Origin of the sequence: Nocardiopsis coralli (assembly GCF_014892575.1) — a bacterium.
In the GTDB taxonomy this organism is placed as follows: Bacteria; Actinomycetota; Actinomycetes; order Streptosporangiales; family Streptosporangiaceae; genus Nocardiopsis; species Nocardiopsis coralli.
On record NZ_JADBGI010000013.1, the window covers coordinates 1 to 184461 of the forward strand.

General features: G+C 70.1%; 150 protein-coding genes, 1 tRNA gene, 2 rRNA genes and 1 CRISPR repeat array. Of the genes, 68 read left to right on the forward strand and 85 right to left on the reverse strand.

Going from position 1 to position 184461, the window contains the following annotated elements:
• Positions 1-423 precede the first annotated feature (423 nt).
• The 4 genes from IDM40_RS15605 (at position 424) to IDM40_RS15620 (ending at position 4174) form a co-directional block, all read left to right on the forward strand.
• The gene (locus IDM40_RS15605) at positions 424-735 is read left to right on the forward strand and encodes a toxin-antitoxin system YwqK family antitoxin (RefSeq protein ID WP_235997641.1); all 312 of its coding nucleotides are present in this window, start codon (positions 424-426) and stop codon (positions 733-735) included.
• Between the two features lie 102 nt (positions 736-837).
• Entirely contained in the window at positions 838-1704 is an 867-nt protein-coding gene (locus tag IDM40_RS27905; protein ID WP_216630878.1) for a toxin-antitoxin system YwqK family antitoxin, read from the forward strand.
• 309 nt (positions 1705-2013) lie between these two features.
• Positions 2014-2889, forward strand: coding sequence for a toxin-antitoxin system YwqK family antitoxin (locus IDM40_RS28225; protein ID WP_235997642.1), 876 nt, complete (start codon positions 2014-2016; stop codon positions 2887-2889).
• Between the two features lie 733 nt (positions 2890-3622).
• Complete coding sequence (locus IDM40_RS15620) at positions 3623-4174, forward strand: thymidine kinase (protein ID WP_193122743.1); 552 nt, start codon at positions 3623-3625, stop codon at positions 4172-4174.
• A 14-nt stretch (positions 4175-4188) separates the two neighbouring features.
• On the opposite strand, the gene IDM40_RS15625 is transcribed toward IDM40_RS15620, so the two are convergent.
• The 6 genes from IDM40_RS15625 to IDM40_RS15650 form a co-directional block, all read right to left on the reverse strand.
• The gene (locus IDM40_RS15625; RefSeq protein ID WP_193122744.1) at positions 4189-4962 is read right to left on the reverse strand and encodes a hypothetical protein; all 774 of its coding nucleotides are present in this window, start codon (positions 4960-4962) and stop codon (positions 4189-4191) included.
• 2 nt (positions 4963-4964) lie between these two features.
• A complete protein-coding gene (locus IDM40_RS15630; RefSeq protein ID WP_216630879.1) occupies positions 4965-6143 on the reverse strand; it encodes a C40 family peptidase in 1179 nt (392 codons plus the stop codon).
• An 8-nt stretch (positions 6144-6151) separates the two neighbouring features.
• Positions 6152-6817, reverse strand: a complete 666-nt coding sequence (locus IDM40_RS15635) for a hypothetical protein (RefSeq protein WP_193122746.1) — start codon at positions 6815-6817, stop codon at positions 6152-6154.
• A gap of 19 nt (positions 6818-6836) precedes the next feature.
• Positions 6837-9158, reverse strand: a complete 2322-nt coding sequence (locus tag IDM40_RS15640) for a type IV secretion system protein (protein ID WP_235997643.1) — start codon at positions 9156-9158, stop codon at positions 6837-6839.
• 1683 nt (positions 9159-10841) lie between these two features.
• Positions 10842-11114, reverse strand: coding sequence for a GntR family transcriptional regulator (locus IDM40_RS15645; RefSeq protein WP_193122747.1), 273 nt, complete (start codon positions 11112-11114; stop codon positions 10842-10844).
• 289 nt (positions 11115-11403) lie between these two features.
• Positions 11404-11733: direct repeats of the CRISPR family, unit length 25 nt; unit sequence GTGCTCCCCGCGCACGCGGGGGTGG.
• Between the two features lie 233 nt (positions 11734-11966).
• Positions 11967-12227 (reverse strand): GntR family transcriptional regulator, encoded by a 261-nt coding sequence (locus IDM40_RS15650; RefSeq protein ID WP_235997644.1) that lies wholly within the window; start codon positions 12225-12227, stop codon positions 11967-11969.
• A gap of 570 nt (positions 12228-12797) precedes the next feature.
• Between IDM40_RS15650 and IDM40_RS15655 the strand changes: the two genes are divergently transcribed.
• Together IDM40_RS15655 and IDM40_RS28230 are read left to right on the forward strand one after the other, a co-directional pair.
• Complete coding sequence (locus tag IDM40_RS15655; RefSeq protein ID WP_193122748.1) at positions 12798-13094, forward strand: hypothetical protein; 297 nt, start codon at positions 12798-12800, stop codon at positions 13092-13094.
• Positions 13094-13537: a hypothetical protein gene (locus IDM40_RS28230; protein WP_235997645.1), complete on the forward strand. Its 444-nt coding sequence runs from the start codon at positions 13094-13096 to the stop codon at positions 13535-13537. Before IDM40_RS15655 ends, IDM40_RS28230 begins: the two co-directional genes overlap by 1 nt.
• A 616-nt stretch (positions 13538-14153) precedes the next feature.
• Here IDM40_RS28230 and IDM40_RS15665 read toward each other — a convergent pair.
• The gene (locus tag IDM40_RS15665; protein ID WP_193122749.1) at positions 14154-14444 is read right to left on the reverse strand and encodes a transcriptional regulator; all 291 of its coding nucleotides are present in this window, start codon (positions 14442-14444) and stop codon (positions 14154-14156) included.
• Positions 14441-14944, reverse strand: coding sequence for a hypothetical protein (locus IDM40_RS15670; RefSeq protein ID WP_193122750.1), 504 nt, complete (start codon positions 14942-14944; stop codon positions 14441-14443). Before IDM40_RS15670 ends, IDM40_RS15665 begins: the two co-directional genes overlap by 4 nt.
• Positions 14945-17100: 2156 nt before the next feature.
• Between IDM40_RS15670 and IDM40_RS28235 the strand changes: the two genes are divergently transcribed.
• The 4 genes from IDM40_RS28235 to IDM40_RS28655 all read left to right on the forward strand — a co-directional run bounded on the left by IDM40_RS28235 (position 17101) and on the right by IDM40_RS28655 (position 23580).
• Positions 17101-18552, forward strand: a complete 1452-nt coding sequence (locus tag IDM40_RS28235) for a voltage-gated chloride channel family protein (protein ID WP_328807033.1) — start codon at positions 17101-17103, stop codon at positions 18550-18552.
• A 1771-nt stretch (positions 18553-20323) separates the two neighbouring features.
• Complete coding sequence (locus tag IDM40_RS15680; protein WP_193122751.1) at positions 20324-20971, forward strand: dihydrofolate reductase family protein; 648 nt, start codon at positions 20324-20326, stop codon at positions 20969-20971.
• A 245-nt stretch (positions 20972-21216) separates the two neighbouring features.
• Positions 21217-21798, forward strand: coding sequence for a VOC family protein (locus tag IDM40_RS15685; RefSeq protein ID WP_193122752.1), 582 nt, complete (start codon positions 21217-21219; stop codon positions 21796-21798).
• Positions 21799-22785: 987 nt separating this feature from the next.
• Entirely contained in the window at positions 22786-23580 is a 795-nt protein-coding gene (locus IDM40_RS28655) for a phosphotransferase (RefSeq protein ID WP_216630880.1), read from the forward strand.
• Between the two features lie 13 nt (positions 23581-23593).
• On the opposite strand, the gene IDM40_RS15695 is transcribed toward IDM40_RS28655, so the two are convergent.
• Both IDM40_RS15695 and IDM40_RS15700 read right to left on the reverse strand, forming a co-directional pair.
• Positions 23594-23794, reverse strand: a complete 201-nt coding sequence (locus IDM40_RS15695; protein ID WP_193122753.1) for a hypothetical protein — start codon at positions 23792-23794, stop codon at positions 23594-23596.
• 452 nt (positions 23795-24246) lie between these two features.
• Complete coding sequence (locus IDM40_RS15700) at positions 24247-24528, reverse strand: hypothetical protein (RefSeq protein ID WP_193122754.1); 282 nt, start codon at positions 24526-24528, stop codon at positions 24247-24249.
• 826 nt (positions 24529-25354) lie between these two features.
• Between IDM40_RS15700 and IDM40_RS15705 the strand changes: the two genes are divergently transcribed.
• Together IDM40_RS15705 and IDM40_RS15710 are read left to right on the forward strand one after the other, a co-directional pair.
• On the forward strand, positions 25355-26782 hold the full coding sequence (locus tag IDM40_RS15705; protein WP_193122755.1) for a hypothetical protein: 1428 nt from the start codon (positions 25355-25357) through the stop codon (positions 26780-26782).
• Between the two features lie 81 nt (positions 26783-26863).
• Positions 26864-27337 (forward strand): hypothetical protein, encoded by a 474-nt coding sequence (locus tag IDM40_RS15710; RefSeq protein WP_193122756.1) that lies wholly within the window; start codon positions 26864-26866, stop codon positions 27335-27337.
• A gap of 37 nt (positions 27338-27374) precedes the next feature.
• On the opposite strand, the gene IDM40_RS15715 is transcribed toward IDM40_RS15710, so the two are convergent.
• The 3 genes from IDM40_RS15715 to IDM40_RS15725 form a co-directional block, all read right to left on the reverse strand.
• Positions 27375-28118: a GAP family protein gene (locus IDM40_RS15715; protein ID WP_193122757.1), complete on the reverse strand. Its 744-nt coding sequence runs from the start codon at positions 28116-28118 to the stop codon at positions 27375-27377.
• Positions 28115-28732 carry a TetR/AcrR family transcriptional regulator gene (locus IDM40_RS15720; protein WP_193122758.1) on the reverse strand — a complete coding sequence of 206 codons (618 nt, stop codon included), beginning with the start codon at positions 28730-28732 and terminating at the stop codon, positions 28115-28117. Before IDM40_RS15720 ends, IDM40_RS15715 begins: the two co-directional genes overlap by 4 nt.
• Positions 28733-28962: 230 nt before the next feature.
• The gene (locus tag IDM40_RS15725) at positions 28963-30117 is read right to left on the reverse strand and encodes a M48 family metalloprotease (RefSeq protein WP_193122759.1); all 1155 of its coding nucleotides are present in this window, start codon (positions 30115-30117) and stop codon (positions 28963-28965) included.
• Positions 30118-31161: 1044 nt separating this feature from the next.
• Here IDM40_RS15725 and IDM40_RS15730 point away from each other — a divergent pair.
• Entirely contained in the window at positions 31162-31419 is a 258-nt protein-coding gene (locus tag IDM40_RS15730; protein WP_193122760.1) for a hypothetical protein, read from the forward strand.
• A gap of 576 nt (positions 31420-31995) precedes the next feature.
• Here IDM40_RS15730 and IDM40_RS28245 read toward each other — a convergent pair.
• On the reverse strand, positions 31996-33813 hold the full coding sequence (locus tag IDM40_RS28245) for a hypothetical protein (protein ID WP_235997646.1): 1818 nt from the start codon (positions 33811-33813) through the stop codon (positions 31996-31998).
• A gap of 195 nt (positions 33814-34008) precedes the next feature.
• Here IDM40_RS28245 and IDM40_RS15745 point away from each other — a divergent pair, with 195 nt between their 5' ends.
• The 3 genes from IDM40_RS15745 (at position 34009) to IDM40_RS15755 (ending at position 37046) form a co-directional block, all read left to right on the forward strand.
• On the forward strand, positions 34009-34269 hold the full coding sequence (locus IDM40_RS15745) for a hypothetical protein (protein WP_193122761.1): 261 nt from the start codon (positions 34009-34011) through the stop codon (positions 34267-34269).
• A gap of 504 nt (positions 34270-34773) precedes the next feature.
• Complete coding sequence (locus IDM40_RS15750; RefSeq protein ID WP_193122762.1) at positions 34774-35892, forward strand: 5-methyltetrahydropteroyltriglutamate--homocysteine S-methyltransferase; 1119 nt, start codon at positions 34774-34776, stop codon at positions 35890-35892.
• Positions 35893-36068: 176 nt separating this feature from the next.
• Positions 36069-37046 carry a phosphotransferase family protein gene (locus IDM40_RS15755; RefSeq protein WP_193122763.1) on the forward strand — a complete coding sequence of 326 codons (978 nt, stop codon included), beginning with the start codon at positions 36069-36071 and terminating at the stop codon, positions 37044-37046.
• 170 nt (positions 37047-37216) lie between these two features.
• Here the strand turns inward: IDM40_RS15755 and IDM40_RS15760 are convergent, their stop codons facing one another.
• The 4 genes from IDM40_RS15760 to IDM40_RS28660 all read right to left on the reverse strand — a co-directional run bounded on the left by IDM40_RS15760 (position 37217) and on the right by IDM40_RS28660 (position 43486).
• The gene (locus IDM40_RS15760; protein WP_193122764.1) at positions 37217-39025 is read right to left on the reverse strand and encodes an alkyl/aryl-sulfatase; all 1809 of its coding nucleotides are present in this window, start codon (positions 39023-39025) and stop codon (positions 37217-37219) included.
• A gap of 250 nt (positions 39026-39275) precedes the next feature.
• Positions 39276-40226: a cupin domain-containing protein gene (locus IDM40_RS15765; RefSeq protein ID WP_193122765.1), complete on the reverse strand. Its 951-nt coding sequence runs from the start codon at positions 40224-40226 to the stop codon at positions 39276-39278.
• A gap of 348 nt (positions 40227-40574) precedes the next feature.
• Positions 40575-41723 carry a glutathione-independent formaldehyde dehydrogenase gene (locus IDM40_RS15770; RefSeq protein ID WP_193122766.1) on the reverse strand — a complete coding sequence of 383 codons (1149 nt, stop codon included), beginning with the start codon at positions 41721-41723 and terminating at the stop codon, positions 40575-40577.
• 182 nt (positions 41724-41905) lie between these two features.
• Positions 41906-43486, reverse strand: a complete 1581-nt coding sequence (locus tag IDM40_RS28660) for a hypothetical protein (protein WP_268959345.1) — start codon at positions 43484-43486, stop codon at positions 41906-41908.
• A 782-nt stretch (positions 43487-44268) separates the two neighbouring features.
• On the opposite strand from IDM40_RS28660, the gene IDM40_RS15785 reads away from it, so the two are divergent.
• Entirely contained in the window at positions 44269-46074 is a 1806-nt protein-coding gene (locus tag IDM40_RS15785; protein WP_193122767.1) for a BCCT family transporter, read from the forward strand.
• A gap of 274 nt (positions 46075-46348) precedes the next feature.
• A complete protein-coding gene (locus tag IDM40_RS15790; RefSeq protein WP_193122768.1) occupies positions 46349-46750 on the forward strand; it encodes a tautomerase in 402 nt (133 codons plus the stop codon).
• 206 nt (positions 46751-46956) lie between these two features.
• Here IDM40_RS15790 and IDM40_RS15795 read toward each other — a convergent pair whose 3' ends face one another.
• Both IDM40_RS15795 and IDM40_RS15800 read right to left on the reverse strand, forming a co-directional pair.
• Entirely contained in the window at positions 46957-47586 is a 630-nt protein-coding gene (locus IDM40_RS15795; protein ID WP_193122769.1) for a hypothetical protein, read from the reverse strand.
• Between the two features lie 192 nt (positions 47587-47778).
• Positions 47779-48183, reverse strand: a complete 405-nt coding sequence (locus IDM40_RS15800; RefSeq protein ID WP_216630881.1) for a hypothetical protein — start codon at positions 48181-48183, stop codon at positions 47779-47781.
• A gap of 951 nt (positions 48184-49134) precedes the next feature.
• On the opposite strand from IDM40_RS15800, the gene IDM40_RS15805 reads away from it, so the two are divergent.
• From IDM40_RS15805 to IDM40_RS15825, 5 genes are all read left to right on the forward strand, one after another.
• Positions 49135-49986: a helix-turn-helix domain-containing protein gene (locus tag IDM40_RS15805; RefSeq protein ID WP_193122770.1), complete on the forward strand. Its 852-nt coding sequence runs from the start codon at positions 49135-49137 to the stop codon at positions 49984-49986.
• An 80-nt stretch (positions 49987-50066) separates the two neighbouring features.
• Positions 50067-50246 (forward strand): DUF397 domain-containing protein, encoded by a 180-nt coding sequence (locus IDM40_RS15810; protein ID WP_193122771.1) that lies wholly within the window; start codon positions 50067-50069, stop codon positions 50244-50246.
• A gap of 139 nt (positions 50247-50385) precedes the next feature.
• On the forward strand, positions 50386-50649 hold the full coding sequence (locus IDM40_RS28255; RefSeq protein ID WP_193122772.1) for a winged helix-turn-helix domain-containing protein: 264 nt from the start codon (positions 50386-50388) through the stop codon (positions 50647-50649).
• Positions 50646-50927: a GntR family transcriptional regulator gene (locus IDM40_RS15820; protein ID WP_193122773.1), complete on the forward strand. Its 282-nt coding sequence runs from the start codon at positions 50646-50648 to the stop codon at positions 50925-50927. Before IDM40_RS28255 ends, IDM40_RS15820 begins: the two co-directional genes overlap by 4 nt.
• Before the next feature lie 232 nt (positions 50928-51159).
• Positions 51160-51552 (forward strand): VOC family protein, encoded by a 393-nt coding sequence (locus tag IDM40_RS15825; RefSeq protein ID WP_193122774.1) that lies wholly within the window; start codon positions 51160-51162, stop codon positions 51550-51552.
• A 609-nt stretch (positions 51553-52161) separates the two neighbouring features.
• Here IDM40_RS15825 and IDM40_RS15830 read toward each other — a convergent pair.
• From IDM40_RS15830 to IDM40_RS15845, 4 genes are all read right to left on the reverse strand, one after another.
• Positions 52162-52413 carry a hypothetical protein gene (locus tag IDM40_RS15830; RefSeq protein ID WP_193122775.1) on the reverse strand — a complete coding sequence of 84 codons (252 nt, stop codon included), beginning with the start codon at positions 52411-52413 and terminating at the stop codon, positions 52162-52164.
• A gap of 555 nt (positions 52414-52968) precedes the next feature.
• Positions 52969-53352, reverse strand: coding sequence for a VOC family protein (locus IDM40_RS15835; protein WP_193122776.1), 384 nt, complete (start codon positions 53350-53352; stop codon positions 52969-52971).
• 76 nt (positions 53353-53428) lie between these two features.
• Positions 53429-54001, reverse strand: coding sequence for a Uma2 family endonuclease (locus tag IDM40_RS15840; RefSeq protein ID WP_328807039.1), 573 nt, complete (start codon positions 53999-54001; stop codon positions 53429-53431).
• Positions 54002-54322: 321 nt separating this feature from the next.
• Positions 54323-55297, reverse strand: a complete 975-nt coding sequence (locus IDM40_RS15845) for a GNAT family N-acetyltransferase (protein WP_193122778.1) — start codon at positions 55295-55297, stop codon at positions 54323-54325.
• Positions 55298-55640: 343 nt separating this feature from the next.
• On the opposite strand from IDM40_RS15845, the gene IDM40_RS15850 reads away from it, so the two are divergent.
• Both IDM40_RS15850 and IDM40_RS15855 read left to right on the forward strand, forming a co-directional pair.
• Positions 55641-57536, forward strand: coding sequence for an immunity 49 family protein (locus IDM40_RS15850; protein WP_328807034.1), 1896 nt, complete (start codon positions 55641-55643; stop codon positions 57534-57536).
• A gap of 140 nt (positions 57537-57676) precedes the next feature.
• Positions 57677-59497, forward strand: a complete 1821-nt coding sequence (locus IDM40_RS15855) for an immunity 49 family protein (protein WP_193122779.1) — start codon at positions 57677-57679, stop codon at positions 59495-59497.
• Between the two features lie 85 nt (positions 59498-59582).
• Here the strand turns inward: IDM40_RS15855 and IDM40_RS15860 are convergent, their stop codons facing one another.
• The gene (locus IDM40_RS15860; RefSeq protein WP_193122780.1) at positions 59583-60347 is read right to left on the reverse strand and encodes an NUDIX hydrolase N-terminal domain-containing protein; all 765 of its coding nucleotides are present in this window, start codon (positions 60345-60347) and stop codon (positions 59583-59585) included.
• Positions 60348-60495: 148 nt separating this feature from the next.
• Between IDM40_RS15860 and IDM40_RS15865 the strand changes: the two genes are divergently transcribed.
• Entirely contained in the window at positions 60496-62373 is a 1878-nt protein-coding gene (locus IDM40_RS15865; RefSeq protein WP_193122781.1) for an Imm49 family immunity protein, read from the forward strand.
• A 607-nt stretch (positions 62374-62980) separates the two neighbouring features.
• Here the strand turns inward: IDM40_RS15865 and IDM40_RS15870 are convergent.
• On the reverse strand, positions 62981-65455 hold the full coding sequence (locus IDM40_RS15870) for an ATP-binding protein (RefSeq protein ID WP_193122782.1): 2475 nt from the start codon (positions 65453-65455) through the stop codon (positions 62981-62983).
• A gap of 490 nt (positions 65456-65945) precedes the next feature.
• On the reverse strand, positions 65946-66638 hold the full coding sequence (locus IDM40_RS15875; protein ID WP_193122783.1) for a GmrSD restriction endonuclease domain-containing protein: 693 nt from the start codon (positions 66636-66638) through the stop codon (positions 65946-65948).
• Between the two features lie 506 nt (positions 66639-67144).
• Between IDM40_RS15875 and thpD the strand changes: the two genes are divergently transcribed.
• Positions 67145-68050, forward strand: a complete 906-nt coding sequence (gene thpD / locus IDM40_RS15880) for an ectoine hydroxylase (RefSeq protein WP_193122784.1) — start codon at positions 67145-67147, stop codon at positions 68048-68050.
• Positions 68051-68942: 892 nt separating this feature from the next.
• Here thpD and IDM40_RS15885 read toward each other — a convergent pair.
• From IDM40_RS15885 to IDM40_RS15895, 3 genes are all read right to left on the reverse strand, one after another.
• The gene (locus IDM40_RS15885; protein ID WP_193122785.1) at positions 68943-74480 is read right to left on the reverse strand and encodes a TcpE family conjugal transfer membrane protein; all 5538 of its coding nucleotides are present in this window, start codon (positions 74478-74480) and stop codon (positions 68943-68945) included.
• Positions 74481-74500: 20 nt separating this feature from the next.
• Entirely contained in the window at positions 74501-74821 is a 321-nt protein-coding gene (locus IDM40_RS15890) for a hypothetical protein (RefSeq protein WP_193122786.1), read from the reverse strand.
• A gap of 71 nt (positions 74822-74892) precedes the next feature.
• Entirely contained in the window at positions 74893-75855 is a 963-nt protein-coding gene (locus tag IDM40_RS15895; protein WP_193122787.1) for a conjugal transfer protein, read from the reverse strand.
• A gap of 421 nt (positions 75856-76276) precedes the next feature.
• Between IDM40_RS15895 and IDM40_RS28835 the strand changes: the two genes are divergently transcribed.
• The 5 genes from IDM40_RS28835 (at position 76277) to IDM40_RS15915 (ending at position 80593) form a co-directional block, all read left to right on the forward strand.
• Positions 76277-76444 (forward strand): hypothetical protein, encoded by a 168-nt coding sequence (locus IDM40_RS28835; RefSeq protein WP_328807035.1) that lies wholly within the window; start codon positions 76277-76279, stop codon positions 76442-76444.
• Positions 76429-76857: a Uma2 family endonuclease gene (locus tag IDM40_RS15900; RefSeq protein ID WP_328807036.1), complete on the forward strand. Its 429-nt coding sequence runs from the start codon at positions 76429-76431 to the stop codon at positions 76855-76857. Before IDM40_RS28835 ends, IDM40_RS15900 begins: the two co-directional genes overlap by 16 nt.
• Positions 76858-76887: 30 nt before the next feature.
• The gene (locus tag IDM40_RS15905) at positions 76888-77403 is read left to right on the forward strand and encodes a VOC family protein (protein ID WP_193122788.1); all 516 of its coding nucleotides are present in this window, start codon (positions 76888-76890) and stop codon (positions 77401-77403) included.
• 741 nt (positions 77404-78144) lie between these two features.
• Positions 78145-79674, forward strand: coding sequence for an MDR family MFS transporter (locus IDM40_RS15910; protein ID WP_193122789.1), 1530 nt, complete (start codon positions 78145-78147; stop codon positions 79672-79674).
• 190 nt (positions 79675-79864) lie between these two features.
• Positions 79865-80593 carry a lysoplasmalogenase gene (locus tag IDM40_RS15915; RefSeq protein WP_193122790.1) on the forward strand — a complete coding sequence of 243 codons (729 nt, stop codon included), beginning with the start codon at positions 79865-79867 and terminating at the stop codon, positions 80591-80593.
• A gap of 371 nt (positions 80594-80964) precedes the next feature.
• Here IDM40_RS15915 and IDM40_RS15920 read toward each other — a convergent pair whose 3' ends face one another.
• The 3 genes from IDM40_RS15920 to IDM40_RS15930 form a co-directional block, all read right to left on the reverse strand.
• On the reverse strand, positions 80965-81234 hold the full coding sequence (locus tag IDM40_RS15920; protein ID WP_193122791.1) for a type II toxin-antitoxin system Phd/YefM family antitoxin: 270 nt from the start codon (positions 81232-81234) through the stop codon (positions 80965-80967).
• Positions 81235-81954: 720 nt separating this feature from the next.
• A complete protein-coding gene (locus IDM40_RS15925) occupies positions 81955-82389 on the reverse strand; it encodes a type II toxin-antitoxin system VapC family toxin (RefSeq protein ID WP_193122792.1) in 435 nt (144 codons plus the stop codon).
• Positions 82386-82619 (reverse strand): FitA-like ribbon-helix-helix domain-containing protein, encoded by a 234-nt coding sequence (locus tag IDM40_RS15930; protein ID WP_193122793.1) that lies wholly within the window; start codon positions 82617-82619, stop codon positions 82386-82388. Before IDM40_RS15930 ends, IDM40_RS15925 begins: the two co-directional genes overlap by 4 nt.
• 367 nt (positions 82620-82986) lie before the next feature.
• Between IDM40_RS15930 and IDM40_RS15935 the strand changes: the two genes are divergently transcribed.
• Positions 82987-84627, forward strand: a complete 1641-nt coding sequence (locus tag IDM40_RS15935; RefSeq protein ID WP_193122794.1) for an ABC-F family ATP-binding cassette domain-containing protein — start codon at positions 82987-82989, stop codon at positions 84625-84627.
• Positions 84628-84687: 60 nt separating this feature from the next.
• Here IDM40_RS15935 and ychF read toward each other — a convergent pair whose 3' ends face one another.
• Complete coding sequence (gene ychF / locus IDM40_RS15940) at positions 84688-85773, reverse strand: redox-regulated ATPase YchF (protein ID WP_193122795.1); 1086 nt, start codon at positions 85771-85773, stop codon at positions 84688-84690.
• Positions 85774-86067: 294 nt separating this feature from the next.
• Between ychF and IDM40_RS15945 the strand changes: the two genes are divergently transcribed.
• From IDM40_RS15945 to IDM40_RS15955, 3 genes are all read left to right on the forward strand, one after another.
• Positions 86068-87048 (forward strand): FkbM family methyltransferase, encoded by a 981-nt coding sequence (locus IDM40_RS15945; protein ID WP_193122796.1) that lies wholly within the window; start codon positions 86068-86070, stop codon positions 87046-87048.
• A 249-nt stretch (positions 87049-87297) separates the two neighbouring features.
• Entirely contained in the window at positions 87298-88569 is a 1272-nt protein-coding gene (locus IDM40_RS15950; protein ID WP_193122797.1) for a DNA recombination protein RmuC, read from the forward strand.
• 239 nt (positions 88570-88808) lie between these two features.
• Positions 88809-89396, forward strand: a complete 588-nt coding sequence (locus tag IDM40_RS15955) for a DUF6542 domain-containing protein (protein ID WP_193122874.1) — start codon at positions 88809-88811, stop codon at positions 89394-89396.
• A gap of 21 nt (positions 89397-89417) precedes the next feature.
• Here the strand turns inward: IDM40_RS15955 and IDM40_RS15960 are convergent, their stop codons facing one another.
• Together IDM40_RS15960 and xseA are read right to left on the reverse strand one after the other, a co-directional pair.
• Complete coding sequence (locus tag IDM40_RS15960) at positions 89418-89723, reverse strand: exodeoxyribonuclease VII small subunit (protein ID WP_193122798.1); 306 nt, start codon at positions 89721-89723, stop codon at positions 89418-89420.
• Positions 89720-91021, reverse strand: coding sequence for an exodeoxyribonuclease VII large subunit (gene xseA, locus IDM40_RS15965; RefSeq protein ID WP_235997649.1), 1302 nt, complete (start codon positions 91019-91021; stop codon positions 89720-89722). The genes IDM40_RS15960 and xseA overlap by 4 nt, the downstream gene beginning before the upstream one ends.
• A gap of 461 nt (positions 91022-91482) precedes the next feature.
• On the opposite strand from xseA, the gene IDM40_RS15970 reads away from it, so the two are divergent.
• The 5 genes from IDM40_RS15970 to IDM40_RS15990 all read left to right on the forward strand — a co-directional run bounded on the left by IDM40_RS15970 (position 91483) and on the right by IDM40_RS15990 (position 94400).
• The gene (locus IDM40_RS15970) at positions 91483-91632 is read left to right on the forward strand and encodes a hypothetical protein (RefSeq protein ID WP_017615771.1); all 150 of its coding nucleotides are present in this window, start codon (positions 91483-91485) and stop codon (positions 91630-91632) included.
• Positions 91629-91826, forward strand: coding sequence for a hypothetical protein (locus IDM40_RS15975; protein WP_193122799.1), 198 nt, complete (start codon positions 91629-91631; stop codon positions 91824-91826). Before IDM40_RS15970 ends, IDM40_RS15975 begins: the two co-directional genes overlap by 4 nt.
• 11 nt (positions 91827-91837) lie before the next feature.
• Positions 91838-92569 (forward strand): DUF2637 domain-containing protein, encoded by a 732-nt coding sequence (locus IDM40_RS28665; RefSeq protein ID WP_193122800.1) that lies wholly within the window; start codon positions 91838-91840, stop codon positions 92567-92569.
• A 111-nt stretch (positions 92570-92680) separates the two neighbouring features.
• On the forward strand, positions 92681-93895 hold the full coding sequence (locus IDM40_RS15985; protein ID WP_193122801.1) for a helix-turn-helix domain-containing protein: 1215 nt from the start codon (positions 92681-92683) through the stop codon (positions 93893-93895).
• Positions 93896-94025: 130 nt separating this feature from the next.
• A complete protein-coding gene (locus IDM40_RS15990; RefSeq protein WP_235997650.1) occupies positions 94026-94400 on the forward strand; it encodes a hypothetical protein in 375 nt (124 codons plus the stop codon).
• A 357-nt stretch (positions 94401-94757) separates the two neighbouring features.
• On the opposite strand, the gene IDM40_RS15995 is transcribed toward IDM40_RS15990, so the two are convergent.
• From IDM40_RS15995 to IDM40_RS16020, 6 genes are all read right to left on the reverse strand, one after another.
• Positions 94758-95132 (reverse strand): phage terminase small subunit, encoded by a 375-nt coding sequence (locus IDM40_RS15995; protein WP_235997651.1) that lies wholly within the window; start codon positions 95130-95132, stop codon positions 94758-94760.
• Positions 95133-95259: 127 nt separating this feature from the next.
• Positions 95260-96039, reverse strand: coding sequence for a hypothetical protein (locus tag IDM40_RS16000; RefSeq protein WP_193122803.1), 780 nt, complete (start codon positions 96037-96039; stop codon positions 95260-95262).
• On the reverse strand, positions 96017-96211 hold the full coding sequence (locus tag IDM40_RS16005) for a hypothetical protein (RefSeq protein ID WP_193122804.1): 195 nt from the start codon (positions 96209-96211) through the stop codon (positions 96017-96019). The genes IDM40_RS16000 and IDM40_RS16005 overlap by 23 nt, the downstream gene beginning before the upstream one ends.
• Positions 96212-96263: 52 nt before the next feature.
• Positions 96264-99008: a DUF3987 domain-containing protein gene (locus tag IDM40_RS16010; RefSeq protein WP_193122805.1), complete on the reverse strand. Its 2745-nt coding sequence runs from the start codon at positions 99006-99008 to the stop codon at positions 96264-96266.
• Positions 99005-99346, reverse strand: a complete 342-nt coding sequence (locus IDM40_RS16015) for a hypothetical protein (RefSeq protein WP_193122806.1) — start codon at positions 99344-99346, stop codon at positions 99005-99007. The genes IDM40_RS16010 and IDM40_RS16015 overlap by 4 nt, the downstream gene beginning before the upstream one ends.
• Entirely contained in the window at positions 99343-99558 is a 216-nt protein-coding gene (locus IDM40_RS16020) for a helix-turn-helix transcriptional regulator (protein WP_235997653.1), read from the reverse strand. Before IDM40_RS16020 ends, IDM40_RS16015 begins: the two co-directional genes overlap by 4 nt.
• A 136-nt stretch (positions 99559-99694) precedes the next feature.
• On the opposite strand from IDM40_RS16020, the gene IDM40_RS16025 reads away from it, so the two are divergent.
• Positions 99695-100132 (forward strand): helix-turn-helix transcriptional regulator, encoded by a 438-nt coding sequence (locus IDM40_RS16025; RefSeq protein ID WP_193122808.1) that lies wholly within the window; start codon positions 99695-99697, stop codon positions 100130-100132.
• Entirely contained in the window at positions 100119-101393 is a 1275-nt protein-coding gene (locus tag IDM40_RS16030) for a tyrosine-type recombinase/integrase (protein ID WP_193122809.1), read from the forward strand. Before IDM40_RS16025 ends, IDM40_RS16030 begins: the two co-directional genes overlap by 14 nt.
• 4 nt (positions 101394-101397) lie before the next feature.
• Here IDM40_RS16030 and IDM40_RS16035 read toward each other — a convergent pair whose 3' ends face one another.
• Positions 101398-102027, reverse strand: a complete 630-nt coding sequence (locus tag IDM40_RS16035) for a hypothetical protein (RefSeq protein WP_193122810.1) — start codon at positions 102025-102027, stop codon at positions 101398-101400.
• A gap of 317 nt (positions 102028-102344) precedes the next feature.
• On the opposite strand from IDM40_RS16035, the gene IDM40_RS16040 reads away from it, so the two are divergent.
• Positions 102345-103340, forward strand: coding sequence for a 4-hydroxy-3-methylbut-2-enyl diphosphate reductase (locus IDM40_RS16040; RefSeq protein ID WP_193122811.1), 996 nt, complete (start codon positions 102345-102347; stop codon positions 103338-103340).
• A 115-nt stretch (positions 103341-103455) separates the two neighbouring features.
• On the opposite strand, the gene IDM40_RS16045 is transcribed toward IDM40_RS16040, so the two are convergent.
• Positions 103456-104070 (reverse strand): DUF4245 domain-containing protein, encoded by a 615-nt coding sequence (locus IDM40_RS16045; RefSeq protein WP_193122812.1) that lies wholly within the window; start codon positions 104068-104070, stop codon positions 103456-103458.
• A gap of 179 nt (positions 104071-104249) precedes the next feature.
• Positions 104250-104873 carry a TetR/AcrR family transcriptional regulator gene (locus tag IDM40_RS16050; RefSeq protein ID WP_193122877.1) on the reverse strand — a complete coding sequence of 208 codons (624 nt, stop codon included), beginning with the start codon at positions 104871-104873 and terminating at the stop codon, positions 104250-104252.
• A gap of 128 nt (positions 104874-105001) precedes the next feature.
• Between IDM40_RS16050 and glpX the strand changes: the two genes are divergently transcribed.
• Together glpX and IDM40_RS16065 are read left to right on the forward strand one after the other, a co-directional pair.
• Complete coding sequence (gene glpX, locus IDM40_RS16055) at positions 105002-106018, forward strand: class II fructose-bisphosphatase (protein ID WP_407939980.1); 1017 nt, start codon at positions 105002-105004, stop codon at positions 106016-106018.
• A gap of 934 nt (positions 106019-106952) precedes the next feature.
• The gene (locus IDM40_RS16065; protein ID WP_235997654.1) at positions 106953-108548 is read left to right on the forward strand and encodes a hypothetical protein; all 1596 of its coding nucleotides are present in this window, start codon (positions 106953-106955) and stop codon (positions 108546-108548) included.
• 144 nt (positions 108549-108692) lie between these two features.
• Here the strand turns inward: IDM40_RS16065 and IDM40_RS16070 are convergent, their stop codons facing one another.
• Together IDM40_RS16070 and IDM40_RS16075 are read right to left on the reverse strand one after the other, a co-directional pair.
• Positions 108693-109514 (reverse strand): ABC transporter permease, encoded by an 822-nt coding sequence (locus IDM40_RS16070; protein WP_193122815.1) that lies wholly within the window; start codon positions 109512-109514, stop codon positions 108693-108695.
• A complete protein-coding gene (locus IDM40_RS16075) occupies positions 109511-110470 on the reverse strand; it encodes an ABC transporter ATP-binding protein (RefSeq protein WP_193122816.1) in 960 nt (319 codons plus the stop codon). Before IDM40_RS16075 ends, IDM40_RS16070 begins: the two co-directional genes overlap by 4 nt.
• A 420-nt stretch (positions 110471-110890) precedes the next feature.
• Between IDM40_RS16075 and IDM40_RS16080 the strand changes: the two genes are divergently transcribed.
• The gene (locus IDM40_RS16080; RefSeq protein ID WP_193122817.1) at positions 110891-111859 is read left to right on the forward strand and encodes a lytic polysaccharide monooxygenase auxiliary activity family 9 protein; all 969 of its coding nucleotides are present in this window, start codon (positions 110891-110893) and stop codon (positions 111857-111859) included.
• A gap of 94 nt (positions 111860-111953) precedes the next feature.
• Here the strand turns inward: IDM40_RS16080 and IDM40_RS16085 are convergent, their stop codons facing one another.
• Positions 111954-112832, reverse strand: a complete 879-nt coding sequence (locus tag IDM40_RS16085; protein ID WP_193122818.1) for an SDR family oxidoreductase — start codon at positions 112830-112832, stop codon at positions 111954-111956.
• Between the two features lie 118 nt (positions 112833-112950).
• On the opposite strand from IDM40_RS16085, the gene IDM40_RS16090 reads away from it, so the two are divergent.
• Positions 112951-113403 (forward strand): winged helix-turn-helix transcriptional regulator, encoded by a 453-nt coding sequence (locus tag IDM40_RS16090; RefSeq protein WP_193122819.1) that lies wholly within the window; start codon positions 112951-112953, stop codon positions 113401-113403.
• Between the two features lie 63 nt (positions 113404-113466).
• Here IDM40_RS16090 and IDM40_RS16095 read toward each other — a convergent pair whose 3' ends face one another.
• Positions 113467-117969, reverse strand: a complete 4503-nt coding sequence (locus IDM40_RS16095) for an SCO7613 C-terminal domain-containing membrane protein (protein WP_193122820.1) — start codon at positions 117967-117969, stop codon at positions 113467-113469.
• Between the two features lie 1337 nt (positions 117970-119306).
• Between IDM40_RS16095 and IDM40_RS16100 the strand changes: the two genes are divergently transcribed.
• On the forward strand, positions 119307-119996 hold the full coding sequence (locus IDM40_RS16100; RefSeq protein ID WP_193122821.1) for an aggregation-promoting factor C-terminal-like domain-containing protein: 690 nt from the start codon (positions 119307-119309) through the stop codon (positions 119994-119996).
• A 57-nt stretch (positions 119997-120053) separates the two neighbouring features.
• A complete protein-coding gene (locus IDM40_RS16105) occupies positions 120054-120728 on the forward strand; it encodes an aggregation-promoting factor C-terminal-like domain-containing protein (protein ID WP_193122878.1) in 675 nt (224 codons plus the stop codon).
• Between the two features lie 129 nt (positions 120729-120857).
• On the opposite strand, the gene IDM40_RS16110 is transcribed toward IDM40_RS16105, so the two are convergent.
• The 6 genes from IDM40_RS16110 to IDM40_RS16135 all read right to left on the reverse strand — a co-directional run bounded on the left by IDM40_RS16110 (position 120858) and on the right by IDM40_RS16135 (position 128206).
• Positions 120858-122543 carry a serine/threonine-protein kinase gene (locus tag IDM40_RS16110; RefSeq protein ID WP_193122822.1) on the reverse strand — a complete coding sequence of 562 codons (1686 nt, stop codon included), beginning with the start codon at positions 122541-122543 and terminating at the stop codon, positions 120858-120860.
• A gap of 202 nt (positions 122544-122745) precedes the next feature.
• Entirely contained in the window at positions 122746-124134 is a 1389-nt protein-coding gene (locus tag IDM40_RS16115; protein ID WP_193122823.1) for a class II fumarate hydratase, read from the reverse strand.
• Between the two features lie 180 nt (positions 124135-124314).
• Positions 124315-124923: a DUF1707 SHOCT-like domain-containing protein gene (locus IDM40_RS16120; RefSeq protein WP_193122824.1), complete on the reverse strand. Its 609-nt coding sequence runs from the start codon at positions 124921-124923 to the stop codon at positions 124315-124317.
• A 161-nt stretch (positions 124924-125084) separates the two neighbouring features.
• Positions 125085-126467 (reverse strand): PhoH family protein, encoded by a 1383-nt coding sequence (locus tag IDM40_RS16125; protein ID WP_407939981.1) that lies wholly within the window; start codon positions 126465-126467, stop codon positions 125085-125087.
• Between the two features lie 270 nt (positions 126468-126737).
• Positions 126738-127499 (reverse strand): isoprenyl transferase, encoded by a 762-nt coding sequence (locus IDM40_RS16130; protein ID WP_193122825.1) that lies wholly within the window; start codon positions 127497-127499, stop codon positions 126738-126740.
• A 92-nt stretch (positions 127500-127591) separates the two neighbouring features.
• A complete protein-coding gene (locus IDM40_RS16135; RefSeq protein WP_193122826.1) occupies positions 127592-128206 on the reverse strand; it encodes an RNA polymerase sigma factor in 615 nt (204 codons plus the stop codon).
• A gap of 320 nt (positions 128207-128526) precedes the next feature.
• Here IDM40_RS16135 and IDM40_RS16140 point away from each other — a divergent pair, with 320 nt between their 5' ends.
• On the forward strand, positions 128527-129900 hold the full coding sequence (locus IDM40_RS16140) for a serine/threonine-protein kinase (protein WP_193122827.1): 1374 nt from the start codon (positions 128527-128529) through the stop codon (positions 129898-129900).
• Here the strand turns inward: IDM40_RS16140 and IDM40_RS16145 are convergent.
• Complete coding sequence (locus IDM40_RS16145; RefSeq protein WP_193122828.1) at positions 129890-130492, reverse strand: CGNR zinc finger domain-containing protein; 603 nt, start codon at positions 130490-130492, stop codon at positions 129890-129892. The genes IDM40_RS16140 and IDM40_RS16145 overlap by 11 nt on opposite strands.
• A gap of 101 nt (positions 130493-130593) precedes the next feature.
• On the opposite strand from IDM40_RS16145, the gene IDM40_RS16150 reads away from it, so the two are divergent.
• A complete protein-coding gene (locus IDM40_RS16150) occupies positions 130594-131775 on the forward strand; it encodes an epoxide hydrolase family protein (RefSeq protein ID WP_193122829.1) in 1182 nt (393 codons plus the stop codon).
• Positions 131776-131807: 32 nt separating this feature from the next.
• Here the strand turns inward: IDM40_RS16150 and IDM40_RS16155 are convergent, their stop codons facing one another.
• The 3 genes from IDM40_RS16155 to mca form a co-directional block, all read right to left on the reverse strand.
• Positions 131808-133853: a thioredoxin domain-containing protein gene (locus IDM40_RS16155; RefSeq protein ID WP_193122830.1), complete on the reverse strand. Its 2046-nt coding sequence runs from the start codon at positions 133851-133853 to the stop codon at positions 131808-131810.
• A gap of 109 nt (positions 133854-133962) precedes the next feature.
• Positions 133963-134289 (reverse strand): hypothetical protein, encoded by a 327-nt coding sequence (locus IDM40_RS16160; RefSeq protein WP_193122831.1) that lies wholly within the window; start codon positions 134287-134289, stop codon positions 133963-133965.
• Positions 134286-135164: a mycothiol conjugate amidase Mca gene (mca, locus tag IDM40_RS16165; RefSeq protein ID WP_193122832.1), complete on the reverse strand. Its 879-nt coding sequence runs from the start codon at positions 135162-135164 to the stop codon at positions 134286-134288. The genes IDM40_RS16160 and mca overlap by 4 nt, the downstream gene beginning before the upstream one ends.
• 158 nt (positions 135165-135322) lie before the next feature.
• Between mca and IDM40_RS16170 the strand changes: the two genes are divergently transcribed.
• Both IDM40_RS16170 and greA read left to right on the forward strand, forming a co-directional pair.
• Positions 135323-135763 (forward strand): DUF4307 domain-containing protein, encoded by a 441-nt coding sequence (locus IDM40_RS16170; RefSeq protein ID WP_193122833.1) that lies wholly within the window; start codon positions 135323-135325, stop codon positions 135761-135763.
• Between the two features lie 147 nt (positions 135764-135910).
• Positions 135911-136411: a transcription elongation factor GreA gene (gene greA / locus IDM40_RS16175; RefSeq protein ID WP_193122834.1), complete on the forward strand. Its 501-nt coding sequence runs from the start codon at positions 135911-135913 to the stop codon at positions 136409-136411.
• Between the two features lie 79 nt (positions 136412-136490).
• Here greA and IDM40_RS16180 read toward each other — a convergent pair whose 3' ends face one another.
• Together IDM40_RS16180 and IDM40_RS16185 are read right to left on the reverse strand one after the other, a co-directional pair.
• Positions 136491-137798, reverse strand: a complete 1308-nt coding sequence (locus IDM40_RS16180) for a hypothetical protein (protein WP_193122835.1) — start codon at positions 137796-137798, stop codon at positions 136491-136493.
• 222 nt (positions 137799-138020) lie between these two features.
• Positions 138021-139175, reverse strand: a complete 1155-nt coding sequence (locus tag IDM40_RS16185; protein WP_193122836.1) for an FIST signal transduction protein — start codon at positions 139173-139175, stop codon at positions 138021-138023.
• Positions 139176-139309: 134 nt separating this feature from the next.
• On the opposite strand from IDM40_RS16185, the gene IDM40_RS16190 reads away from it, so the two are divergent.
• On the forward strand, positions 139310-140770 hold the full coding sequence (locus tag IDM40_RS16190) for a sigma 54-interacting transcriptional regulator (protein ID WP_193122837.1): 1461 nt from the start codon (positions 139310-139312) through the stop codon (positions 140768-140770).
• 163 nt (positions 140771-140933) lie between these two features.
• Positions 140934-142052 (forward strand): VWA domain-containing protein, encoded by a 1119-nt coding sequence (locus tag IDM40_RS16195; protein ID WP_193122880.1) that lies wholly within the window; start codon positions 140934-140936, stop codon positions 142050-142052.
• Between the two features lie 95 nt (positions 142053-142147).
• On the opposite strand, the gene IDM40_RS16200 is transcribed toward IDM40_RS16195, so the two are convergent.
• The 3 genes from IDM40_RS16200 to IDM40_RS16210 form a co-directional block, all read right to left on the reverse strand.
• Positions 142148-143293 carry a cystathionine gamma-synthase gene (locus IDM40_RS16200; protein ID WP_193122838.1) on the reverse strand — a complete coding sequence of 382 codons (1146 nt, stop codon included), beginning with the start codon at positions 143291-143293 and terminating at the stop codon, positions 142148-142150.
• 90 nt (positions 143294-143383) lie between these two features.
• Positions 143384-144100, reverse strand: coding sequence for an acyltransferase (locus IDM40_RS16205; protein WP_193122839.1), 717 nt, complete (start codon positions 144098-144100; stop codon positions 143384-143386).
• Positions 144101-144328: 228 nt separating this feature from the next.
• Positions 144329-145708 carry a cystathionine beta-synthase gene (locus tag IDM40_RS16210; protein WP_193122840.1) on the reverse strand — a complete coding sequence of 460 codons (1380 nt, stop codon included), beginning with the start codon at positions 145706-145708 and terminating at the stop codon, positions 144329-144331.
• A gap of 358 nt (positions 145709-146066) precedes the next feature.
• On the opposite strand from IDM40_RS16210, the gene IDM40_RS16215 reads away from it, so the two are divergent.
• From IDM40_RS16215 to IDM40_RS16225, 3 genes are all read left to right on the forward strand, one after another.
• The gene (locus IDM40_RS16215; RefSeq protein WP_193122841.1) at positions 146067-147095 is read left to right on the forward strand and encodes an SGNH/GDSL hydrolase family protein; all 1029 of its coding nucleotides are present in this window, start codon (positions 146067-146069) and stop codon (positions 147093-147095) included.
• A 103-nt stretch (positions 147096-147198) separates the two neighbouring features.
• Positions 147199-148419 carry an acetyl-CoA C-acetyltransferase gene (locus IDM40_RS16220; RefSeq protein WP_193122842.1) on the forward strand — a complete coding sequence of 407 codons (1221 nt, stop codon included), beginning with the start codon at positions 147199-147201 and terminating at the stop codon, positions 148417-148419.
• Positions 148420-148652: 233 nt separating this feature from the next.
• A complete protein-coding gene (locus IDM40_RS16225; RefSeq protein WP_017614849.1) occupies positions 148653-148904 on the forward strand; it encodes a DUF4287 domain-containing protein in 252 nt (83 codons plus the stop codon).
• A gap of 110 nt (positions 148905-149014) precedes the next feature.
• Here IDM40_RS16225 and IDM40_RS16230 read toward each other — a convergent pair whose 3' ends face one another.
• From IDM40_RS16230 to pruA, 3 genes are all read right to left on the reverse strand, one after another.
• The gene (locus tag IDM40_RS16230) at positions 149015-149914 is read right to left on the reverse strand and encodes a Bax inhibitor-1/YccA family protein (protein ID WP_193122843.1); all 900 of its coding nucleotides are present in this window, start codon (positions 149912-149914) and stop codon (positions 149015-149017) included.
• A gap of 174 nt (positions 149915-150088) precedes the next feature.
• Complete coding sequence (locus IDM40_RS16235) at positions 150089-151015, reverse strand: proline dehydrogenase family protein (protein ID WP_193122844.1); 927 nt, start codon at positions 151013-151015, stop codon at positions 150089-150091.
• A gap of 178 nt (positions 151016-151193) precedes the next feature.
• Positions 151194-152819 carry an L-glutamate gamma-semialdehyde dehydrogenase gene (gene pruA, locus IDM40_RS16240; protein ID WP_193122845.1) on the reverse strand — a complete coding sequence of 542 codons (1626 nt, stop codon included), beginning with the start codon at positions 152817-152819 and terminating at the stop codon, positions 151194-151196.
• A gap of 139 nt (positions 152820-152958) precedes the next feature.
• On the opposite strand from pruA, the gene IDM40_RS16245 reads away from it, so the two are divergent.
• Positions 152959-154791, forward strand: a complete 1833-nt coding sequence (locus tag IDM40_RS16245; RefSeq protein ID WP_235997655.1) for a helix-turn-helix domain-containing protein — start codon at positions 152959-152961, stop codon at positions 154789-154791.
• Positions 154792-154816: 25 nt separating this feature from the next.
• Here the strand turns inward: IDM40_RS16245 and IDM40_RS16250 are convergent.
• The 7 genes from IDM40_RS16250 to IDM40_RS16280 all read right to left on the reverse strand — a co-directional run bounded on the left by IDM40_RS16250 (position 154817) and on the right by IDM40_RS16280 (position 160808).
• Positions 154817-154890: transfer RNA gene (locus tag IDM40_RS16250), tRNA-Leu, on the reverse strand.
• Between the two features lie 159 nt (positions 154891-155049).
• Entirely contained in the window at positions 155050-156429 is a 1380-nt protein-coding gene (locus IDM40_RS16255) for an NAD(P)/FAD-dependent oxidoreductase (protein ID WP_193122846.1), read from the reverse strand.
• Between the two features lie 232 nt (positions 156430-156661).
• Positions 156662-157639: a Ppx/GppA phosphatase family protein gene (locus IDM40_RS16260; RefSeq protein ID WP_193122847.1), complete on the reverse strand. Its 978-nt coding sequence runs from the start codon at positions 157637-157639 to the stop codon at positions 156662-156664.
• The gene (locus IDM40_RS16265; RefSeq protein ID WP_193122848.1) at positions 157636-158217 is read right to left on the reverse strand and encodes a DUF501 domain-containing protein; all 582 of its coding nucleotides are present in this window, start codon (positions 158215-158217) and stop codon (positions 157636-157638) included. The genes IDM40_RS16260 and IDM40_RS16265 overlap by 4 nt, the downstream gene beginning before the upstream one ends.
• Positions 158218-158279: 62 nt before the next feature.
• Entirely contained in the window at positions 158280-158645 is a 366-nt protein-coding gene (locus tag IDM40_RS16270; protein WP_193122882.1) for an FtsB family cell division protein, read from the reverse strand.
• A gap of 183 nt (positions 158646-158828) precedes the next feature.
• The gene (gene eno, locus IDM40_RS16275; RefSeq protein WP_193122849.1) at positions 158829-160112 is read right to left on the reverse strand and encodes a phosphopyruvate hydratase; all 1284 of its coding nucleotides are present in this window, start codon (positions 160110-160112) and stop codon (positions 158829-158831) included.
• A gap of 141 nt (positions 160113-160253) precedes the next feature.
• Positions 160254-160808, reverse strand: coding sequence for a TetR/AcrR family transcriptional regulator (locus tag IDM40_RS16280; RefSeq protein WP_193122850.1), 555 nt, complete (start codon positions 160806-160808; stop codon positions 160254-160256).
• A 156-nt stretch (positions 160809-160964) separates the two neighbouring features.
• Between IDM40_RS16280 and IDM40_RS16285 the strand changes: the two genes are divergently transcribed.
• On the forward strand, positions 160965-162179 hold the full coding sequence (locus IDM40_RS16285) for an FAD-dependent monooxygenase (RefSeq protein WP_193122851.1): 1215 nt from the start codon (positions 160965-160967) through the stop codon (positions 162177-162179).
• 112 nt (positions 162180-162291) lie between these two features.
• Positions 162292-163737 carry an FtsW/RodA/SpoVE family cell cycle protein gene (locus IDM40_RS16290; protein ID WP_193122852.1) on the forward strand — a complete coding sequence of 482 codons (1446 nt, stop codon included), beginning with the start codon at positions 162292-162294 and terminating at the stop codon, positions 163735-163737.
• A gap of 22 nt (positions 163738-163759) precedes the next feature.
• Here the strand turns inward: IDM40_RS16290 and IDM40_RS16295 are convergent, their stop codons facing one another.
• The 3 genes from IDM40_RS16295 to cysC all read right to left on the reverse strand — a co-directional run bounded on the left by IDM40_RS16295 (position 163760) and on the right by cysC (position 167587).
• A complete protein-coding gene (locus tag IDM40_RS16295; protein WP_193122853.1) occupies positions 163760-165124 on the reverse strand; it encodes a short-chain fatty acid transporter in 1365 nt (454 codons plus the stop codon).
• A gap of 142 nt (positions 165125-165266) precedes the next feature.
• Complete coding sequence (locus tag IDM40_RS16300) at positions 165267-166004, reverse strand: MazG family protein (protein WP_193122883.1); 738 nt, start codon at positions 166002-166004, stop codon at positions 165267-165269.
• A gap of 62 nt (positions 166005-166066) precedes the next feature.
• The gene (gene cysC, locus IDM40_RS16305) at positions 166067-167587 is read right to left on the reverse strand and encodes an adenylyl-sulfate kinase (protein WP_328807037.1); all 1521 of its coding nucleotides are present in this window, start codon (positions 167585-167587) and stop codon (positions 166067-166069) included.
• A gap of 350 nt (positions 167588-167937) precedes the next feature.
• Between cysC and mfd the strand changes: the two genes are divergently transcribed.
• Positions 167938-171537, forward strand: a complete 3600-nt coding sequence (gene mfd, locus IDM40_RS16310; protein WP_193122855.1) for a transcription-repair coupling factor — start codon at positions 167938-167940, stop codon at positions 171535-171537.
• Between the two features lie 57 nt (positions 171538-171594).
• Here mfd and IDM40_RS16315 read toward each other — a convergent pair whose 3' ends face one another.
• From IDM40_RS16315 to IDM40_RS16325, 3 genes are all read right to left on the reverse strand, one after another.
• On the reverse strand, positions 171595-172194 hold the full coding sequence (locus IDM40_RS16315; protein ID WP_193122856.1) for a hypothetical protein: 600 nt from the start codon (positions 172192-172194) through the stop codon (positions 171595-171597).
• Positions 172191-174305 (reverse strand): hypothetical protein, encoded by a 2115-nt coding sequence (locus IDM40_RS16320; RefSeq protein ID WP_193122857.1) that lies wholly within the window; start codon positions 174303-174305, stop codon positions 172191-172193. Before IDM40_RS16320 ends, IDM40_RS16315 begins: the two co-directional genes overlap by 4 nt.
• A gap of 412 nt (positions 174306-174717) precedes the next feature.
• A complete protein-coding gene (locus IDM40_RS16325; protein WP_328807038.1) occupies positions 174718-176484 on the reverse strand; it encodes a cell division protein PerM in 1767 nt (588 codons plus the stop codon).
• Positions 176485-176609: 125 nt separating this feature from the next.
• Between IDM40_RS16325 and IDM40_RS16330 the strand changes: the two genes are divergently transcribed.
• Positions 176610-177119 (forward strand): DUF1707 SHOCT-like domain-containing protein, encoded by a 510-nt coding sequence (locus tag IDM40_RS16330; RefSeq protein ID WP_193122858.1) that lies wholly within the window; start codon positions 176610-176612, stop codon positions 177117-177119.
• Positions 177120-177192: 73 nt separating this feature from the next.
• On the opposite strand, the gene sucD is transcribed toward IDM40_RS16330, so the two are convergent.
• The 3 genes from sucD to IDM40_RS16345 form a co-directional block, all read right to left on the reverse strand.
• On the reverse strand, positions 177193-178071 hold the full coding sequence (gene sucD, locus IDM40_RS16335) for a succinate--CoA ligase subunit alpha (protein ID WP_193122859.1): 879 nt from the start codon (positions 178069-178071) through the stop codon (positions 177193-177195).
• A 12-nt stretch (positions 178072-178083) separates the two neighbouring features.
• Positions 178084-179265 carry an ADP-forming succinate--CoA ligase subunit beta gene (gene sucC, locus IDM40_RS16340; protein ID WP_193122860.1) on the reverse strand — a complete coding sequence of 394 codons (1182 nt, stop codon included), beginning with the start codon at positions 179263-179265 and terminating at the stop codon, positions 178084-178086.
• Between the two features lie 421 nt (positions 179266-179686).
• Positions 179687-180097: a cobalamin B12-binding domain-containing protein gene (locus tag IDM40_RS16345; RefSeq protein WP_193122861.1), complete on the reverse strand. Its 411-nt coding sequence runs from the start codon at positions 180095-180097 to the stop codon at positions 179687-179689.
• A 150-nt stretch (positions 180098-180247) separates the two neighbouring features.
• Between IDM40_RS16345 and IDM40_RS16350 the strand changes: the two genes are divergently transcribed.
• The 4 genes from IDM40_RS16350 (at position 180248) to IDM40_RS16365 (ending at position 184006) form a co-directional block, all read left to right on the forward strand.
• On the forward strand, positions 180248-180637 hold the full coding sequence (locus IDM40_RS16350; protein ID WP_193122862.1) for a hypothetical protein: 390 nt from the start codon (positions 180248-180250) through the stop codon (positions 180635-180637).
• Between the two features lie 60 nt (positions 180638-180697).
• Entirely contained in the window at positions 180698-182209 is a 1512-nt protein-coding gene (locus IDM40_RS16355; RefSeq protein ID WP_216630886.1) for a DNA-3-methyladenine glycosylase 2 family protein, read from the forward strand.
• Entirely contained in the window at positions 182206-182790 is a 585-nt protein-coding gene (locus IDM40_RS16360) for a methylated-DNA--[protein]-cysteine S-methyltransferase (RefSeq protein ID WP_193122864.1), read from the forward strand. The genes IDM40_RS16355 and IDM40_RS16360 overlap by 4 nt, the downstream gene beginning before the upstream one ends.
• A gap of 151 nt (positions 182791-182941) precedes the next feature.
• Complete coding sequence (locus IDM40_RS16365) at positions 182942-184006, forward strand: M23 family metallopeptidase (RefSeq protein WP_193122865.1); 1065 nt, start codon at positions 182942-182944, stop codon at positions 184004-184006.
• Between the two features lie 156 nt (positions 184007-184162).
• On the opposite strand, the gene rrf is transcribed toward IDM40_RS16365, so the two are convergent.
• Positions 184163-184278 (reverse strand): 5S ribosomal RNA (gene rrf / locus IDM40_RS16370).
• Between the two features lie 91 nt (positions 184279-184369).
• Positions 184370-184461, reverse strand: a 23S ribosomal RNA gene (locus IDM40_RS16375); the annotation flags it as partial.

A 184461-nucleotide genomic window follows, 5' to 3' on the forward strand; every position in this document is an offset into this window, starting at 1 on the left:
GTTTTCTACTGATTCCCAGTCACTGAGATCACCTCACTGGTCGATCTGACCCCGCTCGACCTTCAAGGACGCCCAGCCGGCGGAAGTTTTTCCTGGGACGATTTCGGCCGACTCACGATGGAAACGGTTATTGGACGCTCTGGATCCGTCCGCGTGCAGAGGACATGGGAAGAGAATGGGAGCTTGCAATCGGACGTGCGCTCAAAAGAAATTGGAAATGATGATTACATGCGCAAGCTGGGCATGGACTTTGTCCCCTGGGCAAAGAGGCCGAATATTTCAGTGCCAGGAAGTTCCTCAAGCCCGAGCTTTCGAACAACCGTGTCTGACACTGAGATCCGCTGGGATCCCCTGGATGAAACATATCGCTTGCGAGGAGAAATCTTCTGGGGTGTCCTGAGCTCGTTCTCCCAAGATGGGCGAATGTGCACCCGCCAGGTCCTGGACGGCCAGGAAGAGGGGCCGGTCTGGGAGTGGGCGCCGTCCGGCAAGCTCGTACTTCAGGGGGTGCTCCACCACCCCTACGGACGCGTGGGCCCCTGGCACGAGTGGGACGAAACCGGCCGCCTGGCGAGCGAGACCATCTACGACGCCCTCGGCAACCACATCATCGACCGCCACTTTGACGACGCAGGCAACCTCGCCCACGAACAACACCACGAGCCCACAAGCCTCTGGACCGACCCCGACACCGGGCAGGAACGCCCCGCCCCCTGGCTCTGGTTCCGGTGCTGACAGCGACAGGAGCAACACGACCCCCGCTACCCCGCCCCAACGGGGCGCCGGGAGCAGCAAGCAACGCCATGCGGGAGCGCACGGGAGGGGGAACGGAACTCGATGCGCAAGACCAGCTCTGAGTTCTTGGATTTTCCCGAGGAAATGACCGCCTTCATGCAGGGCCACCCGTACACGGGATACAGCATGGAGGAGGACGGCGGGGAACTGCTCATCCGCTCTTTCGTGCACGGGGTTGTCGTGGGGGTGGAGTTCTCGATCGACCCCGACTCCGGATCCCTCGTCAGTTACATGAACTCCACACAGGGGGGATGCACTTTCGGGGGCCTGTATGAATGGCAAGAGGGTTGCCTGCGCGAAGAGAGGATCACTGACGACCGGGGAAGCGTGAGGGTCGTCAGAGAGTGGGATCCCGACGGCTCACTCTCCCTCGACAAGCGCAGCAGGACCGTCAGCCAGGAGAACTTGCAGCGTGACTCCGGGCGGGACTTTGTACCGTGGATCGAAACACCAAAGCTCCTGAGCGAAAGCTCGCTCGACCCGCGCAGATTCTTGTCCGGCGTGCATCCCTCCATGGTGACCTGGGATGCGCTGGACGAGAGGTTCCGTTTTTGTGGTGAAGCGTTCTGGGGACACCTCGTGTCCACGACGGGTCGGGGACGCACTCGTATGCGCCAACTCCTGGACGGCCGAGAGGAAGGCCCGGTCTGGGAATGGGCACCGTCCGGCAAACTCGTGCTCCAAGGCGTGCTCCACCACCCCTACGGACGCGTGGGCCCCTGGCACGAGTGGGACGAAACCGGCCGACTTGCGAGCGAGACTATCTACGACGCCCTGGGCAACCACATGGTCGACCGCCACTTCGACGACGCAGGCAACCTCGCCCACGAACAACACCACGAGCCCACAAGCCTCTGGGCCGACCCCGACACCGGTCGGCAACGCCCCGCACCCTGGCTCTGGTTCTGACCCACCTACGCCAATACGGTGACTCCCCCACCGAGACCAAGACCGAGAACCGAGACCGGACAGGGTCGAGGAACGCGACAGCGGGGCCGGCAGCGACCACCGGCCACCGCCCACGGTCCACCGCGAGCCCGGCAGGCAGCGGTCGAGAATGATCAACGGTCAGCGCCGATGCAGAAGACCTGAAGAGCGGCGTAGGGGCGCGGCCCTGGCCCATGCTGCGACACCCGCAGCGCCATCCCGGACGGGGGCAAGGATGCCCGGACGAGACAGCCACACGCCTCCGTGACGTCAGGAATGTCGAGGGTACAGATGATCAGAGCAGACGGCCGTGAAGTCAGCTACTCCGAAAAGGGGCTTGCCCTGTTCCATGGGGAGGAATTCACTGGCTACAGCGTCACCCACGACAGCGATTCTATCGACGTCCAGTCTTTCATCAGTGGCTTCGAATTCGGGATGTACTACGGGGTGCACCCTGAAACGGGGACGCTTACACACTTCACGCCCCTCCAGTTCGGCGGCATGACCCTGGGTGCAGAAGTGGAGTGGGATCAGCACGGTCGCGTGCGATCCGAGACCATCGCAGGGTTCGATGGATCCAACCGTGTGCTGAGGAAGTGGGGCGAAGACGGCCGGTTGCGTTCGGACCGGCGGGAGCAGGGCATTTTTTACGACCGTGCCTTCGAAGACCTGGGGCTGGGTTTTGTCCCGTGGATGCAGACCCCGAGAGCTCAGCTCGGCGATCGTGCAAAGAACTACAGCTTCGACCTCACCGCGGTGGTGCCTGAGAGCGAGCTCCGGTGGGATCCTCGCGATGAGAAGTCGCGCCTGAGGGGCGAAGCCTACTGGGGGTACCTGCTGTCCCGGACGGATCAGGGACGCACCCGCATGCGCCAGGTCCTGGACGGCCGAGACGAAGGGCCTGTCTGGGAGTGGGCACCGTCCGGAAAGCTCGTACTCCAAGGCGTGCTCCACCACCCCTACGGCCGCGTGGGTCCATGGCACGAGTGGGACGAGACCGGCCGTCTGCTGAGCGAGACCGTCTACGACGCCCTGGGCAACCGCATCATCGACCGCCACTTCGACGAGACCGGAAACCTCGCCCACGAGCAACACCACGAACCCACACACCTGTGGACCGACCCCGACACCGGACAGGAACGTCCCGCGCCCTGGCTCTGGTTCTGAAGGATCTACGGATCTGGGGAGCTACGAGACCGACCGACCACGGCATCACGGCATCGACGTCCGCCACCCGGAACGCCCCATGCCCCCGAGACGCCAGTTTCGGTAGGCCCTTCCTGCTCACGCGAGCCTCACCGCCAGGACGCCCCGTCCACTCGCGGGCACCGGCTGCTGAAGAGGCGTCGCCTCCCGGGAGCGCTCGCCCACAGGTGCGCCCCAACCTCTCGCGGAGCTCCCCACTGGGTACATGTCGCCTTCTCGTCGTGCTCAGCCATGGGGGCGTGCCCGCCTCTCGCGACGCCGACCCATGAGGACGCCCTGTGTGGAGCGCGAGCGCCGGCAGGTGCCACAGACGAAGCGCAAAGACCGAACCCCACACACAACCCGCAGGTGACCCCGCCTCCACCGCGACAACTCTCCTCGGCGCGGCCACGAGACCCTGACCACGCACGCCGGCCGCATACCCGGTACCCGAACATCCGACCCGAAACGCGCTGGTATCTTCGCTGCTGGTCCATTGGGTCGAGGCACCGAGGCCGAGGGAGGCCGAGGACCGCAACGCTGCACCCCCGCCCGCTCCCCGAACCGCCCCACGGACCCACGGGCCCACGGGCCCACGGGCCCACGGGCCGACAGGCCCACGGACCACTGGCCCGCAGGCCCGCCTACCCGCAGCCCCACACCCCGACCCGAACCGACCCGCCGCCCGGACCGAGGACGCAGGAAGACCCCACGCATGGCCGAGCTCAAGTACTTCACCGGTTCGATGAACTCGGGCAAGAGCACCATGGCTCTCCAGGAACACCACTCCCGCGGGGGTCAGGGCGTGCTCTACACCAAGCAGGACCGGGCCGGCTCGGGGATCATCTCCTCACGGCTGGGGCTCAAGGCGACCGCCGCCGAGGTCGGGGATGATCTGGACCTCTACGACGACATCGCGGAACGCAACGTGCCGTACGTGATCATGGACGAGGCGCAGTTCCTGTCGCACAAGCAGGTGGGGCAGCTGGCCGGGGTCGTCGACGGGATGAAGATCGACGTGTACTGCTACGGGATCCTCACGGACTTCCAGGGGCAGCTCTTCCCCGGGTCGAAGAGGTTGGTGGAGCTCGCGGACAAGATAGAGGTCCTGCCGGTCTACGCCCGCTGCTGGTGCGGGAACCGGGCCACGCACAACGCGCGTGTGGTGGATGGGGTGATGGTGTACCGGGGCGAGCAGGTGCACATCGGCGGGAACGAGTCGTACACGACCCTGTGCAGGCACCACTTCATGGCTGGCGTGGCCTGAGGGCAGAACGGACGTTACTCCGGGATCAGAGAAAAGAACTCACGGTCCAGCCGCGCCCTGAACTCATTCGCTTCAGCGTTATACGATCCCAGTGAGACATCATCTGTGGATGACATCGTCATCTGATACACAGCACTTCTCTGCTGAACAACTACTACATACATAGTTCCGGAGCCACTCTCCGGCGTACCGTAGAAGTAGGTCGCTTCATCGCCGAGCGGGGATTCTCCCGTGTCCTGCACCTCACCCAGCTCAGGCTCTGCCGTATTCATCCACTCGTCATACGACTGGGACGCCAGTTCCTCGCGATCATCTTGAGGTGCGTAGATGACCGCCTCATACTCGAACGTAAAATCCCACGAAGCAGTTGAGTCAACACCCGACGGGGTCATGCCACCGGAGCACTCGTCAGAGCGCACAAGGTCGTTGTCGCCTGGTTCCCCTCCATCGAGGGATGAGTCATCGATGCTTCCGGGGTTCTCGGACCACTCAACGCGCCCCTGGCCCTCGTTCTCGACGATCCCACACATGTCGAACAGGTCTGACTCGAACTCCTCGCGAGGGGTGTCAGGTGGCTGGGGCGCGTACTGAGCCCCTTCATTGGAGTCCACCCCGGAGGAGAAGGAGGAGAACACCGTATTCAGCACCCAGGCAATGACACCGAACACCGCGAAGGCCGCAAGAGTTCCGCATCCGAACATCGCGAGCGCGGCTTTCCACCCGTGCAGCCCCTGCTTGACCGGCGTCTTCTCCCCAGGGTTCTCGTGCTTCTCATCCGTCTCAGTCACGATTAACCCTGCGCCTCCAGCTGCGACTTCACATCGGGGTGTTCGAGCGGGCGGGTGAATCCCATGATGTCCGCACGATTGGGGTCATCGTACTCGCGCACGGCGATCGGCCCACAGTTGGTGCACCAGGCCTCGACCATGAGCCCATCACCGACAACCATTCCGAGGTGACCAGGCCCCGGAGGCTCCCCCTCACGCTGAACATCGAAAAAGACCAGGTCACCAGGTTGTTCCTCGCCTTCGTCGATCTCGGGGCCGAACTCCCATTGATCTTGCGAAACACGAGGGATCGTCACCCCGATGCTCTCGTAGGCCTTCATCACCAGGCCGGAGCAGTCGTAGCCTTCCGGGCCGGTGCCGCCCCAGATGTACGGAAGTCCGCGCTGGTCAAGAGCCCAGTCCACGACCGCCTGAGAGAGTTCGTCCGGGGCGGTACCGATCGGTTCCCCGTCTTCGTCCAGCTCGCATTCCACCGCTGACTGACTGGGGTCCGAGGTAGTGAAGTCCCCTTCGGCATAACGATCGGCCCATTCGAGCACGTCGTCCACGTACCACCAGGCGTGGTTGTAGCCGTAGATCGCTTGACGCACGTCGTCCTCGATCCCGTGCGCGATCAGGTAATCGGCAGCAGCGGGGATGGCGTCGGCCGGGTCGTAGACGTTGACGACCCCGTCGTCATTGCCGTCGACCCCGTACCCCTCTTCGGGGCGGTCCTCGACATCCTGGATCGGCTCTCCGCCCCAACTGTTGCCGGCCGCTGATCCGTCCAGAGAGCCGAACTGCATCGGGCCGGCCGCGCCCCAGTCGTTGTGTCCCTCGGTGATCCCGGGCCCTTCCCAACGGCCGTGATGGGACTCCACTTGCCCGACCCCGGCGAGCACGTTCCAGGGGATGCCCCGGTCTTCCCCCGCCTCCTTGTAGAGCTCGAGATAGTTCTCTGGGATGGAGTCGTTGGCGTATCCACTGGCATCCGGCTGCTGCGTCTCGACATCTTCGGAGCAGATCATTCCGAGGCCCATCAGGGCGGCCAGCTGCTGCTGGGTCTGGGTGATGAACGTAGTCACCAGCAGGAGCGCAACCGTGACCGCAGCGGCAGCCACTGCAACGACCACACCAACCCATGTCAGGGCAGTCCCACGACGGGCGTGCTCTGCTCTACGGGCGGCGAAGAGGGGGTTCAAGGTAGAGGTCACTCCTCCCCGTGTTGTCCGGCCTCGGCGGGCTGGAAGTCGTGTACCTGCCACCCCTGGCCTTCGCTGGTCACGGTCACCGCGAACTCACCCAGGTCTTCGTCGAAGCCGGAGTCGGCGGTCTCGGTGATGGACTGCACCTCGACCACGAAGGTGATCGAGTCGCCGCCGTACGTCCGCACTGACTCGACCTCAGCCCGCCCTTCGGCAACCGCTCCGGCCTCGGACCCTTCCTCCCAGAAGGCGCCGGCCCGGGTGTTCTCGGAGAGCACGTCGGCGTACTCATCGGTGGCGAGCTCCTCCATGCCGGCGAAGTAGACCTCCGGGTCCTCGTTGTAGTCGATGGTCCCGTAGGCCTCGCCGAATTCCCGGGCCTTAGCACCAGCGGCGAGAAGCTCGTCCTCGCTGAAGGGGAACCAGTCGAGAACGTCGATGTCTTCTTCCCCCGTGGTCGGTATCGGGCTCGGTTCGACCGTCGAGAAGCCGTCAGGCGACTCAGCGGTCCCTTGCCCTTCTCGCCCACCCTGTTCGTCTTCCGGGGCAGCTTGTTCTTCTCCGTCGTCACCGAATCCAGAGACGAAGAAGTACACCCCGAACGCGATCAGGGCGACGATCAGCGCGATGATGACCCTGCGCTGCGCCTGTTCTGAGAGTGGGTTCGGCATGGGTCGAGGATTTCATCCGTCAGTCGTCGTTCAGCCAGAAGGGGACGTCACGCTTACGGTCCCGGGTTCCGCCGGAACCGCCTTCGCCCCAGAAGGGGGTGATCGGGGCGTTGTCGTTCCGCTTATTGGAGCCGGTCAGCCAGCTTCCTTCCCCGTCACCACGCTTGGAGGGAGCGGCCGGAGCCTGCCTGGGCTGGCGTGGCGGTGCCTTGCGCTCACGCTTCTCTCGGGGCGCTCCCCAACGGGAGCTCTGCCCACCGAGCGCGCCCTGAGGCGGGGTGTCCTCTCGGCCCTGGAAAATGCCCCGGCCACTCCCCGGGGCGGGACGTTCGGCAGCAGCAGCTCGGCCCCCGCCCGCTGGTACACCGCCGACGAATCCGCCGCCGCTTCCCTCATTGCTCCTGGAACCATCAGAGCGGCCTCCGGGGGCCGTCCCGAAGACGCCGCCCCAACCGCTGTCACCGGTTCCGGTGTAACCACCGCTGGGGCGAGGCGGAATGGAGGAGCCTTGCGATCCCCGGAGGTTGGGCGCTTCCTCCGTACTCCTGCCCCCGGGACCGGGGCCGGGACGCGGACCCCCGCCCCCGGAACCGCCGTTGCGGTTGACGTTCAGGGGAGGCGGAGCGTCGTTGCCACGCACGCGGCCGTATCCGCCACGTGCGCGGGCGCGCGCAGGTTCGCGGTCCGGCGTGGGGGCGTCGTCCTGAGGCACCGGCTGGTCCGTGCCGTTCCCCGCGGGCGTTCCAGCAGCGCCGGCAGCAAGCTGCGGAGCCCGACGACGGCCCCAGTTCTGCGCCCTGGCGTAGGCCACCGGGGGGAGAACAGCCGCGCTCCGGCCCAGCGCCTGGCTCTGCGCTGCGTCACTGACCACACGTGAGGTGAAGCTGTTGGCGTTGACCGAGCTGAACAGGTGCGCGAAGGGCTTCCGGTAGATGAAGAGTGCCAGCGTGAACAAGGCAAGCAGGATCATCTGAAGACCCCAGCCCAAGTTGCTCGACATGATCATCCCGTAAGCCATCACCAACAACGAGATCAGCATGACGATAAAAATCTGCTTGAGCAGAAGTCCGACTATGAGTTCCAACCAACGCAGAAGGACCATCCGGCCGTAGCCAGGATGGATACCAATCAGGAAGAATATTGGAGCCAAGAGAAAAAGAAGGAGAAACGCTATCTTCAGGACAATCAGCGCGACAGACGCAGCAAGAATCAATCCTCCAGCGAAGATTGACGAAAAGAGAGCAAGCGAGGCAACCCCGATACGACTCCCCGGATCTTCACCGGAGAACAGGGGATAGACGCTGGCATAGTTCTCTTCGATATCACCGGCAATATCTGAATAGGAATCTTGCTTATCACTCATGAGCTCAACTGCATCGACCTCTTCGTCGATGATCTGCTGCTGCTCAACACGAGTAATACCTTGAGCTGCCATCAGGTCCGTGCCATGCGCGAATTCAGCAGAGCGCGCCTCAACACCACTACCGAACTGGCCTGCAACCCACGGTTGACACACCAGGCTTGACCACAACATGTCAGCGTTCCGACGCACCTGGTAGTCGGCTTCCGACTCCCAGTCAGCTCGCTCCGCCTGCTGGGCATTTGCAGGACAGACGCCCGCCCCTGAGCTTTGATTGGGTATCTGCCCTACGGCGCTGGTAACGAGCTGGGTCCCAGAGTTCACCAGGCTGTTCGCAAGGCCCATGACTGTCGCAGGCTGGACAAGGATCCACATCCCCATAGCCGTAGCCAGAATCATCCAGAGGGAGGATTCGAGCGTGAGTGTCATGCGCCGTTTGATGAGGCCATACCAGCCCAGCCAGATGGTTCCCAGAATAATCAACGTTGGGATCAGTGGACGCCAAACACCATCCCGGAGGGCCGCCACACCGTCCTCCACCATCTCCGTGAGACTACTGAGAAGTCCATCTGACGTGGCCGCCTGATAGACCGTAATGGTGGACTGATTAATAGTCTTGGAAAGATCCCAAGCTGTATTTGAAAGTGTAGCCTGGGCCCCCTCAGAAATCCCATCGATGCACGTTTCCGTGATCATGTGCCACTGAGTTCCAGCAGTGCCATATTGGCCATACATACTGGAATCCGGGGGCAGGCCTTCCGGAGAGTTGTCGATCGCGTCCTGGGACTGAGGAGGCACCAATAGCCCGTCAGAGCCCACACCAGCTGACTCCGGCAAGGGCGCCGGCTCTCCCGGGCACATCTCGTCCAAGGGGTTCGCCTGGGCCCCGGTGATCGGCAACAGCAGGAACCCGGCGCTGAGGAGAAGCATCATCACCACGCGTCGCCAGCTCCGCTTCGGGCCGTGCTGATGCGTCGTCATCTACTGGCTCCCGCGTCGTGTTCGTGCCGAGGGTTCATCGGAAGGTCGTCGGAAGACGGGTGACACCGGGTTCCATTCGAGCGCACAACAACAATGAGCTCGTTCAGCTCAATGAGCTCAGCGCTCGAACCTCAGACCCCCGCATGTCTCTACCCCATCCTCCATGGTGCTCCATCCGGGGGTCGCGGGTTGTTCGCAACGCGACGGGTTTTGCGCCCGAGCAGGCAATCCGGGCATCCGGAGCGTGACCATGCGTCGCACCTGTCACTATTTCCGCAGGTAGTGGACGTGCCCGGTCACCCGGAACTGCGGTGGAACATGAGGACACAATTTGCTGACCGTCCAGGGAGTATGGTCGGCATCACATCCACTTTCCGCTTGAAAGTTGGACATTCGGCCATCATTCGGACTTCGCGGGGGTCGGGGTCTCACCTTCCGTGGAGTCCCGAGAGCACATTGTCGCAGGACCGAAACGGTCCTACACGGGCGAGGCAAACACCGTGCACGGCGGTCTTGCAACCCCTCCCACCCCGGAGTCGTGGAGGGCTCTGGGAGCCGGCCCGGAACCCAGGAGGCCGCGCCGGCCGCTTCGGCGGTCGGACCGCTCCGGCGGCTCCGGCCGCCTGAGCCCGCACGTGCGCCCTGCCGCCGTCCTCTGTCGGCCCTTTGCGGGGCCGCTGTCGGCAGAGTGGGGCACGAGCGTTGTGCGCCGAGGCCTGCCGACCGGGGGAGCGAAGCGTGGGGTGTGGGGCGTGGGGGATGCGACGTGGGGCGAAGATCTAGCGCCGGCGGCGAGTGCCGGCCCAAGGCCGCCGGGCTCCCCCCTTCTGGCCCACTGTCTTGGTTGGACCGAGGCCTGTTCTGCGCGCACCCGGCCGCGGCATACTGGGGCCGCGCACACCCGACCAGGACCCGACCACGAACTGAGGCCACGTGTTGTCCGGGGCTGCACAACTTGCAGAAATCTCGGTTGCCCGTCGGTAGGACCGCAGCTCAGGAAGAGTGCTCCCCGCGCACGCGGGGATGGCCCGCGGATCTCTTCGAGCAGCTCCTGTTCAAGACCGTGCTCCCCGCGCACGCGGGGATGGCCCCCGACGGGGGTCGAACCCGTGTCCGTCGGCGTGGTGCTCCCCGCTCACGCGGGGGTGGCCCCACCTGGCCCAGGAGGAGCTCATCGCCGCCTTCGTGTCTCCCCGCGCACGCGGGGGTGGTCCCGCCGCTGCTGACCCCCTGGTGGTGTCCGGCACGTGCTCCCCGCGCACGCGGGGATGGTCCCCCGACGTGCGGGTACCCGAACTGGCCGACCGAGTGCTCCCCGCGCACGCGGGGATGGTCCTGGCCTGGTCGGCGGGTGTCTGGATCATCTCGGGTACTCCCCGCGCACGCGGGGGTGGTCCCGCCACCACGAAGAAAGACGCCGTCATGGCGCTGTGCTCCCCGCGCACGCGGGGGTGGTCCCCGGGAGCCGGATGACGAGGAACAGTCCGTGCTGTGCTCCCCTCGCACACGGGGGTGGTCCCGTCGCCAAACTCATGACGACGTGCCCGTGACCGTGCTCCCCGCGTACGCGGGGATGGGTGGCCTCAAGCACGCTGGGAAGGACGGGACGCGCGCCGAAGGCGCCCCGCTTGACGCCACTGGGACAGTCGGCGACGAACGAGCAGCTGCGCGCGGAAGCTCGGTCTACTCGGAAGGCAGGACGTAGACGCCCTTACCGTTCACGATTCGCACGTAGCCGCGCTCCGCCAAGAGCGCCGTGGTCTTGCGGATCGTGCCACGTGCGACGCCGAATTCCTGCTCAAGCTGCGTGAGACTCGGAATCGGGCTGAGCACTCGGTAGTCACCACGTTCGATCCGCGCGACGAGAACCGCTGCGAGCTGCAGCCACACCGGGTCAGGACCGCTCACCAGCTCGCTCTCGGGGCCGTAGCCGCTCGGAATGCTCGCTTCTCCCATGCGTCAGAGATTGGCACCGTGCGTCAGGGCGGCCAAGTCGAGCCTGTGGATGACAACACAGGCACGGCCGATGGATGGGGCAGACACACTCCTCCCGGGGCGCGCAGCGCCCCTCCAGCTCGCCAGCGATCTGACACGCCCCTGCCCACAGAGGGGGTACTCCCGGCATACTGGGCCCGTGAACGCTTACCTCTGCCCCTGCATTGGAACTTCGAGCCACGTGTTATCCGGGCATGCACAACTTGCAGAAATCCCGGTTACCCGCCGGTAGAACCGCAGGACAGGAAGAGTGCTCCCCGCGCACGCGGGGGTGGTCCCTCCAGGTGGGCGACCAGGGCCCGCAGCCCCGGGTGCTCCCCGCGCACGCGGGGGTGGTCCCCGCTGACACGGTCACGACAGGTTCCGGGTTCGGTGCTCCCCGCGCACGCGGGGGTGGCCCCGGTCCGGGCTTCTTGTCGTTGGGCATGTTGCCGTGCTCCCCGCGCACGCGGGGGTGGTCCCGCTCCAGCCACGGCTGGAACCAGCCCATCGCTGTGCTCCCCGCGCACGCGGGGATGGTCCCCCTACCCAGGACCCTTGGATGGAGGCCTGGTTGTGCTCCCCGCGCACGCGGGGATGGCCCTTCGAGGCGGCCGGAATAGACCCACCGCCAACACGGGTCGAGTGTTCATGGACGGCACACGCGAGCCGGGCGCGTAGCGACCCTCATCGATGCACTTCTCCAGCTCATCGGCGATCTGACGCCATCGCGGCGCGTCCTCTCGAAACTCCACAAGGAGCAAGGGGAGCGCTACTCGGCCCGCGGGATGCCCCGAGGCGAGGACCGCAGGGCAGTTGCCCCGCGAGCAGAGCTCAGTCTCCGGAAGGCTCTGCGATGAACGTTCCCTTGCCGTGAACGGAGACGACAACGCCGCGCTCCCTGAGCTCCTTCATGGCACGCCGAACCGTCATGTAAGAAACCCCGTAACTCTCGGCGAGCTCACGCTCCGGCGGGAGTCGCGATCCCGGTCTGAGCTTGCCGGTGTCAACCGCAGCGGAGATGTGGTCAGCCACAGCCATGTAGCGCAGCCCTGGACCGTCGGCTGGGATCTTCGGTACGTCCTCTTCGTGCATGCGAGCACGCTAGACCTAAGATGACCTACTAAAAGGAAAGGAAAGCTATGCAGAGCTATGCTTTCTCCTGTAGAGTCAAGACTTCATAAATGAAGGCGGCCCCGCGACGCTGGCACGTCCGGGGCCCGGACAACGCTGTGAAGGAGCGCTGTCGTGAAGCACCTTATCCATATGTTGTACGGACTGTTGCGGCTGGTCCGGCCAAGCTGCGGCGTCCATATCTCTCCCCTGGGATATGTCCGGGAGTTGGTTGGCGAGCTCCAGCGCCGCCCCCGTCGGGCCCGTCGCGTACGCCGCTACGCCGAGCGCATCCCCGCAGCAACCATCACTCCCGTCCCCGGTTCCGAATCCGGGGGCGAGGGGGACGAGGTCGAACCCGCGACCGGGGAGAGCCCGTGGCTCCCTGCCCCGGAACCCTCCGCTCCAGCGCTCTACGGAGCGCGGGTTCCCGCACCACGACTCCCCGCGCCACGGCGCCCTTCCGACGCTGCGCCGGAGCCCTCGCCGGTTCCGCGGTCGTCGCTCACATCGGGCTTCGGTCCGGGGCCGCAGGTTCCTGACAGCGTCAACGTGTCCGTGCCGGCCGCGATCGTGCGCGGACGCTGCTTCGTGACCGGGCGCGCCACCGGCGCCCGCCCGGTCGAGAGCCGACAGCTGGCACTCGCGGTGCTGTGCGCGCTCGCCGACCAGGACCGTGCTGCGCAGCTGCGCCCCACTGGTCCGGGTGCCCCGGGCGCCTTGGGCGCCTTGGGCGCCTCCGGTGTACCGGGCTCCCCGGGATCCCCGCACTCCGTCCGCGCCGAGCGCTCTGTTGCGCGCAAGCGACCTGTTCCGACAGAAGCATTCGTGATGGCGGAGGCGGCCTGATGATGGACATCCACACCGCTCAGTTCCTGGACGCCGTCTGCGAAGCGCTGGATGTCGAACCCGGGCCGCACCCGGTCGCCGACTTCCTCCTCGTACGCGGACTGCGCCGCCGGACCAACGCCGTACGCGAAGCCCTCGCCCTCCTGCAACGCGACGGCGACGCCGAAGAGGCCCTCGAACTCCTCGACCACGCCCTGTCGGAGCCGCGCGTGCCCGGCCGCGTGAGCGACTGCGGCCTCATCGATCCCGGACCGCGCCGGGGGCCGAGCCTGGGTTCGGAGACGGACTCGGGGCCGGGTTCAGGGCCGGGCTCGGGGGCGCTCTCTGGGCCGGACTCACCCTCGGGTTCGTGCTCGGGCTCGGGCCCGGGGTCGGGCTCACGCTCGACCGAGGACCAGTCCCCGCACCCTCTCCCCCGACCACGTCCGTGGCCAGGGCTGTGACCGAGGCTGTGACCCGAGGTCTTGGCCCATGGCCGTGAGCCCGCCACCTGGGGTCACACCGTGAGCCGGTGACGCCGGGCGCGGTCGAGGAGCCGGGGCCTGTTCCTTCGGGGACAGGCCCCGGCATACTGGGCCTGTGAACGCCTACCCCCGCCCCAGCATTGGAACTTCGACCCACGTGTTATCCGGATATGCACAACTTGCAGAAATCTCGGTTACCCCTCGGTAGGACCGCAGGTCAGGGAGAGTGCTCCCCGCGCACGCGGGGGTGGTCCCGCCTCGGACGTGAGGAGATCATCGACGGGGCGGTGCTCCCCGCGCACGCGGGGATGGTCCGTCCACACAGTGGTAGTCGACACCGGTGATGAAGTGCTCCCCGCGCGCGCGGGGATGGTCCCTCCGGCCGCGCCGCGCACATCACCCCCGGCCTGCGCTCCCCGCACGCGCGGGGATGGTCCGATGGGGGTGAGGGTCTCGTTGCCCTGCTCGTCGTGCTCCCCGCACGCGCGGGGATGGCCCGCGGTACGCCCCAGGACGCCCCGGACCCCCGGAACCGTCGCGGAACCCAGCGGCGAACCTCAGTCGCCGGCCTCAGCGGCGACCCAGAAGGGGCACTTCAGTCCCCCGGGTCGGCGACGATCTCCCGTAGCGCCTGCACATGCGCGCGGTACGCCTTCTGCCCCTTCCTCGTCAGCGCGAGCCAGGCCCGACGGGAGTCCGCCGAGAAACGGTTCTGCGTCACGTATCCGGCGTCGACGAGCGCCGTGATCTGTTTGCTGAGCGCCGAGGGGCTCAGGCCGAGCTCCTCCTTGAGCACGGCCGTCTCCACCGTCGTTCCCGCGGCGAGCATCGCGCAGATCCGCAAGCGATGCGTGGGATGGATGACCGGGTCGAGCTGCCCCTTCATCGGCGGGTGCTCCTGTGGTGCACGATCGATCCGATGCCGTAGCTGGCCGACGTGCCGGCCGCGCAAACCACGGCGATCCAGATGGGTCCACCCGATTGTGCGACGAGCATCGCCGTGACCAGGAACAGGGTCGCGATCGCTACGGCCGAGAGGAACCCACGACTGGTCGGAAACGCAAAGGGGGTGCCCATCCGTCGTCCCGCCCAAGCGTTGAGGAACACGACAGCGAACACCAGCGCCAGCCAGACCCCGACACTGAACGGGTCCGGAAGCAACGGGGCCAGAGCCAGCGCCCCCAGGAGCACCGCGTTCGCGGGGTAGAGCCACGTGGGCCACGGGCGGTCCCGCACGGCGCGTTCGGCGTTGGCTACGGCTTCGAGGTCGGAAGCTGCGCTGTCGGGGTCGGGGTCGGGATCGGGGCCCGGGGCCGGATTCTGGTTCGATCCCGGGTTCGAGTTCGGGCGCGGGTTCGAGTTCGGGTCGGGTCCGATAGTTTCCATGCAGGAAACTGTATTGGGTAGTTTCCATGGTGGCAACTACTTTTGCTGGACCTCCTGGCGCCACCGGCATCCGGCATCGGCATACGTGACCGCCGGCCGGCGTGCTCGGTGCTGGTCCGGGGCGGGGCGGCATGTCGCGGGGGCGGTGGCACTACCCCGGGCGCAGCCCTCAGGGGGCAGCCCCCAGGGGGGGCAAGGCACCGGAGTCGGAGGTCGGCGGTCGAGGCCGGTTCCGTGAAGTCGGATCCGGCATACTGGGCCCGTGAACGCCTACCCCCGCCTCCGTATTGGAACTTCGACCCGCGTGTTATCCGGATATGCACAACTTGCAGAAATCCCGGTTACCCGTCGGTAGGACCGTAGGTCAGAAAGAGTGCTCCCCGCGCACGCGGGGATGGTCCCCGCATGTGTGCCGACCTTCAGGGTTGGAGTTGGTGCTCCCCGCGCACGCGGGGATGGTCCCAGCCCTTGTTGGGTCCGGGGCCAGGGGTCGTAGTGCTCCCCGCGCACGCGGGGATGGTCCCAGGTATCGGCGGTCGGGCATTTCATCCTCCATGTGCTCCCCGCGCGCGGGGATGGTCCCGCCGTTACGGTCGGCGTCACTTCCCCCCTTCTGTGCTCCCCGCACGCGCGGGGATGGTCCCAGCGACAGCCAACGTGCGGGGCACTGCCCGGAAAGGTCGCGACCCTGTGTGCTCCCCGCACGCGCGGGGATGGTCCCCAGTACGCCTGGAGCTCGTCGAGAGCCTCCTCGTGACGCCCCGCACGCGCGGGGATGGTCCCTGCACTTCTTCAGGATCGTTGCCACAGGGGACGTGCTCCCCGCGCACGCGGGGATGGTCCCTGCATGCGCAGAAGTCGGGTCTCGTCGAGCGGGTGCTCCCCGCGCACGCGGGGATGGCCCCAGGTGGGAGCCTTCTCCCTGAACTCATTACAGGTGCTCCCCGCGCATGCGGGGATGGGCGCTCCCCGTTCTGCGCGCCGCGTTCTGCGGCGCGCGTTCCGCCGCACGCGCTTCCGACTTCGCCTCCCGCACCCGTGATCCGCCCCGGCGTTCCACGTCCGCGTTCCACCACCGAGTTCCACCCCCACGTTCCTCCTCGGACACCCAGCGCACACAGCAGAGCGCCGCCGGTACTGACCCACCCCCGCCATGCATCCCACCGGCCCCAAGAGGAAACATGGAAGGAACCTCTCGGCTCTGCCGTACGTCCCAGTCGCAGAGCCGGAACGGCCAGGCGCGAACTCTCGAACCTTTCGACACTCGACCCCCTGGACCCTCGATCTCTTGGCCTCTCGACCACGTGATCTCTCGGTCCCGACCCCCTGTCCTCGACCTCGAATCCGAACCTCGGTCTCGAGCCTCGGCCTCGGGCCTCGCTCCCCAGCCGAGCCCCGCCCGAGTCACAAGTCCCGAGTCCCGTCCCTCGACCCCCTAACCACGAGAGGCCCGGATGACCTCCGACGAGAACCCTCGCGATCCGCAGGGCGCGCCTGGCCCGCAGGGACCGCAGGAGCGGCAACAGCAAGAGCCGCACGATCCGAAGGAGCCGAAGGAGCCGCAGCAACCGAAGAGCGATCCGGGAGATCCGGAAGATCCGGGAGATGCGGACGCACCGGATGCGCAGAGCGCGCGGGACGCTCAAGCCGCGGAAGGCGCGCACGGCGGGCACGAAGCGCAGGACGCTGAACACGCCGAGCACGCTGAGGACGCGCACAATGACTCGGCCGAGCAGCCGCCCCAGACCTGGTCCTCCCCTCCGAACGGGGGCGGGGAGTACCGGGATTCGGGGCGGCTGACTCGGCCGGCTGGGCTCTCTTCGGGGGCGAAGGGGACGGAGACGCCTCAGGGATCGCAAGGCTCGCCGGGGCCGCAGGGGTCGCCGGGGCCGGAAAATTCCCAGGGCGCGGAAGGGTCCACGGGGTCGGAGCAGCCGCATGGGGGCCAGCAGGCCGACGGCGCTCGATGGTCCGAGCAGTCGGGGCAGTCCGGGTCCGATCCAGCCGATCCGACCGGTCACCCTGAGCAGTCGTGGTCGACCGAGCCGGCCTCACAGGCCGCACAAGACGCGCAGAACGCGCGGTCCGAGCCGTCCGGGCAGCCCGGGAAGCCCGACCAGTCCGGCCCTCCCCGGTTCCCTGTCTCCACCTGGCTCGTGACGCTCATCGGCTCGACCGTGTACGCGGTGGCGCAGACGCTGATCCTGGCGTTGACGGCGCCGATCGTCACGCTCGGGGGCATGAGCGGGAGCCTGGGCCTGACGGTGGGGGCGCCGTTGGTGGGCACGGCGCTGGCGGCGTTCATGTTCTGGGCGTTCCGGCACATGCTCGTGTCCGCCCGCTTCCCGCGTCCGACCGCGGCGATGGTGCTGTTCACCGCGATCGTGCTGGCGGGCTTCGTCGGCAGCATGGCCGTGCCGATGCTGCTCGGTTTCGGGGAGTCCGCGGACGGGATGCTCACCGCGGGGGTGCTGGCGACGCCGTTGTCGGCGCTGGTGATGCTGGTGTCCCGTCGGGGGCGGGGTCGGAACGAAGGCCGGGTCCGAGGCCGAGGCCGAGGCCGAGGCCGGGGCCAGGACCAGGGCCGGGACGGGGATCCGGTTCCGGAAGGGGACTCGGTTCGGGAAACGGACTCGGCGCGAGCCCAGGACCGGACCCAGGAACAGGACCGGACCCAGGAACGGGACCGGGACCGGGCACGGGTGCAGGTGCGCTGGGCGGCTGCGGTCGCGGCGGTGGTGATGCTCGTCGCCGGTGTCCTGGTGTGGAACCGGGGCGAGTCTCAGGTCGAGTCGATGGCCGAGGAGCAGCGGCAGATCAACCTCCAGCACGAGGACGAGGCCGCGGTGTTGGACGTGGAGGGGTGGGAGCCCTTCCGGTCCGAGATCAACGATGCGATGCACGAGGGCGAGGGTGACGAAGAGGACTGGCTGTCCGTGTTCACCGTCTTCTACCAGGACGGGGACGGCGGGTACCTGCGTAGCGCCACGTGGGCGGACGAGCGCACCGCCGAGGATCCGGACGCGGTGCTGCGCGCGTGGTGCGACGACGAGGGCTCGTACTGCGAGGAGTTGCAGGTGGACGGTGAAGGCGCGGACGGCACCGAAGGTGCCGACAGCACGGATGGTCCCGGCGACACGGTGATCGCGCAGTGGCACGTCGATGATTCGGAGCCGCTCGTGGGCTCTGAGGAGGACCCCGAAGACGGCTCTGAGAGTTCTGAGGGCTCTGCGGGCTCGGAGGGTTCTGAGGGCTCCGTGGACGTCGAGGAGCTCGGTGCCCCGCAGTCGGTGCGGTACGAGTACGAGCCCGGCCGGGTGGTGTACCTGGGTCCGTGGACGGACGAGCCGGACCGTTCGCAGAACGGCGGGTCCGGAGGGCCCGAGGGCGCCCAGGAATCCGACGGCTCCGGAGGGGCCGAAGAATCGGACGGGACTGAAGCGTCCCCCGACAGCGGCACGACGCTCGGGCACGCGGACTTCGACGCGCAGGAGCTGGCGGAGTTGGTCACGCACGTGCGTCCGGCTGACGACCAGGGCCTCGTCGACCTGGCGTACCTCACCGTGGAGTACTTCCGCTCGCCGGAGGATGCCCTCACCGGGGACTGAGTGTTGGGGATTGGGCTATGGCCCGCGGGGCTCGGGGCCGGGGTGGAGGCTCGGATCTCAGGTCCCGGGGATCGGGACCTCGGGCCTCGGGCCTCGGGACCCGGCCTCGATATCGAGCTCGGGATGAGGGCCAGGCGTGCGCATGCGTAGGCCTGCGTAGGCCTACGCACACCCGCGCACGCCTCCTCACGCCTCTCGCCTCAGGCGTGCCCCCACGTGTGCGGCCCGGCATCCGTCTCGGGCGTGCGGCCTCACGGGCTCGGGAGGCCCAGAGGGCCCGGCGGTCCCAGCGGTCCCAGCGGTGCGCCTTCCTGTACGCACCGGGGCCTGACCCACGGGCACGGGTTCCCGGCATACTGGGGCCTGTGACCGCTTACCCCTCTCCTTGCACCTGTCCCTGTACTGGAACTACGACCCACGTGTTATCCGGACATGCACAAGTTGCAGATTTCCGGGTTACCCGCGGGTAGACATGCAGGTCAGGAAGAGTGCTCCCCGCGCACGCGGGGATGGTTCCCGTTTGCCTGAGAGCTTATTGGAGATGTTGGGTGTGCTCCCCGCACGCGCGGGGATGGCCCCGTCGAGAGGACCCAGTCGGCGCTGCGGTAGAGGTGCTCCCCGCGCACGCGGGGGTGGTCCTCCCTAGAGTTTTAGAGCCACGCCTGGCACATGGTGCTCCCCGCACGCGCGGGGATGGCCCAGATCCGGTCTCCGGAGAGCATGAACCGCTCCGTGTGCTCCCCGCGCACGCGGGGATGGCCCGTCCACGACGCGGGCGGCTTCCTCGATGTGCATGTGCTCCCCGCGCACGCGGGGATGGTCCTGTTGTGGCCGTCCCAGTGCTCGTCCCAGTCGGGTGCTCCCCGCGCATGCGGGGATGGTCCCTGTGGGCTCACGCGCGGCCAGGGCCTCGGCCAGTGCTCCCCGCGCACGCGGGGGTGGTCCCCGGGTGGTCGGCCTGACCACCGCGCAGAACGCCGTGCTCCCCGCACGCGCGGGGATGGCCCCCCGGTGCGCGCCGACCACGCCACGGTGTCCCGGTGCCCCCGCACGCGCGGGGATGGCCCCCGGACCGCACCTGAGATCTCGGCCAGCCGGTGGTGCCCCCCGCGCACGCGGGGGTGGTCCCCCGCTGGTCCGCCCGACCCCCGCGCAGCACGCCGTGCTCCCCGCACGCGCGGGGATGGCCCCCGGACCGCACCGGAGATCTCGGCCAGCCGGTGGTGCCCCCCGCGCACGCGGGGATGGCCCCGGGCCGCCGGCTCGCGCCAGTACCTCGTGGGCGTGCTCCCCGCGCACGCGGGGATGGCCCCTCGGCCTCGGCGTCAGTGGTGGCCTGCTCGATGTGCTCCCCGCGCACGCGGGGGTGGCCCCTGGCGGAAACCCACCTCGCCCGGGCTCATGGGGTGCTCCCCGCGCACGCGGGGATGGTCCCGGGAACAGCTTGCGCGGCATCAGCCGCCGGGTGTGCTCCCCGCGCACGCGGGGGTGATCCCGTGCTGCTGGGCGCCGACATTGTCGCCCGGCTGTGCTCCCCGCACGCGCGGGGATGGCCCCGCGTCCCACTCATCACGGGTGAAGACCAAGGGGTACTCCCCGAGCACGCGGGGATACTCCCGAGCACCCCTGGTGCCGTGTCAAGCAACGCTTGACCTGCCCTCACCTGCATTTCTGAGACGATCGTCGAAGGAGTCCGGTGCGCTCGCCCAGCCCCGTCACCGGACCGGACGGCGAAGACATCGAGACGGTCGACGAAGCTGCAGGAGCAGCCATGGCGAAGCTGATCTACGCGTCGAACATGTCGCTCGACGGCTACACCGAGACCGCAGACGGCGCCTTCGACTGGGCTCCGCCGGATGACGAAGTCTTCGCCTCCATCACCGAGATCATGCGGTCCGCGGGCACGTATCTCTACGGGCGGCGCATGTACGAGACGCTGGCCGTGTGGGAGACCGATCCGACCCTGGCCGCGCTCTCCGACCTCACGGCCGACTACGCGAGCGCTTGGCAGGCGGCGGACAAGATCGTCTACTCCACGACCCTGGCCGCAGCGGACACATCCGCAACGTCGGCCACACCGGCCGCTCCGGCTACGCCGGCCGCGCCCGCCACTCCGGCCGCTCCGGCTACGCCGGTCGCACCGTCCACCGCGAACACTCGGCTCGAACGCCGCTTCGACCCCGACGCGGTGCGCGACCTGAAGGCCGCCGCCGGCAGGGACCTCTTGATCGGTGGCCCGAACCTGGCCGCACAGGCTCTCGCCACCGGACTGGTCGACGAGCTGGCCCTGTTCGTCTGGCCGGTCCTCCTCGGCGGACGCAACCGCGCACTGCCGACGGACACTCGCGCCGACCTCGAACTCATCGAGGAACGCCGGTTCAGCAGCGGAGTCATGCACCTGCGATACCGCGTGCAGTAATTCAGTAATTCAACAGCTCAGTAGCGCAGTAGTTCTGTAGGCCAGTAGCGACGCAGAAGGTACGGCAGGCGTGGCAGGTGCGGGGCACAGAGCGCACAAGGCGCAGGCACGGAGCGCGGAAGGCGCAGGAGCCTCAGGGGGACGCGGGGGCGCCGGAGACGCGGCAGATGTGGGAACCGCCGGAGGCGCACGAGGCACTGGACCCGCCCCTATCGTCCATGCCGGAACGCTACTGTTGCCCGAACATGAGCGACCTCCTCGGGATCAACCATCTGACTCTGACCACGATCGACCTCGACCGGCTCGTGGCGTACTACACGGGGTTGCTCGGAGCGGAGCTCGCCTTCGAGCGCGCAGCGACCTCTTCCGAACCTCGCTTTGCGGTCGTCGACGTCGGCGGGAACGACCACCTGATGATCGTCGAGACCGGCATGTCCGCCCCTTCGGCCCCTTCCGCTCCTTCCGCCCCTCCCGCCGACTCTGACCTCGATCCCCCGAGCTCTCGACCCCCCGGTCCTCCCGAGCCCGCAGCCGCTCAAGCCACTGGTCCTCTCAGAACTCCCGATCCTCACAGCCCTCTAGGCCCGCACGGTCCTCACGGCCCTCCCGACCCTCTTGCTCCTCTTGATCCCGTGGGCAGGGCGGGATGGGGGCTCCGAGTGGCGACGTATGCGGAGCTGTGCGAGGTCCGGGAAAGGATCCTGGACGCCGGGCTGCCGGCCGGGCCGATCGAGACCCTGCCGACGCAGTGGACGATGACGGTCCGCGACCCCGACGGGCGCCCCGTGGACGTGCGGGCGCACCGGGATCGCGGAGCGACGGCGTAGCCGTCCCCGGCTCCCCCGGCGGGCCGGGCGGGCGGAGCGGGCGGTCCAGCGGCCGGCACACGACGCCCGGAGGCAGAGCGGCAAGGCGGCAACGCCGCTTCCCAGCTCGCCGGATCCCTGTCCGCCTGGCCCGAACCCGTTGGCGTTAGCCGTTAGGCCTTCGGCGTTCGGCATACTGGGCCACGTGGCCACACCCTCTGGCCCCCGATCCACCCGTTACCCGCACCAGCACAACTTGCAGACCTCCGGGTTACCCGCGGGCAGCCATGCAGGTCAGGAAGGGTGCTCCCCGCTCACGCGGGGATGGTCCGTAGTGGAGGTGGATCGTCTTGAAGCTCTCCGGGTACTCCCCGCGCACGCGGGGATGGCCCCCACACCGCCCCCCACACCGAGTAGAGCGCCTCGTGCTCCCCGCGCACGCGGGGGTGGTCCCGCGCTCTGCAGCAGCGCGTTGGCCGAGTAGTCGTGCTCCCCGCGCGTGCGGGGATGGCCTCTCAAGAGCGAACCTGATGTAGGGCTCCTCCGGTGCTCCCCGCGCACGCGGGGGTGGCCCCATCTGCTGGGTGGTGGCCTTGATGATGAGCTCGTGCCTCCCCGCGCACGCGGGGGTGGCCCTTCCCGGCCCTTCGTCATGTCGGGGCACGGTAGGTGCTCCCCGCGCACGCGGGGGTGACCCCGCGACCGGGAGACCGGAGGCGGTACTCACCCCGTGCTCCCCGCGCACGCGAGGGTGGTCCCTCGATCTCGTCGAGCTCGTCGACCAAGCGCTTGGTACTCCCACCGCACGCGGGGATGGCCCCCAGGCCTGCGAGCGCAGGGCCTCGTAGAGCGGCTCCTCCCCGCGGAAGCGGGGTTGGCCCCCACAAGAAATACCTGACCGAGGCCGCCCGGTACTGCTCCCTGCGCGTGCGGGGATGGACCGCGCCCCTTCTACCCCCGCCGCAATCCGGCGCCCGTGGTGGCGTTCAGCTCCCTACACTGCTGGGGGTGGAGGAACAGGAGATCATCGGGCTCGGTTCCATGGGACGGCTGTGGATCGTGGGCGAAACCGTGCGGCGCGAACGCGGGCCCCACAGCGACACCATCGCTGCCCTGCTGAAGCACCTCGAGAAGCGCGAATACCCCTACTCTCCGCACTACCTCGGCGTCGACGAGCACGGACGCGACATCCTGAGCCGGGTTCCTGGCGCACCCGTGCCGACCTTGCGCGGCGACAAGCAACTCATCGACGTCGGCCAGGCCGTGGCAGGCTTTGCCGACGCCGTGCGCGATTTCCGCGCCCCGTCCAACGCGACCTGGCGTAACCCAGAGGGTTGGCCCCTGCACGGCGACACCGTGATCCACAACGACATCGCGCCGTGGAACATGTTGGAGAACGAGGTCGCAGGCGCTCCGCGCCTGTCCGGGCTGGTCGACTTCGACTCTGCGCGACCCGGCCGCGCCATCGAAGACGTCGCCTACGCCGCCTGGCACATGGTCCCGCTCCATGACGAGCCCATGGGAGACGGCGCCCCTCCCCCGCCCCTGACGGAGCGTCCCCGACGGCTTCGCCTCTTCGCCGACGCCTGCGAGCTGACCGCCCGGCAACGAGCACGCCTCGTCGACGAGGTGGCCCGCGTCCAGGTCACCCAAGCCGCGCGGGTCGCCGCCGGCGCCCTGGGAGACGAGGCAGAGACCTCACACCACTGGAACAACGGACGCTTCGCAGCCAACACCGCGCGCTCACTGCTGTGGCTCGACCGCCATCGCAACGACCTGGAACAGGCCCTACGGGCGCTCTGATCCGACGTGTCAGCTACTCATACCCGGGTACCGGTGCACCGGACGCCGGACGGGCGGCGCGTTTGGAAGCGAGACAGTAAGCCACGGACGAGAACACCATGCAGGCGAGCGCCGGCAGGAAATACGGGCCGATGGAGAGGATGCTGATCCCGACCATCGCCAGGATCGCGACGCTTGCGAGTCCGGTGCCGATGTGGCGGTAGCGCTCGGGCACGAGAAGTGGAAGCAGGGTTAAGGCCGTGACGGCCCCGCCCCAGGTGAACCCCTGCGGCACGGCAAGAACGAAGCCGAGGATCAGGGCACCCGCGCCCGCCAGTACCGCAGCGCTGATCAGCGCTGTCTTCCCTGCCCTGGCCCACGTGGCGTGAGCGCTCCGTGGAGGGTGATCAGACACTTCGAGGCCAACCCCAATCGCTCGTCCGGCCCAGGTTGCACTGGGAGCCCCGAGCTACGCCGGTGATCCCGATTGCACCGGTGGCCCCGCAAGGGGAACGTAGTTTTCGGTCTAGCACTAAGCCGATCGCCCTACGGCTCGGTCCATGCTTCGGGCTATAGACCGAGCTATGGCCGAAACTGTGACGCGACCCGTCACTCCATCACTCGTTGGCTCGAGCTAAACGCCGGATGCGGGTGAGGGGGCTGGGCGGCCCAGCCCTCTCACCGATCCTAGGAGGCGACTCTGGGGTTGCGGACCACCGAGGCGATAGTGACGACGGCGCCCGCGATGGCGACCGCGCTCCCGGCGGTGACCCACGCCTGCGCGTCCGAGTAGAGGGCGAAGGTGGCGAGCGCGAGTCCACCGGTGATGGCCAGGAGACCGCACCGCATGACGATCGCCGCCTTCGTCCGACCTCTGGACCTGATCAGGAACACGAGCACTCCGAGGACGACGAGTGTGGCCACGGCCAGGAACGCGCTTGCGGCCAAGAGGATCGTAGAGCTGTTCATTGCCTTCTCAGACTCGGATTCGGATTCGGATTCAGGCATTCGAAATGAACGTACGTGCATCCACGATGGACCCCAGCGCACTGTTCCGCAGGAACGGCCCCCGGCATACTGGGCCCGTGACCGCTTCCCCTGGCGCTCCGCCCCACCTGTTATCCGCACCTGCACAACTTGCAGAATTCCGGGTTACTCGATGGTAGGAGTCCAGGTCAGCAAGGGTGCTCCCCGCACGCGCGGGGGTGGTCCCCACGATCACTAGTAGTGCCTCGGTGTGTGGAGGTGCTCCCCGCACGCGCGGGGGTGGTCCCCGCTGGCCGAGGTCCTCAACGCCTGGGCCGGCGCCCTGCCCGCCAGTGCTCCCCGCGCACGCGGGGATGGCGCGCACCGCGACGGACGGAAGCTCCCATGTCTTCGATTGACGACCCAGGCACCCCCGACATGATCGTCCAGGAGGCGATGGCGGAGCTGGCCAACGAACTGGTCGGCGCCTACACGCGGGATGCCGAAGCTGCGAACTCTCCGGAAGAGGGGTGCACCCGACACTCCTCTAACAGTAGAGACAGCCAGCAGGAAGAGGACTAATAAAACTTTCCTTCTTCGGCTTCGATTTGAAAAAAACTTTTGAGAGGATGCATCCACATGACCAGCGGAAATGATGAAGCATCAAGAGCCCTCGGCGAGTCGGTCAGTTGACCTTGACCGAACCCGGACACCCCCTATCTCCTGATGGAATCTTGACTTAACCTGAGGGAGTAATCCCCCACAAAATCCCCCGAGGTTCGTCTTGAGAAAGCTTCCCTGTGCTGTCGCTCTTGCACTGACTTCATCTATGCTGGTTCCGCCGAATGCGCAAGCAGATGAGACTGTTCCTGCCGTTCCTGTCGAGTCATACGAAGTAGAGACAAATGCTGTCCATCTGAGCTGGTCCGAAGTTTCCGGTGCGGCAGAATATGCTGTATTCGAAGAGATCCCCAAAGATTCCTCGATCGAGGCTGGTGGCGCCCCTGTCTACCGGGGCCAGGACCTGGAGTTCAAATACCAGGAGCTTGAGGAGGGGGAAGTGGTTCGACTTCGCCTCCTCGCCCTGGACTCCGAAGAGAATGTTCTCGCCAGGAGTATGCTGAGAACATCAACTCCGCGAAGTGGAGAAAAAGGAGGGGATATATCTTGGATTGCAGATTCCAATCAGCTCGAAATCAAGTTGGCATCCTCTATAGGGGAATATGTAGATGGCCATAGACCTACTGTAGAAGCAGATTCGCAGGGCCTAGTTCAGGTTACCGGGGAGAGCGAAATCGTGCTGCGCGATGAGGAGTACTCAGGGGAGAAAGTGCAGTACCAAGTCTCCACGGAACATGGTGCCCCTGCAGAGGATATCGGGCATGCATTGGCTTGGGACGATGACCCGGGGGACGTGGGCCTCAACTGGAATATCGAAGTTCCTGGTTTCGGTGAAAACTCCCAACTTACCCTTTCGGGAGAGTCGGAGAACGTTAGGGAAGCTTTGAGCTTCGGCACTTACGGCATGACGCTCGCTTGGGACGCCTTCATCGAGGACCAATACGTTGCTCTCCCTGCTGTTTGCGTTTCTGAGGAGGCGGAAGGGAACATCCACCTGGGCGGGGACGATCGTGGATTCGGAATGGATGATTATGCCGGGTTCGGAACAAGTAGAGTCAACCTGGCCTCGACTGTTTCGTTCATGTGGCCACAGTATGAATACAATTCAGTCACTGGGGACATGGAGTTCACTGGGTTCTCTGACCCGAGCACCAGTGGCTGGCGTCGTATGGGAATCTCGAGTGCTTATGAGGAGCAGCCGGATGGGAGCATGAGCTTTGTGGCGGAAGAGACGGCACCGATTGATGAACTGGAGTACGAGGAGATCGGGGTCAGTCAAACATCCGCTACGTTCGAACTGACGGCCGATGCGAGCCTGCCTTTGTGCCAGGTGTTCGGCGTGTTTGATGCTCCCGCCATCAACATTTTCGTTCATGCTGAATTGTATTCAGATGGATCCTACGGAATTAACGGATCGAGGGACGCAGCTCCAAGTCATCAGTCCGCACTCACTCGGACTTACGGCCCTGTGTATCCGACCCCCAGTCACGAGGATTCGCAAGAAGCGATAAATAACCCTATGATGCGATGCATCGAGCGGCACGAGAACCGGGGATTCATCTGGTTGGCAGCGCCCTCTGAGCCTTTCGATTTCATCGAAAGCCAGCCGGACGATTTGGATCCGGGGTGTTTCTAGACAACTCTCAATGAGTGCCCCCGGCTTGGGTCGGGGGTACTTATTTTTATGGCTAGGATTCTATTGCATGGCAAGAATTTCATGAATGCTGATGATGTTCCTAAAAGACTGGTGCTCTCAAGGGTCGCGACTGGGAGCTCGATGCATTTCTTCCTTCTGGCATTGACGCCCATTCAGGTGTCTCAGCGGATTGAAGCCATCCAGGCCCTCCTGATAATTGCGTCCCTGTTCGTCATGTTTCTCATTTTCTCCGCAGCTTCGATGCTTGTCGCTTGCTTGGCTCGAAAAGGGAACCCTCGCACAGCAGAGCTCTATTTTTCGTCAGCAATGACAGCTGCACTTATTTATTCCCTTGCGCCAATCTCCATGGTAGCGACGGACGGGTTTTCCGTTCTGATACTAACCATTAGCGGAACATTGGCGTTCATAGGTTTTTCTGTTCAGTGGTTTCTTATTTGGGCGACTGTGCGAATGGATTTCTCTTTGTGGATTCATGTATTTACGGCCTTGGGGTTCTTCGCTTTGGGGGCATTCTTTTTCCTGTGGGGGGTTTGAGGAAGTCCTCTATCGAGTTCGATCTACCATTGGAGCACTAACCAGTGAGCAACTCGTACCCGGAGTAGCCGGAGTAGCCGGCGTGACCGGCGAGCGCGACGCCCAGCACAACGAGGATCCACACCACGGTCGAAGAACTGCTCTGGGCCAGGTGCTCGTTCAACCGGTGCAGCAGCGGATCCAGGCGCCGGTGCCAGAAGAACCGCGCCAACGTGATCAGCACGGCCGGCAGAACCATCACCAGGTTGTACACACCCAGCCATGCCGCATAGCCGACGACGCCCAACTGCGCGTTCACCAGCATCCCGATGGACACGAGGTAGGGCAGCATCGTCGCGATCTCCAGCCCCACAGCGATCAGGGCGAGCTTCATGACGCTGGCGTTGCCGCCGCCCCCTCCGGCCTCGGTCATCGCCCGGTCCCGCCAACGCTGGAGCCTTCCGGGGCCCGCGTCCTCGTCCCGTCGGCCGGACCGCACACCCCACCAGACGCCGACCGCGACCAGCACGACACCGAGCCCCGCCTGCGCCGACAGCAGCACCGCATCCGGGACCCGCGCGAATGCGTCACGGACCGCGTCGACGACCACGTCCGCCCCGGCGGCGATCGCCAACCCCGCCACGAAGTAGAAGCCCACGACGGTGCCCAGGTAGACCGCCATGCGCCCGAGCCGCACCTTTCCGGGCGCCATGAGCAGCCACAACGGGATCAACAGGGTTCCGAACGCGGTGCTGTCCAGCAGTGCGAGGCCGAGCAGAGCGGCCAAGAGTCCGAGGGTCATCGCTCATCTCCTGAGTGGGCGGGAAAGAGGCGGTCCAGGTACTGGGAGATCACAGCGCGCATGACCTCCGTTCCCTGGTGGGTGTTGGCGACCCCGTTCAGCTGGAGACCGCTCAGCACGGCCACCATCTCCGCGGCGGTGGTCGGGATATCGGTGTCCGCGGCCAGTTCGCCGGAAGCCCGGGCGGACTCCAGGATCGCGCGGAGCTGCTCGATCACCTCGGCGGCATACCGGTCGTGGACCTTCGCCAACTCGGGGTTGTTCAGCGAGAGCTGGATGAAGGCCAGCTCCACCCGGACCTCCCGGTCGCGGTTCTCGTCCAACGGCAGCGACACCTCGGCCAGGCGCTCGATGACCTCGCGCGCCGACATCCCGGGGTCGTCCCAGGGCACCTCGCCAAGCCGGGCCTCGGACCGCTCGTAGACGTACTCGATCCCGAAGGAGAACAGTTCGGCCTTGGTGCGGAAGTAGCGCTGCACCAGCCCGACGGACACCCCGGCGGTGGCCGCGACCTGCCGCAGAGTGGTGCCGTCCATGCCCTGTTCCCTGACGACGTCCAGCAGGGCCTCGCCGACCTGTCTGCGGCGGCTGTCCTCGTCCATGTGCGTGGTCATGAAAAAATAATACAGGCTTATTTTTTGTGCCGGGGATCTGGGAGCCAAGGACGAAGACGAAGAGGAGGCGTTGAACGTGCTCGAGGACTCGAGGGGTCGAGGGGTCAGGGGGTCGAGGACTCGAGGGTGCTCGAGCGTGCGCCTCTCTTCTCCGGCGTCTCTGCCGTGTACGCCGTCCGCCGGTCAGTCAACGCTCAGCCGGTTCGGTCGGCTCAGCCCGCTCAGCCGGCTCAGCCGCGGCTGGGCTCGCGGGACAGCGCCTGGAGCTGCGCAACCCGACGGTCGAGCGACGGATGGGTCGCGTAGATCCGGGAGACGAACCGGCGCACTGGCCCGCCCTTCTCCCCCGGGGGCGCAGACGGCAGGAACTCCAGCGAGGTCAGGGCGGCCAGGGCCGCCGACCGGGCAGGCGCGGTCGGACCGGTGGATGCGCCGCGCAGGTCGGTTCCGTCGGGGATCTGCGTCCGCACCTCCTCGGCCATCGCCGTCAACGCGGCGGCCAGAAGCAAGGGCTGCCCGGTGAGCTCCGCCGCTGCGCGGTCCGCGGCCAGCTCCCGGCGGCGGACGAGCATCCGGTAGGTGAGCACACCGGGCCAGCACACTGCTACGTACAGCAGGAAGCCGGCAATCGGGAGCACGAGCATCACGGCGAGGAAGCAGAAGAGGGCGGCGCGGGCCAGTGCGACCAGCGCAAGGATCCACGGCTTCCACCGTGCTGCGCGCGGACCGGATTCCGGCCCGGAGCCCGGCCCGGACAGCCACTCTGCCAGGCGCTGCGCGGCGGGCGTCCTGGTGACCGGCTCCCACCGGCCACCGGCGATGCGCGCCAGAGCGCACACAAAAACGTCCAGGTGGGCAAGGGCCGTGAACGGGGTGACGGCCGCGTACATCACCCAGCCGCCGGACATGGCCTCGGCGTAGGCCAGGGCCTTCTCGTCCCGGTGGCCGATGTGGGCGAGCTCGTGGGCGAGCACCGGTTCGAGGTACTGCGGGTCGACGTCGGCCAGGAGGGCGTCGCTGACGAAGACCGTGGGTGGTGTGCGCCTGCCGCGCCTGGACGGCCTGGACGGCCTGGACGGCCTGGACATCGCGTTCGGCAGCGGGGACGGGTACCGGCGCAGCTCAGGCCTGCTCTGCCCGGACAGGGCGCACAACCGGTCCACCACGGCGTGGAGTCGGGGTTCCTGGTCGGCACTGATCTCCTGGGTCTCCTCCCTGCCGTCCTTGGTGAGGAGGAGCGCCGTCTCCGCGCTCAGCAGCGCGAGCGCCACCGGGGCCAGACCCAGCCACCACCACGCAGTGCCCAGGAGCAGGGCGGCCACGAAGCAGGTGAGCGCTGCGTAGCCGGCCGCTGAGGTGGCCACCAGGAGCCATGCGCGCAGCATCGGCCAGGCCGACCGGGGAGACCGGGGAGACCGAGGGGACCAGGGAGACCAAGGAGACCGGGGGGATTTGAGGGGGGAACGCACGGGCGGAACCTTACAGGGCGGAGGCGGAGACGAAGGGAGAGGCGGAGGCGGGAGCGAAAGCTGGGCGGAGGCGAAGGCGAAGGCGGTGCAGGAAGGTCAGCGGGACAGCGGGAAGCGAGAGGGCGGTGGTTCCGCACGGATGGGGATGAGACAGGCCGAAGCCTGTTCCGTCAGGGCTGGGTCCCGTCATACTGGGCGGTGGCTATGCCTTTGGATCTTCTGGAGCCCTGGGGGTCTGGATTCGCTGGATTCGCAGGGGCCATTTTGGAACTTCGACCTACGTGTTATCCGGACATGCACAACTTGCAGATTTCCCGGTTATCCGCTGTTAGGACTGCAGGTCAGGAAGAGTGCTCCCCGCACGCGCGGGGTGGTCCCACGCGCATGTGCGTCTCCGGGGGGCGAGGCATGTGCTCCCCGCGCACGCGGGGGTGGTCCCCTGAACCGGTCGATGCTCGCCATGCCGAGCGGGTGCTCCCCGCGCACGCGGGGGTGGTCCCACGAGGAGGCTGAGCTCTAGCCTGGCCGCGGCGGGCGCGGTGCTCCCCGCGCACGCCGGGGTGGTCCCCTGCACGTGACCCACCGAGGGAGCCGAGGCGGGTGCTCCCCGCACGCGCGGGGGTGGTCCCGGCACCCGCACGATGGAGGCCAAGGGGTGGGTGGTGCTCCCCGCACGCGCGGGGATGGTCCCCTCTCGATCTCGGGCGGGTCGATGCCGACCCCGTGCTCCCCGCACGCGCGGGGATGGTCCCTCACCGTCTGCCCGGTAGCCCGGGTGATGTAGGTGCTCCCCGCACGCGCGGGGGTGGTCCCGCCCGGTGCCGCTCGTGCTGCCCGGCTGTGTGGTGCTCCCCGCGCACGCGGGGGTGGTCCGAAGGAGTGAGAGGACACCCGGACCTTACGGTCGTGCTCCCCGCGCACGCGGGGGTGGACCCTCATCCCGATCGCCCAGGAGAAGATGTGACCGATCTCCGCACCCAGCATGAAGCCACAGTCGCCTATGACGCCCTGAACGACAGCGCACACGCACTTCAGGCCCGCTACATCTCCCTTTCCCGCGATGCGCTCGGCGATCCCCAACAACAGGAGGCCTGGAACGCGCGGGTACTGAACGCGCGCGATGCGGTGGCTGAGGTCGACCCCGACAACCTGAAGGCCATCGAAACCCTGACCGAGCAGTTCCGACGTGAACTACGCGAGCTCAAGGACGCCGGGTGAAGGCCAGCTGCGCGCAGACCGGGGTGCAGGCCCAGGCCCAGGCCCAGGGCCGGCGCCGAGTCCGTGTCATGTTCAGTGCTTCCCGCCATGCGGGCATGGCACGATGCGCGCGGCCGTCTCAGGACTCTTCACGAGCGCTCCCCGCGCACGCGGGGGTGGTCCCATGAGCAGGTCCGCGGCTACGGAGCCCTTCATGTGCTCCCCGCGCACGCGGGCGTGGTCCGGACTGGTCCTGGGCACCTCGATGTACAAGGCGTGCTCCCCGGACGCGCGGGGATGGGGATAGGGCCGGGGCGGACTCCAATGGTGAAGGCGCCGGAGAACACTCTGCACGCGCATGGTTGATCCCTGGCGCGCGACGTCGGCCGGCAGACCGGTTCCCTGAAAAACCACGTCGGCCTTGGGTTCCTCAGCCGACGCCGCGCGTTCCTGGGGTCCTGAGGATCCGCCACGCGCGGGCCCTACCAACCTGGGGCTCCGACGGGGGTACTCGCCGCGCATGCGCTCTACAAGCTAGGACCACAGCTGGCGCTGCTTCCGCAGCATGCGCCGCTGGCACCGCTTTCAGCGGTTCCGCTACTTGCGGCGCTTCCGGTGCTTGCGCAGGTTCACCGTCACGACGTTCCCGTCCGGCACCGTGCGCACGCTGGGCCGTCCACTCACCTGACCGTCGATCGTCGGCGCCCGAGTCACCAGGTGTCCCGGGTTGAGCAACATGAGCTGCTTGGCGTCCTCGGCCAGCGCCGGAAACAGAGTCTGGGTCACCACTTCCATCCCCAGGAACCAACTCAGCCCCGGCTGCCCCTTCTCCACCTCGAACAAGAACACATACCGGTTCCCGAGGTCGTCCCACGCCCGGGAGAACCCCTCCCACCGAATGGTCGCCAGCTGCCCCGGCACCCCGCGGCGCGGTCCCACGACGGGCTCCGCAGAGTGCACGCTCCCCGTATGCGGGCCACTCGACGGCCCGAACATGGAACCGGTGGAGGACGGGGTGGAATCAGAGCCACGAGCGGCGTTGCCGTCAGGGCTCTCAGGGCTCGCCTGGCCCGCAGGACCCGCCTGACCCACAGGGCCCGAGCCCACAGGCCCCTGGGTCCCCTCGGCCTTATCTGCTGCCTCTGCCCCGTCAGTCCCTCCCGCCTGCTCGGACCCGTCCGGCCCTTCAAGGGTCCGCGAGTTCTCCGCTTTCGGAAGCACGACCTCGGTCTCCACACGCGTCCCGTGCTCCCCACGCACCACACGCCGCACCGACGTCGGCAGCGTCAGCGACTTCTCCCCGCGCACCGAACGCGGCCGACGCCGGGACACCACCCCGCCGATATCGGGCAGGAAACCCGAGTTCACGTTCCGCTCCGGGACGCGCTCGGTCAGCCGCACCTGCTGCACGGCCATCACCACCTCCGACAACAGCCCGCGCAACACCTTCTTCGGCGCGTGCTCGGCGAGCCACGCGGCGGGCCGGTCGTACGCGCGGGCGGAAAGCACAGCGGCCAGCGCCTTGCGCCCACCTTCACGGCACAGCGCGAACGCGCGGTCCGGGAAGCCCTGCGAGTCCAGGAAGGCCAGAGCACGTTCCAGATCCGCCTCGGTCTCCACCACGGGCGGACGTCCGGGCGGGAACGGGGAAGGGCGGTCGGTGCTGTCGATGCGGGAGGTGTTGTCGACACGGTCGGTGTGATCGGGGCGATCGGCTCGATCGGCTCGATCGGCTCGATCGGCTCGATCGGCTCGATCGATGTCATCGGCATCGGAATCGCGGTCAGCGTCACCGCGGTCAGCGTCACCGCGCTCAGCGCCACCGCGGGCGACGTTGCCGCGCCCGGCGTCGTCGCCGTCGGTTCGCTCGACACCGTCGACATGATCGACGTGGCCGAACCCGCCGGCACGATCGGGGTCAGTGGGCTCGACGGCGTCAGTGACCCCGGCAGGGTCAGCCCGGCCGGAACCCTCGGATCCGTCGAAGACGTCGGCGAAGCCGGCTGCACGGGACACGTCGGACGCGTCGGAGGCGTGAGAGGTCTCAGAGGTGCCGGATGTGCCAGGGCCACCAGAGATGCCCAAGGCACCCGAAGCATCGGGGCCGGCAGAGCCTCCAGGACCAACCGACCCGTCCCCGCGCCCCATTGAGGCCCCGTCGTCCAGGCCCAGGTTCACCGCGTGCGTGCGCAGCCACGACCAATCACTCCGCAGCACGATGAGCGCGCACTCCTGCGCACCCAGCACCCGGAACGGCCCGTCGTGACCGTGCTCCACCAGCGCGGTCAGCACCCGGTGCAGGTCGGCGTCCATCTCCGGGCGGTCCGGCCCCGGCGGCGGCAGGGGGTCGGCGGGCAGGTGGTCCAGTGCCCACACCGCTCCGTCGAACTTGTCCTCGAACAGGTCCGCGCCCAAGACGTATCTTCCTCTCCCCCGTGGTACCGCCCGGCCCTGTGCCTGCGCGGACGACCGGTACCGCCCCTGCAGCGGTCCGCCGGTCCGCCCCCGCTGGTGGTGGCGGCTCTGCCCCACTATCGGTCACGTGCGGTGTTGTCTCAAAGCGGGTGGATCACGCAGCGGGGCGCGGAGCACAGACACAGAGCTGAGCGGGTGGCGAGGCCCACAGCTGAGCGCGTAGAGCGGCGCGCAGCGGGCCACGCCGCGGCGCGGTGGCGGCGCTTCCTGTGCGGGCCGCGGACCAACGGCGTTCCCGTGCTCTCCCCGGAGCGGGACGAGGCGGTCTTCATGTCCACGGCCGAATCCGGCGAGGCGAGCTGGTACTGGGTTCCGACCGATGGTTCCGACGAACCCACGGAGATCGGCCCCGTCTCCGAAGAATCCGAGGGCGGCGTCCCGATCTCCTGGACGTGACCCGAGACCTGACCTGAGGCGTGACCGAACGGGTGTCACCGGAGTGTGTACCGGTGACACCCTCTGCTTTTTCGGCATGGCTGTTCGCTCCGCAGGCAGGTACGCGCGTTGCCGACCCAGCACCCCGTCCGGGCGCCCCAGCCCGGCCGCAGCCGGCGCGCTTTCACGGGGCCACGAGGAGGGGTTGACCTCATTCGGGCGAGCATCTAGGTTCGCGAATAGTACAAACGTTCGTATTACGCACGCAGGGGTGAAAGCGCAGGTCAGCCACGGGTGATGGGGTGCTGGGCTCAGGGCAGGATCGCACCGGGCCGAAAAACACGAGGCCGGAACCCACATCACGCCCCCACACGTCACGCCCTGGCACGACTCGCAGGTTTCGGGGCCGTCGCGGCTGACCGGTCAATCAGCCGGCGCGTCGGGCCGGCGGTCGGCTGACCAGCCGACCGGCAGCCCACCAGACCAGCACAGCAGCGGAGCAGTCGACAGAAAGCCGAGGACCACATGGCACCAAAGACCACACCTCCCTTCCGCGCAGACCATGTCGGCAGCCTGCTCCGCCCCGAGCGGCTGCTCAAGGCCCGCGCCGAGCACGCAGAAGGCAAGATCGACGACGCGCAGCTCCGCAACATCGAGGACGACTCCATCCGCGACGTCGTCCGCATGCAGGAGGAGGTCGGGCTCCAGTCCGCCACCGACGGCGAGCACCGCCGCGGCTCCTGGCACATGGACTTCATCTACCAGCTCGGCGGCGTCACCAAGGTCCAGGACGAACTCAAGGTCACCTTCCACAACGAGAACGAGGACATCGAGTTCACCCCCTCCGGGCTCAAGGTCACCGAACCGATCCGGTCCGAGCACACGATCTTCGAGGACGCCTTCACCTTCCTGCGCGACACCGTCACGCGGAACACCCCGAAGCTGACCATCCCGTCGCCGAGCATGGTCCACTACCGGGGCGGATCGGCCGCGATCTCCCCCGACGTCTACCCCGACCAGGAACAGTTCTGGGCCGACCTCTCCGCCGCCTACGCCGCCCAGGTGCGCGCGCTCGGCGACCTCGGCTGCACGTACCTGCAGCTCGACGACACCAGCCTCGCCTACCTCAACGACCCCTCGCAGCGCAGCATGATCGACCAGCGCGGCGACAACGGCGACCAACTGCACACGCGCTACATCCGCCAGTTCAACGCCGCCCTCGCCGACCGGCCGTCGAGCATGAACGTCACCACGCACATGTGCCGCGGCAACTTCCGCTCGTCCTGGGTGGCCAGCGGCGGTTACGAGCACGTGGCCGAGGAGCTCTTCAACGAGCTCGACGTCGACGGCTTCTTCCTGGAGTTCGACGACGAGCGCTCCGGCGGGTTCGAGCCGCTGCGGTTCGTGCCCGAGGGCAAGTACGTGGTCCTTGGCCTGGTCACCACGAAGAAGGGCGAGCTGGAGAGCAAGGACGAGCTCAAGCGCCGCATCGAGCAGGCGTCGAAGCACGTGCCCCTGGAGCAGCTGTGCCTGTCGCCGCAGTGCGGGTTCTCGTCGACGTTCGAGGGCAACGACCTGAGCTACGAGGAGCAGGTGGCGAAGCTGCGGCTGATCGTGGAGACCGCCGAGGAGGTCTGGGGGTAGAGCGGGGTTCCCGGGGCCGGTGAGCTCCTGCCCGTGCGGTGCCGGCGGATGTGCCGGCGAAGGAACCAGCGGATCTGTCGGCACCGCACCCGTCGCAGGCTCTGGCCGATCGAAGGTGTGGAGCGGGCCGTCCTCCCCGAGACCAGCGTCCGCACGGGCGCGCTAGGATGCCCCGAATGACGCCAGAGCCCAGCGCGGACGCCCATCCGCTCGACCAGCATCGCGACCCGTCCGAGGCAGCCTTCGTTCGAGGCTTGGCCGCCGAAGTGGCGGCCCGCTACGGCGGCGAACTCACGCGGATGCGGCGAGCGAACGGGTACTCGAACGCGACGTGGATCGGCGACGGCATCGCGGTGCGGCTCGCGCACACACCCGTCGACATGGCACGCGAGGCCGCGCTCGTGCACGCCCTGCCGAGAGAGGTCGGGCACCCGGAGATCCTCGGGGAGGGCACCGCCGAGGGACACGGCTGGATCGTGACCGCGGAGGTTCGCGGCCAGAACCTGCACGAGGCATGGCCGACCCTGACAGCCGCGGAGCAGCGACAAGCGGTCCGTCAGCTGTGGTCCCGTGCCCAGGTCGTGCACGACGCGAGCCCTTCTCTCAGTGCGCTCGTCACGTCGCACGGGGGTTTCGTGCCGGCAACGCTCGACGATGCCACCGCGGCCGCCGGACGCGCCTGCGTCGCGCTGGGGCTTTCCAGCGCCCAGCAGTCGCGGCTCCACAGAATCATCGAGGGCTACTTCCAGGCTGCGCCCCTGGTCGAGCGATGTGTCAACCACGGTGACCTCGCCCTGATGAACGCCCTGTGGGACGGCGAGGTCGTCGCCCTGCTGGACTTCGAGTTCGCCGTGCTCGGTCCGGTCGAGATCGACCTGTGCCGACTGGTGTGCGAGGCCCGCGTGTCCGAGGAAGGCCGGCGGGTCGATTCGGAGGCAGGTGCAGCCGCGGTGGAGATCGCCGCCCGCCAGATGGATCCGGTTCATGGTCGCGCGCTCATCCATGGTGCTGCGGCGCTCGACCAGCTCCGCGACCTCGACATCTGGCTCGCCCATGACAGCGCTGAAGAACGGGTCGAGGACTGGCGCCCGTGCCGCCTGCTCACGGACCTGCTCGACGACGAGGGCGGTTATCTCGCGCCCCTGCTCAGGTGAATCGCCACGCTGACGGCCCTGTGGCGCCCGGTCCTGGAGGTGCCCGGTCAGGGGTGGCGACGCCGGCCGTGCGGGGCTGCGCGCAGGAGGGGCCGGGTGGAGAACAAGGCCACCGACCCGAGCAGAATCCGACCCCGGGGCAGGGATCTCGGCCCCGGGGTCGGTTCTGCTCAGGGTGTGATGATCGCGAAGTTCGGGTCGGGTTCGTCGAGCACGCTCAGGAGCTTGCCGAGAACCCCCGGGTCTCCGCTGTGTTCCAGCCCGTCGGCGCTGCCGTTCGCGAGCAGCTGCAACAGCTGTGCCTTGGTGAGTGTGAAGGTCAGATCGGCGTCCCCGGCGCTCTCCCCCTCGGTGGGCCAGTGCACGAAGGCGCCGTTGGACAACTGGGTCCGGTAGCTCTCCCCGAGGTCGGTGAAGGTCCAGTCGATCACCAGTGACGTCCCGGCGGCCTTGGGACCGTCCACCCGGATGGAGACGGTGTCGAAGAGCTGGGTGACGGTGAGCATGGTGGCCATGGCCGATGAAGCGAGGTCCGTGTGCACCACGCCGTCGCGCAGTTCACTGGCCCCGGTCAGGTAGCAGTTGCGCCAGGTGGCGTTCTCCGCACCCTCACCGAGCCGCTGGTAGACCGAGGCGAGCAGCTCCTTGGCGTCGGTGTTCGACGGCTGCGCGAACACGGCGTGCCGGAGCAGTTGGGCGGCGAACCTCAGGTCTCCGTCGTCCGCGTACTCACGGGCCTTGGCCATCACGGCGTCGATCCCGCCGATCGTGTCCACGTACCGCTTGGCGCTCTCGGTCTGCGTGTGCTCCCAGAGCGAGGACGGGTTGCCGTCGTACCAGCCCAGGTAACGCTGGTAGATCGCCTTGACGTTGTGTGAGAGCGAACCGTAGTAGCCGCGGGTGTTCCAGACCGTCTCCAGACCCTCCGGCAGCCGGAGGTCCTCGGCGATCTCCGCGCCGGTGAGCCCCTGGTTGAGCAGACGCAGGGTCTGGTCGTGCATGTAGGCGTACAGATCGCGCTGCTCGGACAAAAGGCGAACGATGTTCTCGCGGCCCCAGGTCGGCCAGTGGTGCGAGGCGAACAGGACGTCGGCGCGGGCGGCGAAGAGCTGGATCGCCTCGTTGAGGTAGCGCGACCAGATCCGGGCGTCGCGGACCACCGCGCCGCGCAAGGTGAGGATGTTGTGCATGTTGTGGGTGGCCTTCTCCGCCATGCACAGCGCCCGGTGTTCGGGCAGCAGGAAGTTCATCTCCGAGGGTGCCTCGGTGCCAGGGGTCATCTGGAAGACGAACCGCACCCCGTCCACCACCTCCTCCTGGCCGGTCCGCGTGATGTCCACCGTCGGCGGCACCAGGCCAGGGGTCCCCGTGGACACGGTCGGGCCCAGCCCCATGCTGACCACCCCCGAGGTCCCGGCGCCCAGGTTCGCGCCCGAGTAGTACATGCCCCTCCGCAGCATGGCCGGGCCGGCGTAGACGTTCTCCACCACGGAGTGCTCCATGAAGCCCTCGGGGGCCAGGATCGGCACGTCGTCCTCGTCCGGATCGATCACGCCGAGCGCGCCGCCGAAGTGGTCGATGTGCGAGTGGGTGTAGAGCAGCCCCGTCACGGGACGCTCGCCGCGGTGCTCGCGGTACAGCGACAGCGCCGCCGCGGCCGTCTCCGCCGAGATGAGCGGGTCGATGACGACGACGCCGCGCTCGCCCTCGATCAGGGTCATGTTGGACAGGTCCAGCCCCCGGACCTGGTAGACCCCCTCGGTGACCTCGTACAGCCCCTGTTTGGCGCACAGCCGGGACTGGCGCCACAGGCTCGGGTGCACGGAGTCGGGGCGCTCGCCCTCCAGAAAGGCGAAGGCGTCGATGTCCCACACCACGCGGCCCGCGTCGTCGCGGACCGTCCCCGGGGTCAGCTTCCCGACGAACCCGCGGTCGGCGTTCTCGAAGTCCGTCTTGTCCCCGTAGTCGAGCTCGGTCATGGTGCTCCGTCCCTCCGAAGGTGCGCACGGGTGCGGTCGGGCTGCCAGGCCCATCCCTCATGCTCCTCGGCGACCGTTCTCCGGGGCTCCGCCGCAACACCAAGCCCGTGCCAACTTCCCAACCGGTTCACCCGAGCAGCGTGGTCACGACTCGGAGTAACGGCTTCGCGCCGTGCGATTCATGCCCAGGGGCCGTGCCAGGGGTCTTCTGTGAGGCCGGCCGGCGCTTCTTCCTCCTCCGGGGCGAGGATCAGTCCGGGGCGACCTCGAAGTCGGCGAAGTCGAAGCCGGGTGAGACGAAGCAGCTGACCAGCGACTCGGAACCTGCGTCCAGGGGACGGGCCCGCTGCCAGGTGTGGGCCGGGACCAGGACCTGGAGGTGTTGGCCGTCCTCGATCCCCGGGCCCAGGACCCGGACGTCGCCGGGTTCCGGTGCCTGACCTGCGGGTGCCGGTACCTGGCCTGTGGGTGCCGGTGCCCGGCCACCGGGTTCCGGTACCGCGCCCGTGCCGCCGAACTCCAGCCGCAGCGGGCCGCCCCGGTTGAAGACCCACACCTCGTCCGAGCGCACCCGGTGCCAGCGCGATTCCTCGCCGGGGGTCAGCAGGAAGTGGATTCCGGTGGCCGTGGCGCGTGTCCCCGGCCGGCTGTCGGGGTTGTCCGGGCGGTCCGAGCGGTCCGGGTGGTTGGGGCCGCCGGGGTAGTCAGGACGGTCCGGGCGGAGCTCCACGCCGGATCGCCACGTCTGCCGGTACCAGCCGCCCTCGGGGTGAGGCAGCAGATCCAGGACCTCGGCCGTGCGGGGTCGCTCCTCGAAGGCGGTGAAGCGGCCCGCGGCGTCGCGGCGGGGGTGGCGCACCCCCACGACCGCCTTGCGCGGGATCGGACCGTAGATGTGCGGGAAGAGCACGTCACCGGAGACCCCGGGCGGCGGGGCGGGGTCGGCTGCCTCCCAAAGCACCTCCGCGTCGACCGCGTCGGTCTCCACCACGAGCACGACCAGCGGCTCGGTCGCCGAAGAGTAGAGCGCATTGGCCACGGCGAGCAGGGTGGGTTCGTCGGCTGAGGCGTGGAGGAACCCCTGGGTGTGCAGGGATTCGGCCTCGACGTCACCGTCGCCGGCGCCGTCGGAACCGTCGGGACCGTCGGAACCGTCGGAGTGCCACCGGGAAAGCTCGGTCAGGTGCAGGACATGAACCATGCGGTGGACGCTACGCGGTCGGGGGTGTCCGTGGCGAGACTCGTGGCGGCTCGGAGGGCTCGGGGGGTCTGGGGCTCGGGGGTCTGGGGCGGCTCGGAGGGCGAGCAGAACTCGGGCGGCCGGCCCGGAGCCGGTCGCCCGAAGCCGGTCAGCCCTGGCCCGCTCGATCCGGGCCGAGGCTCGGTCCCAGGGTCGACCCGGGCCGCAGGCCCTCAGGCCTGCTGGGACGCCCAGGACTCAGGGGCAGCAGGAACCTCAAGCCCTCAGGGCCTCGGCTCCGCAGGCCCGCAGGCCCGCAGGCCCGCAGGCCCTCAAACCGTCGGGCCACAGGCCCACAGGCCCCGGTTCTCAGGAACGGCCGGGCTTGAGCACCACCTTGGTCCAGCCGTCCTCGCGCTTGTCGAAGTGCCGGTAAGCATCCGGCGCGTCCTCCAACGGCAGGTCGTGCGAGACGATGAACGACGGCTTCGCGCGGTCGTGGTGGATGAGGTCCCGCAGCTGCCGGTTGTAGACCTTCACCGGCGCCTGCCCGGTCCCGATCCGCTGCCCCTGGAACCAGAACGTGCCCATCTCGAACGGGATCCGCCCGTTCTGCGCCATCTCGTCCGAGGCCCCGGGGTCCGACGGCAGGAACGCGCCCACGACGCCGATGCCGCCGGTGAACTTCACCGACTCCACCAGCTTGTTCATGGTCATCTCCGGGTGCTCCGTGCCGAGGTGGTCGTGCGCGTGGTAACCGACGCACTCGCACCCGCAGTCCGCGCGGCGCCCCTCGGTGAGGTTGTGGACCTGCTCGACCGGGTCGCCCTTGGAGTCGTCGACGGGGATCGCCCCCATCTCCTCCACCAGACGCAGCCGGTCGGGGTGGCGGTCGACCACCATCACCTGCGACGCCCCCTGCAGGAGCGCGGAGTAGGCGGCCATCAGTCCCACGGGGCCGGCTCCGTAGACGACGCAGGACTCCCCCGGCCTGAGCCCCGCCAACCGGGTCGCGTGCCAGCCGGTCGGGAAGACGTCGGCGACCATTACGTAGTCGTCCTCCTTGTCCTCCGCGTCCTCCGGCAGCCGCAGGCAGTTGTAGTCGGCGAACGGAACGCGCAGGTACTCCGCCTGCCCGCCGGAGTAGGGGCCCATCCCGACGAACCCGTAGGCGGCGCCGGCCATCTCGGGGTCGGGGTTGGCGGTCAGGCAGTACGAGGGCATGCCGCTCTCGCAGTTGCGGCAGAACCCGCAGGCGATGTTGAACGGCAGGCAGACGCGGTCTCCGACCGCGATGCGCTCGACACCGCTGCCGGCCTCGGTGACCACGCCGAGGTTCTCGTGTCCGAGGATCTTGCCCGGTTCGAGTTCGGTGCGTCCCTCGTACATGTGCAGGTCGGAGCCGCAGATGTTGGTGGTGGTGATGCGCACGAGTACGTCGGTCGGGCGTTCGAGGCGGGCGTCCGGGACCTCGTCGACCGAGACGTCGCGGGATCCGTTGTACACAAGGGCCTTCATGGCTGCCTCCAGACCGTCTCCATGACGGGAGCGCGTTGGGCGCGGCCGGGACAGGACCGGGAATGGTCGAGGGCCGCCCCGACGCCCCGAACCGTCATGGCACGGTCGGGAACGTCAGCGACGGCCAGTGTTTTCCGACCGCACTCACGGCCCTGTTCGAGAGGCGCGGGGACAAAACGGGCTCACGCGTCAAGGATTGCTGACCTCGGGAGCGGCGAGGGCGGGGCGGGGCTCTGCTCAGGCGCCGGGGCGGGTGTCCGGTGCGGTTTCGGGGAGGGGGCCGGTGCGGTTTCGGGGAGGGGGTCCGGTGCGGTGCCGGGTCCGCCGTCAGGGTTCCCCGGCTGCCCCGGCCGGACTTCCTGACCCGGGTGGAATTCCTGCCCCGCGTGGGTCGGGTGGATCGGGTGCCCGAGCAGCTCACGCACGTGCTCGTCCCGCACCCTCCCGGCGGCGTCCGCGGCGCACACGAGTTCCGAGACCTCCCCTGCCCCGGCGTCCAGGGCCTCCGCATCGGCCAGATGGCGCAGGTAGTCCGGGGTAGATTCGTGTGCCTCCTCGCACTGCACCCACTCGCGGTGAGCGGCCAGCGCGCGGTCGAACACCCGGCCGTACTCGCGGATGGAGTCGACGCGGCGGCGGACCGCATCCTCCACGGCCTCCAGGTACTCGCGTTGGGGGCGCAGGGCCTCCCGGACCCGGTCAGACTCGGCGCGCTGCCATCGGCGCAGGTGTGCGCGGCGGAGGGTGCGTTGGCGGGCGAGGAGGCCGGCGATGCGCCACTCCTCCTCGTGCAGGACCGTGAGGGTGCGGGCGGGGTCGGTTCCCTCGCCGAGCTCGTGGGCGTGCTCGGCGACTCGGTCGATGGTGTGTTGCACGTCGAGGAGGAGGGGGTGATCGGCCTCGTTCACGTCGTCCGGGGCGACCACGTACTCGTCGAGGTGCAGGTCGAAGTGGTGGGAGGGACGAGGCGGGTGGGGGGAGTGGGCCCGATGGGAGGGGTGGGATGGGTGGGATGGGTGGGATGGGTGGGAGCGGCGGCAGGAAGGCGGAACGGAGATGTAGTCCGAGAAGTCCAGGAAGTGGTCCGAGTGCTGAGCGGACGTGTGCCCGGGTGCCGCGTGCGTGCCGCTACACGCGGGCGTGCAGGTACAGGCGCGCGTGTGGGCGTCGGGGCAGGTGTCGGTGCAGGCGTCCGTGGAGGTAGGGGCGCTGAGGTCGGCCGGAACGCCGGTCCGGGGCTGCGCACGGGATCGCCTGCGGAGTTGTTTCCTGGCCTCGGTTCGAGTCTCTGCGTGGGCTTCGGCGCGGGCATCAGCTCGGGCGTCTGCGCTGCTGCGGGAGGTGAGCCCGTCCGCGGCGACCATGGCGGCGAGGCCGGCGAAGACCAGCCAGGGCAGCCCGGTGGCGGCGGTGGGGTCGAGCACCCAGATGGGGACGGCCGCGAGGGTTCCGGCCCCCAGGAGGGCGCCCGAGACGCGCACGACCGGGTTGGCCTCCCCGCGCACGAGGAGCGCGATGGTGTAAGCGACGGCGGTGATGGTCGCGATCACCATGGACAGGTACCAGCCGCCGAGGGCCGTGGTGAGGGCGAGGGTGAAGCCGACGCTGAAGAGCTGTGCGGCGCCCTCGCGGAGGCGCGACGGGCGGGGATCGGGGCTCAGGGAGCGGTAGTGGGCGGAGAGGACCTCCTCCCGGTGTTCGGGTGTGAGAGAAGGGTCGACGACGGGTCGGGGCCGGTGGACGTCCTCGCACATGGAGCTCATGGGCGGTCCCTCGGAGGCTGGGTCGGGGATGGCGGGGAAGGCCCGAGGCCCGAGGCGTTGGCCGGGTGAAGGTGTACTCGGGGCTCAGGGTCCAGGGTCCGGCTACGGGCGGAAGAGGCTTCGGGGCGGAGGATGTGCGGATGGGATCGGTGTGGCTGGGTGTCGCTCGTGTGGCCTACGCGGGCGTTGTGGGAACTCGCAGGAGGGGACCCGGCAGAAGTGGACGTTCCCACCCCCGGCCAGACGTGAACCTCGCGTCCGAAGGGGGGCGATCGGAGACGGAAGGAAGCCGACATGGGGCCGGGCCCCGGCATCGGCACACGCGGGGCGTTCAGGACCGGTGCACGCGGGGCGTACTGGGCACACGAACCGCCGGAGGCCGGGGCTCTCCGTCTGGGGCGCAGACACGCGACGGAGGTGCGCGCGTCCCTGTGGCGCGCAGACTTTCGTCATGGGCCACACCACCGAGTGCGCTGCCCCAACAGGAAACTCTGTTGACCGGCCCCGTACCCTGTCACGGTTGCCTTGCGGTTGCCGTGCGGCGCCCAACAGCTGTGCTGCGGTTGCTTTCCCACCGTCTCGCAGTTGCTCGGGCCTCGCATGACAGTAACAAGGCCGTCTCGGGACCGGCTCAAGGCCGTTTCGAGGCTCCCTCAAAACCGCCATGAGGCATCTTCTCAGGGTATTGCTTCGAGGTCGGGCTCAGGGAAGCCTTGAGGCTGCCTTGTCCCCCGGCCCCGTCCACCCAGCGTCTGGTTCGAGGATTCGGAGGAGTCCCTCACATGCTGACCCGCCTACACGACGGCCTGAGATTGCGCACGTCGCCAGCGGTGTTCTTCGGTGCGGCCGCGGTGATCATCGCGTTCGTGCTGCTCACCGTGCTCCTGACCGAGCCAGTGGATGCAGTGGTGACCACCGCATCGGAGTGGCTCTACGCCAATCTGGGCTGGTTCTACATCTTCGGCCTCACCGCGTTCCTGGTCTTCCTGATCTATATCGCGGCAGGCCGCTTCGGCCGGGTCAAACTGGGTCCGGACGACGAACCCCCGGAGCATTCCGGTCCGACGTGGTTCGCCATGCTCTTCGCCGCAGGCATCGGAAGCATCCTCATGTTCTGGGGCGTGGCAGAACCCGTCAGCCATTTCGGTGACCCCCCGCGAGGAGAGGCCGAAGGCATCGTCGCGGGAACGACAGAAGCCGCCGCGGACGCGATGAATTTTGCGTTCTACCACTTCACCCTGCACACCTGGGCGATCTTCACACTGCCGGCGCTGTGCTTTGCGTACTTCATCCACAAGCGCAACCTGCCCCCGCGCGTCAGCTCGATCTTCCAGCCGCTTCTCGGTGAGCGGATCCACGGGCCGATCGGCCGGACCATCGACGTCATCGCGATCGTCGGTACCGTCTTCGGCGTCGCGGTCTCCCTCGGGCTGGGCGCCCTGCAGATCAACGCCGGGATCAACCGCGTGCTCGGGGTCCCCGAGAGCGCCGTGTGGCAGCTGGTCATCATCAGCGTCGTCGGCGGAGTCGCGATGATCTCGGTCGCCCTGGGCCTGGACAAGGGCATCAAGCGCCTGTCCAACCTCAACATCATCATAGCCGTGGGCCTGCTGGTGTTCATCCTGCTGGCCGGCTCCACACTCTTCGTGCTGAAGGGCACCGTCGAATCGCTCGGCAGTTACCTGGTGAACCTGCCGGAACTGGCCCTGTGGAACGACACCTACGCCGACACCGGATGGCAGAACGGCTGGACGGTCTTCTACTGGGCCTGGACGATCAGTTGGTCGCCGTTCGTCGGCATCTTCATCTCACGCATCTCCAAGGGCCGAACGATCCGCCAGTTCGTCGCCGGTGTGCTCCTCGTCCCGGCAAGCTTCTCGGTGCTGTGGTTCGGCATCTTCGGGATGTCGGCCATGGACATCGAGCTCAACGGCGACGGCGGACTCGTCGAGAACGTCGTGGAACAAGGTGACGTGCCCGGGGCACTGTTCTCGTTCCTGGACAACTACCCCGCCTCGACCTTCGTCTCCGTGATCGCCATCATCCTGGTGGTCATCTTCTTCATCACCTCGGTGGACTCCGCCGCGCTGGTGACGGACACGATGGCCAACGGTCACGAGGACTTCAACCCGCTGGGCCAGCGCATCTTCTGGGCCATCGCCATCGCAGTGGTCTCCGCCACGCTGCTGGTGTTCTCCGGGACCGGCGGCCTGGAGGCACTCGACAAGATCGTCGTCCTGATCGGCCTGCCGTTCTTCGTGATGGGCTACTTCCAGATGTACGCCCTGCACCGCGCGCTGCGGGAGGACTCCGGTGAGCTGCCGCCGATGCGCACACGCGAGTGGAAGAAGGTCCTGCCTCCCGAGGAGCTCGAGCGCCGCCAGGACGAGGACGAGCACGACACCTCCGAGGTCGTCGTGGAACCCGAGGCCGTCGACGACCCGCCCGTGATGCGCGACCCCTACATCGACACCGACCAGGACCGGGTCACCGGGGCGCGGGGGACACTGTCGGCGCGGACCGGCTCGGCCCGGCGCCCGCTGCACCGCAACCCCCCGAAGCGGCCGCCGCACTCCGGCGGGCATTAGGGGCGTAGGGATCAGGGGCGTTCCCGAGGGATCTCCGAGGAGATGGCCCGGGAGCTCTCCGGTCCAGAGGTCCGCCCCTGAGGCCCTTGGCCTCGGGCCTTGGGGCTTGGGACTTGGGGCTTCGTGGAGCCTGGACCCTCGTGGGGCCCGCGCGATCGAGCGCGGGCCCCACGCATTTTGAGCAGGTCCCAGACAGCTGGAGCCACATTCCAGCGGTTGAGCACGAGTCTGCTCACTACACCGGTATTCTCACGGTGGGTGGAGAGGAGACAGTGTGCCGTCGTTGCAGTTGGATATCCACTCCGAGCTTCTACCTCCTGAGAAGCAAGCGCTGGCTCGGGCCATGAGCGAGGAGTACTCGCGGATCATGGGGTCCGATCCCAAGCTGATGACCATCGTGATCCGGAATCTGCCGAACGGATCGATCTGGCATTGCACCGACGACGAGCCTGTGCCCGGCACGCTGCTCATGTGTGATGTGAGGGTCGGCCGGGACCGCGCAACGCGCCACCGCCTGGCCGACCGCCTCATCGATCTCATCACCGCACGCACCGGGGTCGGTCGGGAGGACATCAAGGTGGAGTTCACCCAGCACACCGGTGATGAGATGTTCCACCCGTTCCTCGGCGGCTTCAACCGCGATTGGGACGAGTCCGAAGCATCCGCCGACCCCTGACGTCACGCCCGGTGCGGCACGCGCAGCCCAGCGCGTGCGGTGGTCGTCGGTCCCGCCACGGGTGCGCCGCGTGGGCCCGTGTCCTACGTTCTGTCCATGCCCGAAGCCTTGGACGGACCGGAACCGCTGTACCGGCAGATCGCCGACCGCATTGCAGACCGCATCAAGGACGGGCTCGGCTGGATCGACGACAACGCCAGGGTTCCCTACTGTTTCACGACCATCGAGCCCCTGCGCAGAGCGAGTGAGAACTTCCGGTTCAGTGCCCTGCGAACATCCGGGTCCCGGTCGATCCTGCGCAGCGATGCGTACCGTACGGGGTCGATGTCCACCGTCACCAACCCGGTAACCCCTTGGCTGGGGGCGTGCGGGGAGGTGTCCTCGTCCGGGGCGTCGGTCGTGGCGACAGCCGAGCCGAGGTCGGAGCCGGCGTTCGAGTCGTCGTAGGAGCTTTGGTCCGCGCCTCGGGCCGGGCCTTCGGGCGGACTTCCGGCCGGTGAGAAGAGCGCCAAGCAGCGGTATGCGCGCACGAACCCGTTGCGCTCCTCCCGCAACAGCGACTTGAGAAGGAGCGGGGCTTCCGCGACCTGGCTACGGAGCGCCTCCACCGAGGTCCACCTCGTCCCCCATTCCCGGCTTTCCGCCTCCAGTTGGATCTCCACGAGCTCGTCGAAGCTGATCTCGCTCAGGAGGAAGTCCCGGTCGGTGGGGCGGATGGCCGACATGGGTGAGCGCTCCTCGTTGTGGACACCGGTGTCGATATCGAGTTCGGTGGGCCCGCGTTCCCGGGAAGCATCCCTCAGTCGGGCGTGCTCGGTCCAGACCTGTCGGTCCACGTTCCACATTCGCCGTTCGCCGGGCTCAGCCCGCCGATCGAGGCCGAGCGCGTGCAGGGAGCGATGACGAGGAGTGCTGGTCCAGGCACGGCAGTCGATGTCTCCGCCCCGATCGTGGGCCTACCCTGCACATGCGTTGCCCCGCCTCGGAAGGTTTCCGGGGCGGGGCCACTGTCCGGCGGGCACGGCCGCTCACGGCATGGGCCGGTCCATGACACGACTCGGGCGGGTCCACGCGGAGGGGCGCGCCCACGGCTCTGGCAGTGGCGCGCCCTCACACAGGGCGGAGTCCAGGCACTCCCACTCCTCGCGCGCGACGCGCAGGGCCGCGGCACAGGCCGCCACTCCTCCGGTCTCTCGCAGAGCCTCGGAGAGCGCGTCGTAGGTGCACGTCACCGAGTCGAGGGTGTGGTTCCCCCCGCCCGCATCCGGGCCGGCATCCGCATACGCCTCCGGATCCTCCGGATCCGCCTCCACGATCCAGTACTCGGGCACCGGAGCTCCAGAGCGCAGCAGGGCATCGAGGATCCCGAAAGCTGTGTCGGTGTAACGGAGCCGCCTGACGGCGTAGGGGGTCAGGCCCGGGCGGGCGAGCATCCGCCCGATCCTGCGGGCGAGGCCGCCGGTGTCGGGAGGACCGACGTGGGGACTTCGGGGTGCGTGTGGCGTGTGCGGGACGTGTGGAACCTGCGGTTCGCGCTCGGTCATACGGCACACCCCCGGGAGACGACGTCACGGGCAGGGCCAACACCTGCGGTGCAGTCGACGGACATGCGATCGAGGTCGGCACCGATCTCCGCCCAGGCTCCGACCTTTCGGCCGACACGAACCGTGCTCTTGCTCTCGGCCCCCGCCCCGCCCTCGGTGCCTGCGGTCCTGACAGTTAGCTGAGCTCGCCGAGCCCGCTCAGCGCGGGCATCCCGACCAAGCTCGTGAGCGCGGAGGTAGGAGCGCACGAGGTCGTTCGGGTCGTAGTCGTAGTCGCAGCCCCGGTTTCCGGCGGCTTCCACTAACACCGGGCGGGCGCCGACACCCACTGCGCCCAGCTCAGGCGCTCGGCTCGACCGCCGCGCTCCCCCGGGTTCCGGACCGAGAACGCGAGGGATATCCCGGGCATAGCGGCGCACGCGGCCCGAGCGGCAGCGCCGCGGTTCCGTTCGAAGCATCGACCGCAGAGCTGGACGCGAGGTGGTTCGCAGGGCAGTCCGCAAGGCGCTCCGGAGTTCCGCTCCGAGTTCGCGAAGGTATCCGAGAGGTGAAGTGTGCACACCGCGCGTGGGCCTCAAAAGGCGCACGGGCACGCTGCACACACCGAGTAGGGTTTGCACGTCGATCTGCTCCTGTCAGGTCGGCCATGGCCCCGGGGCGTGTGTCCGCACGCCGCCGGGGTTCTTTTCGCCCGCCCGGTTCTTCCAGGAGGGCTTCGCACCCTCCATTGAAAACTGTGATTCACCGTTTTTCAAGCGCTTTTAGTGAAGACGCAAATGTGACTACATGTCTGTGAAGTAGACATTGGCCCCAAGACGCCCTCGGTCATACGATCGGCGCATGCCCGATCCCACTGGTGACTTCAGCCCGACGATCCGCCGCCGCAGGCTCTCCGAAGAGCTCAAGCAGCTCCGGGCGGCCGCCGGGCTCACCTTGGAGCAGGCAGCGCAGAAGCTGGAGTGGAGCAGGGCCAAGATTGCCAACATCGAGACCGGGAAACGGCTCCGCCCCTACGTCACCGACATCGGCCTCCTCCTCGACGTCTACGGGGTGACCGACAGGGAGCAGCGCGAAGCGCTGTTCGAGCTGACGCGCCAGTCGCGCATCAAGGGATGGTGGACCAGGTATTCGGACTTCGCCGGTGCCTACTTCGGGCTCGAGGCCGAAGCCTCATCCATCGCGACATACCAAGTCGGAGCTGTCCCAGGGCTGCTCCAGACACCTGAGTACACAGCCGCACTCGCACGTGCCGCGCTCACACCCGAGGACGACGTCGAACGCGTCGTCGCCGCTCGGGAACGACGCCAAGGCACCTTCGAACGCCAGGCCCCGCCGACGTTGACGGCGATCATCGACGAAGCCGCTCTCGCACGGCCGGCAACGGCCGCATCCCCCGAGGTGATGCAGGCGCAGATCCGCAGCCTGCTCAAGGCGACCGAGAACCCGCACATCACCGTGCAGGTGCTGCCGTTCTCGACCGGGCTCCACGCGGGAACGGGCGGCCCCTTTGTCCTCCTCGACTTCCCCAACCCCACGGACCGGCCCGTCGTGTTCCTGGAGACCAGACACGAAGGGCTCTACCTCGAAGCCGAGCACCAGGTCACCGATTACCGCAACGTCCTGGAACATCTTCAGGACACGGCTCTCTCGCCGGCGGAGTCGCAGCAACACCTGACCCGACTCATCGACTAGGACGGACCACAGTGCACCTCCCCCACAGGCCCTCCACGCCCTGTACACCGCATGCGGAGCATGCTGCGTCTACACCGCACATGCAGCTCAACTTCCACAAGAGCAGCCACAGCACCACGGCGCAGGAGTGCGTCGAGGTCGCCGAATTCTCCTCCGGCGCTGCTGTCCGTGACACACAGCACCGGGAAGACGGGTATCTCGTCTTCTCCGCCACTGAGTGGCGGGCCGCGCTGGGCGCTCTCGGCGCACCGGCGCGTTGAAGGCACAGGCGTTCAGGGAAGCATGTGCCGGGGCAATCAACCCCGTCGACCACGGTTGTCCACAGGCCTGCGCATTCTCGTGGCGAAGGCACCGTCGAGTCCCTAAGGTCGTGCTACACCCTTCTCTCGGGAGGCACACGTGCGCTGGAAGGAGCTCCTCCCGCGATGGGTCCAGATCACCGACGAGCTCGAACGGCAGATCCAGTCCGGTCGCTACTCCCCCGGCGAGCGGGTGCCCTCGGTCCTCACGGTCATGGAGCAGTACGGCGTGGCCTCGGCGACCGCGCACAAAGCCCTTGTAGGCCTCCGCGACCGTGGGCTCACCGAGACGCATCCCGGCCTCGGCTCCTACGTGAAACGCGAGCGCGAGGAGCGCACAGAGCGCGAGGAAGATGGGCAATGAAGTCCGAGGGCGAATACGAGTCCGAGCTCGAACCCGGCTTCCGGTTCGCCGATGACGAGCCTCGGTGGACCCAGGTCGCCCGCATCATCCGTGACCAGATCCAGCGGGGCGAATTGCCGCCCGGTACCCGGGTCCCCTCCATGATCCAGATGCAGCAGGAGTACGGGATCAGCACCTCCACCGGACAGAAGGTGCACCGAGCGCTGCGCTCGGAAGGCCTGATCCGCACGCAGAGCGGCATGGGGTCGTACGTGAAGCGTCCCGACACCACCGGCTGACCGGATCAACGCGACTGAGCTGCGGGCCAGGAGACTCGGCCGACCACGCGCTCTCGGCCGTCGTTGTCCACAGGTGCCGCGCACGTATGCCCGGGTATCTGAACAGGTAAGAGCGATGCCTGGCGCCGGGGTGCCGGGTTCCGGGGGCCGAGCGCCGAACACCCAGCACCCAACGCCCAGCGCCCAGCGCCAGCCCAGGAAAAGAGGCGAAGAGACGAAGAGGCGAGGCCCCATGACAGTGACAAGCGCTTACGCCGTCATTCCAACGGCGGACCTGGCAGCCGCACGCACGTGGTGGACGCGCCTGCTGGGGCGCGAACCCGATCGGGTTCCGATGCCCACCGACCTCGAGTGGTTCTTCGCGTCGGACGGCGGATCACAGTCCTCCCCCGGGCCTACCGGGCCATCCGGTGGAGGACTCCAGGTCGTCGACGATCCCGAGCATGCAGGCGCGGGAAGCGTCACCCTCGGTGTGGACGATGTGGACGCCGAGCTCGCCGGCATCGAGGGCCGCGGCCTCGACGTTCCGCAAGCAGAGACCGTGCCCTCGGGACAGTTCCGGCTGGCGATCCTGCAGGACCCCGACGGCAACACCGTCGTGCTCGGGCAGGACCTCACCACTTGAGGGCACGCGAGTACGGGCCCGAGCCCGCCTGGGCCCGTAGCCGCCTGGGCCCGAGGTCGAGGTCGAGGGGGTTCGGGGCCGCGCCGGTTCGGGCCGCGCGGGTTCGAGGCCACGCGAGTTCGCGAGCCTCTGAACTCTGACGGGCCCGGCCGAAGGGCCGAAGGGCCGACTGCCCGACGGGCCGCATTGCCGGCTGGTCGGCTCAGGGCCTGGCCGGCCGACGCGTCCGGCAGGTGGCTGGTCGCAGGTGGCTGGCGGCCGGCCGAGACGTGGGCCTCGACAAGAAGAGGGGCCGCGCGGGCCCGGGCGCCTCCAGTTCCCCCGGGACCACGCGACCCCCTATGCGCGTTGACACGTAGACGTATTAGCGCATTGGCGCCTCTATGCTTTTACAGCTCAGCGCGTTCCACATTTGCGCGTTTGCGCGTTTGCGCACACATACGCTTGAACTCACATTTCCATGCGCCTCCGAGCGCATTCACGCAGCTGTGCACATTCACCACTCTCGCACATCAGTCTCCGCGCTTGAGAGGGAAAACCTCCAACCGGAGATTCAGCAATCAGAGGCGCGCCAAGTCGACCTCAGAATCTTCAGATTCCTCAGATCCCTCAGAGACCGAGGTAACCCAGCAGGGCGCTGATGCCGAGCTGCTCCAGGGTGACGGCGAGCAGGTTGTCGACCGCACCGGCGATGGGGGCCAGCTCAGCGGCGGAAGCCGGGGCCGAGAACGCGAACAGCATGACCGGCACGGCCGCCGCCACGGCGCCGACGCGGGCGGTGGCCGCCCAGGCGCGCGAGCGGTTCTGCGACTGGGCCTCCGGCTGCGCCTGCGGCTGCTGAGTGTCCTGCGGGGTCTGCATTTGTAGGTCCTTCCAATCCAATGAAAAATCCGCACAGAAAAGCACGGAACGCTCCGCCTTCATCACGGAACGTACGACGAATCCTGCCCCTCCCGACAAAGCAGCAGCAAGGGTGTTCACCATCAGTTGACACGGGACCAGGGAAAAGCAACCGCCCGGAAATCGAGGGAAACGTCGATGTAACCGTGGGACGAGTTGAGGGACCAATGGACCCTTGACGGCGCCCGCGTTGTGGGATCGGACAGACGGCCGTCTCGGACAGACGGCCGTCAAGGGCGCAGGGCCGGCGGAAAATCCGACGCATTCTGTCGAGCTGTCGTGCTGTCGATCCGTCGAGGCCCCGGAACGGGGCGCCGGGGAATCACGTGCAATTCCGGCCAGGCGGAAGGTGCAAGACGGAAGGCGCAAGGCGGAATGCGGAAGGCGCACGGCAGAGGGCGGCGGACCGGAAACGCCAGGAACCGACAAGAGCCGTCCGGGCGTCACCCGAGAGGCAACATCCGAACGGCTCCTACAGAGCTCCGTCTCCAACAGAACCCCGCGCCCTGCAGCGGCTCATTGAGGGGTGACGACCCGATCCGCGGTGCTGCGCAGGACGCAGAACTCGTTGCCCTGGGGGTCGGCGAGGACCGCCCACCCGGTTCCGTCGGGCTCGCGGTGGTCGGAGACCCAGGTGGCGCCGATCTCCAGAAGCCACTCCACTTCGGGGTCGCGTGAGGTCTTCGGGCGCAGGCACAGGTGCAACCGGTTCTTGATCTCCTTGGGCTCGGAGACCGTGTGGAAGAACAGGGCGGTCCCGTCCGGCATGTGGACCGCCGCGAACTCCCCGCCCGGCTCGGATTCGGGGTCCAGCGGGCCGTCGGTCACCCGGCTCCAGAACTGGGCCAGCTCGTAGGCGTCCGCGCAATCGATCGCGATGTTCTGCACTGTCGAAACCATGCGCGCCATGATCCACGGGATCCGCGCGGGAATCCATGGGATTACGGCGGATTCAACCGCCGTCTGAGGAATCGGTTCAGGGGCCGTCTCCGGGTCCGGTTCGTTCCCCGCCGATGTGCCGCAGCCACGGCCCGCTCGCGGTGAGCCAGTGCGGCACCAGGGTCACGGGGAACGGTGCCTCGGTGCGGAAGACGGCGTCACCACTGACCATGGCCGCATCCCGGTACCCGCCCTGCTCGAGCCGTAGTTCGAGCAGGCCGATGCGTTCGGCGAGCGGGTTGATGATCCAGTACGAGGGGATCCCGAACCCGGCGTACTCCGCACGCTTGGTGCTGCTGTCCCGAAAAATGCTCTCCGGCGAGATGATCTCGACGGCCAGGAGCGGGGGAACGTCGGTGTACCCGCGCGCGGGCGGGGCGCCGTCGAAGACGACCACATCCGGGATGCGATGGCTGGTGCGGGCGCTGTCGAGGTTGATCCCGGGGTTCTCCCCGATCTCGTACTCGCCACCGCAAGCGTTGTTCAGGTGTGTGGAGAGGCGGTTGGCCACCCGCATGTGGACCGAGCCCGGTGCGGCGGACACGTCAAGCCGCCCGTCGACGAGCTCGTACCGGCGTCCGTCGTCCGGCGTGTGCTCGAGGTCGTCCACGGTCAACGGGGGTTCGGGGGCGGACGGGCCTGAGTCATCAGAAGATCGTGGGTGACCATGTCGAGCAGGGTTACCTGGGTTGCTGGGCTTGCCGGTCGTCATGTCAGACATCCTGCTGCGCCGATGTGGTCGTGTGCAGGCGTTTCGGCATCCTGGAGGCTGCCCCGGGGCGCGGGCCGGGCCCGCCCCAGCCCGACGAGGTTCGGAGGAAAGGTGCCCGGACATCCGGGCCTCGGCCACCGTGCACAAAGGCTGGGCTCCGGTCGGGGCCCACCGGAGCACTCGGGAACCGCCGGAGCGTTCAGAGACGGCTGGGTCGGGTCAGGAACGGGAACGCGCCCGGGCCCACAGCGCGGAAAGCTCCACCTGCCGGTACCCCACACTCCTGTACACCTGCGTGGGCAGCGGATAGATCTCCACGTACTCGCCGTTGATGAAGACCTCGTGCCCACCGAGATCCCGCACGCGCGCGCACGCCTCCAACGCGAGCGTCCCGCCCAACCCGCGCCGGCGGTGCTCGGGCAGCACGCCCAACGGCTCCACCTCGGCCACACCGAGCGCCGGCGACCACCAGATGGTGCAGTGCGCGGCCAGGGACCCGTCCGGGGCCTCGACCAGGAGGTCCAGCGCGGGGTCGTACATCGGGTTCCGGCGCATGTCCTCGTAGAACTCCATGCAGAACCGGCTCTGGGCGTCCGGCGACACCCGCGCGGCGCGTTCCGGCGGGTAGGGGATCGAAGGCGGATGCCAGGCGGCCCGGTGCACCTGGACCCGCGCCTCGGCCTCGTCGTCGCGTACGGAACGCACTCGATAGCCCTCGGGCCAGGCGGGGGCTTCGGCGTGCTCGGCGGAACGGAACAGCCCGTGCCACGGGAACCCGGTCGGGTCCGGTGCGAAACCGGCCTGGCGGGCGAGGGAGGCGAGCACGTCATCACCGTGCCCGACACGGAGGCGCGTGGGTTCGGTCCGGGCCGAGTCGCTCTGCCCCTCTGGTGCGGTCGGATCCGGCATCGCGGGTTCCGTCGGCTCGATGATCTCCAGGGCCCAGGCGAGCAGCGCCTCCCCCGCCTCGGGGTCATGGCTCGCCCCGTAGATCTCGATCTCGGAGTCCTCGATCTCCGCCCAGGCCACGAGCGTTCCTTCTCGTTCGGCGAGGCGGGTGTGGTTACGGCGCTGCCGGGTGGCGGCCTCCCACCCGATGCCTCCGGGGTGCCGGGCCAGGGGCCACAGGCGCTCGGCCAGGTCTTGGAGGCGGACGGTGTCTTCGGGGTGGTTCCACGGGCGGAGCTCGATCACGGCGGGGCCTCGACTCTCAGGGGGGGGTGGCGGGTGTCCCGAACCATCAACCATCAGGGGGCGTTCGAACCGTTCGAACCGTTCGGGCCGTTCGGGCCGTTCGGGCCGTTCGGGCTGTTCGGACCACTCGAACGCTCTGACTGTTCGAACGATACGAGCGGGGGTGGCCCCGGCGCACGGGGTTTTCCGGCGGGAGGACGTCGCGCGTGCACGGGCCTTCCAGCACGCACCGGGTTCCCGGGTTCTGTCACCCCCGCCTGCCAGACTCGGCCGCACCGGAGGAAAGCCGGAGAACCTCCGGAACCCGGCCAGGCACCCCCGACCCCGAAGGAAGCAGACCACCGTGCGCACCCAGCGTTCCCCACTCCCCCTGCGCCCCCGCATCGAACGCCACGAAGTCGCCCCCGACGCCCTCGCCAAGGCCACCGAGGGCTTCCACGACCGCATCGCCGGCGACGTCCACATGCAACAGCACAGTGGCCGCAACGGGTTCGGTTGGGAGGAGATCGCGGACGACCTCCACGCCTACGCCGGCGCGCGCTCGGTCACCGCACCGCACGCCGAGGCCGACATCAAGGCCGCCCTGCACTCCGCCGCCGAGGCTCGCCTGGGCGCGCTCCTGCTCGAATGCGCCCCGAGCGACGTCGATCTGTCGGTCTTCGTCTCCTACACCGGAACCGGCTTCTCCTACGGCCCGCTCACCGAGGAGGACGACTTCGGCCAAGCCCCGCACGGCGAACGCCCGGCCCCGGCCTCCGACTGGCGCGAGACGATGTACCTGGCGATCGTCACCGGGCAGCTGGATTCCTACGAGGGCCCACTGATCAGCCTCGCATCGCACTTCGAGAACGACCGGGTGCTGGAACGCGCCCTGACCCACTACGTGTATCCGCAGCTGGGAGCCGAGCGGGACGAGCTCGAGGGTCACGTGGCCGACGCACTGGAACCGTTCTTCGCGTCCCTGGGCGAGGACGTCCAGGAGCACCCGGACCTCGACTCGGTCGACCCCGACCTGCTGTTCCTGCACCCCCTGCTCGCGCGCAACGAGGAGGCGTTCTGGTTCGCGGTGCAGGCCCACCTGGAGTGGCACAGCAGCGAACGCAGCCAGGAGAGCCGTTGGCACCCGCTGCGCACGCTCCTGCCCACGACCGCGCTCGCCTTCGCGGCGCTCGCGGTGCGGGTCGAGGGGTGGCAGATGCCGTTCGACTCCGACTACCTGCCCGGGTTCCTGGTCGAGGACCCCGCGGCGCCCGAGGGGCAGCGGGTGGGTGCGTACGGCGAAAGCAAGAGCCCCGAGGCGGTGCGGGCCCTGGAGGAAGGGCCGTTGGTGGTCGAGCGCCCCGAGACGGAGTTCGAGAACACGGTCCGGCCGGGGCTGTCGGTCGAAGAGCAGTACGGCCTCGATGACAAGACCCTGGCGGAGCTCCCGGACGAGCCGGATCTGCCTCCCGCGCTCCTGTCGTCCTATGCCGGCGACGAGCTCATGGCCTTCCGGTTCCACTCCCTCGTCGACCCGCAGGCCCGGCACCCGCGCCAACTGGCCGCGCTCACCCACGCTTCCCAGTACACGGCCGCGAAGTTCGCCCGCGCCACCACGACGGACGCATCGGTCGAGGTGGCCATCGGCGAGAACACGGTCCCGATGACGGCCACCGTCCGGGACACCCACGTCAGCGAGACCGACTTGCTCATCGCGGTGGAGTACGCGCTCCTGTCCGGGTCGAGGGAGCGGTTGGAGTTCCTGCTGGATCTGCCGGCGGGCCTGTTCCGCCGTCCGGACGAGCGGGGCAAGGACCTCGCCCACTGCTATCGGCGTGCGGTCCTGGGCCACCTGCGGGTAGAGCGTGCGCGGGGGTGGACGGGGTCGGCGGCCGGGGCGGCCGACGTATCCGCAGTGGCCGGAGCGGATGTCGATCCTGCGGTCAGGCACGACCTCGGCCTCGCACTGGCCGAGCTGGACAACCCCGACGCCCCGCCCCGCATGCCGACCTCGCCCGTGCTGTTCTCCCAGCTCGTGGCCGGGGACGAGGACGGGTTCAACCTGGCGCTGGCCGACCGGTTGGCCAAACACCGGGAGACGTACTCGGCGGGGCACTGGGCCCAGAACTCGGACGGGCTGATCAACCGGCACGTGCTGGCGCTGGCATGCCTGGCGCGGGCGAAGGGGTGGGCGATCCGGGTCGAGAGCGACTACCTGCCGGACGGGGTTCTGGAGAGGGCAGCGACGATGTTCCGGTGAGGGGGTGTGGCCCGGTTCCGGAACAGGGCCGCCGGGACCCCGGGATGCAGGAACCCCCGCAGGCCCGGCATTCCTGTCACCGCCCCGTGCCAGACTCGACCCCGAACCCGGTACCGGAACCCCCACAGGAAGTAGCACCAGTGAGCCTGCGCATCGAACGGCACGAGGTCGGCGAAGAAGCTCTCACCGAGGCCACGGAGAACTTCAACACCCGGATCGCACGACAGGTCGACATGCAGGAGCAGTTCGACCGGAGCGATTCCGATTGGGGCGAAGCCGCCTTGATGCTCTCCGCCTACGCCGGCGCCCGCTCGGTTCAGGCACCGAACGCTCGGACCGACATCAAGGTCGCCCTGCACTCGGCTGCCGAAGCAGAGTTCGGAGCGCTCCTCCTCTCCGGGCTCCCCTCCTCCGCGGGGGTCGACATCGCCCTCACCTACACCGGCACCGGGATCTGCTACGAGTCCGCGGAGGGAGAGAGCGGACCGGAGGAAACCGACACGGTCACGCCCCTCGACTGGACCTCGACGTTCTACTCGTCGATCATCTCGGACCAGACCGAGGATCACCGGTCGCACCTGGTCAGGTTCGTGCGAGACCTCGACGGGAAGCACGCCCTTCCGCACGCACTGGCCTCGTACCTCTATCCGGAGATGGGCCTGGGACGGAAAGAGTTGGAGACCTACGTGCGCAATGCCGTCGAACGCGCACAAGCCCGTTCGGACCACGAGTCGTCCCGCCTCACGCCCGTTCAGCGCCGGGCCGAGGGCGACCTGGTACTGCTGAACGCGCTCCTCTCCGGGGACCAGGAAGCCTTCTGGGCTCGGATGCGGGCGAGGCTGGAGCGGTACCCGGAGGACGATTTCGGCGCGTTCGTCCCTGTCCAAGTGCTGCTCCCGACGACCGAACTCGCGTTCGCGGCCCTGGCAGTGCGGATCGAGGGTTGGCAGATGCCGTTCGAGACCGATTACCTTCCGCGGTACCTGGTCGAGGCCCCCGGTGCGCCCCGCGCCCGGCGTGTGGGTGCCTTCGGAGGCGAGAAGGACCCCGACTCAGTGGACGCGCTCGCCGCAGGCCCGATCGTGGTCGAGCGTCCGGAGCCGAACCCCGACCTCATGCCCCGGGCCGGCGTGTCGGTCGAGGAGCAGTACCGCCGCCAGGACAAGGCCATGGCGGACCTCATTGACCATCCGCACCTGGCGTTCGGACTCCTGCCGCGGAATGCCGCAGGCGAGCTCACATGCTTCCGCTTCCACTCCTTCGTGGACCCGCAGGCCCGCGACCCGCGCCAACTCGCCGCGCTCACCCACGCCTCCCAGTACTCGGCCGCGAAGTTCGCGTGCGTGTCGTCGGCGAGCGAGACGGAGGAGGTGACCATCGGCGAGAACACGGTCGCGCTGCAGACCTTCGGCACCGGCTCGGACACCTCGGAGAGCGCGCTCCTCCAGGCCGTGGAGGAAGCGCTGTTGTCGGGCTCGCGCGCCCGGTTGGAAGCGCTGCTCGATCTCCCCGAAGGGCTGTTTCGGCGCGGGAACGAGAACGGGCCGGCCTACCCCGACCTGTACCGGCGAGCATTCCTCGCGTACTTGAGGGAGCAGCGTGCGCGCGGGTGGTTGGCTACCAGCCACGAGTGCGACGAGGTGGTCAGGGCCGAATTGGACGCAGCCCTGGGCTCGGTGCCCGTCCGGCTCGCACCGGACGAAGTACCGTTCTCCGGGGTCTTGTTCTCCCAGATCGTGGCCGGGGACGAGGAGGGGTTCAACCTGGCGCTGGCGGACCGGCTGGAGGAGCACCGGGAGGCGTACTCGTTCGGGCGGCGCTTGCGGGAGCCCAAGGGGCTGGTCGCCACACACGTGCTGGCGTTGGCGTGCCTGGCGCGGGCGAAGGGGTGGGCGATCCGGGTCGAGAGCGACTACCTGCCCGACGGCGTACTGGAGAGGGCTGCCGGGATGTTCCATTGAGATGCGAGGCACTTGCTACGGGAGCCAATATCAGCGCCGAAGTCGGCTCTGGTAGCAAGCGTCCCCGGCAGCCGCGGCTCCGGCGTCAGTCGACGTGGGCGGGGCCCGGGTCCTTCCAGTGCCCGTGCAGCAACCGGATCTGCTCGGGCAGCACCCGGGCCACGGACAGCTCCGGCAGGTCGTGCACGTCGAACCATCCGACCTCGCTGGTCTCGTCGCTCGTGAAGCCGGCGTCGAAGTCCGTCTCGACGCTTTGCGCGGGCTCGCACACGAACATCAGCTTGTACACGTGCCGGTCGTAGACGGGCGTGTGCGGCCACTCGTGCCGGTCCAGCACCCCGGCGAGGTGCACGGCGCGCACCTGCATCCCGGCCTCCTCGAGCACCTCCCGCTCGATCGCCTCCCGGGGCCTCTCGAGCACGTCGCACCATCCTCCGGGCAGGGTCCACCGGTCGCCGTCGGCCCTCTCCCTGACCAGGAGCACACGGCCCTGGGGATCGAAGACCCCGCCGCGCACGTCGAGCTTGGGCGTGGCATACCCCAGGGAGGCGGCGACCTCGGGTTCGTAGGCGGGCAGGTCCTCGCGGGCGACGGTCTGCATGAGGTCGCGTGCGAGGGCGCCGATGCGGTGGAAGCGCTCGATGTCGAACCGGTCGGTGCAGTACGCCAGCGCCGACTGCGACAGGGCGGTGAGCTCGATGGAGATGCGGCGCAGGTGCTCGGTGTCGGACGGGGCGTCAGGGGTGTCCTGGGCGTCAGAGCCGTCGGGGGCGTCCGGGGTGTCCTGGGGCGCAGACGTGGCGGAGCCGCCGGAGGCGTCGAGGGCATCAGGGTCCGATGGGTTGCTCATGCCCCCAGCGTCGCAGGAACGTCCGCAAGCCCGGCGGGACAGCGGTACCGGGAGCCCGGCCGGGCCGGCGTTCCTGTCACCACCCCGTGCCAGAATCAGGCCCGAAAGTCAGCACCCCCACCCCCGAAACCCCCACAGGAAGGACGCCGTGAGCCTGCGCATCGAACGGCACGAGGTCAGCGACGAGGCCCTCGCCGAGGCCACGGAGGACTTTCCCGACCGCATCGCCGGCGACGTCCACATGCAACAGAACAGTGGCCGCGACGGGTTCGGGTGGGAGTTGATCGCGCGAGACCTGCAGGACTACGCAGCCGCCCGCTCCGTCTCGGCGCCGCTTGCCGAGACGGACATCAAGGCCGCGATGTGCTCGGCCGCCGAAGCACGCCTGGGCGGGCTCGTCCTGGACACGGCCCCCACCTCCGAGGGTGTCGGGGTGCATCTCTCCTACACCGGAACGGGGATCTCCTACCACGATCAGGAGGACGAGGTCGGGGGCGACGGGACGGACGCGTGCGACCGCCCTCCGCACGACGGGCGCCCCGCCGACCCCGATGACTGGCGCGCGACGCTGTACCTGAACGTCATCTCCGACCAGCACGTGCGCTTCGCGAGGATCCTGGCCGGCTTGCCGTTGGAGTTCGGGGAGGACCGGGTGCTCGAGAAGGGCCTCGTCGACTATGCGTTCGGCTTCCCAGCAGGCCGTGATCCGCTGCTGAAGCCGGGAGAGATGACGCGCGGCATCGAAGCCCACTTCGTTTCCTTGGAACATGCACCGGGACCCCACCGTCCCCGGCTGGAACAGGCCGGCAACGAACTCCTGCTCCTGCACGCGCTGCAATCCGGTGACGAAGAGGCGTTCTGGTCCAGGATGCGGGCCAGGCTCGAACGCTTCCGGGACGAGCACGGCAGCGAAACTGCGTTGCGGGCACTTCTGCCCACACCCGAGATCGCCCTCGCTGCACTGGCTGTGCGGCTGGAGGGGTGGCAGGTGCCGTTCGACTCCGACTATCTGCCCCCTTACCTGTTGGAGAGCGCTGAGCAGGCACGAGCTCGGGCACAGAGCGTGGGCCTCTACGGAGCGGACAAACGGCCGGAGGCGATGCAGGCGCTCGCTGAAGGCCCGTTGGTCGTCGAGCGGCCGACGGACGCGTTCGCGCACGCGGCCAGGAAGACGGTCGAGGAGCGCTTCGAGCGGTACGTCCGTGACATCCGGAGCCCCGAGATCATCAGGGACCGGCTCCCTTCGGCGCTGACGGAGGATGCACGCAGCGAACTCAGGAAGTTCCGGTTCGCGTCGGTCATCGACCCTCAGGCCCGGCACCCGCGCCAGCTCGCCGCGCTCGCCCACATCTCCCAAGCCTCCGTCGCCAAGTTCATGTGCGTGGAGTCGTCCGAGGACACCATCGACGTGACCCTCGACGGCACCACCGGCCCGCTCCGCACGTTCGGCCGGAATTCGGACACCTCCGAGGGAGACCTGTTCATCGGTCTGGAACGGGCTCTGATGGCGGGCTCCCGTGAGCACCTGGAGTTCCTGCTCGACCACCTCGAACGCTTCTTCCTGCGGGAGGGGGACGCCGAGCAGGGCTACGCAACCTTCGGCTTGTACAACTACGCGTTCCAGGCCTACCTGAGGTCAGAGCGTGCCCGCGGTTGGGTCCGCGACGGGGGTGCCACGGTCGTCCTGAACGAGCACGTGGACGGGTTGGTCCGGGAGGCTCTGGAACGGCACCTGGAGGAATGGGAGGAAGACGAACGTCCAGGTCGGCCCCCGTCGGCCGCGATCCTGTTGTCGCAGTTGGCGGCCGGGGACGAGGAAGGGTTCAACCTGGCGCTCGCGGACCTGCTGGTGCGGCACCGGAAGGCGTTCGCGTTCGGGAAGAGGAACGGCGACTCGGACGGGCTGATCGATACGCGTGCACTGGCGCTGGCGTGCCTGGCGCGGGCGAAGGGATGGGACGTGCGGGTGGAGAGCGATTACCTTCCGGACGGGGTTCTGGAGAGGGCGGGCGCGATGTTCCGGTGACGGGCGGGGCGTCGGGCGCAGGCGACAACCGGCGGGATCGGGCTGACGGCGCTCGGCCGGGTTCAATGTTCCCTGGGGTGGCGGTCCTGCGCGCGACGACGGCCCGGGGAGCTCCCTGAACCGGCTCTACCGGGCAGAGAACCCGGGCCGACGCCGCGCGTTGCTGGGGGTGACCGTCGCGCGTAGGTGCGGGGCATGCGCTCCTTGGGGCCCGCGCGGGCATGTGCGGGGCACGCGCGTTGCGGTCGGGGCCCGCCGCAGCCCACGCTTTGCTCGGGTGGCTCGGCGCGTGTGCGCGGGGGCTCTGAGGCTCGGCGCGTGTGCGCCGGGCACGCGAGTTCCTGGGGTGACCGTCGCGCGTATGTGGGGGACCCGCAGGTCCCTTGGGCGTCCCTCCCCCTCGCACGTAGGTGCAGACCCCCACGCGTTACTGGGGGTGACCGTCGCGCGTATGTGTGGGACCCCCGCATATGTGCGGTGCCCGCATGATCTCCGGGGCGTCCCTCACCCTCGCGCGTTCCCGGGGTGGTCGTCACGCGAAGGTGCGGGGCCCGCGCTTCGGGTCGCGCCCCTGGCACGTAGGTGCAGGACCTGCGTGTCCGAGGGGCTACCGCTCCTGGGTCCCGGCGGGCGCCAGGCCCCCTTCGTCGAGCGCAGGGCGCTGCCGGGTCGGGTTGGTGTCCAGCCAGCGCAGCAGGTTCTCCGACACGAGGTCCACACCGATGCGGCCGGTCCGTCCGTCCAGGTCCCGGTACAGGCACTCACCGTTGCTGAGGTGGCGCAGCACGGACTGGTGGTCCTCGGTCGGGTCCACACCGACCAGCGCCATGACGCTCTCGACCTCATAGCGCTCGCTGGAACGGAACGCGAACACCGACGACAGGCAGTTGGTGACCTGTTCGTTCAGCATGTCCCCGGCGTTCTGCGACACCAGGATCAGCGCCGTGTTCCGCGACCGGCCCATACGCGAGACCTCCGGGACGAGCTTGGCGCCCTCGGGTGTGGAGGTCACCGCCCACGCCTCGTCCAGGAAGATCGCCTTCGGCAGGCGCCGGTCGAGCCCGTTCATGAGCCGCCGCGCGAACTGCGACACCAGGTACAGCAACGCCACCGACAGCCGCTGCTCGTAGGAGTAGTCGTCGCGGCGCAACCCGGAGTCGGGCAGGGTCAGCCCGCCCAGGGTGAACACGGTCGTCCACCCCTCGGTGTCGATACGGGCGTCGCCCTGCGGGTCGAAGCAGAGCGAGGCCAGCCGCATCTCCGACATGGACTGCAGCACGGCGCCCAGGTTCCGGGACGCGGCGTCGTCGGCGGCGATCAGGTAGTCCACGACCTTGGCCAACGACGGCTGCGGCTGGTTGGCGACGGCGGCGACCGCCTGGATCATCGCCGACTCGCGCTCCTCACTCATGCGGGGCAACAGCAGCCGCAGCGTCTCGGTCGCCATGGTCTTCTTCGCGGCGAGGTCGTCGCCGAACGCGAACGGGTCCAGCAGGCCGGGCTGGGCCGAGCCCAGGGACATGATGCGGGCCTTGCGTCCGCGGCGGCGCAGCAGTTCCACGAGGGACTCCGCGTCGCCCTTGGGGTCGATGGCGGCGACGGTGACCCCGCGCAGGGCGAGCTGGTAGATCATCAGCAGCGCGAGTGTGGTCTTGCCGCCACCGGGTTCGCCGGTGATCGCGATGGCGGTGGGCCGGTTGCGGGCGGCGGCCACGAGCGGATCGAAGTGCACGATGGAGCGCGCGCGTCCGACCGTCTCGCCGATGTAGGGGCCCACCCAGCCGCCGCCGGACTGCGTGTTGTCGATCCGGTCCCCGACGTCCACGGTCGCCGTGGGCATCCCGCCGGCGATGGTGCGCAGCGGCTGGCGCTGGGCGTAGGCGTTGAGGCGGATGCGGTCGCCGGGCAGCGACTCGTTGAACAGGGACAGCTGGTCGCCGGTGGAGTTGATGACGTCGATGCCGATGTCGCGGTAGTGCTCCACGACCGCCTCGACCTGCTGGGTGAGGAGCTTCTCGGTGGGCGCGGAGACCATGAGCCGGTGCCACCCGTAGACGAACGGCAGGCGTTCCTTGGTGATGCCGTGCTCGAGCATGCGGGCGGCGTCGATCTGCTCGGCGAGGGCGATGGGCGCCTCCACGCCGGCCTCGCGGATGTGCGCGTCCATGTCGCGGGCGTGCGCGAGCTTGCGTCCGACGTCCTTGGAGGCCTTCTGTGGCGGGATCAGCTTCATCCGCAACGACATCTCCACGGGGAACGGGAGCGCGTCGGCGTGGTGGATCCAGGGCTCGCCGTCGGGGAACGGCATGAGGTCGGGGAAACGCGCGAACGACAGGTACGCCACGTGCGTGGGGCCGGAGGGCTGGTCCAGGCGCAGGGAGGACCGCCCGTTGACGAGGGTGCCGTCGACCAGCGCCTCGATCTCGCCGCGCCCCCACGTGCGCTTGCGGGTGGCGGAGGTACGGGGTTCCTCGGCCGAGCCGGTGACCGCGTGGCGCACGAGCCAGGCGATCTCGTCGGAGGTGGCGTGGCGGGCGTGCAGGGAACTGGCGGCCAGGGCGCGGCCGAGGCGTTCGGCCTGGTCGGTCCAGCGGGCGAGTTCGCGGTCGTCGACGGCGTCGTCGGTCAGGCCCAGCATCTGCTCGGTGCGCTGGTACCCGGACATGATCTGGGAGAAGAAGCCGAGGCCGGGGCCGCTGTTGCGGGGGCCGAGCCGGACGCCGAGGTAGACCTCCTTGGTCCAGAAGTCCTTGGCCCACACGTGCCGGTACATCTCTTCGAGGTAGTCGTACCAGCCCGCCCCGGCGTCGGAGGTCTCGTCGAGGGTGGTGGCCCACTCCGCCGCCGGGTACGTGCGGTGGGCGACGCGCAGGTGCACCTCGGCGTCGTTCATGCGGATGGCGGCGAGCGCGATGGTGATGTTGGTGGCCAGCGCCTGGCGTTCCTCGGGGGTGGTGAACTCGTAGGAGACGGTCGGCAGCCGGAAGTAGGCCCACGCCTCGGCGTCGCTGAGCAGCACGCGGTCGTCGAAGTAGCGCACCGCGAGGCGGGTCGCGCTCCGGGTGCCCCTGGTGCCGGTCATCTGCAAGCCCTTCCTCGTGTCCGGATGTCCGGGTGTCCCCGCCTGGAGTTCGGGTCCAGCGGAGGCCGGGGCGTGAGCGGTGGGGGCCGTGCGCGCCCCGGCACACGCCCGCGCCCGACCTCGGGGGTCTCCCGGCGGGATCCCCCGTTGGTGCGGGTTCCACCCATAGTGCTGCATCCCGCGTGGGGTGGGAAGCCGGGGCGGTTTCGGCGCGCCAGAACCTGGGCCCGGCACCACGACCGGGCGGGGGAAGCGGGGGCGCCCGGCCTCGGCACGTACGCGCGAGGGCACCTGGGCACGAGGGCACGACGACGCGCGGCGCCGACCCGGTCGCGGGACCGCCGTGGGGTGGTCCGGGGCGAGAACCGGGCCGGCGCCGCGTGCTGAGGCCATCGGGAACCACAGAGGAGGCGGGCGCGAGCGCCCGGCCTCGTTACTCATGGGCTCCAGGTGGCATGTGCTCCTACGGACGGCCTGCGAGGGGCAGGGGTCAGCAGGAGCTGTCGAGGGTTCCCTGCAGGCTGGACTGCTCGTCGTCGGTGATGGTCAGGTCGTAGCGGTCCTTCACGTCGATCCAGGACTTGGCGTAGTCGCAGTGCACGTCGGTGTTGGAGGGCATCCACTCCGACGGGTCCTGGTCGCCCTTCTCGCCGTTGCTGGCCTGCGTGGCCAGCCACAGCTGCGAGCTCTCCACGTCGTTGGCGAAGTCGGCGCGCTCGTCGGTGGTCCAGTCGGCGGCGCCGGTCTTCCAGGCCTCGCTCAGCGGGACGAGGTGGTCGACGCTGATGTCGGAGGGCTCGTCGTAGACCCACTCGTCGTCGAACGCGCTCCACCAGCTGCCTTCGGTGGGCTGGCAGCTGTCGTCGGTGACGACGTCGTGGCCGTCCCTCTCGAGCACGACCTGGCGGGCGGTGCAGGGGCTCTCGACGACGTTCCAGTGCGGGAAGAGGCTTCGGTCGTATCCGTCCTGGGGACCCTTGGGCTGGACGTCGAGGCCGTCGAGCTGCTCCTGGGCGACGGAGTCACTGGGGATGTTGGGCGGCAGGGTGTGGTCGGCGGCGGCCGGGGAGGTCCAGCCGAGCGTGGCGACCAGGGCGGCGGCTCCGGCGGTGGCCAGGGCGGCGACCGCGCGGGGGGTTCGGGAGGGCCTGGAGGGGTGGGGGGTGCGGGGGGTCTGCTTCACGCGTTCTCCTTGAGCGGGTCGGAGAGAACAAAGGACCCCCCTACTGTGCGGTAGCGGGGCTTTTCGCGCCAGACCCCGCGGGTGAAGTTGCAAAGAAATCCGCCGGGGGGAGATGGAAACATGTACCCGCGGGTGTATGAATTTCCGGTGATCTAGTTCACAGGAAAACCGGCATTCTGCGGACACACCCTCGCAACCGAGGGCCTGCAAGTGGACGACCTGCGGCGATATACACCGAGTGAGGCGATCGCACACCCCGGGTGAGACCACGCAGGTGGGCACGGAAATGCACGCAGCAAACGTTCGATCACCATGAAATAACGAATTCGTCTACTTCTGCATTTCCCCCATATAGTATGACAGTAATACCCGGGCAAACAGAACCTAAACATGGATCGGGGGGTTAACGCCCCGAATACGAAGAAGAATTTTGTTACGTTCACGTGTCGTAAGGAAAGCCGTCGACCACAGAGAGGATGGACCCCCTGCCACGGGGGAACCCGATCATGACTCTGCAGATGGATGTTCCGACCGCGGACGAGTACCCGACCCGTAAGGCCACCGAGCCGGCGCTGCTCTACCGCAAGGACCCCACCGTGTGGGGCTCCGCCGACACCGGGCCCTTCACCGACGCCGACCTCAGGGGCTACGACACCCGCGGGTACACGCAGGTCGATTCGCTCATCAGCGGACACGAGGTGCAGGCCTTCCGCGAGGAGCTGACCCGCCTGGGCTCGGACCCGGCGCTGCGCGCGGACGAGCGGGTCGTCGTCGAGCCCACCTCCAACGAGGTCCGGTCGGTCTTCGAGGCGCACAGGATCAGCAAGCGCTTCGCCGACCTCGTGAACGACCCGCGCCTGGTGGAGCGGGCCAGGCAGATCCTCGGCTCCGACGTCTACGTGCACCAGAGCCGCATCAACTACAAGCCCGGGTTCGGGGGCGGATCCTTCTACTGGCACTCCGACTTCGAGACCTGGCACGCCGAGGACGGCATGCCGCGGATGCGCGCCTGCAGCTTCTCCATCGCCCTGACGGAGAACTACAGCCACAACGGCGCGCTCATGATCATGCCCGGTTCGCACAGGACCTTCGTGTCCTGCGTGGGCGAGACCCCCGACGACCACTACAAGGCCTCGCTGAAGAGCCAGGAGATCGGGACACCCGACCAGAAGTCCCTCGAGTACCTGGCCGACCAGCACGGCATCGACGTGCTCACCGGTCCGGCCGGCGGGGCGATCATCTTCGACTCGAACTGCATGCACGGTTCCGGCGGCAACATCACGCCGTACCCGCGCTCGAACCTGTTCGTGGTGTTCAACAGCGTGGAGAACACGTCGACCAGGCCCTTCGCCGCCAACAACGCGCGCCCCGAGTTCCTCGGGTCGACCGACTTCACCCCGGTCGGGCGCTGAGGGCCGGCGCGACAAGGCGCGACCGGGCGTGTCTGGTGGGTGCTGTCCGTGCCGCCAACAGGGCGAGTGCCCACCGAATACGCCCCGAACGGACGGAAAAGGACGGGCCGCGTGACCCGGGGGGTCGCGCGGCCCGTCCGCGTGTGCGGGCCCCGGGAACGGGACCGTTGCGCCCACCGGGCGGGGCTATGGGCCTGCGGAAATGTGGGCGCATCGAAGCATGCGCGTGCGGTGCACGGTCAGCGTGTGGGTTTCAGGGGCCGGACACGTCAGCCACGGGCCCTGCACATCGCCGGATGAGGACCGAGCAACTGCGTGGGCCAGGGCCGGGCCGGCCAAGGCCCGGGCAGCCGCAGTCGCGTGGCGGGCGCTCGTGCTGCACGCGGTGAACATGCGGGTGCAACGCACCCGGAACGCGCATGAGCGGGACGGAAGGGCCTTACCCGGCGTCAGCGAGGGCCGGGCGAGGCCCCGGCGGCAGTGAGCGCGTGGTCGGATTCCTGCGGGCGTGCGGGTGCGTGAACCCGGATCGCCGTGCGCGCCGGGCACGTGGTGGCACGCGCACAGCGGGGACGCGCGTGTGCGGGCCCCGGGAACGGGACCGTTGCGCCCACCGGGCGAGGCTATGGGCCTGCGGGAATGTGGGCGCATCGAAGCATGCGCGTGCGGTGCACGGCCAGCGTGTGGGCCCCGAGAACACAGGCCGTAGGCCAGGCCCGGTGAGCCCCGGGCCGCTGTGGGCCGCTGCGGGCGGCCCTCGACGCGGCGAGACAGGGTTCCGGCGATCCGGCGACAGACGGCCGGCCGACCCCGTGCACACGGCGGCGGGGCGGGGCCCGAACGTGTCCGAGCCCCGCCCCGCCGAAGATCCGGTCCTCAGTTCCTCAGTCCCTCAGTCGCTCAGGCCGCGCACCAGGACCCCGCCGAGCGCACCGTGCGCCCGCTTCGTGGCCGACCGCAGCGCCCCCACGTCGATCCGCGTGTAGGAAGCACCCAGGTGGTCGTCCCACGGAACCCGGACGATCGCCCGGCACCGGCCCCGCGCCACCCGTTCGGCGGCGTCCACGTCCGGAAGGCTGCGCTTGCTCACCCCGTTGACGACCAGCACCGAGTTGGCACGCAGGGCGCTGTACCCGTTCCCGTCCAACCACTCGAAGGTCATCGACACCGCACGCTCGGCGTCCGCGCTGGCCGGGGCCACCAGGACCAGGCCGTCCGCGCCCGGCAGCGCGCGGGAGACCCCCGTGGCAGCCGGGTCCATGAGCGTCATGCCGTAGAAACCGCCGAGCAGGCCGGCGAGCTGGCCGTAGTCCCGGTCGTCCAGGGTCTGCACGTACGGGTCGTCGAGGGTCTGCACGACCTCGAGCCCGGTGCTCGCGCGGCTCACGTAGGAGCGCATCTGCTCGTAGTCCTGAACCCCGTCGGCGTTGGCCAGGAGCGCGGTGAGCGTCTCCGGTGTCTGCGCCCCCACCCTGCGCGAGAGCCCGTTGGGGCCCGGGTTGACGTCCACGGCCACGACCCGGTCGTCGCGGTGGGCGGCGAGCGTGTGGCCGATCATCAGGGCGGTGACGGTCTGTCCGGCTCCCCCGGTGCACCCGAGCACGACCAGGTTGCGTGGCCCGGCGAGCGGGGTGCGCAGGCGCTCGATGTCGCTCGGCGGGAGGTCGGAACGCACCGGGGACGCGCCGCCGGTGACCACCCTGGCCAGGCGCCGCCAGCCGCGGGTCCCGCCGGACTCCGGCCGGTCGGCGCGGTCGGCCTCGGGACGGTCGTCGCGTTCGGGGCGCTGGGCGGGGACCCCGTTGGGGGTGTCGCCGAGGCGCTCCTGTTCGCCGGTGCCGTGGTCGAGCTCGAGTTCGGGCTTGCTCTCGCGCTCGGCATCGGTGCCCGGTTCCTCGCCCGGGGCGGGCTGGCCGAAGAGCCGGCCCAGGCGGCGGGCGTTGTTGGCGACCCGGTGGAAGACACCGTCGTGGGCGTCGTGATGGTCGTCGTAGTGGGCGTCGACGTCGCCGTCGGTGGTGTCGGGGCCCGGGGCCCGGTCGGACAGGGTCCCGGTGGCCTCGTCGCCCGCGTCCGCGCCGTCGGTCGCGTCGCTCGCGTCGGCGGGGTCTGGGGCGTCGGCGGTGCGCCGGTCGGTCGTGTCGGCCTGTGCCGGCGGGTTCCGGTACTCGTCCGGGCCGTGGTCCCGGGCCAGGGCGGCCAGGCTCGGGTTGGCGCGCGGGTGCGAGGCCGGGGCGCTGCGGTTCCGGGTGCTTTCGGCGGTTTCGGGCCGACCGGACACGTCCGGCTCGTCGAACGCGTCGGCGGTGTCGGACCTGTCGGACGCATGGCCGCTGTCGGAAGCCCGGGACGTGTCGGTGGTCCGGCCCTGCGCTTCTGCTGCGTCCGTTCCGGGCCCTGCCGCTGTTGCGGGCTTCGGTCCCCCTTCGGAACGCTCGCGCGCGGCACGGCGGCGGCGCTCCTCCAGGGCCTCGGCCTCGGCGCGCTCGAACTCGTCGGCGGTGCGACGGTGCGGGGCGTCGGAGGCGTCGGCACCAACGGTGGATGCTGCTGAAGCCGCGGAAGACGGAGCGGGCCGTTCCCCCCGCACCTCCGAGAAGCTCGCGAGTTCGCCGGTGCCGTGGTCGAGCTGGGTCGGCGGCTTGGGCACGGACGTTCCCGCGTCGGCGGTGTCCGCGTGCGCCTGCTCGGCGGTGGCTTCGGCTTCGCTCTCGGGCCCGGCCTCGGGCTCGACCTCGGACTGGGAACGGTCCTGCTGGTGGTCGGTCGGCTCGAGGGCGTCCTGGTCAGGGGTGCCCTGTTCGAGACCTTCCTGCTCGCGGCGCTCCCGCTCACGGCGGTTGCGTTCGCGCAGCTCGCTCCCGGAGATGACCGGGTTGCCGCGGTCACCGGCCTGGGGCTGGTCGGGATGGTGGCGTCCACCGTCGTCGAACCAGGCGGCGGCCTCGGACTGCTCCGGTTCGCGCTCGTTGTCGGGGACGACGTCGGCGAACTTGGGGCGGGGCGGCGCCGGGGTGTCGGCCTTGCTGAGGTGGCTGTCGAGCACGGACATGTGCTCGTTCCACTCGGGGCCGTGGGCGTCGGGGTCGTCGTGCTCGCGGAGCGGCATGGCGTCGTGCTCGCCGGTGCCGTGGTCGAGCTCGAGCCCGGGTTTGGGTGCGGGTGCAGCTGCGGACGCGGACGCGGAGCCGGAGCCGGAGCCGGAGCCGGAGCCGGAGCCGGTCCTGATGGCAGCACCCGTGTCGGCAGCAGACCCCGTTTCGGCGGAGGAACCGGCCTCGGCGGAAGAAGCCGCATCGGCGGCGTCGGCGATGGTGGAACCTGCGTCCGCGGACGTGTCCGCGGAGGTGCCCGCGACGGTTCCCTCGGACGTAGCGCCCGTGTCGACGGACCTGCCGACGGACGTGTCCGTGTCCGGACCGGAGCCGGTCTCGTGCACGGTGGCTGCGTCGCCGGATGGCGAGGTGGCCTGCCCGTAGGGCAGGCTCTCCTCGACCGACGTGGGATCGAGCGCACGGTCACCGCGCGCGGCCTGCGCCTCGCTCACACCATCCGCCGCGTGCGGGTCACCGGCATCGTGAGCAGGAGCAGGCTTGCGCGTGCGGTCCGTGTGGTCCGCTCGGTCCTCGCGGTCAGGCCCAGGGGCACCGCGCGCAGGGCGGTGCCCCTGCTCCGCCTCCCTCTGGGCCTGGGTCTGAGTCTCGCTCTCGGCCTCGTTCTCGGTCGGTGTGCCGGACGCGGGAGGCAGCCACGGGGCCTGGTTCGTCTCGACCGCCGGACGGCCGGTGGCCTCGGCGAACCGGGCCGCGTAGTCCGAGAGGTCGGACAGGTCCCCATGGTCCCCGTGGTCCTCATGGGTCCCCTGGTTGGCTGTGCCGGCGGAACCGGCGTTGCCGGCCGGTCCGCCCGGGGCATCGCGCTGTGCCTTGCGGCTCTTCCGAGCCCGACGCTCACGGTCCAGCTCCCACGGGGCCGCATGCGGACGCCGCTTCGGCGCGGGGGCCCGCCCAGGCGTGGAGGCCTGCTCGGACGTACCGGGCATCGCGGTGCCCGCCGCACCGGCGGCCTGTCCACCAACAGCCTGCGTACCAGCGGTGTGAGCACCAGTCGCTCGAACGTCAGAGTCCTGCGCCTCGGAGGGCGCCGCGGCACCAGCAGCACCAACAGCCCCACGGGCCTCGGAGGACTCGGAAACCTCATGGGCCTCGGGCGGCAGGGCCTGGCCCTGAGCGCGGGAACGCCGCCCCTCAGGCGCACGCTCCGAGGCACGCCCGCGCGCGGAACCCCGTTCCTGCTCCCGTTCGGGTGCGGCCGCCTCCAGACGCTCGCTCCCGCTCCGGCGCCCGTCCAGCTCCCGCGCGACCTGGATGCCCTGGATCCGCCCGCGCAGCCGCCGGGCCGGCGCGGACTCCTCCCCCGCCCCGGCAGCCTCCGCGAGCTCCTCGCTCGACATCGCACCGGTGTCGCTACCGGTGTAAGCACCCTTCGAGGTCAGCCCCACCGGCGTGTGGCCCGAGGACGCACGCAGCGAAGCGAACCAGGCGTCACGGTCGCGGTCCTCGTCCTCCTCGGTGACGAAGACCGGATCGTCGAACCCGTCGAAGTCGTCGCCGTCCTGGCCGTCCCGGGCGTCCTGACGGCCCCGGACCTCGTCCTCGGAACGGACGGAGTAGGCGTCGTCGGCGTCCTCGAACTCGTCGAACCCGCCAGAACCCTCACCTCGGCCGAAGCCACGACCGCGTCCGCGCCCGGAACCCTGCCCCCCGTCGCCACCGGACGGGTCAGCGGAACCGGATTCCAGGGCGAACCCGAAGTAGTTGAGCACCTTGCGCCCCACGCTGCGGCGGTCGCCGGCCGACTCGGGGTCGGCCGAGGTGTGGGTGAAGGGCTCCGACTCGGCGTCCTGGTACTCGTCGTGCACCGCGGACGGCTCTTCCTGCTCACCGGCGGTGTCCTGGACCGATCGACGTCCGGGGACCGCGGCGGCGAAGGCCGGGACCCGTTCACGCGCGCGGGAAGAGCGATCCGAGCGTGCGGGCCCGCTCGGGGCCTCGGCGGGATCGGAGGAACCGGAGGCGACGGAGGGCTCCGAGGCCCACGGAGAGTCCGCGGGTTCCGAGGGCCGAGGGTCGTTGGCCCGGTCCGCACCGTCCTCGTGGCCCTGAGCGGCATGTTCCTGCGCGGCGTGCCCCTGAGCGGCATGCTCCTCGGCCGCATCGGCCCCGGCCGCGGCGTGCACGGTCTCCGGGGGGTGCGGCCGGCCGACGGCGCCGTCCGCACCGCGGTTCCTGAGCCCAGCACGCTCGGTCGGCTCCGCGGATCCGGCGGGTCCGGCCGTTCCGGCGTGGGCAGCGGCCTCGGCCCGAGCACCGGCCTCGGTCTGTGCGGCGTCGGCGGCCCCGGCGCCCGCAGCGTGCTCGGTCTCCACGTCCTCGGCGGCCCCTGCCGTCTCGTGGCCCTCGGCGGCCTCCGCGGCATCGTCGTAGCCGAACGGCCGGTTGCGCTCCGGCGAGCGCGCCCCCTGCGCCGAACGGGTGCCGCCCACACGGGCAGAACCCTCCGCGGGCGCGCCCGCGGAATGCTCGTCCCCGGTGGCATCGGCGGTCTCAGCCCGGGCAGTGCCCTCGGCAGGCGCGTACAGGTCCTCGATCGAGTCCGCGCGCACACGAGCGGGGGCACCCGCACCGCGCGCGCGGTCCGCACGCCGGGTTCCGGACGCCTCGGCGGTCTCCGCGGACCGAGCACGTTCCCCGGCCCGCTCACGCTGCGCGTCCCGTGCGTCCTGCGCGTCGTACGCGTCCTGCTCAGTCCGCTCGGCCGGGGTGTACAGCTCCTCCCACGGCTCCGCGTGCACCGGTTCCGCCTGCGCACGCCCGGCGACCCTGCGCAGCGGCGGGGCGTCGGGCACGACCACGTCCGCGGCCCCACCGGCCGCGTACCCCTCCTGCTCGGCGTGCTCGGCGTGCTCGGCGTGCTCGGCGTCCGCGCCGTGGGCAGCGCCGTGCTCGCCCTCGGCACGGTGTCCCCTCGGCAACGGCAGCGGGCCCGCGTCCGGGTGGCGGTGCCACACACGCACCGACACCCGTACCTCGCCGGGCTCGTACTCGGGCGCCAGGCGGGTCATCACACGCGGTTCCGTGAAGAACCGGGCCTGCGAGATCAGCAGTTCCGTGAGCCGCTTGCCCTCGATGACCGGCCGCGTGGCCAGCACCGTGATCACCCCGGGCGGCACGACCCACAGCACCAGGTGCCAGCCGTTGCCGAACTCGAACGGGGCGTTGAGGACGCTCAGCAGCACCACCCAGATGAGGAAGATCCCCATGGCGACCCCGAAGGTCCCCACCGGGAGCGGCATGGGAAGCCGGAAGTCGTAGAGCTTGTAGAGCCGCTTCTCGATACGCCAGATGTTGGTGTACGTGGGCAGATCCACGCTTGCCGGCCTCCCTCGCCTTATTCCGTCGACACGCCCATCGCCCGAGCGAGCGCGACCGCGATGACCTCGATGATGCCGGGGACGTAGAAGACGATCCCGATGAAGATCGCCAGGATGATGAACTGCGCGAACCGCGTGATCTCCCGCGTGAACAGGAAGAACACCGCCACGATCGAGACGATCACGAGGAAGAGGGGACCGAAGAAGCCGCGCAGGAAGTCGGCCAGGCCGCCGGTGTCGGGCGCGTTCTCGTTGGTGTTGGTCTCCACCGCGAGATTGAGGAGTTCAGCGCCGCCGGCGTGCAGGGCGTCCGTTGTGGAAGACAGCAGGGGGAGCATGTCAGGCGCCGCCCCCCGGTGTCGACTCTGGTGTCAGCATGTTCTTCTCGTCTCCTTGCCTACCGTCCCCGTCATTCGCCGTACGAACGCGGGGAACCCTGGATGTCGCGCACGTGCCACTCGCCGCCGGAGTCGACGACGGTCACCAGGTAGTCCTGGGTCAGCTGTCCGGTCTCGCTCCCGTCGGGGGCCGGGAGGGTCCACTCGACCGTGGCGGCCACCCTGCGGACGTCCTCCTCACCGGACGTTGACTGGGATGGCACCGTGATCTCGGACAGTTCGGCGAATTCCAGGCTATTGGCCGGAAGCGGCGTGATCGAGGCGTCGGCCTCCACGTAACGGTCGAGATGTCCGGGTTCCTGCGCGTAGGCCTCGAAGAACCCCGGCAGGACACTCTGGAGTTCCTGTGCGGCGGCGTCGTCGGTCTCGAAGGAGGCGCCGGGCGGAAGCTCGGCCCGGGTGGGTGCGCCCAGCAGCGCGGGGCGGCCGGAGACGACGAGGGAGTCGCCGTCGGAGTAGACGGGGACCTCCAGGCTCATGGGCTCGTCGTTGACGTCGGCGCGGACCACGACCATCGCGTTGTTCTCGTTCTCGACGTCGACGGCGAAGACGGTGAGGTTCTCGGCGGCGAGGCTCTCGGCGGGGAGCTCGAGGTCGGCGGCCTGCCCCTCGGGCACGTACGCGGCCAGGGCCTCCAGACGCTCTTCTCCGGACTCCTCGGTGTTGAGGTAGACCTCGGCGAAGCGCAGGCCGAACGCGGCGGCCGCGGTCTCGGGGTAGTCGACCGTCTCGGCCTGTTCGGGTGCGTCGTCGGCGGCGGGCAGTGCGAACCCTCCGCGGAGGGGGATCATGATGCCGTTGACGATGACGACGGCGATGAAGACCCACAGGACCACACGTCCGGCGCCGACGAGCCATCGCCCGCCGGCCCACCGGCCCGGCGGTTTGGTGGACGGTTCGTCGAAGCCGTCGTCGAACCCGGTCTCCTCCGCCCGGTCCTGCACGGCGGTGCCGCGCCGTGCGCCCTTCGCCATCCCCGCCTCCTCACTGAACGTCGTCGCCGCGACGCCTCTGCGACGCCGCTGGGTTGTCCGTGCTTTGTCGCCACGTTGCCGTCGGGGCTTCGCCAAGGTCTTGTCTACCCCATCCCTATAGTGAGGCATTGTGCGGGTTGGGAGAGCCCTTGACGGCTCCGCGTTTCCCCTAGTTCAGCGCATTGCACGCACCGAACAATCATCCCAAAAGGTGCGGTGGGCACTTCCTCCACATGAATCGCTCCAGCGGGGTGAGAAGGGTGACCCAATTATGGTTCGTCCGGAAAGCCATTAGTCACCTGCCGGTCAGGGAGATCTGGCTTGCCCGGGGGTGAGGACTGATTCCCCAATGGAACTCAGTTCCGATTCAGTTCCCTCGCGGGACCCCCGGCGCCGCGTCCCGCGTCGTTACCGTGAGGCCATGGCGAACGTGCCCGAGCGGATGCGCCCGCCGCGGGAAGAGGGCTGGTTCGCCGACGACCTCGACCCCCTTCCCGAGGCTCCCGCGCACACCGAGCTCATCGACGGAATGCTCGTGTTCAGAGCACGCCCCAGCGCTCGTGGCACGCGCGCGTGGTCACCACCCTGACGAGCGCGCTCATGCGGCAGGTTCCGCAGGACCACGAGGTCGAGCGCGAGATGACGGTGCGCCTCGACGAACGCAACCGCCCCGAACCGGATGTGCTCGTCACCCGGAGCACCTTCGACCCGGACCGCACATGGCACGCGCCCGAGGACGTCGTGCTCGTGGTCGAGGTCGTCTCCCCCGAGTCCGAGCACCGCGACCGCACGGTGAAACTGCGCAAGTACGCCGAGGCCGGGATCCCGCACTACTGGAGTGTGGAGGACGAGGGCTCGGCCCCGGTGGTGCACGTGTACGAGCTCGACCGGCCGACGGGGCTGTACGTGCCGACGGGGATCGTGCGCGGACGGCTCGAGCTCGGCGTTCCGTTCCGGGTCGGGATCGATCTGGACGCCCTGGTGCCGCGCCGGGCGGAGTGAGTGTCGCAGCCGCGGGCTAGGGTCCCGCCCATGGATCACCGATTCTCACTTCTGACCCTGGGCGTGCGGGACGTGGCCCGGTCCGCGGAGTTCTACGAGGCGGTCGGGTTCGAACGCCGGCACGACCTCGGCGCCATCGTCTTCCTGCCGACCACCGGACCGGCGCTGGCGCTGTACGGCTGGGACGACCTGGCCGCGGACGTGGGCTTGCCGCCGGGGCAGGGGCCGGGGCCTGGGACTGGATCCGGGCCGGGTTCGCCGGCGGAGGCGCCCGCGTTCCGGGGCGTGACCATGGCCGTCAACCTCGACTCCCCCGGCGACGTGGATGCGATGTTCGAGCGGTGGGTGGCGGCAGGTGCGACCGGGGTGCGCGAGCCCGTGGCCAAGGGATGGGGCGGGTACTCCGGGTACGTCGCCGACCCCGACGGGCACCTGTGGGAGTTCGCGCACAACCCGTCGACCGAGCACATGCGCATCACCCCCGAGGGACGGTTCGAGCTGACCCACCCGGACGACCGACCGGCGGGGCGCCTCCCAAGCGGCTGAAGGCGGGGCGGCCCCCTGGCCCTCTCCGCCGGCCGACCGCCGGGGCGCCTCTCGGAAAGCTGACCGGTGGGCGGCTCCCGGACGACCGACCGCCGGGGCTCCGCCTTCACCGGTCCCGAGGCTGCCCCGAGTCGGAGGCCGATCCGGAGACCGACGAATTGCCGTTGCCGCTGAGTGCACCACCAGCTCAGCGGCCACCGTTGTGCGCGCGGCCGGACCGCGCACCGGGCCGCCCACGCCCCTCCCGGCCTCGCGCCTCGGACATGGGATACACCACTCGGCCCTGCGATCGCGCCGTGCCCAGGGCGCGTGTGGCCGGGTTCCGCGCCCCCGCCCACCCCGGGGCTACAGACCAGGTGTAAACAATGATTACCCTGGAAGTTCGGGGGCCGTCGAGCGCCGGGTGTCGGGATTGTACGACGCCGATCGTTTGTTGAGGAGCACGGACGTGCTGCCCCTCGCCCCGGGCGAGGCGGATCACCCGGAACGAACGCGGCCCCGTGGCGGGCGCGATGCCCGTGATGGCGCACCGCCGGCCGGTCGACGGGCACCCGAGGCGGCAAGGCGGCACTGCCCGCGGCCTGCCAGGACATCCGCACCGGCGGCAGGCACCGACCCGATCCACCATCCACCGGCCCGGTCGTGCCGCCGGACGCCATCGCAGCCACCGAAGCCGTCGAAGACCACAAGGCCCTCCGAGAGCTCGAGCCCTGGGGACCCATACGCGGAAAGGCGATTCATTTGACCAAGAGAGCCGTCGACCCCTCCTCCGACACTCGGGACCGGGAGGAGCCGGAGAGAACGGGCGAGGCGACCTCGGCCCCTGCGCCGATCAACCGCAACCTGGTCTTATCGGTCCTGGTCCTGGGCGCCTTCGTCATCATCCTCAACCAGACGCTGCTGAACACGGCCCTGCCCGCGTTCATGACGGACTTCGGCATCACCGCGAACTCGGCGCAGTGGGTGACGACGGTCTTCATGCTGGTCAACGGGATCATGATCCCGACCACGGCGTTCCTGATCCAGAAGTTCACCACACGCGCGCTGTTCCTGACGGCGATGGGCCTGTTCTCGGTCGGGACCATCCTGTGTGCGCTGGCCCCGACGTTCGCCGTGCTTCTCGCCGGACGGGTCGTTCAGGCCGCCGGTGGTGGGATCATCATCCCTCTCATGCAGACCATCCTGTTCGCGATCTTCCCGCGTAACAAGCGCGGTACCGCGATGGGAACGTTCGGCCTGGTCATCGCCTTCGCACCGGCGGTCGGGCCGAGCCTGTCCGGCTGGATCGTGGACAGCTTCCCGTGGCAGACGCTGTTCTGGATGATGCTCCCGATCTCCGTGATCGCCATGCTGGTCGGCTACTTCATCCTCGCCAACGTCACCGAGCGCACCTTCCCGCGCCTGGACAGCCTGTCGATCATCCTGTCCTCGGTCGCCTTCGGCGGTCTGCTCTACGGCTTCAGCGCCGGTGGCAACGCAGGGTGGGGAAGCCCTGAGGTCCTGCTGCCCCTGATCGTCGGTGTCGTGGTCCTGGCCGTGTTCGTCCGGCGCCAGTTGAAGCTCGACGAGCCGATGCTCGAGTTCCGGACCCTCAAGAACCCGATGTTCACGCTCAACACCGTGCTGGGCATGTGCGTCTTCATCTCGATGATCGGCGGGATGATCATGATCCCGCTGTACATGCAGAACATGAACGACTTCTCGGCGATGGAGGCGGGCCTGGCCCTGCTGCCGGGTGCCGCGCTCATGGGCATCATGTCCCCGGTGACCGGGATCATCTACGACCGGTTCGGGGCCAAGTGGCTCGCCGTCGTCGGGTTCACCCTGCTCACGGTGACGACGTTCATGCTCGCGGGTCTGACCCCGGAGACGTCCTTCACCTACATCGCGGCGGTGAACACCGGACGCATGCTGGGCACGGCGATGATCATCATGCCGGTGACCACGGCGGCGCTCAACCAGCTCCCGCAGCGGCTGATCCCCCACGGGACGGCGCTGAACAACACCATGCGCCAGATCGCCGCCTCCGTCGGAACCGCCCTTCTGGTCACGGTCATGACGAGCGCTGCCCTGGACCCGGCGGAGCACGGCGTGGAGGGACTCGTCCACGGGGTGAACGTCGCCTTCGTCGTCGCCGGGGTGATCGGGGCCCTCGGCATCGTGGGTGCCTTCTTCATCAAGGAGCGCAAGCAGGGGGACGGCGCCGCGGAGGAGACCGAGGACGACGCCATCGCCTCCGCGCGTACCCACCACAACAACGAACAGATCTGACACCGGTCCGGTGCACCGGGGCGGGGCCGGTCTCCGGTGCACCGAACGGGTCAGGCCCGCGGAACCGCTCAGCTCGACGGGGGCGAGGTCGGCGCGGCCGGCGCGGAGATGGTCGTCCCGCAGTACCGCACGTTCGAGACCCGACGGGCCGGGGTGGGACACGTCACACGCGCCCGGCTACGCTGTCCGGATGATCCCCCGACGTCCCCTCCCCCGCCTGCTGTTGACCGCGTTCGCCGCCCTGTGCCTGGTGCACCTGACCGTCCAGGTCACCGGCCCCGCGGAGTGGTCGCGCCCCACGCAGGGCCTGCTCATGCCGGTCCTTGCCGCGCTGGTGGTGTCCGCCGTCCCGCGCCCCTACGACCGGCTCACGTGGCTGGTGTTGGCGGCGCTCGCGTTCTCGTGGCTGGGCGACACCGTGCCCGTGCTCGCCGACGGTGACACCGCGATGCTGGTGCTCATCGGGTTCTTCCTGGTCGCCCAGGTCGTCTACGCGATCGCGTTCTGGCCGCTGCGGGGCGAGAGCATCCTGCACCGCCGGCGCGGGCTGGTCGTGGTGTACGCGCTCGTGGTCGGCGTGCTGGTCGGGGTGTGTCTGCCGGGCGCCGGGCCGCTCGTGGTGCCGGCGGTGCTGTACGGGGTCGTGCTCGGGACGATGGCGGTCCTGGCCACGGGGGTGCACCGGCTCGCTGCTGTGGGGGCGGTGCTGTTCGTGTTCTCGGACGCGCTCATCGCCCTGCGTGCGTTCGTGCCCGTCTTCGACCTGCCCCACGACGGGGTGTGGGTGATGGCGACCTACACCGCGGCGCAGGTGCTCATCGTGCTGGGGGTCCTGGCCCGGAAGGACGGGGAGCGGATCGGAACCCCGGGGCCCCTGCCGCACGGAGAACCCGCCCGGGAGCAACCGGAACGCATGTGAGTGGGCCGTGCCCGTGGAAGGGGCCGAAGGGCACGGCCCGGTGGCGGCCTGTGGTCACCGTCCTCGGCGTGACCGAGGTGTGGGGACCGTGCCCATGAAAGGGGTTCGATGGGCACGGCCCCCGTACTGCGCGGACGCCCGCTCAGTGCGCTTTCGAGGAGCGCACTGCACACGTTGAGCATAGAGGGGGACGACCCTCCGTGACCGGCGAACGGAGAATCTCAGCGGAAAAATCTTCCGAGAGGATGGCCGTCAGTAGTGGTCACGGGGCGGACCAAAGCGTCGACGAGCCTGTTGATGCAGATCCGTGCGGTCGTTCTTGAGCCAGGGCTTGCAGTGCTCCCGACGGTGGAGCTCGACGACGAGCCTCCTCAACCGTCCTCCGCCTCGTCCGGCCTCGTGAGCTCGCGCTCGGACATCGCAGACCTACTCAGCGCGTTCTCGTAGGCGGCCAGAAGTAGGCGCGCGTTGGCCGGGGACCGGAGGAGGTAGGCGCCTTCCACGCGCGCTTCGCATTCGCCTGAGGACAGCAGAACCGCGTTCCCGTGCTCGGAGACGATCTCGATCGCATCGTGGTCGTCGTTGACCTGCTGAATCAGGAGGAGCAGGGTTCTGCGGGCCTCGCTCGCGGTGATGATCATGCCTTCCCCATCTCCAAAAGAGTCGTACTGCTCATGGCACAACTCCTGGCCGACTGCGGCCGGGCCATGGACATGGGAAGGGCCGTGCACGGAAACCGGCGGGCACGGCCACGGAAGGTCCGACCGTCCCTCGGGGTGTGCGCCCCGAGGGACGGTCGGCGGCCGACGTGTGTGCGACGCACACGCCGACCGGTGTGCAGCGCACGCGGCGGTGCGACCGCCTCCCGCAGGAGGGCGCCCGGTCCCGGTTGTCGAGAACCCGCGGGGGGAGCCGCGAGGGTCCGTGCCCATCGGAGGGGTGAGGGACACGGCCCCGGCCGGGGCGCAGGCGTTCAGGAGGAGGTCGGCGACCATGGTGCCCCGTAACGCTGCACACCGTGATCGTACAGTCACGAGAGAGCCGCTTGCGCAGAAAACAGAGAAACTCTGTAACCGAACCCGGTCCCGGTCGCGCAGGTCGACGCCCCGGAAGCACCGTCGAGCGCCGACCACGGCATGCGCGAACGCCCGGGATCAGCGGTCGGTCATCGATTGCCGTGAAAGCCACCACGGACCTGTTCGGATGCTCGCCGTCTCGTACACGGGTGGATTCCGACGCGGCATCATGGTCGTCGCGGCGGCAGACACCAGGCGCGACGCGTCGGTCACGGGCGGCTCGCCGCAGCGCTGTCGCAGGCGTCCGGTCGTGCGGAGGAGGGCGGCCCCGGTAGGGCCGAAGGGCTACGGTCGGACGGTCCCCGCGTTCCACGGATCGACCAGGTCGATGCCGGTGTGCGCGAAGTCCTTGACGTTTCTCGTCGCACAAGTCGCGTCGTGTGCCCTGCAGATCGCGGCGATCTGTGCGTCAGCCGTGCTGATCGGCAGCCCGACGGCCTCTCTCGCGACGAAGATCTCCGCGTAGCGCTCGGCGGCGGCAGCATCGAAAGCGAGCACGGCCCTGGTCTGCCGGTACGGCTCGACCGCTGCTTCGATGCGTGAGCGCAGCTCCCTCTTGCGCCGGCCGTCCGGGAGGCGCCCCACCCCGGCCAGCAACTCCGCGAAGGTCACGGAAGTGATGGCGACGTCCCCGGTGAGGGACTCGAGCCACGCCACGACGCCGACGTCGGGATCCGGCCGGAACAGTTCGGAGATGACATTGGTGTCCAGGACGATCACTCGAACTCCACCGCACGCGCGTCGTCGTTCCGCTCCGGAACCGGAAGGTCGTCGACACCGCCCACGTCCTGTGCTGCCCGCATGAGCGCCAGGCCGATGTGCGGCCTGCACGTCGCCTTCGTGAGGATGTCACGGACCTCCGCCTCCATGGAACGCCCATGCTCCGCCGCTTGTGCGGCAAGCTGCTCCTTGACCGCTTCGTCGAGCCCTCGCACGATGATGGACGCCATTCGGGACCACCTCCCCCGGGTTGCTATCACTCACGATAGCACTCTGCGGTGGCAGCATCGAAAGCGAGCACGGCCCTGGTCTGCCGGTACGGATCGACCGCTGCTTCACACCAACTTGCTGGTAGACGTGCCCAGCTCGCTGGTACAGTTCTTGGTCGCCCTGCTTTCCGATCGGATGGAGAGAACCGGTGAGGAACCCCGACGCCATCGCGTGACCCGCGCTGATGTCGACGCTCCCCCACACCTGGAGCATCGCGCAGCGCCCCGCGCTGATCCGTCGATGCTCCTCTCCTCCCAGAGTTCCTCGCAGGCAGGTAGGCATTGCTCCGCGGTCAGCGCATCCGTGCACACGACCGCAGGAGGCACCATGCCAGCTCTCACCTTCGACCATCTGACGTTCACGTGGCCCGACGGGACAGTCGCTCTCGACGACCTCTCCGGAGCTTTCGGCCCGGGACGCACGGGGCTCATCGGCAGCAACGGGTCCGGCAAGACCACTCTTCTACGGCTCGCGACCGGTGAGCTGTCCCCGACATCAGGGCACATCACCGCCGACGGAGACGTCGCCCATCTGCCCCAGAAACTCCCCCTCGACGCGGGTGCCCGCGTGGTCGATCTGCTCGGGGCCGGCCGCGCGGTCGATGCCGTGCGCGCCATCGCCGACGGCGAGGTCGACCCCGCGCGGTTCGACGAGGTCGGCGATGACTGGGACATCGAAGCGCGCTGCCAGGCGGTCCTCGCGGAAGCGGGTCTGGGCCCGGACATGCTCGAGCGCACCGTCGGAGAGCTCTCCGGAGGCGAGGCGATGCTCGTCGCGCTGGCGGGGATCCGGCGGCGAGGCGCGGCGATCACGCTGCTCGATGAGCCGACGAACAACCTCGACCGCGACGCGCGCGCCATGGTGTATCAGCTCGTGAGGTCTTGGCACGGGACCCTCGTGGTCGTCTCCCACGACGTGGAGCTGCTCGAGCTCATGGACAGCACCGCGGAGCTGTACGGGAACGCTCTGACGACGTTCGGCGGACCGTTCTCCCAGTGGCGCGCCTGGCTCGAGACGGAGCAGGAGGCCGCGCGACAGGCAGCCACCGATGCCAAGAAGGGATGGGCAAAAGAGAAACGCCAGCGCATCGAGGCCGAGACGAAGCTGGCTCGCAGAGCCCGCTACGCGAAGACGGACTACGAGAACAAGCGCCGCCCGCGAGTGATCATGAAGCTCCGGGCACGCGAGGCCCAGATCTCGGCAGGCAAGCTGCGCGGCGAGGTCCAGCAGAAGGAGGACGACGCCCGCAGCACACTGGATGCCGCCGAGGACCGAGTGCGCGAGGACACCGCGGTGCGCATAGACCTGCCGGACCCGGCCGTCGCGTCCTCCCGACGGATCGCGGAGCTCGGCGACGGCAGACGCACCTGGATCGTGCAGGGGCCCGAACGCATCGCCCTGACGGGCCCGAACGGCTCGGGCAAGACAAGCCTGTTGCGCGCTCTGCTCGGCGACACACAAGAGGACGCCGAGTTCGATCCGATCGCTGACGTCCGCGCTGCCTCGACGCTGCACACCGATCGTGTCGGATACCTGCCCCAGCGGATCGACGACCTCGACACGGACGAATCAGCGTTCGACATCGTGAACTCGGCTGCTTCCAGCACACCGGATCGCGAACTCACGAACAGGCTCGCCCGCTTCCAGATCCGCGGTGATGCCGCCCACCGTCCCGTGGGCACCCTCTCCGGCGGGGAACGCTTCCGGGTCGCACTGGCCAGGTTGCTGCTGGCCGAGCCACCGCCCCAGGTGTTGATGCTCGACGAGCCGACGAACAACCTCGACCTCGAGACCCGCGATCAACTGCTGGACGCCCTGCAGTCCTATCGCGGAGCGGTGCTCATCGTCAGCCACGACCACACATTCCTGCGCGAACTCGATCTCGACCTCGTGCTCGAGCTCCGCAACGACGCCTTGACCGAACGACGGATCGACGAGGGCGGACACGGCCGGCGGCCAGACCTGTGACGGTCGACGGCGATCTCGGTCGAACGGGGGCGGCGGGTGCTCCGCCGCCCCCGTGCACGGTCACACGTTGAAGCGGAACTCCACGACGTCGCCGTCGGCCATCACGTACTCCTTGCCCTCGATGCGGACCTTGCCGCCCGAGCGCGCGGTCTGCATGTCGCCGGCCGCCACGAGGTCGTCGAAGGAGACCACCTCGGCCTTGATGAAGCCCCGCTGGAAGTCGGTGTGGATGACCCCGGCGGCCTCCGGCGCGGTGGCGCCCTGCTTGATGGTCCAGGCGCGGGCCTCCTTGGGCCCCGCCGTCAGGTAGGTCTGCAGGCCCAGGGTGCTGAACCCGACGCGGGCGAGCTGGGCGAGGCCGGACTCGGTCTGGCCGAGGGACTCCAGCAGCTCCTGCGCCTCGTCCTCGTCGAGTTCGGCGAGCTCGGCCTCGATCTTGGCGTCGAGGAAGATCGCCTCGGCGGGCGCGACGAGCTCCTGCAGGCGGGCGCGCAGCTTCTCGTCGGCGAGCTCGTCGCTGTCGAGGTTGAACACGTAGATGAACGGCTTGACGGTGAGCAGGTTGAGCTCACGCAGCCGCTCGAGGTCCACGCCCTCGGCCACGGAGAGCGAGGTGCCCTCGTCCAGGACCTTCTGGGCGTCGCGGGCGGCCTGCAGGGTCTCCTGGGCGACCTTGTCCTTGGCGTTGCGCTTGGCTTCCTTCTCCAGGCGCGGGACGGCCTTCTCCAGGGTCTGGAGGTCGGCGAGGATCAACTCGGTGTTGATGGTCTCGATGTCGCGGGAGGGCTCGATGTCGCCGTCGACGTGGGTGACGTCGGCGTCCTCGAAGGCCCGGATGACCTGGCAGATGGCGTCGCTCTCGCGGATGTTGGCGAGGAACTTGTTGCCGAGGCCCTCACCGGTGGAGGCGCCGCGCACGATGCCCGCGATGTCGACGAAGTCGACGGTCGCCGGGATGACCTTGGCCGAGCCGAAGATCTCCGCCAGCGTGCCGAGCCGGGTATCGGGCACACCCACGACCCCGACGTTGGGCTCGATGGTCGCGAACGGATAGTTCGCGGCCAGAGCGTCGTTCTTGGTCAGTGCGTTGAAGAGGGTGGACTTGCCGACGTTGGGCAGGCCGACGATCCCGATTGTCAGACTCACAGGTCCTGAGTCTATGCGGAGCGCCGGGGCGGCCGATCCGTCGTGCTGGCCGGGCCCGGCCGATCCCCGAAACCGCATGCGCCCCGACGGCCACACGCAGTAAGTTCGATGCGTGTTGTCGAGGCACAGCCGCGAACGGGGGGAGGGACTCGCGGGCCGGTCCGCCGGCCTGTGAGGGGTGCGACACCGTAGGGGGAGGTGGCCCGGCCGCCGTTCCCCGGCCGTCGAGGGGGGTCACGGTCGACGGTGCGGACCCGGAGCCCTGGCCGCGGCGCCGTTTCTGGGGGGAACACTGTGGTCACCGACCAATTGCGTGCGCTCGTGCGCCGTTATCCGCTCGTGCGTTTCGCCACTCAGCGCCTGCGGACCCGTCTGCCGCGCCGGTTCGGGGGGCTGGACGCGTCCCGTCTGCCCCCGTGGTCGCGCCGTCTCACTCTGGACCTACCGAGGCCGGAGGGGTGGCCGGAGGCGGGCCCGGACCGTCTGGACCTGGAGCTTCCCGGTGACCTGACGGTGCCGCGCCGGTTGGCGGGGTTCGGTCTGGCCCAGCACGAGCCGGCGAGCCTGGCCTGTTTCCTCGCGGCGGTCGAGCACGCCGAGCCGGGTGCGGTGCTCGACGTCGGCTCCGGCGTGGGGGTGTACGCGGCGCTGGCCGCGGCCAGGTCTCGGCGTGCGGTCTTCGCGTTCGAGCCGACCCCGGAGCTGGCTTCGGCGGCACGGACGGTCTCGGGCTCGGGCGGCCTGGGGTTCACGGTGGTGGGCACCGCGGTCGGCAACTACAACGGGACGGCCCGGTTGCGGCGGTCCTCGCACAACGACATGTGCAACGCGACGGTGTCGGGGGCCACGCGCGCCGACCTGACGCACACCCAGGTTCCGGTCGTGTCCCTGTCGCGGTGGGTCGAGGAGGCCGCGGCCCGTCCGCGTGTGCTCACGGTCGACACCGCGGGTTCGGAACCGGACGTGGTCGCGGGGGCGCTGGAGGTACTGCGCCGCCACCGGCCGTGGGTGCTGGTGAAGGTGCGTCCCGACCGCGGGTTGGAGGAGCGCCTGATGGCCCTGCTGGAACCCCTCGAGTACTGGTGGTACCCGGTGAACGACGAGGTGCCCCCGTCCCGGCGCGAGCTGATCTCGGCCCGGGAGTCGCCCTCGTGGGAACGCATGTGGCTGCTGGCCCCGCACGAGCCGCGCCCGGAGTACTGGGGGTCGGTGCTGGCCTGGCGGTCGGCGCTGGCGGGCTGCCTGCCGGTCCCGGGGCCGGGCTCGCGGAACTGAGGACGCAGACCTGCCAAGGATCTTGCTACCAGAGCCAATATCAGCGCTGAAGTCGGCTCTGGTAGCAAGATCCCCGCCGGGGGGGCCGTCCGGCAGCGCGGGGCGCCCCGCGCTGCCGGACGGCCCCGCCGGCGGGGATCTTGCTACCAGCCCCAATATCAGCGCTGAAGTCGGCTCTGGTAGCAAGATCCCCGCCGGCGGGGCCGTCCGGCAGCGCGGGGCGCCCCGCGGCTGACACCATGGGGCGCCATGGACGGTCTCGCACTCTTGCTCACGCTCCTCGTCGGTCTGGCCGTCGGCGCGGCCCTGGGGTGGTTGCTGGCGCGCTCGCGCGACGCCGGTTCCCGGGCCGAGGCGCAGGCCGCCCGTGAACGCGCCGAGTACATGGAGGAGCAGCTCGCCGAACGGTTCCGGTCCCTGTCCGTGCAGGCGTTGGACCAGACCAACCAGCGGTTCATGGAACTGGCGGAGGGCCGGCTGCGTGCGGTCAACGCGGAGGCCGGCGGTGAGCTGGACGAGCGGCGCCGGGCGGTGGAGCGCATGGTCGAGCCGCTGACCGAGACCCTGTCGCGGGTCGAGCGCCAGCTGCGGGAGGCGGACGCGGGGCGGGTCTCGGCCCACGCGGAGCTGGCCAAGCAGGTCGAGCTGGTGCGCGAGGGTTCGGACCGGCTGCGCGACCAGACACGTTCGCTGGTGACGGCGCTGCGCCGGCCGGAGGCACGCGGCCGGTGGGGCGAGGTGCAGTTGCGCCGGGTCGCGGAGCTGGCCGGGATGGATCCCCACTGCGACTTCGACGAGCAGGCGAGCACGCCGGACGGGTCGCAGCGGCCGGACATGGTGGTGCGTCTGGCCGGCGGCAAGAACATCGTGGTGGACGCGAAGGTGCCGCTGTCGGCCTACCTCGACGCGGTGGAGTCGGAGCAGGGTTCCGATCGGGACACCGGGTTGCGGGCGCACGCCAAGCAGCTGCGCACGCACGTGGACCAGCTCGCGGGCAAGTCGTACTGGGCCTCGTTCAGCCCGGCGCCGGAGTTCGTGGTGCTGTTCATCCCGGGTGAGGCGTTCCTGGCCCCGGCGTTGGGGCAGGACCCGGGGCTGTTGGAGCACGCGATGGCGCGCCGGGTGCACATCGCGACCCCCACGACGCTGATCTCGTTGCTGCGCACGGCCCAGTACGCGTGGCAGCAGGAGGCGTTGAGCGAGAACGCACGTGAGGTCTTCGACCTGGGCAAGCAGCTGCACCAGCGGTTGTCGACGCTGGGCGGGCACGTGGACGGCCTGGGCAAGGCGTTGAACCGGACGGTGGCGGCCTACAACCAGACGGTGGGGTCGTTGGAGAGCCGGGTGCTGGTGACGGCGCGGCGGTTCGAGGAGCTGGGGCTGGTCGACGCGGACCTGGAACGGCCGCCGGGGGTGGAGGAGAGCCCGCGTGCGCTGTCCTCTCCGGAGCTGGTCGAGGGTGTGCACATCGGTGGCGACGGTATTCAGCACGCCCACAACGGGAACACCGGCCTGACCTGATTAGTCCGTTTTCCCCTTATCGACACTTCTCACTGCTTATAGACGCTTCTTTCCGGAACTCGTCGGGAACCTTCCGGAACCAGGAGGGACGAAGTCGGTGTCCAAGCCCTGGAAGGCGTGTTCGGCGCGGAAGGGGCAAGTGGACAAAAGGGCGACACGATCCCCGGAAAAGACACCGAACACTCACGAGAAGTGACACACTAAACACTGTGAGTAACACACTTGGGAGGCGCACGGCCATGCCCCCGCGCAAGAAAGAAGGCCCGGAGCCCGGCGAGGCTCCGTACTTCGTGCGGACGAAGGCGCAGGAACGGGGCACGGCCGCAGCGCAGAAGACTCAGCGACGCACCGAACGCCCCGCCCGGGCCGACCGCCCCGCGTCCAAGGCCCGACGCCCCGCGAAGCAGCCGGAGCAGCGCACGGCCGGTACGCCGAGGCTGACCGGCCGCGGCGGGGTCCTCCTCATCGCCCTGGTCAGCTTCGCGGGCACGATGATCGCGCACGCCGGATCCTGGCCGGCCGTCCCCGGGATCGCCTTCACCGCGGCCTGCCTGCTGACCGCCGCGATGGTGCGCCCGCCCGACCTGCTGTCACTGTCGGTGAGCCCGCCCATCGCGTTCTTCGTGTCGGTCGTGGCCGCCGAGAGCGTGCTCGCGCTCGGCAACGAGGGGTTCGCCCGGGTCCTGGTGCTCGGCCTGGCCTCCCGCCTGGCCGAGGTCGCCCCGTACCTGTTCCTGGGCACCGCGCTGGTGCTGGTCATCGCGGTCTTCCGCGGCCTGCCCGGCAACCTGCGCGACCTGGGCGACGAGCTCAACGGCCGCCGCTGACCCGGGCCGCACGGCCCGGGTTCAGAACGGCGTCGGGCTTCCGTTGCCCTCACCCTCGGAACCGTCCCGGCCCTCCTCGCGCTCGTCCATCGCGGCGGCCAGCTTGGCGCGGGCGCCCTCCAGCCACTGCTCGCACACGCGCGCGAGCTCCTCACCCCGCTCCCAGAGCGCCAGCGAGTCCTTCAGGCTCAGCCCTCCGGACTCCAACTGGCGCACCACGTTGTTGAGCTCCTCGCGGCTCTCCTCGTAGCTCATCTCCGGTTCGTCGGCGGTGCCGTTACCGGCCCCGTTCCCTGCGGTGTTCCCGGCGTCGGCGTCCTGGCTCACGGGTTCTCCCCCTCGGTGGTTTCGGCGGGCACGGGGTCGTCGCCCCCGGTGGTGTCGGTGTCGGCCGGTGCGGAGGAGGTCTCCCCGACGGCCTCGATCTCGGTGACGGTCGCGCGCAGGCTGTCCTCGGTCAGGCGCACCCGGAGTTCCTCGCCCTCGCTCAGGTCGGACGCGGAGCGCACCACGGCACCGTCCTCGCGCTGCACGATCGCGTACCCGCGGGCCAGGGTCGTGGCGGGCGAGAGCGCGTGCAGGCGGGCGCGCGTGTGGCCGAGGCCCTCGCCGGCGCGGTCCAGGGAGATGGTGAGGCTGCGGCGGGCACGGTCGCGCAGTTCCACGACCTGTTCGGTGAGCCGGTCGACCTCACGGACCGGATCGGCCAGCGCCGGGCGCGAACGCACGCTGCGCAGCCAGGAGAACTCGCGCTCCAGCCCGCCCCGGACCACACGCCGGCCCCGGTCGCGGAGCTGGCGCACGATCTCCAACTGTTCGCCCACGTCGGGGATCGTGCGTTTGGCGGCGTCGGTGGGGGTGGAAGCACGCACGTCGGCGACGTGGTCGAGCAGGGGTGCGTCCTGTTCGTGGCCGATGGCGCTGACGACGGGGGTGGTGGAGGCGGCCACGGCGCGCACGAGCGCCTCGTCGGAGAAGGGCAGGAGGTCCTCCAGGGAGCCGCCGCCGCGGGCGATGACGATGACGTCGACCTCGGGGTGGGCGTCGAGCTCCTGGAGGGACTCCATCACCTCGCGGACGGCGCGTTCGCCCTGGACGGCGGCGGGGCGCACCTCGAAGCGCACGGCGGGCCAGCGGCGTCGGCCGTTCTCCAACACGTCGCGTTCGGCGGCGGAGTCGCGCCCGCACACGAGCCCGACGGTGTTGGGCAGGAACGGGAGCGGGCGCTTGCGGGCGGCGTCGAAGACCCCCTCGGCGGTGAGGGTGCGGCGGAGCTGTTCCAGGCGGGCGAGGAGCTCTCCCAGGCCGACGTGGCGGATCTCCAGGGCACGCAGGGAGAAGCGGCCGCGGGGCTCGTAGAAGTCGGGTTTGGCGTGCACGACCACGCGCGCGCCCGGTTCGGGGGGCGGGCTCTGCGCGTCGAGCACGGAGGTGGCGCAGACGACGTTGGCGGAGACGTTGGCGACCGGGTCGCGGAGGGTGATGTAGGCCATGCGGCCGCGCCGGTTCAGCTCGGCGATCTGGCCCTCGACCCAGATCCGGCCCAGGCGGCCGATCCACTGGCCGACGGCGTTCAGGACGACGCGGACCGGCTGCGGCGCCTCGGCGGAGCTCTCCATTCCCATGTCAGGGACCCTAGGCGAAACCGGTGACAGTTCCGACCGCGGCGAGCAGGCGGGCGCGCATGCGGGACACGGGCACCCCCGGACACGCCACGGGCCCGACCGTGCGCTCGGGTTCTGGCGCTGGTCGGGCCCGGTGGTGCGGCGTGGTGCGGCGGGACCCTGCGGGGTGCTGCGGGTCCCCGCGCGCTCCGGCGGTGTGCCGGTGTCAGCTCGGGGCTCGGGGCTCAGTCCTCGGCCTGGAGCTTGGCGATGCGGTTGTCGTACATCTGACACCGACACTCTGCCGACCTGCGAGGCCATACCAAGACCGCTTATGAGCTGGGATTTTTCCCTTCACCGCCATTCGACGCTACGCAGCATTTTTCGCCCGCGTGTGCGCCGGATGTGCGCCCACAAGACGGCCCCGTACCGGTGACTCCACCACCAGCCGGGGCCTTGAACGGACGCAGGAGGTCCGAACCATGCATCACATTACAGACCCGGCCCCGCCCGTCCTCGTGATCGAGGCAGTCCTCCCGGCGACCGTGGCACGACTCGAACGCCCCGCCACCGACCAGCGGCCGTACACGATCGTCGTCGTGCCCGTGGCCGTTCAGGGGGTGGAGCTGTGAGCGTCCCCTCCCACGGTCTGGCCGCTGACATCCTCGCCGTCCTCGACCAGCACGGCCACCACTGCCCCGACGACCAAGCCCGGGGCGCGGCAATCATCCTCCTCGGTGACGTCCTCGACGCCTACCAAGGCCGCATCAACAGTGCCCGGATGGTCCGGGAGGAGCACCAGCACGGCGCGGAGGGTGCCGAATGAAGCGCGGAAGTGTGGTCGCCTGGTTGGCGTTCGCCACCGGCGCCGTCGTGTCCATCGGCGCGAACGTGCTCCACGCCCTCGACGGCGACGGGCCGACCGACTTCGGTCGCCTGGTTGCCGCCGGATGGGCGCCTGTCGCGCTGCTTCTGGTCGCCGAACTGGTGGCCCGTGCACGGCAGTCCGGCCCCTGGTGGATCATCACGCTTCGGTGGTCCGGCACCGCCGTGGTGGCCGCTGTGGCCGCGATCGTGTCCTACGGGCACATGCGGGACCTGTTGTTGTCCTACGGAGAAACCGCGTTGGTCGCCCACCTGTTGCCGCTGTCGGTGGACGGTCTGCTGTTGGTCGCGTCGTTGGCGCTCGCGTCCCCGGACGGCATAGACCAGCAGCACGCGCACGGCGAGAGCGAGAAGATGCAGGTCAACAGCAACGTGATTACTAGTGACGTTGCCCGTGGAGGGCGCGACCCGTGGCTGGTCAACGAGTCGGCGCCTGCCGCGCGCGATGATGATGAGAAACAGCAGGTCAGCCCTACCGTCGTTAATGCCGACGGTTCCGCCCGTGGTGCCGACCCCGTGACCGTCACAACCGCGCACGGCGGCGACACCAGAGAGCAGGCACGGCATGCCTACCGTGCCGCCCTCAACAAGGGAGTGCCGCCGACCGGCAAGGAGCTTGCCGCCCGGTTCGGACGGTCCGAGTCGTGGGGGCGAACCCGGATCCGGGAGTGCCGCGCCGCCTGACCACACCAGGGGTCGGCCCCGTGCCGGCCCCTGGTTCCTGATGCGCCCCTGCGAAGACGACGGGCCCTGCCTACTCTGGGAGTTGCGAGCAACCAGGAAGGCAGGGCCGACATGGCTGAGGATATCTCCATCGGGGACACCCTCCGAGACCTACGCGCCGAACGGGACCTCACACAGGAAGGGTTGGCAGAGGCCGCACGGCTGCACGTCAACACCGTCCGCAAGATCGAACAGGGCGGCACTGGGTCGATGGAGACCTACCACCGACTTGCCCGGGTACTCGGAACAACCACGGGGCGCCTGGTCGCTGGACAGCCCGCACGTCGACAGAACCACGGCGACGACAACAAGGTGTCCTTGCTGGACATGCGCCGCGCCATCACACCCCCCGTGGGGCTCGACGGTCACGCCGCCCTACCCGACGAAGAACCCGACCTCGCCGACCTACGGGGCGCCGCCGAATCGTTCGCCCGCTCCTACCACTCGGACCGGTACCGGGACATGGCCACCCTCGTTCCCCGCCTGGTCACCTCTGCGCACGCCGCCGTCAACCACTACGCCCACACCCCCCAGCAAGCCGACGCCCACCGGGTGCGGTCCGAGATCCTCCAACTCGCCGGGCGCTACCTCACCCAGGTTCGCGCCTACGACCTCGCACAGACCGCGCTCACCGACGCCGTGCGCGACGCCGCCACCGGCGAGGACCGGCTGAATGCTGCCGCCTCGATCATCGGGCAGGCGTGGGTGCTCCTGCGGCAAGGGCGCCTCGACGAAGCCCAAGAGCTTGCCGCCGGCACCGCCGACCAAGTCGAACCGCGCATGAGCCGCGCGTCCGGCGAGGAGCTTGCCGCGTGGGGTTGGTTGCTACTTCGGGCCTCTGCCGCTGCGGCACGCAACAACCGGCCCGACGAAGCACGCGAGGCCATCACCCTCGCCCGTACCGCCGGCGTCGCACTGGGCGGCGAGGTCACCCACCGGTTGCGCGGGTGGGTCTCGTTCGGCCCCACCACCGTCGAGCTCAAAGCGATCGAGAACGAAGCGATCGCTGACCGCCCCGACCGTGTGCTGTCCATGTCCAAGCCGCTCACGCAAGGCTCCTCGACCTCCGACAACTGGAACCGCCACATGTTGGACGTGGCCAAGGCACACGCGCGCATGCGACACGACCAGGAAGCCACACACGTCCTGTCCGGGCTGGTGCGCGCTTCGCCCCAGTGGCTCTCACACCAACGGCTCGCCGCCGACACGTTCGCCGAGGTTCGAGCCCGACGCAAGCGCGCGTTGACCTCCGAACAGCGCAAGCTCGCCGCCCTGTTCGCCGAGTAGAGCAGGGCAAGTACCACGGGGCGTGGTAGTCGCCGGGCACCCCGGTTGGAACTACCACGTCCCGTGTCTGTCACTGCCGCCACACCTTCCGTAGCTTCGTGCTCACTCCAACAACCGAGGTGAGCAGATGATGACGGACCAACGGGCGGAAGACCGCGCGGCGCTGCACGGGCACCCCTCAGCTATCGAGGTCATCGCGGCCGACTACCCGGCATGGGACATCAGCCGCGAACCCCACGCCGGCCCCTGGTGCGCCACGCGCGGCGAGACCCGTCTGAGTGCCGACACCCCCGCCGGTCTCCTCGTGCGCGTGGAAGAGCAGGAACTCGCCCGGCTCCAAGCCGCCCACGCCCACCAGTGGCGCATATGGCGCACCCCCAACTACTGGATGGCCAACGCCCGCGTACCCGGGATCGAACCGACGTTGATGGAACCGACCCCCGGCGCGCTGGAAGCGAAGATGCTCAACCCCGGGCCTCACATCGCCCCGCCCTACCCCGAGTAGGCGAACAGCTCCCGCGCCTCGGGGTCCATGTACACACGGGGATGTGCACTGGTCGACACCCCCGGGGCGCGGGTCTTCACCCGCACACACCCCACTCGACCAACCGGCGCCAACCAGCGTCGAGACCAGCCTCCCGCACCCACCCCCGAGCCGCAGCCTTACGACGGTTGACCGGGTGCGCAGGCACACCGAAACGTTCCGATGCCGGCATCGACCAGCCGCGCGCGTGCATCCACGCCCGGTACCGGCCTTGGTGGTGCCACACCACGTGGTCGCCGTCGAGGAGCTCGGGCGGCACCGGTAGCCCTTCCACCACCGGCGCCGCCATCGCGGCCGCACGGGCACGCCGGCGGGCGCTCACTCGGCGCTCTCCGCGATGCGCCACCCCAACGCCGCCATCGCTTTCGGGGTCAACCCGAGCGCTTCACTCGCGTAGCGGGCTTCCTGCGCCATCCACGCGGACGCCTCACCCGCCAAAATCGCGGACTCATACACCACCAGCACCGCCACCGTTCCGCGCGCGGTGTCATCCCACTGGGTCGCCTGCGGCGACTGCCACAGCTCCCGCCATCGTGTCGCCTCAGCAACCGTCCACTCACGCCCCGGCGGCATGGGCGGCACCGGAAGGTCACACCCGGCCGGAGGTAGGTCGACCAGCGCCGACCGCGCCCCCGTTGCGACCGGGCGCCGATGGGCCCGGCTGTGCGGCTTGGCCGCGTTCTTCACCGGCATCTGTCACTCTCCGTTGTCGAATGGGCGGGATCGTTGAGGTTGGCTGGTACCGGCACCAGGCGGAGCCCTCCCCGGCGACCTTTCGTGGATCTCCGGAAGGGGGTCATCCCCCTGGTGTCGTCGGAGGTCACGGGCGCGGGATGAACGTGTCTCCGAAGGTGTCGATCTCCTCGCCGTGTTCGTTGATCTCGCGAATGCTCTTCCTGCGCGCCTGCGCTCGGATCAGCTCGGCAGTCTCGACGTCGCGCGCGTAGAACACGCCGTCGCGGAAGACCACAGTCCGCCCGTCGCCAGGACTGCTCAGCTTCACCGTGTACGCGCCGCTGTCCCTGCCGACGGCGGATGGTCCGAGCTTGAACCTCGCCACGATCTCCGGCGCGTCAGGGACCTCGCCGCTGCTGCGCGCTCCTGTTTCCGCAGCCTTTGCGACAGCGTCGGCATCGGCGTGGACCTGGGCGGTGGTGGTGTGGCGGTGGTCTTCCTCGAACCGGGTCAGGACCTGGGTCAGGCATTCGGCGTAGCCCCCTGCCTGTAGGGCAAGGCTGGGACGCACCCCCCGTAGCCCTCGTTGGTGTGTCTCACGCCGTAGGGCCTCGTGCTCCCCGTGGGCCTGTGCGCGGGCGAGGGCGAACCGGCGCCACGCGGTGAGGGTGTCCTCCTCGCTGCCTCCGGTAGCGGCCTTCTCGAACTCCTGCCATGTGGTGGCGACGTGGGGGTGCACCTGGTCGTAGAACCGTATGACGCGCTCCTGCCAATAGCTGGTGAGGGCGTTCTCCCGGGCGAACTCAACAGCGGCGCGGGCCTTCTGTGCCGCTTCTCGGGCGGCCCGGTACTTGCGTTCGATCTTGTCGGCTTCGGCTTGCAGGTGGTCGGGGTCGTGCTGTTCAGCGGTCTTCGTGGTCGCCATCGTTCTTCTCCTCGTTCTTGCGGGTGTGGTCGGTGATGGTGAGCCCGAACGTGGTCAGGGTCCGGGAGCGGGAGTAAGCGGATGATTCGCCGGGGTCGATCTCTCCGGCGGGGCCGCGCGGCCGGTGGCCGCGCGCGTAGTACCAGCGTCCGAGTTCGTAGCGGTCAGCCATAGTTGTTCCTCCTTGTCGATGGGGCGCCCACGGGTGCGGGCGCCCCGGGCTCTTATGCGGCGGCCTGGTGGTCGAAGCAGTGGCCGTCAGGCCACATGTCGAGGGCGACACGGCGATCACATCCGGGGGTCTGGCACGCTGCGGTGGCGGGCTCTGGCTCATGACCCCCCTCGTTCGGCAACCCAGAAAACCCAGAACCCGACTCTGACGCCCCCTGTCCGGGGTTCTGGGTTTTGTGGGTTGCGCTTCCGGCGGGGCCGTCCGCGTGCACATCCGGATGGAGGGCATACCTCGGCGAGGGAGAACGCCCCTTCTTCCCGGGCGGCCTCTCGGGGGTCACGTCGGCAAGCCACCCGAGATCCTCAAGCTCGACCATCGCGTCCCGGACAACGGCGGCGCCGCCACCGTGCCGCACCCACGGATGACTGTTGAGCCCCTGGTACACATCCCGAACGGACACCTGCTCACCGGGGCGGGTGTTCTTGGCCAGCCAGTCGAGGATGTCCGCCAGGGGCTTACGTCCACCCTCGGCACGTGCGTCCATCAGCTCGAACACACGCCGGGCGTGCGCGATGAAGTACGGCGCCAGCTCGATGGCACGCGCCATGGTGTCCTCGGTGACCTCGACGGCACCGGGATTGTCGTAGATCTCCATGCACGCGGCCACGCGGGCGACCTGACCGCAGAGTTTGCCCGCCCACTCAGTCAAGTCGTGCAGGTCGCCGCCCTCGCCCTTGCGCTGCTCGACGTCGTTGTAGAAACTGCCGAACCGGCGCCGTGCTCGGTCGGTCAGGTCCAACGTCGCTACGGTCTCGCCCGCCCACACCTGGTGCACGATGGCACTCACTCGGGATTCGAGCCCGGCGACAACGGCCGGCGGGATGCCGGGAGCGTCGAAGGTGCCCGGGGGCATCTGCGGGGACAGCGCCATGAGGAACCGGTTCAGGAAACCGGACTCCTTGAAGTCGGGGTTCTGCTTGGACAGACCCTCGACCATGCCCGTTTGGATGATCAGCCCCAGGGTGACGGCGGTGTGAGGCATGTACGACCCGCCACGGGAGACCCTGCCGGAGTGGTAGGCCACACCGGTGTACCCCTCTAGGAGGGGCCCGATGTTGGCTTGTCCGTTGCCGTAGATCCCGGCCGCGTGCTTCCACAACGTGGCTTCAGAGCCGAGAACGGCGACGCGTCCGCCCTGCTCGCCCATGGTCTTGGCTAGATACTCGATTGTGGAGTCCCCGCCCGCGAGGATCTGCGGCAGGTGTCGTCGGGCTCCGGCTTCCTCCACTTCGTCACGTGCCATCTGAAGGTCGGCGTCGTCGGCCTTGCCGCTCTTGGCTTGCTGCTTGGCCTTTTCGTACCGGGCCTCAGCGATCTCGACCTGTTCGTTGTGTCGCCAGACCTCGGGCCCCACCTTCTCGGCCAACTCTGCTGCGGCGCGTTCGAGCGGCTCCATGGCCAAGGACAGGGCCGGGGTCTTGCGTGCGGACGAGTCGGCCAACGCCATGGCGTACAGGCACACCATCTCCGTCCAACCGTCCTTGACCTTGACCCGGCGCCGCCCCCCGACTGCTGCCGAGATCACCGACAGGGCGGAGAATGCGGCGATGTCCTCGGAGACGTTGAGGCTCACCGACGCCGCGCGCACCCACTCGGCCAGAGTTCCGAGGTGCCCCGTGGGGAAGGCCGGGAGCCGGGGCGAGTGGACAGGGACGGGGGCTCCTTCGAATACGTGACCTCCCTCGTTCGGCAACCCAGAAAACCCAGAACCCGACTCTGACGCCCCCTGTCCGGGGTTGTGGGTTTTGTGGGTTGTGAATCCGAGGGGGTCATGGGTCTCGGGGACTCGTTCGGTGAGCCCCCGGATGACCCCGTTCAGTTCGGCGCCGGTCTTGGCCTTGACCGCCGAAACGACCCACGCGAGCACGTCATCGAACTCAGCATCGGCTTCCTTCGGCGTGAGGACCCGGTCCGAGCCGGTACGCGGCTTGGCCATCATCTCGGCGTGCAGCGGCCGGAGCGCCTCCTCGGAACGCCGGGCCGCGTACATGCCCACCCGGGCCTCGGTCATCGTGTCCAGAAGGGCGAACTTCACGCTGTCGTGGCGCGAGTAGCCGCCGTTGGCCCGGGCCACGAACCGCTCAACGATCACGTTCAGGAGATAAGGGCGCATCTGGGCGGTGTAGGTGTCGAGGAACTCCTCGACCTCCTCGCGCGTGGCTTTGGACCGGGACTCTCGCGCTTGGGTGAGCTTCTCGGCCAGCGCGTCGGGCAGCACAGGCAAGGCACCGGCGGTCAGCCACTCGTACCGGCCTCCCTGTTCAACCTTTTCGTGCTCGGAGGGAGCAACGACGATGACGCCGTTCTCCCCGCGCACTTCGCCCCACGCGCCGCCCAAGCCGCCGGTGCTGTTGCCGTATCCCTGGCCGTGCGGGGTGGCGAACACGTAGTGCCCGCGCATGGGCTGGTCTGTACGAGTGGACTGATACGGCGGGTTGTGTGCGGTGATCGCCTCTGCGAGGGGCTCGGGCATCTGGTCGGGGTCGTCGACGTCGAACACCACGGCCCCGGGACCTACATGCAAGGCCATGCTGGTGTGTCCGTCAGTGAGGAACCAGTCGGCGAGCTGTTGGGGGTCTCGACTGGACTTGAGGTGCCAGACGCCTCCGACGACGCTTCCCGGGTGCTTGCTGCCGCTACGGATCGGCAGGAGGCGGAAACCGGCATCCGCGTAGGCGAACGCGGCGGTCAGGACGTCGGCGTCGGGGGCGATTTCGGGGATGTGGAGCGTGTTCACTTCGCCCCCTCCCCGCCGTGGTCGCATTCGAGCAGGGACGTACCGCACCAGGACTGGAGTGCTCGGGCTACAGGGTCCTCTGCAACGGCTTGGTCACAGAGGTGGCAGTCGCCGGGGGCGACGATCTTCGGGGCCTGGTGGTGGCAGTCGATACGAAGTCGCACGCCGGCGGTGTCGATCCGGACGCTGTCCGCCATCTGGTGCGCGAGGTCGGTGCAGAGGGCGCACTGGTCGTCATAGTGCAAGTCGACTACGCTGGTGGGAGCTTGCTCGTACACGTGAGCTTCTGTTCGACCCTCGGCGTGGCCGCGCCGGGGGTCGTTTTTGTGCTTGCTCATGCGGCAGCACCTCCCTGCGCGTTCGCGTCGAGCCACTTCTCGACGTCGGCCCACCGGTAGCGGCGGTGGCGTCCGACTCGGCTGTACCGGGGGCCGGTGCCGAGGTGCGCCCACTTGTCGAGGGTGGCTTTTGGGACGTCGAGGTACTCGGCGACATCGGTGGTGTCGGCGAGGGTGCGTCGTGGGGCGGGAGAAGATGACTTAAGAGACAAAGAAACTCCTAAAGGTGAAAAAATCTCACCCATTCGAGCGAAAGATACCCGTTCTGGTGAGCCAGGATGCCAGCCCTTGCATGGTGGCGCAAGCCCTCGTTAAGGTGAAACCATGTCACCTACACCTGCTAGCCCCATGGGGACCATCGCTCGACGCGTCCAGGAGCTCCGTAACCGCAAGGGGTGGAGCGCTGCCGAACTCGGCGAGAAGCTCACAGAGAAGGGTGTGCCCTGGGACCGGTTCACCGTCAGAGCGCTGGAAGGGGGAAGGCGGAAGAACGTCACGGTTCAGGAGTTTCTCGCCCTGGCTGTGGTGCTCGACGTCGCTCCGGTACACCTGCTGTTCCCGCTCCACGAGGGCGCTTACGAGATCACCCCGAACGGGTCCCTGTTCAAGACCGGCGCAGCCCGGCACTGGTTCCGAGGAACCGAGCCGTACCCGAGAGGCGATCGCCAGATGTACTTGAGCGAACGCCCCGAACGTGAACTGAACTGGCCGGGCAGCATCCCCGAAAGCGATTGGACCGAACCGCCTGCATCCTCAGACGAAGGTGAGACCGATGCCGGTCGTTGACACCTGGCACAAGACCGTCAAGCAACCGGACGGTTCGAAGGTCGAGGAGCGCAGCGCCGCATACGGGCGCGGGAAGCGATGGGCGGCTCGGTACCGGGACGACAACGGCAACCAGAAGTCGCCGAAGTTCAAGACCAAGGCGGCTGCTGAGGCACACCTGAAACGCGCTGAGGGAGACCTACAGCGCGGGCAATACGTCGACCCCAAGGCCGGTGACGTCAAGCTTCGCGACTTCGCTGAGGAGGTTCTCAGCAATGCCAGCCTCGACGAGTCCAGCCGTGACGAGATGCGCCGGCGCCTGCGACGCCATGTCTTCCCCGAGCTGGGCGGCAAGGCGATGCGCGCCGTTCGCCCGTCCATGGTGCAGGCGTGGCTACGGGGACGGCTTGACCAGCTCGGAGAGCAGACCGTCAAGACCGTGTTCCAAAACCTCAGCATGGTCTTTCAGGTCGCCGTCGATGACGAGATCATCGGTCGGAACCCTTGCCGCTCCGGTTCGGTGAAGGCACCGACAGTCCCCCGGCGCAAGGTTGAACCGTGGAGCGTCGAGCGTGTCGCGGCGATCATGACGGCGCTGCCGTCGTACTGCCGTGCCGTTGTGGCTCCCGGCGCCGGGTGTGGGATGCGGCAGGGAGAGGTGTTCGGCCTCGCCGCCGACGATGTTGAGTTCCTGCACCGGAACGTGATCGTGCGGCGTCAGATCAAGATGGTCCGCAACCGGTGGGTGTTCGCTCCCCCGAAGGGCGGCAAGGAACGTGACGTACCGCTCCCCCGCCACGTGGCCGACGTCCTGTCTCAGCACATCGCCGACCGCCCACCAGTCGAGGTCACGCTCCCGTGGCGGGAACCAGGCGGCTCACCGGTCACCGCACGGCTGATCTTCACCACCAGGCGCGGCAAGCACCTGAACAAGACCACGTTCAACGCCTACGTCTGGAAACCCGCGCTGGTCGAGGTCGGTGTACTCCCCCGGCCTGCCGAGGGTCAGCGTATACCGGCCGCGCACGACAAGGGGTTCCACCAGCTCCGCCACCACTACGCCAGCTTGACGCTGGACGAGGGCGTGAGTATCCGGGCTTTGGCGGAATACCTCGGCCACTCCGATCCCGGGTTCACGCTGCGGACCTACGCGCACATGATGCCGAGCAGCGACGGGCGGGCTCGCGACGCTATCGATCGTGCATGGTCGGCGAACACTCCCCCGGCGAGTGCGCCCGATGTGCGCCCGGACGGCACAGACGGGGGAGGACACACGCCTTGACCAGCTAGTTTTCCTCGGCCTGGAGCTTGGCGATGCGGTTGTCGTACATCTTGATGAACTCCGGACGCGACTCGTGCGCCACCTCGTAGGCGCGCAGGTCGCGCACCTGGTCGATGGTGAGCTTGCGCAGGCGCGCGCGGATCGAGGGGAGGGTCAGCTCGTCGTAGGTGGGCACGGCGAGGTCCTCGGCGGCGGGGGCTGCGCCCTTGCGCACACGCTCCAGGACGTCGTCGCTGGCGACCTCGGTGTGGGCCTCGTTGGTGGAGAGCTCCTGGGCGATCGCCGCGTCCTTCTCGGGGACGTCGTCGGTGGCGGGGGCGGAGTCGGCGACCGGGGCCTCAGCGGCGGGGGTCTCAGCGGCGGGCGCCTCGGAGGAGGTCTCCGTCACGCTCTCCGCCGGCTTCTCCCCGGCGGGCTCGGCGGTCTCGGACTTCTCCGGGGCCCCGGCGGGTTCCGGTGCCTCGGCGGTCTCGGCGGGCGCGGCGTTCCCCTGCTCCGGGGCGCTGTTCCCCTCGCCCTCTCCCCGGGGCTCCTTCGCTGCGGGCGCCGCGGCCGGGGCGGGCGCGGCCTCCTTGCTGCCGAAGGCGCCCTTGACCAGGGTCAACAGCTTCGTGACGATCGACGGGTTCGACATGGGACGGGGGCTCCTGAGGGTCTCGGCTGTTGGGCCAGCGGCGCGCTTCCAGAAAACCAGGCAAGGCCGAGTTGAGGGCGAACCGCCTCTGACTGATGTGATGGTGAACCAGGATAGAGGAGGGTGGAACACCATGAGCAGGGGGACAAGTGCATGATCCCTGCGCTTCGCTGCGGAACCGGATACGTCCCGTTGCGATCCCGTCACATTCGTACAGCACTTACGGTGGGACCAGGGCGTGGTACTGGCGCAGTGCCGCATACCACACAAGGCCCGAGGGACACCCACCTCTCCGCACCCCACCTAGGATGTGACCCATGAGTGCGACGACTGCGACGAACCAACGCCGTGTGCTGCTCGCCAACCCGCGGGGTTACTGCGCCGGTGTCGACCGAGCCGTCATCACCGTCGAGAAGGCCCTGGAGCAGTACGGCGCTCCGATCTACGTCCGCAAGCAGATCGTGCACAACACGCACGTGGTGCGCACGCTCGAGGAGCGGGGCGCGATCTTCGTCGAGGAGACCGACGAGGTCCCCGAGGGCGCGATCGTGGTCTTCTCCGCCCACGGTGTCTCCCCTGCCGTCCACGAGCAGGCGGACCAGCGGCAGCTGAAGACGATCGATGCGACCTGCCCGCTCGTCACCAAGGTCCACAAGGAGGCCAAGCGCTTCGCCTCCGAGGACCGCGACATCGTCCTCATCGGCCACATCGGCCACGAGGAGGTCGAGGGCACCAGCGGTGAGGCCCCCGAGCACATCCAGATCGTGGAGAGCCCCGACGAGGTCGACAAGGTCCAGGTGCGCAACCCGGACAACGTCTCCTGGCTCTCCCAGACCACCCTGTCGGTGGACGAGACCAACCAGACCGTGGACGCGCTGCGCGACCGGTTCCCGAACCTGCTCGACCCGCCGAGCGACGACATCTGCTACGCCACCTCGAACCGCCAGGACTCCGTGAAGGCCATGGCGCCCGAGTGCGAGCTGGTCATCGTCGTGGGGTCGGACAACTCCTCGAACTCCGTGCGCCTGGTCGAGGTCGCCCTCGACGCCGGCGCCGACGCGTCCTACCTGATCGACAACGCCTCGCTCATGGACGAGTCCTGGCTGGAGGGTGTCACCACGGTCGGCGTGACCAGTGGCGCCTCCGTGCCGGAGATCCTCGTGCGCGAGCTCCTCGACAAGCTCTCCGCCCACGGCTACGGCTCGGTCACCCCGGTGACCACGGCGGACGAGAAGCTGACCTTCTCCCTGCCCAAGGAGCTGCGGCGCGACCTGCGTGCCGAGCAGCAGGAGCAGGCCGAGACGCAGAAGTAGCGACGAAGGCCGGAGCGGGGTCCTCCCGAGCTCCGTCCCGAACGACACCGGGGGCCGCCGTGATGCACGGCGGCCCCCGGTCGTGTGCGGTCCCGGTCCAGGTCGGACCAGGGGGTCAGGCGTCGGAGGGGTCGTCCCCGGGCTCGCCCTCGGCCCCGTCGGAGCCCTCGCCCTCGGAGCCGGCGCCGCCGTTGCCTTCGCCGTCCTCGGGGGCGTCGCGCAGGCCCTCGGCCATGTACGCGAGTTCGTCCAGGTCGGCGGGGCCGGAGACCACCAGGATGTGGCCGTCCTCCTCCGAGACCAGGGCGCGCCAGTCGTCCTCGTTGTCGTAGTGGTCCCACTCGCGGTCGCCGGCGTTGACCGTGCCCACCGGTTCGGCGTCGCGCACCCGGTCGTCGAACACGATCTCCGGGTCGTCGTCGCTCTGGGTGATCATGACGTGGCTGTCCTGCGGGGTCGCGAAGCCCAGGCTCCACTCGACCGGCTCGCCGATGTCGAGGTGGGAGCTGGTCGCGGTCCAGCCCTCGGGGAGGTCCTCCGGCGGGAGGGTCACGGGGTAGTCGGCCTCGGACTGCAGGGTCTCGGCGTCCGGCCCGTACTCCACCGTCGGGATGTGTTCCTCCGAGCGGGTCGCGACGACGACGTACATCAACAGCAGGATGCCGACGATGATCCCGAGGGAGATGGCGTAGTTCTTGAAGGTCGCGCTGGACCGGGTGTACTCACTCATGGCACGTCCCAGCTTGCCGCAGGTTGGCGGGGACTCCGACCCGGGTCCGGCTTAGACGCGCTGCAGGGCCGGGAGGTGGGACCCGGAACCGCAGACACCGCGCACCCGGCCCCCTGAGTTCCGGCCCCCGGTGTGCTGGACCCCACTCCGGGTCGATCCCCGTCCCGGCGCAGGCGCCGTCACCCCGGGGCGACCTCCTGGTCGCGGCGCCGGGGCTGGAGCGTGCTCAGCAGGTCGGTGATGTCGTCGGCCAGGCGGCGCGCGTCGACGTCGTCGCGGCGCACGACCTCGGCCACGGCCACGAGCATCGAGCCGGAGACCACGATCAGCAGCGCCTCGTCGACCGGCTCGTCGGCCTTGCGGAACAGCGCAACGTTCCGGTCGGTCCACGCCGTCAACCGCTCCCGCAGCTGGTAGTCGAACCCGGGCGGGCCGTCGCCGCTGAAGAACAGGCGGGTGGTCTCGCGCTCCTCGATGCAGCCGACGAGGTAGGCGCGTGCGGCGATGTTCATCAGGCGTGTGGGATCGCCCTCACCCGCCGCGCGTGCCTCGACGACCGCCTGGTGGGTGCGTTCCTGCTGGCGTTCCTGGAACTCCTCGTACAGCGCCAGGTACAGGTCGGCCTTGCCGCTGAAGTGGTGGTAGAGGCTGCCGACGCTGGCACCGGCCACGGACACGACCTCGCTGACGCCGGCCTTGGCGAACCCGACGGTCCGGAAGACCTGGGCCGCTGCCCGCAGCAGTGCGCTGCGCGTGGCCGCCCCTCGGGGGGAGGTCCTCGTGGGTTTGCCCGTCCTGTCCACAGTCACGCCCTCTTCACTCCGTCGCCGGTCGGCCCGCTCGTGACACGGCCGACCCACGGGCCGCTCGGTTCACGTCGGGTGACTACCCTAAGACGTGCATCCCGCCCTGTTCCCTGACGGAAGGTGTCATGTCCATGTCGCAGCCCGGTAACCCCACCACGCCCGATCGCAATCTGGCGTTGGAGCTGGTCCGTGTGACCGAGACGGCTGCGCTCGCCGCCGCCCGCTGGGTCGGCAAGGGCGACAAGAACGGCGCGGACGGCGCCGCGGTGCGGGGCATGCGGCACATGATCAGCACCGTTTCGATGAACGGCACCGTGGTCATCGGCGAGGGCGAGAAGGACAACGCCCCCATGCTCTACAACGGTGAGAACGTCGGCGACGGCGGCGGGCACGACTGGGACGTGGCGGTCGACCCGGTCGACGGCACCACCCTGACGGCGAACGGGATGCCGAACGCGGTGTCGGTGATCGCGCTGAGCCCGCGCGGGAGCATGTTCGACCCGTCGGCGGTCTTCTACATGGAGAAGCTGGCGACGGGCCCGGAGGCCGCGGACGTCGTGGACATCTCGGCCCCGGTGGGCGACAACGTGCGCGCCGTGGCCCGGGCCAAGGGCAAGTCCCCGCAGGACATCACGGTGGTCATCCTCGACCGCCCGCGCCACAAGCAGATCGTGGACGAGGTGCGCGAGGCCGGGGCCCGCATCAAGTTCATCACCGACGGCGACGTGGCCGGCGCGATCATGGCGGCCCGTGAGGGAACCGGTGTGGACCTGCTGCTGGGCATCGGCGGCACCCCGGAGGGCATCATCACCGCCTGTGCGATGAAGTGCCTGGGCGGTGTGATCCAGGGCCGCCTGTGGCCCAAGGACGACGAGGAGCGCCGCAGGGCGGTCGAGGCCGGGCACGACGTGGACCGTGTGCTGTCCACCGACGACCTGGTCCGCTCCGACGACGTGTTCTTCGCGGCGACGGGCATCACCGAGGGCGAGCTGGTGGACGGCGTGCGGTACGAGTCCGCGCGGGTGCACACGGACTCGCTGGTGATGCGCGGGCGCAGCGGCACCGTGCGCCAGGTGCACAGCGAGCACCGGCTGAGCAAGCTCTCGGCCTACAGTGGCGTGGACCTGAACACCGCTTCCTGAGGCCGTCCCGCGGGGCCGGTCCTTTCCGGGCAGGGCCGCTCGTGGGTTCGGGCGGGCCAGGGGCGTACCCGCGGCTCCCGGCACGGGGGCACGCGGCCGGGTCCGGTTCCGGGCGGGTCCGTCCGCTCGGTCGTGGCGGTCGGCTCTCGGCCCCGGCAACGGGTACGGGGACCCCGGTCGTGGCCTCGGCACCGCCGCGAGGGGGTGCCCGGTGGCACATCCCGGTCCGCTCGGACCCCACCTCGGCATGGCACCCGGTTCCACCTGGGCGTTCGGGCGGGGTCGGCGGCGCCCCCGCGGACCGGGCACGACGGCCCGGTTCGTACCCTGGAACCCGGGATGCCCGTGAACCGGCCACCTCTCCACCAGCTGCCCGACCGGGATCTGTTCGGTGGACGCCTTCCGTCGCTCGGACGGGTCCTGCACCGCCAGGCGTCCGTCGAGGGTGGTGGCGGGTGGCGGAGTGGGCCGGTCCTCGCCGAACGGGCCCCAGGGCCGAAGGGGAGGTGTCCCGTTTCCCACGCCTCGGGGCGCCGGGAAGCGTCCCGAAGGTCCGCCCGTGTGCCGCGCGAGCGGGCCTCACGGCCGGTACCGGTCACCCCTCCCCCTGCAGCCAGATCCCCCGAATTCTCCCCTGACCACACCCGACGGGTACCGATCGCGAACCATCCGGGGGTCGGTGGGCATCAGACCCACCGGTTCGCCCGCGCGTTCCGCGCCCCGTCAGTTCTCCGCCGGAGGTCCGATGTCCTTCCCCGATCCCTCCCAGCAGCCCCAGTGGCCGCAGCAGCCCGGGCAGCCTGGGCCGGGTCAGCCCCCGCAGGCCGCCGCACCGGGTCAGCCCGGTGGCCCCGGCGTCCCTGCCGGCCAGGGAGGCCCCGTCCCGCCCGGCGGTCCGGCCGGCCCCGGTGGCCCCGGTGGTCCGGGCGCCCCCATGGGTCCCGGTGCCCCGATGGGCCCGGGCGGCCCCATGCCTCCCGGCGGCCCCGGTGGTCCCGCGGGCCCCTACGGCCACTACTCCGGCGGCGCCGTGCCCCCGGGCGGCAACGGCGGCGGCCGCAACCGCTGGCTCATCCCCGCCGCAGCCGCCACCGCGGTCATCGTGATGGCCGGTGCCGTGTGGGCCTCGGTGTCGCTGGTGAACTTCGCCGGGAACCAGCCCGAGACGGTGCTCCCGGGCAATACCGCCATGTTCGCCAAGGTCGACCTGTCGATCGACGGCAACCAGGCGGTCGAGCTCATGCAGTTCATCGACCAGCTGCCCGACGAGATGGCCGAGGAGCTCGACGCCGACGACGGCGACATGAACGAGCTCTTCGCCGACGTGTTCAGCGACGCCTTCCCCGAGGCCAGCAAGGGCTCGGTACAGGAGTGGATCGGCGACGGCGTCGGTATGGGCATGTGGCCCTCCGACGACAGCTCGGTCGGCACCGAGGCCGGGGTCGGGGGCGCGGGCATGGCCTTCGCGCTGTCGGTGGAGAACGAGCGCCTGGCCGAGGAGGAGTTCGACGCCATCTCCAGCGAGTACGACGACCTCCACTACGAGGTCACCGACGGCTTCGTGCTGCTGACCCCGGACAGCGCCTCCCTCGGCGACCTGGAGCGCCAGGTGGACGAGCACGGGACGCTCGACTCCGCCGACGATTTCTCCTCCGACATGTCCGACCTGCCCTCGGGCAGCCTCGCCACCGCGTGGGGCGACCTGGCGGCCATGGAGGAAGCCGAGGTCACGGACGAGGTCCGCGCCGAGTTGGCGACCGGCCCCACGGAGATCTCCGGCCGGGTCAGCGCGGCACTGCACATCGACGGTTCGTACCTGCAGGTGGACTCGGCGCTCACGGACTGGTCCGTCGACGGTTCCGACATGACGTGGCTGGCCGACGCCGAGACCGGCAGTGTGGAGGCCATCGGGCAGCTTCCGGAGAACACCGTGATGGCGTTCGGCGCGACCGGCCTGGACAGCGCCCTCACCGAGGCCTACGACGACGGTGAGCTGGACTTCCTGACCGACAACCGCGACTTCCAGCAGATGGAGCGCGACCTGAACTCGGTGGGCGCGCACCTGCCGGAGGGCTTCGGCGCGCTCCTGGGTTCCTCGACGGTCTTCGGCCTCACCGGTCAGGACTCCGACGGTTTCTTCGAGGAGACCGGCGGCGAGGCGTCGTTCATGTACCGGGCCGAGGGCGGCGACGCCCAGGTGGTCGAGGACTTCGTGAACGACCTGATGGTGGGCCCCTACGGCCAGCCGCCCGCGGTCTCGGACGAGGACGGCACCGTGGTCGTGCAGGAGGGCTCCAGCTCCACGGGCGCCCTCGCCGACGACGCGGTCTTCGAGCAGACCATGCAGGAGATGGACGAGGCGGTCGTGGCCGGGTTCTTCGACCTGCGCCAGGTGCTGGCCCAGGACAACAGCGTGCAGGACGCCGACCAGTGGGGCGCCGTCGGGTTCGCGGTGACCCCGGGCGAGGACGGCAACCGGCTCTCCGGCGAGCTGCGGTGGTCGCCCAGCGGCGGTGACGGCGAGGACTGACCCGCCCGGGGTACGGCTTCGCGCCGGCCCCGCGGGGTGTTCCCGCTCAGGCTCACGGGGCCGCGTCCGGAGGGATCCGGGCGCGGCCCCGTGTCGTGTCCGGGGTCGGCGACGCGGCCCAGCGCTGCGCCGGGCCACCGCGCCTCAACTGATGACGCGCCGGCGCATCTGGAAGCAGGCCAGGCTCCACATGAGCGCGATGAAGGCCAGCAGCACGCCGGTGTGCAGGAGCACCGAACCCGGCGTGAGCTGTCCGAACACACTCCCGCGGATGAGCTCGACCGCGTGGTAGAGCGGGTTGGCCATGGCCGCGGTCTGCACCCAGTCCGGCAGCTCCGTGACGGGGAAGAACGTGCCGGCGACCAGGAACAACGGGGTGAAGAGCCCGCTGAAGACGTAGTCCATGGAGCGGACCGAGGTGATCACCGACGAGATCCAGATCCCGAACAGCGCGAACGCGAAGCCGGCGACGAACGCGATCAACGGCACCGCGAACGCCCCGGGTCCCGGGCGCAGACCGAACGCGACCGCGACGAGCAGAGGCACGCACCCGTACACACCTGCGCGCATGGCCAGCCACAGGGCCTCGCCGGTGACGACCTCGCGCACGTCCACGGGGGCGGCCAGGACCGCCTGGTAGGTGCGCAGGTACCGGCGTTTGATGAAGGTGTTGATGACGGCGGGCATCATCGACTGGAACATGACCGAGACCGCGACGATGCCGGTCCCGAGGAAGTCGATGTAACTGAAGCCCGCGAGGGTTCCGATGAGCGCGCCCATGCCGAAACCGAACGCGAGCAGGTAGATGGTGGGTTCGACGATCGCGGCGAAGGTCGTGGCGCGCCAGGACTGCCCGTAGAGGATCCACTCCCGGGCGACGACACCGCGCACGGCGTCGAGTTCGAACCGGCCGGGCCTGACGTGCGCGCGGGGGCGGGCGTCGGCCCGGGTCTGTTGGGTGGTCATTCGACGTTCTCCCCGGTCAGGGCCACGAACACGTCCTCGAGGTTGGCCGCGCGCCGGTGCGGGGTGCCGAGCTGTTCGAGGAGGGTCTCGGGGATCTCCTCGGCGCGCAGGGCGGAGACGGTGATCCCGGTGCGGCGGGTGGCGAACCCGTCCGCGTGCAGGAGCCGTTCCAGGCCGGACACGCCCTGCTCCCCCGCGGTGAACTCGGCGACGGTGCGGCCGGCGTGCTTGGCGACGAGCTCGGAGGGCACGCCGCGTTCGACGATGCGCCCGGCGGCCATGAGGGCGACCTCGTCGGAGAGGCGTTCGGCCTCCTCGATGTAGTGGGTGGACATCAGGACGGTGGCGCCCTCGCTGCGCAGGGCGTCGATGAGGCCCCAGAGCTCCTGGCGGACCTGCGGGTCGAGCCCGACGGTGGGTTCGTCCATGAGCACGAGCTCGGGCCGGTGGAGCAGGGCGCGCACGATGAGCAGGCGGCGGCGCATGCCCCCGGACAGGTCGTCGACGATCGTGTCGCCGCGGTCCTCGAGCTGGGCGAGGCGCATGGCGCGTTCGATGGCCTCGCGGCGGCCGCGGCGGGGGACGCGGTACAGGTAGCTGAACATGCGCAGGTTCTGCTCAACGGTGAGTTCTTCGTCGAGGTTGTCGTGCTGGGGGACGACACCCATGCGGGCGCGGGCCCACTTGGACTCGGCGGGGATCTCGTGGCCGAGGATGCTGATGCGGCCCTCGGTGGCCAGGGACTGGCCGGTGAGCATGCGCATCGTGGTGGATTTTCCGGCGCCGTTGGGGCCGAGCAGGCCGAGCACGGTGCCCTGGGGGACCTCGAGGTCGAGACCGTCGACGGCGGTGAGGGTTCCGAAGCGTTTGACGACGCCGCCGAGCCGGAGCGCGGCGACGTCGGTGGGGCCACCGGGGGCCGGGGCTGCGGACCGGCCGCTGGGAGGTGTGGTCATGGGTTCACGGTAGACAGCGGCACCCCGGCGGTTCCACTGTTTTTCCGCTGGTGGCGCCGCGTTTCCCCGGAATCGGACACCAATGACAATGACGAATAACGGAAACGGCACCCGGAACTCGGACATCGGTGCACACTTTTCCGTGCGCGAGATCGGTTGAATTCACCCACCTCCGGACGCAGGAAACAAACATTACTGTTGGGCGAAGAGCGCGTCAAACGTGCAGGTCAGTTCAGGATTTTCCGGAAAAACTTCCCTCTGGGCGCAGGATCTGTATAGTCACCTTCCACGCCTTTCGGGCGGGCTGGAACCCCGGCACGAACGCCGGACTGCCCGAAAGGAAGTCCTCCAGCCCGGACGGCCGCGCGGACTCGCGACCCGCGCGGTTCCCCCGCTGTCCACAGAATTTGGAGCGAACCCATGAGGTCCGCACGAACCATCCGCACGGCCGCCGCCCTGGCGGCCGCACCGCTCGCCCTGACCGGCCTGGCCGTCGCGCCGGCGAGCGCGCACGGAACCCTCGGCGACCCCGTCAGCCGGATCGCCACGTGTTACGAGGAGGGCCCCGAGAGCCCGCAGTCGGAGATGTGCGTGCGCCTGGTCGAGGAGAACGGCACCCAGCCGCTCTACGACTGGCACGAGGTGAACCTCCCCGACGCCGACGGCGAACACCGCGACATGATCCCCGACGGGGAGCTGTGCAGCGCCGGGCGCGACAAGTACTCCGCCCTGGACAACGCCGGCGACTGGACCGCGACCGAACTGCCCTCCGGCGGCGGCGAGTACACCTTCGAGTACACGGCCGCGGTGCCGCACGAGGGGTACATCGAGTACTACGTGACCACGGACGACTGGGACCCGAGCACCCCGCTGGCCTGGGACGACCTGGAGTCGGAGCCGTTCGTGGTGCACGACCGGCCGGAGGCGGAGAACGGGGTCTACGAGATCACCGCCGACCTGCCGGACAAGAGCGGCCAGCACCTGATCTACACGGTGTGGCAGCGCACCGACAGCCCGGAGGCCTTCTACAGCTGCTCCGACGTGGTCTTCGGCGGCGGTTCCGGGGCCACGACGACCGCGGCCGAGGGCGACGGGTTCGACGTGGACCTGACCGCCTACGAGGACGCCGACCACGGTGACCACGCCGAGCACGGCGCGGAGGAGGCCGACGAGGCTGCCGCTCCCGCCGACGACGACGGTTCCGGGTCCGCCGACGGCGCCGGGGACGACCACGGCGCACACGGGGACCACGACGAGCAGGCCGGCGGCACCCTGCCCGAGACCGGTTCCGCCGTCACCGGGCTCTTCGCCGCCGCGCTGGCCCTGATGGCCGCGGGCGCCGGTGCCCTGCACCTGACCCGCCGCCGCAAGAGCGCCGAGCAGGTCTGACCCTCCTCGGCACCAGGCCGATACGGCTCATGCCGGTCCGGCTCATGCCGACGCCCCGGGCGCGCGGAACCCCGCGCCCGGGGCGCTTCGCGGTCTACTGCGCGTCGGCGCCGTCGCGGTACAGGGAACGCAGCGTCTCCGGCAGCGACGTCGCGGGGCGGCCCAGGATCCGGGAGAGGTCACCGGTGACCAGGGACAGCTCGCCGTCGAGTTTGTTGCGGTCGATGTCGACGAGGAAACGCACCAGGCCGTCGTCGAGCCCGGCGTCCATGAGCGCCTCGGCGTGCGCCTCGGGGGTGAGGTCGCGGTACTCGACCGGACGGCCCAGGAGTTCGGTGATCTCGGCGGCCACCTCGTCGTTGGTCCAGGCGTGGTCTCCGGTGAGCTCGTACACGGCGCCGACGTGCGCGGCAGGGTCGAGGAGCACCACGGCCGCGGCCTCGGCCAGGTCGGCGCGGGAGGCTGCGGCCACCTGGCCCTTGCCGGCGCTGCCGACGAACGCGCCGAACTGCGCGCCCTGCTGCAGCTCGGCCTCGAAGAGCTCGCTGTACCAGCCGTTGCGCAGCACGGTGTGCGGGACACCGGAGGCGGCGAGCATCTCCTCGGTGAGCTCGTGCTCGGGGGCGAGGATCAGCGTGGTGTCGCCGGCCTTGACCACGCTCGTGTAGACGATGTGGCCGACCCCGGCGGCCCGTGCGGCCTCGATGGCGTTGCGGTGCTGCGACTCCCGTGCGCCCACCTCGCTGCCGGAGACCAGCAGGAGCGCGTCGGCGCCGCGGAACGCCGCCTCGAGCGTGTCCGGGTCGTCGAAGTCGATGGCGGCCGTGGCCACACCGCTCTCCGCGAGCTCGGCGAGGCGGTCGGCGTTGCGTCCGGCGGCGGTGATCCCTGCCGGGTCGGTCCCGCGGGCGATGAGGTTCTCGACGGCGAGGCGGCCGAGCTGACCCGTGGCTCCGGTGACGACAACGGACATGGGGTGTTCCTCTCGTGGTGCGCTCCCCGGTGGTCCCCCGGGGCTCACCAGCGCCAACCGCCACACCTGACCGACCATTCCAGAAGTTGGGTACGCACCTTTTGGTAAGTTCCCCTGCATGGACACCCCGCCTGCTTCACGTGCGACCGAACGCGACCGGTTGATCGCCGCAGACCTCTTCTCGGGCGAGTGCACGTCCCGCCACCTGTTGTCGCACGTCACCAGCAAGTGGGGCGTGCTCGTGCTGGTCGCTCTGCACGAGGGCGACCGCCGGTGGAGCGAGCTCGTGCGCACCATCGAGGGCATCAGCGAGAAGATGCTCGCCCAGACCCTGCGCACGTTGGAGGGCGACGGGCTCGTGCTGCGAGACGCACGCCCGGTGGTCCCGCCGTACGTGGTGTACCGGCTCACCGACGCGGGACGTGAGGCCGCCGACCTGCTGCTCCCGCTGCTGCACTGGGTCGGGGAACGCACCGCGGAGGCCGAGCGGGAACCGGAGGCCGCGGAGAAGAGCGGCGCAGCGGAAGAAGCCGGCTCGGCGTCCCCCTCCGGCGGGACCGAAGAGGGCTGACTGCGCAGGGCCGTGCGGTCGGCCCGGTCACACGGACCGAGCCGACCGGGTTCCGGGTTCCTGTCACTGCATCTCGGAGTAGGCGCGGCGCAGGGTCCGCAGACCGCGCAGGCTCGCCTCGTACCGCGCGCCGACCGTGAGCAGGACCGCCCCGACGGCCGCGAACGGGAGCCAGTTGGGCAGCTCCACGAGCAGGTCCATGAACGGCGGCCCGAACGCGCGCACCGACACGACCAGCAGCGCGGCACCACCGATGACCAGCGGGGCCCGGAGGCGGGACCGCAGACCCCACAGGGTGACGGCGAGCCCGACGGCCACGACCGCGAGGATCCGCAGCACCGGTTCTTCCTCGACCACCGCGAGCACCGTGGACGGCCCCAGCAGCAACAGGAGTCCACCGCTGTGCGCGAGCCAGCTGGAGGGCACCGCGCCCCGGCCCGCGCGGCGGCTCCATTCCCAGCCCACGGCGACCGCGGCGAGCGCCGGCGGTGCGGTGTAAGCCTCGGGGACCGTGACGTCCCAGGAAGCGAGGGCGGTCCACAGGGCCGCGAACATCAGCGCGGTTCCGCCGAGCGCCAGGGGCCGGCGGTCGGGGCGTAGAGCGGTGCACAGGGACACCACGCCCAGGCACGCCAGACCGAGCGCGACGAGTTCCCCTCGCACCCCGAACACGATGGCCAGGACGAGCGCGGCGACGGCCCACAGGGACGCCGGGATCTCCGCGGCCTCGGTGAGCGGGCTCCGGAGGCGGGGCGCGACCGCCGCGACGGCCGCGGTCAGGGCGATCGGCAGCAGCGCGGCGTGTTCCACCGGCATCCCGAGGGTCAGCGGGACGACCAGGGTGCTGCCGCCGGTCGCGCCCGTGGCCACGGCGGTGGCGATGACCGCGACCACGGAGGTTCGGGCGAGTGCGGCGGCGGTGGCCCCCGCGACGGCGACGGCGAGCAGGGCCACGACCGTGGAGACGTCGGAGGCCAGCGCCCACATGAACGCCCACACGAGCACCGCGGCGCCCAGAAGCCCCGGGAGCCACAGGTCGACGGTGTGCTCCCGACGGAGGGCGGCGACCGTGGTCAGGGCCGCGCCGACGGCGAGGGTGAGCAGGAGCGCGGCCAGGAACGGCAGCTCCAGGACGACGGGGACCGGGACCAGGGCCACCGGTGCGACCAGCGACGCGACCACCAGGGACCGGGCACGGTCGAGCCTCCACGTCACCGCCAGGGCGGCGGCACCCGCCACCAGCACCGCGACCGCCGTGAGCACGCTTTCGGACGTGGACGTTCCGAGCACGGTGTGCGCGGACTGCCACAGGGCCGCGTCCGGCGCACCCCAGGGGCCGTGGGCGGCGGGCCCCAACGTGAGGAGCGGGGACAGGGCGGGCCCGGCCAGGAGAACGGTCACCGGCATGAGCACAACCCCGACGGCTCGGAGCACATCGCCCCAGGCCAGGCCGTACGCCGCGCACACCAGAGCGGTCAGGGCGGCGACCCACCAGAGCCCGAGCGGACCGCCGGTGAGGGCGGCGAACGCGGACACGTGCACCGTTCCGATAGCGATGGCCGTGCCCCAGAGTCCGGCCGAGGTCCAGCGCAGGGCCCGGGCGGCGACAGGGTCGGCAACGCGCGGGACCGCGAGGAGCAGGACGGTCAGGGCCAGGCCGGCGAAGACGAGCAGGGTCAGGGCGGTCGTGTACACCGAGACCGAAGACCACCCCAGGGCCCACAGGAGCACCAGGGAGCCCGTCAGGACCGGGACCCATCCGGCACGGGACAGGGCGGGGCCGGTGCTCTCCTCCACGTGGCGGGCGGGGATCGCGCCTCGCAGGGCCGGCATCCCCCGCAGCACGGGAACGGAGAGGAGCCCGGCGCCGACGGCCAGGGTCCACAGCACGGACACGGCGAACGGGGTTCCGAGCACGACGGGCAGCGGAACCAGGGCCACGGGTGCGACCAGGGACACGACCAGCAGGAGCCGGGCGCGGTCGAGCCTCCACGTCACCGCCAGGGCGGCGGCACCCGCCACCAGCACCGCGACCGCCGTGAGCAGGCCTTCCGAGGTCGACGTTCCGAGCACGACGTGCGCGGGCTGCCACAGGGCCGCGTCCGGCGCACCCCAGAGCCCGTGCACACCCGGTCCGGGTCGCAGCCACGGCCCCAGGGCGGGGCCGGCCACGAGAACGGTCACCGGCATGAGCACGACGCCCGTCCAACGGAGCGTGCGGCCGAGGGAGAGCCCGACCGCGGCACACACCAGGGTCACCAGCGCCGCGGCCCACCACCATCCGACGGCGGGGTCGCGGGTGAACGCGAGCAGAGCCAGGTGCACGGCGCCCACCACGAGCACCGTGGCCCACAGGGCGACCGCGCTCGCCTGCAGGGCACGTGCGACGGCGCGGATCGGGGCGGCGCGCGCGGCGGCGGCCCACGCGGGCACCCCGGCGGTGACGGCAGCAGCGTTCCGGGCCATGGACTCGGCTCGGGGCACACCCCGGCGCAGGAGGACCAGGGCGCCCACCGCCAGCGCGGCCAGGGTCGGCACCGAGGTGTACACGGAGGCGAGCGACCAGGCCAGCGCCCACAGCAGGACCACGGCTCCGACCAGGACCGGAACCCAGCGTGCCTCGGTCCGGTCACCCGACACGACCACGAGCGCCAGGAGCCCCGCGCCCACGGCCAGCGCCAGAACGACGGTCGGGGCGAACGGCGCTCCGATCACGATCGGCACCGGCAACAGCGCGAGCGGGGCCACGAAGGAGGTCACGAGAGGCCACCACGCACGGTCGAGCCACCACGAGAGCGCCACGGCCGCGGCGCCCGCGACCAGCACCGCGACCGCCGTGGCCGCGCCGCCGGAGACCGAGGTGTCCAGGACCGTGTGCGCCGGTTGCCACAGGGTCGGTGCGCCGCGCCCCACCTCCGGGACGAGGCGGGCGAGCGGGGCGAGGGCCGGGCCGGCCACGAGAACCGCGACCGGCATGAGCACGATCCCGGCCGGGCGGGCGGCTCCGCCCCAGGTCAGGCCGAACGCCGCGCACAGCAGGGTGACCAGGGCCGCGGCCCACCAAGGGGCGGACGGCTCCTGCGGGCCGACCTGGAGGGTGGCGGCCAGGACCATGACGTGGACGGTTCCCGCGACCATGGTCAGGATCCACAGGGCCAGGGCGCAGGAACGCAGTGTCGCGGCCACGGTGGCACCCGAGGCGCTCTTCCCCTCGGGCGCGCCACCGCTGCCCCGGCCCTGTGCGGAGGGAACGGGTTCTGTGGGGCGTGGTGTGTCGGTACGGGGGCGCAGGTGCAGGCACACGCGGGCGAGCACCGCGAACAGCACCAGGGTCGCGACCAGGGAGTGCTGCACGGCGGTGGACCACCAGAGGCCGAGCGCCAGGGTCGCGCAGCCGCCGATCGCCAGGGTCCACGGGCTGTGTCCGGGGATCCGGCGTGATGCGAAGAGCATCGCGGTCCCCAGGGCGAGGGTGGTCGCGACGAGGCCGGCGTGCGACGCACCGAGGAGGAGCACGCACGGCAGGACCGTGAGCGGCAGGGCGACGGCCAGGTGCGGGACCAGGTACTGCCGGGAGAGCAGTCGGACCGCGCCCGCGCCGAGCAGGGCCGCCACCAGGACGGGGCCGAACGTGAGGACGCCGGCGGCCGGGGTCTCGGTTCCGGCGCGGAGCATCTCGGTCGCGGGGACGCCCAGGAGCTGCAGGTCGTCGGCCCACCACCAGGCGAGGGGGCCGGGGAAGAGCACGCTCGCGGTGCGGGAGGCGGCCAGGGGCGCCAGGGCGAGCAGGAGGGCGGAGGCCACCGAAACGACCTCGCGGATCTCCCCGCGCGCCTGGACGAGGCCCGCGGATCCGGCGAGGAGCAGGACCGCGGCGATGGCCCACCAGGCGTCGGGGGTCGTGGTGGCCGGGACCGCGAACACCAGGGCGCCGAGCGCCAGCGCCGTCATCACACCCGCGCTCGTGCGCAGGCCGACGGGGGTGCACACGCGCAGGACCAGGGCGTCGGCGAGCGCGGTGGCGGCGACCACCGCCACAAGCCAGACCCAGGATCCGGTTCCGGGCGAGGCGGAGACGACGATCAGGACCGGGACCGGCTGGGCGAGCACCACGGCGACCGGGGCGTTGGCGTGCAGGGGCACGTACCGGCCGTGGAGTGCGAGGAGGGCGGCCACGACCGCGGTGGCACCCGCGGCGTACCCGGCCGGATCGACGCCGTGTCCGAGGAGGACCCACAGGAGGAAGGCGTCCACGCCGAGGAGGACGACGAGGAGCGCGCCCAGGGCCTGGGCGGTGGCGCCGAGCCCGCGCCGGTGCAGGGGGACGGCGAGCCACGCGACGCCCGCGGTCACGCTGAGGAGCATGAGGGCCCGGGTTCCGGTGTCAGCGGCGGTCCAGGCCCAGACTGCGAAGACGAGGGCGGCCACGGACATGAGGGCCGCGCCGAGCCCGAGGATGGCGTTGCGCGCGGAGTGGCGGCGGATCTCCGGAACCGCGCCGATCCCGGACCCCGCGACCCGAGCGTTCTCCCGACCGCGCCCACTCCCAGGCTGCGCCCCATCCACGGCGCGAACCTCACGAGCATCACGTGCGCCCTGCGCAGCACGCGCATCCTGCTCGGCGTGCGCAGCATGCACCTCGTGGATCGCGTGCGTCGCACGTTCCCCATGCGTCGCGGACCCGGCCTGCACATCCTGCTGCGCATGCACGCCCGGCGCCTGTGGCACCTCGTGTGCCCCATGGACACCCGGACCACCGTGTGCTTCGGGCGCCCATGCGGACGCGACGCGCGCAACTTCGGAGGCGTGCGCGTCGGTCCGGAGCGGCGCAGCCGCGTGCGCACCGGCCTCGAACCCCTCAGGCACCGCGGGCACCACCCGCGCACCAGGCGCAGCGGCCTGGCCCGGGGCCTCGTTCCCCTCGCGCGCTACGCGCGCCGACGTCGCCTCATGCGCGCCATGCGCATTCCGCGCCCCCGGCTCACCATGCGCGGCCTGCACACCTCGCTGGACACGTCCTTCATGCTCGTGCGCCTCATGCCGGACATCCGCCTCGTAGGCACCCTGAGCACCGCACGCAGCGCGGGCTTCATACGCCGCGGACATGTCATGCGCACCATGTGCGTCCTGCGCATCACGAGCGCCTTGCGCGCTACGCGCACCCTGCCGTTCGTACACATGCTGCGGGCCGTGCTCGGCCCACGAGCGGTGTGCCGACTGCGCATCATGCGCGCCGTGCGCATCACGAGCGACCTGCACGCTGTGCGCATCCCGTGCCGAATACGCCGCACGGGCCTCAGGTGTCTCAGGCGTCTCCAACGCCTCGGCCGTCGCATCAGGGGCGGGCACGGGCGTGGGTTCCGGCGCGGGGCTGGGGGCCGGGGTCGTGCGCAGGCGCGCGACGAGGGCGTCGCGTTCGGCCAGCAGCGTGCGAACGCGCCGGTTCAGCACCAGGAGACGGCGGTCGATCCGGCGCAACCGTTCCAGCAGGGGCGGGTCGTGTGCGTTCATACCGGCATCGTGGCGGCCGGCAAAGGGTCCGCACATCGGTACGGATACTCACCCGTACTGAGTACGAGAACCTCCCCACACCGTTGCTCGGGCACGAGGTAATTTACTCTCCGTCCCCGAGGGGCTGGTCAGAGGCGCGTAAAACCGGCACATTCCGTGATGTGACCCAAGGCACAGCAAAAACGGTGTTACGCGCTCGTGACGATGATGCAGGCTGAGGACGCTGAAACAGCATCCCCCCACGCCGCGTGAGACACCCACGCCGCGGACCGTCGAGCGGACCAGACCCTCCGCCCGTCCGCGCCGTTTCCCGGGCCACGCGGCCAGCGCGCAATCACGGCGGAACACGGCTTCACAAGAGCTGCGCCGTGCGTCAACGCGAAAGGGCGATCGTGCCACTCAACCCGTTCACACCGCGCCGCCTCAGCGCCGTCGGCGCCGCGGCCCTGGTCGCGGTCTCCACGCTGGCGGTCGGGGCCTTCGCCCAGACCGGCGACGTCGACCCCGGCCAGGCCTCCGCGGCCGCGGTACCGCCCGCGGCGAGCTCCTCGGAGGACTTCTTCGACGCCTCCCCCGAGGCCGGCGACGGCGAGGCCGACCTGGAGCAGCGCCGCTCCGAGGCCGAGCAGTCGGTCGACCAGGGCGTGCGCTCGGCGGGCGGCGAGGGCGAGGCCGTGCACGAGCCCGCACCAGAACCGGAACCGGAAGAGCCCTCCACCACGGAGAGCCCCGAACCCTCCGCCCCCTCCGGCGGCGGCAACACAGCTTCGGCCCCCGACGGCTCGGCCCAGGAGACCGCACTCGAGATGGTCCTGGACGAGGGTTGGGACGCCGATGAGTTCCACAACTGCCTGGAACCCCTCTGGGACAAGGAGAGCAACTGGAACCACACCGCTGAGAACTCCAGCTCCGGCGCGTACGGCATCCCCCAGGCACTGCCCGGGAACAAGATGGCCTCGCACGGCGACGACTGGGAGACCAACCCCGCGACCCAGATCTCCTGGGGACTCAGCTACATCAAGGACCGGTACGGAAGCCCGTGTGAGGCCTGGTCCCACTCTCAGGCCAACAACTGGTACTAATAGGGCTTTCCGTGCCATTGACCCCCTCTTGGGAAGGCAATCGTGCTACTCAACCGAATGTCGCTGCGTAGTACGGCGGCGGTCGGTGCGGCGACTCTGGTCGCCGGCGCGACTTTCGCTGCGACCGCTTTCGCGAACGACGGTCTCCAACCGGACGCGGCCCTGAACGCCGCCGCCCCGGACACCGAGACCGAAGAGCCGCAAGACACCGACACCGACGCCGAGAGCTCGGAGGAAGACTTCTTCGACGCCTCCGACGAACTCACCGAGGACGAGCTCGCCGAGCTGCGTGCCCAGGCCGGGGAACGGCGCGACTCCGTGCTCGGCGGCGGCGTGCAGTCCGGCTCCATCGAAGGATCCAACGTCGAGGAAGAGACGGAGGACGACGAGGAGGACGACGACTCCGGCTCCTCCGACCCCGGCTTCTCCGGCGACCCGAAGGAGTACGCGCTCCAGGTGGTCGAGTCCGAGGGTTGGGGCTCCGAAGAGTTCGACAACTGCCTCGAGCCCCTCTGGGAGCGCGAGAGCAACTGGGACCACACCGCCGAGAACTCCAGCTCCGGCGCGTACGGAATCCCCCAGTCCCTGCCCGGCGACAAGATGGCCTCGCACGGCGACGACTGGGCGACCAACCCCGCGACGCAGATCGACTGGGGCATCGACTACATCAAGGACCGGTACAACACGCCCTGCGCGGCCTGGGAGCACTCCGAGGCCAACGGCTGGTACTGATCCCGCCCCCGCACCACGCAGCACCGGGAAGGCCCCGCGGTCGTTCGGCCGCGGGGCCTTCCCCTGTTCCGGGGCGCCCGCAGGCCGCCCCGTCCCCGAGCCGGCAGCCGCCGGGCCCGGGCAGCGCCCCTACAGGTGCGGGTTGAAGGTCTCGATGACGTCCTCGTGCAGGTCGTCGTAGAAGTCCTCCTGCTCACGGGGCACGTTGACCGACACGTTGTACATCATCTGCTCGCCCTGGTGCTCGACGGCGACGGCGTAGATCCAGTAGTGCCGCTCCGGGGTGGGCCAGGTGTCGTTGGTGAACTCCGCCTCCATGAAGGCCACGTCCCAGTCCTGGGGGAAGTCGTCGTCGTCCAGCGCCCCCACGTCGAGCGACTGGAACCCGCTCGTGGACGGATCGTCGACGGTCCCGCCGTCGGTCTCGACGAGGTAGGCGTGGCTGCTTCCGGCGTCGAGCGGTTCCGACCAGCCGGCGACCCACAGCTGCTGGTCGTACCCGGGCGGGTAGAACATCGCGGTGTCCTGGCCGATATCGCTGTCGTCGACCTCCCACCCCTGCGGGTGGTCGATCGAGAACGGCTCGGCCCGGAACGCCTCCAGCTCGTCGTAGCCGGGCGGGTCCCCGTCCTCGTCCAGCTCCGGCTGGCCACCCGCCGCGTCCGGGTCGTCCGGTCCGCCCGGACCGTCGGGGCCCTGCTCGCTGTCGGGACGGTCCTCCCCCGGCGGCACCCCGAGCTGTTCGCCGTCACCGTCGCCCCCGGACTGCCCCACGGCGTAGAGCACGGCGCCCGCCACCAGCACCAGCGCGACCCCGGCGGCGCCGAAGGCGAGCATGGTCCCGGTACGCAGGCCGCGGCGCTCACGCCCGGGCTGGGCCGGGTGCGCGTGGTACGCGGGCTGCGCGTACGGGTCGTGGGGCGGCGGAACGGCCGCCGCGTGGGCGTGGTGGGGCTCCTGGGCACCGCTGGGCACCTGGTGCATGTGGGCGCCCGCGCCGCGCGTGGACAGCAGGTGCAGGGCCTGGTCGACGGTCATCCGCCGGTCGGGGTCGCGTTCCAGCAGCCCGGAGATGACCGGCTCCAACCACCCCGCGCGCTCCATCGGCGGCACCTGCCCGGAGACGACGGCGGCGATCGCGGCGGTGATGGTGTCGCGGTTGAACGGCGAGCGCCCCTCCACCGCGGCGTACAGGGTCACACCGATGGACCACAGGTCGTTGCGGTGCTCGGCCTCGCCGCCCTCGAGCCGTTCGGGGGCCATGTACTCGGGCGATCCGACGAGCGCGCCGGTGCGGGTGATGCTGGGCCCGCCCTCGATGGTGGCGATCCCGAAGTCGGTGAGCACCACACGCCCGTCGGTGGACATCATGATGTTGCCGGGCTTGACGTCGCGGTGCAGCACACCGACCTCGTTGGCGTGGTGCACGGCCCGCAGCAGGGAGTCGCCGATCTGCGCGACCCGCTCGGGGTCCAGGGCGCCCTCGCGCTCGAGCATCTCCGACAGCGACCCGCCCTCGACGAGCTCCATCACGACCCAGGGGCTGTCCTCCCACTCGAAGACGTCGTGGATCGTGATGACCGTGGGGTGGGAGACACGGGCGGCCGACCGGGCCTCGCGGCGCACGCGCGCGTGGGCGTCCTCGCGTTCGGCCGGGGTGAAGTGCCCGGGCAGCAGGACCTGCTTGATCGCCACGTCCCGGTGGAGCTGCGGGTCATGGGCCTGCCAGACGATGCCCATACCGCCCCGGCCCAGTTCGCGGCGGAGAACGTAACGGTTCGCGACGAGGCGCTCACCACCGCCGTTGCTCGACATGTATCGCCCTCTCGAAGCGGCTGACGGGGACCTTCCGACACCCGTGTCGGACGTGCCCCGGTACGGACTGGTTCCCCCGAGAGACTAGCCCCCGCACCGGCGGCCCTCACCCGCGCCCGCAGCCGTGACCCGCGCCCCCTCCCCCGCACACACGACGGGGCACGCCGCGGGTGCGCGGCGTGCCCCGTGAGTGCGACCGGAACTACTGGGAGTTGGTCATGTCCAGCACGTCGAGGGCGTCGTCGAGCTGCGCCTCGGTGAGCTTGCCGTCCTGGATGTAACCGCGCTCGAGGACCACCTCGCGGATGGTCTTCTTCTCCTTCAGCGACTGCTTGGCGACCTTGGCGGCCTCCTCGTAGCCGATGTAGCGGTTCAGCGGCGTCACGATGGAGGGCGAGGACTCCGCGTAGGTGCGGCACTGCTCCTCGTTGGCCTCGATGCCGGCGACGCAGCGGTCGGCGAAGACCCGCGACACGTTGGAGAGCAGGCGGACCGACTCGAGCACGTTGCGCGCGATCATCGGCAGCTGCACGTTCAGCTCGAAGTTGCCGCTGGCCCCGCCGAACGCGACGGCGGCGTCGTTACCCACGACCTGCGAGGACACCTGGAGCATGGCCTCGCACAGAACCGGGTTGACCTTGCCGGGCATGATCGAGGAACCGGGCTGCAGGTCGGGCAGGAAGACCTCGCTCAGGCCGGTCGTGGGGCCCGAACCCATCCAACGGATGTCGTTGGCGATCTTGCAGTACCCGGTGGCGATGGTCCGCAGCTGGCCGGACAGCTCCACGAGCGCGTCGCGGGCGCCCTGCGCCTCGAAGTGGTCGCGGGCCTCGGACAGCGGGAGGCCGGTGTTGGCGACGATCTCGGCGATGACCCGGCCGGCGAACCCGTCGGGGGTGTTGATGCCGGTGCCGACCGCCGTACCGCCCAGGGGCAGCTCGGCCACGCGCGGCAGGACGGCCTCGAGGCGCTCGACGCCGTAGCGCACCTGCGCGGCGAACCCGGCGAACTCCTGGCCGAGGGTGACCGGGGTGGCGTCCATGAGGTGGGTGCGACCGCTCTTGACCACGGAGGCGAACTCGATCGCCTTGCGGTTGAGGGCGCCCTCCAGGTGCCGCAGCGCCGGGATCAGGTCGTTGGCCACAGCGGCCGTGGCGGCGATGTGGATGGAGGAGGGGAAGACGTCGTTGGACGACTGCGAGGCGTTGACGTGGTCGTTGGGGTGCACGTCCAGGCCGCTGCGCTCCTTGGCGACCGACGCGACGACCTCGTTGGTGTTCATGTTGCTGGAGGTGCCCGAGCCGGTCTGGAAGACGTCGACGGGGAACTCGCCGTTCCACTTGCCGCCGGCGACCTCGAGGGCGGCCTCGCGGATCGCCTTGCCGTGGCCGTCGGGGATCACGCCCAGCTCGGCGTTGACCTTGGCCGCGGCGGCCTTGATCTCACCGAGGGCGGCGATGTGCGCGTGCTCCAGACCCTGCCCCGAGATCGGGAAGTTCTCGACGGCACGCTGCGTCTGGGCCCGGAACTTGGCCTCGGCAGGAACCTGGACCTCACCCATCGAGTCGTGCTCGATGCGGAACTCACTCATTGCTACCCATCTCTCCTGGGAAAACCTGTGAAACAAAGCCTGCCAGACACACGCGGCGCTCTGGGAACTCACCCACGGTTCACGGTGTTACGCACGCCATGCCCGCGTTCGTGCAGGTCACACCAGTCGCACAGGATCGGGCCCCGGGGTGGGCACACGGATGCGGGCCGACGGCCGGGCTCAGGCGCGGCCTCGGGGTGCGATACGGCGCCTGCGCACGAGGCCGCCCAGCCGACGGCGGCGCCTCGGGGCCCGCACCCGCACCACTCCGAACAGGGTGAACCCGGTGATCTCCAGCACCGGCGGGCGCGGGTGGTCGGCCGCGCGTGCGGTGGTGCTGTTGCGGCCGAGGAAGGAACGCCCGGTGATGCGCACCTCCACGCCCTCGGGCACGTCGATCTCCACCCGCCCGAGCACCGCGGTGACGTTGAGGCGCTGGTGGTTGCGCAGGAACAACGCCTCGCGCATGTCGATGTCGACCCGTCCGGCCACCGCGACGACGTTCTCGTCGGGGTAACAGACCCAGCGCCCGCGCCGGCTGAGGCCGGTCAGCAGCCCCATGACGGGTTGGGGGTCCAGGCGGATCGGTTGGCGTTCGGCGGGCAGCAGGTCGGCGGTCAGGGCCGGGAGTTCGCCGAGGGTCCGGGCGGCGTGGACCCGGTCGCTGCGCTCGTCGAACTCGTCCATGTCGATGCGGCCGTCGGCGACGGCGTCGCGCAGGGCGTTCAGGACACGCGCGCGGTCGCTGTCGGAGGCACGGAGCCGCTCGGGCGGGACTTCCTCACTCACAGCGCACCAGCTTAGGTCGTGGCGCTCCGGCCCGCCCTGATCCACCCCCGTCTCCGCGAGCCCGGCGCACCGCAGCACACCCGCCGTCCGACCCGCCACGCCCCCCGGGCACAGGGGCGGCCCGCCCCGAGGGTGCGCGGGGCGGGCCGGGCGGACGCCGCTCAGGTCTCCAGCATCTCGGTGACCAGGGCGGCCACCGGGGAGCGCTCCGAGCGGTTCAGGGTCACGTGCGAGAACAGCGGGTGGCCCTTGAGCTTCTCGATGACGGCCACGACCCCGTCGTGGCGGCCCACGCGCAGGTTGTCGCGCTGGGCGATGTCGTGGGTCAGCACGACCCGCGAGTTCTCACCCAGGCGCGAGAGCACCGTCAGCAGCACGTTGCGTTCCAGCGACTGGGCCTCGTCGACGATGACGAACGCGTCGTGCAGGGACCGGCCACGGATGTGGGTGAGCGGCAGGACCTCGAGCATCCCGCGGTCGACGATCTCCTCGATGACGTCCTCGCCGGCCACCGCGGACAACGTGTCGTGCACCGCCTGGCCCCAGGGGGTCATCTTGTCGTTCTCGGTCCCGGGCAGGTAGCCGAGCTCCTGGCCGCCGACGGCGTACAGGGGGCGGAAGACCACGACCTTGCGGTGGCGGCCGCGTTCCATGACCGCTTCCAGGCCGGCGCACAGGGCGAGGGCGGACTTACCGGTACCGGCGCGGCCGCCGAGGGAGACGATGCCGACGTCGTCGTCGGTGAGCAGGTCGAGGGCGATGCGCTGCTCGGCGCTGCGTCCGTGCAGGCCGAAGACGTCCCGGTCACCGCGCACCAGCTTCACCGACTTGTCCGGCTGGACCCTGCCCAGGGCCTTGCCGCGTTCGGAGACCAGCACCAGCCCGGTGTGGCAGGGCAGGTCGCGGGCCTCCTCGATGTCGCTGGAGCCCGACTCGAAGAGCTCGCCGATGCTGTGGGCGGGCACGTCGAGCTCGGCCATACCGGTCCAGCCGTGCTCGACGGCGAGTTCGGCGCGGTACTCGTCGGCGGTCATCCCGATGGAGGACGCCTTGATGCGCATCGGCAGGTCCTTGCTGACGAGCACGACCTCCCCCGCCTCGGTGTCCTCCTCCTCGGCCTCCGCTTCCAGGTCGACCTGGAGGTTGCGGGCCACGGTGAGGATGCGGGTGTCGTTGTCACCCAGCCGGAAACCGGCCGGGAGCACCCCCGGATCACTGTGGTTGAGCTCCACACGGAGGGTGCCACCGTCCTCGTTCACCAGGACGGGGACGTCCAGGCGGCCGTTGGCGACCCGCAGGTCGTCCAGGCGGCGGAGCGCGTCGCGGGCGAAGAACCCCAGTTCGGGGTGGTGCCGCTTGTGCTCCAACTCGGTGATGACCACGACGGGGATGACGACCTCGTGCTCTGCGAACCTGGTCATCGCCGACGGGTCGGCGAGCAGGACGCTGGTGTCGAGCACGTAGACGCGTGCCCCCTCCACGCCTACCGGGTGGAGGTCGGCGACGGACCGGGTGTCACGGCGATCGGTCGAGGTACTAGCCACTCGTTCTCCCCTTGGGTGCCGCTGGGGCACCCCGCTGTCACGGGATCATGGAGGACCGGGACCGGGCCCACGAGGGCCGGGTCCGGCCCTCCTCGTCGAATATCCGCGTGAACGCAGGGATTCAATGAGTTGGGGCCTCCCGAGCGGGTGGCCGCTCGCCACCCGCGCTCACCGACGCTACGCGCCGTCCGACCCGTTTTCCAGAGTTCGAGCCCCCGGCACGGTGAACACCGTGTGAAGAAGGCGGGGGCGGGGACGACCGGAGCGGGGTCAGTGGCCGAAGCGCCGGTTGCGCGCGCCGTACGAGCGCAGTGCACGCAGGAAGTCCACCCTGCGGAAAGCGGGCCAGTAGGCCTCGCAGAAGTAGAACTCCGAATGCACGCTCTGCCACAGCATGAAGCCGGACAGACGTTGCTCCCCCGACGTGCGGATGAGCAGGTCGGGGTCGGGCTGGCCGCGCGTGTAGAGATGCCGGGCAATGTCCTCGATGTCCAGGCGCTCAGCGAGCTCCTGGATCGAGGTTCCTCGGTCGGCCTCGTCGTGGAGGAGCGACCGCACCGCGTCGGCGATCTCACGTCTACCCCCATACCCGACAGCGACGTTGACAACCAGACCCGGATTGCCGGATGTGGCCTCTTCCGCCTCTTTCAGGGCACGGACCGTGGAGTCGGGCAGGATGTCGAGGGCGCCCACACGCTTGGTGTTCCAACCCTCGTCACGCAGCCGGACGATGGCCTGGTCGATGATGCGCACCAGGAGGCCGAGCTCGTCCTCGTCACGGGAGAGGTTGTCGGTGGAGAGCATCCACAATGTGACGACCTGCACACCGATCTCGTCGCACCAGCGGAGCACCTCGAAGATCTTGTCCGCGCCGGCACGGTGTCCGAGCTCGGCACCCCCCAGTCCGCTGCTCTTGGCCCAGCGTCGGTTCCCGTCCATCACGACACCGACGTGCCTGGGAATCTCCTGGCTGGTCAAGCGGCGTTCCAACCGCTTCTCGTACAGCCAGTACAGGGGGTCACGGAGCCCCATTGGCGAAACCTCTCAGAGCTGGATCAAAGACAGCACGACCGAATCGTGGACGTGCCGTTGGGGATACCACCAGAGTAGTTCGCCCTGAGAGGTCACGAGACAGTCAAGGACTTTCGCACGTGCTTGCGGCCCTGGTGAATTCGGGATTTGACCGTACCCAGGGCCAGGTCGAGCTCGGAGGCGATCTCGTTGTAGTCCATCTGACACAGGTCCCGAAGGACGAGCGGGGCCACCAGGTTGGGGCGGTCCTTCTCCAACTGGTCGAGGGCCTCCAGCAGGTCGATACGGGACCCGGCGATGACGCTCGTGGTGCGGGGGTCGCTCTGGTTGGGCATGCGCTCGGCCTCGGTGGGGTACTCGGCCGCGCGGCGCTTCATGGAGCGATAGGTCTGCCGGGCGGAGTTGGACACCACGGTGTAGAGCCACGTGGTGAACAAGGAGTCGCCCTTGAAACTGCCGATCTTGCGCGCCACCCGCAGGAGGGCGTCCTGGCACGCCTCCTCCGCGTCCTGGCGGTAGGGCAAGAAGCGCGAGCAGCGCCGGAGGACCTCCGGCTGGATCCGCCGGAGGAGGTCGTCCATCGCGGCCGCGTCACCGTCCTTGGCGCGGCGTGCGAGGTCCTCGAGCTCCTCGTCGACGTTGCTCGCGACCCGACGCTGTTTGGGCGCGGGGTTTCCCTCGTGGTCTGAGTGGTCACTACTGCGCATGACTGCTCTTCTCCCTGCTTCACGGGACGTCCGCCGGGTCGGCCGAATACCGCGCGCACCGGGGGCAGGCGGGGGCTACTCGTCCGGACGTCCACGGACCCCGGGGCGATCGTCTTTTCCGCACACGAGTTCGCTTTTCGCCCTCGTGCCATTCACGGGGGCGTACGGACTACCATCCGAGGTCTCCCACCAGTTTCCATGCCCGATGGGATGCGCGCTACCCGGAGTGGGGATCATATCCACAAGAGCCAACTCGAAGGCGTAGATGGTGTATTAGTGGGCAACGACCCCGTATTCACCCCTGACAGACCGAGGCGCACATGAGCCAACCGGAGGCTTTCGGACGGTATCGCGTGATCCGGCGCCTGGGATCCGGCTCCTTCGCCACTGTCTGGCTCGCCCACGACGACCTGCTCAATTATCCGGTCGCGATCAAGGTGCTCGCCGAGAACTGGGCGCACCAGATGGACATCCAGCACCGGTTCCTGGAGGAGGCGCGCATCCTGCGCCAGACCGACTCCACGTGGCTGGTGGCGGTCCACGACGTCGACGTGCTGCCCGACGGCCGCCCGTACATGGTGATGACCTACGCCGACCAGGGCAGCGTCGCAGACCTCGTCAAGCGCGACCAACTGCCGTTGGACGAGGCGCTGCGCCTGCTCACGGAGATCGGCCAGGGCATCACCGTGCTGCACAACCACGGCACGATCCACCGCGACATCAAGCCGTCGAACGTGCTGCTGCAGTCCTCCCCCGTGGGCCAGCGCGTGCTCGTGGCCGACCTGGGGTTCGCCAAGTCCATCGACGAGGCCTCGGGCTTCACCGCGGCGGCGGGCACCCCCGGGTACATGTCGCCGGAGCAGAGCATCCCCGGCGGCGACCTGGACGTGCGCTCCGACGTCTACTCGCTGGGCGCGGTCGCCTACGAGCTCATCACCGGCAAACAGGCCCCGCGCGCGCCCGTGCGCACCCCACCTGGCCGGATCCGGCCAGGGCTGCCTCCGGCGCTCGACGAGCTCATCATGTCGGCACTTTCGGCTGACCGAGACAGCCGTCCCGGCGATGCCAAAACCTTCACGGACCGTGTCAGGGCGATCCGTATGGAGCCGGACCCACTGCCCGGCGAGCAGCCGTGGTGGCGGCGGCACCGGCTGCAGTGGCGCCGGCTGGCGGTGCTCGGAGCGACCCTGGCCGTGATGGTTCTCACGCTGACCTCGGCCTTCGGGACCCCCTCGATGTCGCTGACCCCGGTCTACAGCGCCGCCCACGAACTACGCGTGGACGTGCCCTCGGAGTGGGCCTCCGAACTGCACTTGGACATGGCGGCGCGTCCCGCCGCGGCCGAGGCCGGCGCAGGCCCGGGGCTGCTGGCCGCCACCGACGCCGGCAACTGGCACACCACCCACGAGACCTCCTACGGCGTCTACACCACGCTCCTTCCGGGCGCGCGCGAGCTGGAGAAGGTCGCCGAGTCCGACCGCTGCGGCCATCCCCCGGTCGAGCGCCGGGTGGACTCCCAGCGGTGGGAGGGCAAGGTCTGGGAGTGGTCGGACTGTGACGACAACGGCGCCCTGACCGCCGCGGCCGTGCACGAGCCGGGCGAACCCAAGACGGTCTACCTGGAGATCCGCCAGCCGGAGTACCGCCCCGAGCTGGCCGACGCCATCATCGACGGGGTCCGGGTCACGGCCTAGACGGGCGCTCGCCCGAGCCCTCCGCCGTTCCGGGGTTCTTGCGGTGGTTCGCCTCGAAGCGCGCCTTCTTCTGACGGTTGCCGCACGTGTTCATGTCGCACCACTTGCGGGTGCGACTGCGGCTGGTGTCGAAGAACGCGGCCCGGCAGGTCGACGAGGCGCACAGGGCCAGCCGTCCGTCCCGTTGGCCGGCGATGATGCTGATCGCGTCGGCCGCGATCACGCCGAGGGCATCCTCCACGGAGGAGGCCGAGCCGAGCCGCCACTGCCGCTCGCCCTCGGGGGTCAGGATCGCAGCGGCCCGACCCTCGACGCTTCGGTCGTTGATGACCTCGACAGCAGAGACAGGCAGGGGGTCCTGGACCGCGGCCGCCGTGGCCGCGAGGTGGATCGATTCCCTCAGCTCCCGAGCGCGGTCGAGCTGGGCCTCGGTGCAGGCGTCGGTGACGAGCCCGTGCACGGCCAGCCAGTCCACAAAACGCTGCGGCGTAGGGATGCGCTCCACAGGGCTGCCATGGCGCTCGGTCAGGGTCGCGGTGAAGCTGGTCGCCAGCTCGGTGCCGAGCCGGAAGTCAGGGAATTCGACAGGCATGGAACCACCATAGCCGGTTCTCATTCACGTTGCAGGCTGGTAGAACCGTCAATGCCGGTTCGCATGTGGTCGTAGCCGGTTCCGCGACACCAGGAGGACCCATGTCCCGCCCGAACAGCGACGTGCAACCGTTCGAGTCCCGCGCGGCCGATGCCGAAATCAGCGATCTGCGCGCGCGGTTGGCCGCCGCGCGATTGCCCGGGGCCGGGACGGTCCCCCGTTCCGCGACCGGCCGCCAACGGTGGGAACAGGGCGTGCCGCTCACCGACCTCGCCGATCTCGTCGACCACTGGCGCACCGAGTACGACTGGCGGTCGTTCGAGGAGCGCCTCGACCGGATCGGCCAGTTCCGCACGACCATCGACGGTCTGGGGATCCACTTCCTGCACCGCCGGTCGCCGCGGGCGGACGCCACGCCGCTGGTCATGACCCACGGCTGGCCGGGGAGCATCGCCGAGTTCGTCGACGTCGTGGACGACCTGGCCGATCCCGAGGATCCCGGGGCCCCCGCGTTCCACGTCGTGGTCCCGTCGCTCCCGGGCTTCGGCCACAGCGACAAGCCGGCCGCGGAGGGCTGGGGAACCGGAAGGATCGCGGCCGCGTGGGTGGAGCTGATGGGCAGGCTCGGCTACGGCAGGTTCGCGGCCCACGGCGGCGACTGGGGAGGCGTGGTCACCACGGTTCTCGGCGGCAGGTACCCGCGGCACGTTCTCGGCATCCACACGACGCTCGCGCAGGCGCCGCCCGGGATGACGGTGGACGGGCTGACCGCGACCGAGCGCAGGTGGGCCGAGGAGACCGAGGACTTCTGGCACCACCGGTCGGCGTACGCGAAACAGCAGGCGACCCGGCCGCAGGCCATCGGATACTCGCTCGTGGACTCGCCGGTCGGGCTCCTCGCCTGGATCCTCGACAAGTTCGCCGAGTGGTCGGACACCGCGGACAGCCCGTTCGAGACGATCTCCAGGCACAGGTTCCTCGACAACGCCACCCTCTACTGGCTCACGCGGTCCGGCGCGTCATCGGCCGGCATCTACCACGAGAGCCACGGCGGCGTGAACGCGCTCGACCCCGGGCTCCGGGTCGATGTGCCGTCGGCGATCACGGTCTACCCCCGCGACATCGAGAAGTGCCCGCGCCCCTGGGCGCAGGAACGGTACCGGCGGATCGTGCGATGGAACGCACCGGAATCCGGGGGGCACTTCCCGTCGCTGGAGAGGCCCGCGTACTTCGTCGAGGACCTGCGCCAGGGGCTCGGGGCGGTGTTGGCCGCCCGGCCGTGAAAGCGACCGGGCGGCCGAGGGCACCTCCGCGGTCACCCGAACTGGGCGCGCAGGTCCTCGACGGTGGTGACCGGGAGCTTGCAGGTGAAGCCCTCGCACACGTAGGCGGTGGCCCGCCCCTCGGTCGTCCCCCGCCCGGTCAGCAGCGGGACCCCGCCGTCCTCGGAACCGTCGCCGCGGGTGAGCACGGTGCCCAGGGGCGAGCTCTCCAGGGTGGCGCGCACCAGCTCCGCCGCGGCCGGGTCGTCCTGGGCGCCGACCACCGCGACCGCACGCGGCCCGCTCTGCATCGCCTCCCCGGTGGCCAGACCCCACCCGGCGAAACGCGGGGCCTTCTCCGCCAGCAGCGAGACCGGGATCAGGGCGCTCTCCGCGGCACGGCGGTGGCGCTCGGACCCGGTCAGCGCCGAGTACGCCAGCAGGGCGGAGGCGGCGGCGTTGCGCCCGGACGGGGTCACGTTGTCGGTCGGGTCCTGCGGCCGGGCGAAGAGCTCCTCGGCGTCGTCGGCGGTGTCGTAGAACCCGCCCTCGCCGTCGCCGAAGCGCTCCAGGACCGTCTCCAGGAGGCCGCCGGCCTCGTGGGCGTAGCGGGCCTCGCCGGTCACACCGTGCAGCACGAGCAGGCCCTCGGCGACGTCGGCGTAGTCCTCCAGCACCCCGGCGCTGTGCCCGGCGCGGCCGTCGCGGGAGGTGCGCAGCAGGCGCCCGTCGCGCAGGTGCACCCGCAGCAGCAGGTCGGCGCAGTCCCGGGCGGCACCGACCAGGTCGGGGCGGTCCAGGAGCACGCCCGCCTCGGCCAGCGCGGCGATCGCCAGCCCGTTCCAGGCGGCCACGACCTTGTCGTCGCGGGCGGGCGCGGGACGGGAGGCGCGGGCGGCGAAGAGGGTCTCGCGCACCCGCTGGTACCGCCACGGGTCCGCGGGGGTCTCGGGCAGCTGCAGCACCGAGGTTCCGTGCTCGAAGGTGCCCTCGTCCGTGACGGCGAAGACCTCCGTGGCGTACGCGGCGTCCTCGCCCTCCAACAGCTCCCGGAACTGTGCGGGGGTCCACACGTAGAAGGCGCCCTCCTGGGAGGTGCCGTCGGGGCCGGGGCTGTCGGCGTCCAGGGCGGAGGCGAACCCGCCCTCGGGGGTACGCAGCTCGCGCAGCATCCAGTCGGCGGTCTCCTCGGCCACACGGCGCAGGAGCTTGTGGGTGTCGGCCTCGGCCAGGTCGGTACCGGCCGGACGGCGGGACATGCGCACGTACGCGCGCAGGAGCTGGGCGTTGTCGTACAGCATCTTCTCGAAGTGCGGCACGACCCACTCACGGTCCACGGAGTAGCGGGCGAAACCGCCCCCGAGCTGGTCGTACAGCCCTCCCCTGGCCATCGCCTCGGCCGTGCCGGACGCCATGAGCCAGGCCGGGGCGGGTTCCTGCGCGGACTGCAGGGGTCCGGTGCGCTCGGCCTGCGCGGTCAGGAACGACAGCAGCATCGACGGCGGGAACTTGGGTGCGTCCCCGAACCCGCCGTGCGCCTGGTCGTAGTCGCGCACCAGGGCCCGCACGGCCAGGTCGAGGGTCTCGGCACCGGGCGCGGAGGCCTCGGGCAGGGTGCGGGGTGCGCCGAGGGCGTCGACGACCCGCTTGCCCTGGTCGAGGAGCTGGTCGCGCTGGTCCCGCCAGGCGTTGGTCACACCCTGCAGCAGGCGCTGGAAGTGGTCGCGCGGGAAGTACGTGCCGCAGAAGAAGGGCGCGCCCTCGGGGGTGGCGAAGACCGTCATGGGCCATCCGCCCTGGCCGGTCATGGCCTGGGTGGCCTCCATGTAGACCGCGTCGACGTCGGGGCGCTCCTCGCGGTCGACCTTGATGTTGACGAACATCGAGTTCATGAGGCCGGCGGTGGTGTCGTCCTCGAAGGACTCGTGGGCCATCACGTGGCACCAGTGGCACGCGGAGTAACCCACGGAGATCAGCACGGGCACGTCCCGGCGGCGGGCCTCGGCGAAGGCCTCCTCACACCAGGGCCACCAGTCGACCGGGTTGTCGGCGTGCTGCAACAGGTAGGGGCTGGTCGCGTCGCTCAGTCGGTTCGCCATGCCCCCAACTGTGCCTGACCACGGCCGCGCGGGTGAACCGCCCCGGACACACGGCGGGGCCGCCCGTCCCGTCGCGGGAGGGGCGGCCCCGTGGTGCCGTATTGCGGGCTCAGCGTTCGGCGGAACCGGTCTCCTCGTCCGTGCGGGCCCCGGCTTCGGCGTCCCCGCCGGCGGCCTCGGCGGACGCACGCTGGGCGGCGCCGTCGACCGGCACGGCCTGCCCGGCCTTGTCGTCGCGTCGGGCGGTCAGCAGCTCGTCCGAGTCACGCACGTGCGTGAGCTTGCCGGTCATGCTGCGCATGAGGAAGTACAGCCCCAGGGCGATCGCGAAGATGACCAGGAAGCCGAGGACACCCGGGGTCACGAGGTCGGTGTTCAGCTCGATGGTGTCGGCCAGCACCGTCGCCGACGTGGGAAGGCTCTGCATACCGTTCATACTCTCACTGCTTCTCGCACACCTGCGAAGAGGTCCTTCTCAGGGACCTCGGTGTCCACGATCGAACGCACCAGGTGGTAGTCCTCCGTCGGCCAGGCCTCGGCGACGACCTCGTTGGGCACCGCGAACCAGAACCCGTTCGGGTCGACCTGGGTGGCGTGTGCGCGCAGGGCGTCGTGCGCGGTGTCAAAGTGCTCGCTGCAATGCACGCGCGTGGTGATCTCCCAGCGGGGACGGTCGCGGTCGCGGATCCGCTTCATCCAGTCCTCGAAGGGGTTGGCGAGCCCGTGCGCGCTCAGGGTCTCGGCCAGCGCCTCGAACCGCTCGGGCGGGAAGGACACGAAGTAGTACAGCTTGAGGGGCTGCCAGGGGTCTCCCAGGCCCGGGTAGGCGTCCGGGTCGCCCGCGGTGTCGAACGCGTGCATCGACACCTTGTGGGTCATGATGTGGTCCGGGTGCGGGTACCCGCCGTTCTCGTCGTAGGTGAGGATCACGTGCGGGCGGAAGCGGCGGATCGACTCCACCAGCGGTGCGGCGCCCTCCTCGACCGGCAGGGTCGCGAAGCAGCCCTCCGGCAGCGGGGGCAGCGGGTCGCCCTCGGGCAGACCGGAGTCGACGAACCCGGCGAACTCCTGGTGGACGCCCAGGATCTCCCTGGCGCGGTCCATCTCCGCCTTGCGGACCTCGGCGATGTTCTCGCGGACGTCGGGGCGCTCCATCGCGGGGTTGAGGATGTCGCCGCGTTCGCCACCGGTCATGGTGACGACGAGCACCTCGGCACCCTCGTCGACGTAGCGGGCCATGGTGGCCGCACCCTTGCTGGACTCGTCATCGGGATGGGCATGAACGGCCATCAGCCGCAACGGCTCGGACAACGGAGCTTTCTCCTTGACTCGGTGAACGTTCACCCGTGGCGCCGGACTCGGGCTACCCTGCGCAGCACGGCTCGAGCGACTCACGCCCGGGGCGCGTAGGGGGGCTGTCAGGTCGGGGATATCTTAGACAACACCGTCCCCTTGTTCGGAGATTCCCGATGCAGCCGACCCCGGAAGAAGACGCCGTGAACAGTGCCGAATCCACGGCCGCGACCCCGGCCGACCCCGACCGCGTGCTGCGCAAGCGCCACGGAAACGGGCCGCTCTTCTTCGTCATCGGCACGATCTTCGCCATCGCGACGAGCATCGGGTGGGGTTACTCGGTGATGAGCTACTCGGGTCTGAGCGGCAGCGTCTACCACCAGGTGGTCTCCTACGACGCCGGTACCGCCGACGAGGCCAGCATCACCTTCGAGGTCAACAGCCGGGACGGCGCGGAGTGCCTCATCACGGCGCTGGACGACCAGCACGTCGAGGTCGGTCAGGAGCGGTTGGAGGTCGAGGCGGGGAACCGTATGGCCACCACGACCGTTGACACGATTCGACAGGCATCCACGGTAGAGATCGCCTCGTGCAGGGAACAAGGTTCGCAGGACTGATCCACCCCGGACGAGCCGTTCCCCCGTCCGGCACCGGCGTCGTGGGTGAACACGCGGGACACCGTGCGCAAGTGCGCTCGGTGATATTCTCGTAAGTTCAGCTCTGGCCGCCTGGTGGCCTTTGCTACGAGTACACAAGGAGTTCCAGTGACCCAGACCCGCGATGACAACGTCACCTGGCTGACCCAGGAGGCGTATGACCGGCTCAAGTCCGAGCTGGACCACCTGTCGGGTAGTGGGCGCGTCGAGATCGCGGAGAAGATCGAGGCCGCTCGCGAGGAGGGCGACCTGAAGGAGAACGGCGGTTACCACGCCGCCAAGGAGGAGCAGGGCAAGATGGAGGCCCGCATCCTCCAGCTCACCGAGATCCTGCGCACCGCGAAGGTCGGCGAGGCGCCGCGCACCGAAGGTGTGGTCGGCCCCGGGATGACCGTGACGGTGAAGTTCGCCGGCGACGACGAGGAAGTCACCTTCCTGCTCGCCTCCCGCGAGGAGAGCGGCGCTCCGATAGACGTGTACTCGCCCAAGTCCCCGCTGGGCGCGGCCATCAACGGCAAGCGCGTGGGTGAAGAGGTCAGCTACCCGCTACCCAACGGCAAGACCCTCGCGGTGGAGATCATCGACGCGGTGCCCTACACCGGCGTCTGATCACACCGGCACGACGACGGGGGCAGGTCCGAACGCGGACCGGCCCCCGTCGTCGTGTGCGGGGCCTGGGTGCGGGGCCTCAGCGCCGTTCGTCGGGGCACTCGGGCGCATCGCCGGCCCCGTCGGCGAAGGCGCCCGGAACGTAGTGGCCGTCCCCGATACGGAACCACGTGTCGCCGGTTCCGTGGGGACCGGAGGCGTCGTCGCCGGTGACGGAGCAGTGTACGTCGACGACGGCCTTGGGCGCGGCCAGACCGACGCTGTCGTGTTCGGCACCGGGGCCCTCGCGCACGACCACGGGTTCGCTGTTGGACTCGGTGATGATCTCGGCGCGGTGGGCGTGGTCGTCGGTCCACAGGTAGTCGACCTCGACCCAGCCGTTGGTCGGCATCTGCAGCCCCTGGTGGAAGGCTCCGTCGGCGAGGTCGATGCCGGCGGGGTTGGCGACCTGGCGTCCGAACCCGTCGAGGCCGTCGTTGTGGCCCTCGGTGTAGGCGGCCTGGGCCTGGGGACGGCCGCGGTCGAGGCCCTCCCAGGACTCGCGGTCCTCGTTCCAGTGGTCGTCGGTGATGTTCCAGGGGCCCACGTCCCAGACCGGGACGTAGACGCAGCGCGGGTCGTGGGTCTCGGTGTCGCCCTCGGCGTCGGGGCCGAACTCGCCGGTGGAGCACACCCGGACGGTGTACTCGCCGCCGCCGCGGTTGGCGAGACCGCGGCGCGAGGGCAGGGCGGCGAAGTGGTCGTCGGCCGCGATGACGTGGCCGTTGGCGGTGGTCTCGCCCTCCAGGCCGATGCGGGTGGCGAAGAGGCGGGCGGAGAAGGGGTCGGGGCCGGAGGGGTCGTCGAACTCCTCGCGTTCACCGCCGTCGGATCCGCCGTCGGATCCGGTGGAGGGCAGCGGGCTCACGCCGAGGTCGGTGAGGGCGCTGTCGGTGCCTTCGACCTCGACGCGCACCTGGACCTCGTCGACGTCGCGGGGCAGGGAGACGCGGCCGCCGCCCTCGGGGACGGTGCGCCACTCGGTCCACATGCCGTCGGCGCGCACTCCGCGGGCCTCGGTACGCAGGTCGGCGAGGTCGCCGTCGGTGCCGAGGCGCACGTCGAGGCTGTCGGTGGCCTCGTCCAGGGGGTGGCCGGGGAAGACGGCGATGCCGTGCGGGGCGTCGGTGCCGTCGCGTTTCAGTGAGGCGCCCTCGCCGCGGGCCGCCTCGCTCTCCTCGACCCGGAGCGCGGACCCGTCCCCGGAGAGGCCGATGAGGTCGCCGGAGCTGAGGTCGATCCGTTCTTCCTCGGCGTGGGCGGTGACGGGGGCGAGCGGGGCCAGCAGGGCCGCGACCCCCAGGGCGGTGAGGGCGCGGACGTGGCGGCCGCTCCGACGGTCGGACATGGAAACCTTCCCCCAGGAATGCACAGAGTGACGAAAATGGTCACTCACAGTAAGCATTGCGGCGAAGGCCCGCTCAAGGAACGAACGTCGGGTGTCGTCGATGGCGGGGTAAAAGTCCGGATCGGCGGCCGGGCAGGGGTTCCCGGCACGGGGAGGTATGGGTGTTATGCCCCGGGACGGGCGGCGAAGGTCCGCGGTCCGGGGCCGGGCCGGGACCGGTCCTCAGGGGGCGAAGGCCAGCAGGCAGGCCGTGAAGGTGTGCACGTGGTTGACCCCGCCGACCGGGCCGATCTCGCCCGCGGCGAAGAACCCGGCGACCGCTCCGTCGCCCAGTGCCCTGCGCACGGCGAGCGGGTCGTGGTCGGGGTGGGGGAACATCGCCTCACCGCGCCCGTTGCAGGAGAACAGCAGGCCCGCACCCATCCGGTGGTGTTCGCCGAACTCGGCCAGGCGTTCGGCGAGGTCCTCGTCGGCGGTCCCCGCGTCGCGCACCTGGAAGCGCACGGTCTGGCCCACCTCGACCATGTCGCCGATGGTGAGCGCTCCGGTGTCCGGCTCGGCGCCGGCCAGGGTGCGCACCAGGAAGTCGCCCTGGCCGTGCTGGTCGGCGTACTCGTCCATCGCCACACCGATGTGCAGGCCCCGCGCGGCCAGGAGGCGGTCCTCCTCCGACAGCGACTCCACGAGCTCCTCGAGCTTCTCGTAGGCGCTGGTCCCGGCCAGTTCCAGGAGCACGTTGCCCTCGGCCTTGGTGACGGTCATGTTCTGGCCGATGGGCCGGCACCCCTGGCTCACCACGGTGCCCAGGATCCCGTCGCCGCCGAGCAGGACCCCGATCGCGCCGTTCTCGGCGACCTCGCCGTCGCAGAACAGGCGCACCGACTCCTCACCGCGCATGCCGTCGGCCATCCCGCCGACGACAGGGAGCCCGTCGAGCGCGTCGGTGGTCTCGCGCACGAACGCCTGGGTGGGGAACTCGTAGGGGTTGGCGAGCATGATCGCGACCCGGTCGGTGGGGTCGGGCTCGCGCATGCCGACCACGGCCAGGTGGTCGCCCTCCACGACAGTGTCCAGCCGGAACGGGGTCAGTCCCACGTCGGGCAGGCTCGCGCACCAGACACTGACCGCGCCCTGTCCTTCGACACCGCGGCCGCCGCCGATGACACCCGTGGCCGAGCAGCCCAGGGCGGTGGCGTCGCCGGCCAGCTCCATGACCCGTTTGCCCGCGAGGGTGACCTCCTCGGGGTCGGCTCCGGAGACGAAGAAGCACACCAGGTCCACGGGGCCCTCGACCTGTTCCAGAGCGCCCGTGACGGCGCGTTCGGCCGCGTTCACGAGGTCGGCCCCCGTCGTCAGTGCATCGCCGAACCGAGCCACCTGCTGACACCCCCGTCTCCCGCCGGTCCCTCGACCGGCAACCGGATCCACGTCCATGCCCATTCTTCCACCCCGCCGCGTTCCCGACATGCCTTCGGAGACCGTTCTGCCGGTGCGGGCGATAGGTTCGAGGGGTGAGTGATGCTGCACCCCCCACGAACGGCCCCTCATCGTACGGCTCCCCCGCGGCGGCCCCGCACGGGCGGCCCCGCACACTCGACGGTCTGCGCGCCTCGGGCCACGTCCTGCGCCCGGTGGCCGCGGAGGTGCGCGAGAACCTGGTCCGGCACATGGCCGGGGGCACCCCGCGCTTCCCCGGTGTGCACGGGTTCGACGACACCGTCCTTCCGGCGCTGGAACGGGCGCTGCTGGCCGGGCACGACGTGGTGCTGCTCGGCGAGCGCGGCCAGGGCAAGAGCCGGCTGTTGCGCAGCCTTCCGGGGCTGTTGGACGAGTGGACCCCCGTCGTGGACGGCTGCCCGGTCAACGATCACCCCTACGCGCCGGTGTGCCCGCCCTGTCTGCGACGGGCCGAGGCCGAGGGCGGAGAGCTGCCGGTGGGGTGGCTGCACCGGTCCCGCCGGTTCACGGAGAAGCTCGCCACGCCCGACACCGGTGTGGCCGAGCTCGTCGGCGACGTGGACCCGGTGCGGTTGGCGGAGGGGCGTTCCCTGGGTGACCCGGAGACGCTGCACCACGGGCTGGTGCCGCGCGCCAACCGGGGTGTGTTCTGCCTGAACGAGCTGCCCGACCTGGCCCCCCGCGTGCAGGTGGCGCTCTTCGATGTGCTGGAGGAACGCGGTGTGCAGGTGCGCGGTTACGACCTGCGCCTGCCCCTGGACCTGCTGTTGGTGGCCAGTGCGAACCCGGAGGACTACACGAGCCGCGGCCGTATCGTCACCCCGCTCAAGGACCGCTTCGGCTCACAGGTTCGCACGCACTACCCGGCGCGGGACGCCGACGAGATCGCGCTGATCCGCCAGGAGGCCGACCTCCCCGACAGCACCGCCGTCCCCGGGCACCTGCTGGCGGCCGTCGCCCGCTTCACACGCCTGGTGCGCCGGCACAAGAAGGTCGACCCGCGTTCGGGGGTCTCGGTGCGGTTCTCGGTCTCGGCCGCGGAGACCGTGGCGGCCTCGGCCCTGCGCCGCGCCGCCGTGGCCGGGGAGGAGGCGCCGGTGGCCCGGGTGTGCGACCTGCCGTCGGTGGTCGAGCCGGTGCTGGGCAAGGTCGAGTTCGAGCTCGGTGCCGAGGAGGAGGGCGCGGAGCTGCTGCACGCGCTGTTGCGGCGGGCCGTTTCCGAGGTGTACCGCGAATGCCTGGGCCACCTGGACCTGGAACCGCTGACCTCGCGCTTCACCGGGGGCGCGGCCGTGGAGTCCGGTGACCTGGTGGGGGCCGGGGCGCTGCTGGAGGCGGTCGGGCAGGTGCCGGGGTTGGCGGCGATGATCGAGGCGGCCGCGCCCGAGGCGGAGGACGGGCCTCCCGGGCCGGGGTTGGCCGCCGCGGTCGTGGAGCTGGCGTTGGAGGGCCTGTACCTGGAACGGCGGCTGTCGAAGGACACACGAGCCGAGGGCGGGACGTACCGGTTCTGAGCGTGCCGTGGCAGGTGGTGACCCGGGTCCCGGTGTGCAGGGGAACCGAGGCCACGGGGCGACGCCGTCCCTGGTGCACGAAAGGGACGGTCCGGACGGTTCGTCCACGCCCCGGGAGGGGATCACAGGACCGGACGACCCCCCGAACACAGAGGCGGTGCGTGTGAGGTTCCGCTACCGGGAGTACCTCGGCGGCCCCGACCCCCTGGCCGAGCCCGATCCCCCTCCCGACGAGGCCGTGGCCGCCGCGCGTGAGCTGCTCTCCCTGGTGGAGGCGGCCGAGGTGGAGGACGCGGCCGACCGCGAGGCGCTGTCGGAGGCGGAGAAGGCTCTCTCCCGCTACGGCGAGGGCGACCGGCTGGCCGTGTCCGACGTGGATCCGCGGCTTCTGGCCCGGTTGTTGGGCCCGCAGGGGCGCGCGGCGGTCGACCGGTGGGACGCGGCCGACCACACGCTGTCCCCCCGGGAGCTGAGGCGCCTGGCCGACGTGGCCCTGCGCGACACGGAGGAGGCACGGCGCGCACGCGGTTCCGGTTCGCACCGGGGTGGTGTGCGCCCGGGCGGCGAACCCGACGGGACCACCCGGGCGGCGGCGCACGGCAGTGTCGTGGACGCGGTGGCCACGGTGCGGGCGGCGACGCTGCGGCGGGCCGAGGGCCGCGGGCGGGACGAGGTACTGCGCGCGGAGGACCTGCGCGCGGACGGGACCGAGCCTTCCGGGGCGTCGGCGGTCTCGCTCCTGGTCGACCTGTCGCACTCGATGTCCACACGCGGGTTGCACGAGACGGCGACCCGCACGGCGTTGGCGCTGCACGCGCTGGTCGGGTCCCACTACCCGGAGGACCGGCTCCAGCTGGTCGGTTTCGGCGAGGTGGCGCGGGAGATGAGCCCGGGGTCGCTGGTCGCGCACGGGTGGGGCCGGGTTCCCGGGACCAATCTGCAGGAGGCGTTGCGGCTGGCGCGCGGGCACATGAAACGCCATCCGGACCTGCATCGGCACGTCATGGTGGTCACCGACGGGGAACCGACCGCGTACACCGGGGCGGACGGCGATCCCCGGTTCTCGTGGCCGGCCGGTCCGCGCACGGTGGAGGCCACGGTCGGGGAGTTGGACGCGGCGCTGCGCGACGGTGCGGAAGTCACGTTCTTCCTGCTCGCGGACGATCCCCAGCTGCGGGCCTTCGCCACGCTGGTGGAACGGCGGCGGGGTGTGCGCGTGGTACGCGCGGGCGGCGCGGACCTGGGTCCGGCGGTGCTGGACCGGTTCCACGAGGGTCGTTGACGGAGCGACGGGTCCAACCGCGGGGATCTTGCTACTGGAGCCGGGTTCAGCGCTGATATTGGCGCTGGTAGCAAGATCCCCGCCGGAGGGGCCGGTCAGCCCTCCAGGGCCTGCAGCAGGTCCGCGACCAGGTCGTCGGCGGACTCGATACCGACCGACAGGCGCACCAGGTCGGAGGGCACCTCCAGGGCCGAACCCGCGGTCGAGGCGTGGGTCATCCGGCCGGGGTGCTCGATCAGCGACTCCACACCGCCCAGGGACTCGCCCAGGGTGAAGATCCGCGTGCGCTCGCACAGGTCCAGCGCCGCCTTCTCCCCGCCCTCGACGGCGAAGGAGACCATGCCGCCGAAGGAACGCATCTGCCGCTCGGCGACCTTGTGCCCCGGGTGGGAGTCCAGCCCGGGGTAGAAGACCTTGCGCACCGACGCGTGCCCGACCAGGGCCTCGACGATCCGCTCGGCGTTGGCGCTGTGGCGGTCCATGCGCACGCCGAGCGTCTTGGCGCCGCGCAGGGCCAGCCACGAGTCGAACGGACCGGGGATGGCGCCCATGGTGTTCTGGTGGAAGGCCAGCCGCTCGCCGAGCTCGTCGTCGGCGACCACGAGCGCGCCCCCGACCACGTCGGAGTGCCCGCCCACGTACTTGGTGGTCGAGTGCACGACCACGTCGGCGCCCAGGGACAGCGGCTGCTGCAGGTAGGGCGAGGCGAAGGTGTTGTCGACGACGTGCAGGGCGCCGCCGTCGTGGGCGATCTGCGCGACCGTCTCCACGTCGGTGATGTTGAGCAGCGGGTTCGTGGGCGTCTCGGTCCACACGACCTTGGTCTCGGGCTTCATCGCCGCGCGCACGGCCTCGGGGTCGGACTGGTCGACCGCGTCCCAGCTCACGCCCCAGCGCTCCACGACCTTGGAGACCAGGCGGAACGTGCCCCCGTAGGCGTCGCCGGGGATGATCATGTGGTCGCCGGGCGAGAGGACCGTGCGCATGAGGGTGTCCTCGGCGGCCATGCCGGAGGCGAAGGCCAGGCCGCGTCGCCCGTTCTCCAGGGCGGCCAGGCATTCCTCCAGCGCGGCGCGCGTGGGGTTGCCCGTGCGCGAGTACTCGTAGCCCTGGCGCAGACCGCCCACGCCGTCCTGGGCGTAGGTGCTGGTCTGGTAGATCGGAACCACCACGGCCCCGGTGCCCTCGTCCGGCTCCTGGCCCGCGTGGATGGCCAGCGTCTCAAACCCGTCGAACTTCATGGCTTCACACTAGCGTCCACGGGGCTCGCGGGGCCCCGCGTTCACCAGGTCGGTCTCGGAATGCGGACGGCCCCGCGCGCTGCCCGGCCGCTACGCCGGCGGGAAGCGGGTGGCCGATCCGGGGTCGGGCGGGTCGGCGGGCACCTCGGGCGGCAGGCCCGCGGAAGGGGTGGGAACCCGGGTGGGGGTCCCGGCCTCCTTGAGCGGCGGGTCCCAGCCGAGCTGGTCGTCATAGGTGCGCACGACCTTGCCGGGGATCCCCGCGATGACGCTGTGGTCGGCGTAGGTGCCGGGCCGCACGACGGTCCCGGCGGCCACGACGCAGTTGCGGCCCAGGTGCACGCCGGGCAGGACCACGGAGTTCGCGCCGAGCCACGTGCCGGAGCCGATGCTGACCGGGTCGTCGACGGGCCACTGCAGGCCGATGGGCACGTCGGTGTTGGCGTAGGCGTGGTTCTGGTCGGTGATGTAGACGTAGGGCCCGGTGTAGACGTGGTCGCCGATGTCCACCGAGCGGTGGGCCACCACGTGCGAACCCCGTCCGATGGCGCACCCCGAACCGATACGCACCACGGTCTCCGCACCCAGGTCGTAGTCGGGGCCCATGCCGGCGGCCAGGGTGATGTCGCCGCCCAGGACGGTGTGCGTCCCGATCTCGATCCAGGGCTCCCCGTACAGGGTCGCAGTGGGGAAAGCGATCGCCGAGCCCTCGCCGAAGCGCGCGAACCGGCGCGCGGCACGGGTGTCCGAGCGGATCTCGGCGCTGGTCCGTGCATACGACCAGAGGGTGCGAATGATCCACGACATCAGTCTCCGCACGCCGGCCCCCTTGAGCTACCCGCAAGTAATACCGTCGCGAACATTAGCAGTCGTACGAGTATGCGACGCTTCGTCACGTTCTCCGACGGCGGGGGCCCGAATCCCGCTCGGTTCCATGCGCATCCCCTCACCCGCCTGCGCGGACACACGAAGGCCCCCGCCACGGCCACAGACATGCGAACCGCGAGCGGGGGCCGGGCCGGGGCCCGGTCCGCGTCAGGTGTCGGACATGTGCGCGAGCAGGTCCTGGCGGGTCAGGATCCCCACCGGCTTGCCGTCGCGCAGCACCACGAGCGCGCCCGCGGTGCGCAGCAGGCGCACGCAGTCGCTGACCGGCTCACCGGTGCCGACCGTGGGCAGCGGGCGGCCCATGTGCGTCTCGACCGGGTCGTCGAGCTGGGCACGCCCGTCGAAGAGCGCGTCGAGCACGTTGCGTTCGGCGATGGAGCCGACCACCTCGGCCGCCATGACCGGGGGCTCCTCCTTCATCACCGGGAGCTGGGAGACGCCGTACTCGCGCATGATCGCCACGGCGGTCCCGACCGTCTCGTGGGGATGGGTGTGCACGAAGTCGGGCAGCTCGCCGTGCTTGGCGCCGAGCACGTCCCCGGCCGTGGCCTCCTCGGTGTGCGTGGACAGGAACCCGTAGTCGGCCATCCACTCGTCGTTGAAGATCTTGCCGAGGTACCCGCGCCCGCCGTCGGGCAGCAGCACCACGATGATGTCGTCGGGGCCGGCGTCCTTGGCCACCTCGAGCGCGGCCTCCACTGCCAGACCGCAGGAACCGCCGACCAGCAGCGCCTCCTCCTTGGCCAGACGGCGGGTCATGAGGAAGGAGTCCTTGTCGCTGACCCCCACGATCCGGTCGCACACCGAGGTGTCGTAGGTGCCCGGCCAGATGTCCTCGCCGACGCCCTCCACCAGGTAGGGCCGCCCCGAACCGCCGGAGTAGACCGAACCCTCGGGGTCGGCGCCCACGATCTGCACGCGCCCCTCGGAGATCTCCTTGAGGTAGCGGCCGGTCCCGCTGATGGTGCCGCCGGTGCCGATACCCGCGACGAAGTGCGTGAGGCGCCCGTCGGTCTGGTCCCAGATCTCCGGCCCGGTCTCGTGGTAGTGCGACTCGGGGTTGTTCATGTTCTCGTACTGGTTCGGCTTCCAGGCACCGGGGATCTCCGTGGCCAGGCGGTCCGAGACCGAGTAGTAGGAGTCCGGGTGGTCGGGGGCCACCGTCGTCGGGCAGACCACGACCTCGGCGCCGTAGGCCCGCAGCACCGAGAGCTTGTCCGGGCCGACCTTGTCGGGGCACACGAACACGCAGCGGTACCCCTTCTCCTGCGCGATCATCGCCAGGCCGATGCCGGTGTTGCCGGACGTGGGTTCGACGATCGTCCCGCCGGGCTGCAGCTCGCCGCTCTTCTCGGCCGCCTCGACCATGCGCAGAGCGATGCGGTCCTTCACCGAACCGCCCGGGTTGAAGTACTCGACCTTGGCCAGGATCGTCGGCGCGTCCGGGCCCAGGGCCTGGGTGACCTTCTTCAGGCGGACGAGCGGGGTGTCCCCGACCAGATCGATCAGTGAATCGTGTACCCGCACTTGGCTGCTCCCTCGCGTCGTTGCGTCGTGGCGGCCGGGTCCCGGTCCGCCGTCGGGTCGGGTGCCGCGCGCCCCGTCGGTCGACGGCGGTGCACTGCACCCTCCACGGGCCGGTCCGGCCCATACGAAACTCTAGGTGACCTGGACAGCGGGGGGCTCTCGTGCGGATCACGGACCGCTCTCGCCCGGAAAGCACCCCGATGTGCCTGTGCGCCGGACTTGACTGGCGTCGGGGCCGCACTTGTGTACCGCGCCATTACGTGACCCCGCCGGTCACCGCCGGTAATCTCGGAGGCGACCGGCCCGCCGCGGGCACGGCGGGCTCCGCGACCCTCCACGACCCACCGGGGGTGCCCCCATGCTCCGTGCCGCGCGCGCACGCCGCATCGCAGCCGCCACCGCGTTCGGCGGGGGCGGCCTCACTCTGGTCGGGGGCGGCACGGTCGCCCTCCTCCACCTCCAGGCCAGACTCGCGCGCAACGCCATCGGCCGGACCCAATGGGACCGCCCGCAGACCGACGGCGTGCACGGCCGGGGCGAGGGACCCCCGCTCGACATGCTCATGGCGGGCGATTCCACCGCGGCCGGGTTCGCCGTCGAGGAGGCCCACCAGACACCCGGCGTCATGCTGGCGCGCGGGCTCGCGGCCGCCGCGGAACGCCCCGTCCGGCTGCGCTGCACCGCCGTTCCGGGCGCGACCTCGGCCTCCCTGGAACAGCAGCTGGAACGCGCCGGGGTACGCGACGGCCACAGCCCCTACGACGTGGCCGTGGTCTTCATCGGCGCCAACGACGTCATCCGCCGCGTGAGCCCGAACGAGGCCGTCTCCCACCTGCGAGCGGCCACCGGAACCCTGGTGGGGGCCGGGACCCGCGTCGTCGTGGCCACGTGCCCGGACCTGGGAACGGTGCGCCCCATCGGGTGGCCGCTGCGTTCGGTGGCCCGGCGCGCCTCCCGACAGCTGGCGGCGGCGCAGACCATCGCGGTCACCGAGGCCGGCGGGCGCACGGTCTCCCTCAGCGACGTGCTCTCCGGGGAGTTCACGGCCGATCCCACGACCCTGTTCGGCCCCGACAACTTCCACCCGTCGGCGGCCGGGTACGCACAGGCTTCCTTCGCGGTGCTGCCCTCGGTGTGCGCGGCCATGGGTCTGCTCCCCGACCTCGAGGGCGTGCGGGGCGGCGGCGAGGGCCTGCTCCCGGCCGACCGCGCCGCGGTGGTGGCGGCCGAGACCGCCGGCACCGAGGTAGTCCCGCTGGAGCCCACCGATGAGGAACTCCCCCTGCGCGGACGCTGGATCACCCGGGTGCGCCTGCCGTTCCTGCGCGGCTCCCGCAACGCCCGGACCGAGGACGCGCCTACGCGGACCCCGGGTGGCGCGCGATGACGTCCGGCGGGTTAACTGGTGAGTAACAAGTCATGCGGCGGACCAGGCACCGCCCAGGCCCGCCCGGCCCCGCATCACGGCACCACCACAGAGGACGAAGAACATGCCCGAAGCAGTCATCGTCGCCACCGCGCGTTCCCCGATCGGCCGTGCCTTCAAGGGTTCGCTCAAGGACATCCGCCCCGACGACCTGACGACCCAGGTGGTCGGTGCCGCACTGGCCAAGGTCCCCCAGCTCGACCCCAAGAACATCGACGACCTCATGCTCGGCTGCGGGCTCCCCGGCGGTGAGCAGGGCTTCAACATGGCCCGCATCATCGCCGTCCAGCTCGGCCTGGACTCCGTCCCGGGCACCACCGTCACCCGGTACTGCTCCTCGTCGCTGCAGACCACCCGCATGGCCTACCACGCGATCAAGGCGGGCGAGGGCGACGTGTTCGTCTCCGCCGGTGTGGAGACCGTGAGCCGTTTCGCGCACGGCAGCAGCGACAACCCCCAGAACGAGAACCCCGCCTTCGACGACGCCAAGGCCCGCACCGCCAAGCGCGCCGAGGGCAGCGCCGAGACCTGGACCGACCCGCGCGAGGACGGCAACCTCCCGGACGCCTACATCGCGATGGGCCAGACCGCGGAGAACGTCGCCCAGATCACCGGGATCTCCCGCGAGCGCCAGGACGAGTTCGCCGTGCGTTCGCAGAACCTCGCCGAGAAGTCGCTGGACAACGGCTTCTGGGAGCGCGAGATCACCCCGATCACGCTGCCCGACGGCACCGTGGTCACCACCGACGACGGCATCCGCCGCGGGACCACCTACGAGAAGGTCTCGCAGCTGCAGCCGGTCTTCCGCCCCGACGGCACCGTCACGGCCGGCAACGCCTGCCCGCTCAACGACGGCGCCTCCGCGGTGGTCATCATGAGCGACACCAAGGCCAAGCAGCTGGGCCTGACCCCGCTGGCGCGCATCGTCTCCACCGGTGTGACCGGCCTGAGCCCCGAGGTCATGGGCCTGGGCCCGGTCGAGGCCTCCAAGCAGGCCCTGGCCCGCGCCAACATGTCCGCCGGCGACATCGACCTGGTCGAGATCAACGAGGCCTTCGCCGCGCAGGTGCTGCCCTCGGCCGACCAGCTCGGTCTCGACGTCGACTCCCAGCTCAACGTCAACGGCGGTGCGATCGCCGTGGGCCACCCGTTCGGCAGCACCGGCGCCCGCATCACCGGCACCCTGCTCAACGGTCTGCAGTTCCACGACAAGACGTTCGGTCTGGAGACCATGTGCGTGGGCGGCGGCCAGGGCATGGCCGCGGTCTTCGAGCGCCTCAACTGATCCGAGGACGCCCCGCGTGAGTGAGGGCCCGGCGCCGCGGGGTGCCGGGCCCTCCTGCATGTGCGGCCGCTGCCCGGCGGTCTCCCTCCCGCCGCGTACGACGCGTAACGGGACGAAGCAACACCTTCCACCCCCTCCGAGGTAAAAGCTGGTGACCAGGTCTTGTCCGAACCGTGATCCTGATGCAGGGTCGCAGGTAAGTGCCTGATCTCTACGCACTGCCGGAGGTGCCTATGCCGGGAACCCACTCGCCGGAGATCCACGCCAAACTCGTCGAACGCATCCCGACCGTCACCGGACGCGGACTCCACGAGTGGTTCGCCGCTCTCGACCGGGGCCCGGGCCTGCTCAAGCGCTCGGACCGATCGCACTGGCTCGCGGACGAGTACGAACTGCCCCACTGGTACGCCCAGGCCATCGTCACCGAGTACGACCGCAGGCGCCGCGACAGGTCCATCCCGGCCCCCCGACCCGGGGCCGCCTGAGCCGCCGAACAGCACCCCCGCCGACGACGAAGGGGCCGCTGCCCGGGTGTTCCCGGACGGCGGCCCCTTCGCTGTGCGCGGCAGGCTTCGAGGCCCGCGGGCGGTGACGACTATTCGTCGAACATCATCTTGATCATCCACAGGAGGCGGAGAATCTCGATGTAGAGCCAGACCAGGGAGACGGTCAGGCCGAAGGCGAACTGCCAGGCGAACTTGTTGGGCACGCCCGCCTGGATGCCCTCCTCGATCCCACGGAACTCGATGGCCAGCGTGCAGGCCGCGATGACCACGAACACCAGGCCGACGATGAGGCCGAGGGTGCTGGGCTCACGCAGACCGAAGCCGCCGGGGATGAAGAAGCTCAGGAGGAAGTTGACCAGGATCAGCGCACCGGCGGCCAGCGCGGCGTAGGTCACGGTCTTGACGAAGCCGTCGGTGACCTTGATGATCCGGAACTTGTACAGGGCCAGCATCACGCCGAACACCGCGACCGTGGCCACGACCGCCTGGGTGATCAGGGTGCCGTCACCGCCGGGCGCCAGGGACGCCGCGAGCGTGGCGGAGATACCGCCGACGAGCAGGCCCTGGAGGGCGGAGTAGGCCAGGATGGCGGCCGGGCTGGTCATGTTCTTGAACGCGATGACCAGGCCGAGGACGAGACCGCCCAGCGCGCCGACCAGGGTCAGACCCATGGCCATGCCGGGGTTGCTCTGGAACGTGAAGTAGTTCACGACGGCCAGCAGGACCACGACGCCCAGCGACATGCCGGTACGCACGACCACGTCGTCGATCGTCATGGGGGCGGTGCCGGCGGCCTGCGGGGGCGCGGCGGGGTAGCCCTGCTGCGGGTAACCCTGCTGGGGGTACCCCTGCTGCGGGTAGCCCTGCTGGGGGTAGGGCTGGCCGTAACCGGGCTGGCCGTAACCCTGCTGGTAACCGGCTCCCTGAGCCTGCCCGGCGTGCTGCTCGAGCGCCCGCTTGACCGCGGGGTTGGAACTGCGCATTCGCATGTTCGGTTCAGGCCTTTCCTGCGTGGATTGCTGCCCACAAAGTAACGCACGGGCTCCATCACGAGTTCCACGGGCCGGGTCACCATCGGGACACGTGTCGGACTCCGCTCCCCGCACACGGCGGCGCCCCGGGGGCCGGAGCGGCCGTCCCGGGGCGCGGGTGCGGGATGTGCCTCAGCCCCGGGTCACGAGGGAGCGGGCGAGGAAGAGCATGTTGGCGGGCCGCTCGGCCAGGCGGCGCATGTAATAACCGAACCACTCGGTGCCGTAGGGCACGTACACGCGCATCGTCTTGCCCTCGGCGGCGAGGCGGCTCTGTTCCTTGTCCCGGATCCCGAAGAGCATCTGGTACTCGTGGTCGTCCGCGGAACGGCCCGCGGCGGAGGCGAGTTCCCCGGCGATGGCGACCATGCGGGGGTCGTGCGAGGCGACCATGGGGTAACCGTCGCCTTCCATGAGCACGCGCAGCGCACGCACGTAGGCGCGGTCGACCTCGTGTTTGTCCCGGTAGGCGACGGAGGCGGGTTCGTCGTAGGCGCCCTTGCACAGGCGCACCCGCGACCCGGCCCCGCTCAGGTCACGGCAGTCGGCCACGGTGCGGTGGAGGTAGGCCTGCAGCACCGCCCCGACGAAGGGGAAGTCCGTGCGCAGCTCGCGCAGGATCCCCAGCGTGGAGTCGACGGTGGTGTGGTCCTCCATGTCGAGGGTCACCGTGGTGCCCGCGGCCTTGGCCGCCTCGGCGATGCGCCGGGCGTTGTCCAGGGCGATGCTCTCCCCGTCGGCGCCGAGGAACTGGCCCACCGCCGACAGCTTGACCGAGACCTCGGCACGCTTGGCCAGGCCGCCCTCCCCAAGCGCGGCGAGCAGTTCCTCGTAGGCCCGGACGGTCGCATCGGCCTGGGCACGGTCCGTGGTGTCCTCACCGAGGAAGTCCAGCGTGACGTGGCGGTCCCGGGTCACGTCGGCCACGGTCGGCAGGGCGCTCTCCAGGTCGGCGCCGGCCACGAAGCGGTCGACCATCGCGCGGGTCATAGGCGTGCGCTCGACGACGGTCCGTGCGGTCTGCGACCGGGCGGCGAGCAGTAGGGGTGTACGAAGCATGGTGACCTCGAGGAAAGACGAGCGCGAGCCGGAGGGCCGGCGCAACCGGTGGGACGGCGGATGCGTGTGTCCCGTGGATTCCAGAGGGGGGTGGCGGGCGGGCGCGCGGTCAGGGCCGCGCGCCCGCCCGGGACGGGGTTCCCCCTCAGGACGGGAGAGGGGGAACAGGCCCGGGGCCTCAGCCCTGGTGCGGGTAGGACGAGGTCGTCGGGGCGACGAAGGTCTCCTTGATCGCCCGCGGGCTGGCCCAGCGCGCCAGGTTCTGCGCCGACCCGGCCTTGTCGTTGGTGCCGGAGGCACGGGCACCGCCGAACGGCTGCTGGCCGACGATCGAACCGGTGGGCCGGTCGTTGATGTAGAAGTTGCCGGCGGTGAAACGCAGCGCCTCCTCGGCCTGAGCCACGGCCGCACGGTCTCGGGCCAGGACGGCGCCGGTCAGGGCGTAGGCCGAACCCTCGTCGACGGTCTTCAGGATCTCCTCGTACTTGGCGTCCTCGAAGACGTGCACGGCCACGACCGGGCCGAAGTACTCGGTACGGAAGACGTCGTTGGAGGGGTCGCTGCCCTCGATGATCGTCGGGCGCACGAAGTAACCCACGGAGTCGTCGGCGGTGCCGCCCGCGACGACGTTCAGGGTCGGGTCGCTCTTGGCGTCCTCCAGCACGCGGCTGAGCTTGTCGAACGCACGGCGGTCGATGACGGCGCCGATAAAGTTCGACAGGTCCGAGACGTCGCCCATGCGCAGCGCCTCGGTCTCGGCGATGAGGTCGTCGCGGGTCTGCTCCCACACCGAGCGGGCGACGAATACCCGCGAGGCCGCCGAGCACTTCTGGCCCTGGTACTCGAAGGCGCCGCGCACGATCGCGGTGCGCAGGACCTCCGGGTCGGCCGAGGAGTGGGCGACGATGAAGTCCTTGCCGCCGGTCTCGCCGACGATGCGGGGGTAGGAGCGGTAGGAGGCGATGTTCTCGCCCACGCTCTTCCACAGGTGCTGGAAGGTGCCCGTGGAACCGGTGAAGTGCACACCGGCCAGGTCGGGGTCGTTCAGGGCGATGTCGGAGACGTCCCGCCCGTCACCGGTGACCATGTTGATCACGCCGGGCGGCATCCCGGCCTCCTCCAGCAGGCGCATGGTCAGCTCGGCGGCGAACTGCTGCGTCGGGGAGGGCTTCCAGACCACGACGTTGCCCATCAGGGCGGGCGCGGTCGGCAGGTTCCCGGCGATGGCGGTGAAGTTGAACGGGGTGACCGCGTAGACGAACCCCTCGAGCGGGCGCTGCTCCATGCGGTTCCACACGCCCTTGACGCTCAGCGGCTGCTGCGAGATCAGCTGCCGGGCGTAGGAGACGTTGAAGCGCCAGAAGTCGATGAGCTCGCAGGCGGCGTCGATCTCGGCCTGCTGGATCGTCTTGGACTGGCCGAGCATCGTGGCGGCGTTGATGGTCGCGCGCCAGGGGCCCGACAGCAGCTCGGCGGCGCGCAGGATGACGGCGGCGCGGTCGTCGAAGGACATCGCGCGCCAGGCGGGGGCGGCCTTCTTGGCGGCGGCGACGGCGTCGCGGGCGTCGTCGTGGGTGGCGTTGCGCATGGTGCCCAGGACGTGGGCGTGTTTGTGGGGCTGCACCACGTCGATGGGCTCGCCGCCGCCCATGCGGCTCTGCCCGTCGATGCGCATCGGCAGGTCGATGCTCTCCCGGCCGAGCTCGGCCAGCGCGGTCTCGAGCTCGGCGCGCTCGGGGCTGCCGGGCGCGTACGTAAGGTTCGGCTCGTTCACCGGCACGGGCACGTCGGTCACGGCGTCCATGGGCACCTCCCTGAAGGTTGTCCCTGTGCTCACAGGGGTCGATCTGCCGTCAGAATCTCAGAGTCCGGACATCACGACCTTGTGGGCCGGGCCACTCTTTGCCAACCTTCTTTGTTCTGTAGGACAAAATGGAACGACCATGAACACTGACGCTCCAGTCCCGCACCCCGACCGGCACCACCCGACCGACGGCCCCAGCGGTCACACGCACCACGACATCCCCCCTGGGCACAGCGTCCCCCTGCCCGAGGACCCGACCGGCCTTCCGCTGCGCCGCCTCCTGGTGTCCCTGGGTGACCCGGTCGTGGACGTGGCCGCGGCACCCGGCGGCCTCGATGTGCGGGTGGACAACGTCGTCATCGTCGACCCCGAGGACCGCGTGGAGGCGCGCCCGGGCGACCTCGTCCTGCTCATCGGGGCACGGGGCGGGGCGGCCCGCCGGCTCGTGCGCGCCCTGGCCGACCAGGGCGCCGCGGCGGTGGCCGTCAAGACCGGTGGGAACGGTGAGGAGCTGCTGCCCCCTCCCCCGGGCGGGCGTGCCCGGCGGCCCGGGGGCGACGAGCTGCGGGCCCTGCGCACGGAGGCGGAGGAGGCCGGGGTGGCCCTGCTGTCGGTGCGGTCCGAGGTGCGCTGGGACCAGTTGCAGGCGGTGTGCCGCAGCATCGTCGACGACGCCCGGGTGAACAGCTCCGACGACCTCGCCGAGTCCAGCGGCGACCTGTTCTCCATGGCGCAGACCATCGCCCAGCTGACCGGCGGGCTGGTCAGCATCGAGGACTCCGCGAGCCGGGTCCTGGCCTACTCCAGCGGCGCCGAGGTCGACGAGCTGCGGCGTCTCTCGGTCCTGGGACGCCGCGGCCCGGAGTCCTACCTGGCCCTGCTGCGCGAGTGGGGTGTCTTCGCACGGCTGCGGTCGGGTGAGGAGGTCGTGCGCATCGACGAACACCCCGAGTTCGGGCTCCGGCGCCGCCTCGCGGTCGGGATCCACGCCGGCAACCAGCCCCTGGGCACGATCTGGGTGCAGGAGGGCGAACAGCCCCTGACCGAACGCGCCGAGGAGGCCCTGCTCGGCGCGGCCCGCACCACGGCCCTGCAGATGATCCGCCAGCGCACCCGCACGAGCGCGGGCCTGCGCCTGCGCGAGGACCTGCTCTCCAGCCTGTTGGAGGGGCGCATCGACGCGGGCGCGCTCGCCGACACCGTCGAGGTGCGCTCGGACCGCGGCGCGCTCGTGGCCGCCTTCTCCCTCACCCCCGCCGCGTCGGCAGAGGCCCCGGCGGAGGAGCGCCCGGACCGGCCCGAGCGCGAGCTGCGCCGGCGCCGCCTCATCGACCTGGTGTCGGTACACACGGCCGCCTACCGCCGCAGTTCCCTGGTCACGGAGTTGGAGGGCCGGGTGTACGTGCTGCTGCCGGACCTGGTCCCGGGCCGTGAGGGGTTGCGCGGGGTCGAGCAGTCGGTGCTGTCGTTGACGCGCAAGACGGTCGCGGCGGCGCGTTCGGCCCTGGGGCTGCAGGTGCAGGCCGCCGTGGGTTCGCTGGTGGACCGGCTCGCGGAGGTGCCGGACTCCCGCGCGGAGGCCGACCGGGTCCTGGACGCCATGCTCCGCGACCTGGACCGCGACACCGACTGGGAGGTGGCCACCATCTCCGACGTGCGTTCGCGGGTGCTCATCAGCGAGACCCTGGCGCGCCTGCGGGAGGGCCCCTCGCTGCGCGATCCCCGGGTGAACCGGCTGCTGGAGTACGACCGGGCGGGCGGGGCCGACCTGGTGCGTTCGCTGCTGACCTACCTGGAGGCCTTCGGGGACGCGCGGGCGGCGGCCGAGCGGCTGCACATCCACCCCAACACCCTGCGCTACCGGGTGCGGCGTGCGGCCTCGGTCAGCGGGATCGACCTGAACGACCCGGGCGAGCGCCTGTTCACGCAGCTGCAGCTCCTGATGGAACAGCAGGACCCCGACGCCTCCTGAACCGGGACGCCGGGGCCTCGCGCGGTACCCCCGGTCGGATTCGAACCGACACTTGTGACCCTTTTAGGGGGCCTGCCTCTACCGTTGGGCTACGAGGGCGTGCCCATCATACCGGCCGGGAGGATTGCCCACTTTGGCGGCGCTTGGCCGGATGGGGACACACGAAGGACCGGCCTCCCCCGTGGGAGAGACCGGTCCTCGGCGGGTCCGGAGCGGGCGCGGGTGGTGTTCCCAGGCGTGGCCCCCGGGTGCCCGGGGTCAGCTGGCGCGGCGCAGGAGTCGGCCGTCCTCGACCTGCGGGTGGGCGGCCTCCTCGAACGCCTGGCGCGGCTCGGCCATGTCCGGCAGCGCGGCGATCTCCCGGCGCAGGAACAGCCCGAGCGTCCAGTCGGTCAGCACCCGCAGCTTGCGGTTGAAGGTCGGCACGGCCATGAGGTGGTAGCCGCGGTGGGCGTACCAGGCCAGGCGCCCGGTCAGCTTGATCTTGCCGAGCAGCTGGGCGGCGCCCTTGTGCATGCCCAGGCCGGCGACCGCGCCGAGGTTCTTGTGCTCGTAGGCGGTCAGGTCACCGCCGCGCAGCGTGGCGATGACGTTGTCGGCCAGCACGGGGGCCATGCGCACGGCGTTCTGCGCGTTGGGCGGGTAGAAACCGCCCTGGCCGTCGGGCACCTGGGCGTTGTCGCCGCCCGCGAAGACGTTCTCGGCGCCGTTCACGGTCAGGTACTCGCTGGTGTCCAGGTGGCCCTTGGGGCCCAGCGGCAGGTCGCTCGCGGAGACGACGGGGCTGGGCTTGACCCCGGCGGTCCACACAAGGGTTCCGGCGTCGAACTCGGTGCCGTCGCTCAGCTTGATGCGCTGGTCGGTGGCCGACTCCAGGAAGGTGTTGAGCCGCACGTCGATGTCGCGGCGGCGCATCTGGTTGAGGGCCTTCTCCCCGACCTCGGGACCGACCTCCGGAAGGATCTTGTCGGCCGCCTCGATCAGGTAGAACTGCACCTCTTCCTGCTCGATGGTCGGGTGCAGGCGCACGGCGTCGCGGACCATGTCCTCGAGTTCGGCGACGGCCTCGGCGCCGGCGAACCCGCCCCCGACGAACACGAAGTTCAGGGCCTTGCGGCGGGTCACGGGGTCGCTGGTGGAGTCGGCGATCGTGAGCTGGTTGAGGACGTGGTTGCGCAGGTGCGCGGCTTCCTCGACCGTCTTGATGCCGATGCCCCACTCGGCGAGCCCGGGGATCGGCAGGGTGCGCGAAACGGCACCGGCCGCCATGACCAGGTAGTCGTAGTGCAGCGTCTCGGGCTCGCCCGCGTTGGGCTCGTAACGCACGACGCGGTCTGCGTGGTCGATGCGGACCACACGGCCCCCGAGCACGCGGACCCGGTCGAAGACCTTGCGCAGCGGCACGACCACGTGGCGCGGGGAGATGCTGCCGGCCGCGGCCTCCGGGAGGAAGGGCTGGTAGGTCATGTAGGCGTTGGGGTCGATCACGGTGATCCGGGCCTCGCCCGCACCGAGCTTCTTCTCCAGGCGCCTCGCGGTGTACATCCCGAGGTAGCCGCCACCGACGACGAGGACGTGCGGGATCTCCGTGTCGTCCCCTCCGCCGTGCACCAGCCGGTAGTTCCTGCTCTCGGTCATCGCATATCCGCCCTAACGGTTTCCTCGGTCACCCGGTCTCGCTTGTGCATTCTTTCACAAGCGACTACCGACAGAGAAGGTTCACAAGGGATCACCTTTCGACCATCTCAGGACCGCAGCTTTTAGTGTTTTCGCAGGTCACAATAGTTGTGAATGCATTCACAAGGTTCACTCGGGTGACGGGTCTCACCCGGAGGTCCCTTGTGGTTCCCCTGAAAGACCCTTGTGGGGATCAGGAAACGAGGCTCCAGGCGACCCCGTCGAGGATGTCCTGCTCGCTCGCGGTGAAGTGGTCGGCGCCCGTACGCGCCACCACCCGCGACAGCACCAGCGCACCCGCCCCGATGACGTCCACGCGGCCCGGGTGCATGACCCCGATCGCGGCACGGTCCTCGTGGGTGGAACGCAGCAGCTCGCCGGTGATGCGCTCCAGGTCGGCCACCCCGACGCTGGTGTGGTGGATGCGCTCGGAGTCGTACTCGGGCAGGTCGAGGGCGATGCCCGCGACCGTGGTCGCCGTACCGGCCACACACACCACGGAACCGGACTCGCGCAGCGGCACGGTCTTCTCGACCTCGTCCAGCGCCGCGTCGATGTCGGCCGTGGCCGCGTCGATCTGCTCCCGGGTCGGCGGGTCGTCGCGCAGATGGCGCTCGGCCATGCGCACGCAGCCCACGTTCACCGACAGGGACGCACGGATCAGCTCACCCTGTTCCGGGTCGCCGCCCAGCACGAACTCGGTGGAACCACCGCCGATGTCCACGACCAGGAACGGAGGCGTCGGACCGCCCTCCTGGTCGGCCTCGGCGTCGAACTCGGCGGTGGCGCCCACGAAGGACAGCTCCGCCTCGTCCAGACCGGTGACGACCTCGGGCTCAACGCCCAGGATCCCGTGCACGCCCTCCACGAACTCGTCGCGGTTGGAGGCGTCGCGGGTGGCGCTCGTGGCCACCATGCGCACCGCTTCCGGGCCCAGCTCGATGCCGTGCGCCCGGATCGCCTCGGCGTACCCGCGCAGCGCCGTGAACGTGCGCTCCAGCGCCTGGGGAGCGAACGCCCCCGTCTCGTCCACGCCCTCGCCCAGGCGCACGATCTCCATACGCCGGTCGAGGTCGACCACCTCGACCTCGTCACCGTCGATGTGCACGACCTCGGCGATCAGCAGCCTGATCGAGTTGGTCCCGCAGTCGATCGCAGCGACCCCGCTCATGAGCCGTTCCCCTCACTGACCTCGGAGGTGTCCTCGTCGTCCACGCACACACAGGGGCCCTTGGCCCACCACTCGGGAAGCTCTTCCAGCGCCTCGGCGCCGAAGGGGTTGGAGCCCGGGACCGCCAGCTCGTGGGCGACCAGGGCGTGCAGGCACTTGACCCGCTCGGGCATGCCCCCCGTGCTCTGCATCCCCTCGGGGAGGGGTTCCAGACCGTCCGCGCGCGCCTGCGCCGAACGCTCGGCGATGTAGGACTCGTGCGCCTCGGTGTAGGCGGCGCGGAGCTCGGGGTCCTCCCCCAGGCGCTCCTGCATCCGCCGCATGACGCCGTCGTTCTCCATGCGCCCGATGGCCGAGGCGGCGCGCGGGCACGTCAGGTAGTACAACGTCGGGAAGGGGGTGCCGTCTTCCAGGCGGGGCGCGGTACGCACCACGTCCGGCAGCCCGCAGGGGCACCGGTGGGCGACCGCGCGCACACCGCGCGGGGGACGGCCGAGCTGGCGTTCGACGGCGGCGACGTCACTGGCGTCGACGGGGCCGTCCTGCGGCGTGGATACGGGCTGATCTGCGGAAGTCATGACCGGACCAGCATAGGCCCCGTGAAGGGCCATGGGACCCTCAGGGGGATGTCACATCGGCCTCATCCGGAACCGCGCGGGTCGTCGGCCTGCAGCACCGACTCCCACAGCGTGGTGAACCAGGGTTCGTCGGGTTCCTCGTCCTGCTCCGGGTCGGACTCGGCCTCGGGGCGGACCACGATGTAGGCGGTCTCGTCCGGGTACTGGTAGTGCAGCCGGGTGCGGGCCTCGCGTTCGACGTACTCGTCCTCGGAGAGCTCCTCGGCGCGCTGCTCCAGGTGCGCGACGTTGTCCTCCATGCGCTCGCGCTCCTCCTGGAGCTGGGCAACCTGCGCGCGCTGGGCCACGTACTCGCGCAGCGGATAGGCCAGGGTCAGCGCGATGACGCACACCACCAGGGCGAGGATGGCCGCCCGACTCGTGAGCATGGGCCGCACCCGCTGCCGGGTGCGGCCCGTGCTCCTGCTCGAGGGTCCCGTCTTGCTGCCCCGCGCCGGGCGTGCAGCGCCGCCCTTGGTGCCCGTCTTGCCCGACCTGACGGGTTCGGCGGACTTGGCGGTCTTCTTGCCCTTTGCTGGGGGCTGCTTGGATTCGCGGGACACTGGGGCAGACTAGCCGCGTGCGCGGAACCTCGGGAAGGCCGACACGCCCGCGTACACCGCGGCTTCGGCGAGCTCCTCCTCGATGCGCAGCAGCTGGTTGTACTTGGCCACGCGCTCGCTCCGGGCCGGGGCTCCGGTCTTGATCTGGCCGGCGTTGGTGGCCACGGCGATGTCGGCGATGGTGGTGTCCTCGGTCTCGCCGGAACGGTGGCTGATCATCGCCGTGTAGCCGCTGTGCTGGGCCAGGGACACGGCCTCCAGGGTCTCGGTGAGGGTGCCGATCTGGTTGACCTTCACCAGCAGCGAGTTCCCGGTGTCCGCGTCGATGCCGCGCTGCAGGCGCTCGGGGTTGGTGACGAACAGGTCGTCGCCCACGAGCTGGACCTTGCTGCCGAGCTCGGCGGTCAGGGTCTTCCAGCCCTGCCAGTCCTCCTCGTCGAGGGGGTCCTCGATGGAGACCAGCGGGTAGGCCGCGACGAGCTCGGCGTAGTAGGCCGCCATGTCGTCGGCCGAACGCTTCTGGCCCTCGAAGGTGTACACGCCGTCGGAGAACAGCTCCGAGGCGGCGACGTCCAGGGCCAGCGCGATGTCGGTGCCCGGGGTGTAGCCGGCCTTCTCGATGGCCTCGACGATGAGGTCGAGGGCCGCGCGGTTGCTGTCGAGGTTCGGGGCGAACCCGCCCTCGTCGCCCACGCCCGTGCCCAGGCCGTGGGCCTTCAGGACCTTCTTCAGGGAGTGGTAGACCTCGGTGCCCCAGCGGAGCGCCTCGGCGAAGGTGGGCGCGCCGACCGGGGCGACCATGAACTCCTGGATGTCGACGTTGCTGTCCGCGTGGGCGCCGCCGTTGAGGATGTTCATCATCGGGACCGGGAGCACGTGTGCGTTCGGGCCGCCGATGTAACGGAACAGCGGGAGCCCGGCCTCGGCGGCGGCCGCCTTGGCCACGGCCAGGGAGGCGCCCAGGATCGAGTTCGCACCGATGCGCGACTTGTCCGGGGTGCCGTCCAGGTCGATGAGCGCACGGTCGATGATGCGCTGCTCGTCGGGGGCGTAACCCAGCAGCTCGTCGGCGATCTCGTCGTTGACGGCCGTGACCGCCTTGGTCACGCCCTTGCCGCCGTAGCGGTCGCCGCCGTCGCGCAGTTCGACGGCCTCGAACTGCCCGGTGGAGGCGCCGCTGGGCACTCCCGCGCTCTCCATTGTCCCGTCGTCGAGCAGGACCTCGACCTCGACTGTCGGGTTGCCCCGGGAGTCGAGGATCTCCCGCGCCTGTACTGCCTCGATGGACGCCACGGTCATCTCCGTCTCTTGGTTGCTGCTCGGACCCCTGGGTCGGGACCCGCCGAAAGCCTAGCGAGGGTCGGCCGCGGGAGTCTCCCCAGGTTGCACTTGCCCAACACCAGATCGGGCGGTCGGAACGGGGTTCGGCCCTGATCAGTCGGCGTGGCCGGGTGCGGTGCCGCAGCGCAACGCGGCCATGGCGATCTGGACGGCGCGGTCGCGGTGCTGGGCGGCCTCGTCGGCGGGGAGCATGACGGCGATGTCCTGGATCCCGCCGAGGGCGATGACCGCGCCCATCCTGGCGGGGGTGCCCGGGTCCTCGCCGACCAGGAGCGCGTCGAGCCGGCGGCGCACGGACATCACGCTCTCGACCAGGCCGGACTCCGAGAGCGCGGTGAGGTCGTTGAGCACGGCCAGCATGAGCCCCCTGTGGCGCACGCACAGGTCGAAGTACTCGCCAAGCAGCTGTTCGGCGCCGGCTCCCCCGGAGTGGCGTTCCAGGAGGTGTTCGGCCTCGGTCACCAGGGGTTCCACGAGGGCGGCGAGGAGGTCGCGTTTGGAGGGGTAGTGGTAGTACAGCGCGGCCTTGGTGATCCCGAGGCGTTCGGCTATCTCCCGCAGGCTGGTCCTCTCGTACCCCTGGCGGCCGAACAGTTCCACGGCCACGTCGCGGATCTCGGCCTTGGTGTCACTCTGCGCTCTGGGCACGCGCCGCTCTCTTCCTCGTTCCGGTTCCTCGGTGCGACGAGTCTAGCTGCGACCGTCCGCACGGTAAGTACCTTGTCGCTCGGTAAGTTACTTGACGCCCGGCAAGGCGGCTTCCTACCGTGGAGTCTCGGACGAACACGAAGGGGTTGAGCGGCCATGACCGCCGTACGTACCGTCCTCGTCTCCGGCGCGAGCATCGCCGGACCGACCCTCGCCCACTGGCTGCACCGCCACGGCATCCGGGCCACCGTGGTCGAGAGGGCGCCCGGGCCCCGGCCCGGCGGATACGCCATCGACCTGCGCGGCAAGGCCCTCGACGTGGTCGAACGCATGGGCCACCTGACCGAGGTCCGCGACCACGTGACCGAGATGCGCAGCGGGACCATGGTGGACGGCCGGGGCCGGCGGCGCGCGGGCTTCGACACCGGCGTCCTCTCCGCCGAGGAGCGCTCGGTCGAGCTCCTGCGCGGCGACCTGGTGCGCATCCTGCACGGGCCCACCACCGAGTACACCGAGTACCTCTACGACGACTCCGTCACCGGCATCGAGCAGGACTCCGACGGGGTGCACGTCACCTTCGAGAAGGCCGAACCGCGCACCTTCGACCTGGTGGTCGGCGCCGACGGCCTGCACTCGAACACCCGCGGGCTCGCCTTCGGGCCGGAGGAGCCCATGGCCCGCTTCCTCGGCGCCTACATCAGCATCTTCACCGTCCCCGACCACCTCGGGCTGGACCGCGAGGCACGGCTGTACAACACCCCCGGCAAGCTGGTCGGGATGTACCGCACGCCCAGGGCCGAGGGGGCCAAGGCGATCTTCGTCCTGCAGACGGACGGCGGCTCGGGGGCCGAACGCCGCTCCCCGGCGGAGCAGCAGCGCTACCTGCGGGAGGCCTTCACCGGCAACGGGTGGGAGAGCGACCGGCTCCTTCAGGCCATGGAGGACACCGAGGACTTCTACTTCGACTCCATCACCCAGATCCGCACGGACCGGTGGTCGAACGGACGGGTCGCACTCCTGGGCGACGCCGGGTACTGCCCCTCCCCGCTGTCCGGGCAGGGCAGCAGCCTGGCGGTGGTCGGGGCCTACGTCCTGGCCGAGGAGCTGGCACGCCACACCGAGGTGGCCGGCGCCCTGGACTCCTACGAGACCCGGTTGCGTCCCTACGTGCTCGCCAACCAGGACATCGCCGGCAGCGGCATGGGTTTCCTGGCTCCGCGGACCCGGTTCGGCATCGCCGCCAGGGACCTGCTCGTTCGGCTCTCGCCGTTGATCCGGTCGCTGGGCACGTTCACCGGAAAGCTGGAAAGGGCCGCCGAGGCCGTCGACCTGGACACACCCGCCCCAGGGGCCCGGTCACGGCACGCCTGAACGACGCCCCGATCCGGGGCCGCCTATAGTCCCGTGGGAGGACCTTCCCCCCGACGGACCCGGCCGCGACCGCCACCGAGAACGGACGCGGCCCCACAGGCGGATGGTGGAGATGGCTGAGCCTCGGACCGAACCGACCACCGCCGCCGTCGACGGGGCCCTGCCCGCGGTGACCAAGCGGGGCCCGGAGCTGCGCCTGCTCGTGGCCGCGGCGGCCTTCGTCCTCCTCACCCTGGGCACCGCCTCGATCACCGTCACCGGCGGGATCGAACCCTCGCTCCTGGTGCCCGCCTTCGTGCTCGTCGGCGCCGCGGTCGCCCTGCACGTGCTGCTGCGGTTCGTCGCTCCCTACGCCGACCCGGTCGTCATGCCCGTGGCCCTGGCGCTGACCGGGCTGGGCCTGACCATGATCTGGGCCCTGGAGATGACCGGCCCGGGCGAGGCCGACGGCACCGAGGCGCAGCGGCAGATGCTGTGGGCGGTGGCCGGGATGGCGCTGTGCGGGGCCACGGTCGCGTTCGTGCGCGAACCCCGGCGGCTGAGCCTGTACACCTACCTCCTCGCCGTGGCCGCGCTCTTCCTGTTGCTGCTGCCGCTGTCGCCGGTGGGCCACGAGGTGCTGGGCGCGCGGCGGTGGATCCAGGTCGGCGGGTTCACGATGCAGCCCTCGGAGTTCGCCAAGGTCCTGCTGGTGGTCTTCCTCGCCTCCTACCTGGGACGGCAGCGCCAAGTACTGGCGACCGTCTCGCGCACGGTGCGGGTGGGGCGGTTCAAGATCTTCAGCGTGCCGCGCGCCCGCGACCTGGCGCCCATGGCGGTGGGCTGGGGCATGGCGATCCTGCTGCTGGTGGGCACCCGGGACCTGGGCACGTCGCTGCTGCTGTTCGGCACGTTCCTGGCGGTGCTCTACGCGGCGACCGCCCGCAAGTCGTGGGTGCTCATCGGGCTCGTCGCCTTCGCCGCCGGCGCCTACGTCGCCTACCTGCTCTTCGGGCACGTGCAGAACCGGGTGGAGATCTGGCTGGACGCCTTCGACCCGGAGATCTACAACCGGCCCGGCGGCAGTTTCCAGGTCGTGGAGGGCATGTTCGCGCTGGCCGAGGGCGGCATCTTCGGGACCGGGTTCCACGACGGGTTCTCGCAGGAGATCTTCGCCGCCGACAGCGACCTGATCCTGGTCTCCATCGGGGAGAAGCTCGGGCTGACCGGGCTGATCGCGGTGCTGGCGCTGCTGTTCCTGCTCGCCCAGCGGGGGTTCCGCATCGCCCTGGGCGCCAAGGACACCTTCCTCAAGCTCACGGCGTTCGGGTACGCGTTCCTGACCGCCTTCGACGTGTTCATCGTGCTCGGCGGCGCCACCCTCATCATCCCGCTGACCGGTATGACCACACCGTTCCTGTCGGCGGGCGGCTCGGCGCTGATGGCCAACTGGGTCATCATCGGCCTGTGGCTGACCATCAGCGAGAGCGCCCGCCGCCCCCAGCAGTCCTTCACGGTGGGCACCGCGCCCGGCGACCCCGCCACCGAGGTCATCGACGTGCGCGGCCGTACCGGCTGAGGGCGGCCGGGGAGACCCCGGCTCAGGCCAGGAACGTGATGCTCAGCGACGCCACGAGGATCCCGAACAGCATCACCACCGCCGAGTACCCCAGGACCTGACCCGCGCGCAGCTTGGTCAGGGCCAGCAGCGGCAGCGCCCAGAACGGCTGGATGCCGTTGGTGAGTTGGTCGCCCATGCCCACCGCCATCACGCCCACGCCCGGGTCGATGCCCAGGGACTCGGTCGCGCCGATGACCACAGGCCCCTGCACGGCCCACTGCCCGCCGCCGGAGGGCACCGCGAGGTTGACCAGGCACGCGCTGATCAGCGCCCAGAACGGGTAACTGGCCGGCGAGGAGACGTCGATGAACCACTGGGTGATGACCTCCAGCAGCCCCGAGCTGTCCATGATCCCCATGATCCCGGCGTAGAAGGGGAACTGGACGATGACGGCCGAGGCGTTCTTGGCGCCCTCCGCCGCTGCGGCCGAGTACTGGGCGAGGGAGCCGTGCAGGGCCAGGCCGGCGATGAGGAAGGTGAAGTTGAGCAGGTTGATGTCCATGCCCACGATCCCGTCGACGATCAGCGCCGGAACCAGGTGGACCAGCCCGAGCGCGACCACCGCGTAGACCAGCACACGGCTGTGCATGAGGCGCTGGGCCGGGGAGAGCGCGCGCAGTTGGGTGCGGGTGGGCCGGCCCGACCCGCCCCCGCTGATCCCCGGACCTTCTTCGCTTTCGCCGGTGCCGCCGATCTCCTCGCTGTCCTCCCCCTTGGGGTGCATGCTCATGAGCAGCAGCGGCGCACCGATGAGCATCGCCACGAGGAAGACCAGGTTGAAGGGTTGCAGGACGGTCTCGCTGAGGGGGATCAGCCCGATCTCGTCCTCGAGGAAGTGCCCGGGGGTGTTGACCAGCAGCGGCGCCGAACCGGAGAGCCCGCTGTGCCAGACCATGAGGCCGGTGTAACCGCCCGCCGCCAGCAGCGGGAAGTGCACCTTGATCCCGCGTTCCCTGCAGGACCGGGCGACCTCCACCGCCAGGAGCGCGCCGGCGATGAGCCCCAGTCCCCAGTGCACGATGCCCAGCAGGGCCGCGCCCAGGGCGGTCACCGCGACCGCCGACAGCGGACCGCGGGCCAGGCCGGCCACGGCCACGATGGCGCGCCGCGCGGGCGGGGACGAGGCCAGTGCGTAACCCGTGACCAGCACGAGCGTCATCTGCATGCCGAACTCGAGCAGGCCCCAGAACCCGCCGTACCAGTCACCGACCAGTTCGACCGGTGTCCGGTCGGTCAGGAACAGGGCCATCCCGACCACGAGACCGGTCAGGACGATCGCGAAGACGAAGGCGTCCGGCACCCACCGGGTGCTGAACGCCGCCAGGGCATTACCGAAACGACGCATGGTGCTCCCACTGTCCATGGGTCCACCGCCACCCGGCAGGGACGGTCGCGCCGGAGCGGGGAACCCGGCCAACGGAAGCACTGTGTGGCGCGCGCCACACTCGAGTCAAGGGAGGCTGCAGGGACGTGAGGGGTTCTTGAGGTTACTGGCCGGTCAGCGCCCAGTAGGAGCGCCACTGCTCCTCGCTCAGCTCACGCGGCTCGTGGCCGTCGGCGCGCGCCGCGGCCTCGCTCTCCCGCACCCGCGCGTCGAACCGGCGGGCGGCCGACCTCAGGTCCGCCTCGGCCTCGCGGCCCGCCGCCCGCTCGTCGGCGACCGCGGCGAACAGGCCCCCGCCCGCGTCACCGTCGTCGCCCACCAGGTCGGCCGGTACCCCGTTGCGCACCGCACGGCGCTGGATCTCGTCGGCGAGGAGAACCGCGGGCTGGGCGAACGGCACACCGTCCAGGACGGAGGTCGGCGCTCCCCCGTTCGCCTCGGCCTTGGCCGCGCGCTCGGCCGCCTTGATGGTCTCCCAGTTGGCCTTGACCGCGTCCGGGTCGGAGGCGTCGACGTCGCCGAACACGTGCGGGTGGCGGCGGGTCATCTTGTCGACGATCGCGTCGGCCACGTCGTCCACGGTGAAGCGGCCCGGGTCGCCCTCGGGCCGCTCGGCCGCCACCGCGGAGTGGAAGACCACCTGGAGCAGCACGTCGCCGAGCTCCTCGGAGAGGGTCGCGTAGTCGCCCTCCTCGATGGTCTCCAGGGTCTCGTAGGCCTCCTGCACCAGGTACTTGGCCAGGGACTCGTGGGTCTGCTCGCGGTCCCAGGGGCACTCGCGGCGCAGGGTGTCCATGACCTCGACCAGGCGCAGCACCCGGTGTCCGGGGCGCTCGTCCATGGCGGTGTCCTTCCTCGTGTCGTGCCGGGCCTGCTGCGCGCCGCTGCCGGCCTGCGTCCTGCTCACTGCGGCAGCCACCCGCCCTCGCGCAGGGACGCCAGGACCTCGGCCACGGACTCGGCGGGGTCGGTGCCGGTGGTGTCGACGACCAGGGCGGGGTCCGACGGTTCCTCGTAGGGGTCGGAGATGCCGGTGAACTCGGGGATCTCGCCCGCGCGCGCCTTGGCGTACAGGCCCTTGCGGTCGCGCTCCTCGCACACCTCCAGCGGGGTGGCCACGTGCACCAGGAAGAAGTCGCCGAACTCCTCGACCATCGCCTGCACCTCGCGGCGGCCCGCCTCGTAGGGCGCGATGGGCGCGCACACCGCCACCCCGCCGTGCCGGGTGATCTCCGAGGCCACGTAACCGATGCGGCGGATGTTGAGCTCGCGGTCCTCGCGGGAGAACGTCAGCCCCTTCGACAACAGGCGCCGCACCACGTCGCCGTCGAGCAGGGTCACGGTGCGGCCCGAACGCCGGATCCCGTCACAGACCCCGCGCGCGATCGTGGACTTGCCCGACCCGGACAGCCCCGACAGCAGCACCGTCAGGCCCCGGCGCGTGCGGGCCGGGCGCAGGCGGGCCATCTCGGCCGCCACCCGCGCGGGGGTGAACCAGGCAGGGAGCTCGCGCCCGTGGGCCAGTTCGGCCTCGACCTCGTCGTCGGTGAGTTCGTCGCGCCCCGTGGCCTCGGGCACCTTCTCGGCCGGGGACCACAGCTGGCTGTCCTCGTCGAAGCGCCAGGGCCCGGGGTCGACGTACTCGGCGCCTCCCTCGGCCGCCTCGGGGGCGGGGCCGCCCTCGACCATCACGTGCGTGGCCCCGTACGCGGCGGACACGTGCGCGGCCAGACCGACCTGGCGCGGGGTCCAACGGCCGCCGAAACCGGCGCCGGAACGGCCGCGCGGCAGGGTCAGGGCCACGAAGGTCGTGCGGGCCGGCAGTAGGGGTTCGGCGGCCAGCACGGCGCCCGCCGTGTCCCCGTCCACCAGCCCGGTGTCGACCAGGACCAGCACCTCGGCGCGGCCCAGTTCCTCGGCGCACTCGCGGATCTGGTGCAGCGCCCGGTGGTGCAGCGGGCGGTCGGTCACCACCGCGAGCAGGGGGCGGTCGGCGAAGGGCCCGGCCTCGTGCTGTCCACGCACCTCGGCGGGGGTCAGGCGCAGCTCGCGCAGCACCCCGTACATGGGCGGGCGCACGAGCCCGACCTCGCCGGCCGCGTGCAGCGCTCCGGAACCGCCGCGCCAGAACTCGGAGACGCGCAGCTCGGCCAGGGGCGCGCCCTCGGGGTCGGTCAGGAGCACACGGTCGGAGCCGGCCAGGGACTCGGGGACCTCCAGGGTGACCGGAACCGGCCACTCGCGCCCGTCGGGCAGGCGGCCCTCCCGCTCCACCGACGCGGCCTCGTCCCCGGTCATGAACCCGGAGAGCGGACACGCACCGCTCAGGACGAGTTCCAGGTGCGCGAGGGCCTCCGGACCGGGGGCCAGGCTGGGAACGTCGGTCCCACCCGTGTCCTCGGGCGACCTGTCCTCTCTCACCACGTGTGTCCTCTCCAACCGGCTCGACGTGAACGGCCCCAAGCGTATGACGCCGCCCCGCGGCCGGACCCCCTGCATCGCCCGGAGCGGAATACCCGCAGCTCACCGGCGGTTCTGTCCAGAGTGGGACCACGGGCCGCGCCCGGGCCCCCGCCGGGACCGCCGACGCACGCCGCCGACCGCTTCCGGACCGCTCCGCCGCCTCTGTCCACAGGGCCGCCGCGCCGGAGAGCCGATCCGGATAAGCTGGAAGGAGCCGGGCGGCCTCCACGCACATCTCTCGCAGCCGTCTCGTTCCTCGGGCCGCGTTCATCCACCGCCCGACAGCCGGACCACTCCCACTTTCTGGTGCTATGAGCCTCTTTGGACTTCTCGCCGACGTCGTCAAGGACCCGGCGCTGCACAGCGCGATCGAGACCGCTCGACAGGGCGACGATCCCCATCTCGACCTCGTCGCCCCGTCGGCGCTGCGGCCGTTCATGGTCGGGTCGCTGGCAGCCGACGCCCCCGAGGGCGCCGGTCGGCCACTGCTGGCCGTGACCGCCACCGAGCGGGAGGCCTCCGACCTCACCGACGCGCTCGGTTCCCTGCTGCCCGAGCACTCCGTCGCGCTCTTCCCCGCGTGGGAGACCCTCCCCCACGAGCGCCTCTCGCCCCGCTCCGACACCGTCGGCCAGCGCCTGGCGGTCCTGCGCCGCCTGGCCCACCCCGACCCCGACGACCCGCTCACCGCACCCCTGCGTGTGATCGTCGCGCCCATCCGCAGCGTCCTGCAGCCGCTCGTGGGCGGCCTGGGCGGCCTCGAGCCCGTGCGGGTGCGCCCCGGCGACGAACAGCCCATGGAAGAGGTCGTCCAGGGGCTCGCCGACGCCGGCTACTCACGTGTGGACCTGGTGGAGAAGCGCGGCGACATGGCCGTGCGCGGCGGCATCCTCGACGTCTTCCCGCCCACCGAGGAACACCCGCTCCGCCTGGAGTTCTGGGGCGACACCGTCGAGGAGATCCGCTACTTCCAGGTCGCCGACCAGCGCTCCATCAACCCCGGTTCCGACGGCACCGGCGACGCCGCCTCCGGCCTGTTCGCCCCGCCCTGCCGCGAACTCCTGCTCACCGACACCGTGCGCTCGCGCGCCCGCGACCTGGCCGAGCAGCACCCCTCGCTGGCCGAGGTCCTGAACAAGATCGCCGACGGGGTCGCGGTCGAGGGCATGGAGGCCTTCGCGCCCGTGCTCGCCGAGCACATGGAACCCCTGCTGTCGTACCTGCCCGAGAACGCGATGGTGGTGGGCTGCGACCCCGAACGCATCCGCACCCGCGCCCTCGAGCTCGAGGCCACCAGCGCCGAGTTCCTCGACGCGTCCTGGATCAACGCCGCCTCCGGCGGTGAGGCACCCATCGACCTGGGCGGGTCGGCGTACATGTCCATCGCCGAGCTGCGCGGCATCGCAGCCGACTCCGGGCTGCCCTGGTGGGGGCTCACCCCCTTCAGCTCCGGCGACGGCACCGCGCCCGGCGAGGAGGACGACGCCGTGACCGTCGGCGCGGTGGCAGCCGACACCTACCGCGGCGACACCGAACGCGCCCTGGCCGACATCAAGGGCTGGCTGCACGACAACTGGAGCGTCGTGCTCGTCACCCAGGGGCACGGGCCCGCCGAACGCTTCGTGTCCATGCTGCGCGACGCCGGGCTGGGCGCCCAGCACACCGACGACCTCACCGAACCCCCGCGCCGGGCGGTCGCGACGGTCACCACCGGGCTCGTGGACCACGGGTTCCTGCTGCGTTCGGTGCAGACCGTCGTGCTCACCGAGACCGACCTGGCCGGGCAGAAGTCCTCCACCCGCGACATGCGCCGCATGCCCAGCCGGCGCAAGGGCACCGTCGACCCGCTCCAGCTCAAGCCCGGCGACTACGTCGTGCACGAGCAGCACGGGGTGGGCCGCTACCTGGAGATGGTCAGCCGCCAGATCCAGGGCGCCACCCGCGAGTACCTGCTCATCGAGTACGCGCCCTCCAAGCGCGGCCAGCCCGGCGACCGCCTCTTCGTGCCCACCGAACAGCTCGGCGAGGTCACCCGCTACGTCGGCGGCGAGGCCCCCACGCTGTCCAAGATGGGCGGCGCCGAGTGGAACAAGGCCAAGAACCGCGCCCGCAAGGTCGTGCGCGAGATCGCCGGCGACCTCATCCGCCTCTACTCCGCACGCCAGGCCTCGCCCGGGCACGCCTTCGGCCCCGACACCCCCTGGCAGCACGAGCTCGAGGACGCCTTCCCGTACGTGGAGACCCCCGACCAGCTCGCCGCCATCGAGGAGGTCAAGAACGACATGGGCAAGTCCGTGCCCATGGACCGCCTCATCTGCGGCGACGTCGGTTACGGCAAGACCGAGGTGGCCGTGCGCGCCGCCTTCAAGGCCGTGCAGGACGGCAAGCAGGTCGCCGTGCTGGTGCCCACCACCCTGCTGGTGCAGCAGCACATGTCGACCTTCGCGGAGCGGTACGCGTCGTTCCCCGTCAACGTCAAGCCGCTCTCCCGCTTCCAGACCGAGGGCGAGGTCGAGGCCACCCGCGAGGGGCTGCGCAACGGCGAGGTCGACATCGTCATCGGCACGCACCGGCTGCTGTCCTCCGAGACCCGGTTCAAGGAGCTCGGCCTGGTCATCATCGACGAGGAGCAGCGCTTCGGCGTCGAGCACAAGGAAGCGCTCAAGCGGCTGCGCACCCAGGTCGACGTGCTCGCCATGTCGGCCACGCCCATCCCCCGCACCCTGGAGATGGGCATGACCGGCATCCGCGAGATGACCACGATCCTCACCCCGCCCGAGGAACGCCACCCCGTCCTGACCTTCGTCGGGCCCTACGAGGACAAGCAGATCGCCGCCGCGATCCGGCGCGAGCTCATGCGCGAGGGCCAGGTGTTCTTCGTGCACAACCGGGTCTCCTCCATCGAGAAGGCCACGGCTGCGCTGCGCCGGCTCGTGCCCGAGGCGCGCATCGCCTACGCCCACGGCCAGATGAACGAGCAGCAGCTCGAGAAGGTCATGGTCGACTTCTGGGAGAAGAACTACGACGTGCTGGTCTCCACCACGATCGTGGAGTCCGGGCTCGACGTGCCCAACGCCAACACCCTCATCATCGACCGCGCCGACACCTACGGGCTGTCCCAGCTCCACCAGCTGCGCGGGCGTGTGGGGCGCGGGCGCGAGCGCGCCTACGCCTACTTCCTGTACCCGCCCGAGCGGCCGCTGTCGGAGACCGCCTACGAGCGGCTCGCGACCGTCGCCCAGCACACCGAGACCGGTGCGGGCATGTACGTGGCCATGAAGGACCTGGAGATCCGCGGCGCCGGCAACATCCTGGGCGCCGAGCAGTCCGGGACCATCGCCGGTGTGGGCTTCGATCTGTACGTGCGCATGGTCAGCGAGGCCGTCGCCGAGCTCAAGGGCGACCCGGCCGCCGCCGAGGAGGCGGTCGAGGCCAAGGTCGAGCTGCCCGTCAACGCACACATCCCGCACGACTACGTGCCCGGGGAGCGGCTGCGGCTGCAGTCCTACAAGCGGATCGCGAGCGTGGCCGGCGAGGACGACATCCGTTCGGCCTACGAGGAGCTCAACGACCGGTACGGCGTGCCGCCGCAGCCCGTGGACAACCTCATGGCGGTCGCGCGCTTCCGGGTGCTGGCCACCGCCGCCGGACTCAGCGACGTGACGCTGCAGGGCAACCAGATCCGGTTCTCCGGGCCGGCCGTGGCCGACCTGCGGGAGTCGCAGGAGCTGCGGCTGCGGCGCATGTACCCGAAGACGGTCGTGAAGGAGGCCACGAAGACGCTCCTGGTGCCCGTGCCCAAGGCCGGGGGGATCGGCGGCAAGCCGCTGCGCGACCTGGAGCTGCTGAAGTGGTGCACGGACTTCGTGTCCGCGATCTTCGAGCCGAACCTGAAGGCGACCCAGGGCTAGCGCGCGTGGACGGGCGGGCGCGCGTGCGCCCGCCCGCGCGGTCGGGGGCACGCGACGCTACCGGCCGGTCCCGTGCCGACGGCGTAGCTCGGTGAGCGCCTCCACCGCCCCCGGGTCGGCCTCGGGCTCGTCGGCTGCGACGCGGTCCTCGAGCGCGCCGACCACGGTGTCGATGGTCGCCCGGCCCTTCAACGGCAGTTCCGTGACGAGCTGGAACGCCTCCTGGCGCACTCGACGGTCGGGGTCGGCGAACAGGCCGACAGCGAACGGGACCAGGTCTTCCAGGGCGAGGCCGAGCCCGGGTTGCGCGTGCGGGGCCCTCCGGTGGCTCAACGCGATCTCCCGCAAGCACTCGACGAGGGCGTCGCGGTCATAGACCTCGGGGTCCAACACCACGACCTCGAAGAACGGGATCAGGTGCTCGGTCACCGGGGTCGGGACGAGCTGCTCCTCGTAGGCGTAACCGCCGACCTTCTCCAGGTAGATGTGGGCCTGGTCCCACAGGTACGGGTCCCCCAGGTCCTCGGTGGGGGCCACGGTCCGCAGCGCCGAGGGGACACGGTCGGCATCGGGGCCGCCCAGCGCGACCCAGTCGACGTCGTCGAGCCCCGAGCGGTCAAGGAGGCGGGACGTCTCGCCGGGGAAGAAGAAGGTCATAGAACTCTCCGGATCGGTGTGGGTGGGGCAGCACCCTGCTCCCGCAGTACGGCGCGCAGGAGACCGCGCATGCGCTCGTCGAGGTAGACGCCGTCCATCAAGGGCGCTTCCCCCTCGCACAGCGCCCACAGGCGTGCATGGAAGGGCGCGGCCTCGGGCCCGAGGCGCCTCACCCACGTGTCGAGGTTCGATACACCCCTGTCCGTGAGAGCGATCCCCATTGCTTCGTGCAAGGGTTCCCGGTCCCCGGTGACAAGGGCCGACGAGAGTCCTCGTTCGAGCCTTGACTGCAGGTCACTCGGTCCCGGTGGGGGCATTGGGGGCAGTGGGCCCTCCAGCTCGGCCGCGCGGTCCCCCAACGCCTCGATGATCACCGCGGGCCACCCCTCCCAGAGCGGCTCGGCCAGGCCCCGGCGTGCGAGCTCCAGGGGCAGCTCGGTCTCTCCCGTCAGCTCCAGCAGCCGGACGGCCGCGCGGACACCGTCCACCGGTCTGCGTGTGTCTTCAAGATCTGCGCGGACCTGCGTGCGCAGCTGCTCCGCTTCGGGGGCGAGGGGGAAGTGCCGATCGAGCAACGTCTGTTCCATGTAATGGGACCGGTCCCCCGACGAGGCGGACCGAGCCTCGGCCAGCGCGTCCGCGTCCTCGGTCAATGCGGCAAGAGCAACGCCCATCGCCCGCCGCACGCATTTTTCGAGACCGGCGTCGGCCACGTCCTGCCGTAGGAGCGGAACGGCCGCATGTGCGCTCGGCCCGAGCGAGATGAGCGCGTTCATCCACGCGAGCCCCGCACCCGACCTGCGGATCAGGTCACGCCTGGCCAGACGGGCCAGGACCGGTCCGGCGGAAGCTGCGGGCCCTCCCCAGGACACCAGGAGGTCCGCCAGGTCGTGGTCCCGAGGCACCTGTTGGACCGACGAATGTTCCAGCGCGGTGCGCACCGCTTCGAAGAGTTCCGGATCGAAAGGGACCTCCTGTTCACACATGGTGTCCCCGGCGATCACCATTCCCTGACGCAGTGTGTCCAGCACCGGCACGCGCCACCTCGGGTCACCCGCGCGCAGGAGCGCCGCCACGGCCCAGTCCCCGTCACCGTCCCCCCGGGACTCGTGAAGCCCGGTCTCGGCCAGGGCTGCCAGCCGATCCGTGAGGCATCCGGCAGCGGGCGGGTTACCGAAGATGAGCCGGACCGCCCGGCCACGGATCACCGGACTCGGATGGTCGAGGGCTTCGCCCAACACGGGTGCCAGGTGGGTGCGCTCCGACCTGACCTCGCGCGACAGGTCGGAGACCGCGCGTAGGGCCCATGCCGCAGCCCCGGCGCTGTCGGAGCGGACGCCTCGCAGCAGATGCTCCCTGCGTCCGGGATCCCGGGCGGCGAGTACCAAGCTCCGGGTCTGCCCGGGGGCGGAACCGCACTCGAGCACCGCCCGGGTGGCTTCAGGCGTCCACGGCCGATCGGAGTTCGCCAGGATCCCGGCCGCACTCCGGCGGGCCCACGGACCGAACCCCGGCGCCAGGTAGCGATCGGTATCACCTGGTGGGACCAGGACGGACAGTGCAGTCAGCGCACCGCCCGCTATCCGCTTCTCCGGGGAAACCACGCGGGCCCGGAGAGCGTACGCGACGGCTTCGGCGTCCGCCGGGTCCCGCAGCGGGAGCTCCGCCGCGAGTTTGAAAGCCGTGCACCGGACGTCGTCCTCGGTGTCGTCGAACAGACCGACCGTGAACGGCACCAGGCCGTCGAGGACCCTCCCCAGAGCGGGTTGGGCGTCGGGCGCTCTCCGGTGGCTCATCGCGATGAACAGAAGATCTTCCAACGGTTCGGTCCGGTCCCAGACCTCGTGGTCGGCCACCAACGCCTGGAGGAACGGGACGATGTGGGCCGCTGCCGGGGTCGGGGCGGTCGGTTCCAGGTCGTCGGCGCCGGCGATCTCGAGGAGGTACTCGGACGAGATGTCTCCGACGCCGTCGACGCCCGGGTCCTCGGTCGTGGCGACGGAACGCAGAGCGTCGGGAACCTGCAAGGCGTCGGGGCCGCCCAGAGCCACCCAGTCGATGTCGTCGACACCGTCGAGGACTGCGCGGTGCGGGCAGGGAAGGATGAACATGTTGCTCCGGGGGACGGTCGGGGCGTTCGGGTCGGGTTCCCGTGGTGAGAGGCGCTTCCCGGCGGATTCGTTCGCCCCGCCCCCACACACGCACCACTACGCGCACCACCGAAGACGCGCAACCACGGACGCTCGTCGGTGGAGCGCGAGCGCTAGCGAGTGCCCACCGACGAGCGGAAGCAGTCCCCGACCCACTGGGCACGCTCCCCGCAAGGTCTCCCGCTCCCGCTCTCCGTCCTACGAGAACCACCCACACTCGCGAGCCAGACGGAACCTTCCACGGACGCCAGCGCCGAAGGCCGCCCACCGGCAGGCGAACCGGCCCGGCCGACCGGTCGCGTTCCGGCCCGCACACTCGGTCCGGCACTACGCGCTACATCCGCGCGCGAGGCGTTGCGGTTCCGGGGGCGGGTCACTCCTTCGGCGAATCCTCCGCCTCATAGGTGATGCCGAACAGGTCGTCACCGTCCTCCTCGGCCGGGTTCCGCCGCCACCAGCGCTCACCTCGCGCGCGCTTCTCGGCCTTGTCCGCCTTACGCTGCGCCCGCACCTCTCCGCGCGAGGGCTGGTCCGCCTTCTCCGCCCTGCGGTGGGCCCTCAGCTCCTCCCGCGCCTCCCGGCGGGCGGCGCGCTCGGCGACGCGGTCGCTGCGGTACACGTCGCGGTTGCGGCGCCGTGCCTCGCGGCGTTCCTTCGGCGAGGGCTCCGAGTCGTCGGGGGAAGCTTCCGGCGATCCCTTCGGCGGGGCCCCGGGCGCACCCTGCGGCGCAGTCTTCGTCGTGGCCCCCGCCGCCGCGGAACCGCCGTCCTCGTCCTCCTCGCGCGGCCGCAGCGCCGTCACGGTCGCCAGACCTTCACCCTTCGGAACCGACAACGAGGTCTCGGCGACCGCCAACCCCCCGGCCCGCGGCGGGTCGGGCTCGGGCGCCCTGCGTCCGCGCGCGGTCTCACGCGCCCGCGGCGACCCCGGCTCGACCCCGGCCAGGCGGAGCTTACGGCTGTACCACCAGTTCGCGATCCAGGCCGCCACCGCGGCAGCCACACCGACCTCCAGCGCGGCCACCAGACCGACCTGCCACGCCGACGGACCCACGTCGGCCAACCGGACCGCACCCAGGGATCCCCCGGTCACCAGCGCGAACGCCGCCACCGTGATCCCCGTGGTGATCCCGCAGACGAACCCCCACAGCGGCGCGGCCTCGCTCACCACGTCCGGAGCGCTGCGCTGGGTCAGCACCCCGCCCAACGCCCCGGCGATGAACGGCACCGCCAACGCCCCCAACGACAGCACCGGCGCCGGACCGTTCTCCGGCAGCGCCGCCAGCATCGGGAACAGCGGCAACGGACCCACCGACACCCCCGTGGGCGCCACGACCGTCATCTCCCCCAAAGCGAACCCGGGCCCGAGCGTGTAACAGACCGCGTACACGATCGCGTTCGGCAGGTAGGCCAGCTGCACGATCAGCAACAGCGCCCCGCCCACGATCCCCGGCCCCAACGCACGCGTGGTGTCGATCGCCTCGGGCATGCTCACGGCCAGCGCGGTCAGGAACAGCAGGACCCCGCCGAGCACCAGGGTTCCGGTCGACGCCAGCGCCCCCACCATGAGCGAGCGCGCACGCGGCGGCATCAGGTCCAGCAGCGCGCTCGGGCTGACCTGCTTGTCGCGCATGAGCTGGCGCAGCACCCCCAGCCCGCCCGCGACGAACGCGATCGAGAAGCCCATGACGAGCGCCCACACCATGCTCGGTTCCACGGCCTCCGTGCGCGCCAACAGTGCCAGCGTCCCCGCGATCGCCGCGTAGGGCCCGGCGATGGCGACGGCGGCACGGTGCACGTGGCGCAGCCGCACGATCTCGCAGTTGCGGGCCAACCACCGCCCTGACCGGTACAGCAGGATCCCGGGCAGCAGCACCAGCCCCAGGGGGAGCAGCGAGATCTGCGCGCCCTCGGTCCCGAACGGAACGAGGTGGCCCACCAGCCACGCCAGGACCGCGCCCTGCAGCAGCTCGGCGATCTCGTCGGCGAACGCGTCGTGGGGCGCGGCCACCCAACCCGCGATGGTCAGGGTGATGAGCGCGGCGAGCCCGATGCCCGCGGCGGAGGCGGCGGCAACACCGCCGGTGGAGTAGACGGGACGGGGAAGTTCGGCGTCGGGGGGAGATCCTGGCGTACTCACCCGACTTATGCTGCCAGGCACCGGAATGCGCCAGGGCCTCCTGGGCTCGCGTGTCGTGCCCGTGGGAACCCCGACCGAAACGGGTACGTCACAGGAAGGAGCATCTCCCCCCGAAAGGCCCGGCCATGAGCGACCTGCATTACCGCATCTCGGACTCCGAACGCGACGAGGCGCTCGGCCACCTGCGCACGGCCCTGGAGGAGGGACGGCTCTCCGTCGACGAACACGGCGAGCGCACGCACCGGGCCCTGAGCGCACGAACCAACGACGACCTGCGCCCGGTCTTCGACGACCTGCCCCAGCAACTCTGGCCGAGCGCGGTCGCACAGCCCCCGGTCCCCACAGCAGCCCCATCGGCCACACCCGCCACACCGCCCGCCAGGGACGCCGACGAGACCGGTAAGGCCGACGGCAGCAAGGACGAGGACGAAGGAACGTGCGGCAGCATGAACCTCGCGTCCGCGTTCGGGGGCGCCGGGTTCCTCTTCTTCGTGTGGGGCCTGCCCGCGTTCTTCGCCGGCAGCGTCGCGTCCGTCCTCGTCTTCCTCGCGGTCGTCGGGGTCATGGTGGTGATCCCCCTGACCGCGCACTTCCGCTCACAGCGCGAACGGAACCGGGGCACCGAAGCCCCCTGACACGGCGACGGCCCCGCCGCACCGACCACGGGGGCCGGGCGACGGGGCCGTGAGCACAGCTGCCGAACAGTTCCTAGAACTGGTCGCGCACGAGCTGGGCCGCCTCGCTCGGGGTCTTGCCGACCTTGACGCCGACGGCCTCGAGGGCCTCCTTCTTGGCGGAGGCCGTGCCGGAGGAACCGGAGACGATGGCGCCGGCGTGGCCCATGGTCTTGCCCTCCGGGGCGGTGAAGCCCGCGACGTAGCCGACGACCGGCTTGGTCACGTTGTCCTTGATGAAGTCGGCCGCACGCTCCTCGGCGTCGCCGCCGATCTCACCGATCATCACGATGACGTCGGTGTCGGGGTCGTCCTGGAACGCCTTCAGCGCGTCGATGTGCGTGGTGCCGATGATCGGGTCACCACCGATACCGACGGCGGAGGAGAAGCCGATGTCACGCAGCTCGTACATCATCTGGTAGGTCAGGGTGCCGGACTTGGACACCAGACCGATGCGGCCGGGCTTGGTGATGTTGGCCGGGATGATGCCCGCGTTGGACTCACCGGGCGTGATCAGGCCGGGGCAGTTCGGACCGATGATCCGGGTCTTGTTGCCCTTGGAGCCCGCGTACGCCCAGAAAGCGGCGGTGTCGTGCACCGGGATGCCCTCGGTGATGACGACGGCCAGGCCGATCTCGGCGTCGATGGCCTCGATGACGGCGCTCTTGGTGAACTTCGGCGGAACGAAGATCACGGTCACGTCGGCACCGGTGGCCTCCATGCCCTCGGCGACGGAGCCGAAGACGGGGATCTCGTTGCCGTCGAAGTCGACGTTGGTGCCCGCCTTGCGCGGGTTCACGCCACCGACGATGTTGGTCCCGGAGGCCAGCATGCGGCGGGTGTGCTTGGTGCCCTCAGAGCCGGTCATGCCCTGGACCAGCACCTTGCTGTCCTTGTTCAGGAAGATAGCCATGGTTCTTGTCCCCTACTTCGCCGCGAGCTCGGCGGCCTGAGCGGCGGCGCCGTCCATCGTGTCGACCTGTCGCACGGCCGGGTGGGCCCGCTCGGTCAGGATCTCGCGACCCAGCTCGGCGTTGTTGCCGTCGAGGCGGACGACCAGCGGCTTGCTGACGTCGTCACCGCGCTGCTCGAGCATCTCCAGCGCCTGCACGATGCCGTTCGCGACGGCGTCGCAGGCGGTGATGCCGCCGAAGACGTTGACGAAGACGCTCTTGACGTCGGTGTCGCCGAGAATGATCTCGAGACCGTTGGCCATGACCTCGGCCGAGGCACCGCCACCGATGTCGAGGAAGTTGGCGGGCTTGACGCCGCCGTGGCTCTCGCCGGCGTAGGCGACCACGTCCAGGGTGGACATGACCAGGCCCGCGCCGTTGCCGATGATGCCGACCTGACCGTCGAGCTTGACGTAGTTCAGGCCCTTGGCCTTGGCCTTGACCTCGAGGGGGTCGCCCTCCTCGGGAGCGGCGAGGCTCTCCAGGTCCTGGCGGAACTCGGCGTTCTCGTCCAGGGTGACCTTGCCGTCGAGCGCGACGACGCGGCCGTCCTTGGTCAGGATGAGCGGGTTGACCTCGGCCAGGGTCGCGTCCTTGCCGACGAAGGCGTCCCACAGCTTGGTGACGACCTCGGCAGCGCCCTGGGCCGCGGCCTCGGGCAGCTTGCCGGACTTGACGATCTCCGCGGCCACGTCGGCCGGGGCGCCCTTGAGGGCGTCGATCGAGATCTTGGCGACCGCGTCGGGGTTGGTCTCGGCGACCTCCTCGATCTCCATGCCGCCCTCGGCGGAGCAGATCGACAGGAAGGTGCGGTTGGCGCGGTCGAGCAGGAAGGAGAAGTAGTACTCCTCCTCGATCTCGGAGGCCTCTTCGACGAGGACACGGTGGACCGTGTGGCCCTTGATGTCCATTCCGAGGATCTGCTCGGCCTTGGCCTGGGCGTCCTCGGCGTCGTCGGCGACCTTCACACCGCCGGCCTTGCCGCGGCCACCGGTCTTGACCTGCGCCTTGACGACGACGCGGGTCTTGCCGGCGGCGGCGAACTCCTCAGCGATGGCACGTGCCTCAGCGGCCGTGCTCGCCACCTTCCCCTGGGGTACGGGAACCCCGTACTCTGCGAAGAGTTCCTTCGCCTGGTATTCGAACAGGTCCACGAGGGTCCGTCCTTGTTGCTCGCTGGCTCAGAATGTCTACGGGGGTGGCCTCGTCCGGATCGGCTGTGACCCACTGACTCGTGTCACACGACGCCTGCCCCGTAGGGCTGAGCCGTTTACAGAAGATCGAGATCGCCGCGGCGTAGCCACCCGCGACATGCGCAAAGCTTAGTCGCCGAGGAAAACCGGGGTGGACACCGGGGCCGCCTTCGATCCCCCTTCACACACCGCAAACGCCGCGCACGCGGCATTGGCGGAGTTCCCACGTGGGAAAATCTGTGATCAGAACCACCGGCGATCACAGGCCGCCGGGGCATTTCCCCTCTCCGGCGACCGAGGAAATGCGACCCACATCACGGCCCGGAACGGGGCAGAACGGGCGCCCTCCGCGGAAACCCGCGGCGGCGGCACCGAACCCCCCTCAGGCCGCGTGGATCGGGCGGATGTTCTCCTTCACCCACGCGGCGATGTCGGCGGTGGGAGCACCCGGCGTGAACACCTTCGCCACGCCCAGACCCTCCAGACGCTCGATGTCCTCCTCCGGGATGATGCCGCCGCCGAAGACCAGGATGTCGGTGGCGTCGTTCTCCTCCAGCAGCTCCATGACCCGGCCGAACATCGTCATGTGCGCCCCCGAGAGCACCGACAGACCGATCCCGTCGGCGTCCTCCTGCAGGGCCGCGGCCACGATCATCTCCGGGGTCTGGCGCAGCCCCGTGTAGATCACCTCGACCCCGGCGTCGCGCAGGACGCGGGCCACGACCTTGACCCCGCGGTCGTGGCCGTCCAGACCCGGTTTGGCGACAACCACGCGTGCGGCGCTCTCGACCATGGAAAAACCCCTCAACGACGGTCCTCCCGTGCGCCCGGCCCTCCTTGTGGGAGGCCTGTTCCGAAACCCCGGGAGGAGTTGACGAACACGTGTGCAGCGTAACTCAGGTCACGTGAATGCGATCGGGGCAGGGACGGGTATCGTCCGAACATGGGAGACACCGAATTCGACCACATCAGCACCGAGAAGCTGCACGAGGACGCGGTCGAACTGGCTCGGCGCCGATGGGACGTGCGTTTCTTCTGGCGGGTCCTGAGGTTGATCCCCGCCGCCGAGGCCGCGGCCGGTCAACAGGAGGCCAGCGAGGCCAGCGTCGCCCAACTCTCCGGACTGCTGTACGAGGCGTTCTCCGCCGAGACCGATCCCAAGGTGCAGGAGGCCCTGCGCCCGGTCTACATCTCCTACCTGCGCGACCACGGCGAGCTGCCCGAACCCGGCACCGAGGGCGACGGCGACCGGGAAGCCGGCGCGGAAGGCCCGGACTCCGAAGAACAGGACCGGGACGCCGGAGAGACCCCGGAGAACCGCTCCGAGCAGTGACGATCCCCGCCGAGCACGATGGCCGAAAACCGCCGGTCCCGCTCTCCCCCATCGGCGATCATGGGGAACGTGCTCGACGACGACCAGCGCTACCGCGCCGTACACAGCCGCGATCCCCGCTTCGACGGGGTCTTCTACACGGCCGTGCGCACCACCGGGATCTACTGCCGGCCCAGCTGCCCGGCACGGACCCCGCAGCGTGAGAACACCCGGTTCTACCCGACCGCAGCGGCGGCGCAGGAGGCGGGGTACCGCGCCTGCAAACGGTGCCGCCCCGACCTGGCCCCCGGCTCACCCGAGTGGAACGGCCGCGCCGACCTCGTCGGACGGGCGATGCGCCTGATCCAGGACGGCGCCGTGGACCGCACCGGCGTCGACGGCCTCGCCCACGGTCTCGGGTACAGCACGCGGCAGCTGCGCCGGCTGCTCACCACGGAGGTCGGCGCGGGGCCGGTCGCACTGGCGCGCAGCGAACGCGCCCAGACCGCGCGGATCCTCACCGAGACCACGGACATGCCCCTGACCGACGTCGCCTTCGCCGCCGGGTTCGGCAGTGTCCGCCAGTTCAACGAGACGATGCAGGCGATCCACGGACACTCCCCGACCCAACTGCGGGAACGCAGCCGGGCCCGCCCCTGGGCGGACGGCGTTCCGGGCACCATCGCCCTGCGCCTGCCCTACCGCGAACCCATCGACCTGGACGCGATGCTGGGGTTCCTCGGCGACCGCGCGGTGGACGGGGTCGAGGCACACGACGGCCACATCTACCGGAGGGTGCTGCGGCTGCCGGGCGGCCCCGGGACCGCGGAGCTCTCCCCCGGGCCGGACGGCCCGTACGTGCTGTGCCGCCTGCGGCTGACCGACCCCGCCGACCTGACCGCCGCGGTGCAGCGCTGCCGGCGGATGCTGGACCTGGACGCCGACCCGGCCGCCGTGGCCGAGCCCCTGGGCGAGGACCCGCTCCTGGGCGGGGTCGTGCGCCGGCACCGCGGGATCCGTTCCCCCGGCCACGTGGACCCCGCCGAGCTGGCGATCCGTGCCGTGCTCGGCCAGCAGGTCTCGGTGAAGGCCGCACGGACCCTCGCCGGACGGCTGGCCGCACGCTTCGGCGAGCCGCTGCCGGACGGGCTCGCCGACGGGACCGGCCTGACCAGGGCCTTCCCGTCCCCGGAGACGCTCGCCGAGGCCGACCCCGCCGACCTAGGGCTGACGCTCTCCCGGGGCCGCGCGCTCGTCGGCCTGGCCGACGCGATCGCCACGGGCGGCGTGGACCTGGGCCCGGGCGCCGACCGGGAGAGCACCGAACGGGACCTGCTCCGCCTGTACGGGATCGGCCCCTGGACCGCCGGTTACATCCGGATGCGCGGTATGGCCGACCCCGACGTGTTCCTGTCCGGGGACCTGGGCGTGCGCCTGGGGCTGGAAGGCCTGGGGGCGCCGCGCTCACCCGGGGAAGCCGCAGCGCTCGCCCACCGTTGGAGCCCGTGGCGCTCCTACACCACGCATCTGCTCTGGGCCTCCCTCAGCGACGGAGAGCCCGCCGAACCGACCGACACCGGGAGCCGAGGATGACGACCGAACAGGACATGCTGCCCCTGGGGGCCACGGGCGAGGCCGCCGACAAACGGCGCGCACCCGCGCTCGAGTTCCGCACGCCGTTGGAGGGCCCGACCCGCTACACACGCATGGACTCCCCGATCGGTGAGCTCACCCTGACCGGCGACGGCGAGGCACTGACCGGGGTCCACACCCGCGGCAAGGACGACACCGGCCTCACCCCGGGGGAAGGGTGGGTGCGCGACGACGCCCCGTTCACCGAGGCGGTGCGACAGTTGCGTGCCTACTTCGAAGGCCGGCTGCGCGACTTCGAACTCGCGCTGGCGCCGAGGGGCACGGAGTGGCAGCTGACCGTGTGGCGTGCCCTGACGACCGTGCCCTACGGCCGCACCGCGAGTTACGGGGAGCTCGCCCGCGATCTCGAGCGCCCGGGTTCCTCCCGCGCGGTGGGCACGGCCAACGGCCGCAACCCGATCAGCATCGTCGTGCCCTGCCACCGGGTCATCGGCGCAGACGGCACGTTGACCGGGTACGCCGGCGGGGTCTGGCGCAAGGAACGCCTGCTCGCGCTGGAGACCCGCACGCTGCACGGATGAGGGCATCCCCTGGGGACGGGGGCTTCGGGGCTCAGACCGGACGGCAGGGGTGTGATCCGGGACCCTTGTCGTCCGGGGGTCGGACGGTTACTGTTCCGTAGCGCACGATGGCCCCCGTCGTGCGTGCACCTCCGACCCCCATAGGAGACACGTGAGACCCCCGACCACCCCCCGTGCGGTCCGCAGCGGCCGCTTCATCCCCCATCAGGCGAGGTCGACGGCGCTGACCCTGACCGCCGCCACCGCCCTGCTCGTCTCCGCCGGCGTCGCCCAGGCCTCCCCCGCTCCGGCCTCGGTCGACCTGGCGGACGCGTCCAACGTGGGCGTGCTCGTCACCGAGGAGATCGCAGCCGACCTTCCCGCCTCCGCCGGCGGGGCCACGGCCGAGGAGGTCCTGGCCGACGCCGTCGTCGAGGACGTGCTCACCGAACACGGAACCGGGCTCAAGACCCTGGACGCGCAGGACCGCGAGGTCCGCGTCGACGTCCGGGAGGCCGAAGGGGCAGCGGCCTTCGGCGTGGCCATCGTGACCGCCGCCGAGGGGGCAGAGGACAGCCCGAACGCGTGGTTGTTCACCGCCGACCATGCCGGAGGAGAGTGGGCGGTCGGCCTGGAGGGCACCCCCGAGTTCGCCGAGCTGCTCGCCGAGTCCGAACTGATGGACGCCGAAGAGCGGGACACCATCGCCACCAGTACCGACCCTGACCGGGTCTCCCCGAACCAGGCCACCGGCGTGGGGCTGCCGTTCGAGATCGGCACGTCGATGACGATGACGAGCGGACCGCACGGGTGGGGTTCCGAACCGCCACTGAGCTCGGTGGACTTCGCCGGCGGCGCCGGGACCGCGCACGCGGCCCGCGGCGGGTACGCGTACAGCCTGTGCGACGGGTGGACCCGCGTCATCCACGACAACGGGTACTCGACGGACTACTACCACCTGGAGGACTACCAGTGGCTCGACGGTGACGTGGAGACCGGCAGTTACCTCGGAACCCAGGGCAACAGCCTCTGCGCCGGCGGTTCCACCACCGGGCCGCACATCCACTTCGGGCTCCGGGCCTACGACGACCCGAACGGCGCCGGGTGGTACGTGGGGCTGAACGGTCTGGAGCTCGGTGGGTGGACCTTCGTCGAGGGCGCGGCCTACGGCGGTTACGCACACCGCGACGGGGCCGAGGTGCACCCGGGCGGGAGCATGCACAACTACGGGTTCTGATCCGGATCGGAATACAGGGGCGGATCTCCGGAAGGGGGTCCGCCCTTTCTGTATGGGATGGCTGCGCGCACGGGCAGATTTTTCACATGTTCACAAGTGTGGGCACAAAAAAAGGGGAAGAGCCCCGAAAACAGGACCCTCCCCCTTCAAAAAAAACCGTGGCAGCAACCTACTCTCCCACCCCACCACAGGGCAGTACCATCAGCGCAAGGAGACTTAACGACCGGGTTCGAAATGAGACCGGGTGTGACCCTCCCACCATAACCACCACGGAAACCAAACACCCACACCCAAACCAACGCTCAGGCACAGGAAAACCATAGTGACAGTGAACAAGTATGCGCGAGCACCCAATTATCTGCAGCGGACAAGCCCTCGACCTATTAGTACCGGTCAGCTCCACCCCTCACAAGGCTTCCACACCCGGCCTATCAACCCCATCGTCTATAGGGAGT

Bases quoted from the DNA above. Each gene is read 5' to 3' on its own strand.
- glpX (WP_407939980.1), top strand. From the start codon at position 105,002: ATGTCCATGTCGCAGCCCGGTAACCCCACCACGCCCGATCGCAATCTG.
- IDM40_RS16230 (WP_193122843.1), bottom strand. From the start codon at position 149,914: ATGCGAATGCGCAGTTCCAACCCCGCGGTCAAGCGGGCGCTCGAGCAG.
- IDM40_RS15985 (WP_193122801.1), top strand. From the start codon at position 92,681: ATGGCTGAGGATATCTCCATCGGGGACACCCTCCGAGACCTACGCGCC.
- xseA (WP_235997649.1), bottom strand. From the start codon at position 91,021: ATGGGAATGGAGAGCTCCGCCGAGGCGCCGCAGCCGGTCCGCGTCGTC.
- IDM40_RS15750 (WP_193122762.1), top strand. From the start codon at position 34,774: ATGGCACCAAAGACCACACCTCCCTTCCGCGCAGACCATGTCGGCAGC.
- IDM40_RS16110 (WP_193122822.1), bottom strand. From the start codon at position 122,543: ATGTCGAGCAACGGCGGTGGTGAGCGCCTCGTCGCGAACCGTTACGTT.
- thpD (WP_193122784.1), top strand. From the start codon at position 67,145: ATGACTCTGCAGATGGATGTTCCGACCGCGGACGAGTACCCGACCCGT.
- IDM40_RS16330 (WP_193122858.1), top strand. From the start codon at position 176,610: ATGAGCGACCTGCATTACCGCATCTCGGACTCCGAACGCGACGAGGCG.
- IDM40_RS16285 (WP_193122851.1), top strand. From the start codon at position 160,965: ATGACCGCCGTACGTACCGTCCTCGTCTCCGGCGCGAGCATCGCCGGA.
- IDM40_RS15725 (WP_193122759.1), bottom strand. From the start codon at position 30,117: ATGCTGCGCGCATGGCTCCTGGTGGCCACCTCAGCGGCCGGCTACGCA.
- IDM40_RS16070 (WP_193122815.1), bottom strand. From the start codon at position 109,514: ATGACCACCCAACAGACCCGGGCCGACGCCCGCCCCCGCGCGCACGTC.
- IDM40_RS15920 (WP_193122791.1), bottom strand. From the start codon at position 81,234: ATGATCATCACCGCGAGCGAGGCCCGCAGAACCCTGCTCCTCCTGATT.
- IDM40_RS15995 (WP_235997651.1), bottom strand. From the start codon at position 95,132: ATGCCGGTGAAGAACGCGGCCAAGCCGCACAGCCGGGCCCATCGGCGC.
- IDM40_RS16255 (WP_193122846.1), bottom strand. From the start codon at position 156,429: ATGACCGAGAGCAGGAACTACCGGCTGGTGCACGGCGGAGGGGACGAC.
- IDM40_RS28230 (WP_235997645.1), top strand. From the start codon at position 13,094: ATGATGGACATCCACACCGCTCAGTTCCTGGACGCCGTCTGCGAAGCG.
- IDM40_RS16350 (WP_193122862.1), top strand. From the start codon at position 180,248: ATGGGAGACACCGAATTCGACCACATCAGCACCGAGAAGCTGCACGAG.
- IDM40_RS16130 (WP_193122825.1), bottom strand. From the start codon at position 127,499: ATGGGGCTCCGTGACCCCCTGTACTGGCTGTACGAGAAGCGGTTGGAA.
- IDM40_RS16265 (WP_193122848.1), bottom strand. From the start codon at position 158,217: ATGACTTCCGCAGATCAGCCCGTATCCACGCCGCAGGACGGCCCCGTC.
- IDM40_RS16075 (WP_193122816.1), bottom strand. From the start codon at position 110,470: ATGACCACACCTCCCAGCGGCCGGTCCGCAGCCCCGGCCCCCGGTGGC.
- IDM40_RS16215 (WP_193122841.1), top strand. From the start codon at position 146,067: ATGCTCCGTGCCGCGCGCGCACGCCGCATCGCAGCCGCCACCGCGTTC.
- IDM40_RS28225 (WP_235997642.1), top strand. From the start codon at position 2,014: ATGATCAGAGCAGACGGCCGTGAAGTCAGCTACTCCGAAAAGGGGCTT.
- IDM40_RS15710 (WP_193122756.1), top strand. From the start codon at position 26,864: ATGAATGCTGATGATGTTCCTAAAAGACTGGTGCTCTCAAGGGTCGCG.
- mfd (WP_193122855.1), top strand. From the start codon at position 167,938: ATGAGCCTCTTTGGACTTCTCGCCGACGTCGTCAAGGACCCGGCGCTG.
- IDM40_RS15970 (WP_017615771.1), top strand. From the start codon at position 91,483: ATGCATCACATTACAGACCCGGCCCCGCCCGTCCTCGTGATCGAGGCA.
- IDM40_RS16005 (WP_193122804.1), bottom strand. From the start codon at position 96,211: ATGGCTGACCGCTACGAACTCGGACGCTGGTACTACGCGCGCGGCCAC.
- IDM40_RS15825 (WP_193122774.1), top strand. From the start codon at position 51,160: ATGACAGTGACAAGCGCTTACGCCGTCATTCCAACGGCGGACCTGGCA.
- IDM40_RS28835 (WP_328807035.1), top strand. From the start codon at position 76,277: ATGGCGAACGTGCCCGAGCGGATGCGCCCGCCGCGGGAAGAGGGCTGG.
- IDM40_RS15950 (WP_193122797.1), top strand. From the start codon at position 87,298: ATGGACGGTCTCGCACTCTTGCTCACGCTCCTCGTCGGTCTGGCCGTC.
- IDM40_RS16030 (WP_193122809.1), top strand. From the start codon at position 100,119: ATGCCGGTCGTTGACACCTGGCACAAGACCGTCAAGCAACCGGACGGT.
- IDM40_RS16025 (WP_193122808.1), top strand. From the start codon at position 99,695: ATGGGGACCATCGCTCGACGCGTCCAGGAGCTCCGTAACCGCAAGGGG.
- IDM40_RS16180 (WP_193122835.1), bottom strand. From the start codon at position 137,798: ATGTCCGACCGTCGGAGCGGCCGCCACGTCCGCGCCCTCACCGCCCTG.
- IDM40_RS16090 (WP_193122819.1), top strand. From the start codon at position 112,951: ATGGACACCCCGCCTGCTTCACGTGCGACCGAACGCGACCGGTTGATC.
- IDM40_RS15835 (WP_193122776.1), bottom strand. From the start codon at position 53,352: ATGGTTTCGACAGTGCAGAACATCGCGATCGATTGCGCGGACGCCTAC.
- IDM40_RS27905 (WP_216630878.1), top strand. From the start codon at position 838: ATGCGCAAGACCAGCTCTGAGTTCTTGGATTTTCCCGAGGAAATGACC.
- IDM40_RS15685 (WP_193122752.1), top strand. From the start codon at position 21,217: ATGAGCGACCTCCTCGGGATCAACCATCTGACTCTGACCACGATCGAC.
- IDM40_RS15990 (WP_235997650.1), top strand. From the start codon at position 94,026: ATGACGGACCAACGGGCGGAAGACCGCGCGGCGCTGCACGGGCACCCC.
- IDM40_RS16155 (WP_193122830.1), bottom strand. From the start codon at position 133,853: ATGGCGAACCGACTGAGCGACGCGACCAGCCCCTACCTGTTGCAGCAC.
- IDM40_RS15620 (WP_193122743.1), top strand. From the start codon at position 3,623: ATGGCCGAGCTCAAGTACTTCACCGGTTCGATGAACTCGGGCAAGAGC.
- IDM40_RS15830 (WP_193122775.1), bottom strand. From the start codon at position 52,413: ATGCAGACCCCGCAGGACACTCAGCAGCCGCAGGCGCAGCCGGAGGCC.
- IDM40_RS15670 (WP_193122750.1), bottom strand. From the start codon at position 14,944: ATGGAAACTATCGGACCCGACCCGAACTCGAACCCGCGCCCGAACTCG.
- IDM40_RS15905 (WP_193122788.1), top strand. From the start codon at position 76,888: ATGGATCACCGATTCTCACTTCTGACCCTGGGCGTGCGGGACGTGGCC.
- IDM40_RS16150 (WP_193122829.1), top strand. From the start codon at position 130,594: ATGTCCCGCCCGAACAGCGACGTGCAACCGTTCGAGTCCCGCGCGGCC.
- sucD (WP_193122859.1), bottom strand. From the start codon at position 178,071: ATGGCTATCTTCCTGAACAAGGACAGCAAGGTGCTGGTCCAGGGCATG.
- IDM40_RS16200 (WP_193122838.1), bottom strand. From the start codon at position 143,293: ATGAAGTTCGACGGGTTTGAGACGCTGGCCATCCACGCGGGCCAGGAG.
- IDM40_RS16300 (WP_193122883.1), bottom strand. From the start codon at position 166,004: ATGGACGAGCGCCCCGGACACCGGGTGCTGCGCCTGGTCGAGGTCATG.
- IDM40_RS15680 (WP_193122751.1), top strand. From the start codon at position 20,324: ATGGCGAAGCTGATCTACGCGTCGAACATGTCGCTCGACGGCTACACC.
- IDM40_RS16115 (WP_193122823.1), bottom strand. From the start codon at position 124,134: ATGAGTGAGTTCCGCATCGAGCACGACTCGATGGGTGAGGTCCAGGTT.
- IDM40_RS16290 (WP_193122852.1), top strand. From the start codon at position 162,292: ATGGCTGAGCCTCGGACCGAACCGACCACCGCCGCCGTCGACGGGGCC.
- IDM40_RS16015 (WP_193122806.1), bottom strand. From the start codon at position 99,346: ATGAGCAAGCACAAAAACGACCCCCGGCGCGGCCACGCCGAGGGTCGA.
- IDM40_RS15755 (WP_193122763.1), top strand. From the start codon at position 36,069: ATGACGCCAGAGCCCAGCGCGGACGCCCATCCGCTCGACCAGCATCGC.
- IDM40_RS15665 (WP_193122749.1), bottom strand. From the start codon at position 14,444: ATGAAGGGGCAGCTCGACCCGGTCATCCATCCCACGCATCGCTTGCGG.
- IDM40_RS15930 (WP_193122793.1), bottom strand. From the start codon at position 82,619: ATGGCGTCCATCATCGTGCGAGGGCTCGACGAAGCGGTCAAGGAGCAG.
- IDM40_RS15820 (WP_193122773.1), top strand. From the start codon at position 50,646: ATGAAGTCCGAGGGCGAATACGAGTCCGAGCTCGAACCCGGCTTCCGG.
- IDM40_RS15605 (WP_235997641.1), top strand. From the start codon at position 424: ATGTGCACCCGCCAGGTCCTGGACGGCCAGGAAGAGGGGCCGGTCTGG.
- IDM40_RS15800 (WP_216630881.1), bottom strand. From the start codon at position 48,183: ATGCTCGCCCGCCCGGGCCTGACCCCCTACGCCGTCAGGCGGCTCCGT.
- IDM40_RS16140 (WP_193122827.1), top strand. From the start codon at position 128,527: ATGAGCCAACCGGAGGCTTTCGGACGGTATCGCGTGATCCGGCGCCTG.
- IDM40_RS15640 (WP_235997643.1), bottom strand. From the start codon at position 9,158: ATGACGACGCATCAGCACGGCCCGAAGCGGAGCTGGCGACGCGTGGTG.
- IDM40_RS16295 (WP_193122853.1), bottom strand. From the start codon at position 165,124: ATGCGTCGTTTCGGTAATGCCCTGGCGGCGTTCAGCACCCGGTGGGTG.
- IDM40_RS16035 (WP_193122810.1), bottom strand. From the start codon at position 102,027: ATGTCGAACCCGTCGATCGTCACGAAGCTGTTGACCCTGGTCAAGGGC.
- IDM40_RS15895 (WP_193122787.1), bottom strand. From the start codon at position 75,855: ATGGCGAAGGGCGCACGGCGCGGCACCGCCGTGCAGGACCGGGCGGAG.
- IDM40_RS15935 (WP_193122794.1), top strand. From the start codon at position 82,987: ATGCCAGCTCTCACCTTCGACCATCTGACGTTCACGTGGCCCGACGGG.
- IDM40_RS16260 (WP_193122847.1), bottom strand. From the start codon at position 157,639: ATGAGCGGGGTCGCTGCGATCGACTGCGGGACCAACTCGATCAGGCTG.
- IDM40_RS16225 (WP_017614849.1), top strand. From the start codon at position 148,653: ATGCCGGGAACCCACTCGCCGGAGATCCACGCCAAACTCGTCGAACGC.
- IDM40_RS15715 (WP_193122757.1), bottom strand. From the start codon at position 28,118: ATGACCCTCGGACTCTTGGCCGCTCTGCTCGGCCTCGCACTGCTGGAC.
- IDM40_RS15650 (WP_235997644.1), bottom strand. From the start codon at position 12,227: ATGCACGAAGAGGACGTACCGAAGATCCCAGCCGACGGTCCAGGGCTG.
- IDM40_RS15915 (WP_193122790.1), top strand. From the start codon at position 79,865: ATGATCCCCCGACGTCCCCTCCCCCGCCTGCTGTTGACCGCGTTCGCC.
- IDM40_RS16065 (WP_235997654.1), top strand. From the start codon at position 106,953: ATGGGTCCCGGTGCCCCGATGGGCCCGGGCGGCCCCATGCCTCCCGGC.
- IDM40_RS15645 (WP_193122747.1), bottom strand. From the start codon at position 11,114: ATGGGAGAAGCGAGCATTCCGAGCGGCTACGGCCCCGAGAGCGAGCTG.
- IDM40_RS16135 (WP_193122826.1), bottom strand. From the start codon at position 128,206: ATGCGCAGTAGTGACCACTCAGACCACGAGGGAAACCCCGCGCCCAAA.
- IDM40_RS15785 (WP_193122767.1), top strand. From the start codon at position 44,269: ATGCTGACCCGCCTACACGACGGCCTGAGATTGCGCACGTCGCCAGCG.
- IDM40_RS16145 (WP_193122828.1), bottom strand. From the start codon at position 130,492: ATGCCTGTCGAATTCCCTGACTTCCGGCTCGGCACCGAGCTGGCGACC.
- IDM40_RS16245 (WP_235997655.1), top strand. From the start codon at position 152,959: ATGAACACTGACGCTCCAGTCCCGCACCCCGACCGGCACCACCCGACC.
- IDM40_RS15870 (WP_193122782.1), bottom strand. From the start codon at position 65,455: ATGACCGGCACCAGGGGCACCCGGAGCGCGACCCGCCTCGCGGTGCGC.
- IDM40_RS15635 (WP_193122746.1), bottom strand. From the start codon at position 6,817: ATGCCGAACCCACTCTCAGAACAGGCGCAGCGCAGGGTCATCATCGCG.
- pruA (WP_193122845.1), bottom strand. From the start codon at position 152,819: ATGGACGCCGTGACCGACGTGCCCGTGCCGGTGAACGAGCCGAACCTT.
- IDM40_RS16355 (WP_216630886.1), top strand. From the start codon at position 180,698: ATGGGGAACGTGCTCGACGACGACCAGCGCTACCGCGCCGTACACAGC.
- IDM40_RS16315 (WP_193122856.1), bottom strand. From the start codon at position 172,194: ATGACCTTCTTCTTCCCCGGCGAGACGTCCCGCCTCCTTGACCGCTCG.
- IDM40_RS16160 (WP_193122831.1), bottom strand. From the start codon at position 134,289: ATGAACGGTATGCAGAGCCTTCCCACGTCGGCGACGGTGCTGGCCGAC.
- IDM40_RS28660 (WP_268959345.1), bottom strand. From the start codon at position 43,486: ATGAGCTCCATGTGCGAGGACGTCCACCGGCCCCGACCCGTCGTCGAC.
- IDM40_RS16360 (WP_193122864.1), top strand. From the start codon at position 182,206: ATGACGACCGAACAGGACATGCTGCCCCTGGGGGCCACGGGCGAGGCC.
- IDM40_RS15760 (WP_193122764.1), bottom strand. From the start codon at position 39,025: ATGACCGAGCTCGACTACGGGGACAAGACGGACTTCGAGAACGCCGAC.
- IDM40_RS15700 (WP_193122754.1), bottom strand. From the start codon at position 24,528: ATGAACAGCTCTACGATCCTCTTGGCCGCAAGCGCGTTCCTGGCCGTG.
- IDM40_RS16270 (WP_193122882.1), bottom strand. From the start codon at position 158,645: ATGCTCACGAGTCGGGCGGCCATCCTCGCCCTGGTGGTGTGCGTCATC.
- IDM40_RS15890 (WP_193122786.1), bottom strand. From the start codon at position 74,821: ATGCTCCCCCTGCTGTCTTCCACAACGGACGCCCTGCACGCCGGCGGC.
- IDM40_RS15810 (WP_193122771.1), top strand. From the start codon at position 50,067: ATGCAGCTCAACTTCCACAAGAGCAGCCACAGCACCACGGCGCAGGAG.
- IDM40_RS15770 (WP_193122766.1), bottom strand. From the start codon at position 41,723: ATGAAGGCCCTTGTGTACAACGGATCCCGCGACGTCTCGGTCGACGAG.
- IDM40_RS16235 (WP_193122844.1), bottom strand. From the start codon at position 151,015: ATGCTTCGTACACCCCTACTGCTCGCCGCCCGGTCGCAGACCGCACGG.
- IDM40_RS15765 (WP_193122765.1), bottom strand. From the start codon at position 40,226: ATGGTTCATGTCCTGCACCTGACCGAGCTTTCCCGGTGGCACTCCGAC.
- IDM40_RS16045 (WP_193122812.1), bottom strand. From the start codon at position 104,070: ATGAGTGAGTACACCCGGTCCAGCGCGACCTTCAAGAACTACGCCATC.
- IDM40_RS16105 (WP_193122878.1), top strand. From the start codon at position 120,054: ATGTCGCTGCGTAGTACGGCGGCGGTCGGTGCGGCGACTCTGGTCGCC.
- IDM40_RS16040 (WP_193122811.1), top strand. From the start codon at position 102,345: ATGAGTGCGACGACTGCGACGAACCAACGCCGTGTGCTGCTCGCCAAC.
- IDM40_RS16220 (WP_193122842.1), top strand. From the start codon at position 147,199: ATGCCCGAAGCAGTCATCGTCGCCACCGCGCGTTCCCCGATCGGCCGT.
- IDM40_RS15955 (WP_193122874.1), top strand. From the start codon at position 88,809: ATGCCCCCGCGCAAGAAAGAAGGCCCGGAGCCCGGCGAGGCTCCGTAC.
- IDM40_RS16170 (WP_193122833.1), top strand. From the start codon at position 135,323: ATGCAGCCGACCCCGGAAGAAGACGCCGTGAACAGTGCCGAATCCACG.
- IDM40_RS15720 (WP_193122758.1), bottom strand. From the start codon at position 28,732: ATGACCACGCACATGGACGAGGACAGCCGCCGCAGACAGGTCGGCGAG.
- IDM40_RS15805 (WP_193122770.1), top strand. From the start codon at position 49,135: ATGCCCGATCCCACTGGTGACTTCAGCCCGACGATCCGCCGCCGCAGG.
- IDM40_RS15705 (WP_193122755.1), top strand. From the start codon at position 25,355: ATGCTGGTTCCGCCGAATGCGCAAGCAGATGAGACTGTTCCTGCCGTT.
- IDM40_RS16080 (WP_193122817.1), top strand. From the start codon at position 110,891: ATGAGGTCCGCACGAACCATCCGCACGGCCGCCGCCCTGGCGGCCGCA.
- IDM40_RS16345 (WP_193122861.1), bottom strand. From the start codon at position 180,097: ATGGTCGAGAGCGCCGCACGCGTGGTTGTCGCCAAACCGGGTCTGGAC.
- IDM40_RS16205 (WP_193122839.1), bottom strand. From the start codon at position 144,100: ATGTCGTGGATCATTCGCACCCTCTGGTCGTATGCACGGACCAGCGCC.
- IDM40_RS15860 (WP_193122780.1), bottom strand. From the start codon at position 60,347: ATGAGCAACCCATCGGACCCTGATGCCCTCGACGCCTCCGGCGGCTCC.
- IDM40_RS16320 (WP_193122857.1), bottom strand. From the start codon at position 174,305: ATGTTCATCCTTCCCTGCCCGCACCGCGCAGTCCTCGACGGTGTCGAC.
- IDM40_RS16000 (WP_193122803.1), bottom strand. From the start codon at position 96,039: ATGGCGACCACGAAGACCGCTGAACAGCACGACCCCGACCACCTGCAA.
- IDM40_RS16085 (WP_193122818.1), bottom strand. From the start codon at position 112,832: ATGTCCGTTGTCGTCACCGGAGCCACGGGTCAGCTCGGCCGCCTCGCC.